At 61.4% G+C, this 230,686-nt stretch carries 200 protein-coding genes, 1 tRNA gene, 8 pseudogenes and 1 riboswitch (1 of these 210 running past the window's edge); of the genes and pseudogenes, 135 read left to right on the top strand and 74 right to left on the bottom strand.

Annotated elements, in window-relative coordinates; genetic code table 11:
- The first annotated feature begins 15 nt into the window (after window positions 1–15).
- From ACEN42_RS22940 to ACEN42_RS22915, 6 genes are read left to right on the top strand one after another with little or no spacing between them, the layout of a single operon-like run.
- Window positions 16–1,035 carry a LacI family DNA-binding transcriptional regulator gene (locus tag ACEN42_RS22940; protein ID WP_371881588.1) on the top strand — a complete coding sequence of 340 codons (1,020 nt, stop codon included), beginning with the start codon at window positions 16–18 and terminating at the stop codon, window positions 1,033–1,035.
- Between the two features lie 2 nt (window positions 1,036–1,037).
- A complete protein-coding gene (locus tag ACEN42_RS22935) occupies window positions 1,038–2,525 on the top strand; it encodes a sugar ABC transporter ATP-binding protein (RefSeq protein ID WP_371881587.1) in 1,488 nt (495 codons plus the stop codon).
- Window positions 2,506–3,522, top strand: a complete 1,017-nt coding sequence (locus ACEN42_RS22930) for an ABC transporter permease (RefSeq protein WP_035506926.1) — start codon at window positions 2,506–2,508, stop codon at window positions 3,520–3,522. Before ACEN42_RS22935 ends, ACEN42_RS22930 begins: the two co-directional genes overlap by 20 nt.
- A 25-nt stretch (window positions 3,523–3,547) precedes the next feature.
- A complete protein-coding gene (locus ACEN42_RS22925) occupies window positions 3,548–4,513 on the top strand; it encodes a substrate-binding domain-containing protein (RefSeq protein WP_371881586.1) in 966 nt (321 codons plus the stop codon).
- A 46-nt stretch (window positions 4,514–4,559) separates the two neighbouring features.
- Window positions 4,560–5,633: a sugar phosphate isomerase/epimerase family protein gene (locus tag ACEN42_RS22920; protein WP_371881585.1), complete on the top strand. Its 1,074-nt coding sequence runs from the start codon at window positions 4,560–4,562 to the stop codon at window positions 5,631–5,633.
- Complete coding sequence (locus ACEN42_RS22915) at window positions 5,630–6,751, top strand: Gfo/Idh/MocA family protein (RefSeq protein ID WP_371881584.1); 1,122 nt, start codon at window positions 5,630–5,632, stop codon at window positions 6,749–6,751. The genes ACEN42_RS22920 and ACEN42_RS22915 overlap by 4 nt, the downstream gene beginning before the upstream one ends.
- 10 nt (window positions 6,752–6,761) lie before the next feature.
- Here ACEN42_RS22915 and ACEN42_RS22910 read toward each other — a convergent pair whose 3' ends face one another.
- The 3 genes from ACEN42_RS22910 to gndA all read right to left on the bottom strand — a co-directional run bounded on the left by ACEN42_RS22910 (window position 6,762) and on the right by gndA (window position 9,121).
- A complete protein-coding gene (locus ACEN42_RS22910) occupies window positions 6,762–7,121 on the bottom strand; it encodes a DUF1493 family protein (protein ID WP_371881583.1) in 360 nt (119 codons plus the stop codon).
- Window positions 7,122–7,553, bottom strand: a complete 432-nt coding sequence (locus ACEN42_RS22905; protein WP_371882280.1) for an STM2901 family protein — start codon at window positions 7,551–7,553, stop codon at window positions 7,122–7,124. It lies immediately after the preceding gene.
- A 161-nt stretch (window positions 7,554–7,714) separates the two neighbouring features.
- Window positions 7,715–9,121, bottom strand: coding sequence for an NADP-dependent phosphogluconate dehydrogenase (gene gndA / locus ACEN42_RS22900; RefSeq protein ID WP_371881582.1), 1,407 nt, complete (start codon window positions 9,119–9,121; stop codon window positions 7,715–7,717).
- Between the two features lie 281 nt (window positions 9,122–9,402).
- Here gndA and ACEN42_RS22895 point away from each other — a divergent pair, with 281 nt between their 5' ends.
- From ACEN42_RS22895 to ACEN42_RS22830, 14 genes are all read left to right on the top strand, one after another.
- Complete coding sequence (locus ACEN42_RS22895) at window positions 9,403–9,744, top strand: hypothetical protein (protein ID WP_371881581.1); 342 nt, start codon at window positions 9,403–9,405, stop codon at window positions 9,742–9,744.
- Window positions 9,745–9,775: 31 nt separating this feature from the next.
- Window positions 9,776–10,711, top strand: coding sequence for a 2-dehydropantoate 2-reductase (gene panE / locus ACEN42_RS22890; RefSeq protein ID WP_371881580.1), 936 nt, complete (start codon window positions 9,776–9,778; stop codon window positions 10,709–10,711).
- A gap of 459 nt (window positions 10,712–11,170) precedes the next feature.
- Window positions 11,171–11,467, top strand: a complete 297-nt coding sequence (locus ACEN42_RS22885) for a hypothetical protein (protein WP_187605479.1) — start codon at window positions 11,171–11,173, stop codon at window positions 11,465–11,467.
- Between the two features lie 71 nt (window positions 11,468–11,538).
- Entirely contained in the window at window positions 11,539–12,099 is a 561-nt protein-coding gene (locus tag ACEN42_RS22880; protein WP_187605480.1) for a hypothetical protein, read from the top strand.
- Between the two features lie 87 nt (window positions 12,100–12,186).
- Window positions 12,187–12,525: a thioredoxin family protein gene (locus tag ACEN42_RS22875; RefSeq protein WP_187605481.1), complete on the top strand. Its 339-nt coding sequence runs from the start codon at window positions 12,187–12,189 to the stop codon at window positions 12,523–12,525.
- A gap of 85 nt (window positions 12,526–12,610) precedes the next feature.
- Window positions 12,611–13,315 (top strand): FadR/GntR family transcriptional regulator, encoded by a 705-nt coding sequence (locus tag ACEN42_RS22870; RefSeq protein WP_371881579.1) that lies wholly within the window; start codon window positions 12,611–12,613, stop codon window positions 13,313–13,315.
- A 21-nt stretch (window positions 13,316–13,336) separates the two neighbouring features.
- On the top strand, window positions 13,337–14,233 hold the full coding sequence (gene ltnD, locus ACEN42_RS22865; protein WP_371881578.1) for an L-threonate dehydrogenase: 897 nt from the start codon (window positions 13,337–13,339) through the stop codon (window positions 14,231–14,233).
- Entirely contained in the window at window positions 14,230–15,507 is a 1,278-nt protein-coding gene (gene otnK, locus ACEN42_RS22860) for a 3-oxo-tetronate kinase (protein WP_371881577.1), read from the top strand. The genes ltnD and otnK overlap by 4 nt, the downstream gene beginning before the upstream one ends.
- Window positions 15,507–16,148 (top strand): aldolase, encoded by a 642-nt coding sequence (locus ACEN42_RS22855; protein WP_371881576.1) that lies wholly within the window; start codon window positions 15,507–15,509, stop codon window positions 16,146–16,148. Before otnK ends, ACEN42_RS22855 begins: the two co-directional genes overlap by 1 nt.
- A gap of 337 nt (window positions 16,149–16,485) precedes the next feature.
- A complete protein-coding gene (gene otnI / locus ACEN42_RS22850; protein WP_371881575.1) occupies window positions 16,486–17,274 on the top strand; it encodes a 2-oxo-tetronate isomerase in 789 nt (262 codons plus the stop codon).
- 14 nt (window positions 17,275–17,288) lie between these two features.
- A complete protein-coding gene (gene denD / locus ACEN42_RS22845) occupies window positions 17,289–18,254 on the top strand; it encodes a D-erythronate dehydrogenase (protein WP_371881574.1) in 966 nt (321 codons plus the stop codon).
- A gap of 282 nt (window positions 18,255–18,536) precedes the next feature.
- Window positions 18,537–19,631 carry a DedA family protein/thiosulfate sulfurtransferase GlpE gene (locus tag ACEN42_RS22840; protein WP_371882279.1) on the top strand — a complete coding sequence of 365 codons (1,095 nt, stop codon included), beginning with the start codon at window positions 18,537–18,539 and terminating at the stop codon, window positions 19,629–19,631.
- Window positions 19,628–21,427 carry an FAD-dependent oxidoreductase gene (locus tag ACEN42_RS22835; protein WP_187605489.1) on the top strand — a complete coding sequence of 600 codons (1,800 nt, stop codon included), beginning with the start codon at window positions 19,628–19,630 and terminating at the stop codon, window positions 21,425–21,427. The genes ACEN42_RS22840 and ACEN42_RS22835 overlap by 4 nt, the downstream gene beginning before the upstream one ends.
- Before the next feature lie 883 nt (window positions 21,428–22,310).
- Window positions 22,311–23,147, top strand: coding sequence for a hypothetical protein (locus tag ACEN42_RS22830; protein ID WP_238218447.1), 837 nt, complete (start codon window positions 22,311–22,313; stop codon window positions 23,145–23,147).
- 376 nt (window positions 23,148–23,523) lie between these two features.
- On the opposite strand, the gene ACEN42_RS22825 is transcribed toward ACEN42_RS22830, so the two are convergent.
- Window positions 23,524–24,927, bottom strand: a complete 1,404-nt coding sequence (locus ACEN42_RS22825; RefSeq protein WP_371881573.1) for a heavy metal sensor histidine kinase — start codon at window positions 24,925–24,927, stop codon at window positions 23,524–23,526.
- Entirely contained in the window at window positions 24,924–25,595 is a 672-nt protein-coding gene (locus tag ACEN42_RS22820) for a heavy metal response regulator transcription factor (protein ID WP_035511262.1), read from the bottom strand. The genes ACEN42_RS22825 and ACEN42_RS22820 overlap by 4 nt, the downstream gene beginning before the upstream one ends.
- A gap of 157 nt (window positions 25,596–25,752) precedes the next feature.
- Between ACEN42_RS22820 and ACEN42_RS22815 the strand changes: the two genes are divergently transcribed.
- From ACEN42_RS22815 to ACEN42_RS22790, 6 genes are all read left to right on the top strand, one after another.
- A complete protein-coding gene (locus ACEN42_RS22815) occupies window positions 25,753–26,337 on the top strand; it encodes a cytochrome b/b6 domain-containing protein (protein ID WP_238218449.1) in 585 nt (194 codons plus the stop codon).
- Between the two features lie 3 nt (window positions 26,338–26,340).
- The gene (locus ACEN42_RS22810; protein ID WP_238218450.1) at window positions 26,341–27,114 is read left to right on the top strand and encodes a molybdopterin-dependent oxidoreductase; all 774 of its coding nucleotides are present in this window, start codon (window positions 26,341–26,343) and stop codon (window positions 27,112–27,114) included.
- A 32-nt stretch (window positions 27,115–27,146) separates the two neighbouring features.
- The gene (locus ACEN42_RS22805; RefSeq protein ID WP_106855761.1) at window positions 27,147–27,758 is read left to right on the top strand and encodes a hypothetical protein; all 612 of its coding nucleotides are present in this window, start codon (window positions 27,147–27,149) and stop codon (window positions 27,756–27,758) included.
- Between the two features lie 174 nt (window positions 27,759–27,932).
- Entirely contained in the window at window positions 27,933–29,384 is a 1,452-nt protein-coding gene (locus ACEN42_RS22800; RefSeq protein ID WP_238295765.1) for an NAD-dependent succinate-semialdehyde dehydrogenase, read from the top strand.
- A 237-nt stretch (window positions 29,385–29,621) separates the two neighbouring features.
- Window positions 29,622–29,852 carry a hypothetical protein gene (locus ACEN42_RS22795; protein ID WP_371881572.1) on the top strand — a complete coding sequence of 77 codons (231 nt, stop codon included), beginning with the start codon at window positions 29,622–29,624 and terminating at the stop codon, window positions 29,850–29,852.
- Between the two features lie 62 nt (window positions 29,853–29,914).
- The gene (locus ACEN42_RS22790; protein WP_371881571.1) at window positions 29,915–30,745 is read left to right on the top strand and encodes a DUF1932 domain-containing protein; all 831 of its coding nucleotides are present in this window, start codon (window positions 29,915–29,917) and stop codon (window positions 30,743–30,745) included.
- Here the strand turns inward: ACEN42_RS22790 and ACEN42_RS22785 are convergent.
- Entirely contained in the window at window positions 30,742–32,166 is a 1,425-nt protein-coding gene (locus tag ACEN42_RS22785) for a PLP-dependent aminotransferase family protein (RefSeq protein ID WP_371881570.1), read from the bottom strand. The genes ACEN42_RS22790 and ACEN42_RS22785 overlap by 4 nt on opposite strands.
- A 298-nt stretch (window positions 32,167–32,464) precedes the next feature.
- Between ACEN42_RS22785 and ACEN42_RS22780 the strand changes: the two genes are divergently transcribed.
- Entirely contained in the window at window positions 32,465–32,788 is a 324-nt protein-coding gene (locus ACEN42_RS22780) for a DUF2917 domain-containing protein (protein ID WP_250484287.1), read from the top strand.
- Between the two features lie 79 nt (window positions 32,789–32,867).
- Here the strand turns inward: ACEN42_RS22780 and acnA are convergent, their stop codons facing one another.
- From acnA to ACEN42_RS22750, 6 genes are all read right to left on the bottom strand, one after another.
- Window positions 32,868–35,585: an aconitate hydratase AcnA gene (gene acnA / locus ACEN42_RS22775; RefSeq protein ID WP_371881569.1), complete on the bottom strand. Its 2,718-nt coding sequence runs from the start codon at window positions 35,583–35,585 to the stop codon at window positions 32,868–32,870.
- Window positions 35,586–35,631: 46 nt separating this feature from the next.
- Complete coding sequence (locus ACEN42_RS22770) at window positions 35,632–37,083, bottom strand: bifunctional 2-methylcitrate dehydratase/aconitate hydratase (protein ID WP_371881568.1); 1,452 nt, start codon at window positions 37,081–37,083, stop codon at window positions 35,632–35,634.
- A 32-nt stretch (window positions 37,084–37,115) separates the two neighbouring features.
- Window positions 37,116–37,622 (bottom strand): hypothetical protein, encoded by a 507-nt coding sequence (locus ACEN42_RS22765; RefSeq protein WP_035511237.1) that lies wholly within the window; start codon window positions 37,620–37,622, stop codon window positions 37,116–37,118.
- Window positions 37,623–37,711: 89 nt separating this feature from the next.
- Window positions 37,712–38,884 carry a 2-methylcitrate synthase gene (gene prpC / locus ACEN42_RS22760; protein ID WP_371881567.1) on the bottom strand — a complete coding sequence of 391 codons (1,173 nt, stop codon included), beginning with the start codon at window positions 38,882–38,884 and terminating at the stop codon, window positions 37,712–37,714.
- Window positions 38,885–38,952: 68 nt separating this feature from the next.
- On the bottom strand, window positions 38,953–39,957 hold the full coding sequence (locus ACEN42_RS22755) for a CoA ester lyase (RefSeq protein ID WP_371882278.1): 1,005 nt from the start codon (window positions 39,955–39,957) through the stop codon (window positions 38,953–38,955).
- A gap of 161 nt (window positions 39,958–40,118) precedes the next feature.
- A complete protein-coding gene (locus ACEN42_RS22750) occupies window positions 40,119–41,105 on the bottom strand; it encodes a malate dehydrogenase (RefSeq protein WP_035511232.1) in 987 nt (328 codons plus the stop codon).
- 601 nt (window positions 41,106–41,706) lie between these two features.
- On the opposite strand from ACEN42_RS22750, the gene ACEN42_RS22745 reads away from it, so the two are divergent.
- The 7 genes from ACEN42_RS22745 (at window position 41,707) to gltA (ending at window position 47,694) form a co-directional block, all read left to right on the top strand.
- Entirely contained in the window at window positions 41,707–42,504 is a 798-nt protein-coding gene (locus tag ACEN42_RS22745; RefSeq protein ID WP_238218457.1) for a GntR family transcriptional regulator, read from the top strand.
- Window positions 42,505–42,675: 171 nt separating this feature from the next.
- Window positions 42,676–43,086 (top strand): succinate dehydrogenase, cytochrome b556 subunit, encoded by a 411-nt coding sequence (gene sdhC, locus ACEN42_RS22740; RefSeq protein ID WP_187605502.1) that lies wholly within the window; start codon window positions 42,676–42,678, stop codon window positions 43,084–43,086.
- Window positions 43,087–43,088: 2 nt separating this feature from the next.
- Window positions 43,089–43,457 (top strand): succinate dehydrogenase, hydrophobic membrane anchor protein, encoded by a 369-nt coding sequence (sdhD, locus tag ACEN42_RS22735; protein ID WP_187605503.1) that lies wholly within the window; start codon window positions 43,089–43,091, stop codon window positions 43,455–43,457.
- Between the two features lie 5 nt (window positions 43,458–43,462).
- Window positions 43,463–45,238: a succinate dehydrogenase flavoprotein subunit gene (sdhA, locus tag ACEN42_RS22730; protein ID WP_187605504.1), complete on the top strand. Its 1,776-nt coding sequence runs from the start codon at window positions 43,463–43,465 to the stop codon at window positions 45,236–45,238.
- A gap of 21 nt (window positions 45,239–45,259) precedes the next feature.
- Window positions 45,260–45,961, top strand: coding sequence for a succinate dehydrogenase iron-sulfur subunit (locus tag ACEN42_RS22725; protein WP_008354056.1), 702 nt, complete (start codon window positions 45,260–45,262; stop codon window positions 45,959–45,961).
- 1 nt (window position 45,962) lies between these two features.
- Window positions 45,963–46,256, top strand: a complete 294-nt coding sequence (locus ACEN42_RS22720; RefSeq protein ID WP_187605505.1) for a succinate dehydrogenase assembly factor 2 — start codon at window positions 45,963–45,965, stop codon at window positions 46,254–46,256.
- Between the two features lie 136 nt (window positions 46,257–46,392).
- Window positions 46,393–47,694 (top strand): citrate synthase, encoded by a 1,302-nt coding sequence (gene gltA / locus ACEN42_RS22715; RefSeq protein WP_187605506.1) that lies wholly within the window; start codon window positions 46,393–46,395, stop codon window positions 47,692–47,694.
- A gap of 76 nt (window positions 47,695–47,770) precedes the next feature.
- Here gltA and ACEN42_RS22710 read toward each other — a convergent pair whose 3' ends face one another.
- Window positions 47,771–48,091, bottom strand: a complete 321-nt coding sequence (locus tag ACEN42_RS22710) for a type II toxin-antitoxin system PemK/MazF family toxin (RefSeq protein WP_371881566.1) — start codon at window positions 48,089–48,091, stop codon at window positions 47,771–47,773.
- Window positions 48,085–48,333: an AbrB/MazE/SpoVT family DNA-binding domain-containing protein gene (locus ACEN42_RS22705; RefSeq protein WP_035511221.1), complete on the bottom strand. Its 249-nt coding sequence runs from the start codon at window positions 48,331–48,333 to the stop codon at window positions 48,085–48,087. Before ACEN42_RS22705 ends, ACEN42_RS22710 begins: the two co-directional genes overlap by 7 nt.
- 272 nt (window positions 48,334–48,605) lie before the next feature.
- Between ACEN42_RS22705 and ACEN42_RS22700 the strand changes: the two genes are divergently transcribed.
- The 19 genes from ACEN42_RS22700 (at window position 48,606) to ACEN42_RS22610 (ending at window position 67,524) form a co-directional block, all read left to right on the top strand.
- Window positions 48,606–48,803 (top strand): type II toxin-antitoxin system VapB family antitoxin, encoded by a 198-nt coding sequence (locus tag ACEN42_RS22700; protein WP_187605507.1) that lies wholly within the window; start codon window positions 48,606–48,608, stop codon window positions 48,801–48,803.
- Window positions 48,800–49,171, top strand: a complete 372-nt coding sequence (locus ACEN42_RS22695; protein ID WP_371881565.1) for a type II toxin-antitoxin system VapC family toxin — start codon at window positions 48,800–48,802, stop codon at window positions 49,169–49,171. Before ACEN42_RS22700 ends, ACEN42_RS22695 begins: the two co-directional genes overlap by 4 nt.
- 183 nt (window positions 49,172–49,354) lie before the next feature.
- A complete protein-coding gene (gene leuC / locus ACEN42_RS22690) occupies window positions 49,355–50,764 on the top strand; it encodes a 3-isopropylmalate dehydratase large subunit (protein WP_371881564.1) in 1,410 nt (469 codons plus the stop codon).
- A gap of 24 nt (window positions 50,765–50,788) precedes the next feature.
- Window positions 50,789–51,439: a 3-isopropylmalate dehydratase small subunit gene (leuD, locus tag ACEN42_RS22685; protein WP_238214836.1), complete on the top strand. Its 651-nt coding sequence runs from the start codon at window positions 50,789–50,791 to the stop codon at window positions 51,437–51,439.
- A 30-nt stretch (window positions 51,440–51,469) separates the two neighbouring features.
- On the top strand, window positions 51,470–52,537 hold the full coding sequence (leuB, locus tag ACEN42_RS22680) for a 3-isopropylmalate dehydrogenase (protein WP_035511187.1): 1,068 nt from the start codon (window positions 51,470–51,472) through the stop codon (window positions 52,535–52,537).
- A 107-nt stretch (window positions 52,538–52,644) separates the two neighbouring features.
- Window positions 52,645–52,851: a hypothetical protein gene (locus ACEN42_RS22675; protein ID WP_238295676.1), complete on the top strand. Its 207-nt coding sequence runs from the start codon at window positions 52,645–52,647 to the stop codon at window positions 52,849–52,851.
- Between the two features lie 82 nt (window positions 52,852–52,933).
- Window positions 52,934–54,055, top strand: coding sequence for an aspartate-semialdehyde dehydrogenase (gene asd / locus ACEN42_RS22670; RefSeq protein WP_371881563.1), 1,122 nt, complete (start codon window positions 52,934–52,936; stop codon window positions 54,053–54,055).
- A gap of 150 nt (window positions 54,056–54,205) precedes the next feature.
- On the top strand, window positions 54,206–56,320 hold the full coding sequence (locus tag ACEN42_RS22665) for a FimV/HubP family polar landmark protein (protein ID WP_371881562.1): 2,115 nt from the start codon (window positions 54,206–54,208) through the stop codon (window positions 56,318–56,320).
- 1 nt (window position 56,321) lies between these two features.
- On the top strand, window positions 56,322–57,125 hold the full coding sequence (gene truA, locus ACEN42_RS22660) for a tRNA pseudouridine(38-40) synthase TruA (protein WP_371881561.1): 804 nt from the start codon (window positions 56,322–56,324) through the stop codon (window positions 57,123–57,125).
- On the top strand, window positions 57,122–57,790 hold the full coding sequence (locus ACEN42_RS22655) for a phosphoribosylanthranilate isomerase (RefSeq protein WP_371881560.1): 669 nt from the start codon (window positions 57,122–57,124) through the stop codon (window positions 57,788–57,790). Before truA ends, ACEN42_RS22655 begins: the two co-directional genes overlap by 4 nt.
- Before the next feature lie 48 nt (window positions 57,791–57,838).
- The gene (gene trpB / locus ACEN42_RS22650; protein WP_035511199.1) at window positions 57,839–59,032 is read left to right on the top strand and encodes a tryptophan synthase subunit beta; all 1,194 of its coding nucleotides are present in this window, start codon (window positions 57,839–57,841) and stop codon (window positions 59,030–59,032) included.
- An 11-nt stretch (window positions 59,033–59,043) separates the two neighbouring features.
- Window positions 59,044–59,922, top strand: a complete 879-nt coding sequence (locus tag ACEN42_RS22645; RefSeq protein ID WP_371881559.1) for a site-specific DNA-methyltransferase — start codon at window positions 59,044–59,046, stop codon at window positions 59,920–59,922.
- A 76-nt stretch (window positions 59,923–59,998) separates the two neighbouring features.
- Window positions 59,999–60,802, top strand: coding sequence for a tryptophan synthase subunit alpha (gene trpA / locus ACEN42_RS22640; RefSeq protein ID WP_371881558.1), 804 nt, complete (start codon window positions 59,999–60,001; stop codon window positions 60,800–60,802).
- Window positions 60,803–60,872: 70 nt separating this feature from the next.
- Window positions 60,873–61,745: an acetyl-CoA carboxylase, carboxyltransferase subunit beta gene (accD, locus tag ACEN42_RS22635; protein WP_035511203.1), complete on the top strand. Its 873-nt coding sequence runs from the start codon at window positions 60,873–60,875 to the stop codon at window positions 61,743–61,745.
- 75 nt (window positions 61,746–61,820) lie between these two features.
- Complete coding sequence (gene folC, locus ACEN42_RS22630) at window positions 61,821–63,131, top strand: bifunctional tetrahydrofolate synthase/dihydrofolate synthase (protein WP_371881557.1); 1,311 nt, start codon at window positions 61,821–61,823, stop codon at window positions 63,129–63,131.
- Window positions 63,132–63,172: 41 nt separating this feature from the next.
- Window positions 63,173–64,012, top strand: a complete 840-nt coding sequence (locus ACEN42_RS22625; RefSeq protein WP_371881556.1) for an SPOR domain-containing protein — start codon at window positions 63,173–63,175, stop codon at window positions 64,010–64,012.
- A 9-nt stretch (window positions 64,013–64,021) separates the two neighbouring features.
- Window positions 64,022–64,555 (top strand): CvpA family protein, encoded by a 534-nt coding sequence (locus ACEN42_RS22620; RefSeq protein WP_187605521.1) that lies wholly within the window; start codon window positions 64,022–64,024, stop codon window positions 64,553–64,555.
- A 142-nt stretch (window positions 64,556–64,697) separates the two neighbouring features.
- Window positions 64,698–66,245, top strand: coding sequence for an amidophosphoribosyltransferase (gene purF, locus ACEN42_RS22615; RefSeq protein ID WP_187605522.1), 1,548 nt, complete (start codon window positions 64,698–64,700; stop codon window positions 66,243–66,245).
- Between the two features lie 88 nt (window positions 66,246–66,333).
- Window positions 66,334–67,524, top strand: a complete 1,191-nt coding sequence (locus tag ACEN42_RS22610) for an O-succinylhomoserine sulfhydrylase (RefSeq protein WP_371881555.1) — start codon at window positions 66,334–66,336, stop codon at window positions 67,522–67,524.
- A gap of 658 nt (window positions 67,525–68,182) precedes the next feature.
- Here the strand turns inward: ACEN42_RS22610 and ACEN42_RS22605 are convergent.
- From ACEN42_RS22605 to ACEN42_RS22555, 11 genes are all read right to left on the bottom strand, one after another.
- Window positions 68,183–68,956, bottom strand: a complete 774-nt coding sequence (locus tag ACEN42_RS22605; RefSeq protein ID WP_371881554.1) for an AraC family transcriptional regulator — start codon at window positions 68,954–68,956, stop codon at window positions 68,183–68,185.
- Window positions 68,957–68,967: 11 nt separating this feature from the next.
- Complete coding sequence (locus ACEN42_RS22600; RefSeq protein ID WP_035502329.1) at window positions 68,968–69,309, bottom strand: FKBP-type peptidyl-prolyl cis-trans isomerase; 342 nt, start codon at window positions 69,307–69,309, stop codon at window positions 68,968–68,970.
- Between the two features lie 96 nt (window positions 69,310–69,405).
- Complete coding sequence (locus ACEN42_RS22595; protein WP_187605525.1) at window positions 69,406–70,821, bottom strand: hypothetical protein; 1,416 nt, start codon at window positions 70,819–70,821, stop codon at window positions 69,406–69,408.
- A gap of 73 nt (window positions 70,822–70,894) precedes the next feature.
- Window positions 70,895–71,161 (bottom strand): zinc ribbon domain-containing protein, encoded by a 267-nt coding sequence (locus ACEN42_RS22590; protein ID WP_222946501.1) that lies wholly within the window; start codon window positions 71,159–71,161, stop codon window positions 70,895–70,897.
- A 182-nt stretch (window positions 71,162–71,343) separates the two neighbouring features.
- Window positions 71,344–73,695 (bottom strand): polysaccharide biosynthesis tyrosine autokinase, encoded by a 2,352-nt coding sequence (locus ACEN42_RS22585; RefSeq protein ID WP_187605527.1) that lies wholly within the window; start codon window positions 73,693–73,695, stop codon window positions 71,344–71,346.
- 495 nt (window positions 73,696–74,190) lie between these two features.
- The gene (locus ACEN42_RS22580) at window positions 74,191–75,276 is read right to left on the bottom strand and encodes a glycosyl hydrolase (protein WP_238214806.1); all 1,086 of its coding nucleotides are present in this window, start codon (window positions 75,274–75,276) and stop codon (window positions 74,191–74,193) included.
- A gap of 43 nt (window positions 75,277–75,319) precedes the next feature.
- Window positions 75,320–76,462: a glycosyltransferase gene (locus tag ACEN42_RS22575; protein WP_371881553.1), complete on the bottom strand. Its 1,143-nt coding sequence runs from the start codon at window positions 76,460–76,462 to the stop codon at window positions 75,320–75,322.
- A 100-nt stretch (window positions 76,463–76,562) separates the two neighbouring features.
- Window positions 76,563–77,642 carry a glycosyltransferase family 4 protein gene (locus ACEN42_RS22570; RefSeq protein WP_371881552.1) on the bottom strand — a complete coding sequence of 360 codons (1,080 nt, stop codon included), beginning with the start codon at window positions 77,640–77,642 and terminating at the stop codon, window positions 76,563–76,565.
- Between the two features lie 9 nt (window positions 77,643–77,651).
- Complete coding sequence (locus tag ACEN42_RS22565; protein WP_371881551.1) at window positions 77,652–78,803, bottom strand: glycosyltransferase; 1,152 nt, start codon at window positions 78,801–78,803, stop codon at window positions 77,652–77,654.
- Window positions 78,804–79,370: 567 nt separating this feature from the next.
- A complete protein-coding gene (locus ACEN42_RS22560; protein ID WP_187605532.1) occupies window positions 79,371–79,532 on the bottom strand; it encodes a hypothetical protein in 162 nt (53 codons plus the stop codon).
- Window positions 79,533–79,828: 296 nt separating this feature from the next.
- Window positions 79,829–81,103 carry a flippase gene (locus tag ACEN42_RS22555; RefSeq protein WP_187605533.1) on the bottom strand — a complete coding sequence of 425 codons (1,275 nt, stop codon included), beginning with the start codon at window positions 81,101–81,103 and terminating at the stop codon, window positions 79,829–79,831.
- Between the two features lie 819 nt (window positions 81,104–81,922).
- On the opposite strand from ACEN42_RS22555, the gene ACEN42_RS22550 reads away from it, so the two are divergent.
- The gene (locus tag ACEN42_RS22550) at window positions 81,923–83,047 is read left to right on the top strand and encodes a sensor histidine kinase (RefSeq protein ID WP_371881550.1); all 1,125 of its coding nucleotides are present in this window, start codon (window positions 81,923–81,925) and stop codon (window positions 83,045–83,047) included.
- A gap of 61 nt (window positions 83,048–83,108) precedes the next feature.
- Window positions 83,109–84,473, top strand: a complete 1,365-nt coding sequence (locus tag ACEN42_RS22545; protein ID WP_371881549.1) for a hemolysin family protein — start codon at window positions 83,109–83,111, stop codon at window positions 84,471–84,473.
- A 713-nt stretch (window positions 84,474–85,186) separates the two neighbouring features.
- Here ACEN42_RS22545 and treY read toward each other — a convergent pair.
- From treY to ACEN42_RS22500, 9 genes are all read right to left on the bottom strand, one after another.
- The gene (treY, locus tag ACEN42_RS22540) at window positions 85,187–88,120 is read right to left on the bottom strand and encodes a malto-oligosyltrehalose synthase (RefSeq protein ID WP_371881548.1); all 2,934 of its coding nucleotides are present in this window, start codon (window positions 88,118–88,120) and stop codon (window positions 85,187–85,189) included.
- Window positions 88,117–90,333, bottom strand: a complete 2,217-nt coding sequence (gene malQ / locus ACEN42_RS22535; RefSeq protein WP_371881547.1) for a 4-alpha-glucanotransferase — start codon at window positions 90,331–90,333, stop codon at window positions 88,117–88,119. The genes treY and malQ overlap by 4 nt, the downstream gene beginning before the upstream one ends.
- Window positions 90,330–92,228 carry a malto-oligosyltrehalose trehalohydrolase gene (gene treZ / locus ACEN42_RS22530; protein ID WP_371881546.1) on the bottom strand — a complete coding sequence of 633 codons (1,899 nt, stop codon included), beginning with the start codon at window positions 92,226–92,228 and terminating at the stop codon, window positions 90,330–90,332. The genes malQ and treZ overlap by 4 nt, the downstream gene beginning before the upstream one ends.
- A 37-nt stretch (window positions 92,229–92,265) precedes the next feature.
- Window positions 92,266–94,491: a glycogen debranching protein GlgX gene (gene glgX / locus ACEN42_RS22525; RefSeq protein WP_371881545.1), complete on the bottom strand. Its 2,226-nt coding sequence runs from the start codon at window positions 94,489–94,491 to the stop codon at window positions 92,266–92,268.
- Between the two features lie 809 nt (window positions 94,492–95,300).
- Window positions 95,301–97,526 carry a 1,4-alpha-glucan branching protein GlgB gene (gene glgB, locus ACEN42_RS22520; protein WP_371881544.1) on the bottom strand — a complete coding sequence of 742 codons (2,226 nt, stop codon included), beginning with the start codon at window positions 97,524–97,526 and terminating at the stop codon, window positions 95,301–95,303.
- Window positions 97,513–100,899, bottom strand: a complete 3,387-nt coding sequence (treS, locus tag ACEN42_RS22515) for a maltose alpha-D-glucosyltransferase (RefSeq protein ID WP_238214850.1) — start codon at window positions 100,897–100,899, stop codon at window positions 97,513–97,515. Before treS ends, glgB begins: the two co-directional genes overlap by 14 nt.
- A 94-nt stretch (window positions 100,900–100,993) precedes the next feature.
- Window positions 100,994–104,398 carry a maltotransferase domain-containing protein gene (locus tag ACEN42_RS22510; protein WP_371881543.1) on the bottom strand — a complete coding sequence of 1,135 codons (3,405 nt, stop codon included), beginning with the start codon at window positions 104,396–104,398 and terminating at the stop codon, window positions 100,994–100,996.
- Between the two features lie 390 nt (window positions 104,399–104,788).
- Window positions 104,789–106,444: a glycogen synthase GlgA gene (gene glgA, locus ACEN42_RS22505; RefSeq protein ID WP_371881542.1), complete on the bottom strand. Its 1,656-nt coding sequence runs from the start codon at window positions 106,442–106,444 to the stop codon at window positions 104,789–104,791.
- Window positions 106,445–106,718: 274 nt separating this feature from the next.
- Window positions 106,719–107,375, bottom strand: coding sequence for a DUF1345 domain-containing protein (locus ACEN42_RS22500; RefSeq protein WP_371881541.1), 657 nt, complete (start codon window positions 107,373–107,375; stop codon window positions 106,719–106,721).
- Between the two features lie 85 nt (window positions 107,376–107,460).
- Between ACEN42_RS22500 and ACEN42_RS22495 the strand changes: the two genes are divergently transcribed.
- The 5 genes from ACEN42_RS22495 to ACEN42_RS22475 all read left to right on the top strand — a co-directional run bounded on the left by ACEN42_RS22495 (window position 107,461) and on the right by ACEN42_RS22475 (window position 113,119).
- Window positions 107,461–107,952 (top strand): sugar dehydrogenase complex small subunit, encoded by a 492-nt coding sequence (locus ACEN42_RS22495; RefSeq protein ID WP_371881540.1) that lies wholly within the window; start codon window positions 107,461–107,463, stop codon window positions 107,950–107,952.
- 42 nt (window positions 107,953–107,994) lie between these two features.
- Entirely contained in the window at window positions 107,995–109,590 is a 1,596-nt protein-coding gene (locus ACEN42_RS22490; protein WP_371881539.1) for a GMC family oxidoreductase, read from the top strand.
- Window positions 109,587–110,816 (top strand): cytochrome c, encoded by a 1,230-nt coding sequence (locus ACEN42_RS22485; RefSeq protein WP_371881538.1) that lies wholly within the window; start codon window positions 109,587–109,589, stop codon window positions 110,814–110,816. Before ACEN42_RS22490 ends, ACEN42_RS22485 begins: the two co-directional genes overlap by 4 nt.
- Window positions 110,817–110,969: 153 nt before the next feature.
- Complete coding sequence (locus tag ACEN42_RS22480) at window positions 110,970–111,707, top strand: metallophosphoesterase (protein ID WP_187605548.1); 738 nt, start codon at window positions 110,970–110,972, stop codon at window positions 111,705–111,707.
- A gap of 92 nt (window positions 111,708–111,799) precedes the next feature.
- A complete protein-coding gene (locus ACEN42_RS22475) occupies window positions 111,800–113,119 on the top strand; it encodes a DNA topoisomerase IB (protein ID WP_250484323.1) in 1,320 nt (439 codons plus the stop codon).
- A 22-nt stretch (window positions 113,120–113,141) separates the two neighbouring features.
- On the opposite strand, the gene ACEN42_RS22470 is transcribed toward ACEN42_RS22475, so the two are convergent.
- The 3 genes from ACEN42_RS22470 to ACEN42_RS22460 all read right to left on the bottom strand — a co-directional run bounded on the left by ACEN42_RS22470 (window position 113,142) and on the right by ACEN42_RS22460 (window position 114,676).
- Window positions 113,142–113,873, bottom strand: a complete 732-nt coding sequence (locus ACEN42_RS22470) for an RES family NAD+ phosphorylase (RefSeq protein ID WP_371881537.1) — start codon at window positions 113,871–113,873, stop codon at window positions 113,142–113,144.
- Window positions 113,873–114,310, bottom strand: coding sequence for an antitoxin Xre/MbcA/ParS toxin-binding domain-containing protein (locus tag ACEN42_RS22465; RefSeq protein WP_371881536.1), 438 nt, complete (start codon window positions 114,308–114,310; stop codon window positions 113,873–113,875). Before ACEN42_RS22465 ends, ACEN42_RS22470 begins: the two co-directional genes overlap by 1 nt.
- 93 nt (window positions 114,311–114,403) lie before the next feature.
- Window positions 114,404–114,676 carry a DUF2866 domain-containing protein gene (locus ACEN42_RS22460; RefSeq protein ID WP_187605550.1) on the bottom strand — a complete coding sequence of 91 codons (273 nt, stop codon included), beginning with the start codon at window positions 114,674–114,676 and terminating at the stop codon, window positions 114,404–114,406.
- A 267-nt stretch (window positions 114,677–114,943) separates the two neighbouring features.
- On the opposite strand from ACEN42_RS22460, the gene ACEN42_RS22455 reads away from it, so the two are divergent.
- Window positions 114,944–115,168, top strand: a complete 225-nt coding sequence (locus ACEN42_RS22455) for a hypothetical protein (RefSeq protein ID WP_238214768.1) — start codon at window positions 114,944–114,946, stop codon at window positions 115,166–115,168.
- A gap of 17 nt (window positions 115,169–115,185) precedes the next feature.
- A complete protein-coding gene (locus ACEN42_RS22450; protein ID WP_187605552.1) occupies window positions 115,186–115,497 on the top strand; it encodes a hypothetical protein in 312 nt (103 codons plus the stop codon).
- Window positions 115,498–115,584: 87 nt separating this feature from the next.
- Here the strand turns inward: ACEN42_RS22450 and ACEN42_RS22445 are convergent, their stop codons facing one another.
- Both ACEN42_RS22445 and ACEN42_RS22440 read right to left on the bottom strand, forming a co-directional pair.
- Window positions 115,585–115,743, bottom strand: coding sequence for a DUF3309 family protein (locus tag ACEN42_RS22445; RefSeq protein WP_035502384.1), 159 nt, complete (start codon window positions 115,741–115,743; stop codon window positions 115,585–115,587).
- 313 nt (window positions 115,744–116,056) lie between these two features.
- On the bottom strand, window positions 116,057–117,643 hold the full coding sequence (locus ACEN42_RS22440; protein WP_187605553.1) for an inorganic phosphate transporter: 1,587 nt from the start codon (window positions 117,641–117,643) through the stop codon (window positions 116,057–116,059).
- A 177-nt stretch (window positions 117,644–117,820) separates the two neighbouring features.
- Here ACEN42_RS22440 and ACEN42_RS22435 point away from each other — a divergent pair, with 177 nt between their 5' ends.
- Entirely contained in the window at window positions 117,821–119,311 is a 1,491-nt protein-coding gene (locus tag ACEN42_RS22435) for a CHAD domain-containing protein (RefSeq protein ID WP_371881535.1), read from the top strand.
- 45 nt (window positions 119,312–119,356) lie between these two features.
- Window positions 119,357–120,181, top strand: coding sequence for a TOBE domain-containing protein (locus ACEN42_RS22430; protein ID WP_238214766.1), 825 nt, complete (start codon window positions 119,357–119,359; stop codon window positions 120,179–120,181).
- A gap of 30 nt (window positions 120,182–120,211) precedes the next feature.
- Here the strand turns inward: ACEN42_RS22430 and ACEN42_RS22425 are convergent, their stop codons facing one another.
- Window positions 120,212–120,898 carry a phosphatase PAP2 family protein gene (locus ACEN42_RS22425; protein ID WP_371881534.1) on the bottom strand — a complete coding sequence of 229 codons (687 nt, stop codon included), beginning with the start codon at window positions 120,896–120,898 and terminating at the stop codon, window positions 120,212–120,214.
- Window positions 120,899–121,230: 332 nt separating this feature from the next.
- Here ACEN42_RS22425 and ACEN42_RS22420 point away from each other — a divergent pair, with 332 nt between their 5' ends.
- Window positions 121,231–122,388 (top strand): PHB depolymerase family esterase, encoded by a 1,158-nt coding sequence (locus tag ACEN42_RS22420; RefSeq protein WP_371881533.1) that lies wholly within the window; start codon window positions 121,231–121,233, stop codon window positions 122,386–122,388.
- 139 nt (window positions 122,389–122,527) lie between these two features.
- Window positions 122,528–122,701, top strand: a complete 174-nt coding sequence (locus tag ACEN42_RS22415) for a DUF3563 family protein (RefSeq protein ID WP_187605558.1) — start codon at window positions 122,528–122,530, stop codon at window positions 122,699–122,701.
- Window positions 122,702–122,814: 113 nt separating this feature from the next.
- Here the strand turns inward: ACEN42_RS22415 and ACEN42_RS22410 are convergent, their stop codons facing one another.
- From ACEN42_RS22410 to ACEN42_RS22400, 3 genes are all read right to left on the bottom strand, one after another.
- Window positions 122,815–123,636: a BPSS1780 family membrane protein gene (locus ACEN42_RS22410; RefSeq protein ID WP_371881532.1), complete on the bottom strand. Its 822-nt coding sequence runs from the start codon at window positions 123,634–123,636 to the stop codon at window positions 122,815–122,817.
- 9 nt (window positions 123,637–123,645) lie between these two features.
- Window positions 123,646–124,614 (bottom strand): homoserine kinase, encoded by a 969-nt coding sequence (locus ACEN42_RS22405; protein ID WP_238214760.1) that lies wholly within the window; start codon window positions 124,612–124,614, stop codon window positions 123,646–123,648.
- A gap of 118 nt (window positions 124,615–124,732) precedes the next feature.
- The gene (locus ACEN42_RS22400; RefSeq protein WP_187605561.1) at window positions 124,733–125,143 is read right to left on the bottom strand and encodes a hypothetical protein; all 411 of its coding nucleotides are present in this window, start codon (window positions 125,141–125,143) and stop codon (window positions 124,733–124,735) included.
- A gap of 231 nt (window positions 125,144–125,374) precedes the next feature.
- On the opposite strand from ACEN42_RS22400, the gene ACEN42_RS22395 reads away from it, so the two are divergent.
- Window positions 125,375–126,901 carry an AMP nucleosidase gene (locus ACEN42_RS22395; RefSeq protein WP_187605562.1) on the top strand — a complete coding sequence of 509 codons (1,527 nt, stop codon included), beginning with the start codon at window positions 125,375–125,377 and terminating at the stop codon, window positions 126,899–126,901.
- A gap of 180 nt (window positions 126,902–127,081) precedes the next feature.
- Here ACEN42_RS22395 and ACEN42_RS22390 read toward each other — a convergent pair whose 3' ends face one another.
- The gene (locus tag ACEN42_RS22390; protein ID WP_035502399.1) at window positions 127,082–127,831 is read right to left on the bottom strand and encodes a TIGR00730 family Rossman fold protein; all 750 of its coding nucleotides are present in this window, start codon (window positions 127,829–127,831) and stop codon (window positions 127,082–127,084) included.
- A 1-nt stretch (window position 127,832) separates the two neighbouring features.
- On the opposite strand from ACEN42_RS22390, the gene polA reads away from it, so the two are divergent.
- From polA to ACEN42_RS22375, 3 genes are all read left to right on the top strand, one after another.
- Window positions 127,833–130,571, top strand: coding sequence for a DNA polymerase I (gene polA / locus ACEN42_RS22385; RefSeq protein WP_371882277.1), 2,739 nt, complete (start codon window positions 127,833–127,835; stop codon window positions 130,569–130,571).
- Window positions 130,572–130,734: 163 nt separating this feature from the next.
- Window positions 130,735–132,099, top strand: coding sequence for an NAD(P)/FAD-dependent oxidoreductase (locus ACEN42_RS22380; RefSeq protein ID WP_238295431.1), 1,365 nt, complete (start codon window positions 130,735–130,737; stop codon window positions 132,097–132,099).
- 192 nt (window positions 132,100–132,291) lie between these two features.
- Window positions 132,292–133,167, top strand: a complete 876-nt coding sequence (locus ACEN42_RS22375; protein ID WP_035502403.1) for a dienelactone hydrolase family protein — start codon at window positions 132,292–132,294, stop codon at window positions 133,165–133,167.
- Window positions 133,168–133,173: 6 nt separating this feature from the next.
- Here the strand turns inward: ACEN42_RS22375 and ACEN42_RS22370 are convergent, their stop codons facing one another.
- Together ACEN42_RS22370 and ACEN42_RS22365 are read right to left on the bottom strand one after the other, a co-directional pair.
- The gene (locus ACEN42_RS22370) at window positions 133,174–134,043 is read right to left on the bottom strand and encodes a sulfurtransferase (RefSeq protein WP_371881531.1); all 870 of its coding nucleotides are present in this window, start codon (window positions 134,041–134,043) and stop codon (window positions 133,174–133,176) included.
- 112 nt (window positions 134,044–134,155) lie between these two features.
- Window positions 134,156–135,262 (bottom strand): aromatic ring-hydroxylating dioxygenase subunit alpha, encoded by a 1,107-nt coding sequence (locus ACEN42_RS22365; protein WP_371881530.1) that lies wholly within the window; start codon window positions 135,260–135,262, stop codon window positions 134,156–134,158.
- A 311-nt stretch (window positions 135,263–135,573) separates the two neighbouring features.
- On the opposite strand from ACEN42_RS22365, the gene ACEN42_RS22360 reads away from it, so the two are divergent.
- The 4 genes from ACEN42_RS22360 (at window position 135,574) to folE2 (ending at window position 139,746) form a co-directional block, all read left to right on the top strand.
- Window positions 135,574–135,906 (top strand): exodeoxyribonuclease VII small subunit, encoded by a 333-nt coding sequence (locus ACEN42_RS22360; protein ID WP_035502408.1) that lies wholly within the window; start codon window positions 135,574–135,576, stop codon window positions 135,904–135,906.
- Window positions 135,903–136,790, top strand: a complete 888-nt coding sequence (locus ACEN42_RS22355; protein WP_371881529.1) for a polyprenyl synthetase family protein — start codon at window positions 135,903–135,905, stop codon at window positions 136,788–136,790. The genes ACEN42_RS22360 and ACEN42_RS22355 overlap by 4 nt, the downstream gene beginning before the upstream one ends.
- Before the next feature lie 86 nt (window positions 136,791–136,876).
- Entirely contained in the window at window positions 136,877–138,793 is a 1,917-nt protein-coding gene (gene dxs / locus ACEN42_RS22350; protein WP_238214747.1) for a 1-deoxy-D-xylulose-5-phosphate synthase, read from the top strand.
- A 146-nt stretch (window positions 138,794–138,939) separates the two neighbouring features.
- The gene (folE2, locus tag ACEN42_RS22345; protein WP_238214743.1) at window positions 138,940–139,746 is read left to right on the top strand and encodes a GTP cyclohydrolase FolE2; all 807 of its coding nucleotides are present in this window, start codon (window positions 138,940–138,942) and stop codon (window positions 139,744–139,746) included.
- 8 nt (window positions 139,747–139,754) lie between these two features.
- Here the strand turns inward: folE2 and ACEN42_RS22340 are convergent, their stop codons facing one another.
- Window positions 139,755–140,672 carry a LysR substrate-binding domain-containing protein gene (locus tag ACEN42_RS22340; protein ID WP_371881528.1) on the bottom strand — a complete coding sequence of 306 codons (918 nt, stop codon included), beginning with the start codon at window positions 140,670–140,672 and terminating at the stop codon, window positions 139,755–139,757.
- A 101-nt stretch (window positions 140,673–140,773) separates the two neighbouring features.
- Here ACEN42_RS22340 and ACEN42_RS22335 point away from each other — a divergent pair, with 101 nt between their 5' ends.
- Both ACEN42_RS22335 and ACEN42_RS22330 read left to right on the top strand, forming a co-directional pair.
- Complete coding sequence (locus ACEN42_RS22335) at window positions 140,774–141,997, top strand: MFS transporter (protein WP_371881527.1); 1,224 nt, start codon at window positions 140,774–140,776, stop codon at window positions 141,995–141,997.
- Between the two features lie 35 nt (window positions 141,998–142,032).
- Entirely contained in the window at window positions 142,033–142,656 is a 624-nt protein-coding gene (locus ACEN42_RS22330; RefSeq protein WP_371881526.1) for a glutathione S-transferase family protein, read from the top strand.
- Between the two features lie 4 nt (window positions 142,657–142,660).
- Here ACEN42_RS22330 and tsaD read toward each other — a convergent pair whose 3' ends face one another.
- Window positions 142,661–143,689 carry a tRNA (adenosine(37)-N6)-threonylcarbamoyltransferase complex transferase subunit TsaD gene (gene tsaD, locus ACEN42_RS22325; RefSeq protein ID WP_238214734.1) on the bottom strand — a complete coding sequence of 343 codons (1,029 nt, stop codon included), beginning with the start codon at window positions 143,687–143,689 and terminating at the stop codon, window positions 142,661–142,663.
- Window positions 143,690–143,765: 76 nt separating this feature from the next.
- Between tsaD and ACEN42_RS22320 the strand changes: the two genes are divergently transcribed.
- The 9 genes from ACEN42_RS22320 to ACEN42_RS22280 all read left to right on the top strand — a co-directional run bounded on the left by ACEN42_RS22320 (window position 143,766) and on the right by ACEN42_RS22280 (window position 153,756).
- Window positions 143,766–144,992 carry an NAD(P)/FAD-dependent oxidoreductase gene (locus ACEN42_RS22320; protein WP_371881525.1) on the top strand — a complete coding sequence of 409 codons (1,227 nt, stop codon included), beginning with the start codon at window positions 143,766–143,768 and terminating at the stop codon, window positions 144,990–144,992.
- A gap of 259 nt (window positions 144,993–145,251) precedes the next feature.
- Window positions 145,252–145,698: a GatB/YqeY domain-containing protein gene (locus ACEN42_RS22315; RefSeq protein WP_035502425.1), complete on the top strand. Its 447-nt coding sequence runs from the start codon at window positions 145,252–145,254 to the stop codon at window positions 145,696–145,698.
- Between the two features lie 20 nt (window positions 145,699–145,718).
- Complete coding sequence (gene dnaG, locus ACEN42_RS22310; protein ID WP_371881524.1) at window positions 145,719–147,599, top strand: DNA primase; 1,881 nt, start codon at window positions 145,719–145,721, stop codon at window positions 147,597–147,599.
- A gap of 476 nt (window positions 147,600–148,075) precedes the next feature.
- Window positions 148,076–150,133 (top strand): RNA polymerase sigma factor RpoD, encoded by a 2,058-nt coding sequence (rpoD, locus tag ACEN42_RS22305; protein ID WP_187605576.1) that lies wholly within the window; start codon window positions 148,076–148,078, stop codon window positions 150,131–150,133.
- A 123-nt stretch (window positions 150,134–150,256) separates the two neighbouring features.
- Window positions 150,257–150,333, top strand: a tRNA-Ile gene (locus ACEN42_RS22300).
- Between the two features lie 950 nt (window positions 150,334–151,283).
- Complete coding sequence (locus ACEN42_RS22295; RefSeq protein ID WP_371881523.1) at window positions 151,284–151,610, top strand: hypothetical protein; 327 nt, start codon at window positions 151,284–151,286, stop codon at window positions 151,608–151,610.
- Window positions 151,611–152,083: 473 nt separating this feature from the next.
- Window positions 152,084–152,815, top strand: a complete 732-nt coding sequence (locus tag ACEN42_RS22290) for a hypothetical protein (RefSeq protein WP_371881522.1) — start codon at window positions 152,084–152,086, stop codon at window positions 152,813–152,815.
- A 258-nt stretch (window positions 152,816–153,073) separates the two neighbouring features.
- Entirely contained in the window at window positions 153,074–153,502 is a 429-nt protein-coding gene (locus tag ACEN42_RS22285; protein ID WP_371881521.1) for a hypothetical protein, read from the top strand.
- 92 nt (window positions 153,503–153,594) lie between these two features.
- Window positions 153,595–153,756, top strand: a complete 162-nt coding sequence (locus tag ACEN42_RS22280) for a hypothetical protein (protein ID WP_371881520.1) — start codon at window positions 153,595–153,597, stop codon at window positions 153,754–153,756.
- A gap of 439 nt (window positions 153,757–154,195) precedes the next feature.
- Here the strand turns inward: ACEN42_RS22280 and ACEN42_RS22275 are convergent, their stop codons facing one another.
- Window positions 154,196–154,417: a helix-turn-helix transcriptional regulator gene (locus ACEN42_RS22275; protein WP_371881519.1), complete on the bottom strand. Its 222-nt coding sequence runs from the start codon at window positions 154,415–154,417 to the stop codon at window positions 154,196–154,198.
- A gap of 196 nt (window positions 154,418–154,613) precedes the next feature.
- Window positions 154,614–155,226: pseudogene (gene bluB, locus ACEN42_RS22270) on the bottom strand (5,6-dimethylbenzimidazole synthase).
- A 624-nt stretch (window positions 155,227–155,850) separates the two neighbouring features.
- Between bluB and ACEN42_RS22265 the strand changes: the two are divergent.
- Together ACEN42_RS22265 and ACEN42_RS22260 are read left to right on the top strand one after the other, a co-directional pair.
- Window positions 155,851–156,138 (top strand): hypothetical protein, encoded by a 288-nt coding sequence (locus ACEN42_RS22265; RefSeq protein WP_371882276.1) that lies wholly within the window; start codon window positions 155,851–155,853, stop codon window positions 156,136–156,138.
- Window positions 156,139–156,400: 262 nt separating this feature from the next.
- A complete protein-coding gene (locus ACEN42_RS22260; protein WP_371881518.1) occupies window positions 156,401–156,619 on the top strand; it encodes a hypothetical protein in 219 nt (72 codons plus the stop codon).
- Between the two features lie 291 nt (window positions 156,620–156,910).
- Here ACEN42_RS22260 and ACEN42_RS22255 read toward each other — a convergent pair whose 3' ends face one another.
- Window positions 156,911–157,210: a hypothetical protein gene (locus ACEN42_RS22255; RefSeq protein WP_371881517.1), complete on the bottom strand. Its 300-nt coding sequence runs from the start codon at window positions 157,208–157,210 to the stop codon at window positions 156,911–156,913.
- A gap of 13 nt (window positions 157,211–157,223) precedes the next feature.
- The gene (locus tag ACEN42_RS22250) at window positions 157,224–158,306 is read right to left on the bottom strand and encodes an IS630 family transposase (RefSeq protein ID WP_371881516.1); all 1,083 of its coding nucleotides are present in this window, start codon (window positions 158,304–158,306) and stop codon (window positions 157,224–157,226) included.
- Window positions 158,307–159,873: 1,567 nt separating this feature from the next.
- Here ACEN42_RS22250 and ACEN42_RS22245 point away from each other — a divergent pair.
- The 3 genes from ACEN42_RS22245 to ACEN42_RS22235 all read left to right on the top strand — a co-directional run bounded on the left by ACEN42_RS22245 (window position 159,874) and on the right by ACEN42_RS22235 (window position 162,715).
- Window positions 159,874–160,545, top strand: a complete 672-nt coding sequence (locus ACEN42_RS22245) for a hypothetical protein (RefSeq protein WP_371881515.1) — start codon at window positions 159,874–159,876, stop codon at window positions 160,543–160,545.
- 145 nt (window positions 160,546–160,690) lie between these two features.
- Window positions 160,691–161,287: a hypothetical protein gene (locus ACEN42_RS22240; RefSeq protein WP_371881514.1), complete on the top strand. Its 597-nt coding sequence runs from the start codon at window positions 160,691–160,693 to the stop codon at window positions 161,285–161,287.
- A gap of 708 nt (window positions 161,288–161,995) precedes the next feature.
- Entirely contained in the window at window positions 161,996–162,715 is a 720-nt protein-coding gene (locus ACEN42_RS22235) for a hypothetical protein (RefSeq protein ID WP_371881513.1), read from the top strand.
- A gap of 585 nt (window positions 162,716–163,300) precedes the next feature.
- Here ACEN42_RS22235 and ACEN42_RS22230 read toward each other — a convergent pair.
- A pseudogene (locus ACEN42_RS22230) lies at window positions 163,301–163,654 on the bottom strand (TonB-dependent receptor); the annotation flags it as partial.
- A gap of 237 nt (window positions 163,655–163,891) precedes the next feature.
- On the opposite strand from ACEN42_RS22230, the gene ACEN42_RS22225 reads away from it, so the two are divergent.
- The 3 genes from ACEN42_RS22225 (at window position 163,892) to ACEN42_RS22215 (ending at window position 166,528) form a co-directional block, all read left to right on the top strand.
- Window positions 163,892–164,101, top strand: coding sequence for a hypothetical protein (locus ACEN42_RS22225; RefSeq protein ID WP_371881512.1), 210 nt, complete (start codon window positions 163,892–163,894; stop codon window positions 164,099–164,101).
- Window positions 164,102–164,917: 816 nt separating this feature from the next.
- Window positions 164,918–165,955 (top strand): IS481 family transposase, encoded by a 1,038-nt coding sequence (locus tag ACEN42_RS22220; RefSeq protein WP_371881511.1) that lies wholly within the window; start codon window positions 164,918–164,920, stop codon window positions 165,953–165,955.
- 177 nt (window positions 165,956–166,132) lie between these two features.
- Window positions 166,133–166,528: a hypothetical protein gene (locus ACEN42_RS22215; RefSeq protein WP_371881510.1), complete on the top strand. Its 396-nt coding sequence runs from the start codon at window positions 166,133–166,135 to the stop codon at window positions 166,526–166,528.
- A 564-nt stretch (window positions 166,529–167,092) separates the two neighbouring features.
- Here ACEN42_RS22215 and ACEN42_RS22210 read toward each other — a convergent pair.
- Window positions 167,093–167,692: an XRE family transcriptional regulator gene (locus ACEN42_RS22210; protein WP_371881509.1), complete on the bottom strand. Its 600-nt coding sequence runs from the start codon at window positions 167,690–167,692 to the stop codon at window positions 167,093–167,095.
- A gap of 42 nt (window positions 167,693–167,734) precedes the next feature.
- On the opposite strand from ACEN42_RS22210, the gene ACEN42_RS22205 reads away from it, so the two are divergent.
- The 9 genes from ACEN42_RS22205 to ACEN42_RS22165 all read left to right on the top strand — a co-directional run bounded on the left by ACEN42_RS22205 (window position 167,735) and on the right by ACEN42_RS22165 (window position 176,069).
- On the top strand, window positions 167,735–168,430 hold the full coding sequence (locus ACEN42_RS22205) for a B3/4 domain-containing protein (protein WP_374191206.1): 696 nt from the start codon (window positions 167,735–167,737) through the stop codon (window positions 168,428–168,430).
- A 14-nt stretch (window positions 168,431–168,444) separates the two neighbouring features.
- The gene (locus ACEN42_RS22200; protein ID WP_371881507.1) at window positions 168,445–169,065 is read left to right on the top strand and encodes a LysE family translocator; all 621 of its coding nucleotides are present in this window, start codon (window positions 168,445–168,447) and stop codon (window positions 169,063–169,065) included.
- A 64-nt stretch (window positions 169,066–169,129) separates the two neighbouring features.
- Window positions 169,130–169,768, top strand: a complete 639-nt coding sequence (locus ACEN42_RS22195; RefSeq protein ID WP_371881506.1) for an FMN-binding negative transcriptional regulator — start codon at window positions 169,130–169,132, stop codon at window positions 169,766–169,768.
- 833 nt (window positions 169,769–170,601) lie between these two features.
- On the top strand, window positions 170,602–172,041 hold the full coding sequence (locus ACEN42_RS22190; RefSeq protein WP_371881505.1) for an IS1182 family transposase: 1,440 nt from the start codon (window positions 170,602–170,604) through the stop codon (window positions 172,039–172,041).
- A gap of 475 nt (window positions 172,042–172,516) precedes the next feature.
- The gene (locus ACEN42_RS22185; RefSeq protein WP_371881504.1) at window positions 172,517–172,897 is read left to right on the top strand and encodes a DUF2946 domain-containing protein; all 381 of its coding nucleotides are present in this window, start codon (window positions 172,517–172,519) and stop codon (window positions 172,895–172,897) included.
- A 104-nt stretch (window positions 172,898–173,001) separates the two neighbouring features.
- Window positions 173,002–173,901 (top strand): hypothetical protein, encoded by a 900-nt coding sequence (locus ACEN42_RS22180; RefSeq protein WP_371881503.1) that lies wholly within the window; start codon window positions 173,002–173,004, stop codon window positions 173,899–173,901.
- Between the two features lie 116 nt (window positions 173,902–174,017).
- Complete coding sequence (locus ACEN42_RS22175) at window positions 174,018–174,395, top strand: copper resistance protein CopC (RefSeq protein ID WP_371881502.1); 378 nt, start codon at window positions 174,018–174,020, stop codon at window positions 174,393–174,395.
- A 32-nt stretch (window positions 174,396–174,427) separates the two neighbouring features.
- Window positions 174,428–174,694 (top strand): CopD family protein, encoded by a 267-nt coding sequence (locus ACEN42_RS22170; RefSeq protein ID WP_371881501.1) that lies wholly within the window; start codon window positions 174,428–174,430, stop codon window positions 174,692–174,694.
- Window positions 174,695–174,722: 28 nt separating this feature from the next.
- Window positions 174,723–174,921, top strand: a riboswitch (cobalamin riboswitch).
- An 86-nt stretch (window positions 174,922–175,007) separates the two neighbouring features.
- Window positions 175,008–176,069 (top strand): HoxN/HupN/NixA family nickel/cobalt transporter, encoded by a 1,062-nt coding sequence (locus tag ACEN42_RS22165; protein WP_371881500.1) that lies wholly within the window; start codon window positions 175,008–175,010, stop codon window positions 176,067–176,069.
- Window positions 176,070–176,682: 613 nt separating this feature from the next.
- On the opposite strand, the gene ACEN42_RS22160 is transcribed toward ACEN42_RS22165, so the two are convergent.
- From ACEN42_RS22160 to ACEN42_RS22150, 3 genes are read right to left on the bottom strand one after another with little or no spacing between them, the layout of a single operon-like run.
- Window positions 176,683–177,987, bottom strand: coding sequence for a TniQ family protein (locus ACEN42_RS22160; RefSeq protein WP_371881499.1), 1,305 nt, complete (start codon window positions 177,985–177,987; stop codon window positions 176,683–176,685).
- A 2-nt stretch (window positions 177,988–177,989) separates the two neighbouring features.
- Window positions 177,990–179,009 (bottom strand): ATP-binding protein, encoded by a 1,020-nt coding sequence (locus tag ACEN42_RS22155; protein WP_371881498.1) that lies wholly within the window; start codon window positions 179,007–179,009, stop codon window positions 177,990–177,992.
- 7 nt (window positions 179,010–179,016) lie between these two features.
- On the bottom strand, window positions 179,017–181,734 hold the full coding sequence (locus ACEN42_RS22150) for a Mu transposase C-terminal domain-containing protein (protein WP_371881497.1): 2,718 nt from the start codon (window positions 181,732–181,734) through the stop codon (window positions 179,017–179,019).
- Window positions 181,735–182,477: 743 nt separating this feature from the next.
- Here ACEN42_RS22150 and ACEN42_RS22145 point away from each other — a divergent pair.
- The 9 genes from ACEN42_RS22145 (at window position 182,478) to ACEN42_RS22105 (ending at window position 193,191) form a co-directional block, all read left to right on the top strand.
- Window positions 182,478–184,562, top strand: a complete 2,085-nt coding sequence (locus tag ACEN42_RS22145) for an AAA family ATPase (protein WP_371881496.1) — start codon at window positions 182,478–182,480, stop codon at window positions 184,560–184,562.
- 480 nt (window positions 184,563–185,042) lie between these two features.
- Complete coding sequence (locus ACEN42_RS22140) at window positions 185,043–186,734, top strand: adenylate/guanylate cyclase domain-containing protein (RefSeq protein ID WP_371881495.1); 1,692 nt, start codon at window positions 185,043–185,045, stop codon at window positions 186,732–186,734.
- Window positions 186,734–188,470, top strand: coding sequence for an E2/E1-associated domain-containing protein (locus ACEN42_RS22135; protein WP_371881494.1), 1,737 nt, complete (start codon window positions 186,734–186,736; stop codon window positions 188,468–188,470). The genes ACEN42_RS22140 and ACEN42_RS22135 overlap by 1 nt, the downstream gene beginning before the upstream one ends.
- Entirely contained in the window at window positions 188,463–189,032 is a 570-nt protein-coding gene (locus ACEN42_RS22130; protein WP_371881493.1) for a Mov34/MPN/PAD-1 family protein, read from the top strand. Before ACEN42_RS22135 ends, ACEN42_RS22130 begins: the two co-directional genes overlap by 8 nt.
- Window positions 189,033–189,072: 40 nt before the next feature.
- Window positions 189,073–189,999 carry a TIR domain-containing protein gene (locus tag ACEN42_RS22125; protein ID WP_371881492.1) on the top strand — a complete coding sequence of 309 codons (927 nt, stop codon included), beginning with the start codon at window positions 189,073–189,075 and terminating at the stop codon, window positions 189,997–189,999.
- A gap of 259 nt (window positions 190,000–190,258) precedes the next feature.
- Window positions 190,259–190,882: a hypothetical protein gene (locus tag ACEN42_RS22120; RefSeq protein WP_371881491.1), complete on the top strand. Its 624-nt coding sequence runs from the start codon at window positions 190,259–190,261 to the stop codon at window positions 190,880–190,882.
- 952 nt (window positions 190,883–191,834) lie between these two features.
- Entirely contained in the window at window positions 191,835–192,050 is a 216-nt protein-coding gene (locus tag ACEN42_RS22115; RefSeq protein WP_371881490.1) for a BPSL0761 family protein, read from the top strand.
- Window positions 192,051–192,136: 86 nt separating this feature from the next.
- Window positions 192,137–192,463 carry a hypothetical protein gene (locus ACEN42_RS22110; protein ID WP_371881489.1) on the top strand — a complete coding sequence of 109 codons (327 nt, stop codon included), beginning with the start codon at window positions 192,137–192,139 and terminating at the stop codon, window positions 192,461–192,463.
- 353 nt (window positions 192,464–192,816) lie between these two features.
- The gene (locus ACEN42_RS22105) at window positions 192,817–193,191 is read left to right on the top strand and encodes a hypothetical protein (protein ID WP_371881488.1); all 375 of its coding nucleotides are present in this window, start codon (window positions 192,817–192,819) and stop codon (window positions 193,189–193,191) included.
- Window positions 193,192–193,392: 201 nt separating this feature from the next.
- Here ACEN42_RS22105 and ACEN42_RS22100 read toward each other — a convergent pair whose 3' ends face one another.
- Window positions 193,393–193,599, bottom strand: coding sequence for a hypothetical protein (locus ACEN42_RS22100; RefSeq protein WP_371881487.1), 207 nt, complete (start codon window positions 193,597–193,599; stop codon window positions 193,393–193,395).
- Between the two features lie 1,914 nt (window positions 193,600–195,513).
- On the opposite strand from ACEN42_RS22100, the gene ACEN42_RS22095 reads away from it, so the two are divergent.
- Window positions 195,514–196,026, top strand: coding sequence for a hypothetical protein (locus ACEN42_RS22095; protein WP_371881486.1), 513 nt, complete (start codon window positions 195,514–195,516; stop codon window positions 196,024–196,026).
- A 168-nt stretch (window positions 196,027–196,194) separates the two neighbouring features.
- Here ACEN42_RS22095 and ACEN42_RS22090 read toward each other — a convergent pair whose 3' ends face one another.
- Genes ACEN42_RS22090 through ACEN42_RS22070 form a run of 5 tightly spaced genes read right to left on the bottom strand, consistent with a single transcriptional unit; the run spans window position 196,195 to window position 201,593 of the window.
- Window positions 196,195–197,514: a TniQ family protein gene (locus ACEN42_RS22090; protein WP_371881485.1), complete on the bottom strand. Its 1,320-nt coding sequence runs from the start codon at window positions 197,512–197,514 to the stop codon at window positions 196,195–196,197.
- A gap of 14 nt (window positions 197,515–197,528) precedes the next feature.
- Window positions 197,529–198,152, bottom strand: a complete 624-nt coding sequence (locus ACEN42_RS22085) for a TniB family NTP-binding protein (protein WP_371881484.1) — start codon at window positions 198,150–198,152, stop codon at window positions 197,529–197,531.
- Entirely contained in the window at window positions 198,149–198,547 is a 399-nt protein-coding gene (locus ACEN42_RS22080; RefSeq protein WP_371881483.1) for an AAA family ATPase, read from the bottom strand. The genes ACEN42_RS22085 and ACEN42_RS22080 overlap by 4 nt, the downstream gene beginning before the upstream one ends.
- An 11-nt stretch (window positions 198,548–198,558) precedes the next feature.
- Complete coding sequence (locus tag ACEN42_RS22075) at window positions 198,559–201,270, bottom strand: DDE-type integrase/transposase/recombinase (protein WP_371881482.1); 2,712 nt, start codon at window positions 201,268–201,270, stop codon at window positions 198,559–198,561.
- On the bottom strand, window positions 201,264–201,593 hold the full coding sequence (locus tag ACEN42_RS22070; protein ID WP_371881481.1) for a hypothetical protein: 330 nt from the start codon (window positions 201,591–201,593) through the stop codon (window positions 201,264–201,266). Before ACEN42_RS22070 ends, ACEN42_RS22075 begins: the two co-directional genes overlap by 7 nt.
- 86 nt (window positions 201,594–201,679) lie before the next feature.
- Here ACEN42_RS22070 and ACEN42_RS22065 point away from each other — a divergent pair, with 86 nt between their 5' ends.
- The 7 genes from ACEN42_RS22065 to ACEN42_RS22035 all read left to right on the top strand — a co-directional run bounded on the left by ACEN42_RS22065 (window position 201,680) and on the right by ACEN42_RS22035 (window position 207,446).
- Entirely contained in the window at window positions 201,680–201,937 is a 258-nt protein-coding gene (locus ACEN42_RS22065) for a DUF6471 domain-containing protein (RefSeq protein ID WP_371881480.1), read from the top strand.
- A 1,193-nt stretch (window positions 201,938–203,130) separates the two neighbouring features.
- Window positions 203,131–203,655 carry a DUF6471 domain-containing protein gene (locus ACEN42_RS22060; RefSeq protein WP_371881479.1) on the top strand — a complete coding sequence of 175 codons (525 nt, stop codon included), beginning with the start codon at window positions 203,131–203,133 and terminating at the stop codon, window positions 203,653–203,655.
- A 208-nt stretch (window positions 203,656–203,863) separates the two neighbouring features.
- On the top strand, window positions 203,864–204,190 hold the full coding sequence (locus ACEN42_RS22055) for a hypothetical protein (protein WP_371881478.1): 327 nt from the start codon (window positions 203,864–203,866) through the stop codon (window positions 204,188–204,190).
- Window positions 204,121–204,411, top strand: coding sequence for a BPSL0761 family protein (locus ACEN42_RS22050; RefSeq protein ID WP_371881477.1), 291 nt, complete (start codon window positions 204,121–204,123; stop codon window positions 204,409–204,411). Before ACEN42_RS22055 ends, ACEN42_RS22050 begins: the two co-directional genes overlap by 70 nt.
- Before the next feature lie 244 nt (window positions 204,412–204,655).
- A complete protein-coding gene (locus ACEN42_RS22045) occupies window positions 204,656–205,330 on the top strand; it encodes a hypothetical protein (RefSeq protein ID WP_371881476.1) in 675 nt (224 codons plus the stop codon).
- A gap of 4 nt (window positions 205,331–205,334) precedes the next feature.
- On the top strand, window positions 205,335–205,721 hold the full coding sequence (locus tag ACEN42_RS22040; RefSeq protein WP_371881475.1) for a hypothetical protein: 387 nt from the start codon (window positions 205,335–205,337) through the stop codon (window positions 205,719–205,721).
- A gap of 981 nt (window positions 205,722–206,702) precedes the next feature.
- Entirely contained in the window at window positions 206,703–207,446 is a 744-nt protein-coding gene (locus ACEN42_RS22035; protein WP_371881474.1) for an OmpW family protein, read from the top strand.
- A gap of 145 nt (window positions 207,447–207,591) precedes the next feature.
- Here the strand turns inward: ACEN42_RS22035 and ACEN42_RS22030 are convergent, their stop codons facing one another.
- The 5 genes from ACEN42_RS22030 to ACEN42_RS22010 are packed head-to-tail and all read right to left on the bottom strand — an operon-like array spanning window position 207,592 to window position 211,041.
- Window positions 207,592–208,641: a DUF2278 family protein gene (locus tag ACEN42_RS22030; protein WP_371881473.1), complete on the bottom strand. Its 1,050-nt coding sequence runs from the start codon at window positions 208,639–208,641 to the stop codon at window positions 207,592–207,594.
- A 1-nt stretch (window position 208,642) separates the two neighbouring features.
- Window positions 208,643–209,230 (bottom strand): histidine phosphatase family protein, encoded by a 588-nt coding sequence (locus tag ACEN42_RS22025; protein WP_371881472.1) that lies wholly within the window; start codon window positions 209,228–209,230, stop codon window positions 208,643–208,645.
- 35 nt (window positions 209,231–209,265) lie between these two features.
- Window positions 209,266–209,670: a phospholipase D-like domain-containing protein gene (locus tag ACEN42_RS22020; RefSeq protein WP_371881471.1), complete on the bottom strand. Its 405-nt coding sequence runs from the start codon at window positions 209,668–209,670 to the stop codon at window positions 209,266–209,268.
- Between the two features lie 27 nt (window positions 209,671–209,697).
- The gene (locus ACEN42_RS22015) at window positions 209,698–210,384 is read right to left on the bottom strand and encodes a phospholipase D-like domain-containing protein (RefSeq protein WP_371882275.1); all 687 of its coding nucleotides are present in this window, start codon (window positions 210,382–210,384) and stop codon (window positions 209,698–209,700) included.
- 57 nt (window positions 210,385–210,441) lie between these two features.
- Complete coding sequence (locus tag ACEN42_RS22010; RefSeq protein WP_371881470.1) at window positions 210,442–211,041, bottom strand: hypothetical protein; 600 nt, start codon at window positions 211,039–211,041, stop codon at window positions 210,442–210,444.
- A gap of 702 nt (window positions 211,042–211,743) precedes the next feature.
- Between ACEN42_RS22010 and ACEN42_RS22005 the strand changes: the two genes are divergently transcribed.
- Window positions 211,744–212,457, top strand: a complete 714-nt coding sequence (locus ACEN42_RS22005) for a UPF0149 family protein (protein WP_371881469.1) — start codon at window positions 211,744–211,746, stop codon at window positions 212,455–212,457.
- A 63-nt stretch (window positions 212,458–212,520) separates the two neighbouring features.
- Here the strand turns inward: ACEN42_RS22005 and tnpA are convergent, their stop codons facing one another.
- Complete coding sequence (gene tnpA / locus ACEN42_RS22000) at window positions 212,521–212,916, bottom strand: IS200/IS605 family transposase (RefSeq protein WP_371881468.1); 396 nt, start codon at window positions 212,914–212,916, stop codon at window positions 212,521–212,523.
- Window positions 212,917–212,986: 70 nt separating this feature from the next.
- Between tnpA and ACEN42_RS21995 the strand changes: the two are divergent.
- The 9 genes and pseudogenes from ACEN42_RS21995 to ACEN42_RS21955 form a co-directional block, all read left to right on the top strand.
- A pseudogene (locus ACEN42_RS21995) lies at window positions 212,987–213,553 on the top strand (IS30 family transposase); the annotation flags it as partial.
- Between the two features lie 609 nt (window positions 213,554–214,162).
- Window positions 214,163–215,089: pseudogene (locus tag ACEN42_RS21990) on the top strand (reverse transcriptase domain-containing protein); the annotation flags it as partial.
- A gap of 87 nt (window positions 215,090–215,176) precedes the next feature.
- Window positions 215,177–215,632, top strand: a pseudogene (locus ACEN42_RS21985) (transposase); the annotation flags it as partial.
- Window positions 215,633–215,741: 109 nt separating this feature from the next.
- Window positions 215,742–216,794, top strand: coding sequence for an IS110 family transposase (locus tag ACEN42_RS21980; protein ID WP_371881466.1), 1,053 nt, complete (start codon window positions 215,742–215,744; stop codon window positions 216,792–216,794).
- Window positions 216,795–217,105: 311 nt separating this feature from the next.
- Window positions 217,106–217,777 (top strand): annotated as a pseudogene (locus tag ACEN42_RS21975) (IS5 family transposase); the annotation flags it as partial.
- A gap of 136 nt (window positions 217,778–217,913) precedes the next feature.
- Window positions 217,914–218,510 (top strand): group II intron maturase-specific domain-containing protein, encoded by a 597-nt coding sequence (locus ACEN42_RS21970; RefSeq protein ID WP_371881465.1) that lies wholly within the window; start codon window positions 217,914–217,916, stop codon window positions 218,508–218,510.
- Window positions 218,511–218,595: 85 nt separating this feature from the next.
- Window positions 218,596–219,054: pseudogene (locus ACEN42_RS21965) on the top strand (IS30 family transposase); the annotation flags it as partial.
- A gap of 145 nt (window positions 219,055–219,199) precedes the next feature.
- Window positions 219,200–219,799 carry a hypothetical protein gene (locus tag ACEN42_RS21960; protein WP_371881464.1) on the top strand — a complete coding sequence of 200 codons (600 nt, stop codon included), beginning with the start codon at window positions 219,200–219,202 and terminating at the stop codon, window positions 219,797–219,799.
- A gap of 53 nt (window positions 219,800–219,852) precedes the next feature.
- On the top strand, window positions 219,853–220,278 hold the full coding sequence (locus ACEN42_RS21955) for a zinc ribbon domain-containing protein (RefSeq protein WP_371881463.1): 426 nt from the start codon (window positions 219,853–219,855) through the stop codon (window positions 220,276–220,278).
- A gap of 61 nt (window positions 220,279–220,339) precedes the next feature.
- Here the strand turns inward: ACEN42_RS21955 and ACEN42_RS21950 are convergent, their stop codons facing one another.
- Window positions 220,340–221,299 (bottom strand): hypothetical protein, encoded by a 960-nt coding sequence (locus ACEN42_RS21950; protein ID WP_371881462.1) that lies wholly within the window; start codon window positions 221,297–221,299, stop codon window positions 220,340–220,342.
- 1,409 nt (window positions 221,300–222,708) lie between these two features.
- Window positions 222,709–223,638, bottom strand: a complete 930-nt coding sequence (locus ACEN42_RS21945; protein ID WP_371881461.1) for a LysR substrate-binding domain-containing protein — start codon at window positions 223,636–223,638, stop codon at window positions 222,709–222,711.
- A 184-nt stretch (window positions 223,639–223,822) separates the two neighbouring features.
- Here ACEN42_RS21945 and ACEN42_RS21940 point away from each other — a divergent pair, with 184 nt between their 5' ends.
- The 6 genes and pseudogenes from ACEN42_RS21940 to ACEN42_RS21915 all read left to right on the top strand — a co-directional run bounded on the left by ACEN42_RS21940 (window position 223,823) and on the right by ACEN42_RS21915 (window position 228,283).
- On the top strand, window positions 223,823–224,521 hold the full coding sequence (locus ACEN42_RS21940) for a pirin family protein (protein ID WP_371881460.1): 699 nt from the start codon (window positions 223,823–223,825) through the stop codon (window positions 224,519–224,521).
- Between the two features lie 48 nt (window positions 224,522–224,569).
- Window positions 224,570–224,983: a DoxX family protein gene (locus tag ACEN42_RS21935; RefSeq protein WP_371881459.1), complete on the top strand. Its 414-nt coding sequence runs from the start codon at window positions 224,570–224,572 to the stop codon at window positions 224,981–224,983.
- A gap of 288 nt (window positions 224,984–225,271) precedes the next feature.
- Window positions 225,272–226,008: pseudogene (locus tag ACEN42_RS21930) on the top strand (alcohol dehydrogenase catalytic domain-containing protein).
- A 366-nt stretch (window positions 226,009–226,374) separates the two neighbouring features.
- Window positions 226,375–226,758, top strand: coding sequence for a nuclear transport factor 2 family protein (locus ACEN42_RS21925; protein ID WP_371881457.1), 384 nt, complete (start codon window positions 226,375–226,377; stop codon window positions 226,756–226,758).
- 15 nt (window positions 226,759–226,773) lie between these two features.
- Window positions 226,774–227,541, top strand: coding sequence for an SDR family NAD(P)-dependent oxidoreductase (locus ACEN42_RS21920; protein WP_371881456.1), 768 nt, complete (start codon window positions 226,774–226,776; stop codon window positions 227,539–227,541).
- Window positions 227,542–227,743: 202 nt separating this feature from the next.
- The gene (locus ACEN42_RS21915; RefSeq protein ID WP_371881455.1) at window positions 227,744–228,283 is read left to right on the top strand and encodes a MarR family winged helix-turn-helix transcriptional regulator; all 540 of its coding nucleotides are present in this window, start codon (window positions 227,744–227,746) and stop codon (window positions 228,281–228,283) included.
- A gap of 194 nt (window positions 228,284–228,477) precedes the next feature.
- Here ACEN42_RS21915 and ACEN42_RS21910 read toward each other — a convergent pair whose 3' ends face one another.
- From ACEN42_RS21910 to ACEN42_RS21900, 3 genes are all read right to left on the bottom strand, one after another.
- Entirely contained in the window at window positions 228,478–229,590 is a 1,113-nt protein-coding gene (locus ACEN42_RS21910; protein WP_371881454.1) for a Gfo/Idh/MocA family protein, read from the bottom strand.
- Between the two features lie 92 nt (window positions 229,591–229,682).
- On the bottom strand, window positions 229,683–230,192 hold the full coding sequence (locus ACEN42_RS21905) for a nuclear transport factor 2 family protein (protein ID WP_371881453.1): 510 nt from the start codon (window positions 230,190–230,192) through the stop codon (window positions 229,683–229,685).
- A 287-nt stretch (window positions 230,193–230,479) separates the two neighbouring features.
- Window positions 230,480–230,686, bottom strand: partial view of a 3-keto-5-aminohexanoate cleavage protein gene (locus ACEN42_RS21900; RefSeq protein WP_371881452.1) — the final stretch only. Its footprint extends 741 nt past the window's final position; 207 of the gene's 948 nt are visible here — the last part of the coding sequence; the start codon falls outside the window, past its right edge — the gene reads right to left on this strand; it ends in the stop codon at window positions 230,480–230,482.

The raw sequence follows: 230,686 nt of genomic DNA, 5'->3' as shown, positions 1-230,686 counted from the left end.
GCGAGCGACGCCGCAATGTCAGATACGGTTCGTCCACGTGAGGAAGTATCGATTGCCGACGTCGCCGAGCGCGCGGGCGTGTCGGTCGCCACGGTATCGCGCGTGCTCAACGGGCACACGAACGTTCGCGAGGCGACGCGCGAGAAAGTCCGCGAGGCGGTCGCGGCGAGCGGCTATCGCATCAACGAGCTCGCGCGCAATCTGCGCACGGCGGAAAGCCGCCTGTTGCTCACGATGGTCCCCGACTTCGGCAATCCGTTCTACGCGGCGATCGTGCGCGGCATCGACAGCGTCGCGCGCCAGAACGGCTACTTCATGCTGTTGTGCGACACGGGCGCGGACCCGCTGCGCGAGCGAAGCTATTTCGATCTCCTGCGCGGCCGCCGCGCCGATGGCGCGATCTGCCTCGATCCCGCCGCCGTGCAGAAGGCGCTCGCCGAAGAAGCGTCGGCGCTGCCGTGGGTCGCGTGCTGCGAGTTCGATCCCGCCGCGGGCGTGCCGTATGTCGGCATCGACAACCATCTCGCCGCGGGCGATGTCGTGCGCTATCTGACGGCCAAGGGTCATCGGCGCATCGCGCTCATCAACTCGGGACAGGGTTATCTGTACGGGCGTCAGCGGCTCGCGGGCTATCGCGATGCGCTGATCGACGCGGGCATCGAGCCGCGCGCCGAGTGGTTGATCGAACTCGACAGTCTCGACTACGACGCCGGCGAACGCGCGGCCGCGCAACTCGCGGCACTCGACGATGCGAGACCGACCGCCGCCTTCGCCGTCTCCGACACGCTCGCCATCGGCGTGATGAACGGCTTTCGCGGCGCGGGCCTGGCGGTGCCGGACGATGTCGCCGTCGTCGGCTTCGACGATATCGCCGTCGCCGCGCATGTCGATCCGCCTTTGACCACCGTCTCGCAGCCGATGCAACTGCTCGGCGAAACCGCCGCCGATCTCCTGCTCCAGCGCCTGCGCGATCCGCGTGCGGAAGTGCCGGGCGTGCTGCTGCCGCATCGGCTGATTCGCCGAAGGAGCGCGTGACGATGAGCCTCGCCGTGCGCTTTCAGGGCATCGAAAAGCAGTTCGGGCCGGTGCGCGTGCTGCACGGCGTCACCTTCGATATCGCGCCGGGCCGCATCTACGGATTGCTTGGCGAGAACGGCGCGGGCAAATCCACGTTGATGAAGATACTCGCGGGCTACGAGCGCGCGAACGCGGGCGAGCTTTATATCGATGAGCGCCAGCGCGACTTCGCGAGTTCACGCGATGCCGAGCATGCGGGCATCGTGCTGATTCACCAGGAACTGAATCTCGCGGACCATTTGAGCATCACGCAGAACATGTTCCTCGGGCACGAGCTGAAGAAAGGCTTCTTTCTCGACGAACCCGCGATGCGCGAAGCCGCGCGTGCGCGACTGAGCGAAGTCGGCCTGCACAAGAATCCGGATACGAAGGTGCGCGACCTGATCGTCGCGGAGAAGCAGCTGGTCGAGATCGCGAAGGCGATGCTGCGCGACGCGCGGCTGCTCATCATGGACGAGCCGACCGCGACGCTGACGCCATCGGAGACACAGCGTCTGTTCGGCCTGATGGCGCGTCTGAAGGATGCGGGCACGACCATCGTCTATATCTCGCACAAGCTCGACGAAGTGGAGCGCGTGACCGACGAAGTGATCGTGATGCGCGATGGCCGCTTCGTCGCGCGCGCGCCTACCCACGAGCTTACGCGTCAGCAGATGGCGAACCTGATGGTCGGCCGCGAAGTCTCCGACATGTTTCCCGACAAGCCTTCGCTTGCCGCGGATGCGCCGGTCGCATTCGAGGTCGAAGGCGCGTCGGTGCCGGGCTGGGCGGAAGGCATTGGCTTCTCGGTGAAGAAGGGCGAAGTGTTCGGCTTCGCGGGGCTCGTCGGCGCGGGACGCACGGAATTGTTCGAGGCGCTCGTCGGCTTGCGGCCATTGAGCGCGGGACGCGTCGTGATCGATGGAAAAACCGTCAGCCTGAAGAATCCGCGCGAAGCGATGAGACAGGGCCTCACGTACCTGAGCGAGGACAGAAAAGGACGCGGACTGCACGTCGACATGGCGCTGAAAGACAACCTGACGATGATGACGCTGGAGCGCTATGCGCATCCGTTCATCGACATGCACGCCGAACGCGATGCATTGAAAAAGGCGGTGAACGATTTCGGCATTCGCACGGGCAACACGTCGATTCGCGCGCGCATGCTGTCGGGCGGCAATCAGCAGAAGCTCGCGCTCGCGAAGTTCCTGAATCCCGATCCGCGCGTGATCGTGCTCGACGAACCGACACGCGGCGTCGATGTCGGCGCGAAACGCGACATCTATTTTCTGATTCACCGGCTGGCCGCCGAGGGCCGCGCGGTGATCGTGATTTCATCCGAGCTGATCGAACTGATCGGCTTGTGTCATCGCGTCGCGGTGATGCGCGCGGGCGAGCTCGTCACGACGCTCGGCATGGATCTTTTGACCGAAGAGAGGTTGATCGCGCATGCGACCGGCACACACTGAAGACATCGGAAGCGAGAGCCGCCTTTCCGCCGCTGCACGCTTTCTGTTCGGCGTCGGGCCGCTGATCGGGCTGATCGCGTTGTGCATCGGCGGCACGCTGCTCAACGGCGACTTCGCCACCCTCGACAACGCGATGAACGTGCTCACGCGCACGTCGTTCATCGGCATTATCGCGGTGGGCATGACCTTCGTGATCATCTCGGGCGGCATCGATCTGTCGGTCGGTTCGATGGCCGCGCTGATCGCGGGCAGCATGATCTACATGATGAACGCGCTCATGCAGGGCTTTCATGGGCACGCGGTGCCGCCGCTTCTGATCATCGCGCTGGGCGTCGTGCTCGCGCTCGTGCTCGGCGCGCTGTTCGGCTTCGCGCACGGCGTGCTCGTGACGAAAGGGCGTATCGAGCCGTTCATCGTCACGCTGGGCACGCTCGGCATCTTTCGCGCGCTGCTCACGTGGCTCGCGGACGGCGGCGCGCTCACGCTCGACAACTCGCTCGTCGATCTTTACGGGCCGGTCTATTACGCGAGCCTGTTCGGTGTGCCGGTGCCGATCTGGATATTTCTCATCGTGGCGGCGGGCGGCGCGCTCGTGCTCAATCGCACGGTGTACGGACGGCATGTGCAGGCGATCGGTTCGAGCGAGCAGGTCGCGCGTTATGCGGCCATTCGCGTGGATCGCGTGAAGATCGTCACGTATGTGCTGCTGGGCTTGTGCGTGGCCGTCGCGACGATTCTGTACGTGCCGCGCTTAGGTTCGGCCACACCGACGACGGGCCTCTTGTGGGAACTCGAAGCGATCGCGTCCGTCGTGGTCGGGGGCACCGCATTGAAGGGTGGCGAAGGGCGCGTGATCGGCACGGTCATCGGCGCGATTCTGCTTTCGGTCATCAATAACATCCTGAACCTGACGAGCATCATCAGCGTGTATCTGAATGCGGCGGTGCAGGGCGCCGTGATCATCCTCGTAGCAGTTTTGCAGCGCGGTCGTCGTTAATGCCTACAAATCCGGAGACATCGTCATGAATAAAATGCTTCGCGCGCTCGGCGCGCTCACGCTTGCGGCAAGCGCGTTCGCCGCTGCATCGTCGTCCGCTCATGCCGACGAAAAGGTCGTGCTCGGCGTCGCCATTCCGACCGCGGATCACGGCTTCACGGGCGGCATCGTGTGGTGGGCCAACGAGGCGAAGAAGGAGCTGGAGAAGGCGCATCCGGACCTGAAGGTGATCGTGAAGACGGCCGGCACCGCGCCCGAGCAGGCGAACCAGTTGCAGGATCTCGTGACGGTCAACAAGATCAACGCGCTCGTGATCTTCCCGCAGGAATCGGCGTCGCTCACGCAGCCTGTCGCGCAGGTGAAGAAGAAGGGCGTGTACGTGACGGTGGTCGATCGCGGTCTCACCGATACCAGCGCACAGGATGCCTACGTCGCCGGCGACAACACCGCGTTCGGCAAGATTCCCGCCGAGTATCTCGCGAAGACGCTGAACGGCAAGGGCGATATCGTCGCGCTGCGCGGCATTCCCACGACCCTCGACAACGAGCGCTGGACCGCGTTCGAAGGCGTGATCAAGCAGCATCCGGACATGAAGATCCTCGATGCGAAATACGCGAACTGGAACCGCGACGACGCCTTCAAGGTGATGCAGGACTATCTCACGCGCTTCAAGCACATCGACGCCGTATGGGCCGCCGACGACGACATGATGGTCGGCGTGCTGAAGGCGATCGATCAGGCGAAGCGCACGGACATCAAGATCGTCTTCGGCGGCGCGGGATCGAAGGAAGCCGTGAAGCGCATCATGGATGGCGACAAGCGCGTGCAGGCCGACGTGTCGTACTCGCCGAAGTTCATCTACGACGCGATCAAGCTCACCGCCGAGGCGCGTCTCAAGGGCGACAAGCTGCCGCCTACGACGATCATCCCGTCGGTGCTCATCACGAAGGACAACGCCAAGCAGTTCTATTTCCCGAACTCGCCGTTCTGATGCGCGAAGGCCGTTCACCCGGCCTTCTTTCTCTTGGAGGCGAACGATGAAGACCATCAAGGGGCCGGCGATCTTTCTCGCGCAGTTCATGGGCGACCGGCCGCCGTTCGATACGTTGAAGAACCTCGCGTCGTGGGCGGGTTCGCTCGGTTACGCGGGCATACAGGTGCCCGCCGATCCGCGTCTGATCGATCTGGAAAAAGCCGCATCGAGCGATGCCTATTGCGACGACATCCGCCGCACGGTGGACGACGCGGGCGTCGCGATCACCGAATTGTCCACGCATTTGCAAGGGCAGTTGATCGCGGTGCATCCCGCCTACGACACATTGTTCGATGGTTTCGCCGCGCCGCACGTGCGCGGCAATCCCGCGGCGCGCACGGAATGGGCGATATCGCAACTGAAGCTCGCGGGGGCCGCGTCGAAGCGCCTGGGCCTGAGTGCGCACGTGACGTTTTCGGGCGCGCTCGCGTGGCCGTATGTCTATCCGTGGCCGCAGCGTCCGGCGGGTCTCGTCGAAGCCGCATTCGACGAGCTCGCGAAACGCTGGCGTCCGATTCTCGATGAGTTCGATCGCGCGGGCATCGACGTGTGCTACGAACTGCATCCCGGCGAAGACTTGCACGATGGCGTCACGTTCGAGCGCTTTCTCGCGGCGGTGGACGATCATCCGCGCGCGAATATCCTGTTCGATCCGAGTCACTTCGTGCTGCAGCAACTCGATTACCTCGCGTTCATCGATATCTATCATCCGCGCATCAAGGCGTTTCATGTGAAGGACGCGGAGTTCCGGCCGAACGGAAAGCAGGGCGTGTATGGCGGCTATTCGGGATGGACCGATCGCGCGGGACGTTTTCGTTCGCTGGGCGATGGCCAGATCGACTTCAAGGCGATTTTCTCGAAGATGGCGCAATACGATTTTCCCGGCTGGGCCGTGCTCGAATGGGAGTGCGCGCTGAAGCATCCGGAAGACGGCGCGCGCGAGGGCGCGGTGTTTATCCGCGATCGCATCATTCGCGTGGCCGAGCGTGCGTTCGATGATTTCGCCGGCAGCGGCGCAAGCCGCGAGCAGTTGCGCGGCGTGCTCGGTGTCGGCGACAAAGCAGGAGAGACGCGATGAACCGCGTGCGACTGGGGATGGTCGGCGGCGGCGAGGGCGCGTTCATCGGCGCGGTGCATCGCATGGCCGCGCGGCTCGATGATCGTTACGAGCTGGTCGCGGGCGCGTTGTCGTCGGATGCGCGGCGTGCGGCTGCGAGCGCGGCGGCTATCGGCCTTACGCGCAGCTACGACGATTATCGCGAGATGGCGCGCACCGAGGCCGGGCGCTCGGACGGCATCGAGGCGGTGGCGATCGTCACGCCGAATCATCTGCATGCGCCGATCGCGACGGCGTTTCTCGAAGCCGGCATTCACGTGATCTGCGACAAGCCGCTCGCCGTGTCGCTCGATGAAGGCGAGGCGCTGGCCAAACTCGCGCGCGAGAAGGATCGCGTGTTCGCGGTGACGTATACGTACACGGGCTATCCGCTCGTGCGCCACGCGCGCGGGATGGTGCGGCGCGGGTTGCTCGGCGATATCCGCGTCGTGCAGGTGGAGTACGCGCAGGACTGGCTGTCGCTGCCCGTCGAGACGCAGGCGAACCGGCAGGCGGTGTGGCGCACCGATCCGGCGTTGGCCGGTCCGGCGGGCTGTCTCGGCGATATCGGCACGCACGCGTATCAGCTCGCGGAATACGTGACGGGCATGCGGCCGTCGGAGTTGTCGGCGGACGTGACGACGTTCGTGCCGAATCGCCGTGTCGACGATCACGTGCAGGCGATGTTCCGCTATGCCGGCGGCGCGCGCGGGATGCTGTGGGCGAGCCAGGTCGCGGCGGGCGAGGAGAACGCGCTGCGCTTGCGCGTGTACGGCACGAAGGCGGGCATCGCATTCGATCAAGAGACGCCGAACGAGTTATGGTTCACGCCGATCGGCGGGGCGTCGGAGCGGATCACGCGCGGCCGCGTGCAAAGCCCCGAAGCGCTGCACGCGACGCGCGTGCCGGCCGGGCATCCGGAAGGGTATCTTGAAGCGTTCGCGCAGGTTTATACGGATGCGGCGGCGTGTATCGCTAGCGGCACCACGCAAGGGGATGACTGGCTCACGACTGTCGAGGACGGGGTGGCGGGATTGAGGTTCGTGGATGCGGTGTTGCGGAGCAGCGAGAGGAATGCCGAGTGGGTGACGCTTGCTTGATTCGGATGCTTTAGTCGATCACCCATTTTCCTCGAATCATCGCTTCCTCCAGCATGCCGAGTGTGAGCTGCCATCCGCCGAGCGTTTCTCGAGCCTCGAGGCTGAAGGGTGACTTGAGAACTGTCCAGAAAAACGCCGGCTTGCTCAACTGAATGAACGGGTAATAGTGGCCAAGCTCGAATTCGCTCATGTCGACGCCGAATTTCATTCCCCACTCGTTGAGCAACGCTGAAATCTCCGGTGGATTCAAGTCGAGGTCGTGATACAGATCGGTCTCGGGCGCGAGGCTGTTCTGTCCCAGGAACGGTTTGCCCAGCTTGACTTCTATGAAGTCGACGAGCCGCTCCCACGCTTCTGGTCGAGCAATCATCTACAGCCGATCCTCGGGTTTCACGATGCCGTTATAAGACTGAACCGATCGAAACAGAATGGTCGATACATCGGTGGCGAGAAGCACCCAGCCGACACCCGGAACCGCCCTTCCAACGAAGGCTCCCAGATTGCGAGTGAACTTGACGCGCAACATCAAAAGACTTGAAAACGACGTCACCGTCGGCAAAATTCTGTATTTGATGTCGAAGGGCAGCATCGTTCTGGAGACGATCGACGCAACGGACGTACCCTTGACGGCCAAATTAAATTTCCCACGCGTCGGAAGGAACGGCTGACCCAGCAGGATCATCGCGATGCTCGACAGATCGTCTATGCCGGTCTCTCTGTAGGTCTCGTCGATTGTGATAAGAAAAAACAGCTCGGCAGGCTCTAGATCCGTATGCATGCCGTATTGGTAGCGCTGGCCCATGTTCGTCCGTGAATCATTCATAAGTCGGACGATAATAATTTGGTATTCCTGATCAATCAACGCTTGCGTTATGGCAGCAAATCCACGAGCGATACAGCCGAAAAAACGCGACTCCCGCAAGAGCCGCGTTTTCTCACCTCAGAACCGGAACCGTTCCGGAATCAAGCCCAGTTCGCGTGAAAACTCCCCGCCTTGTCCACCCGCTCGAACGTATGCGCGCCGAAGAAATCCCGTTGCGCCTGCACGAGATTCGCAGGCAGCCGCTCCGAGCGATACGCATCGAAATAGGCAATCGCCGACGAGAACGCCGGCACCGGAATCCCCGCCTTCACCGCCGCGACGACCACATCGCGCAATGCGTCCTGATACTTCGCGGCGATATCGCTGAAATACGGATCAAGCAGCAGATTCGCGAGCTGCGGATTCTTGTCATACGCATCCGTGATCTTCTGCAGGAAGCGCGCGCGGATGATGCAGCCCGCGCGGAAGATCTTGGCGATCTCGCCGTAATGCAGGTCCCACTTGTATTCTTCCGATGCCGCGCGCAATTGCGCGAACCCTTGCGCATACGACACGATCTTGCTGAGATACAACGCGCGCCGCACCGACTCGACGAACGCCGTGCGATCGCCATCGAACTTGGGCGCGGGGCCGCTCAACACCTTGCTCGCCGCCACGCGCTGATCCTTCAGCGAAGAAAGCACGCGCGCGAACACGGCTTCGGTAATCAAAGGCAGCGGCGCGCCGAGATCGAGCGCATTCTGGCTCGTCCACTTGCCGGTGCCTTTTTGCGCGGCGCGGTCGAGAATCACATCGACGAGATCCTTGCCGGTTTCATCGTCCTTCTTCGCGAAGATCTTCGACGTGATCTCGATCAGATAGCTGTCCAGCTCGCCCTGATTCCACTCGACATACACCTTGCCGAGCTCTTCGTTCGACAAACCGGCGACGCGCTTCAGCACGTCATAGCTCTCGGCGATCAGTTGCATGTCGCCGTACTCGATGCCGTTGTGCACCATCTTCACGAAATGGCCCGCGCCGTCCGGACCCATGTAGGCGACGCACGGCTCGCCGTCCGGCGCCTTCGCCGCGATCTCGGTGAGAATCGGCGCGACGAGTTCGTAGGCTTCCTTCTGTCCGCCCGGCATGATCGACGGGCCTTTCAGCGCGCCTTCCTCGCCGCCCGACACGCCCGTGCCGATGAAATGCAGGCCCGACTTCGCGAGATCCTGATTGCGGCGGATGGTGTCGGTGAAATGCGTGTTGCCGCCGTCGATGAGAATGTCGCCCTTCTCCAGCAGCGGACGCAGCGAAGCGATGGTCTCGTCGGTGCCGGCGCCCGCCTTCACCATCATCAGGATGCGGCGCGGCTTTTCCAGCGACTCGACGAACTCTTCGAGCGTATAGGTCGGTACGAGCTTCTTGTCGGGATGTTCGGCAATCAGTTCGTCGGTTTTGGCGCGGCTGCGGTTGTAGACCGAAACGGCGTGACCGCGGCTCTCGATGTTCAAGGCCAGATTGCGGCCCATGACGGCGAGGCCCACCACGCCGATAGCTTGTTTGCTCATGCTTGATCTCCGGATGACCGAAGCGGACGCGGCTCGTGGCGCGGCTTCGGGATGAAAACGTGTCGATGGGAGCGGCGCTCGCGTGAGAGGTCGTCTCGGGTTCGATCGGCGGCTCGACGGGCCGTGCGGCGATCCAATCGTCTTGCGCGAGCGCAGACCGCCCCGAATTTACCACTTCGAGCCGCATCCGGCAGGGCGCGCGCCGGACGATCGAGCGCGCGGCGCCTCGCCGTCTTAGAATGAACGCCCGCAACGAGCACGCCGCGAAGGCCACTTGAAACATGCCGCCCTCCCGGCGCGCGCGCAGCCATCATTACTCCGTCTACGTGATCGAACTCGCCGGCGCCGTCTGGAACGAAGCGCGCTTTCGCCGCGCGAATCCGGACTACGTGATCGGCATGCCGTTCGTCTATGTGGGCATGACGGGCGTCGATCCCGACGTGCGCTTCGACAAGCACAAGGCGGGCATCCAGTCGAACCGCTACGTGCGCGATTTCGGGCTGCGGCTCCTGCCGCATTTGTACGAGATGTACAACCCGATGCCCTACGACGGCGCGCGCGACATGGAAGTGGAGCTGGCGATCGGCTTGCGCGAAGCGGGCTATGGCGTGTGGCAGGCGTGAAGCGGTGCATCTGACCAACAAGGAGCAAGACATGCGGATTCTGGTAGTGGGCGCGGGGGCCATCGGCGGATATTTCGGCGCGCGGTTGCTCGAAGCGGGCAGGGACGTGACCTTCCTCGTGCGCGAGCGGCGCGCCGAGCGGCTGCGGCAATGCGGCCTGAAAGTGAAGAGCCCGGAGGGCGATCTCGCGTTCGCCTGTCCGCCGATGGTGCTCGCGAAGGACATCGACCAGCCATACGATCTCGTGCTGCTGAGCTGCAAGGCCTACGACCTGCAAGGCGCGATCGATTCCTTCGCGCCCGCGGTCGGCACCGGCACCGCGATCCTGCCGCTCCTGAACGGCATGGGCCATCTCGACGCGCTCGATGCGCGCTTCGATCCGGCGAACGTGCTCGGCGGCCAATGCGTGATCGCCGCGACGCTCGACGCCGAAGGCGAAATCCTGCATCTGAACAACATGCATTCGATGACCATCGGCGAACGCGGCGGCGGCCGTTCCGCGCGCATCGACGCCATCGCAGCGCAACTCGGCGGCGCGGGCTTCGATCTGAACGTAAGCGAAGACATCCTGCAGTCGATGTGGGACAAGTGGGTGTTCCTCGCGACGCTCGCGACCGGCACGTGCCTGATGCGCGCGCCCATCGGCGACATTCTCGCGGCGCCGGGCGGCGACGCGCTGCTCGTCCAGCTCTTCGACGAATGCCGCGGCATCGCCGCAGACAACGCGCACGCGCCGGGCGAGCCGGTCGTCGCGCGCGCCCGTGCGTTCTTCTCCGAGCGCGGCTCGCTGATGACCGCGTCGATGCTGCGCGATCTGGAGAACGGCGCGCCGATCGAGGCGGATCACATCGTCGGGGACTTGCTGGCGCGGCGTCGCACGGCAGTCGGCGGCTTGTCGGCGCTGGCGGTGGCCTATGCGCATCTGAAGGCCTACGAGGCACGCCGGACGCGCATGGCGCGCGCCTGAGCACGCTCTCCTCGCCACTCAAGCGCCGCCGGAAAGCGGCGCTTTTTTTGTGTCCTGGACATCTCAAAAAATGACAATTCGGATTATTGACTGCCCAAATATTGACGTAGATTGAAGTTCATTGACGTCGATTGACGCTCGTGACAGTCGAGAAGATCGGCGTCGATAAATAATTCCGATTAGATTATTATTATTAAAAGCCCGTTCTTTCGACCGCGCAACGCTTTCAGCAATGTGCGCGAAGACGCTTTGCTTTAAAACTTGTGTTTAAAGATTTACATAATAATCGTGATATATGTCGATCGGTAAAACAATGAGAAGAATATTTCAAAAAAACGAAGAGCCTCTTAACCGGGATATTAATTCGATTTCAAGGAGCGGCGTTGCATGTCAGAGAGACATCAAATGAAAAGCAAAAGTCCGCCGGTGATTCCCTCGCTCATCTGCCCGGGGATGCCATTGAATGGCGCGCAGATCGGCGTAATCGTCCGTATCATCGACTCCGATGCCTCCGTCTATGTCAATTACCTCGTGCAAACGCGTGACGGCACGCAATACTGCGCCCAGATGGACGTCCGGCGCCGGCACAACCGCCACGCGCTGATGCGCCTCGCACTTGAATCGGGACGTTTCGTGATGCTGGTCGGCGGAATAAACAGCTATGTGAGAACGGCGGTCGTCGGTGCTCCAGGTCATGCGCTTGTCGATGGCAGCGGCGATTCTCAGCCGAACGACGCGCGGACGGATCGGCCGTAAATAGGCAGTGCCGCGTCGTGAAATAATCCGGACGCGTGCGAATCAATATTCATAAATGAGAAGGGTTACAAGTGAGACAGTTTGATAGTTCGGTCAATCTCAGCATTGTTCAGGGTGGCATTCCACTCACGGGTGTCAAGGGTGGATTTCTCACCCGCATTATCGATTCAAACGATTTCGACAAGGTCAATTTCGTCCTCAAAACAGGCGAGGGCGTCTTGTATTGCGGTCAGTTGAATATCGTCACTCACGAGAACCGAAACAAACTCCTGATGATGGCGCTGGATTACGGACTGCCTGTCGCGCTCTCCGGCGACGATTCCGGAGTCATCACCGGACTTGCCGTTGCGCCGAGCGATTCGCCGATTCCGTCCCTGAGTTCCTCGTTTCTGAAATTGCAGGACAGCCGCACCGGCATGGTGGTGAGAATCGTCGACAAGGATCAAATCTCGGCGATCACCTATGTGCTCCAGACGAGCGACGGCTCGCGGTACTGCGCGCAGATGTGGCCCAACCGGGACAACTACGACAACCGAAACAGCCTTTTCATGATGGCGCTGCGAATGAACATCCCGGTGACGATCACGGGCGGCGCCAATCACGAGGTCACCGGGATCGCGATCGGATCGTAATATCCCTGCTCCGCGTCCGCCCGCTTTGGCACGCAGGCAAGCTTTCTGCTAATTTCATCGGCACGAAAGAGAGCAAGGACGAGCGTCATGAGCATGAATATCGAATACGCGAAGACCGCGCCCGGACGCGCGGATATCGATGCGCTGAGCGGCCCGATGGTCGTCGAATTCGGCACCGACTGGTGCGGCTTCTGCCGCGCGGCGCAGCCGCTGATCGCGCAGGCGTTCCAGGGTCACGGTGCTGTGAAGCACATGAAAATCGAAGACGGCAGCGGCCGCCCGCTCGGCCGCTCGTTTCGCGTGAAGCTCTGGCCGACGCTCGTCTTCATGCTCGGTGGCAAGGAAGTCGCGCGCCTCGTGCGCCCCGGCGATGTCTCCGAAATCCGCGACGCGCTCGCGCTCATCGACGAGCCGCTCGCGCAGTAGACCGCTCTGAGGGTTATTCCCCGGTCAACGTCTTTCTTGAAACTTGTATGATGACCCGATGACCTTACGAGCCTCGTCGAGTCGAATGTTCGAGAAGATTCCGCCGCGCGCGCTGTCCGACACGGTTGCGCAGCAATTGCAGAAGTTGATCGAGAAGGGCAGTTTCGCCGCGACCGGCAAGCTGCCGACTGAGGCTGTGCTCGCGCAGGAATTCGGCGTGAGCCGCACGGTGATCCGCGAAGCCATTTCGCGGCTGAAGAACGAAGGCATGGTCGAGCCGCGCCAGGGCAGCGGCGTGTTCATCGTGGAGCGGGCGGGCATCCGGCCGTTGCGCATCGATTACGCGCAGGCGATCGAGCCGGGCGCGGTCGTGCAGATTCTCGCGCTGCGCCGGGCGATCGAGGCCGAAGTCGCGTCCGAAGCCGCGCAGCGCCGCACCGACGAACAACTCGCCGTCATCGAAGGCACGCTTGCGCGCATCGACGAAGCGGTGCGTGCGGGCAGGAATGGCGTCGAAGAAGACGTTGCGTTTCATCGCGAGATCGCGAACGCGACGGGCAATCCGTACTTCCTGAAAACCCTCACCTTTCTGAACCAGTATCTCGAAGCCGGCACGATCGTCACGCGCGGCAACGAGGCGCTGCGCGAGGACTTCATGCGGCAGGTGCGCGAAGAGCACGCGGCGATCGTCGAGGCGATCCGCTCGCGCGATGCCGCTGCCGCGCGCAACGCCGCGCAGACCCATCTCATCAACGCCGCGCGCCGTCTGGCGGAAGCCGGCATCTGCTAATTCATCGGGACGAGAAACGCTATGACGAGAAACGTGGGAGTCATCGGTCTGGGCGCAATGGGCATGGGCGTCGCGCGCTCGCTGTTGCGCGCGGGCTTCGCCGTGCACGCGTGCGATGTGAGAAAGCCCGTGCTTGATGCGTTCGCAGCCGAAGGCGGCATCGCGTGCGCATCGCCGGCGGAGTTGGGCGGCAAGTGTGAAGTCGTGCTGACGGTCGTCGTCAACGCGGCGCAAACCGAAGCCGTGCTGTTCGGCGAGAACGGCGCGGTGGACGCGATGAAGCCCGGCAGCGTCGTGCTCGCGTGCGCGACGGTATCGCCGCAATTCGCCGCCGACCTCGGCAAGCGTATCGGCGAAAAAGGCGTGCTGCTGCTCGACGCGCCCTTGTCCGGCGGCGCGGGCAAGGCCAATTCCGGCGAAATGACGATGATGACTTCCGGCCCCGCCGACGCCTACGCCGCGTGCGAGGACGTGCTCGATGCGATCGCGGGCAAGGTCTATCGCCTGGGCGACGCACACGGCGCGGGCTCGAAGGTGAAGATCATCAATCAGCTTCTCGCGGGCGTGCATATCGCCGCGGCCGCCGAAGCGATGGCGCTCGGCCTGCGCGAGGGCGTCGATCCGGACGCGCTCTACGACGTCATCACGCACAGCGCCGGCAACTCGTGGATGTTCGAGAACCGCGTGCCGCACATTCTGTCGGGCGATTACACGCCGCTCTCCGCCGTCGATATTTTCGTGAAGGATCTCGGCCTCGTGCTCGATACCGCGCGCACGTCGAAATTCCCGCTGCCGCTTTCGGCGGCGGCGCATCAGATGTTCATGATGGCGTCCACAGCGGGCCACGGCGGCGAGGACGATTCCGCGGTCATCAAGATTTTTCCGGGCATCGAAATTCCGAAGGGAGCGAAGCAATGACGCAAGCGGCGCAGGCACTGCTCGGCTGTATCGCCGACGATTTCACCGGCGCGACCGATCTCGCCAACATGCTCGTGCGCGGCGGCATGCGCACGGTGCAGACCATCGGCATTCCCGAAGCGGGCGCGCGGATCGACGCGGACGCGATCGTCGTCGCGCTGAAGTCGCGCACGATTCCCGCCGACGACGCCGTGCGCCAGTCGCTCGACGCGCTCGAATGGCTGCGCGCGCAGGGTTGCCGCCAGTTCTTCTTCAAGTATTGCTCGACGTTCGATTCCACCGACCGCGGCAACATTGGCCCCGTTGCGGATGCCTTGCTCGACTTGCTGAAGGACGATTTCACGATCGCCTGCCCCGCGTTCCCGGAGAACGGCCGCACGATCTTTCGCGGCAATCTGTTCGTCGGCGATGTGCTGCTGAACGAGTCGGGCATGGAGAATCATCCGCTTACGCCGATGACCGATCCGAACCTCGTGCGCGTGTTGCAGCGTCAGACGAAATCGAAGGTCGGCCTGATTCGCTACGACACGATCGCGAAGGGCGCGGACGCGATCCGCGCGCGCATCGACGAGTTGAAGAAGGACGGCGTGCGCCTCGCCATCGCCGATGCCGTGTCCGACGCCGATCTCTACACACTGGGCGAAGCATGCCGCGATCTCGCGCTGATTACGGGCGGCTCGGGCATCGCGCTCGGGCTTCCGAAGAACTTCCGCGCGGCGAAGCTGCTCGCGCATGCGGAACATGCAGCCGATCTGCCGAAGATCGAGGGCAAGTCGGTGGTGCTGGCGGGCAGCGCATCGAAGGCGACGAACGCGCAGGTTGCGCACTGGCGTGAATCGAAGCCGGGTTTCCGAGTCGATCCGCTGGCGCTTTCGCGCGGCGAGCCGGTGGTGCAGAACGCCGTCGAATTCGCGCGCAAACACGACGAGCCGGTGTTGATTTACGCGACTTCATCGCCCGATGAAGTGAAGGCGGTGCAGAAGGAACTGGGCGTCGAGAAGGCGGGACAACTGGTCGAAGATGCGCTTGCGTCGATCGCGCGTCAGTTGCGTGACGAAGGCGTGCGCAAGTTCGTCGTCGCGGGTGGCGAAACGTCGGGTGCGGTGGTGCAGGCGCTCGACGTGCGTTCGTTGCGCATCGGGCCGCAGATCGATCCGGGCGTGCCGGCCACGCAGTCCATCGGCGCGAATGCTGAAGAATCGCTGGGCCTCGCGCTCAAGTCCGGCAATTTCGGCGCGACCGATTTCTTCGAGAAGGCGCTGAAGGCACTGTGATGGCGACGACCGAAAACTCCATTCGCGAAGAGATTTGCATCACGGGCAGGAGCCTGTACGAGCGTCGATATACGGTGGGCAGCGCGGGCAACATCAGCGCGAGGCTCGATGACGGCTGGCTGATTACGCCGACGGACGCGTGCCTTGGCCGCCTCGATCCGAACGACATTGCGAAGGTGGATCTCGAGGGCAATCACGTGTCGGGCGGACGGCCATCGAAGACGCTGGCGCTGCATCGCCGTATTTACGAGAGCAATGCCGAAGCGCGTGGCGTGGTGCATACGCATTCGACGCATCTGGTCGCGCTGACGCTAGCGGGCGTCTGGAAAAACGACGATGTTTTGCCGCCGATCACGCCGTACTACGTGATGAAGGTTGGACATGTTCCGTTGATTGCGTATCGCCGACCGGGCGATGCGGCGGTGGCGGAGGAAGTGGCGGCGCTGGCGTCGAGCGTACGCGCGGTGCTGCTGGAGCGACTCGGACCGGTGGTATGGGAGAAATCGGTGTCGCACGCGAGCTACGCCCTGGAGGAGTTGGAGGAAACGGCGCGGCTATACCTATCGACAACGCCGCGCCCCGAGCCGTTACCGGAAGCGGCGATAGAAGATTTGAGAAACACGTTCGGCGCCCGCTGGTAAAGGCAAGAGCACCAGAAAGAAAACCCGACGGCAGCGCGAAGCGCGGTGCCGGATGAATGACTGCGAACCAGCGCGCTAAAAGTCATCGCGCGTCAGACCGTGCGCGAGCCAAGCCCGGTAAGTCCTTCGAGGGCGACACTTAGGCGAGTACCAAGGGCGGCTGGCAAGCATGGCTAACGTGCGTGTGACCGCGGGCGTGAGAGAGCTGTTTCTTTGGTTACTTTCTTTGCAGCAGCAAAGAAAGTGACTGCCGCCCCGCACAGGGGCAGAGCCAATAGACCGACACGAAAACAGGATTCCGCGAAACAACCCGAACCGAAAGAAGGAGCACAAGCAAATGCCAAAATTCGCCGCAAACCTGACGATGATGTACACGGAACACGCATTCCTGGACCGTTTTGCAGCAGCATCGAAAGACGGCTTCAAGGCGGTTGAATTCCTGTTCCCATACGACTTCGCAGCGAAAGACATCGAGCAGCGCTTGAAGGACAACAACCTGACCCAGGCGCTCTTCAACGCCCCGCCGGGCGACTGGTCGAAGGGCGAGCGCGGCATCGCGTCATTGCCGGGACGAGAAGACGAGTTCAGACAGAGCGTCGCGAAAGGCCTTGAATACGCGGCCGTGCTGGGCAACAAGAAGCTGCACGTGATGGCGGGCCTGATCGCCCCGGATCAGCCGCGAGACCAACATCGCGCGGTATACAAAAAGAACCTCGAATACGCGGCGAAGGAAGCGCAGAAGGCGGGCATCGGCATTGTGATTGAGCCGATCAACACCCGCGACATCCCCGGCTTCTTCCTGAACCGTCAGGACGACGCACAAGCGATCTGCGACGAAATCGGCGCGCCGAACCTGCAAGTGCAGTTCGACATCTACCACTGCCAGATCGTCGAAGGCGATATCGCGATGAAGCTGAAGCGCGACATGAAGCGCCCGAACGCGGGCATCGGCCATATCCAGATCGCGGGCGTGCCGGAGCGCCACGAGCCGAGCATCGGCGAACTCAACTATCCGTATCTGTTCGAACTGATCGATTCGCTCGGCTACGAAGGCTGGATCGGCTGCGAATACAAACCGAAGGCGGCCACGTCCGAAGGACTCGGCTGGCTCAAACCTTATCTGTGAGAGGAAGCGACCCAATGAAGATTCTCATCACCGGCGGCGCCGGCTTTCTCGGCCAGCGTCTCGCGAAGCGCCTTCTCGAGCGCAACGAACTCAACGGCAAACCGGTCACCGAACTGGTGCTGCTCGATGTCGCGCGCCCGAACGACGAACGCCTGCTCGCCGACAAACGCGTGCGCGCCGAAACCGGCGATATCTCCGATCCGGCCGTGCTGCAACGCCACATCGACACGCAGACCGAAGCCATCTTCCATCTCGCCGCGATCGTAAGCGGCCAGGCCGAAGCGGACTTCGATCTCGGCATGAAGATCAATCTCGACGCATCGCGCGCGCTGCTCGAAGTGTGCCGCGCGGCGGGCCACAAGCCGCGCGTCGTGTTCACGAGCTCGGTCGCGGTGTACGGCGGCGTGCTGCCCGATGTCGTGCAGGACGACACCGCGCTCAATCCGCAATCGTCGTACGGAACGCAGAAAGCGATCGCGGAGCTGCTGCTCTCCGACTACGCGCGGCGCGGCTTCGTCGATGGCCGCGTGCTGCGCCTGCCGACCATCAGCGTGCGGCCGGGCAAGCCGAACGCGGCGGCTTCGTCCTTCGCGAGCGGCATCATTCGCGAGCCGCTGAACGGCGAGCGCTCGACGTGCCCTGTCGATGGCGACATGCGCGTCTGGCTGCTTTCGCCGAAGAGTGCGATCGAGGCGCTGATCGCGGGCTGCGAGATCGATCGCGCGAAGCTCGGGCTGCGGCCGGTCATCAATCTGCCGGGCCTGTCGGTGAGCGTGAACGAGATGGTCGCGGCGCTGCGCGAAGTGGCGGGCGAGGAAGCCGTGCAGCGCATCGACTGGCAGCGCGACGAGCGCATCGAGAAGATCGTCGGCAGCTGGCCGGGCGCGTGGAACACGGCTCGCGCGGAGCAACTGGGCCTCACGGGCGACAAGAATTTCGCCGATGTGATCCGCGCCTATATCGCCGACGAGCGCGGCTGAATCCCACACTTTGCGCGGTCGATCCTTTCCGCACCGGGCATCGCGCGCGCGATGCCCGCGGCTCGCGCGCCGGTCATGCTTACATACGCATTTCCGGGCTACACTTATCCCTTAAATGTGACGAACGTCGGCCGGGCGCCGCGTGCACCGCGTTGAACCACGAGCGGTCGCAAGCTCGTATCTCTTTCGCTTTCGTGCTTTTCGCGCCTTCGCAGCGCCGGTTTCGCGGCGCGCGTCCCGTCGTCCTGTGAACACACCCTTCCCGCGCGGGAGATTCCCATGCTGTTGCATCAGCTAGTCGATCGATTCGGCCCGGCGATCGTTTTCATCAACGTGATGGGCTCGGCACTCGGGCTGCCCGTGCCCGCGATGCCGACGATGATCATCGTCGGCGCGTCCATCGCGCTGATGGCGGTGAACGGCGGCGCGTTCTGGACGCCGCTCCTGGGCGTGCTGTGCATCGCGGTGGCGGGCGGGGTGCTCGGCGATCTCGTCTGGTTCCAGGGCGGGCGCAAGTACGGCGACAAGACGCTCAAGACCATCTGCAAGCTGTCTCTTTCGCGCGATACCTGCGTGAAGAAGACGGAGCGCTTTTTCGGCCGCTGGGGCGTGCGCATTCTGCTCGTCGCGAAGTTCATCCCCGGTCTCTCGCTCGTCTCCGTGCCGCTCGCGGGCGCGATGGGCGTGAAGCTGCGCAGCTTCATCGCGCACGATGGCGGGGGCGTCGCGCTGTGGGGCGCGGTCGGATTGACAGTCGGCGTCATCTTCGCGGCGCAGCTGGAAATGGTGTTCGCGATGATCTCGCAGCTCGGGCGACAGGCGGTGGTCGTCCTCGCGGTGTTGCTCGCCATCTATGTCACGTATCGCTGGTGGCGCCGACGCGCGCTCATGGCGACGCTGGAAAAGGCCCGCATCAGCGTGGACGAGCTCTATGCGCTGATGAACGACGAGCCGCTTCCCGTGATCTTCGATATCCGCTCGCCGGAAAAGCGCATGCTCGATCCGGCCGCGATTCCCGGCTCGCTCTTCGCCGACGAGCGCGATCTCGCGAGGATCATCGAGAACTACGACAAGTCGCGCAAGGTCGTCATCTACTGCTCGTGTCCGAACGAAGTGTCGGCGGCGTGGATGGCGAAGACGATGCGCAACGCGGGCTTTAGGGACGTCGTGCCGCTCACGGGCGGACTGGACGCCTGGCGGCTCGCCGGATTCGATGTCGCGACGCTGACCGAGTTCGGCGAGCTCGCGGCGACCACGCCCGAGGAGGTCGCGGAAATGGCGGCGATGTGCCCCTGGCCGGTGAAATCGGCGGCGGCGTCGTCCGCGGGTTCGGCATCCCTGCATGAAGCTGGTTATCCACGCGGAGATCGCGCATGAGTACAACGCCGTTCAACGAACCTGGTCAAGGCATGCCGAATGTCGTCGCGTGGAGCGCGCGCGAGCCGCTGGAGAGTTCCAATCCGAACGTCGTGGCATCGCCGGCCGCTGCCGCCGCGTCCGACGACAGCGCGCCTTTCTCGCCGCTCGAAACGCGCGCGCACCAGATGTTCCCGCGCCTGACGGACAACGAGATCGAGCGCATGAGCCGCTTCGGCACCGCCTCGCACTGGCGTCAGGGCGAGTGGATGTTCCGCATGGGCGAGACCGGGCGCGGCATGGTGATCGTCCTGAAGGGACTCGTGCGCGTGACGCGCCGTAACGCGCTCGGGCAGGAGCATCTCGTCGTCGAGCACGGGCCGGGGCATTTTCTGGCGGAAGTGGCGCAGCTTTCGGGCAAGCCCTGTCTCGTCGATGGCGTCGCCGCCGAGGATGTCGACGGCATCGTGATTCCACCGGAGCGTCTGCGGGCGCTGCTCGTCGCCGAAGCGGAACTGGGCGAGCGCATCATGCGCGCGCTGATCCTGCGGCGCGTCGGGCTGATCGAAAAAGGCAGCGGGCCGGTGCTGCTCGGCCAGTCGGACGATGGCCGTCTGGTTTCGCTGCAAGGCTTTCTGCGGCGCAACGGTTATCCGCACACGGTGATCGACGCCTGCACCGATCCCGATGCGATCTCGCTGCTCGAACGCATCTCGGCATCGACGTCCGATTTCCCGCTCGTCATCTGCCCGGACGGCACGGTGCTTCGCGCGCCTACCGAGAATCAGATCGCGACGCAGCTCGGCTGGCTGCCCGAGTTCGATCCGGCGCATGTCTACGATGTCGCGATCGTGGGCGCGGGGCCGGCGGGTCTCGCGACGGCGGTGTATGCGGCGTCCGAGGGGTTGTCGGTGGCGGTGTTCGATTGCCGCGCGCCGGGCGGGCAGGCGGGCGCGAGTTCGCGCATCGAAAACTATCTCGGCTTTCCGACCGGCATCTCGGGGCAGGCGCTCGCCGGGCGCGCGTTCGTGCAGGCGCAGAAATTCGGCGCGCATATCGCGATTCCGACCAAGATCAAGGCGCTGCATTGCGATTGCAATCCGATCCAGATCGAACTGGAGAACGGCACGCGCGTGACGACGCAGACGGTGGTGATCGCGTCGGGCGCGGCGTATCGGCGGCCGGACATCGCCGGGCTAGAGCGTTACGAAGGGCATGGCACGTATTACTGGGCGTCGCCGGTCGAGGCGAAGCTGTGCAAGAACTCGGAAGTCGTGCTGGTCGGCGGCGGCAATTCGGCGGGACAGGCGGTGGTCTATCTCGCGACGCATGCGAAGCACGTGCATGTGCTGATTCGCGGCGCGGGGCTTTCGGCGAGCATGTCGCATTATCTGGTGGAGCGTATCGGCTCGTTGCCGAACGTCACGGTGCGCACGCATACGCAGATCACTTCGCTCGATGGCGACGGCCGTGCGCTGACCGCCGTCAATTGCAAGACGCCGGATGGACCGCTCACGATCGACTCGCGGCATCTGTTTCTCTTCACCGGCGCGGATCCGAATACCGACTGGCTGCGCAATTGCAATGTGAATGTCGATGGCAAGGGTTTTGTGCTGACCGGGCCCGAGGCGCATGAGGGACGCACGGAAGGCGTGATGGCGCTGGAAACCAGCGTGCCGGGGGTGTTCGCCATCGGCGATGTGCGGTCGAGTTCGACGAAGCGGGTGGCGGCTGCGGTGGGGGAGGGGGCGGCGGTTGTGTCGCAGATTCATGGGTTGTTGGCGAGGCGGGAGGCGTTGGGTGTGGCGGTAATGTGAGGGGCTGGGGTTTGGTTTCTCGCCGGATCCCGGTTTCGTGTCGGTTTATTAGCACTGCCCCTCCCCGGGGCGGGGGTCACTTTCTTTGCTGCTGCAAAGAAAGTAACCAAAGAAAGCAGCTCGTTCAGGCCCGCGGTCACACGCAGTTTGGCCATGCTTGCCAGCCCGCGGTGGCCCTCGCCTAAGTGTCGCCCCCACAGGACTAACCGGGCTTGGCTCGCGCACGGTCTGACTCGTCGCATCGCTTGCTTCACTGGTTCAGCACGAAATAGCTCCGGCCCGCTGCGCGGCCGACTGGTTTATCGGGTCTGCGCGTGCTCTCTTGCTGACGCCGCCATCTGATTTTGGTGGGCGCCGAACTTGATAATCCGCGCGGCGCTAAATTCAAGATACAAGAAATATCTTGAAGGACTGCAAATTAAAGCAGTCTTCTAAGGACTACCTATCGGCCGTAATTTCGAGTTCTCCAGCGATCGATCAAGGCATAACGAATTCTATCAAGGTCCCATGTGAAATTATGAACGTTGTAGTGATCGTTGAACGGCACCATTTCGTTAGTGCGGGTCATTACCGTAAACATTGCAGACTTCCTTATTTTTACCTACTGTTGTTGATGGAAGTGCGACAGCTCTGCTGTTCCTAAGGCTAGTTTTCAGAAAGGCATTGCACTGTTAATGTTGAAGTGATCTACCGCCCCATCCTTGAGCGCTGAAAAACGGGTGGTATAAGATGACTCCGATTTTTTTCATAACCAATGGCTCATCCTTTGGCCCGCTATACACGGGCTGCTCGCGTGGTTAAGATGGGTTCTCGACGGTTAAGGAAGCTGAATATGAGATTGCCCAGACTAGGGGTTTTGGTTTACGTTGACGATAACGATGCAATGGTTCAAGAGTTCTTTTGGCTTTATAAGAGTCTGATTTACTCAAAAGTTTTAAACGATTGTGAGATAGTGGCCGTTTGTCATCCGTCCGTACGCAACCGACTTCCGGTCGATTCAAAAATTATTGCAATAGAGAAACTTCCGTTTTCCAGCCTTCACGAACGGTGGGGCGACTATAAATTCATCAATTCAGTCGGCAATCTTGCGGATTCAGAAGTCTTAGCCGTCTGCAAAAAATTCGACGTAGTTTTGAAAACTGACTGCGATACATTCGTAACTCAGGCGATGAAATCATTCCAGCCGACTGGCTTGTGCTTCGGCTTCGGTGCGTATGCTTACGAAGATTCTGTTCGCGTGAAGCTCGCCGAATGTAGTCGACGATGGGGCTATCCGCACAGCGGCTTGCATAACGTCGGGGCCTCGGTGCTGGGTCCTTCGGAAATGGTCTGCAATTATCTGCAGTCTCATATGGAGTGCTGCGACCGCCTGCTAGAGGAAGAGTTTAAGGATTTTCGAGGCGAGTGGCCCAACTGGTCGAAGCAAGTCCTGTCGATGTACGCCGGGGAACTTGCGCTTAGGCTGACCTACCCGCAAGCCAATTCTGTTGGCTTGCTTGATCACTTCACCAATGCAGAAAGACGGATAGGAAGTGACGTGTTGCACATCCATGCATGGCACACGGACTCTTACTGGTCAAAGCATCATTTTCGTGAGGGGAAGTATGCCGAAACGAAGTTGGAAGATATTGATCGGCATACCCTGGGCGGCTATTGTCACTGGCTTGCTGCCGCCGACGTGGAACAAGTAAGACACGCCGCGAAAATGCAGGGCGCATAGGAAGTGTCGGGCCAGGCAACGCAGTAGACAGCGTATGCGTGCGCGCATCGATATTCTCGGTCATTGGATCACGTAGCCGGTGAACCCAACGGCAGCGCGAAGCGCAGTGCCGGAACTCTTTCGTGCTGAACCAGCGCGCTAAAACATTCGGTGCGGCAGACCGTGCGCGAGCCGAGCCCGGTTATGCTTGTGAGGACGACACTTAGGCGAGTGCCATCGACGGCTGGCAAGTATGGCCAACGTGCGTGTGACCGCGGGCCTGAACGAGCTGTTTCTTTGGTTACTTTCTTTGCAGCAGCAAAGAAAGTGACTGCCGCCCCGCACAGGGGCAGAGCCAATAAACCGACACGAACACAGGATTCCCCGAAAAAAAACGTCAAGAAGGAAAAGCAGGAAACAGCAAAGAAAACTCGATCCATCCATCCTGAGTGCAGTCAGCGGTCACACTACCGCCATGCAAACCCATGATTGCCTGAACGATCGACAACCCGAGCCCACTCGACTCCGTGAACTCGCTGCGCGCCGCATCGCCGCGATAAAATCGGTCGAAGAGCTTGCCAAGCTCCTCCTGCCCGATCCGCGGCCCGCGATTACCCACCACGATGCGCGCGCCGTATTGATCCGCATGTCCGCTCAGCCGCACAACGGTGCCAGCCGTCGCATAGCGCACCGCATTCACGACCACATTACCGATAGCCCTGCGACACATGATTGCATTCGCAGACATTTCGCCGTCGGCGTCGATTTCAAAGGTGATGCGACGTTCATCGGCAATGCCTTCAAAGTACGCGCCGATGGTTTCGAGTTCCTCGCGTATATCGAGCCGTTCACGCTCGATGCTTTGCTGCCCATGATCCGCCTGCGCAAGAAACAGAATATTCTGCGCGATGCGCGCGAGCCGCTCCAGCTCCTCCAGATTCGATTCGAGCACACCGCGATATTCGCCGACATTGCGTTCATGTGCGAGCGCAACCTGCGTCTCGCCGATCAACACGCCGATCGGCGTCCGCAGTTCATGCGCGAGATCGGCGGAGAATTGCAGCAGGCGTTCGTAGCCGTGTTCGAGACGATCGAGCATCGCGTTGAACGATGCAGCGAGGCTCTGCAATTCGGCGGGCGCATGCGCGACATCGAGCCGCGCCGAAAGCCGGTTCGGCGTGATTTCCGCGGCCTTGTCGGCCATCGCCTTGAGCGGCATGAGCCCGCGGCTCGTCACCCAGTACGCGAGCAGAAGCGTGACGAGCACCGCGCCGATCACCGTGATCCACACGCGCTCCAGATACGCCGACAAGACGATCGCTTCCTGCGTCATCACGTGCGCCGCGATGATCTCGACCACTTCGCCACTCTCGCCGATACGCGCCTGCGCACCGACCCAGCGCATGCGCACGCCATCCGCACGCGAGCCTTCGTACAGATCGTCGAGTCCGATAGCGCGCGTCATCGGCACGATATGCAGCGGCGGCAGCGGCATCCGTTCCGGATTCACGTTGATGAAAGGCGCTGACCCCGCACGCCGGAAAAAGATGACGTCCTGCCGGTCGCCGAGCATCGTTTCGAAAAGCTTCGGCCGCGCTTCGATTTCCTTGATCGTGTAGAGGTCGTGCAGCAGCGAGCGAAAATGCTCGACGCGTGCGATCAACTGATAGTCCGCACGCGTGGACAGCGCGCGATTCGTCGCCTGATAGAGCGACGCGCCGACCATCCCGACCACGACACACACGATCACGGCGAAAGAAAGCGCAATACGTACCGCAAGCGAACGCGAAGGCCGGTTCAAGGATTCTCCCCGAACGAATAGCCGATGCTGCGCACCGTGTGGATCAGCTTCGGATCGAACGCGTTATCGATCTTCGCGCGCAGCCGCTTCACCGCGACATCGACGACATTGGTGTCGCTGTCGAAGTTCATGTCCCACACTTCCGATGCGATGAGCGTGCGCGACAGCGCCTCGCCCTGATGCTTGCAAAAGAGATGCAGGAGCGCGAACTCCTTGTTCGTGAGCGCGATGTCGAGGCCCTTGCGCGTCACCTTGCGGCGCAGGACATCGACATGCAGATCCGCGATCTGAAACGTATCCGATTCGCGCATCACGCCGCGCCTGAGCAGCGTGCGGATACGCAGCACGAGTTCGGTGAAGGAAAAGGGCTTGACGAGGTAATCGTCCGCGCCGAGTTCGAGTCCGTGAATGCGGTCCGTGACGTGATCGCGCGCAGTGAGAAAAATGACAGGCAGGTCACGTTTCGCGCGCAACGCCGACATCACCTGCCAGCCGTCGATGCCCGGAAGCATCACATCGAGCACGATCAGCTCGTACGGGTTCGCGAGCGCCTGATGCAGGCCGTCCGTGCCGTTGCGCACGAGCTCGACCTGATAACCGGACTCGATGAGCCCTTTTTTCAGGTAGTCGCCGGTCTTGCGGTCGTCTTCGATAACGAGGATGGTCATGCTCGCGCTGCGTTCGATGGATTGCCGTCATTCTAGCCAGAGCCCATGCGTGCCTCGCCAAAGATGACAAAAAAGTCATCGAGAGGTCATCGATCGATCAGCGGCGCGTCGCTACCATGCCTGACGAAATCTCAATCGAATCGCGAGGCTCGACGACGTGCAAGTACAACCGTTATGGCTGCGCATCACGCACTGGCTCAACGCGTTCGCCGTGTTGATCATGGTGACGAGCGGCTGGCAGATCTACAACGCATCGCCGATTTTCAAATCCATTACTTTCCCGCCCGCCGTCACGCTCGGCGGCTGGCTCGGCGGTGCGCTGCAATGGCATTTCGCGGCGATGTGGCTGCTGGTCGCGAACTTCATCGTCTATGTCGCGATGAATCTTCTCACCGGCCGCCTGCGTCGCCGCATGTTCCCGCTCTCGATAAAGAGCATCGTCACCGACGCGTTCGCCGCATTGCGGGGCAAGCTCGGCCACGACGATCTCACGCACTACAACGCCGTACAAAAGTTCGCGTATCTGGCGGTGATCGTGGACATCGTGATCGTGATTTTGTCGGGCCTCGCGGTATGGAAGTCCGTGCAGTTTCCATTGCTTCGAACGCTGATGGGCGGCTATGACGATGCCCGTGTCGTGCATTTCTTCGGCATGAGCTTTCTGGTCGCGTTCGTCGTGGTGCATATCGTGATGGTGGCGCTCGTGCCGCGCTCGCTCGTGATGATGATTCGAGGTCGTTAAGCCATGTCGCTCAAGCTATTCAAATCGAGACCCGATGCCGAGCTCATCATCAAGGATGCGGCGAAGGAATTAAAGGCGCCCGCGCGACGTTTATTCGGCAAGCGCATTCTGTCGCTCGGAGGGCTCGCGATGCTGTCCGGTTGCAACATCACCGACGACAAATCCGTCAACGCCATGTTGCGCCGCATCTCGTTCTTCAACGACGACGTGCAGGCGCTGCTGTTCGATCCGAACAAGCTCGCGCCGACGTATCCCGAATCGATGATCACGCGCCCGTTTCCGTTCAACGCGTTCTATGACATCGACGAAGTGCCGGAGGTCGATCCGTCCGCGTACAAGCTGGAGATCGGCGGCCTCGTCAAAGGCAAGCGCGTCTGGACGCTCGACGAACTGCACGCAATGCCGCAGGAAAGCCAGGTGACGCGGCATATCTGCATCGAAGGCTGGAGCGCGATCGGCAAGTGGGGCGGCGTGCGCTTTGCGCAGGTCCTTGCGCGCGCAGGTGCCGATACGAGCGCGAAATACGTGGCCTTCCATTGCGCCGATAACTACTCGACGAGCATCGACATGCCGACCGCGCTGCACGCGCAGACGCTGCTCACGCTCACTTACGACGGCCAGATTCTGCCGCCGAAATACGGCTTCCCGATGAAGCTGCGCATGCCGACCAAGCTCGGCTACAAGAACCCGAAGCACATCGTCGCGATCACCGTGACGAACGACTACCCCGGCGGCTATTGGGAGAATCAGGGATACAACTGGTTCGGCGGGTCCTGAAGCCTCCGCTTTCATCACTCCAAGGAGATTGCATGTCGATTCGAATCAAACTCGGCGTCAGCATCGTGACGCTCGCACTCGCTTCCGCAGCCTTTGCCCAGACGCCCGCCGCGAAACCCGCGCGCATTCGCGGCGATATCGTGTCGCTGTCGGGCGACACGCTTACCGTCCATCGACGTAGCGGCGACACGGTGAAGATCGCCGTCAAGTCGGATACGCCCGTCACCGCGCTGAAGAACATCAAGCTGCAGGACATCAAGCCGGGCTCGTTCGTCGGCACGGCGGCGACCACCGGCACGGACGGCAAGCTCACCGCGACCGAAGTGCTCGTGTTCCCGGAATCCGCGCGCGGCACGGGTGAAGGCCACTACGCGTGGGATCTGGGCCCGCAAAGCTCGATGACCAACGCGAATGTCGATCAGGTCGTGCAGGGCACGAGCGGCCGCGATCTGAAGCTCTCATACAAGGGCGGCGCGAACTCGGTGACGGTTCCGGAGAACGTGCCTGTCGTGACCTTCGCACCCGCGACGCACGACGACCTGAAGCCGGGCAAGAAGGTGTTCGTCGTCGCGAGTCCGGCGGGCTCGGACTTCGCGGCGCAGCGTATTGTCGTGGAGAAGGATGGCGTCGCGCCGCCGATGTAATCGCGCGGTTCTGTGCATCAAGAGCGCCCGCCGGGATCGTCCCGGCGGGCGTTCGTCATTCGGGCGTCACGGTGCGTACCTGCAGATACCACGCGTTCGGGATAACATTGCCGTTTGCATCTTTTGATGTTGCGCAACGTAGCATCAGGCCACGCCACTCGTAAGGAGACATGCATGAGCAATACGCGTTCCGATTTTCCTGCTTATCCGAATACACAGCTTTATATCGACGGCGCCTGGCGCGATGGCTCACGCGACACCGCCGTGATCAATCCCGCGAACGAAGCCGAGATCGGCCGTCTTGCGCTCGCAGGCGAAGCGGAGCTTTCGCTCGCAGCCGACGCCGCCGCGCGCGGTTTCAAGGAATGGCGCAAGGTCTCGCCGTACGAGCGCAGCAAGCTGATGCGTCGCGCGGCGCAGAATATCCGCGATCGCGCCGAGCAGATCGCCGCCATCATGTCGATGGAGCAGGGCAAGCCGTTCGGCGAGGCGCGCATCGAAACGCTGTCGGCGGCGGACATCATCGAATGGTTCGCGGAAGAAGGGCGCCGCACGTATGGCCGCGTGATTCCATCGCGCACGGATGCGGTGCGCCAGATCGTCACGCGTGAACCGGTTGGTCCGGTCGCCGCATTCACGCCGTGGAATTTCCCGATCAATCAGGCAGTGCGCAAGGTGTCGGCCGCGCTCGCGTCGGGCTGCTCGGTCGTGCTGAAAGGCCCCGAAGAGACGCCCGCGAGTTGCGCGGCGCTCGTGCAGGCTTATGCCGATGCAGGCCTGCCCGCCGGCGTGCTGAACCTCGTGTTCGGCGTGCCCGCCGATGTCTCGAAGTATCTGATCGCGCATCCCGCGATCCGCAAGATTTCGTTCACGGGCTCGACGCCGGTCGGCAAGCTGCTCGCATCGCTCGCGGGCGAGCACATGAAGCGCGTGACGATGGAGCTGGGCGGCCACGCGCCCGCCATCGTGTTCAAGGACGCGGACATCCCCCGTGCGGCGAAGATGCTCGCATCGGCGAAATTCCGCAACGCGGGCCAGGTGTGCATTTCGCCGACGCGCTTTCTCGTCGAAGAAGCCGCATACGACGAGTTCGTGCAGCACTTCGTCGCGACCGCGAACGCGGTGAAGGTCGGCAACGGTCTCGACGACGGCGTGCAGATGGGCCCGCTCGCGAACGGCCGCCGTCTCGAAGCAATGGAACGTCTTGTCGCGGATGCGCGCGAGCATGGCGCGAAGGTGCTGACGGGCGGCGAGCGCATCGGACGCGAAGGCTACTTCTTCGCGCCGACGGTGCTCACCGATGTGCCGATGAGCGCCCGCATCATGACCGAAGAGCCGTTCGGCCCGATTGCGCCGATCGCATCGTTCAAGTCGTATGACGAAGTGATCGCCGAGGCGAATCGCCTGCCTTACGGACTCGCGGCGTACGCTTACACGAGCTCGGCGGCAACGTCGGCGGCGGTATCGGACGATATCGAAAGCGGGATGCTCTCGATCAATCACCACGGACTCGCATTGCCGGAGACGCCGTTCGGCGGCGTGAAGGACTCGGGCTACGGCTCGGAAGGCGGCAGCGAAGCGATGGAAGCGTATCTCGTCACGAAGTTCGTGACGGAGCATCGTTGATTGTTGCGTTGGTGAAGTAGTCCAGAGGCGGCCCTTCGAAAGGCCGCCTTTTTTTATTGCAAGGAAATGATTAGGATCGCGAATCGAAAGATGCGTGAAACCATCGTGAAATAAGTACCAGTTTCAGGCATGTAACCCCCGTAACACGCGGAAAAATATCCGTAGCCGAATTGCCAGCTTCGCTCTCTAGCATGTATCGATACGTCCCTTCCGCTCGTCCCGCGCCTGGAGAATCGAATGCTGAGTCCACACGAAATTTCCACGCTCTTGCTGATCGAGCGCTCGCCTCATCAGGTCGAAGTCTTCGGCCAGCACGCGGCGCGTTTGTTTCAGGAGGCGCTCGTCGAAATCACGCGGCTGCCGACCGGCGTGCCGATGCCGCTCCTCACGCCGAAGGGACTCGATGTGCTGAAAAGACTCGATGCGCTCTGGCATCTCCACTCGAACGAAACCGAAGATAGTGAATAGGCCGAGCGCTTCTCTGCTCGCAAGCGTATTCTGTTTCGTTCGCGGATACACGGAGCCTGCAAGTGACTCAATCGAAACATCCGACCGTCGCGATTCTGGGCGCGGGCAGCATGGGATCGGCTATCGGCCGCGCATTGACGCAATCGGGCGCGCGCGTGCTGACATCGCTCGAAGGCCGCAGCGCCGCAAGCGCCGCGCGCGCACGCGAGGCCGGCATGGAAGACGTGAGCCTCGATAGCCTCGCGGCATGCGAGTTCATGCTGTCCATCGTGCCGCCCGCGGTCGCGATCGACACCGCGAAACGCATGGCGCCCGCGCTCGAACGGGCGAGCGTCCGGCCGCTCTATATCGACTGCAACGCGATCAATCCCGATACCGTCAGGGAAATCGAGCGCACGCTCGAATCGAGCGGCACGCCGTTCGTCGATGGCGCGATCATCGGCATGCCTTCTTCGCCCAAGTTCTACATGTCGGGGCCGCATGCACGGCGCACTCAGCCGCTCGCCGATGCCGGCCTCGCCGTGCGTGTGCTCGATGGACCGCTGGGCGCCGCATCCGCGCTCAAGATGTCGTACGCGGGCATCACGAAGGGGCTGACGGCGCTCGGCTCGGCCATGTCGCTCGCCGCGATGCGCAACGGCGCGGGCGATGCGCTTCTCGCCGAACTCGCGGAGAGTCAGCCCGCGCTTGCCGCGTGGCTCGCGGGCAATGTGCCGCGCATGCCGCCGAAAGCGTATCGATGGGTCGCGGAGATGGAAGAGATCGCGCAGTTCATCGGCGATGAATTCGCGGAGCATCGCATCTACGAAGGCGCGGCGGGACTTTACGCGCGGCTTGCGCGAGACAGCGACGCGACCGACGCGCTCGAACGCTTCTTCGATAAAAGCCGCTAGACGCGCGCGACCGCGGCTTCCTTCATGTGCTCGAAGAAGCGCGCCGCGCGCCGGTCGCCCGCATACGCGGAGTTGATGCGCACCCACGCACACGCCTCGCCGTTCGGGCGGTAATAGCTGCCCGGCGCGAGCGTCACGCCGAACTTCACCGCTTCCTCGACGAGCACGGACGAATCGTCGATGCCCGGCACCTTCGCCCACACGAAGTTGCCGCCGCTCGGTTCGTCGAACACATCCCAGCCGTAGCTTTCGAGCATTTGCACCGCGCTCGACAGCGAATCGCGCACGCGCTTGCGCAGCCGTTCCAGATACTTGCGATACGTGCCGCGTTCGAGCAGGCTCGCGGCGACGCTCTCCGCGAAACGCGTGCCGCCGAGACTCGTCAGCACCTTCACGTCGACGAGATTCTTCACGAGCTCGCGATTCGCCGCGAGATAGCCGATACGCAACGACGACGACAGCGTCTTCGACAAACCGCCGACATAGATCACGCGATTAAGTTGATCGAGCGATGCGAGCCGTTGCGTCGGCACAGCCTGAAAGTCGGCGTAGATATCGTCCTCGACGATCATGAAGCCATGCTGTGTCGCGAGTTGCAGCAGCCTGAACGCGACCTGCGGCGCGACGTTCGTCGCGGTCGGGTTCTGGAACACCGTGTTGATGAAAAAGAGCTTCGGTTGATGCTGCCTGAGCAGTTCTTCCGCGATATCGATATCGGGACCATTCGCGAGCCGCGGCACGCCGACGAGACGCACGCCTTGCAGCTTCAGAAGCCCGAAGAGATTGTAGTAACCGGGGTCTTCGACGAACACCGTATCGCCCGGCTTCAGCATGTAGCGCACGATGAGATCGAGCGCCTGACTCGCCCCGGTTGTGATCATCACGTTCGGAAGATCGGCGTCGATGCCGAGCGCGTTGATGCGCATCGTGACCTGCTGGCGCAGGCTCGTGTCGCCGTGAGGAATCGCGTAATCGATCACGCTCGACACGTCGAGGCGCGATGCCTGACGGATCGCCTGCGTGAGACCCTCTACGTCGCGCCACGCCTCCGGGATGAAGCCGCTCGAGAGCTTCAGCGACTCGCCGGGATAGTTGAACTGCTGAAGAATCTGGTTCGATTCTTCTTCGGCGAGGCGCGGATCGCAATTGCCGGCGTTGCTCTCGCGCTCGTCGACGTGATTCGCCACATAGAAGCCCGAACCGTGTTTCGGCTGAATCAGCCCGCGCGATGCGAGCCGGTCGTACGCCTCGATCACCGGGAAGCGGCTGATGCGCTGCTCGGCGGCGAGCTGACGAATCGACGGCAGCTTCGCGCCCGCGAGCACGCGGCGAGAACGGATCATCGCCTCGATTTGGTTGACGATCTGCTCGGTCAGCGGCACGCCGGTGCCGCCGTCGATGTGGAGCGGAAGTGCATTCATGATGTCTGAAACTGTTCAGTGAATCGAAGTGAACAGTTCGATTTCGCTGTTCACCAGTGTCTTCGCGTCATTCGAACGCATCCGAAAAGCCGCGTCAAGACTAGCTGAACGGCTAGATCAAGTGTTTTTAAAGTGTCGGATCGACATGAACTGTTCGGTCAATTCAGCTTAACAGTTCTGCTCCAACTGTTCATAACTGTTCATTCAACCTGTTCGGAATCGGGCGAATAATACGCTCAACGGCTGCTTTCGCATTCGAATGCGGCCTTCCAGTTACACGATCCGAAGGAGCAGCATCATGCGTGAAATCCGGACATTCGAACTCGATCGGCGCGACGCGCCAACGCGCTGGGTGATCGATCGGCCTCAGACCTTGCGCGTGACGCGCGGGCAAGTCTGGCTGACCATCGAAGGCACAGCCGATGATTACTGGCTGGACGCGGGCGCGTCCGTCGAACTGAAGCCTTACACGACGATCTGGGTCAGCGGAACGGCAGACTCGAGCTGGTTCTCGCTGGCGTCCGACTCGACGCACGGCGGTGCGCGGCGGCTGGGCGAAATCGCGCGCGCGTGGTTTGCGCGCCGTGCGATGCCCGCGAAACTCGCGACCTCCAAGGCCTAGGACGAAAAAAAACCCGGCCGGGGCCGGGTCCAATGTTCCCGCGCTCTTTCGAGCGCGGTCACCTGCAAAACAGGCTTGCTTACGCCGCGAGCAGCGAGCGCAGCACGAACGGCAGAATCCCGCCGTGCTTGTAGTAGTCGACTTCGATCGGCGTATCGATACGCAGCAGCACCTGCACGCGATCTTCCTTGCCGTCCTTGCGATGGATCACCAGCGTGACTTCCTGCTGCGGCTTGAAGTCGTCGCCGAGACCTTCGATGTCGTAGGTCTCTTCGCCCGTGATGTTCAGCGACTGGACGCTGTCCGCGCCCTTGAACTGCAGCGGCAACACGCCCATGCCGACGAGATTCGAGCGATGGATACGCTCGAAGCTGCGCGCGACCACGGCCTTCACGCCGAGCAGTTGCGTGCCCTTCGCCGCCCAGTCGCGCGACGAACCCGTGCCGTATTCCTCGCCCGCGAAAATGACGGTCTGCGTGCCGGCGTCGATGTATTTCATCGCGGCGTCGTAGATCGACAACTGTTCACCGCTCGGCTGGTGAATCGTCAGGCCGCCTTCAACGCGCGTGCCGTCGGCCTTCGCCGGAATCATCAGGTTCTTGATGCGGACGTTCGCGAAGGTGCCGCGCATCATCACGTCGTGATTGCCGCGACGCGAGCCGTAGCTGTTGAAGTCGGCCTTCTGCACGCCGTTCGCCTTCAGCCACACGCCCGCCGGCGACGTTTCCTTGATCGAGCCCGCCGGGCTGATGTGGTCGGTCGTCACGGAATCGCCGAAAATGCCGAGCGCGCGCGCGCCCTTGACCGCGGGGATCGAATCGGCCGGCTGCATCGAAAAGTCGCTGCCGAAGAACGGCGGCTCGGCGATATACGTCGACTTCGGCCAGTCATACACCTGACCGCTTTCGCCCGCAACTTTGCTCCACAGGTCGCCGTCCTTCGTGAGCTGCGAGTAGTTCTCGCGGAACGCCTTCGCGTCCAGCGCGAACTTGAGCAGCGCGTGGACTTCGTCGCTCGTCGGCCAGATGTCGCCGAGATAGATGTCGCGGCCGTCCGTGCCTTTGCCGACAGGCTCGGTCATCAGATCGCGCGTGATGGTGCCCGCGATCGCGTAAGCCACGACCAGCGGCGGCGAAGCCAGGAAGTTTGCGCGGATGTTCGGGTGAATACGCGCTTCGAAGTTACGGTTGCCCGACAGCACCGCGGCCGCGACGACGTCGTTCTTCGTGATCGCGTCGTTCAGTTCCGGCGTCAGGTCGCCCGCATTGCCGATACAGGTCGTGCACCCGTAAGCGGCGAGCGTGAAGCCGAGCTTGTCGAGATAGGGCAGGAGGCCCGTCTTCGTCAGATACTCGGTGACGATGCGCGATCCCGGCGCGAGCGACGTCTTGATGTGCGGCGCGACCGTCAGACCCGCTTCAACGGCCTTCTTCGCCAGCAGACCGGCGGCGAGCAGCACGCTCGGGTTCGACGTGTTCGTGCACGACGTGATCGCGGCGATCAGCACATCGCCGTTCTTCAGGTTCACGCCGTCGGCGGTCTTGTAGTCGGCTTCGAGATCGGCGGCCTTCTTGTTGAAGCCGTTTTCGCCCGCCGGCTTCGAGAAGAGGTCGGCGAAGGTGCTCTTCACGTTGCCGATTTCGATGCGATCCTGCGGACGCTTCGGGCCCGCGAGCGACGGCGCGACCGTCCCCAGATCCAGCGAAAGCGTCTTGGTGTAGTCGATGTCGCCGGCCTTCGGCACGCCCCACAGCTTCTGCGCCTTGAAGTACTGCTCGAACGCGGCGATTTCCGCGTCGGTGCGGCCCGTGCCCTTGAAGTAGTCGATGGTCTTTTCATCGACGGGGAAGAAGCCCATCGTCGCGCCGTACTCGGGCGCCATGTTGCCGATGGTCGCGCGATCCGGCACGCCGATCGAGGCCGTGCCTTCGCCGAAGAATTCGACGAACTTGCCGACGACCTTTTCCTTGCGCAGCATTTCGGTGATGGTCAGCACGAGGTCGGTGGCCGTGCAGCCTTCGCGCAGCTTGCCCTTCAGTTCGACGCCGACGACGTCCGGCGTCAGGAAGTACACCGGCTGGCCGAGCATGCCCGCTTCCGCTTCGATGCCGCCCACGCCCCAGCCCACCACGCCGATACCGTTGATCATCGTCGTGTGGCTGTCCGTGCCGACGAGCGTGTCGGGATAGTAGACGGTGTCGCTGCCTTCGGTCTTCTTGTGCACGCCGCGCGCGAGGTATTCGAGGTTCACCTGGTGCACGATGCCGATGCCCGGCGGCACGACCTTGAACGTGTCGAACGCCTGCATGCCCCACTTCATGAACTGGTAGCGCTCGTTATTGCGCTGGAATTCCAGCTTCATGTTCAGGTCGAGCGCGTTCGGCTCACGGAAGTGATCGATCTGCACCGAGTGATCGACGACGAGATCCACCGGCACGAGCGGCTCGATCGCCTTCGGATCCTTGCCCGCGCGCTTGGCGACGCCACGCATCGCGGCGATGTCGGCGAGCAGCGGCACGCCCGTGAAGTCCTGCAGCACGACGCGCGCGACCACGAACGGAATTTCATCGACACGAGCGGCGTTGGGTTTCCAGTTCGCCAGTTGCTCGATGTGCTCTTCGGAAATCTTCTTGCCGTCGTAATTGCGCAGCACCGATTCGAGCACCAGCCGGATCGAGACCGGCAGTCGCTGGATCTTGACCTTCAGCGCGTCGCCGAGTTGTGGCAGCGAGTAGAGCTTGCCTTTGCCGGAGCCGCTGTCGAATTCCTTGAGCGTGTTGTGGAGATTGTGGGCCATGGTTATTTTCCTTGGACTAAGACGAGGAAATTGCTTCTTTGTGAGGCTAAATCACGTACAGATCGACATATTCATTGACCGGCATCGCTTCGAGTCTTGCCTGGTCGAGCGATACCGCGAGGATCGCCTGCTGCTGCTTTTGCGGAAAACGGCGCGCGAGATTCGTCCTGAATTTCTCGACGAGCAACGGAATGCCGTCCGCACGCCGGCGCTTGTGACCGATCGGATACTCGACCGCGATTTCATCGAACTGCGTGCCGTCGTTGAATTCGACGGTCAGCGCATTCGCGATCGAGCGCTTGTCCGGATCGTGGTAATCCTTCGTATATTGCGAGTCTTCCACGCATTCCATTTTCGCGCGCAGTGCGTCGATGCGGGGGTCCTGCGCGATGGAATCTTCGTAATCGGCGGCGGTGAGACGGCCGTGGATCAGCGGCACGGCGATCATGTACTGAATGCAGTGATCGCGGTCCGCGGGGTTGTTCAGCGGCCCCTTCTTGTCGATGATGCGAATCGCTGCTTCGTGCGTGCGAATCGTGATCTTCCTGATGTCATCGACGGACCTGCCGGCTTGCTTCAGCTTGCCGTGCAGGGTCATCGCGGCTTCGACGGCCGTTTGCGCGTGGAACTCGGCGGGAAACGAGATCTTGAAGAGCACGTTCTCCATCACGTAAGAACCATACGAACGTTGGAACCTGAACGCCTCGCCCTTGAAGAGCACGTCGTAAAAGCCCCATGTTTTAGCGCTCAGAACGGACGGATAGCCCATCTCGCCGGTCTTCGCGATCAACGCGAGGCGCACGGCGCGCGAGGTGGCGTCGCCCGCGGCCCACGACTTGCGCGAGCCCGTGTTGGGCGCATGACGATACGTGCGCAGCGCATGGCCATCGACAAAGGCGAGCGACACCGCGTTGATCAGCTCATCGCGCGTGAGGCCGATCATCTGCCCGACAACCGCCGTCGATGCGAGCTTGACGAGCAGCACGTGATCGAGCCCGACCTTGTTGAACGAGTTCTCCAGCGCGATGCAGCCTTGAATTTCGTGCGCCTTGATCATCGCGATCAGGACGTCTTTCATGTCGAGCGGCTTCTTGCCCGATGCGATCGCGTTACGCGAAAGCCAGTCGGCCGTTGCGAGAATGCCGCCGAGGTTATCGGACGGATGGCCCCACTCCGCGGCGAGCCATGTGTCGTTGAAGTCGAGCCAGCGGATCATCGCGCCGATGTTGAACGCGGCCTGTACCGGGTCGAGTTGAAACGGGGTGCCTGGCACCTTCGCACCGTTGGGGACGATCGTGCCCGGCACGATCGGTCCCATCAGCTTGGTGCAGGCGGGGTAGGAGAGTGCTTCGAGTCCGCAGCCGAGTGTGTCGATCAGGCAGTTGCGCGCCGTTTCGAGTGCAAGCGTGCTGTCGACGCTGTAATCGAGCACGTAGTCGACTATGTCTACCAGTACCTTGTCCGGATCGGGCCGGACGTTGGAAATCGGTGCGGACATCGAGGGATTCCTGATTTAAGTGCTGAGCTAACTTACTCCGCGTTCTTGATCAGCGCGTTCGACTGCGTCGGAGCCGGGCCGCCCGCAGCCATGTCGGGCGTCATGCACTCGTCGGCGAGGCGCGACGAGTCCTTATCCGAGAACAGCATCGCTTTCGACGGGATCACGACGAGGTCCATGCCCGACGCCGAATCGTGGAAACGATCCGCACCGGTCGTCGTGTCCTGGCGCGGCAGGCGGTAATCCTTCTTGGCCCAGTTCACGGTGACGATGGCGTCACGCTTCATGTCGCCTTTCAGGTAGAAGGCGTTACCGTCCTTGCACGACCACTTCACTGCACCTTCGGGAATCGGATCAGTCTTGGCCGCCGCGGCCGCTTCGGCCTTGGGGCTGCGCTTGATCAGGCGGCGAGCCGGAGCGGGGCGCTTGGCCTTGGCCGCGCTCGAATCGGTGGCCGTCGCAGCGAAGGCGTCGGCGCTGACGAAGACGCTCGTCGTAGCCAGCGTGCCGGCGATTGCAGCGATCAGAAGTTTATTCATCGAAAAAAACCTTTCAAAAACATTGGGGTTGAATGGCGATTGCCGCGCGGCGTGGATTTCTTCCTCGTGAAATCCGATCGCGCAGCCCGCTATTTTCGCTTATTTATCGGGATGAACTTCAAATTCTCCGGTCCGGTGTAATTTGCGCTCGGCCGGATGATCTTGTTGTCGATGCGTTGCTCGATGATGTGCGCGGCCCAGCCCGACGTGCGCGAGATCACGAAGAGCGGCGTGAACATGGCCGTGGGTACGCCCATCATGTGATACGACACCGCGCTGAACCAGTCGAGATTGGGGAACATCTTCTTCGCGTCCCACATCACCGTTTCGAGGCGCTCGGCGATATCGAACAGTTTCGTGTCGCCTGCTTCCTTCGACAATGTCTTCGCGACTTCCTTGATGACCTTGTTGCGCGGATCGGAGATCGTGTACACCGGATGGCCGAAGCCGATCACGACTTCCTTGTTCTCCACGCGGCGCTTGATGTCGGCTTCGGCTGCATCGGGCGTCTCGTAGCGCGATTGAATCTCGAAGGCCGCTTCGTTCGCGCCGCCGTGCTTCGGGCCGCGCAGCGCGCCGATCGCGCCGGTGATCGCCGAATACATGTCGGTGCCGGTGCCCGCGATCACGCGTGCGGTGAACGTCGATGCGTTGAACTCGTGCTCGGCGTAGAGGTTCAGCGATACATGCATCGCATCGACCCACGACTTCGACGGCGCCACGCCATGCAGCAGATGCAGGAAGTGCCCGCCGATGGAATCGTCGTCGGTTTCGACTTCGATGCGGCGGCCGTTGTGCGAGTAGTGATACCAGTACAGCAGCATCGAACCGAGCGAGGCCATCAGCTTGTCGGCGATATCCTTCGCGCCCGGCACGTTGTGATCGTCTTTCTCGGGCAGGATGGTGCCGAGCACGGAGACGCCGGTGCGCATCACGTCCATCGGATGCGCGGACGCGGGAATCCATTCCAGCGCGGCCTTCAGGTTCGCGGGCAGGCCGCGCAACGCCTTCAGCTTCGTCTTGTACGCCTTCAGTTCGGCCGCGTTCGGCAGCTTGCCGTGCACCAGCAGATGCGCGATTTCTTCGAATTCGGAAGTGGTCGCGACATCGAGAATGTCGTAGCCGCGATAGTGCAGGTCATTGCCGGTCTTGCCGACCGTGCACAGCGCGGTATTGCCCGCCGTGACGCCGGACAGCGCGACGGATTTCTTCGGCTTGAAACCACCGGCTGCGGGTGCTTCGGTCGATGCGGTATCAGTCATGCTCTCCAGTCTCCTTTCGTACGCTCGCCAGGCGGCGTGACTTGTCGTGCTTGAGAACGCGCCCGCGCTCATGCCTCTGAAACCGGCGTGTCGAAGAGCGGCGCGCATTGGTCGGGCATCGTCTGGCCGGTCGCGTGCGCGCGACGCAGCACCGACCAGTAATAGCGATAGCTCGCGCGGTCATGCAGCGTGTCGCCGTGACGCGTCGGGCCCCACTGCGCGCGTTGCGCTTCGAGCAGGATCTCGGCGGCGAGCGCGATTTCATCGGCGCGCGGCGAGAAAGCCTCGACGATCGGCCTGATCTGATCCGGATGGATGCTCCACATGCGCGTATAGCCGAACTCGTTGCGGGCGCGCGCGGCATCGTTCGCGACGACGCTCATGTCGCGCACTTCCGTCGATACATTGTGCGACGGCACCTTGCCGTGCGCGTGACACGCAGCGGCGATCTCCAGCTTCGCGCGTCGCACGAGCGGATGATCGAACTGGCCGGGAGAGCGCATCGCGGTATCGGGAATCGCGCCGTTGTGCGCGGACACGAAATCCATCAGGCCGAAGCTCAGTGATTCGACGCCGGGCAGCGCGGCGAGTTCGAACGCTTGCGCGAGCGCGCCGTGCGTTTCGATCAGCAGATGACAGGGAATCGGCTTCGCAATGCCGAACTCGCGGCGCGTTGCTTCGATGAAGGCCACCATCTCGGCGGCATCGGAAGCGCTGCGGATCTTCGGCAGCATGATGAACGCGGGCGCGTGCTTCGCGTTGCGCAGGATGATGCGCACGTCGTCGCGCCATGCTCGATGATGGAAGTCGTGGATGCGCACGCCGACGCGACCGAAGCGGTCTTCCTCGCCGCCGACGAACGATGCGACCATCTCGGCATGGCCGGTTTCGTGACCGACTTGCGCGCCGTCCTCGCAATCGAGCGTGATGTCGAACACCGGGCCCAGTTGCGCCTGCAACGCCAGTGATTTCCTGATCAGCTTCTCGCTGCCCGCGTAGTGATCGCAGGGCGGAAGCACGGCAGGCTGCGGTTCGCCGTCAAACAGCACTTCGGCGGGAGTGAGATCGCGCATCGTCGGCATCGGGTCCGATTGGAGGGATGTGAATTCGATCTTGCTCATGCTTCTGATTCGGCCGCGCTCGAACACTTCAAGCGCGATCGGATCAGGCGCGAACGCGGCGAGGCGTTCGCGCTGACGGGAAGCCCTCGCGAGCTTACCCTTGTGAAACGTGCTTACTTGCCGAGCAGATGCGCGACGCCGTCACGCTCTTCGAGCAGTTCGTTAAGCGTGCCGTCCATCTTTTCGCGCGAGAACGCGTCGATTTCCAGACCTTCGACGCGCTTGTACTCGCCGTTTTCGCACGTGACGGGTACGCCGTAGATGATGTCTTCCGGAATGCCGTACGAGCCGTCCGACGGAATGCCCATGGTCACCCACTTGCCGTTCGTGCCGAGCACCCAGTCACGCACGTGATCGATGGCCGCGTTGGCCGCCGATGCCGCCGACGACAGGCCGCGCGCTTCGATGATCGCCGCACCGCGCTTGCCGACGGTCGGGATGAACGTGTTGCGGTTCCATTCGTCGTCGCTGATGAGCTTCGTGAGGTCCTGGCCTTCGGCGGTCGCGAAGCGGAAGTCCGGGTACATCGTCGGCGAGTGGTTGCCCCACACGGCGAGCTTTTCGATCGACGCGACCGGCTTGCCCGACTTGGCCGCCAGTTGCGACAGCGCGCGGTTGTGGTCCAGGCGCAGCATGGCGGTGAAGTTCTTCTTCGGCAGATCCGGCGCCGACTTCATCGCGATGTACGCGTTCGTGTTCGCCGGGTTGCCGACGACCAGCACCTTCACGTCGCGGCTCGCGACATCGTTCAGCGCCTTGCCCTGAACCGTGAAGATTTCGGCGTTCGCCGACAGCAGGTCCTTGCGCTCCATGCCCTTCGAACGCGGACGCGCACCGACGAGCAGCGCGACGTCGGCATCCTTGAACGCGACCTTGGGATCGTCCGTGACGACCACGCCTGCGAGCAGCGGGAACGCGCAGTCTTCCAGTTCCATCACGACGCCCTTCACGGCGGCTTGCGCTTGCGGCAGATCGAGCAACTGAAGAATCACGGGCTGGTCTTTGCCGAGCAGATCGCCGTTGGCGATACGGAACAGCAGCGAGTAGCCGATTTGACCTGCGGCGCCGGTTACGGCAACGCGCTTTGCGGACTTAGCCATTGAGAACTCTCCTGGACAGTGCGTGGAACGCTAGGGAAAAACGCCATTTTATGCGCGTTACGCAAAGCGTTGATGAAGACATGCCGGCCATGCCGCGTGCGAATCGCCGAACGCGGCGCCACGTGGCGTTGCGCGTTCGTTGATGGATTCGCGTCGCATGAATGTTCGAGCGGCGTGACTGTCATGCCATGAATCCTTCTCTTCGAGCGAAAGGCGTGCGGGATGATCTGGAAGGACGCGATGATTTCGCTTGGTCTGACGGCAACGCGCCCATACGAGACGGCGCTTGACGTTGCGAGGCGTGGGGCAGGCAGCGGCGCGCGAATCGATTGGCCGATCGGCGTGAGGCGAAAGCGAAAGGGCGTGCCTGGCGGTATGCTGCGCAATGCGTGGCTGCCGTGACCCAGAGTGCCCTGGCGGCTAGAACCGCCATGCAAAACACGCTGGCCGACGGTTCCTGCGCTCTCGCAACGACCCGCAAACCCTTGCTCGACAAAGAGTGTAGGATCGGTCCGAGGTAAAGTCAACACTATCTTATGTCTTATATAAGACATAGGAATCTACGGGAAAAGTCTGGACGCACGGCGGCCCTTGTGTTGAAATGCGCGGCATGAATTCCAACCCGGCGAGCACGACGACCACCAACGGCACTGCACCGGCGGCTGAGGCCGCGAGCACGCCGTCGCCGACGTTCAGCCCGCTGTATCAGCAAATCAAGGCGCTCATCACGCAGGGTCTCGAGTCCGGCGAATGGAAGCCTGGCGAGATCATCCCGAGCGAGGTCGAGCTGGCCGCGCGTTACAAGGTGAGTCAGGGCACGGTCCGCAAAGCGATCGACGAGCTCGCCGCCGACAACCTCCTCGTTCGTCGTCAGGGCAAAGGCACGTTCGTTGCGACGCACAACGAGGACCGCGTGCAGTTCCGTTTCCTGCGCCTTCTGCCCGACGACGGCGACGTTCATCCCCACGTGAGCCGCCTGCTCGAATGCAGACGGCTGCGCGCGCCCGCCGAGATTGCGCGTCAACTGGACCTGAAGCCCGCCGACCCTGTCGTTCTTATCAAGCGCTTGTTGCAGTTTGATGGCGTAACCACCGTATTCGATGAAATCTGGCTGCCGGGCGCGGTGTTTCGCGGACTCACGGCCGAGCGACTCGCCGAGTACAAAGGCCCGCTCTACGCGATGTTCGAGACGGAGTTCGGCACGCGCATGATCCGCGCGACGGAAAAGATCCGCGCCGTCGCCGCCGACGAGACCGTCGCGCAATTTCTCGATGTGGCACAGGGATTTCCGCTTTTATCGGTGGAGCGCGTGTCCTATACCTATGGCGATCGGCCTGTCGAAGTGCGACGCGGATGGTATGTCACGACCGGTTATTACTATCAGAACGACTTGAGTTGATCGAATGAAGCGGGGTCGCGAGCACTGGCTGAGTGCTCGCTGAATACGCACGTTGGTACGGCCATTTTCGCGCATGCAGCAACAGTCTTTTGGACGGCTATTCGCTGCAGCGCGAAATAAAAAGGCGCTAAAATCGCGGATTAGTGTTGTTTTAACAAGTTGGGGTCTAGCATGGCTGAAGCCGTAAAAAAACCAAGGCCGGAATACCGGAACATCGGAATCGGCCAGCTCGCGAAGTATCGCTTGCCGCTGGCAGGGAAGGTCTCCATCCTGCATCGTGTGAGCGGGCTGCTGCTCTTCGTGTGTCTGCCGTTCATCCTGTACCTGCTCGATCAGAGCCTCACGTCTGAGATTTCGTTCGACGCGTTCAAGGGCTTTCTCGCCAACCCCATCGTCAAGATCGTCACGCTCGTGCTGTCGTGGGCGTATCTGCATCACTTCTGCGCGGGCATTCGCTTTTTGCTGCTCGACACCCACGTCGCGGTGAACAAGGAAGGCGGCAGGCAGACCGCCCTCATCGTGCTGATCGTTTCGCTGTTGCTCACGCTCGCGATGGCCCTCAAGATCTTCGGAGTGTTCTAAACATGGCAACGCAAAATCGAGTCGGCCCCAAGCGCCTGGTCGTGGGCGCGCACTACGGTCTGCGCGACTGGCTCGCGCAACGCATCACCGCGGTGGTGATGGCCGTCTATACCGTCATTCTGCTGTTCTGGTTCTTCGGCGCGCACAACTTCTCCTATGAAGGGTGGGCGGGCATCTTCGCGACCCAGTGGATGAAGCTCGCGACTTTCGTGGCCTTGCTTTGCCTCTTCTACCACGCGTGGGTCGGCATTCGCGACATCTGGATGGACTACGTCAAGCCGATGAGCTTGCGCCTGCTCTTGCAGGTGTTGACCATCCTGTGGCTGATCGGATGCGCCGGCTACGCCGCACAGATTCTCTGGAGAGTTTAAAGAACATGGCTGCAATCAAGACTTCCCTGCCGCGTCGTCGCTTTGACGTGGTCATCGTCGGCGCGGGCGGCTCGGGCATGCGCGCATCGCTGCAACTCGCGCGCGCGGGTTTGTCGGTGGCGGTGCTGTCCAAAGTGTTTCCGACGCGCTCGCATACCGTCGCGGCGCAAGGCGGCATCGGCGCCTCGCTTGGCAACATGAGCGAAGACAACTGGCACTATCACTTCTACGACACCATCAAGGGCTCCGACTGGCTCGGCGACCAGGACGCGATCGAGTTCATGTGCCGCGAAGCGCCCAACGCGGTGTACGAGCTCGAACACATGGGCATGCCGTTCGACCGCAACGCCGATGGCACGATCTATCAGCGTCCGTTCGGCGGCCACACCGCGAACTACGGCGAGAAGCCGGTGCAACGCGCATGCGCTGCCGCCGACCGCACCGGCCACGCCTTGCTGCACACGCTGTATCAACAGAACGTCGCGGCTAAAACGCACTTCTTCGTCGAATGGATGGCGCTGGACCTGATCCGCGACGCCGACGGCGACGTGCTCGGTGTGACCGCGCTCGAAATGGAAACGGGCGACGTCTACATCCTCGAAGGCAAGACGACGCTGTTCGCCACGGGCGGCGCGGGGCGCATCTTCGCGGCATCGACGAATGCGTTCATCAATACGGGCGACGGCCTCGGCATGGCCGCGCGCTCGGGCATCGCGCTGCAGGACATGGAGTTCTGGCAGTTCCACCCGACCGGTGTGGCGGGCGCGGGCGTGCTGATCACCGAAGGTGTGCGCGGCGAAGGCGGCATTCTGCGCAACTCCAACGGCGATCGTTTCATGGAGCGCTACGCGCCGACGCTGAAGGATCTGGCGCCGCGCGACTTCGTCTCGCGCTCGATGGACCAGGAGATCAAGGAAGGCCGCGGCGTCGGTCCGAACAAGGATCACGTGCTGTTGGATCTGTCGCACATCGGCGCCGAGACGATCATGAAGCGTCTGCCGTCGATTCGCGAGATCGCGCTGAAGTTCGCCAACGTCGACTGCATCAAGGAGCCGATTCCGGTGGTGCCGACCATCCATTATCAGATGGGCGGTATTCCGACCAACATGCACGGTCAGGTCGTTGGAACAGCCAAGGGCTACGACGATCCGGTCAACGGCTTCTATGCCGTGGGCGAATGCTCGTGCGTTTCGGTGCACGGCGCGAACCGTCTGGGCACGAATTCGCTGCTCGATCTCGTCGTGTTCGGTCGCGCCGCGGGCAACCACATCATCAAGCACGCGAAGGAACTGAAAGAGCACAAGCCCTTGCCGGCCGATGCCGCCGACTTCGCGATGGAACGCCTCGCGGTGCTGGAGAAATCGACCTCGGGCGAATACACGCAGAACATCGCCAACGATATCCGCGCGTCGATGCAGGCGCATGCGGGCGTGTTCCGCACGTCGAAGCTGCTCGAAGAGGGCGTCGGCAAGATTGCGGAACTGGCTGAGCGCGTGAAGCACGTGCATCTGAAGGACAAGTCGAAGGTGTTCAACACGGCGAAGGTCGAGGCGCTGGAACTGGCGAACCTGATCGAAGTGGCGCGCGCGACGATGGTATCGGCCGAAGCGCGAAAAGAGAGCCGTGGCGCGCACGCGCACAGCGACTACGAACATCGCGACGACGAGAACTGGATGCGTCACACGCTGTGGTTCAGCGAGGGCGATCGGCTGGATTACAAGCCGGTGCAGATGAAGCCGCTGACGGTCGAATCGGTGCCGCCGAAGGCGCGTACCTTCTAAGGAAAGCGCAAGGAAATCGAAATGGCAAAACGTATTTTTGAAGTCTATCGCTACGATCCGGACAAGGACGCGGCGCCGCGCATGCAGTCGTACGAGCTCGATCTGACGCATGAACGCATGCTGCTCGACGCGCTGGTGAAGCTGAAGGAAGTGGATGAGACGCTGTCGTTCCGTCGCTCGTGCCGCGAGGGCGTGTGCGGCTCGGACGCGATGAACATCAACGGCAAGAACGGGCTGGCGTGTCTGACGAATCTGAATGAACTGCCGCAGAAGATCGTGCTGCGCCCGCTGCCGGGGCTGCCGGTGGTGCGCGATCTGATCTGCGACTTCACGCAGTTCTTCAACCAGTATCATTCGATCAAGCCATACCTGATCAACGATACGCCGCCGCCCGAGAAAGAACGCCTGCAATCGCCGGTGGAGCGCGACGAACTGGATGGACTCTATGAGTGCATCCTGTGCGCGAGTTGCTCGACGTCGTGCCCGAGCTTCTGGTGGAACCCGGACAAGTTCGTGGGCCCGGCGGGCTTGCTGCAAGCCTATCGCTTCATCGCGGATAGCCGCGATCAGGCGACGGGCGAACGCCTCGACAACCTGGAAGATCCGTACCGTCTGTTCCGTTGCCATACGATCATGAATTGCGTCGACGTGTGCCCCAAGGGGCTCAATCCGACCAAGGCGATCGGCAAGATCAAGGAATTGATGGTGCGCCGCGCTGTCTGAGATGGACTATGTGATGGTCGACAATCAAGACAACTCGCATCAGTCCGATCCCCTTCGCCGGGCGCGCCTTCGCTGGCGCGCGCGGCGCGGCCTGCTGGAAAACGATCTGATCTTCGATCGCTTCTTCAGCCGATATGAGCATGACCTCAGTGACGCCGACGTGGCCGCTTTGACCCGCCTGCTGGAGCTGAGCGACAACGAACTGATGGACTTGCTGCTGGCGCGCACGGAGCCTGAGGGTGACCTCGCGACGCCCGACGTAATCCGCTTGCTGGAACTGCTGCGCACCGTGTGATTTCAGCAGGAATTCACGGATTTTTGCAAAATAGGCCTGTTGCAGTGCACACAGGCCGATCGAACAGTTTTGCCGCGCAGCTTCCGTCGTGCAAATTATCGAAAACCTGTATCCATACTTCGATTGAGGATGTGCTATGACCCCGTCAGATGTTAAAGCCACGCTATCGTTCAGCGACAACTCGCCGAGCGTCGAAATGCCGATCTACAAGGGCACGATGGGCCCGGACGTGATCGACATCCGCAAGTTGTACGGTCAGACCGGCAAGTTCACGTATGACCCGGGCTTCATGTCGACGGCGGCGTGCAATTCCGCGATCACGTACATCGACGGCGACAAGGGCGAGCTGCTGTACCGCGGCTTCCCGATCGAGCAGCTGGCCGTGAATGCCGACTTCCTCGAGACCTGCTACCTGCTCCTGAAGGGCGAACTGCCGAACGAAGCGCAGAACAAGGAATTCGTGGACACGGTCACGCGTCACACGATGGTCCACGAGCAGATGCACTTCTTCTTCCGCGGTTTCCGTCGCGACGCGCACCCGATGGCGGTGTTGACGGCTGCCGTGGGCGCGCTGTCGGCGTTCTATCACGACTCGCTGAACATCAACGATCCGCGCCACCGTGAAGTGTCGGCCATTCGCATGATCGCGAAGCTGCCGACGCTCGTCGCGATGGCGTACAAGTTCAGCATCGGTCAGCCGTTCGTGTATCCGAAGAACGAACTGTCGTACAGCGCGAACTTCATGCACATGATGTTCTCGAACCCGTGCGAAGAGTACAAGGTCAACGACGTGCTCGTGCGCGCGCTCGACCGCATCCTGATTCTGCACGCGGATCACGAGCAGAATGCGTCGACCTCGACGGTGCGTCTCGCGGGTTCGTCGGGCGCGAACCCGTTCGCGTGTATCGCGGCCGGTATCGCGTGCCTGTGGGGCCCGGCGCACGGCGGCGCGAACGAAGCCGCCTTGAACATGCTGGAAGAGATCGGCTCGGTCGACCACATCCCCGAGTTCATCAAGCAGGTGAAGGACAAGAACTCGGGCGTGAAGCTGATGGGCTTCGGTCACCGCGTGTACAAGAACTACGACCCGCGCGCCAAGCTGATGCGCGAGACGTGCCACGAAGTGCTGAACGAACTCGGCCTGCACGACGACCCGCTCTTCAAGCTCGCGATGGAACTCGAAAAGATCGCGCTGGAAGACGAATACTTCGTGTCGCGCAAGCTGTACCCGAACGTCGATTTCTACTCGGGTATCGTGCAGCGCGCGCTGGGCATCCCGACGTCGATGTTCACGTGTATCTTCGCGATGGCACGTACGGTCGGCTGGATCGCGCAGTGGAACGAGATGATTGCGGATCCGGAGCAGAAGATTGGCCGTCCGCGTCAGCTGTTCATCGGTCAGACGCCGCGTGAAGCGAAGCCGCTGGCGAAGCGTTAAGCCGTTTTACGGTTGCAGATAGGTGAAGGCCCCGGCGGGTGACTGCCGGGGCCTTTTGCGTTTTGGGTGGTCGAGTCTAATCCGCGAATACTTCTCGCAACGTAAGAAGCGCGTTCGATAACGTGCTGTCCGCCACGGCGCCTTCTTTCCTGACCAGACGCGTTTTATCGACGGTGCGAAGCTGATCGAGTAGCACGAGTCCCTGTTTCCGTTTGAACGACACCGGAATGCGAAAGGGCGCCGACGTGCCTTTCGAAGTCATCGGTGCCACGATGACCGTCCGCAAATGGTCGTGCATCTCCGGAGGCGAAACCACGACGCACGGACGCGTCTTCTGTATTTCGCTGCCGAGCGTCGGATCGAGCGCGACGAGCCAGATATCGCCGCGCGCTACCATTCGAGTTCCGCATCGCCGTCGTTGCCGAACTCGCCCAGTACGAGCGAATCTTCCCCGCTCTTTGCGATCAGCTTGCTGGCTTCGGCCCAGCCTTTCCGTGCGCTGTCGCGCGGCCGGCGCAGCACGATCGCGTCGTCTTCGATGTTCATCTCGACCTCGTTTTCCAGGCCAAGCTGCGTAAGGAAGGGCTTGGGAATCAGCACGCCTTGCGAGTTGCCCATCTTTCGGATGGTCGTTTTCAAGAGATCAGGCATAGTCGTTTTGCGTATTAACAATGTTATAACTTTTGGCGCGGTCGCGTCAATGCAAGGGCAGTCAGGCACTCCGGCGCATACTGAGCGTAAGTCACGAATCCACTCCTGAATAGTCGGCCGAATGGCATAGATTGCAGGCAGGTGAAGGCTCCGGCGGGGTGACTGCCGGGGCTTTTTGCGTCTGGGGCGGCGGCTTGATAGCATAAAAATCGCCATCATTTGATGCTAATATAAATGCCTAATGAAACGGAGATACGGATATGCGTACGACCATCGCCCTCGATGACGATCTGCTGGCAAAAGCTCAGGCCTATACCGGCGTCACAGAAAAATCGGCGCTGGTGCGCGAAGCACTGAAAGCGCTCGTCCAACGTGAAGCCGCTCGGCGACTTGCGAATCTCGGCGGCAGTCAACCAGGCATAGAAGGCGCGCCGCGTCATCGGCAGGAGCGCGAATGATCCTTGTCGACACTTCGGTCTGGATCGACCATATCAACGCGTCCGAACCGTTACTGGTGAATCTGCTCGGCGAGGAGCGCGTGCTTGCTCATCCATTCGTCATCGGCGAAATTTCGCTTGGAAGTCTGCGCGACCGTGACGTCGTGCTGGGCGCTTTGAGCGATCTTCCTGTCGCGCCGGTAGCGACGCCCGAAGAAGTATTCTTCCTGATCGAAAGACAACGACTCTTCAATCGCGGGATCGGGTATGTCGACACATCTCTTCTGGCGTCAGCGCATTTGCAGCCTGGCGTAAAGATCTGGACCCGGGACAAGCGATTGCAAAGAGTCGCCGAAGAACTCGGCGTTAGTGCGATGCTTCAGCATTGATGTAGCGGGCAGTCCGTCGAGACGGGTACTCCTGATCCGGGTACTGACACCACTACCATAACTATCTGTTTTTACGAGGTTTTTTCTCTCAGCCTAGTACCCACGCCGCATACGAAGGTGGCATAATCGATCGCACAAGCTGCACACCCAAAATCCCCGCAGTCACATACGAAAGCGCTCACCATGGCACAGACTCTCTACGACAAACTGTGGAACACGCATGTGATCCACACCGAAGAGGACGGCACCTCGATCCTCTATATCGACCGTCACCTGCTGCATGAAGTGACGAGCCCGCAGGCGTTCGAAGGCCTGAAGCTGGCCGAGCGCCCGGTGTGGCGCATCAGCGCGAATCTGGCCGTATCCGACCACAACGTGCCGACCACGGACCGCTCGCACGGCATCGCCGATCCGGTTTCGAAGCTGCAAGTCGATACGCTCGACCAAAACTGCGATAGCTTCGGCATCACGCAGTTCAAGATGAACGATCTGCGCCAGGGCATCGTGCACATCATCGGGCCGGAGCAGGGCGCGACGCTGCCGGGCATGACCATCGTCTGCGGCGACTCGCATACGTCCACGCACGGCGCGTTCGGCGCGCTCGCGCACGGCATCGGCACGTCGGAAGTGGAGCACGTGCTCGCCACGCAAACGCTCCTGCAGAAGAAGAGCAAGAACATGCTCGTCAAGGTCGAAGGTTCGCTGCCGCGCGGCTGCACCGCGAAGGACATCGTGCTTGCGATCATCGGCAAGATCGGCACGGCGGGCGGCACGGGTTACGCGATCGAGTTCGGCGGCTCGACCATCCGCGCGTTGTCGATGGAAGGGCGCATGACCGTCTGCAACATGGCGATCGAAGCGGGCGCGCGGGCGGGCATGGTCGCGGTCGACGACACGACCATCAATTACCTGAAGGATCGTCCGTACTCGCCGCAGGGCGTGGAGTGGAATCAGGCCGTCGAATACTGGCGCCAGTTCAAGTCCGATGAAGGCGCGCAGTTCGATCGCATCGTGGAATTGAATGCAGCCGAAATCGTGCCGCAAGTGACGTGGGGCACGTCGCCCGAAATGGTCACGTCGATCGATGGCCGCGTGCCCGATCCCGAGAAGGAAAAGGACCCGGTCAAGCGCGACGCGATGGAGCGCGCGCTGACCTATATGGCGCTGCAGCCGAACACGCCGATCGAATCGATCAAGCCGGACAAGATCTTCATCGGCTCGTGCACGAATGCGCGTATCGAAGATTTGCGCGCGGCCGCGTATGTCGTGAAGTCGCTGGGCAAGCGCGTCGCGTCGAACATCCGTCTCGCGATGGTCGTGCCGGGCTCGGGTCTCGTGAAGGCGCAGGCCGAGCGCGAAGGTCTCGACAAGATCTTCACGAACGCCGGCTTCGAATGGCGCGAGCCGGGTTGCTCGATGTGTCTCGCGATGAACGCCGACCGGCTGGAAGCGGGCGAACGCTGCGCATCGACGTCGAACCGCAACTTCGAAGGCCGTCAGGGCGCGGGCGGTCGCACGCACCTCGTGAGCCCCGCGATGGCCGCCGCCGCCGCGATCGAAGGCCATTTCGTCGACGTGCGCAAGCTCGCGTGATCAACCGGGATACAGAGAAAGATCATGGAAAAATTCGTTGTGCATAGCGGCCTCGTCGCGCCGCTCGATCGCGAGAACGTCGATACGGACGCGATCATCCCGAAGCAGTTTCTGAAGTCGATCAAGCGCACCGGTTTCGGCCCGAACGCGTTCGACGAATGGCGTTATCTCGATGTCGGCCAGCCCGGCGAGGACAGCAGCAAGCGCCCGTTGAATCCGGACTTCGTGCTGAATCAGCCGCGTTATCAGGGCGCGTCGATTCTGCTTACGCGCAAGAACTTCGGCTGCGGCAGTTCGCGCGAGCACGCGCCGTGGGCGCTGGATCAGTACGGCTTTCGCGCGATCATCGCGCCGAGCTTCGCGGACATTTTCTATAACAACTGCTTCAAGAACGGTCTGCTGCCGGTCGTGTTGACGGAGCAGCAGGTCGACAAGCTGTTCAACGAAACCTACGCGTTCGTCGGGTTCCAGTTGACGATCGATCTCGAAGCGCAAGTCGTGCGCACCGGCGACGGCACCGAGTACGCGTTCGAGGTGCCGGGCTTCCGCAAGTACTGCCTGCTGAACGGCTTCGACGATATCGGCCTCACGCTGCGTCATGCGGACAAGATCAAGCAATACGAAGCCGAGCGCCTCGCGAAGCAGCCGTGGCTGAATAACCGGCTCGTCGGATAAATCGAAACACGATCAAGGAAGGAAGAGACGATGAAGATTGCAGTATTGCCCGGCGACGGGATCGGTCCGGAAATCACCGCCGAAGCGGTCAAGGTGCTGAATGCGCTCGGCGAGAAGTTCGAGCTTGAAGAAGCGCCGGTCGGTGGCGCGGGCTATGAGGCGAAGGGCCATCCGCTGCCCGATTCCACGCTGGCGCTCGCGAAGGAAGCCGACGCGATCCTGTTCGGCGCGGTCGGCGACTGGAAATACGACAAGCTCGAGCGCGCGCTGCGTCCCGAGCAGGCGATTCTCGGCCTGCGCAAGCACCTGCAACTCTTCGCGAACTTCCGTCCGGCGATCTGCTATCCGCAACTGACGGGCGCGTCGTCGCTGAAGCCGGAAATCGTGTCGGGCCTCGACATCCTGATCGTGCGCGAGTTGAACGGCGACATCTATTTCGGCGCGCCGCGCGGCCTGCGCGAAGCGCCGGACGGCCCGTTTGCCGGCGCGAAGGAAGGCTTCGACACGATGCGCTATTCCGAGCCCGAAGTGCGCCGCATCGCGCACGTCGCGTTTCAGGCGGCGCAGAAGCGCGAGAAGAAGCTGACGAGCGTCGACAAGGCGAACGTGCTGGAAACGTCGCAGTTGTGGCGCGACACGATGATCGACGTCGCGAAGGAATATCCGGACGTCGAGCTATCGCACATGTACGTCGACAACGCCGCGATGCAACTGGTGAAAGCGCCGAAGGCGTTCGACGTCGTCGTGACCGGCAACATGTTCGGCGACATCCTCTCCGACGAAGCGGCGATGCTCACCGGCTCCATCGGCATGTTGCCGTCGGCGTCGCTCGACAAGAACAACAAGGGCTTGTACGAGCCGTCGCACGGCTCCGCGCCGGATATCGCGGGCAAGGGCGTGGCCAATCCGCTCGCGACCATCCTCTCCGCCGCGATGATGCTGCGCTACTCGCTCGGCAAGACCGAGCAGGCGGACCGCATCGAAAGCGCGGTGAAGAAGGTGCTGGAGCAGGGCTACCGCACCGGCGACATCGCGACCGCGGACGGAAAGATCGTCGGCACGAAGGAAATGGGCGATGCGGTGCTGAAGGCGCTGTAAACGCCGGAAAGACGATCGGCGGTTGCAAGCCAAAGCGCGGCCGATCGTCTCTTTTTCCCGATGTTCACGCACGATCCGCACGATTTTCATACGCGCGGCGCAAGCGCGTGACGAAAACATCGGGTTATCGTGTATATTCTTTGGTCATGGCGAAGAACTCTCAATTCTCTCTGGATTCCATCGGACGCGGCTCATTTGCCGTCGCGACGGAACTCGCCATCGACACGCGCATCGTGGCTATTAAAGCCACGGCCGGGTTTTCCAAACTCGCGCGCATTACGAAAATCTCCATCAAAGCGATCACGATTCGCTGATCGTCCCTCGTGTCCGAGCGTCTTCCCCGCGCGGCCACGCCGGGTAAAGATGCGGGGAAGCTTCCACAAGTAAGGGTTAGTCATGAACGTAGGTCTCGTTGGTTGGCGCGGTATGGTCGGCAGCGTCCTGATGCAGCGCATGCAGCAGGAAGGCGATTTCGACTTGATCGAACCGGTGTTTTTCAGCACCAGCAATGCGGGCGGCAACGCGCCGTTGTTCGCCAAAAACGAGACGAAGCTCAAGGATGCGACAAGCATCGACGACCTGAAAAAGTGCGACGCCATCATCACGTGCCAGGGCGGCGACTACACCAACGAGGTGTATCCGAAGCTGCGCGCGGCGGGCTGGAAAGGCTACTGGATCGACGCGGCCTCGGCACTGCGCATGAAGGACGACGCGGTCATCATCCTCGACCCGGTCAACCTGAGCGTCATCAAGGATTCGCTCGTGAAGGGCGGCCGTGACTTCATCGGCGGCAATTGCACGGTCAGCCTGATGCTGATGGCGCTCGGCGGCCTGTTCCGCGAGAACCTCGTCGAATGGACGACCGCGATGACCTATCAGGCCGCCTCGGGCGCGGGCGCGCAGAACATGCGCGAACTGCTCCAGCAGATGGGCGTGCTGTACGGTTCCGCTAAGGAAGATCTGGCCGATCCGTCCTCCGCGATCCTCGACATCGACCGCCGCGTGCTCGCCGCGATGAATGGCGAGCGCATGCCCGTCGACAACTTCGGCGTGCCGCTCGCGGGCTCGCTGATTCCGTGGATCGACAAGGATCTCGGCAACGGCATGTCGAAGGAAGAGTGGAAGGGCGGCGCCGAAACCAACAAGATTCTCGGCAAGCCGGCGATGGGCACGCCGGGCTCGATTCCCGTCGATGGCCTTTGTGTGCGCATCGGCGCGATGCGCTGCCACTCGCAGGCGCTGACCATCAAGCTCACGAAGGACGTGCCGCTCGACGAAGTGCACGGCATCCTCGCGTCGGCGAACGACTGGGTGAAGGTCGTGCCGAACGAGCGCGAAGCATCGATCCGCGATCTTTCGCCCGCGGTCGTCACGGGCACGCTGACGGTGCCGGTTGGCCGTCTGCGCAAGCTGGCGATGGGCGGCGAGTATCTGTCGGCATTTACTGTCGGCGATCAACTGTTGTGGGGCGCGGCCGAACCGCTGCGCCGCATGCTGCGCATTCTGCTCGACAAGTAAAGTAAACTACGCGCCTGGAAGCGCGTGCCAAAGCCAAAAGCGTCGCGGTTCTCGCGGCGCTTTTTGTTTTTGTGCAGTTTTATTGCAAAACCGGGCTTATTGAACGGTTTTGCGCCGTATGTTTCAATTTTTGCCGGACCCGGAGCCTCAATGATCCAACGACCACGCCGGTCTCTCCTTTCGTCATCGCGTGCGGCGTGCGCCGCGGCAAGTCTCGCGGTTTGCGCGATGTTCTGGGCGAATCCCGGCGATGCGCTCGCTCAGGCGAGCGGCGTCGCCCCCGCCCCGACGGGGCAGACATACGCGGTCAAGCCGGGGCAGTCGCTGAACGATGTCGTGAGCGAACTCACCGGATCGAAAGATCGCGACGTTCGCGCGAAGGCCGCGCGTGCGCTGTTCGACGCCAATCCGAACGCGTTCGGAAATCACGATATCAACAAGCTGAAGCTCGGCGCGGTGTTGAACGTGCCTGCCGATCTGATCGGTTCAGCGGCTTCCAGTGCTGCTTCGGCACCCGAGGCGCAACCGAATCCGCCTGCCGAGACGTCGGCGCCGGCGCAGGCATCGGAGAGCGCGAGCGCGATGGCGTCTGCTACCGCGCCTGCGTCGGCGGTCGAACCGCAGGCGAGCGCCACGTCGACGCAAGAGCATACGACGCCCGCGCCCGCATCGGCGACCGTCGCGCCCGCTAGCGAGCCCGCCCTGGCGGCCCCCGCGCCTGCCAGCGGCAGCGGAAGGAGCAGCCACGGCGTGGCAGCGGCGACTATCGGCCTTTCGCCATTCGTCATCGCCGCCGTGATCGCTGCGGTCGGCTTCCTGCTGCTCAGAATGCGCAGCGGCAAGAAGCGACGTGCCGCAGCAAGCAACGAAGGCGTCGATCGCACGTCTAGGACGTTCGCAAGTCTCGAGGAAGCCCAGGCCGACGCCGACGCGCGCAATGAAACGATACGCAAGGCGCGCGAGGCGTCGGCTGCGGCGTCGGCCGTCGCCCCTGAGAAGAAGTCATCCGAGCCCGGCCGGTCCGGGCTGGCCGCTGCCGCCGCGAGTATCGACAACGCCGATGCGACTCGTGCGCCCGCCGTTCCGTCCGACGATGAACTGCCGCCGACGACCGAGGCGAAGCCCGGGCCCGCTGTCGCGCCCGGCCAGGCGAACCGCGCTGCACAGGAAGCGCCGTTCGCGCCGGTTGCGCCCGCGGCACGCCATCCCGATTTCGTGCCGCCGGTCGGCGCCGCCGAAACGCAGGACCAGCACGACGAGCACGCGCGCGGGATCGCGGCGCGCGAAGCGGCGCGTCGTGAAGCCGAGAAATGGGAAAACGAGGAGCGCGAAGCCGCGGCGCGCCAGGCGGCCATACGCGAAGCCGAAGAGCGTGAGATTCGCGAACGCGAAGCCGCCGCGCGGGAAGCGCTCGCGCGCGAGTCGGCGGATCGTGAAGCCGGGAAGCGCGAAGCCGAGTTGCGTCAGGTGACCGAGCGCGAAGATCAGGCGCGCGAGGCCGCGGCTCGCGAAATCATCGCGCGCGAGGCCGAACTGCGCGAACTGCAGGCGCGCGCCGCCGAAGAGCAGGCCGCCGAGCAACGCGCCGCGGAGCAGCGCGACATCGAGGAACAGGCGGCGCGCGAAGCCGAAAAATCGGGTATCGCGCCGGACGAGGAGCCGGTGCTTGCGCATCGTTTTCCGATGCCGAAATTCCCTCAGGACGCGATTCAGGCGCTGGGCTCGCTCGAAATGGAACTGCCGCCGCGCATGGAACTGTTGATCAAGCCGCCCGGCGCGGCGGAGCCGGTAGCGGCGGCATCGTCGGTGGCGTCCGATGTGCCGCGCGAGTCGCGTCCCGCAGCCTTGCAGCCGCCGCCGACGGGTCCGCAGCCGATCGAGCCGGTGCCGTTCATTCCGCAGCCGATGGCGCAGCCGGATTCGGCGCGGCCTACGCAATCGCAAGCTCAGTCCGTGGCCTCGCAAATCGAGGCGGGAACGGCTGGCGCGGCCTCGGTCGCCGGTCTCGGCGCGACGCGATTCGGGCCGCTGAGCCTCGATTTCGATCTCGGGCGCGCGTCGAGCGCGACCGAGCCGATGCCCGCGCTGACGCCCGCGCAGCTGGCGACGATCGCGCGCAACAAGCTCGAACTCGCCGCCGAATACATCGAACTGGGCGATCTTTCGGGCGCACGCACGCTGTTGCAGGAAGTGATCGAATCGAACGATCCCGCGACACGTCAGCAGGCCGCTACGCTCCTGTCGACGCTCGCCCCGCATTCCTGAGATGCGCATCGCTTTAGGCATTCAGTACGACGGCTCGGCGTTTTGCGGCTGGCAGTCTCAGCCGCACGGCAAGACGGTGCAGAACGAACTGGAGCGCGCGCTCGCCGAATTCGCGCAGACGCCGCTCCCGACGGTCGTCGCCGGGCGCACGGACACGGGCGTGCATGGTCTCGGCCAGGTCGTCCATTTCGACACCGAGCTCGATCGCACCGACTTCTCGTGGGTGCGCGGCACGAACGCGTTTTTGCCCGATACCGTCGCCGTGCAATGGGCGAAGCCGATGCCCGACGGCTTCCACGCCCGCTTCGCGGCGTTCGAGCGCACCTACTTTTACGTCCTGTACGTCAATCCGGTGCGTTCACCGATGCTGGCGAAACGCGCGGGTTGGGTGCATACGCCGCTGGACGTCGACGCGATGCGCGATTCGATCGCGTGCCTGATCGGCGAGCACGATTTTTCGTCGTTCCGCGCGGCCGATTGCCAGTCGAAGACGCCGGTAAAGCATCTCTATCAGATCGACGTGCGCGAGCAGGGCGATTTCATCCACTTTCGCTTTCGCGCCAACGCGTTCCTGCATCACATGGTGCGCAATCTGATGGGATGCCTCGTCGCGATCGGACGCGGCCGTCATCCGGCTTCGTGGATGGCCGACGTCCTCGCCGCCCGCGATCGCCGTGTCGCCGCGCCGACCTTCATGCCGGACGGGCTGTATCTGGCCGAGGTCGGCTATCCTGAACACTTCGCGGTGCCGCCGCCGCATATCGCCAGCATGCCCTGGAGCGCCATTTGGGCAGAGCCGAAATGACCGAACGAGATTTGCATCGCACCCGCGTCAAGCTATGCGGACTATCGCGCGTCGAGGACGTGCAGCACGCCGTCGCGCTGGGCGCCGACGCCGTGGGCTTCGTGTTTTATCCGCCGAGTCCGCGCTCGGTGAGCGTCGCGCAGGCGGTGGAGCTGGCGCGGCACGTGCCGCCGCTGGTGTCGGCCGTGGGCCTCTTCGTCAATGCAACGCCCGAGTGGATTCGCGAAGTCACAGCGAGCGTACCGCTTTCGCTGCTGCAATTTCACGGCGACGAAACCCCCGAGCAATGCGAGGAACTCGCTGCGATTGCGGGTTTATCCTATTGGCGCGCGCTGCGAATTGGGGCTGATGCGGCGACAAGCCATTTGATAGAATCGTCAATCAAGTTCAAAGCCGCAGGCGGCCTTCTGCTCGACGCTCTCGTCGAGGGCTTCGGCGGCGGTGGAAAGGTATTCGATTGGTCACTTATCCCAACAGATCTCGGGCATCGGGCCGTTTTGAGTGGTGGGTTGAACGCGCAAAACGTCAGTGACGCCATTCGGCGGGTGCGCCCGTACGCGGTCGATGTCTCGAGCGGCATCGAAGTGCCGGGCGCCAAGGGCGTGAAGGATCCCGCCCGAATGGCGGCATTCGTACGCGCGGTGCGCGAAGCGGATGCCGGGTGATGTCGACGTGAGCCGCGCTGCCGGCCACGTAACCGAGAGAGTGACGTAATGTACAACTTGCCAGACGAAAGAGGCCACTTCGGCCAATATGGAGGCGTGTTCGTCTCCGAAACGCTCATCCACGCGCTCGATGAACTGCGCGTCGCGTATGAAGCGGCACAAAAAGATCCCGCATTTCTCGCCGAATACGAGTATGAGCTCAAGCATTACGTGGGCCGCCCGTCGCCGATCTATCACGCGAAGCGCTGGAGCGAGATGCTCGGAGGCGCGCAGCTTTATCTCAAGCGCGAGGATCTGAATCACACCGGCGCGCACAAGGTGAATAACGTGATCGGCCAGGCGCTGCTCGCTCGCAAGATGGGCAAGCCGCGCGTGATCGCGGAAACCGGCGCGGGCCAGCACGGCGTGGCGACGGCGACCATCGCCGCGCGCTTCGGCATGGAGTGCGTGGTTTATATGGGCGCGGAAGATGTGCGTCGGCAGGCGGCGAATGTGTATCGCATGAAGCTGCTCGGCGCGACGGTCGTTCCGGTCGAATCCGGCTCGAAAACGCTAAAGGATGCGCTCAACGAAGCCATGCGCGACTGGGTGACGAACGTCGAGAACACGTTCTACATCATCGGCACGGTGGCGGGACCGCATCCCTATCCGATGATGGTGCGTGACTTCCAGCGCGTGATCGGCGACGAATGCCGCGTGCAGATGCCCGAAATGGCCGGTCGTCAGCCCGATGCGGTCATTGCGTGCGTTGGCGGCGGATCGAATGCGATGGGTATCTTTTACCCGTATATCGACGACAAAGACGTCAAGCTGATCGGCGTCGAAGCCGCGGGCGACGGCATCGATACGGGCCGTCACGCGGCGTCGCTGATGGGCGGCAGTCCTGGCGTGCTGCACGGCAACCGGACGTATCTGCTGCAGGATGACAACGGTCAGATCATCGAGACGCATTCGATATCGGCGGGACTCGACTATCCGGGCGTCGGCCCCGAGCACGCGTGGCTGAAGGACGTCGGACGCGCGGAGTACGTCGGCATCACGGACGACGAAGCGCTCAAGGCGTTCCACGACTGCTGTCGTATCGAGGGCATCATCCCGGCGCTCGAGTCGAGCCACGCGCTTGCCTACGGCGCGAAGCTCGCCAAGACGCTGCCGCGCGACAAGGTGCTGCTCGTGAATCTGTCGGGCCGGGGCGACAAGGACATGCATACGGTCGCCGAGCGATCGGGCATCCAGTTCTGAGCCGCTGACCGATGCGCACCGTTATCGACGAGCCCTTGTCCGTCGGCGCTCTTCAGGGCGCCGGCAGCGACATTCGCAACCGCGATTTTCTGGCCGATGCCGAACACATTCCCGATGCGTCGATCGATCTGATCGTCGCGGACCCGCCCTATGGTCTGGGCAAGGACTACGGGAACGATTCGGACATGCTGTCCGGCGACGCTTTTCTGGAGTGGACGTATCGCTGGCTCGATCTGGCGATGCCGAAACTCAAGCCGAGCGGCTCGCTGTACATCTTCTGCACCTGGCAATACTCGCCCGAGCTGTTCGTGTTCCTGAAGCGCCGCCTTTTGATGATCAACGAGATCGTCTGGGACCGGCGCGTGCCGAGCATGGGCGGAACGACGCGTAAATTTACGTCAGTGCACGATAACATCGGTTATTTCGCGGTATCGAAGGATTACTACTTCGATCTCGATCCGGTGCGCATCCCCTACGACGCAGAGACGAAAAAGGCGCGCTCACGCAAGATTTTCGAGGGCAGCAAGTGGCTCGAACTTGGCTATAACCCGAAGGATGTCTGGTCCGTCTCGCGTCTGCATCGGCAGCACGCGGAGCGGGTGGATCATCCGACGCAAAAGCCGCTGGAAATCGTCGAGCGCATGGTGCTTGCGAGTTGTCCGCCGGGCGGCCGCGTGCTCGATCCGTTCATGGGCAGCGGCACGACGGCGGTTGCTTGCGCGCGCCACGACCGCCAGTTCATTGGCTACGAGATCAACGCGGATTACTGCGCGATCGCGGAAAATCGCATCGCTGAAGCCCGCGCCGCGCGACTGAAGCCAGCGGAGCCGGTCCGCTCGCGCCGCAAAGCGCTCGTGACAGCCGATGCCGCCGCACAAGCCGCCGAATAGCGTCTTTTTCGTCGCTAATCGCGTCAGATGACTACCGAAGCATCTGACGCCAACGAATCCGATCAAGAGAACTCCCATGTCCCGTATCAAGAATACTTTTGCGGCATTGGCCGCGCAGGGCAAAAAAGGGCTGATTCCGTTTATCACCGCGGGCGACCCGAACCCCGAGCAAACCGTGGAGTTCATGCACGCGCTGGCGAAAGGCGGCGCGGACGTCATCGAGCTCGGCGTGCCGTTTTCCGATCCGATGGCCGACGGCCCCGTGATCCAGCGTTCGTCCGAGCGCGCGCTCGCACGCGGCGTGACGCTCAAAAGCGTGCTCGCCGATGTCAAACGCTTCCGACAGACCGACGACAAGACGCCAGTCGTGCTGATGGGCTACGCGAATCCGATCGAGCGCATGGGCGCCGACGCCTTCGCGAAAGCCGCGCAGGAATCGGGCGTCGACGGCGTGCTGGTGGTCGATTACCCGCCCGAGGAAGCGGAAAGCTTCGGTGCGACGATGCGCGCGGCCGGCATCGATCCGATCTTTCTGCTCGCGCCGACATCGACGGACGAGCGCGTCGCGGCAGTCGGCAAGATCGCGAGCGGCTATGTCTACTACGTATCGCTGAAAGGCGTGACCGGCGCGGCAAATCTGGACGTTTCCAGCATCGCGAGTAAAATCCCGGCCATCAAGTCGCATGTGCCTCTGCCGGTGGGCGTAGGTTTCGGCATTCGCGACGCCCAAACCGCACGCGCCGTCGCCGATGTCGCGGACGCCGTCGTCATCGGCAGCCGCCTCGTGCAGTTGCTCGAGGAGGCGAAGCCGGATGCCGCGGCCGCATCGCTGACGAGCTTCATCGCCGAAATTCGTCAGGCGCTCGACGCCGCACAGTAAAATACGCGCCGCCGCGGGCCGTCCGATCCGGACGTGCGCCGCGCGGCGACCGATCAGTCAAGGAAAAACGATGAGCTGGCTCGACAAACTGCTGCCGCCGAAGATCAAGCAAACCGATCCCAAAAGCCGTAAGGGCATCCCCGAGGGGCTCTGGGTGAAGTGTCCGTCGTGCGAGGCGGTGCTGTATCGCAACGACGTCGAGGCGAATCTGCATGTTTGCCCGAAGTGCAGCCATCACATGCGCATCGGCGCGCGCGAACGGCTCGACCGCCTGCTCGATCCGGAAGGCCGCTACGAAATCGGCCAGGAAGTCGTGCCGGTCGATGCGCTCAAGTTCAAGGACAGCCGCAAGTATCCGGATCGCATCAAGGAAGCGATGGAGGATACCGACGAAACCGACGCGATGGTCGTCATGGGCGGCGCGATCCACACGATTCCGTGCGTCGTCGCGTGCTTCGAGTTCTCGTTCATGGGCGGCTCGATGGGCTCGGTGGTCGGCGAGCGCTTCGTGCGCGGCGCGCGCAATGCGATCGAGCAGAACGTGCCGTTCATCTGCTTCACGGCGTCCGGCGGCGCGCGCATGCAGGAAAGCCTGCTTTCGCTGATGCAGATGGCCAAGACCACCGCGCTCCTGACCCGACTGTCCGATGCGAAGCTGCCCTTCATTTCCGTGCTGACCGACCCGACGATGGGCGGCGTGTCGGCGAGCTTCGCCTTTCTCGGTGACGTCGTGATCGGCGAGCCGAAAGCGCTGATCGGCTTCGCCGGCCCGCGCGTGATCGAACAGACCGTGCGCGAAAAGTTGCCGGAAGGCTTCCAGCGCGCCGAATTCCTGCTGCAGAAAGGCGCGATCGACATGATCGTGGATCGCCGCAAGATGCGTGAAGAACTCGCCCAATTGATGGCGCTGATGACGCGGCAACCCGCCGATTCCGTCGCCTGAGTTGCTGATATGCAGCGCTGCGCCGTGCGAGAGCCCTGAGGTTCCGCGCGGCGTTTTGCTTTACCGATCTCGAAAATGAACACTTTCTCCACCCTCGACGCCTGGCTCGCTCATCTGGAAGCAGCGCATCCGGTCGGCATCGATATGGGTCTTGCGCGCATCGGCAAGGTGAAGGACGCGCTCGGCCTGCACTTCGATTGCCCGGTCATCACCGTCGGCGGCACGAACGGCAAGGGCTCGACGTGCGCGATCATCGAAACGATCCTGCTGCGCGCGGGTTATCGCGTCGGCTGCCACACCTCGCCGCATCTGCTTTCGTTCAACGAGCGTGCGCGCATCGGCGGCGCCGAGGCCAGCGATGCCGATCTGCTCGAACATTTCGAGGCGGTGGAAAAGGCGCGCGCGAGCCTGCCCGAGCCGGTTTCGCTGACCTACTTCGAATTCACGACGCTCGCGATCCTGCATCTCTTCGCATCGCGCGGGCTCGACGCGGTGATTCTTGAAGTGGGCCTGGGCGGGCGTCTGGACGCGGTGAATATCGTCGATACGGACTGCGCGGTGATCACGAGCATCGACATCGACCATACGGATTATCTCGGCGACACGCGCGAGAAAATCGGCTTCGAGAAAGCGGGCATCTTCCGCGCGGGCAAGCCTGCCGTGTGCGGCGACCCGTCCCCGCCGCAGAGCCTGATCGATCATGCTCAGGCGATCGGCGCGGATCTGTGGCTCGTCGGACGCGATTTCCGCTACGAAGCGCAGCCCGGCAACGAGCGCCAGCAATGGAGCTATCTCGGCCGTGAGCAGCGTCGTCCGGCGCTGGCGTACCCCGCGCTGCGCGGCGCGAATCAGCTGATCAACACCGCGGCGGCGCTGGCCGCGCTCGAATCGTTGCGCGGGCGCCTGCCCGTTTCCGCTCAGGATATCCGCCTCGGGCTCGCCAACGTCGAACTGCCAGGCCGTTTTCAGGTACTGCCGGGGAAGCCGCAAATCATTCTCGACGTCGCGCATAATCCTCACGCTGCCGCCGTTTTGTCCCAGAATCTCGGCAATATGGGCTACTTTCCGTACACTTACGCGGTGTTCGGCGCGATGGGCGACAAAGACATCGAAGGCGTCGTGAAGCAGTTGAAGGGCGAGATCGACCACTGGAATCTCGCCGCGCTACCCACGCCGCGCGCCGCGTCGACCGAGCAACTCGAACACGCGTTGCGCGACGCCGGTGTCAACGAGGGCCCCGACAGCAGCGTTTGTCGATTTGAGACGCCGGCCCTGGCTTTTCAAGATGCGCTAAGGCGGGCGTCTGAAAATGATAGAATTTTGGTCTTCGGCAGTTTCTACACGGTAGCGGGCGTCATGGCCTACCGTCGCACGCAGCATAACTAGCAGCATCATCCAGACGGTCGGCCGTCGGCACCAAGCGATACATGGGACTCTTTTCGTTCGGCAAGAAAGACGACTCCGGTCGCGACGCATATTCCGATTCCTCGCGCGGTTCGCGTCAGACGGTCCGTACCGAGCGCCGCACGCGCCGTTCGGAGCGTACGGGCGCCGACGCGATGATGCTCGATCCCACGCTGCCCGAGAAACAGCGCGCGCGCCGCAGGCTCGTCGGCGCGATCGCGCTGGTGCTGGCCGCCGTCATCGTCCTGCCGATGGTGCTGGATTCGCGCCCGAAGCCCGTCACCAATGACATTTCCATCGATATTCCCAACCGCCCCGCGCCTGCCGCGAAGCAGTCGCGCGACGCGAACGACGCGGACACGCAAGCCGGCGTCGCGCATGACGCGCCTGCGGGCGCGTCGGGCAGTGTGGCCGCTGGCGTGACGCAACCGCAGCCCGCCGCACCCGCCACGGCACAAGCGAAGCCTGAACCGGCGGAACAGCCGAAGCCCGAAGCGAAGCCGTCGAAGCCTGCCGCTGTCGCGAGCCAGAACGCAAAGCAGGCCGCGGAGGCCTCCGAAGAAGCTAATGCGAACACCGCCGCCAACGCGGCGGCGGGCGCGGCGAACACGCCGTCGTCGCCGGCGGGCAGCCGGTTCGTGCTGCAAATCGGCCAGTTCGACGACGAAACCGCCGCGCAGAACTGGGTCAACAAGTTGAAGTCGGCGGGTGTGCCCGCATATCTCGAACATCGCAAGCAGTCGGATGGCGCCACCAAATCGCTATTGCGCGCGGGTCCGTTCCCGGATCGCGCGTCGGCGCAGGCGGCGCTCGTGAAGGTGCGTCAGGCCGGCCTGGGCGGCGGCACCCGGGCATCGAACTAAGCAGATTCGATGTTCACCGCTTTCGACTACGGCGTGATGGCTGTGATTGGCTTGTCGGCGCTGCGCGGCATGTGGCGCGGCCTGCTGGCCGAGGCGTTCGGTCTGGTCGGCTGGGTGGCCGCCATTCTGATCGCCGGACGCTTCGTCGGACTCGTCGTGCCCTATATTCCGTCGACATGGCCCGGCGGCGCGCTCACGCAATGGCTCGTGGCGTTCGTGCTGGTGGTCGCGGCGGTGCTGCTCATATCGAGCGTGCTGTCGGCGCTTCTGACGCGCATCACCGAAGTGACCGGCCTGCGCGGCGTCGATCGCTCGTTGGGCTTGCTGTTCGGCCTCGTGAGAGGGGCTATATTGGTAGTGGTTCTGGTCGCCCTGGCTGGCTTGACCGAACTGCCGGAAAAGGATTTTTGGCGCAATGCGCTGCTGCGGCCGATGGCCGAGCAAGGCGTGCGCGAATTGAAACCGCTGCTCCCCGATACGCTCGCCGCGTATGTGCACGTCGCTCCCGAACCGAGCGGCCTGGCGCCAAACGCCGCACAATAGACGAACGGCCAGCTACACGAGGGACACGCGACGGCTCGATGACGCTTCGGCCGGCCTCGTTACGGCCGAATTTCGAGAGAAGCGTCGATGAGATCCGGGCCACGCCTTGTCTACCCGTTTCGACTCTTTGAAGGACCATGCCATGTGCGGCATCGTAGGTGTAGTTTCCCAGACTCCCGTCAATCAGCTGATCTATGACAGCCTGCTCCTGCTCCAGCATCGCGGACAGGACGCGGCGGGCATCGCCACGGCGAACGGCAACAACTTCCACATGCATAAGGCCAACGGCATGGTGCGCGACGTGTTCCGCACGCGCAACATGCGCAGCCTGCCGGGCAACGTGGGCATCGGCCAGGTGCGTTATCCGACCGCCGGTTCGGCGTCGAGCGAGGAAGAAGCACAGCCGTTCTACGTGAACGCGCCGTTCGGCATCATCCTCGCGCATAACGGCAACCTCACGAACTGGATGCAGCTGAAGGACGAGATGTTCCGCATCGACCGCCGGCACATCAACACCGCATCCGACACCGAAGTGCTCCTCAACGTGTTCGCGCACGAACTGCAGCTCGCGAGCTCGGGCCTTCAGCTCGACGCCACCGCGCTGTTCAGGGCCGTTGCGGGCGTGCATCGCCGCGTGAAGGGTTCGTATGCGATCGTCTCGCTGATCGCGGGCTACGGGCTCGTGGCGTTCCGCGATCCGTTCGGCATCCGCCCGCTCGTGCTCGGCAAGCAGGAAACGGCGACGGGCGTCGAATGGATGGTCGCGTCGGAGTCGGTGGCGATCGAAGGCATCGGCTTCGAGTTCGTGCGCGATGTCGAGCCGGGCGAAGCGATTTTCATCGACGCCGAGGGCAATCTGCACAGCCATCAATGCGCCGAGAAGCCCGCGCTCAACCCTTGCATCTTCGAGCTCGTATATCTCGCGCGTCCCGACTCGTGCCTCGATGGCGTGCCGGTCTACAACGCGCGTCTGCGCATGGGCGATTACCTCGCCGAGAAGATCAAGCGCGTGCTGCCCGATGTGCCGATCGACGTCGTGATGCCGATTCCCGATTCCTCGCGCCCCGCAGCGATGCAGGTCGCTGCGAAGCTCGGCGTCGAGTACCGCGAGGGCTTCTTCAAGAACCGCTACGTGGGCCGCACCTTCATCATGCCGGGCCAGGCGGTGCGCAAGAAGTCGGTGCGCCAGAAGCTGAACGCGATGGGCATCGAGTTCAAGGGCAAGAACGTGCTGATCGTCGACGATTCCATCGTGCGCGGCACGACCTCGCATGAAATCGTGCAGATGGCCCGCGATGCCGGCGCGAACAAGGTGATCTTCGCGTCCGCCGCGCCGCCGGTGAAGTTCCCGAACGTGTACGGCATCGACATGCCGACGCGCGGCGAACTCGTCGCGCACGGTCGCAGCGACGAGGAAGTCGCGCGCATGATCGGCGCGGACTATCTCGTCTATCAGGACGTGGAAGACCTGAAGAACGCGATCCGCGACATCAACCCGGCGCTGAAGGAATTCGAGGCTTCATGCTTCGACGGCAACTACATCACCGGCGACGTGACGACCGATTATCTCGATCGCATCGAGACGGCGCGTCTTGCGCCGCAATCGCAGTCGGACCGTGACGCGGCGAGCGAAGCGCAGGAAGGCGGCATGACGCGCTCACAGTTGCATCTGCAGCTATCGGTCGAGTAAGTCTTCAGCGCTTCACAAGAGCCCGCTTCGTCTGCAAGGACCAAGCGGGCTTTTTTGCGTCGCGGGCCTTGAAACAAGGGAGAAAAGCATGGACGACAACCTGAACTTCGATACGCTCGCCGTGCGCGCCGGCACCTTGCGCAGCGAATTCAACGAGCATGCCGAGGCGCTCTTTCTCACGTCGAGCTTCTGCTTTTCGAGCGCGGCGGAGGCGGCCGAGCGCTTCAAGAATTCCGAAGAAGCGTACACGTATTCACGCTTCACCAATCCGACCGTCACGATGTTCCAGAACCGTCTCGCCGCGCTCGAAGGCGGCGAAGCCTGCATGGCGACGGCATCGGGCATGTCGGCGATATTGTCCGTCGTGATGGCATCGATGCAGCAGGGCGATCACATCGTCAGTTCGAAGAGCCTGTTCGGATCGACGATCGGCATGTTCACGCAGATCTTCCCGAAGTTCGGCATCACGACGACGTTCGTCGATCCGACGAAGCCCGGCGAATGGCAGGCGGCCGTGAAGCCCGAGACGAAGATGTTCTTTCTGGAGACGCCGTCGAATCCGCTGACGGAGATCGCGGACATCGAGGCGATTGCGAAGATCGCGAAGCATAACGGCGCGATCTTCGTCGTCGATAACTGCTTTTGCAGTCCGGCATTGCAACAGCCGCTGAAACTCGGCGCGGACGTTGTGATGCATTCGGCCACGAAGTTTCTCGACGGTCAGGGCCGCGTGCTCGGCGGCGCGCTCGTCGGCTCGAAGCGCTTCATCATGGAGACGGTGTTTCCGTTCGTGCGCAGCGCCGGTCCGACGATGTCGGCGTTCAACGCATGGGTGCTGTTGAAGGGGATGGAGACGCTCGCGCTTCGCGTCGAGAAACAGTCGGCGAATGCGCTGGAGATCGCGCGCTGGCTCGAAGCGCATCCGGCGGTGAATCGCGTGTTTTATCCGGGGCTCGAATCGCATCCGCAGCATGCGATCGCGAAGAAGCAGCAGAAGGCGGGTGGTGCGATCGTATCGTTCGAATTGAAGGGCGACACGCAGGAGCAGCAGCGCGCGAACGCATGGCGCGTGATCGATGGCACGAAGCTGTGCTCGATCACCGGGAATCTCGGCGATACGCGTACGACGATCACGCATCCTTCTACGACGACGCACGGGCGTCTTGCAGTGGAGGTGCGGGAAGCCGCGGGCATTTTTGAAGGGCTGATTCGGCTTGCTGTCGGGCTTGAGGATCCTCGGGATGTGCGCGCCGATTTGGCGCGGGGGTTGGGTTTGTAGAGTCGATCGATGGGGGGTTTCGCCGGATCCCGTGTTCGTGTCGGTTTATTAGCACTGCCCCTCCCCGGGGCGGGGGTCACTTTCTTTGCTGCTGCAAAGAAAGTAACCAAAGAAAGCAGCTCGTTTAAGCCCGCGGTCACACGCAGTTTGGCCATGCTTGCCAGCCGTCGATGGCACTCGCCTAAGTGTCGCCCTCACAGGCCTAACCGGGCTTGGCTCGCGCACGGTCTGACGCGCTAGTTGTTTTAGGGCGCTGGTTCAGCACCAAATAGCTTCGGCACAGCGCTACGCGCTGCCGTTGGGTATGCGAGGGCACCCATCGAAGAAGAAGCCCGCGCAAACCCGATTGACCCATCGGCCGCGAAGCGGGCCGGAGCTATTTGGTGCTGAACCAGTTTGTTCTGTGGTGCGATGTGTCAGACCGTGCGCGGTCCAAGCCCCGTGAGACCTTCGAGGGCACTCGCTATAGCCGGGCCATTAGGCCAATCGCCTGTGCCGCGGCCGGTGTGAAGTGCTTAGGCTGGGGATAGCTGTTTCTTTGGTTACTTTCTTTGCAGCAGCAAAGAAAGTGACTGCCGCCCCGCACAGGGGCAGTGCTAATAGACCGACATGAAATCGGGATCCGGCAAAAAACCAAAACATCTGCCAAAAAACCAACCTAACCGCCGCGCAACGACCTGAACCCACCATTCCGCCACTGCCCTGGCGAAATGCCGAACCGTTTAGAAAACGCATGCGTGAACGCACTTTGATCGGCGAACCCGACATCGAGCGCGATATCGATAAGCGTCGCACGAGGATCGGCGAGCAAGGTCAACGCGGTATCGAGCCGCAGACGATGTAAGTACCGATGCGGCGTCTCGCCAAACGCCTCATTGAAGAGCTGATGAAAGCGCCGCATGCCGAAGCCGCAATGCGCGGCGAGATCGGCGATACGCAGCGGCTCCGACAGATGCAGACGCAACCATCGATCGATGCGCGCGAAATCGAGCCCACGCATCATGTCGACGGAATCGTCGGTATCGTGCATCAGCGCGCCGCACAGATGCGCGGCGGCCTGCCATGCGAAGCGCTCGGAGAAGTGCGCAGCGCCGTTCGCGCGATGAGCAACCTCGGCGACTGCCTGCGTGACGCGCGGATCGATCGTGACCGCGCGCGCCCGCTCGAAATAACGTTCAGGCACCGCGACAGACGTGGCGGGCAGATCGAGCACGAGCTGGCGATTGTCGCCGTCGGCCCAGTAGTCGTGGCGCGCGCCCGCCGGGATGATCCACGCGCCGCTGCAATCGATGCGCGCGCCGTTGCCATCGACGGCCATCTCCATCGACCCGTCGAGGCCGAGCACGATCTGATGAAAGTCGTGCACGTCCGACGCTTGCGCCGCCTCATAGCGGCGCAGCGACACGGCGGGTCGTTGAAGCGGCGCGCTCATGCTTTCGTCGCTCAGACGTCCAGCAGTTCCACTTCGAACACGAGCGTCGCGTTCGGCGGAATCACGCCGCCCGCGCCACGCGCGCCGTAGCCGAGTTGCGGCGGAATCGTGAGACGGCGCACGCCGCCCACCTTCATGCCCTGCACGCCTTCGTCCCAGCCCTTGATGACCATGCCGCCGCCCAGCACGAAGGCGAACGGGTCGTTGCGGTCCTTGCTCGAATCGAACTTCTGGCCGTCCGTGAGCCAGCCCGTATAGTGCACGCTGACCGTCTTGCCCGCGACGGCTTCAGCGCCCTCGCCAACGGTGACGTCTTCGTATTTGAGACCGGAATCGGTCGTGACAATCGACATGGTTGCTCCCTGGTTGCCCGGCCATCGCCGATGGAGGGCCGGTGGTCGAAACCAACATTGTAGAACGTCGCAGGAAGCGGAGCCGGGCTTAGGCGATCAGAGATGCCGGCCGCGCGGGCCGAAGCGCGAGCCGATGCGCGGCCCGATCTCGGGCCTCACGTGCCTGCCGATCGCGGTGCCGATCGACGCGCCGTCCTGCGCATCGTGCATCGCGGCGGCAGCGGCCTTGTCGCCGACCTGCTGCCTCGCGATCTTGAGCGCGCGCACGCGCACGTACGCCATCGCGACCAGCGTCCAGGGCGCAAGATAGGCAAACTCGGGCACGGACACCATCATCATCGTCCAGGTCGCGGCGCAGCACTGGCGCAGCGCCATGCCGCGCGGGTCCCAGTCGAGCTTGAACGCCGGGTAAAGCATCAGCGAGCTGATGAATACCGTGCCGACGATGCCCGTATTGACGAGCAGCGTCGAGAACAGATCGGTCGAGCGGATATAGCCGAAGCCGATGCCGAAGATCTGATTGAGCGGCGACGCATTGAACCACAGCCGCATCGATTCGAGGAACAGCAGCGAGCGGTCCGAGCCCGACTCGGTTTTCTGTTCGAGCTTGTCCACCACCATCTGCTTGAAGAGATCGGCGATGTAATCCTGCAGGAGATACGCGATCACGCACAGCACGAAGAGGCCGATCAGCGCCTTGACCGGATTGATGCCGAGCTTGCGCACGCGAATGAGCGAATACACCGCATAACCGATCAGCACCGTCGACGACGTGGTCATGAGCAGCGACAGGCCGATCACCCATACCGGCCAGCGCACGCGCGACGTCGCGTTGAAGTAGACCCAGAACGGAAAGATGGACATCGCGTACATCGACGGCTCGCCGGTGAGCGCCTTCAGGCGCTGGATCGGAATGCCCTTGATGTCGATCTGCTGGAACGAACTGCCGTTCACCGTGCCGTCCGAGCGCACGATGCCCTTGCCGAACTGATCGCCGAACGCGCGGTTCGAGACGAAATCGCCCGGCTGGCCCGTGACGATGTAATAGGCCACTTCGAACATGCCGTACAGCGCGAACAGCGTGACGGCGGCGAGAATCCACTGGTCCCACGTCGGCTTGTAGTAGTGGTACACATAAGCCGCATAGAGCACGACCGCCGACACGTAGATGGACTGCGTGAACATGCTCTTGCGCATGATGAAGGTGAAGGGATCCTTGTCGTCGACGAGCACGATCTTGCTGAAGTCGGGATCGAAGGGCGCCATCATGTCGGCGAGTTGCGACGTGCAGACCATCAGCAGCCACACGAGGATCGCCGCGCCCACGAAGTGCATCCAGCTCTTGCGCGCGCGTCCGCCGAACAGCAGCACGAGCGGCACGGAAAGGAAGCACATCAGATAGCCGATCGTCGTGCCTTGAATCGACGGCATGACGAGGAACGACGTCACCGGCATCGCGAAGGCCCAGATTCGGTAGTACAGGTCGGTCAGCGCCGCTTTTTCTTTCATCATCGAAGGTTGGATGGGCCCGTTTCAAACGGGCTGTCGATCGTTATGAATGTCGGTGCGAACCACGCTCCGTGGGTCATGCACGGCGCCGGAATGTCGCCAGCATGGCCAGCAGAATCACGAGCATCGAACGCGAGGGCAGGTCTGTCGTTTCTGCGAGCCGAACCTCTTCGACAACCGGGATGGGCGTCTGAACGGGCACGGGCTCCGGCGCCGGCAAGGGCTCAGCCTTGCGCACGCGATGAAAATCGCAATGCGGACACACGTTCATGCCCACGGCCACCTGCCTGCGGCAGCGCGGGCATTGCACGAGCCGATTCCTGAAGGAAAAAGGTCCGCTCATATGCGTCTCTCTAATCGACCCGGTTGACGGCGCGAGCGCGTCGAAGCCTTCGAATCTACCCTCGCGGACAAGACGTATGAACAATCGAACACGTCCCACGGCCAGCGTTACAACGCAATGCGCCGCGTGACGGGCACGCGGCGCGATGCCTTCAACCTCTACGCTTCATTATGCGCGCGCCGTTAATGCGCCGACTTGAACGAACTCGTATATGCCGCGGCATAACCATAACTGCGACGATTGCTCGGGCGTCGCGGAATTGCATTGAACACCGAGCCGACGAGCCTGCCGCCCGAACGCTGCACCTTCTTCACGGTTTCCTCGATCTCTTCCTCGCTCTGGATGCCCGAGCGCAGCACGAGCACCGTCGAACCCGCGTCGCTCGCAACGATCGCCGCATCGGTCACGACGAGGAACGGCGGTGTATCGAGGATCACGAGGTCGAACTGATCGCTCATGCGCGCAAGCATGTTGCGAAAGCCCGGCATCATCAGCAGCTCGGAGGGATTCTCCGGATAGCCGCCGCACGACATGAACGACAGCCCCGGCACGCCGACATAGCGGATCGCGTCGCCGAGCGCCAGTTCGCCCTTGAGCACTTCCGAGAGCCCGCCAGGATTCGACTGCTTGAAGAACGACGCGATATGGCCGCGCCGCATGTCGCCGTCGATCAGCAGCACGCGCAGGCCGATCTCCGCGAGCAGCACCGACAGATTCGCCGCGACGAAGCTCTTGCCCGCCGACGGAATCGGGCCCGTCAGCATCACGATGTTGTTCGGCGCATTGGCGAGATCGCGATACAACTCGGTGCGCACGGCGCGCAGCGCCTCGATCGCCGGATCGTGCGGGAAGCGCGTGGCGAGCACGCGGGCATCGCGATCCGTGTCGGCGACGTGCGGCATGGCGAACGCGTCGTGCTCCGGCAGATGAACATAGGGCAGCGCCTTCGGTGGACCACTGTTCTGCGCCCCGGAGTAAGTGAGCGGCGCATGTTCGACCGGCGATACGGCGATCTCGTGATCGAGCATGGCCTGCTGCCGGCTGTACAGCACTTCGCCCAGCACGGGCACCGACAGACGGCGCTCGACGAACATCGGATCGGTGACGCCGATCATCGCGTGGCGGCGCAGGAAGATGAAGAACGTGCCGATGAAGAAGCCGAGGCCCGTGCCCGCGGCGATCACCAGCGACTTGTGCGGTTTAACCGGACGATACGGGCGCAGCGCGTTATCGACGATATGCGCGCCGCCGCTCGTGCTCGCGCGCCGCACGGAAAGCTCCTGCGCCTTGTTCACCATGCCCATGTAAATGGTTTCGGCCACGCGCGCGTCACGCGTGAGGGTCGCGTTCTGGCGTTCCGAAGCGGGCATGCTGTCGAAGCGCTGCTGAATCTGCTTGTTCGATGCCTCCAGCTCAGAGATCTGCTGATTCAGATTGACCACTTGCGGGCTGCTCGGCTGGAAGCGCTGCAAGGCTTGCGTGCGCTGCAGCTTGAGCGTCGCCAGTTGCTGCATCGATACGATGCTGCCTTGCAGATACGCCTGCGCTTCGTTGAGCGGTTGCACCGACTGCGATTTGGAACGGAACGAGCTCAGGTTGCCCTCGGCGCGCCGCAGATCGCTTTCGAGGCGCGGCAGTTCTCCGCGGATGAATTCGAGCGTCTTCGTGTCGTTCGCCTGGCGCGCCTGAACGGCCGCGGTCAGATACGCCTGGCCGAGCGCGTTCGCGACATCGGCGGTCAGCGCGGGATCGTCGGCGTTGAAGGTGATCTGCACGACGCCCGTGTCTTTCGCGGACTCGGCCACCTTCATCGACTTCTTCATGAGCGCGATTGCATCGAGCGTATTGAGGCGCGTCACGTCGAAGTGCACGCCCGGATGGCCGAGCGCGCTGTTGACGAGAATCGACACGCCGTTCGCCGATGCCGGACGGCCGATCGTGCCGCGCAGAAGCATCGCGCCATCGGGATCGCGCAACTCGTACTGGTTGTTGTCGAGCAGAACGAGATCGAGCTTTTGGTCTTCGAGCGAGGGCGGCACGTCGAGGCGGCCGATCTGCAGCGATTCGCCGCCCCAGCCATACGAATCGAGACCGAACCACGCGGGAGACAGATGTCCCTTCTTCGCAAAGATATCCGCGATCTGGCCGAGCACGGGGAACGTGGTCGGCTTGACCTTGATGTCGAAGTGGAACTGCTTCACGACGGGTTCGAGCACCGAGCGGCTTTGCATCACGGAGATTTCCGCGGGCGCGAGCTGGTTGACCGTCGGCTGAGACTGCTGCATCTGCATCTGGTTTTGCGGCGCGATGCCGAGCGCGTTCGGATCGGGTGGATCCACGCGCACGACGACGTCCGAAGAATAGATGGGCGTGGCAAGAAATGCATACGCGGTCGCGAGCGCGGCCGTGATCCCGATGAACAGGAACAGGATGCCAAGGTGATCGCGCAGGAGCCTGAGCATGTCGCTCGCGGTGAATTCACCGTCGTCCTTGCCGGGGCGCGAAGATCCGGAGTTCACATAGAGGGTGTTCAAAGGCGCCGTCCTCAGTTCGATAAGTTGACCGTTGTTTCCCGGGCCGAGAAAAACAGAGAGCCCGCGCGGCATGTCCGCGGTACGTCTAGCGTGTTGTTGATCCGGCCTATGGCCGTCGGAACTTCCAGACTAAAGACGCGAGAGGCTCTGAAAAGCGGGCGAAGCACATGTTGCTTCGAGGTCGCATGACGAAGCACGTCGGCTCGTCGGAGTGCGATATCTGCCAGGAGCACACTCCGTGCCTCGGCATCGCGCCTCAAGATTCGGCGGATGAAACTCGCGAATCCCGTTACGAATCGCTTGCTGTCAAACGATACGGTAAGTCTGGAAAATAAAGCGTCAAGGCTATCTTCCGGGTCCAAACTGCACGCGTCTGTTGAGTAGCGAACATAACGGGCACGGTAAGGGCGGGTACGCCACTTGCGCCCCCGCTCTTTCGCGCGATAATTTGCGGTTTCGCCCATGCTTTATTTGTCGTACCAAAGTGTGTATCTCTTACGGCATCGGGTTGGCCTTGATGAAATCCCGCACGGTATCGAAGCGCGATTTGCGCGTTTTACCGTCGTCCTGGATCACACCGTAGTTGCCATCGCCGCCGTAGCGCTGGTCGTCATATAGCTCGTACAAGGTCACGTTCTGTATGTTGTAGGTCTTCGCGAGCGACACGAATCCCTTCAATGCATCCTTGCCGACGAGATAGCCGGCCGGGTCCGCGTGGGTCGGCCGCACGCCGTACTCGGTGATCCAGATGGGCTTGCCGTAGCTGTCGCGCAGGCGTTCGAGCACGTTGACCTTCTTGTCGCCGGCCGCCGTGATCGATCCCATGTTCGAATACCAGTGCCACGCGGTGATGTCCCAGTGGGGAATGGGATGACCGCGCGTGCCGTCGGGCTGCGTGCCCGCATACAGCATGTCGGTGAAGCCGTAATGCAGCCAGCTGAACGATGTCAGCAGGATCTTCGCGTCCGGATTCGTTTCGCGTATGCCTTTGATCAGACCGAGGATCGAGCCGCGCGCTTTCATGAACTTCGCGTTGTCGTAGTCCTGCGGATGCTCGCCGCTGCGGTCCGAGCCGAGTATCGTCCAGTTGTCGTACTCGTTGCCGACCTGATAGTACGTAACGAGGCCCTTCAGTACGCGCCCCGCCGTCTTCCCTAAAGCATAGCCGCGCTCGAAGGTTTCCTGCTCGTTTGCGCGCTTTTCCGGCTCGAAGGGCGTAACGAGCGCGAGCACGCCGACGCACTGTTTCGCCGCCGCGCGCGCGAAATCCGCGACCATGTGAGCGCTTTGCTCGCTCGATACATCTTGCGCGTACATCGTGACGCCGAGATCGCGAAGCTGTGAAATCTGCAAGGCGTAGTCGCTCATGCCGTACGCGCCGTGATGTTCCAGATGCCCCGCGATACCGTAGAACACGCCTTTCGATCCATTGCCGCAAGCGATTTTCGGTGACGCGACGTTCGCGGCGTGCTCCGCGGAGTTCGCCGAATGACTGCTGTGATACGCGTCGGATGTGCCGCCGCGCGCGTAGATCAGCACCGATGCGCAGCAAAGCGCACCGAACAGGGATATGGCAGCCACCAAAGTTCGCATCGATGTTCGGCCCTCGAAAAAGTGCGCGCTGTCATTCGATCAGCACATTGGAATGTCGCGGCGTGGACTGAGCGCCCATGTCGCGCAGGGCGCTCTCGTGCAGCAAGACGTTTTGCGCCTGCTCGTCGAATGCTTCGCGCGAGAAGCGATGCCTGAATGCGCGTGCGAGCGCGGCGAGCGGAAGATCACGCGCTGCGAAGATGCGTTCGACGAATGCATCGTGATCATGCGCGGGAAAAAGCAGCGCATCGGGCAGATATGAATCGAGGCCCGACACACGCGATACGACGATCGGCCGTTGCGCGAGCACCGCTTCGATCATCACGAGCGGCACGCCTTCATATGCGGAAGGCAGCACGAGCGCATCGCTCGCGACGATCCAGGGAAGCACGTCCTTCTGCGGCCCGACCATGCGCACGCACGCGGACAGCGCCGGGCTCGCGTCGATCATGGCTTGCAGGCGCGCCGCATCCGGTCCTTCGCCGACGATCAGCACGAGCGTACGTGCGAATGCATCGGCGTGACGCTCGATGGCCTGCATCAGAAAGTCTTGACGCTTCTGTTTGAAGTTGATCCGGCCGATATGCGCGATGATCGTCGTGCCGTCGTCGGGCAAGCCGAGCGAGGCGCGCGCGGCTTCTTTCGTGAGCGTCGTGCGGCTGAAGCGGTCGTCGACATAGTTTTCGAGGACCATCGCGCGCGCATTGGGCGCGAGCGCCTTCAGCTTGCCGCGCAAATGATCGTTCAGCGTGACGTACTCGTGCGGCGCGCGATACAGCGCGCGCTTGACGAGCCATTTGATCTTGCCGGGACCGCCCGCGTTCGCGGGAGCATCGTCGACGAGCGGCAGATAGCTTACCGCCGTGGTGCGCGCCTGGCGCGCGGCGAAGAGTCCCGCGAGACCGGAAGCGATCGTGCCTTGCGCAATGAGCAGCTTGTTCAGCCGCAGCGCGCGCAGTTTCGCCGCGGTCGCGCGGACCGTGCGCCACAGTGCGAAGACATTGCCGCGTATCGATTCCGCCGTATGCGGAAGCCCGATCGTCTTCACTTTCGGATGCGCGTTCGCCAGGTCGCTGACATAGCGATACAGCGGCTCGTTCGCGGTCGGCACGAGGATATGCAAAGTCTTCACATGAGTGCTCGCGATGAGCGCAAGCATGAACCGTTTAAGCATCTTTTCGTGGCCGCCGTTGATACCCGAGTCACAATAAATTCCCAACTTCACCAGCTCTTTCCCCCTCGAAATGCGTCTGTATTCGTAGCGCCGCTTGCTCTCACGGCTTGTCGATGAACTGCATCAGCAGGCGGGCGCTCTCCGTCCAGCGGAAGCGCTCGGCGTGCGCGAGGCCGCGACGTTTGAGGTCTTCGCTCAATTCAGGCGAAGCCAGCAGTTCGCGCAACTTGCTTGAAATATCTTCGACAGAGTAGGGATCGCAATAGATCGATGCGTCGCCGCATGTCTCCGGCAATGCGGCCGCACGCCCGACGAGCGTCGGGCAGCCGTTGCGCATCGCTTCCAGCGGTGGAATGCCGAAGCCTTCGTAAATTGAAGGATAGAGGAAGCATGCGGCGCGCTGGTAGAGCGCTCTCAGCTTTTCATCGCTGACATAGCCCGCCTGCTTGATGTTCGGCGCGCTTGACAGATCATGTGCCTTGCCGAAGATCGCGGCATTCTTCATACCCACGATCACGAGATCGATCGAAGGATCGTTCAGACGCATGAATGCTTCGACGAGGCGCTTGAAGTTCTTCGTCGGATTCATGCTGCTCACGGCAAGCACGTAACGGCGGTTCGTGAGAATCAGTTCTTCGATCACGGATGCATCGGGCATGATGTGATCGAGATGATCGGCTGCGAGCGGCACCACGCCGATGCGCTCGGCAGGCACGCCGACATGATGCGCGAGCCGGTCGCGCGAGAACTTCGAATTGGTCAGCACGCAACTCGACGTGCGCGCGAGGATCCAGAACATCACGTGATACCAGGTGCGAAACTTCCACGAGAAGTGCGCGGGTGTATCGAACACCGCGGCATCGTGCATATAGATGATCTGGTTCGCGCGAAAGATGGAGCCCGAGTTCGAGAGATTCACGATACGCGAGCGCCCGGCGAAGAGCGGCAACACGATCTGTTCCCAGAAGACGCCCTTGCCGAAGCCGAGCTTCACGGTCTCGACACCTTGCACGGGATCGAGTCCGCTTTGCGGCGGCACCGCGAGCGTCACATGGGAGCCTTGCGGCAATTGCACGAGCGCGGCGACGAGTTCGCGCGCGACGCGTTGCACGCCCGTGGTCTTCTGGCTCGTGAAGCGTCCGTTATAGACGAGCTTGTTGCTGGCGATGGATGTGTCCATATCAGGGCGTCAGAACTGTGAATCGGAGCTGGTTTCATAGGCGATCTCATCGGCATCGAGCGGCGCGCGCGCGTGCTTGACGGAGTCGAACTCGTACATCGAAAGCCATTGACGGAAGATCGCGTCCATCGAAAAGCGCTTGCTCGCGGATGCCCTGGCCTCGGCGCCCATGCGTGCGCGCAGCGCCGAGTCGTCGCGCAATAACGCGATGTACTTGGCCATATCTTCCACGTTCGATGCGACGAAGCCCGTCACGCCATGCTGAACGGCATCGCGATTGCCCACGACATCGGTCACGACGGCGGGAATGCCCGCGACCTGCGCCTCGATGAGCGCGATAGGCATGCCTTCCCATCGCGATGTCTGCACGTATATATCGAGCCCTGACGTGAGTTCGAGCGCGCGATCGCGCGTGACCCAGCCGCTGCACGCTACGGCGTCTTTAGGCGTTCCCGCGGGCAACTCGTCTTCATTGCCGCCGATCCACAGGAAGCGGACGGACGCGTCGCGCAGTTCGGTCGCGAGCTTCACGAAGGCCTCATGATTCTTTTGAAACATGGCGCGGCCGCTCATGCCGATAAGAATCCCGCCGGCGCTCTTATCGATGCGCGGCGGAATCTCCGGCACGTTCACGCCGTTCTCGATCATGCGTGCGCGACGCGCGCGCATCTTCGTTTCGATCTCCGCAAGCTCGCTCTTCGAACATGCGACGATGGTCCCGCCCAGTCGCGCGGCGATGCGCTCGAAGCTCAGATAAGCGAACTGCTTCGCGGGCGATACATCACGCCGCAGGAACGCGAGGCCATGCGGCGAATAGAACACGCGTGCGCGTGGCGCTGCGATGCGCGCGGCGGCACGTCCCAGCACGCCCGCCTTCGACGAATGCAGATGAATCACGGACGGATCGCACTCCTTCAGCTTGCGGGCCAGGTTCCACAGGCTGCTCAGATCGTTCTTCATGCTCACTTCGCGGAACATGCTGACGTAGGTTAGCTTTACCGCAGGATGAAAGAGCTTCGCGAAGTTATTCGGTGTTTCCTGCCGGATCGAATGAAGGATCGTTACGCCGACACCGGCCGCCGCCGCGCGGTTCGATAGCTGGGTCAGCATGGACAGCACACCGCCGCCGAAGGCCTCGGTGATATGGACGATCTCTTTCATATTCAACTCTTCGATTGGCGTCTCGCCGAGCACCCGCGGCAATACGCAATGTGAAGGAATGGCCTAATCGTTATGGAAAGATGACGCGACACACTCGCTTGGGGCGAACGCATCCCGGGTGGTCGTTCATGACCACCTCGAGGAACATGAAAGGCCGGGATGTGCGTGTCGGAGTACTAATCGCGCGAAGATGTAATACGCGCGCGATAAATACACACGAGATCCGGCATAGCATTACGCGTTCCTTGCGCACGGGATGCGAGGAACTCCATCAAGCCTGATAACAGGCCTGGATTTACCTGCCGCAGAATCCCGGACCAGTCAATTTGGCCGGATGGGCGCCCCGATGTCGGTCTTTGCGAAGATTGTTCTGCGTCGCGCCGAAAGCACAGTTCAGCCATTAAAGCAGCCTTTCTGCAGCGGGACGTAAAGCCGATAGGTCAGTAAAAGATCTGAGTTCCTCAGAGCCGGAGCCGTCGTTCGCCGGCTTGAGCACATTCCTCGGTCCGTGCCCGGGACGTTATCGACGCCAGCGTTCCTGTGCTGACGTATACGAACTCGTGAAGCTTATTTCGTGGCGGCCGCATTCTGCTGAGCAATCGCCGTTTCGCATATCTGTAGAAGGATTTGCAGATCCTTGAGTGGCACCGCGACTGATTGCATGCGCAGGCTCTCGGCTTGATCGGCTAACTTTTGCACATGCTCGACTGACGTTTCATCCGTTTCCATTCGGCAGGCTCGCTTAATTAAACACTGTTTGGACCATTAAGATATCGGCTCGAACTGCATAGGTCGGTTCGTTGACTCACATACTTAAATGCAACTTTTGGAGTAGAGCGCAATCAAATGCGTCTAATGCGCGCTTGGCGTGCAATACAATGCTTTGTGAAAGCCAATCATTTGAAAAACGCGTTAACAAATAGAATCACTTGTTACCGTTTATAACACGTCAATTTGTTCATTGCCGAAAGCGCAAATAAACATTACGCCGATCCTGATATCCACATCGCATTTCTACATACGGTTCACGTGGTACCCGAACCCGCTCTTTCGGTAATCGGACGCTTGAGCAACGACACGCCTTGCAGATGCAGCGTGAAGGCCATCGCCGCCGCCGCGAGCGTCTCGACAATCAGCACCGTGGCCGCCGCACCCTGTTCGCCGAAGAGCTTCGCCAGCACGGCGAGCAAGCCGAAATTCAGCACGGCGGACGCCATCAGCACGCGGCTGAACTGCGCCTTCATGCCCAGCGGAAGCATGGTCTGAACACCGAAGAGATCCGTGAGGCCGACCATCAACGGTACGAACGCCATCCAACGCAACACTTCTACGGTAGGCAAGAACTTCGGTCCATACAAGAGTTTTACCGCAAGTGGCGCGCCGAAGAAAATGCAGACCGAGATCAGCGACACGATCAAGCCCTGCACGACGAACATCTTGCGCAGGAAAGCGAAGGCATCGTCCTTTGCATGATGCATGAGAAAGCTCACGCGCGGGTACGCCGCGGTCTTGAGCGGCGAGAGCATGTTCAGTGCCGCGCGGATCAGCTTGTCGCCCGCGGCGAAGTAGCCGGCCGCGACGTTGCCCGAAATGAACGTGAGCAGCACGATGTTACTCGATGCATAAATATCGACGATGGAGGTCGCCATGTACACGCTCCAGCCGTCCTTCAGACGACCGAAGATGGTCTTGAACGACACGGGTACGAAGTCGAGTTCGCGACGGAAATACAGATACGTGCAGATCGCAATGCCCGATAGCAGCGGAACCAGCGCGTTGACGGCCATCGCGATATCGACATCGTCGTGCTCGCGCACGAAGATATACATAGCAGGAATGCTGAGCGCACGTCCGATGAATACGAATCCGCTCAACATGCCGAGATCTTCGATACCTTGAAAATACCACGTAGGAATCAGCATCGCACCGATCGGCATGCCATAGCCGATGATCAGCAACTCGCGATACTCTCTCAGAGAAGGTATGAACGACGTCAGCGCGAGCAGGACGAAGAAGCCGGCACCCGCGAGCGCGGCCTGCGTGATGATGGTTTCCCAGAAGATCTTCGAGCGCTGTTCGCGGCTCGCCCGATTGATGGACACTTTCGGCGTCGCGGTCAGGGAGAAGCTGAAATTCGCGAGCGAGATGAAGTAGGCGACAAAGGCCAGGCAAAATGAAAGGCGTCCATATCCGTCCGGACCGAGGACGCGTGCAAGCCACGGCAGCGTCAGCAGCGGTGCAAGGTAGGTGGACACCTGCAACGTCATCAGGATCGTGAAGTTCTTTCGGAATGAAGCCATTGAACGGTTTTTTCCCCGGCTGGAGCGCAGCATGTTTTATGACTATGACGCAGGGTCATGAACCCTGCAGGCTCGCCTGTGTTTGGCAGCCTTTGCGTGACAGCGCCTGCAGCGAATAGTTTCGCCCGAGCGACGTGTCGTCAATGCGACGCGGGGCCAAAGAGGTCTGTGCGCCCACGCCTTGGCCTGGCTTCGGGGCACTTCGTATCGAAGGAAATGCGTCGGTTCCGGATGGTCGATAACTTCCGGAGAGGACGCAAGCGTATGAAAGAAGCTATTAAACAAGAGAAAAATGTATCTATCAGTGGGGTTGCGCACGCAAGACCGGTTCCAGCGTGCGATCGTTCGGTTGAAATTTGCGCCAAGTGCTGGTAGGAAAACATGGATGCGCGGCGATGGACCGTCTTCAAAGCGGGATCCGTCGCATTGCAAATCTCGACCGTTCTCAATGATCGGGATATCACGACTATATTCTTGCAAGCGTGCTAGTCGGAAAAAAATAAATCGCCCACGCGAAACTCATATATCAAAGCTTCAAAAATCGAATTAATAGCAATCCGATATTTTCCATAGCCCATTGCGTGCGTGCGCCCTGAAACGACACGCAATTCTCGGTCCGGCCACGCCGGGCGTGCACAAGAATTGCTACCGTCTGGCGGCAGGGCGCGCGGCGCGCCCGCCGCGTGCGTCGTAGGCGCTCACATATAATGACCTGCAAGGGGCTTCATCCGCCGGCCCATTCTTCAGGCCAGACGAGCAGTGCGGCGGCGCATCTCGCGACATCAACCGCAACACCGAAACACGCAAGGAACCATAACCGTGACAACGTCTTTTTCCAGTACGGTCGAGCCCGAAGGCGACAAGGCTTTCGATGCGGCCGTCGCAGGAAACGACGGCGTGCTGGTGCTCGACGCCGCCCAGCGATGCCTCTCCGCCGACGCCGTCTTCACCCATCTCTTCGATCTCGATCCTGCTGCGCTGAGCGGCCGCCTGCTTGCCGATACCCCGTTGCCCCATCCGCTCACCGCCGCGCTCGCCGCGGCTGCGGATGCCGCGCTCGCGGGCAACGGCACGCGCCGCGCGCACGTGACGTTCGGCGAGGGCGACGCGAGCCGCGCCTTCTCGATCATCGCGCTGCCGGGTCCGGATTGCGTGACGCTGATCGTGTCGGCGGCGGCGTGCGCATCGGATGACGAACATGGCGGCGCCGATCGCGTCGCGCATCTGCGTGCCGAGGCCGCGCTCTTCATGCGCGATCATGTGCTCTCGGTCGTATCGCATGATCTGCGCGGACCGCTCAACGCGATCCATAGCTGGGGTTACGTGCTCGAACGAAAGGTCGACGCCAACGATCCCGCCGCGCAGCGCGCGCTCGCGGGTATTCGATCGGGCGTCGAGCAGCAGGTGAAGCTGATCGAGCAGTCGGTCGATACGACGCGCGCCGAAACCAAGGCGTTGCAAGTCGCGCTCGCGCCCGTCGCGTTGCGTCCGCTGCTCGAAAAGAGCGCAGCGCTCGCGCGCGTGAGCGTGGCGAGTGCGCGTGGCGTGACGATCGAGATCGACTCGCCGCTTGCGGAAGAACAGCTCGAAGGCGATGCAGAGCGGCTGTTGCAGACGCTCTGGCTCATGCTCGCATTCGCCGCCGAGGCGAGCCCGTCGGGCGCGGCCGTGCGTGCGTCGAGCAATATCGAGGGCAGCATGTGGCGCACGGACGTGCGCTTCAGCGCGTCGGCGCGGGCGCTTGGCGATCCGGCATCGCCTCATGTGCTCGAAGCCTTCGCGCGCCGGCAGGCATTGGAGCCGCGCGAAGGCGGTCGCATTGCGTGGGGCCTCGCGCTGTGCAAGCGCGTGGCCGAGGCGCATGGCGGCGCGTTCGAGCACAGCGACATCGCGGATAACGCGGAGGTCACGCTGTCGGTGCGCGTGCCGGTCGCGGGGATGTAAATTGACTTTCGATCAGCTGTCGCCCATATACTGACGCTTTCCACTTTCGAAGAGAGTTGCTTTGGCTCAGGTTGTCGCGCTGATCGGCGCATTGTTGCTCGTCGCGCTGAATGGTTTCTTCGTCGCGGCGGAGTTCGGGCTCGTCAAGCTGCGGCCCACGCGCGTCAAGGCGCTCGCGCGCACCAACGGCCTTCCCGGCCGACTGCTCGCGAAGGTGCACGGGCAGCTCGATGCCTATCTGTCCGCATGTCAGCTCGGCATTACGCTGGCATCGCTCGGGCTCGGCTGGATCGGCGAGCCCGCGTTCGCGACGCTGCTCCATCCGCTCTTCTCGCTGCTCGGCGTCGAATCGGAGAAGCTCATCGAGACGGTGTCGCTCTTCTTCGCGTTCACGGTCATTTCGTTTCTGCATATCGTCGTCGGCGAACTGGCGCCCAAATCCTGGGCCATTCGTCGCGCGGAGCAGGTGGGCCTGTGGCTCGCCACGCCGCTTTACGGCTTTTACTGGGTGATGTACCCGTTCATCTGGGTGCTGAACACGAGCGCGAACTTCGTGCTGCGGCTCTTCGGCATAACGGCGGAACATGGGCACGATGCGCATTACTCCACCGACGAGCTCAAGCTGATCCTGCGCGGACGACGTCATGGCGGCGCGTCTTCGTATAACGAGGACGAGTGGAACACCATCGCGCATTCGCTCGACTTCAGCCGCATGACGGTGTCTGATTTGATGCGTCCGGCGCACGAACTCGTCGGACTGCGCAACGACTTGCCGATGCGCGACAACCTCGCCGTGATCTCGCGGCATCGCTTTTCGCGCTATCCGCTTTTCGCCGATGCTTCGGGCGAGCGCGTGATCGGCATGATCCATCTGAAGGACTTGTTGCTTGCGGGCGATGGCGCTCCGCGCGGCTTCCACTTCACCTTTTCGAAGGATGCCGCCGAGAAGATCGACAAGCTGTCGCGGCATGTGCGGCCGGTGCAATATGTCGCGCCGAACCTGTCGGCGCTCGAACTGTTTCGACGCTTTCGCAAGGGCGCGCCGCATCTGGCGATCGTCGGGCGCAAGGGGGCGAAGCCCATCGGCTTCATCACGCTCGATAATCTGCTTGGCGCGCTTGTCGGACAGATTCACGACGAGTTCCGTCAGGGCGATGCCGACTGGTCGCGTATGGACGACGGCACGTTGATGGGCAAGGGGAGCTTGCCGGTGGTTTCTCTTGAGCGGGCGCTCGGCATCGATATCGATGAAGGGCGCGCGGAGTCGGTTGGCGGGCTCGTCATCAATGCGCTGGGGGATTTGCCCTCCGAAGGGCAACGGGTCGAGTTCGATCGGTTCGATATTGTCGTCAAGAAGATGAAGGGGCCGAGGATTGTTCTCGTGAGGGTTTATCCTCGGGAGGAGGCGCTTGAGGAAGCGGATTGACTGGGGTTGTTCGCTTGCGCTGGGGTTTTTGTGCTTTTGCCGGATCCCGTTTTCTTAGTGGTTTATTAGCACTGCCCCTGTGCGGGGCGGCAGTCACTTTCTTTGCTGCTGCAAAGAAAGTAACCAAAGAAACAGCTATCCCCAGCCTAAGCACTTCATGCCGGCCGCGGCACAGGCGATTGGCTGAATGGCCCGGCTGTAGCGAGTGCCCCCACAAGCAGACAAGGGCTTGGACCGCGCACGGTCTGACACATCGCACCACAGAACAAACTGGTTCAGCACCAAATAGCTCCGGCCCGCTACGCGGCCGACTGGTCAATCGGGTTTGCGCGTGTTCTCTTGCTAACGCTGCCATCTCACTGCCTTCGTCTTTAGTCGGTTTCCCTCGCAGACCCGACGGCAGCGCGTAGCGCTGTGCCGAAGCTATTTGGTGCTGAACCAGCGCGCTTAAATATTTGGGGCGGCAGACCGTGCGCGAGCCAAGCCCGATTGGGCCTTTGAGGGCGACACTTAGGCGAGTGCCACCGCGGGCTGGCAAGCATGGCCAACGTGCGTGTGACCGCGGGCTTAAACGAGCTGCTTTCTTTGGTTACTTTCTTTGCAGCAGCAAAGAAAGTGACCCCCGCCCCGGGGAGGGGCAGAGCTAATAGACCGACACGAACACAGGATTCCACGCGAGAAGAACGCGCGAACGCACGACCCAACCCAACCCCTCAAACCTTCGGCACACCTTCCTCAACGAGCAAAGCCACCGGCATCGCCCCCAAAGCATCGCGCAAAAACAACCTCTCACCCTCAGCCTTGGGCGCATTCGGACTCAACCAGTCGAACAACGCACGCGAATGCAGCGCTTCGGGCAGCACGACCGAAGTATCCCCCCAACGCTCCGCCTCAACGATCGGCATGTCACAATCCGCGCCTAACAACGGCGCCGCGAGCCGCGTAGCAATCACGATCGCATACGCGCTCCCCGCATGCCGCGCATACGCAATCACCCGCCCCGCATGTTCGCCCTGCACGTCGAGCGCCACATACTCGCCCTGAGCGAACAACGACTCGCAATGCTTGCGCAAGGCGAAAGCCCGCCTCACGAGCGACAGCTTCACACGCCCGTCGCGCCAGTTCGCCAACTGCTCCGAAGGCGGTCCTTTCTCTTCGACCTCAGCGAGCCATTGCCGACGCAATTCATAATCGACAGGCCTGCGATTATCCGGGTCCACGAGACTAAAGTCCCACAACTCCGTGCCCTGATAAAGATCAGGCACACCCGGCGATGTCAGTCGCAAAAGCGTCTGCTGGAAACTGTTGATCGCACCAAGCGGTCCGATGCGCGCGACGAACGCCGATAACTCCCGCAGGAAGCCATTGCGCCGCTGCGGCGCGACGATATCGAACAGAAAATCCTTGCACGCATTCTCATACGCTTCATCGGGGGCGAACCAGCTCGTGCGCAACTTCGCCTCGCGCAGCGACTTCAGTTGCCATCCCGCGACACGCTCCGCGAGCGCGTGAACGCCTGCCTCGTCGTCGGGTTCGAGCGTCATCGGCCAGCAGCCAACGAGCGTCTGATACAGCATGGCCTCTGCAGCCGGTCCCGGCGCCCAGTCATTGATATCGCTCGTTTCACCGTGTCCGCCGCTCGGGCCACGTCGCAACGGCGTGTTCAAAGTGGACCATTGCCTGAGCGTCGCGGCCCATTCATCGGGAATCTCGCTCAATGCCGCGATGCGCGCGCGCACATCCTCGCCGCGCTTGTGATCGTGCGTCGCCGTGCAGAGCATCGCGTGCGGAAACGCATCGAAGCGTTCGCGATTGCCCGCGTGAAACGCATCGACGGACAGCGCGAACTCGCCCGGATCCGCGCCGACTTCATTGCGCGAAATAAGGCGTCCGTAGCGATAACACGCCGTATCCTCGACGGCCTTCGCCGCCACCGGCGATGTCAGTTGCGAAAACAGCGTCTGCGCCGCGCGACGCTGCGAGCCGCTCGATGACGGCGGCGTCTGAGCCGCCGGCGCCTGATTGCGATCGCGCTCGCGATTGCGCTCCGCGGCGCGATCCCGTCCACGCTCGGGACGTTCGTTGCGCTCCGGCGGCGGCGGCAATTCATCGGGCAGCTTGCCGCCGAGCCATTGCGCGACCTGATCGAGCACGACATGATCCGCACGCGCAAGCACGGCTCGCGCGGCTTCGAGCGCCTTCGAGAAGAAGTGCTCGTCCTCGGGGCTGCGCACGCCGCTCACGGGATAGATGCGATACACCGGAAACTGCACGACGAGTTCCGCGACCGCGCGCCTGATCGACGTGAACGTGAAATCCCGCGTGGTGTGTGCATCCCTTGCGATGCGATGCAACGCGCGCGTCACGCGGTCCAGTTCGGCCGACAGATTCTCCGCGAGTATCTTGCGGCGCGCGGCGAGCGCTTCGTCGGCGAAAGACGCGCTCTTGCCCGTGATCTCGGCCCACAGTGCGGCGAGCGGCTCCGCCCCCGCCGGATCGTGCAGCAGCGCGCCGACATCGTTCATGAAGTCGTAGCCGGTCGTTCCATCGACCTGCCACTCGCGGCGCAACGGCTCGCCGCGCGCGAGTATCTTCTCGACGACGAAATACGTGTGCCCATTGCCGTGCCGCAACGCCTCGGGCCGCTCTTGCGACAGCTCTTCCAGCCGCGCTCGCAGGCGCTGGCAATACTCGCGCGGCTCGGCGAGCCCATCGACGTGATCGACTCGCACGCCATCGATCAGACCTTCGGTGAAGAGTCTGAAAATCAGCGCGTGCGATGCCTCGAACACCTCGGGCCGTTCGACGCGCACGCCGCCCAGCGTGCTCACGTCGAAGAAGCGTCGCCAGTTCACTTCGTCGGCGGCGGTACGCCACCATGCGAGCCGGTAATGCTGGCGCTCCAGCAGCCGATGCAGCCGGTCGCGGCCCGCGGGCGTGTCGGGCGCGTGCGCGGCGAGGATCGCTTCGATCGCGGCACGGCCGCCTTCGGTCTGCGCGATGGTGACGAGCGCGGTGCGCGCATCGGCGGCGCGCGGCTGATCGGTCGGCTGCGTCGTCAGGCCGACGAAGCGTTGCGCAAGCTCCGGCGCTTCCTGAAACACGGCGGGGTAATCGACCGGGCAAACCGGAAACACGTTCGAGTAATACTCGATGACGAAACGCCCTTCGTCCGCGCGATACGCGAGCCGGATCTTGCCGTTCTGCAACTCGTCGCCATAGGCGCCGCCGAGAAACGGCGCGAGCACCTTGCCGCGCAACGCGGGATCGGGCGAATGCCAGTCGACGTCGAAGAATCGCGCATGGGCGGCGTGCCGGCCCCATTCGAGAATGTCCTGCCACCACGCGTTTTCCGATCCGCCCACGCCCATGTGATTCGGCACGATATCGACGATCAGTCCCATCTCGTGCGCGCGCAGCTTCTCGACGAAGCGCCGCAAACCGTCTTCGCCGCCCAGTTCGGGATTGACCGACGTGTAGTCCACGACGTCATAACCGTGCGTGGAGCCGGCGGTCGCGGTCGTGATCGGCGACACGTAGGCGTGACTCACGCCGAGCCGCGCGAAGTAGTCCACTTGCGCGGCGGCATCGTCGAAAGTGAAGCCCTTATGAAGCTGAAGCCTGAGCGTGGAACGCGGTACGGTCATGGTGATTCGGGTTTCGATGTGTGTTCGTTCGGTTGCACGGAGCGCTTGCGCGCAGTGTCGACGGCGAGCAGGCGGTCCGAAAATGCATCGTCGAGAAACAGCTCGTCGACGGGCAGGGCGAGCCGCCTGCGCCAGTTCGGATGCTCGTCGATCGAGCCCGGCAGGTTCGGCTGCTCCGCGAGCGCGAGCAGGTCTTCGAGCGGATATGTGACGAGCGGCGCGGGCGTCGCGGCGACGAAGGCGAGCGCTTCATCGACGGGCGCATTGTCGATGTCGGGCGCATCCACGTCGTCCGGTGCGATGCCCGCGTCCTGGAACGCGCGCCACAAATTCTCGCGATCGCCGCCGCGCTCCTCGAGCGCCACTTCGACGGCGTCGCGGCCATCCGCGCGCGCCATCGTCTGGCCGATCTTCGAGCGCCACACGATGTCCTCGCCGCGCCACCATCCGGTGACGGTCGGCAGGTCGTGTGTCGTCGTCGTCGCGGTGACGCCGCAGTCCCATTCGCGCGGCGGCTTGAAGCCCGGGCCGTCCACTTCGCGTTCGAACCACAGCACGCGAATGCCAAGCAAGCCGTGCTCCTGCAAGCGCTCCGTAAAGCCGGGCGGCACGGTGCCGAGATCCTCGCCGACCACGATCGCGCGATGCCGCCACGATTCGAGCGCGATGAGCCGCAGCATGTCCTCCAGCGGATAGCGCAGATACGCGCCGTCCTTCGCGCTTTCGCCCTCGGGCACGAGCCAGAGCCTGCGCAAGCCGAGAATGTGATCGATGCGGATGCCGCCCGCACGCGCGAACGCACAGCGCAGCATGTCGATGAACGCCGCGAAGCCCTGCGTGCGCATCGCGCGCGGCGAGAAGGTCGTGAGTCCCCACGACTGCCCGGCCTGATTGAAGAGATCGGGTGGCGCGCCGACGGACACGCCCGTGAGCATCTCCTCGCGATACGACCACGCGTGACTGCCCGCGCTGTCGCAACCGACCGCGAGGTCCGCGACGAGGCCCACGGCCATGCCCGCATCGCGCGCCGCGTGCTGCGCGTGCATGAGCCCCTTCGCGGCGAGCCATTGCGTGAAGAGATAAAAATCGACTTCGCGCCGATTGGCGTTCGCGAATTCCGTCACTTCGGCGCTGCGCGGATCGCGCAAGGCGTCGGGCCAGTTGCGCCAGTGGCCTTCGCCATTCGCAGCGATCTGCGCGGCCTGCAGCGCTTCGAAGCGCGCATGATCTTCGAGCGGGCGGCCGCCTTTATCGACGAAATCGGCGAAGTCCTTCGCGAAGGGCGAATCGCGGTCTTCGGAGAACGTATCGAAGAGCGCGCGCAGGATCGCGATCCGCGCCTTCGATGCGCGCGGCCAGTCGATCAGCGCAAGCCCTTCGAGTTCGGCGAGCTCGTGCGCCACGCCCGCTTTCTCGATTGCCGCACGCGCGGCGGGCGCGCCGAGCACGGCGGCCGGATCGACATGAGCGATGTTGAGAAAGAGCCGCGACGACGGCGAATATGGGCTGAACTTGTCCGGCTCGGCGCTGAACATCGCGTGCATCGGGCTGATCGCGACTGCGTGTCCGCCGCGTTTCGCGGTTTGCGTCGCGAGCGACGCCAGCGCCGTGAAATCGCCGATGCCGCCGTCGCCGTTGCGCCGCAAGCCGTAAACCTGGGCGGCGACGCCCCAGAGCGGCGGCGCGTGAGTGGAGTTCGCCGCGTCTTCGTCGAGCGTGCGCCACGCATCGTCGATCGTGTAGCAGCGCGCGGGCGCGACCGCGAGCGTCGTGTGATGGTCGTTGATGACGAGCGTGTGATAGCCCGGCTCCGCGATCGGCGAGAGCAGTGCGATCTCTCCCTTGGGCGATGTGAAACGCCCGTCGATCACCGCGCCGCTTTCCAGTTCGATGCGATAGCGCGCCCCCGACTTCGCCGCCGACACCGGCAGCGCGATGCCGCGATCCACTTCGGCGGTGATGAGCGGCGGCAGCTTGCGCCCGCTCATCTCGGCATCGACGGCGGCCATGCTCTGTCTGATCTGTGTGGCGTTGCCGCACGGCAGGCCGAGCTTTTCGAGCAGGCTGCGCAGCGTCGTCTCCGGCACGCGCTGCATGATCTTGTGCGCGTCCTTCCATTCGATCTCGAAGCCCGCGCGTTCCGCGAGCGCTTCGATGCTGCTCACGGGGCGCGCGGCCTTCGTGTCGTTCGGGTTGCTGGCGGCGGCGCTCACGAGACTTTCCCTTCGGCCGATGCCGGTTCGAAGCGGCGCGCGTCGTGCGCGATCGCGTATTCGTTCACCTCGCCGGTGAGCCATGCGAGGAACGTGCGGCCGCCGAGTTCGCCGTCACGCGCGCGATCCTGTGCGCGCGCCGGCGTCTCGAAGATGAGCTTGCCCGGCGGCTGCTCCTTCAACGCGATGGCGCTCTCGCCGAGATTCAGCGCGACGCTCAGCGTCTCGCCGTCGCCAAGCTTCCAGCGCGCGACGAGCGCCTTGTCGCCGAGCACATCCGCTCCGAGCGATTTCGCGCCCTTCAGACGCGGCGTGACGAGCTTCGCGCGCACCGTGAGCGCCGAGCGATAGAAGTGCAGCCATTCGAGCCGGTCCGCTTCGTCCTGTTTATCGGACAGCTTCGGCGACGACATCTCGAAGGTCTTCGCGTCGTTCGGATCGGGAATCTGCGCGCGGCGCTTTTCATCGGTGAATGCGGAGAACTTCGCGAACTCCTTGCGGCGCCCTTCGCGCACCGCGTCGGCGAGCTGATCGTGGTAGTCCGTGAAGAACAGGAACGGCTGCTTCGAACCGTATTGCTCTTCCATGAAGAGCAGCGGAATCTGCGGCGACAGCAGCAGCAGGCCCGTCGCGGCGAAGAGCGACTCGTCGTCGGTCAGCGAGCGCAGGCGATCGCCCATCGCGCGGTTGCCGATCTGATCGTGGTTTTGCAGGAACATCACGAAGCGCGTCGGCGGCAGATGCGCGCTCTTTTCGCCGCGTGGCTTGCCGTCGTGTATCGGCGACGGATCGCCCTGATACGCGAATCCTTCCGTCAGCACGCGCGCGAGCTTCTCGATCGGCTTGTCGCAATACGCGCCGTAGTAGCTCTCGTCTTCGCCCGTCAGCAGCACGTGCAGCGTGTTGTGCGCGTCGTCGTTCCATTGCGCGTCGAAATGCGTTTCGAGCAGATTCGCCGTGTTGTGCTCGTTCTCGAGCACGAGATGCACATGACGGCTCGCCTCGACCGAACTGCGCACGCGTTGCGCGAGCTCGCGCAGCCATTCGTCGTCGTTGATCGCGTGCACCGCATCGAGGCGCAGGCCATCGAAACGGTATTCGTTGAGCCAATACAGGGCATTGTCGAAGAAAAGATCGCGCACTTGCGGGCGCTCGAAATCGATCGCCGGGCCCCACGGCGTGTGCACGCCTTCACGGAAGAAGGTTTTCGCATACGCGTTCAGATAATTGCCGTCGGGGCCGAAGTGGTTGTAGACCACATCGAGAAAGACCATCAGGCCGAGACCATGCGCGGTATCGACGAGCTTCTTCAAATCTTCGGGACGGCCGTACGCCGAGTCGGGCGCGTAGGGCAGCACGCCGTCGTAGCCCCAGTTGCGCGTGCCGGAGAAATCGTTGAGCGGCATCAGTTCGATGGCCGTCACGCCCAGTTGCGCAAGCTCCGGCAGACGCGCGGTGACGCCCGCGAAACCGCCCATCGCGCCGACATGCAGTTCGTACAGCACGGTTTCTTCCCACGGCCTGCCGTGCCAGTTCGTGTGCGTCCAGCGATATGCGCGCGGATCGACGACTTCGCTCGGACCGTGCACGTCCTGCGGCTGAAAACGCGAAGCGGGGTCGGGCACGGCGAGATCCTCGTCCAGCCGATAGCGATAGAGCGTGCCCGCGCCGCCGTCGGCTTCGGCTTCGAACCAGCCGTCGCCGGTCGACTGCATGTCGACGAGTTCGGGCGCGCCGCCCGCGCGCAGGATTTCCACTTGCACGGCATCGCGCGATGGCGCCCAGAAACGAAAGCGCGTACGCGGATTCTCGCGCACTGCGCCCGTCAGATGAGCGCCGAAAGGAAGGCAATACGCATGATGATGCTTGTGCGGATCGATCGGACGTTCGGACATGATTTCCTGCCTGTATTGCTGCGATGGACTGCGAGTGTCAGTGGGGCGAATCGGTTTCAGGCTCACGATGCGACGCAATCGTGCCGGGATCGGGCGGCAGCGCCGTCAGAAGGCGCGGGCCCTGATGCGCGCCCGCCATCCAGATCGCCTGCCAGTCCGCCTCGCCGGTCGGCTCGGCCAGCATCACCACGATGCTGTGCGGCGCCAGTTCCACTTCGCTGCCGACGAGCGGCCGCGTCACGGAGTCGGGCTCCGCGCTATCAAGGAGCACGTTCCATTCCAAGTGCGGCGCGGGCGGCGTGAACACGAGCGCCTGCGACGATGCATTGAACATGATGAGCAGCACATCGATTTCGCCGTCGATGCCCGGGCCGGCGCGCCGCAGCGTGAGCGCGCGGCCTTCGGGGTCCTGCCATGCTTCGATCGCGAGCGCGTTGCCGCGTTCATCGAACCAGCTCACATCGTAGAGTCCCGGCAGCACTTCGCGGTCGCCGTAAAGGAAGCGCGTTTCGCGCAGCACCGGGTAGTTTTTGCGCAGTGCAATAACCCTTGCGACGAACGCCGTCATCTCGACGCCTTGCGGGCTCTGCGCCGCGTCCCAGTCGAGCCAGGAAATCTCGTTGTCCTGGCAATAGGCGTTGTTGTTGCCCTGCTGGGTGCGGCCGAATTCGTCGCCGGCGAGCAGCATCGGCGTGCCGAGCGAGAGCAGTGTCGTCGCGGCCATCGAGCGGGCGAGACGTGCGCGCACTTCGAGAATCGCGGGATCGTCGGTGGGGCCTTCGACGCCCCAGTTCGCGCTGCAGTTTTCGTTGTGGCCGTCGTTGTTGCCTTCCTGATTCGCTTCGTTGTGCTTGTGCGAATAGGCGGTGACATCGGCGAGCGTGAAACCGTCATGCGACGCGACGAAGTTCACCGACGCCCACGGTTTCCTGAAGCGGCGATTGAAGAGTTCCGCGGAGCCGGTGAGGCGCGCGGCCAGATCGGGGCGCATGCCGGAATCGCCGCGCCAGAAACGTCGCACGCCATCGCGATACTTGTCGTTCCACTCGGCGAATCCCGGCGGATGATTGCCGACCTGATAGCCGTCGGGCCCGATGTCCCACGGCTCGGAGATGAGCTTGCGCGTGGAGAGCACCGGGTCCTGGCGAACCGCGTCGAAGAAGCCCGAGCCCGGATCGAAGCCGTGTCCTTCGCGGCCGAGCGTCACGCCGAGATCGAAACGGAAGCCGTCGATGTTGAACGCGGTGCTCCAGTAGCGCAGCGAATCCATCACCATTTGCAGCACGCGCGGATGCGACAGGTTCAGCGTATTGCCGCAGCCGGTCTCGTTGATGTAATGGCGTTCGTCGCCGGGAATCAGGCGGTAATAGCTTGCGTTGTCGAGGCCGCGCCACGAGACGGTGGGCCCGAGTTCGTTGCCTTCGCAGGTGTGGTTGTAGACGACATCGAGAAACACTTCGATGCCCGCCGCGTGCAACTGGCGCACGGCGATGCGCATTTCGTTCAGACGATGCGTCGAGAGATACGAAGGCTCGGGCGCGAAGAACGCGGCGGTGTTGTAGCCCCAGTAGTTCTTGAGACTGCGCTCGACGAGAAAGCGGTCGTTCAGAAACGCGTGCACCGGCAGGAACTCGACGGCGGTGATGCCGAGCTTCTGCAAGTGCTCGATGAACCACGGCGACGACAGCGCCGCGAACGTTCCGCGTTCGTGCTGGCGGATGTCGTTGCGCATCATCGATGTGCCGCGCACGTGCGTTTCGTAGACGATGGTTTCGCCCCACGGCGTGTCGGGACGCACGTCGCGCGACCAGTCGAAGGCGTCGTCGGTGACGATGCACTTGGGCATCGCGGGTGCGGAGTCGCGGCGATCCATCGACATGTCGAGCCGGTTCGAATGCACGCGATAGCCGAAGAGCGCGTCCGACCAGCGCCACGGACCGACGAGCTTTTTGGCGTAGGGGTCGAGCAGCAGCTTGTGCGGATTGAAGCGATGCCCCTGTTGCGGCTGATACGGGCCGTGCGCGCGGAAACCGTAGACGGTGCCGGGATGCGCACCGGGGAGATAGCCGTGCCAGATTTCATCGGTGCACTCGGGCAGATCGAAACGCATCAGTTCCTTGCGGCCGGTGCTGTCGAAGAGACAGACCTCGATGCGGTGCGCGTTCGATGAAAATACCGCGAAGTTGACGCCCAGACCGTCCCAGTTGGCTCCGAGCGGGTAGGGTGCGCCCGGGAGCAACTTGTCGGGGAGTGCATTTGCCATGTGGGCGGTCCTTTGGTTTTTTGCCTTTCTTGGCGGTTCGGTAAGTTTATGCCTTTGTTTCGGGTGCGGTTTTGGGTTGTTGAGGGGTTATTTGCTGCGGTTGTTTGTCTGTGCGGTAACGCGCTTTTGGGTTCTGGCTTGTTGTCGTGGAATCCTGTGTTCGTGTCGGTCTATTAGCACTGCCCCTCCCCGGGGCGGGGGTCACTTTCTTTGCTGCTGCAAAGAAAGTAACCAAAGAAAGCAGCTTGTTTAGGCCCGCGGTCACACGCACGTTGGCCATGCTTGCCAGGCGCCCGTGGCACTCGCCTAAGTGTCGCCCTCGAAGGACCAACCGGGCTTGGCTCGCGCACGGTCTGACACATCGCACCACAGAACAAATTGGTTCAGCACCAAATGGCTCCGGCCCGCTTCGCGGCCGACCGGTCAATCGGGTCGGCGCGTGCTTCTTTGCAAACACCGCCATCTCAATGCACTGCACATGTTCTCCGTTGGTTTCCCTTGCGGACCCAACGGCAGCGCGTAGCGCAGTGCCGAAGCTCTTTGGTGCTGAACCAGCGCGCTATAACTTATAGCGCGTCAGACCGTGCGCGAGCCAAGCCCGACTGGGCCTTCGAGGGCGACACTTAGGCGAGTGCCACCGCGGGCTGGCAAGCATGATCAACGTGCGTGTGACTGTGGGCGGTGAGAAGCTGCTTTCTTTGGTTACTTTCTTTGCAGCAGCAAAGAAAGTGACCCCCGCCCCGGGGAGGGGCAGTGCTAATAGACCGACGCGAAACCAGGATTCCACGAAAGCCCCGCGCAAAAAACCCTCAATCCGCTCGCAAAACAATCGTCGCCAACGGCGGCAAGGTCAACGCCGCCGACTGTTCCTTCCCATGACTCGGATAGTCATCCGAATGAATGACCCCGCCGTTCCCGGTATTCGATCCGCCATAAATAGCAGCATCCGAATTGAAGACCTCACTCCAACGCCCGCGCCGCGGCAATCCAATCCGATAAGCCAGCCGAGGCACCGGCGTCATATTGCACACGACGACAAGATCACGTCCTTCGGCATCCGTACGCCGATACGCATACACGCTGTTCGCATTGTCATCGCCGACGATCCACTCGAATCCGCGCGCATCGCTGTCCAGCTTGTGCAACGCAGGCTCGCTCGTATAGAGATGATTCAAATCGCGCACGAGCTTCTGCAAACCGCCATGCAGCGAATCGTCGAGCAGATGCCAATGCGGAGATTCATCGTGATTGAACTCCGCGAACTGCCCGAATTCGCCGCCCATGAACAAAAGCTTCTTGCCCGGATGCGTCCACATGAAGCCGAAATACGCGCGCAGATTGGCGAACTTCTGCCACCGGTCGCCCGGCATCTTGTTGATGAGCGACCCCTTGCCGTGCACCACTTCATCATGCGACAAGGGCAGCACGAAGCGCTCGGAATACGCATACACCATCCCGAACGTATAGAGATGATGGTGATACTGCCGATAAACCGGATCCTCCTGCATGTAATGCAGCGTGTCGTGCATCCAGCCCATGTTCCACTTGAAGTCGAAGCCGAGGCCGCCGCTCTCGACATTCGCCGTCACGCCCGGCCATGCCGTCGATTCCTCCGCCACCGTGATCGCGCCCGGAATCTGCCGCACTTCATGATTCAGCCGCTTCAAAAACGCGATCGATTCGAGATTCTCGCGCCCGCCGTAAATGTTCGGCACCCACTCGCCCGCCTTGCGCGAATAGTCGCGATACAGCATCGACGCAACCGCATCGACGCGCAATCCGTCGATGTGATAGCGCTTCAGCCACGCAAGCCCCGACGCAATCAGGAACGCGCTCACCTCGTTGCGGCCGAGGTTGTAGATCATCGTGTTCCAGTCCTGGTGATACCCTTCGCGCGGGTCCGCATGTTCGTAGAGCGGCGTGCCGTCGAACTGCACGAGGCCGTGCGCGTCGTTCGGAAAATGCGCCGGCACCCAGTCGATGATCACGCCGAGCCCCGCCTCGTGCGCGCGGTTCACGAACTCCGCGAACTGCTCCGGCGTGCCGAAGCGCGCGGACGGCGCGAACTGCCCGAGCGGCTGATAACCCCATGAGCCGCCGAACGGATGTTCCGCGATCGGCATGAATTCGAGGTGCGTGAAGCCCATGCCCTTCGCATACGGAATCAGGCGCTCGGCAAGCTCGTGCCAGTTCATGCCGCGATTGGCTTCCTCCGGCACGCGCAGCCACGATTCGGCGTGCGCCTCGTAAATGGTGATCGGCGATTGCGGCGTCTGCTTGCCGCCGCGCGTGCTCATCCAGTCGGCATCGGTCCATGCGTAGTGATCGATCGCATCCGCATCCGCGACGACCGATGCCGTCGACGGCGGCTTCTCGCTCTGCATCGCACAGGGATCGGCCTTCAGCGGCAGCGTGTGGCCGTCGCGCGTGACGATCTCGTACTTGTAGCGCGTGCCCGCGCCGATGCCCGGAATGAACAGCTCCCACACGCCCGCGCCGTGACGCAGGCGCATCGGATGACGCCGTCCATCCCATGTGTTGAAGTCGCCGACCACGGATACGCGCCGCGCATTCGGCGCCCACACCGCGAAGCGCACGCCCGCGACATTGCCGTGCGTGACCGGCCGCGAGCCGAGGCATTCGAGCACCGCATACGGGTCCGCCTGCGAGAGGCGATCGAGCCATTCATCGGACAACACGGGGCCGAACGCGTACGTGTCGTGCGTCTCTTGCGGCGTGCCGTGCCAGTCGACCTGCAGGCGATACGCCGTCGGCCGTTCGACGAAGCCCGCGTAGAGACCTGCATCGTGGATGCGCGCGAGCGAGCCGATGTGCTCGCCGTTGCCCGAGTCCGTGACGCTCACCGACGATGCGCCCGGCAGGAACACGCGCACGACATGTCCCCGATCGGTTTCATGCAGGCCGAGCATCGAGAACGGGTCGGGATGCCTTGCCTCGACGAGCGCGTCGATGTCGAGCGGATTGAGTCCGTGCGCGGGATTTCTGGAATCCGCCGGATCGCTACGATTGTTCATGGTGGGTTCCATCCGGATTGTCCTTGGTTGCTCCGAATACGGGTCGCGTGCCCGGAGCGGGCGGCTCGCCCGTGTCTCCCAGCAAGCGGCTCGCGAGCGACGCGAGACCCCGCAACGGAAGGCCGATCCAGGTCGGCCGGTTCGCTGCTTCGTAGCGGATTTCGTAGGCGGCCTTTTCGATCAGGAAGAGATCGAGCAACGGTTCGAATACGTCTTCGGCCGCGATCGTTTCAGGCGACGATGCGATCGCCGCCATGTACTCCCGCAAGAAGCTCTCCTCGGCGAAGGCGCGCAACCGTTCGAACAGCGCGCGCTTGCGATCCGCGGTCTGGGCGGGCGCGTTCTCGGTCGTCGATTGCGCGGCCGCGCTCGCATACGACAGCGAACGCAACAGTCCCGCGACGTCGCGCAGCGGGCTCGTCTTCCTGCGGCGCTCCTCGAGCGCGCGCGCAGGTTCGCCTTCGAAGTCGATCAGATACGCATCGCCCTGCGCCATCAGCACCTGGCCCAGATGGAAATCGCCGTGGATGCGGATGCACAGCGCATCGGCGCCGGCCGCGACGAGTTTCTTCACGGCATCGACGAGCAGCGCGCGGCGATCGAGCAGGCTCTGCGCGAGGAAACGGTCGTGCTCGTTGAACTCGCCGATTTTCTGCGCAAGGATATCGAGCGCCGATTCGAGCAGCTTCAGCGTGCCGTCGATCCAGCCCTTCACGTCCTCGGGCGTCGCGCGTTGCGGCGCGAAGGCTTCGTCTTCGGTCGGCGATGCGAGCGCGACATGCAGCTCGCCCAGCCGCTTGCCGATCACGCCCGCGATGTTGCCGTAGCCCGAGAAGCCTTCGGTTTGCGCATCGCGCTCCGCCGTGTGTTCTTCCGATTCCACCACGACCGCGAGTTCATCGACGGTGCGGCGCAGATAGTCGAGCGCGTAGTTCCACGCATCACCCTGATTGTCGATGAAGCCCTGCAAAATGACGAGCGTATGCGGCACGCCCTGCGGATCGACACGCACCACTTCGCCATAGAGCGGGCCGGTGTTCGCATAGCCGAGCTTCGTCAGATAGCGGCTCATCTCCGCTTCGGGATGAATGCCGCCGACAACACGCCGCACGAGCTTCAGCACGACCTTGTCGCCGATCACGAGCGAGCTGTTGCTCTGCTCGGCCGCGAGCCAGCGGATCTCGGGCAGATCGGTGGGATAGTAGTTGAGCTCGTTGAGGCGCTCGGTCGGAATGAAACGGATCTCGCTCTTCTGCACCGTCGGCACGACCGCGCGTTCCTTCAGCTTGCGCATCACGCCGTAGGTGAATTGCGGCACCGAGAACGCATCGGTCAGATGCCCGATGTTGCGGTTGCGGCGCACGCGCGCCAGCGCGAGCTGCATGTAGAGCGGCGATGTCGTCTCCGTGCCCCACGCGATGGAAAGCGGCAGCACGTAGCGCTCGCAATGATCCCCGACATCGGCTTCGATTTCCGTGAACGCGAAGCCCGCGCCTTCGATCGTCGTCAGCGCGGCGAGGCGCACGCCATGCAGTTTCTGATCCTTCGACGCGAACCAGCGGCGCTTGCTCAGGTAATTCGGCAGCACTTCCGATTCGAGCAGGCGCACGTTCTCGGGCGTCGGGCCGGTCTGTCCCGCGCGGATCACCATCGTCACGAATTCGGGCAACTGCTCTGACGGCGCCTGCGCCCACGCCGGACGCAGGTTGCCCGGGCAAAGCTGGAACCACAGGAAGCCGTAGGGCGGGAACGTCAGCAAATACGTGAGCTTGCCGATGGCCGGGAACGGCGAATCGGCGGTCATTTCGAGCGGCACCGAGCCATCGAATTCCGACAGGTCGAGCTCCACCGCCTGCGGCGCGCGCGACAGATTCGCGACGCACAGAATCGGCGGCTCGCCTTCGAGCTCGCGCAAATAAGCAAGGATCTTGCGATTCGCAGGCCGCAGGAAGCGGATCGTGCCGCGTCCGAACGCGTGCTTCGAGCGGCGCACCGCAAGCATCTTGCGCGTCCAGTTCAGCAGCGAATGCGGATCGCGGCTCTGCGATTCGACGTTCACCGCGTCATAGCCGTAGAGCGAGCCCATCACCGGCGGCAATACGAGTTGCTCGGGATCGGCGCGCGAAAAACCGCCATTGCGATCGGACGACCATTGCATCGGCGTGCGCACGCCGTCGCGATCGCCCAGGTGGATGTTGTCGCCCATGCCGAGCTCGTCGCCGTAATAGATGACGGGCGTGCCGGGCATCGACAGCAGCAGCGAGTTGATCAGTTCGATGCGGCGGCGATCGCGTTCCATGAGCGGCGCGAGACGCCGGCGAATGCCGAGGTTCAGGCGCGCGCGGCGATCGCTCGCATACGTGTTCCACAGATAGTCGCGCTCGGAGTCCGTGACCATTTCGAGCGTGAGCTCGTCGTGGTTGCGCAGGAAGATCGCCCATTGATTCGTGGTGCCGAGATCGGGCGTCTGACGCATGATGTCGGTGATCGGAAAGCGGTCCTCGCTCGCGATCGACATGTAGATGCGCGGCATCAGCGGGAAGTGGAACGCCATGTGGCATTCGTCCTCGTCGCCGAAATATTCCTTCACGTCTTCCGGCCACTGGTTCGCTTCCGCGAGCAGCATGCGGTTCGGATACTCCGCATCGATGGTCGCGCGAATCTTCTTCAGGATGTCGTGCGTTTCGGGCAGGTTCTCGTTGTTCGTGCCTTCGCGCTCGACGAGATAGGGCACCGCATCCAGCCGCAGCCCGTCGATGCCCATGTCGAGCCAGAAGCGCATCACGGAGAGCACTTCCTTCAGGACCGCGGGATTGTCGAAGTTCAGGTCGGGCTGGTGCGCATAGAAGCGATGCCAATAGTACTGGCCCGCGACCGGATCGTGCGTCCAGTTCGAAGGCTCCGAGTCGATGAAGATGATGCGCGTCTCTTCATACTTCTTGTCCGTATCGGACCACACGTAGTAGTTGCGATGATTCGAGCCCGGCTTCGCATGGCGCGCGCGCTGAAACCACGGATGCTGGTCCGACGTGTGATTGATGACGAGCTCGGTGATCACGCGGATGCCGCGCGCGTGCGCTTCCTGGATGAAGCGCTTGACGTCCGCGATCGTGCCGTAGTCCGGATGCACGTTGCGGTAATCGGCGATGTCGTAGCCGTCGTCGCGCCGTGGCGACGGATAGAACGGCAGCAGCCAGATCGTATCGACGCCCAGTTCCGCGATGTAGTCGAGCTTCGCGAGCAGGCCGGGGAAATCGCCGATGCCGTCGTTGTTCGCATCGAAGAAAGACTTGATGTGAACCTGATAGATGATCGCGTCCTTGTACCAGAGCGGATCGTCGCTGAGAATCGAGGCCTTCTTGTTGCGCTTCACCCTTGTATCCACGGTTTCGCTCCAATGTCCTTATGGGCTGAATGCATCGCTATTCGCCCTTGTTATTCGTGTGCTCTCGTTCGCTGCTGAGAATTCATCCTTCGTTGTCCGGCTGCGGCTTCGGCAAGCCCCATGTCGGTGAAATGCGCCAGATCGCGAACGGCAGCGAATGCGGATCGAGCCGCACGTGCTGACGCCGTCCGCGCCATTCGAATCGTTCGCCCGTCACCTGATCCTCGACCGCGAGCGCATCGCCTTCGTGCACGCCCCAGCGTTCGAGCGTCTGCCATGGCAACTCGATATCCGCGCCTTGCTCGTTGAACGGATCGAGATTGATCGCGACGAGCACGACGTTGTCCCGCGATGCGTTCGCCTTCTCGAAGAACAGAATGTGATCGTTATGCGCGGGCAGGAAGTTCACGCCGAGATGCGTCTGCAACGCGGGATTCGCGCGGCGGATGCGATTGAGCGCGGTGATCTCGGTCACGATGTTGCCGGGACGATTCCAGTCCCACGCCCTGATTTCATACTTCTCGGAGTCGAGATACTCCTCGCTGTTCGGCAGCGCGGCGGACTCGCACAGTTCGCAGCCGCTGTACACGCCCCACAAGCCCGATAAGGTCGCCGCCAGCGCCGCGCGAATCACGAAGCCCGGACGCCCGGAGCTTTGCAGAAAGCGCGGATTGATGTCCGGCGTATTCACGAAGAAGTTCGGGCGGAAGAATTCCTTCGCGTCGGTCTGCGTGAGATCGTGCATGTAGTCGATGAAATCGCGCTTGCTCTCGCGCCACGTGAAGTACGTGTACGACTGCGAGAAGCCGAGCTTGGCGAGACGATTCATCACGCGCGGCCGCGTGAACGCTTCGGAGAGGAAGATCACGTCGGGATGGCGCGCGCGCACGTCGCCGATCACCCATTCCCAGAACGGGAACGGCTTCGTATGCGGATTGTCGACGCGGAAGATGCGCACGCCCGCCGCGATCCAGTGCAGGAACACATCGCGCAACCCGATCCATAGATCGGGCTTCGCGTCCTGCGCATAGAAGTCCGGATTCACGATGTCCTGATACTTCTTCGGCGGATTCTCGGCATAACGCAAAGTGCCGTCGGGACGCCATGCGAACCACGTCGGATGTTCCTTGAGCCACGGATGATCGGGCGAGCATTGCACCGCGAAGTCGAGCGCGATCTCGAGTCCATGTTCATGCGCGGCTTCGAGCATGCGCTTGAAGTCGTCGAGATTGCCGAGCTCCGGATGCACGGCGGTATGTCCGCCTTCCTTGCCGCCGATCGCATACGGGCTGCCGACATCGCCCGGACCTGCCGTCAGCGTGTTGTTCTTGCCCTTGCGATTCGCGACGCCGATCGGATGGATCGGCGGGAAATAGAGCACGTCGAAACCCATTTCGCGGATACGCGGCAGCTTGCCGATCACGTCGATGAACGTGCCGTGACGATTTACGTCGTCGCTCATAGAACGCGGGAAGATCTCGTACCAGCTCGCGAAGCGCGCGGCGGCGCGTTCCGCATCGACGCGATACACGACCGGATCGCGCGACAGGAACGGACGATGGCGCGCCGCTGCAATGGCCTTCGCGGTGGCGGGCGCAAGCGTGAGTTCGAGCTTGCGCGCGTCGTCGGCCTTCGTGAACTCCTTCACGATCGCATCGAGCGGGGCGCTGTCGCTGTCGGGATCGTCGGCGGTCTTGACTTCGGCCAGGATCAGCGCGAACAGATGCTTCGCTTCCTCGACTTCGAGTTCGACGGTCTGCCCGGCCTTCAGCTTCTTCTGCATGTGATCGACGAGCGACGCGAAATCGTCGCGCCACGCCATCACGACGAACTCGTGGCGGCCCACGCGTTCGAGCGGAATGCGCGTGCTCCACAAGTCGAGGCCGGCGGGCTGCACGGCGCGCATCGGCGCTTCGTGCCAGTCGGTTTCGTCGGCGGCGCGCCATTGCACGGCAGCGGCGATCTTGTCGTGGCCTTCCGCGAAGATCGCGGCCTGAATCTCCACCGCTTCGCCGACGATGCGCTTCGCCGGAAAGCGGCCATGATCGACCGAAGGCGTCACGCTTTCGATCGACACGCGCGGCGCGGCGATCGCCTCGGTCACCGCCTTCTTGTCGGCGGTCTTCGCGCCGCGTTTCACCTGCGGCTGCGCGAGCAGGATGAAGGGCTCGGCCTCGGCGCGGAAGAGCCGCACTTCGCCCGCCTTCAACGTGAAGGGCGCGAGACGTTCGGCCTTCCCCATTGAATCGTCGATAAGCGCGAAGCGCGTGTAATTGCCCGGCACCGATTCGAGCAGATGCAGCGTATCGACATGCACGGGCGCGACGAGATCGGGATTGATCACGGCGAGCACGGCGTCGTTGCTGTGGCGCAGATCGCCGCCATCCGCGCGGATCAGCGCCGCGTACGGCGTGCCCGCGCCCGTCAGCGCCCGCAGTTCGCCGACGCTCGACAGCGTGGCGACGTTGCGCTGCAAGTCGTTCGCACGTTTGACGCGCGCTGTGAGATCGATGCGCTTCTCGTTCTTCGCACGTTCGTATTCGGCGGCGACGCCGTATTGCGGCGACATCGGCAGGCCGACGCCATACTCGAATCCCATCGGCACCATGATGCCGGTGCCGAGCGCGGCGGCGGTGTCGAGCACGCGCGTGTAGGCGCGTTCGACGAGCGCGGTGTCGCTCGTGTCGGAGAGATCGCTGATGAGCCGCGCGCCGAACGGGTCTTCGGGAAACGTGATGGGCGATGCGATGCGCGACAGCGCCGCGTGCTCGTCGAAGAGCCACGCACTCTTGAAGTCCCACCAGCGCGTCGATGCGAACACGGCGTCGAAGGCGGCGTCGGCGAGACCATGCAGATCATGGCGCGTGACGCCGACGGTCCATGCGAGCCAGCGCGTCTCGGGATGCTTCTCGCGCACGGCCGCGCCGAGCCTGCGCCACACGTGCGCGGGCACCGCATGGGGCGAATCGAAGCGAAAGCCGCCGATGCCCGCGTCGGCGAGCAGGTTCAGCTCGCGCGCCCACCATTCGGTCAGATGATGCGCGGACTCGCCATCGGCGAAGTTCGCCCAGGCGACATCGCGCTGACGCGGCGGCTTGCGCGGATCGAGCCGCGCATCGGCGCTCTCGAAGGGCTGGAACCAGTGTTTGTTCTCCTGATAGAGCCCGCCTTCCGCACTCACGCGATCGATCACGACATCGACGAGCAGCGTGAGCTTGTGTTTCTTCGCGGCGTCGGCGAGCTGGCGCAGGCCATCGGATGCGCTCGCATCGGATTCGAAAACAGGATGCAGCCGATGATGATCCGCGACAGCTTCGCGGTGCCCGTTGCTGCCGGGCACGAACGGCGAGCCGATCAGGACGTGATCGAAGCCGAGCGCGGCCGCGTGTCTGAACTGGTCGGGCCAGTTGGCGAGCGGGCCGACGAGCAGGGGATCGATGAAGTAAATACGCGGCGCGTACGCATGATGAGCTTGATGGTTTTCCATCGTTCGTCTTTTCCAGAGTCGTCCTGCGGTGGCGGGGATGCGGGCATCAATCGCGATCACGCTCACGGGCCAAACTGCTGAAGAGCCGGTCCGCACATACGGAATCGCGCGGCGCTCAGGCGGAACTCAGATTACACCCTGGCGCCGCGTGAATCGACGCCTGCCTGGCCGCGTATCGCGATGCACCGTGCATCGAGCGCTGGCCGCGCTCACGGTGGGCGCCACGATCCCAAGTGATTTCCTTCGGAGCATTCCCTTCGATCGTTCTTGAAGGGACTTCCTTCGGTCGTCGCACGGGGCGAGGCAGCACGTTGCGTGCCGCGCCCCTTGCGAATGCCCGGTTCGGCTTTGCATCAAGGCACTACTATGGAGCAACTGCGCCGCCCATGCTCATGCGGTGCGCGCAAGCGAACGCGCATCCTGCGCGTGGGTCTGCGCGGGTGCCTGCATGACGTCCGGAACACGGCGCGCACGCAATGTCGACCGGCTCGGACGCGCGTCGCTCAGGCCGACGTACAGTGCGACCATCGTCGTCACGGCTTCGTTCCATCCGAAATCGCAGGACATCGCGTTGCGCTGCAGCGCGCGCCACACTTGCGGACGCATGTAGGCATCGAGGGCGCGGCTCGCGGCGTCGATGACATCGGCGGCGCGTTCGCCATCGAAGAGAAAGCCCGTGGGCGCGTGCGAGGCGCGCGGCGCGGGGATCGACGCGATCGGCATGTCGTGCGTGCCGTCGCGCAGATACGCCGATGGACGCAGCACGTCGCGCACGCCATGCGCCGCGTTTTGCGTTGCATCGACGATCGTGTCGGCGAGGCCGCCCACGCGCGACGCGATCGGCAACGTGCCGTAGCGCATCGCATACATCTGCGTCAGGCCGCACGGCTCGAAGCGGCTGCCGTGCAGCAGAAGATCCGCGCCCGCGTGCAGTGCATGCGCGCGCCGTTCGTCATATCCGATATACACGCCCACGCGATCCGGCCATTCCTGCGCCAGTTTTCTGAAGCCCGCCTCGATATACGCTTCGCCCTTGCCGATCACCGCGAGTTGCAGTCGCGGATGTTTTTCGAGCAGCCGGGGCAGCGCCTCGACCACGACATCGGCGAGCTTTTGACCGGTCATGCGGCTGCCGATCGCCATGAGCGGCGCGAACGGATCGACGGGCAGGCCAAACTTGCGTTGCAGCGCGCGCTTGCAGGCGTGCTTGCCGCGCATGTCGTCGAATGAATAGTTGCGTTCGATGAGCGGATCGGCGGCGGGATCCCACGTTGCTTCGTCGATGCCATTCACCACGCCCAGCAATTTGTCCGCACAGCTTTGCAGCACGCCTTCCATCAGATGCCCGAAGCGCGGCGTGAGAATCTCGCGCGCATAGGTTTCGGAGACGGTCGTCACGCGATCGGCGTGCACGATGCCCGCTTTCATCAGACTCAGCGCGCCGTAGAACTCGATGCTCTGCGGATCGCTGAGCGCATGCACCAGCCATTTTTCCGGCACGCCGAGCGACGCACCAAGCGAGAGCGCGTAGTTGCCCTGGAATGCGAGATTGTGGATCGTGAATACGCTCTTCGCGTGCACGCCCGCGTGCTTCATCAGGAGCGGCGTGAGGCCCGTATGCCAGTCGTGCGCATGAACGATGTCCGGCTTCTTCACGCCGCGCACGCCTTCGGCGATCCTGACGGCGGCGGCCGAGAGCGTCGCGAAGCGGATCGCGTTGTCCGGATAGTCGCGGCCCTGCGCGTCCTGATAGAGACCGGTGCGCGCATAGAGCGCGTCACAGCGCAGCAGCAACACGGGCACGCCGGTGTCGGGCATACGGCCGCGCAACAGCGCCGCATCGCCGCCGGGCAGGCCTGTGAGCGTGCCGACCTTGCTCAGACCTTCCGCCTGAGCGATCGCGTTCGGGTAGGCGGGGAGCAGGATGGTGGCATCGACGCCGGCTTCGCGCAGCGCGGCGGCGTAGGCGCTGACCATGTCGCCGAGTCCGCCGGTCTTGGCGAGCGGCACGGCTTCGGAGGCGACCAGCAGAACGTTCAAAGGCAAAATGGGGCTCCTGAGCAAGAGGAACGTGCGGGCGAAAAGCCGCGCATGCGAGCGCTGATCGGGGTTTCGTCGGAACTGACTGGCGCAGTGCAGCAATCGGTGTGCCACGAGACCGATTGCGGGTACGGTGCAGCCCGTCCATGTGCGCCGATGGCACCAAAAGAGCGCCGGCGAAACGGCACGAACGTGCCGCGTGTAAAACTGACAGCGGCGCGCGCCGCGTTTTTACACGGCGTATCCGACGAGCTTATGGAGCGCGCGTGACAGCGTCGTTTCAGCCGCCGACCATGCTCGCGGCGATGTTGATCGAGAGCCCGAGCACCGCGAGATTGAAGAAGAACGACAGCACCGCCTGCCCGAGCGCCGTGCGGCGCGCGGCTGTCGATGCGAGGGCGACGTCGGCGGTCTGGGACGCGACCGCGATCGTGAAGGAGAAGTAGAGGAAGTCCCAGTAATCGGGCTTCAGATGCCGGTCGGGAAACCTGAGCGCGGGATCGTTGTCCGGCGACTGATAGTAATGGCGCGCGTAGTGCAGCGTGAACATCGTCGGGATCAGGAACCAGGCGCCGAGCATCGTCGCGCCGGTCAGCACATAATGCAGCACCGCTCCGGCGCCCATGTTCTTCGCGGTCGATAACTCCATGACGATCGCCACGATGCTCGCGATCGCCGCGACGCTCACAACCATCAGGACGGTCGCGGCGTTCTCGTCCTCGCGTTCGGCGAGCGCCTGCACGTCGCTCTGGCGCGCGGTCGCCATCTTCAGCCAGATCAGCACGAGATAGAGCCACACTGCCGAGTCCCAGCCGATCAGCGCTCGCGCGGTCGGCCGCACGTGCGCCGGAACCAAAGCGGCGACGACGCAACCAACCAGAAGGCCGATCAGGGCGCGCGGCCGGTAGCGCAGTACGGGCGGGAGAATCTGCTTCATTTCGTTTTTATCCGCATGAGAGCCAGGCTTCGCTCGATGCCTGCGATTATTGCCCGGCCACCTTTCGGCAGCCTGAGGAAAGCGCATGAAAGCGTCTGAGCGCATGTCTTTCGTGATGCGGCGGAGTATCGTGGCGGGCGTGTGCGCCGCGTGGGCGTTGCCGCCGCTGCGCGCTCAACAGGCGCGCGCACCCGGATTCGATACGTTTCTCGCGGTATCGGCGCGACTCACCGGCCGCGCGAGCTTCGATCCGCTTCTGGCCGACCGCGTGCACGCCGCGCTCGCCCGCAACATTCCCGGATTCGCCGCGAAGATCGCCGCGCTGAATCAATGGATCGCGACGCACGGCGGCACGCCGACCGACATCATCACCGCCGCGCTCGAACCCACGCATCCCGAACTGGCGAAGACAGTCAGCGCGGTGATGCGTGCGTGGTATCTCGGCGTGGTCGGCGAGCCGCCGCATGTCGAGGTCGTTGCGTACGAACGCGCACTGATGTTCGATCCGGTCGGCGACATGCTCACGATTCCCTCATACTGCCGCGGCGAGCCGGCCGACTGGGCGCAGAAGCCCTAACAACCGGACCGCCGTATCACGACCAAGGACAAAGGCGCGCGCATGGCGGGTTCCACTTCGGCGGATGTGGTCGTCGTCGGGTCGGGCGTGGCGGGCAGTCTCGTCGCGTATCGGCTGGCGAGGGCGGGCGCGTCGGTGATCCTGCTCGAAGCCGGGCCGCGTCTCGCGCGCTGGCAGATCGTCGACAGCTTTCGCCGCGTGGCCGACAAGCGCGACCTGTGCGCGCCGTATCCGCTGTTGCGTCACGCGCCGCGCCCCGAGCCGATGAATCCCGGCGCGTATCTCATCGATCGCGGCGCGATGCCGTATCAGCCGCAATATCTGCGGCTCGTCGGCGGCACGACGTGGCATTGGGCCGGCGCCGCGTGGCGACTCTTGCCCGCCGATTTTCGCGTGAAGTCGCTATACGGCGTCGGGCGCGACTGGCCGTTTCCCTACGAGACGCTGGAGCCTTGGTACGGGCAGGCGGAAGCCGAGCTGGGCGTCGCGGGCCCGGACGTCGATCTCGGCTCGGCGCGCTCCACGCCGTATCCGATGAGCGCGCTGCCGCTTTCATGGATGGACCGGCGCGTGGCCGAGGTGCTCGGCGCGCAGTCGTTGCGCGTCGTGCCCGAGCCGATGGCGCGCAATAGCCGTCCGTACGATGCGCGCCCCGCGTGCTGCGGCAATAACAATTGCATGCCCATTTGCCCGATCGGCGCGCTATACCACGCCGCCACGCACGCCGACAAGGCCGAGCGCGCGGGCGCGACGCTGATCGCGCAGGCGGTCGCGTATCGCATCGAGGCGAACGATCGCGGAGACATCGTCGCGATTCACTGCAAGGACCCGAACGGCCAGAGCACGCGCGTGACCGGCAGGCGCTTCGTGATCGCGGCGAACGGCATCGAAACGCCGAAGCTGCTTTTGATGTCGGCGTCGGCGCGCTATCCGAAGGGCATCGCCAACGGCTCGGATCAGGTCGGGCGCAATCTGATGGATCATCCCGGCGCGAGCGTGAGCTTTCTCGCGAACGAGGCGCTGTGGCCGGGGCGCGGGCCGGTGGAAATGAGTTCGATCGTCGATTTTCGCGACGGCCCGTTTCGCGCGCAGCAGGCGGCGAAGAAGCTGCATCTGTCGAACGCCGCGCCGACGCTCGCCGTCACCTGGAATCTTGTCGGCCGAGGTCTGACGGGCGGCGAGCTCGACCGGCAGATCCGCGAGCAATGCGCGCGCAGGCTCACGTTCGGCAGCTTTCACGAGCAATTGCCATCGGGCGCGAATCGCGTGACGCTGTCGGCGCAAAAGGATGCGCTCGGCTTGCCGCGCCCGGAGATCGCCTATTCCATCGACGATTACGTGCGCAGGAGCGCCGCCGATACGCACGCGCAGTTCGAGCGCATCGCCGGCATGTTCGAGGGCACGGAAATCGAATACGACGATTCGCTCGGCGCGAGCAGCCACATCATGGGCACGGCGATCATGGGCCGCGATCCGAACGATGCGGTCGTCGATGCCGACTGCCGCGCGCACGATCATCCGAATCTTTTCATCGCCGGCAGCGCGGTGATGCCGGCGGGCGGGTCGGTCAACTGCACGCTGACGATCGCGGCGCTGTCGCTGCGACTCGCCGGTACGATCGAAATGTCGCTCCGATGAACGCGCGGCTCGCGTGCCTGATCGTCGTGCTGGCGTGTCTGCACGGCATCGCCAGGGCACAAACGAAAGCCGCTCAGGGCGAATATCTCGTGCGCGCGGGCGGCTGCATGAGCTGCCATACCGCCGATCCCGCGCGGCCTTTCGCGGGCGGCCGGCCGATCGCGACGCCGTTCGGCAACGTGTTCGCGCCGAACATCACGAGCGACCGGGAAACGGGCATCGGCGCATGGACCGACGCGCAATTCGTCCGCGCGATGCGCGAGGGCATCGGCCGCAACGGCGAGCGGCTTTATCCGGCGTTTCCGTACACCGCGTACACGCTGCTCTCCGACGCCGATCTGCTCGCGATGCGCGCCTGGCTTGCTACCGTGCCGCCCGTGCGCGCCGCAACGCCGCGCAACACACTCGCGTTTCCGTTCGACCAGCGCTGGCTGATGACGCTGTGGAATCTGTTCAACTTTTCGCCGGGGCGCTTCGTGCCCGATCCGTCGAAGAGCGCGGAGTGGAATCGCGGCGCGTATCTCGTCGAAGGGCTCGGGCATTGCGGCGAATGTCACACGCCACGCAACTGGCTCGGCGGATTGAATCGAAGCGAGCGGCTTGGCGGCGCAACCGTCGCGGGCTGGCAGGCGGGTAATCTCACACCGGACCGCGTTGCGGGCATCGGCGCATGGCGCGACGATGAACTGCTGCGCTTCCTGTCGACCGGCGCCGCGCCCGGCCGCGCCTATGCCATCGGACCGATGGCGGAAGTCGTGTCCACGAGCACGCAATTCCTGACGACCGCCGATCTGCGCGCGATGATCGCGTATATGCGCGCCGTGCCGCCCGTCGCGGTGAAGGACGCGCGCTCGCGCACGAGCTTCGGCCGGCCAGCCCGCACGGATATCACGGCGCTCGACACCGACGGCGCACGGCTCTATGCCGCCGCGTGCGCCAGTTGCCACGGCATCACGGGCGAGGGCAGCAAGCCGTTTCCCGCGCTCGTGCACGACGGCGTGACCGGCGCACTCGGCACAGCGACGACGAGCAATCTCGTCCTCGTGATCCTGCACGGCGTGAATCGTCAGACGCGCGATGCCTACGCGCAGATGCCCGCGTTCGCCGCGCAACTGACGGACGAGCAGATCGCCGCGTTGAGCAATTTCATAACGCGCCAGTTCGGCGATCCACGCGCGACGACCGATGCGAAAGCGGTCGCTCGGCTTCGCTTGATGACGCAATAAATACGGTTCCCGACAAGCACGTGCGGCAGCTTTTACGCGTGTTTCGGGCGCGCCGGTAACGCGATTGTAACGAGTGTGGATGCAGCTTGCGGACTGCTTGCAAAAGCGAGCCAGCACTCACATTCCGTCATTGAGCAGCGCTATCATGGGCGCATGAATGGTCCTACCTATCCTATCGTCTGCAGGCATCCTGCCAATGATATCGGCCGCGATTTCGTGGTCGGCGATCTGCATGGCTGCGTGGATGCGCTGCGCTATCTGTTGCGCGAAATCGGCTTCGATGGTGCGCGGGACCGGCTATTTTCCGTCGGCGATCTGGTCGATCGCGGCACGGACTCGCTCGCGGCCGTCGATCTCATCGACAAGCCGTGGTTTTATCCGGTGCTCGGCAATCACGAGGATTCGCTGATCTCCGTGGCGGCAGGCACGATGCGCCGTCAGTCGTGGTATGCGATCGGCGGCGCGTGGGCCGAAACGGTCCCCGACGATCAACTCGCCGCGCTCGCCGCGCGGCTCGCGAAGCTGCCACTCGTGCGCATCGTCGGTGAGGGTGAGCGGCGCTTCAACGTGCTGCACGCGGAGTTTTTCGGCAACGACGCCGAACTCGACGCCGGCGAGTTCCACGAAGACGTGCGCAGCCAGATTCTGTGGGGCCGCGGACTCGCGCTCGGTCACGCGGACCCGCAGCAGCAGCTCGGCCTGTCGCCGACCTACTGCGGCCATACGCCGACGCGCGCGGTGAAGCAGATCGGCTCGCAGATTTACATCGATACGTGCGCATTCGCGCCTGAAGGCCGGCTCACGATTGTTCAGGCCGGCACCGAGGAGCGCTGGTCCGTGAAGGAGCGCTGGGCCGCCTCCGAAGGCGCGCGCGAACTCGCGCTGCCCTGATTTTCCCTGCCTGCTCGCACGGGCGGCCGCTCCGGCACGCACGTTGCTCGCTGCATCGCCATGACTCGAACGACAATCAGGCGAGGCGCGCGGTGGCGAGAATCGGAACGAACAACGAGACAGGCGGCGGGGCCAGCGACGTTCTGACGGGCGGCGTGCAGGGCTGTCCGGAAGATTTGCCGCCGGGCCTGCGCTACATGGACGATTCGCGACGCGGCTATACGCGCGACTGGATCGACGGCGCATTCGCGTACTTCAACACGCAAGGCAAGCGTATCGACGACGAAGCCGAGATTCGCCGAATCAATGCGCTCGCCGTTCCGCCCGCTTATACCGATGTGTGGATCTGCCCGGACTCGCGCGGGCATCTCCAGGCAACCGGACGCGATGCGCGCGGGCGCAAGCAATATCGCTATCACGCGCAATGGCGCGAAACCCGCGACGCCAACAAGTACGAGCGCATGCTCGCGTTTTCCGTGGTGCTGCCGAAGCTGCGATCGCGCGTCGCACGCGATCTCAAACTCGACGGCATGCCGCGCAACAAGGTGCTCGCGACCGTTGTGCGCCTGCTCGACACGACGCTCATCCGCGTCGGCAGTGAGGAATATGCGCGTGAGAATCGCTCGTACGGACTGACGACGCTCAGGAAGCGCCATCTGAAAGTATCGGCGGGCACGTTGAGGTTCAGGTTCCGCGGCAAGAGCGGCATCGAGCACGATGTCGCGGTCAGCGACACGCGGGTCGCGCGCATCGTCAAACGCTGCATGGACTTGCCGGGCCAGGATCTCTTCCAGTATCTCGATGCGGACGGCACGCGCCACACCGTCTCTTCATCCGATATCAACGACTATCTCCACGAGATCACGGGCGCGGATTTCACCGCGAAGGACTATCGGACGTGGGCCGGCAGCGTGTTCGCGCTCGCGGCGCTCAGACGGCTGAAATGGGAGACCGTGACGGAGGCGCGCAGGCATATCGTCGGCACGATCAAGGAAGTCGCGCAACTGCTGCGCAACACGCCCGCAGTGTGCCGCAAGTGCTACGTGCATCCGGCGGTGATCGACGCGTTCGAGGCCGGCGAGCTCGCCGAGACGATGTCCGCGTCGCGCCGCCACGGACTCAAGACCGACGAGGCCGCGCTCGCGATCTTCCTCGAAAAGGAAGCGAAGCGCCGCACGCGCGAGGCGGCGCGCAAGAACCGCAAGGGCGAGGCGCCAGCCGACGCGCGCCTGACCAGATTGCTATCGGAATCGAGCCGCAAGGCGCGCGCCGGCGGGCTGAAGGCGAGCGGCAAGAACGTGGCAGCGCAGGCGCTGGAGCATGTCGCGAAGAAGCCGGCGAGGAAAGCGGCGCGCCCGGCTTCGAAGAAGCTCGCGCGCACGCGCACCGAAACGGCAATCGCGATCCGTTGAAGCATGTGAAACGTTTGCCCGCTCAGCCGACCTGATTCAGCTCGAAGACATAGTCGATCGTCTCGCCGTTCCAGTTGTATTCCAGATACGCCGCGTGCCGGCAGTCGCGCAGCATGGTCGTGCGCAGCGCGGCGAGGCATTCGCCCTCCGGATCGCGCACCGACGGATACGCGATCCCCGGCGCGCTTGCCGCACGCACCGCGCGTCCGAGCGCCGTGCCCGGGCCGTAGTCGTCCGGCGCGAGAATGCGCGGATCGAGGCCCGCCTGTACGATCGCGTCGCCGCGCAGATCGACGACTTCGCCGCGCGCCATCACCGTATAGAGGCGCATCTGCTGGCGCAGCGGCGCTTCGTTCGTCGCCGCGAGAAAGAGACCGGCGTGATAGCGCGTCTCCGCGATCGCGGTCTGCCGTTCCCGGCCGCAGTAGAACACGCCGTAGCTGCCATCGGAAAAGCGGCTGCCGTTCGGATTCAGATGCGTGAACGCGGCCATGATCGGCCCGCAACCCGGCCCGAAACAGCGTTCGTCGGGCGGCACGAGATCGAGTTCACCGACTTCGGTGCGCAGGCGGTCGTTGGTCATCGCTTCGAGCGCATAGAGCGCTTCGAAATCCTGTGGCGACGCCACGCGGTCGAACAGATTGACGGCCGGAAAACGCGTGGGAATCACGCGATACGCAGGCGACCAGTCGATAAAGCTGTGGGGCCACCGTTCGCGCCAGTTCGATTCGTCCTTGCTGAATGCTATCCCCATCACGCCCAGCCGCCTCGCATCGCATCGAGGTACTGGCGCACGGCGACGAGGTCGCTGATATTGCCCGCCAGCAGGCGATCGAGCGCCGGATGGCCGCCGAAGGGCGGCGCGGCGTTAGGGCGGCGGATCCAGGTATCGGCGGCTTTGGGATCGGGCAAGAGGATCTGCAGCGCCTTGTAGATGCCGAGAATCAGCGAGAGGCGCTCCAGCGTGTCGCGCGCGAGCCGTGCGGATCCGGGGTCCTGCTTCCACTTGAAATAGGTCGAGCGGCCGGGCGAACCGAGCAGCGTGATCTGCTCTTCGGCCGAAAGCGCCCAGTCGCGCGCGATATTGAAGAACGCGCGCAGGCCGGCGGCAGAGAGATCGCCCGAATCCAGTGCCGGGCGCGGCACATGGCGGCTGGCCGGCGCAAGTTCGGCGCGTGCGGCGTTGGACATGTCGTTAAGTCTCCAAAGGAACTTGTTTCACATATTAGTCCACATTTGGATTAATACAAGCATGCCATGAATGTTTCGACTCGCAGCGACGGATCAGCCGTCGTCGTCAGTGGGACCGTAGCGGCGGCCCGGCACGTGGGACTTGAGCGCATCCGCGATCTGCGAGGGCGTGCAATCGGCGGGAAGCACGCGCCGTTGCACGCGCTGATCGTTCTTCAGCACCCATTCGACCATGCGATACGCCGGTCCCCACAACGGTTCGACCGGCAGGGACAGACGGCATTCGCGCAGCGTGAGCGCGTACTGTTTGCGCATCGTCGGAGCGAGATTGGCAAAGCTTCGGCGCGCGGCAGTGTTGGCTGACATGGCACATTCCTCACGGTGATGACCCGGCCGTCCGATGCGGACGGCGGCAATTGAGCCGGATCGCGAGACGAGTGTGTCGGGTGAGAATTAAGGGCGACTTAATCGCGAGCGGCGGCGCATGGAGCCGCGACGAAATGCCGCCGAAAGACGCCGCGAACGCAGGTCAAGAGGTGCTTCGGCATTTTCACCACGCCGCGTGCCGCCTGTTTGCCGTGGCGGCGGCTTACTGTATATTCGTACAGCTTGTCTGCAACAGGGAGCCTGCCGATGATTCCACGCAACGATCCGCTCGAAGCGGCTGCGCTCGAACGTTTCATGCGCGCGACGCGCGCGGTCAACGTGGCGTTCGACGCCACGCGAGGCGAGTCCGATTTCATGCAGGACGGGCAATCCGTCGCGCGCTCGCTCGAGCGTCTAGACGCCGCGTTGCGCGAACTGGAAACCTCCGAGCAGTCGCTCGACGCCATCCTCTCGCGCAGAGCGGGCCACTAACCGTTGGAGCGAATCACTTGAAGCGCGTATTCCTGATCCTCGTTCTTCTGATCGGCTCGTCGTCGCTTTTTGCGGCCGAGCGCTACACGGAAGTCTGGAATCCTCCCGAAGCACAGTCCGTCAAGGGCAAGAGCAAGACACACGCGGCCGCGCAGACCGCCGCGGCCAGGAAAAAGCACAAGAGCGCGACGTCGGTGAAGCAGGTCGCCGACAGGGCCGCCATCGAGCAGCCTTCCGCCACGCCGCGTCCGAAGTCGGCGTCGCCGAAGCCGGCCGTGCCGGTCATTCCGCGCAAGATCGAGCCGAACGGACAGGTGATGCGCGTCTAGAACGCGTGCGCGAGGCACGAACAGCAAAAAGGGGCGCCCGAACGGAGCGCCCCTTTTTGCTTTTGCGGCCAGACGGGCCGCGCTATGTCACAACCGACCCATCAACAACAGAACGATCACCACGACCAGCACGACGCCGAGAATCCCGCTCGGCCCGTAGCCCCAACTGCGGCTGTGCGGCCAGGAAGGTATGGCGCCGATCAAGAGCAGGATCAGGATGATCAGCAGTATGGTTCCGATCGTCATTCGACTTCTCCTTTGTTCAAATGACCGCGGGACGGACCGGCGTCCGGCGCAGCCTCCCAACTGTCATCGACAGTCATGCGCCAGGGGAACGGCGGCTCGTGGCCGCCGGCACGATCAGATGTGCGATCGACGAGAGGAGAAGAGCAACGGTCGTGCCAGTAAGCCCGAAAGACCGTGGCACAAGGCGTTCCGCGGATCGAAGCAACGCCCGCGTGAGCATACGATTGTCGAAAAGGAGAGGCGAAACGAGGCAGGGCGGGCAAAAGTTGCACGGCGCTTGAAAGCCGCCGTGCAGTTCGTCGCAAAGAACCGGTCAGAAAATGCCGCGAAACGCCCAGAACAGCAGGCCCGAGAGCGCGATCGAAACCGGCAGCGTCAGGATCCAAGCGAGCGCAAGGCTGCGCACGGTGCGCCATTGCAGGCCGGAGCCGTTCGCCGCCATCGTCCCCGCGACGCCCGATGACAGCACGTGCGTCGTGCTGACCGGCAGGCCGTAGACATCGGCGGCGCCGATGGTCAGCATCGCCACGAGCTCCGCCGACGCGCCCTGCCCATACGTCAGATGCGTCTTGCCGATGCGCTCGCCGACCGTCACCACGATGCGCTTCCAGCCGACCATCGTGCCCAGACCGAGCGCAACCGCGACGGCGACCTTCACCCAGGTCGGAATGAACTTGGTCGCGTGGTCGAGTTGCTTCTTGTAGTTGTTGAGCACGGCGTCATCGTCGCTGGAGAAGGCCGGCGCTTTCTGCTTCTCCATGATGCGCAGCGCTTCCGACGCGATGTACATCTCGTTGCGCACGTTGCGGACGTTGCCCTGCGGCACGTCGGCGATCGTCTGGCTCGGGCGGATCTGCGATTCGATCGAATCGACCACGCTCTTCAGCGACGCGATCGTGTCCGGCGCGAGCGTCTTCGTCTGCACGTACTTTTCGACCTGGCCGCGCGCGTCGGCTGCCGGCGCCGCGCCGTTGCTGTAGCGCTGCAGCACGTCGGACGCGCTGTGGCTCACGGCGACGAAGGTCTGCGTCTCGTTCGCCGTCACGGCCTTGTTGAGCGCGTAGGCGGTCGGCACGGTGCCGATCAGGATCAGCATGATGAGGCCCATGCCCTTCTGGCCGTCGTTGGAGCCGTGCGCGAACGACACGCCCGTGCAGGTGAGGATCAGCAAGCAGCGGATCCAGAACGGCGGCGGCGTGTTCTTCTCCGGCTCCTTGTAGAGCGCCGGCACGCGCACGACGAGCTTCAGCACATAGAGCAGAAAGCCCGCGAGTACAAAGCCGATGATCGGCGAAAACAGCAGCGACTTGCCGACCGACATCGCCTGGCTCCAGTCGACACCCGATGTGCCGTTGGTTCCATGCAGCATCTGATTCATGAGGCCGACGCCGATCACCGAGCCGATCAGCGTATGCGAACTCGACGAAGGAAGACCGAGCGCCCAGGTGCCGAGATTCCAGATGATCGCCGCGATCAGGAGCGCGAAGACCATCGCGAAGCCCTGCGAGCTGCCGACGCCGAGAATCAGCTCGACCGGCAGCAGTTGCAGGATGCCGAATGCGACCGCGCCGCTCGAAATCAGCACGCCGATGAAATTCCATGCGCCTGACCAGACAACCGCTAAGTTTGGTGTCAAAGAGTGCGTGTAGATTACGGTTGCGACAGCATTCGCGGTGTCGTGAAAGCCGTTGACGAATTCGAAGCCGAGCGCGATCAGAAGCGCGACGCCGAGCAGGACATACGGAAACACCGACGATTCGCGCACCGGCGCGAGATCTTCGAGCAGATGCAGGACGCAATACACGGCGCCCACGCCGATGGCGAGCAGAAAAAGCAGCAGCGCGAGCCGCTGGCCGAGCGTGCGGCCTTCTCGTGATTGGGGAAAGGCAATCTGGTTCATGTCGCGTCCTTGGGTGGTCTTGCGCGAGGGCGTATCGGAAGGTGAAAAAGCAGACGAGAAGCGTTTCAGAAGCTCAAATGGCCATGTTTCCCGGTGCGTGTGTCGATTTCATGACTCGGGAAATACGAGCCTTTCGTATGAATTGACGGGCGGCGCGAGACCGCTCCGGGAGACTTCATGACGATGTGGGTCGAGGTGACGCTGCAATCCAGCGGATCGGACGACGGATCGATTTGCGCGCTCGCGGAGACGTTGCAGCGCATCGCCGCGTTCGCGGGCGCGACACCTTTGTCGACACGCTTCGCGACGCGCGAGATTCCGCTGCAAGCGCCGGGCTGGCGGCTGTCGGTCGAAACGCTGGAGGGCGCGCGCACGCTATGCGCCGTGGAGACGGAAGGCGCGCCGATGCCCGGTTTCATGCGCTACCGGACGTTCGCCCGGCCTGCGGGCGAGGATCTGTCGGCATCCCTGATCGAATTCGCACAAGCCGACGAAGCGTTGCGCGGGCCGCTTGCGAAGGCGTATCGGCAGACGGAGCCCGAAACCGTCGTGCCGCCTGACGCTATTGCGCCCGAGTTCGAAGTCGAGCGCATCGAATGGCGCATCGACGCGAACGGCGCGGACATCCTCGCGACGCTCGAAACGTCCGCGCAAACGCCGCCGACGTTGCGGCTCGCGGCGCCGTCGGTGAACGGTGCGCTCGATGCGGTCTTCGGCGTCGCGGGCGAAGTGATCGATGCCGCGCCGTTTTACATCGCGCCGGACGATGAGCACGCGTCGGAAGCGGAACCGGTGTATGCGGCGACGCTCGATCTTCCGCGCACGGCGACGCGCCGCGAAGCGTTCGTCGCGATCGCGTCGTCGGTGGCGGGGCAGTGGTTCGGCAACGCGGCGGCATCGCGCTCGGGTCTCGTCGACGAGCACGTGCACCAGTTGCGCGTCGCGCAGCGGCGGCTCAAGACTTTGCTGAAACTCTTTCGCGATTATGTCGATGATGTCTGGAGCACCCGCATCGCGCCCGATCTGACGTGGTTCGGCGATCTGCTGGCCGATGCGCGCGACTGGGACGTCTTCGTCGACAAGACGCTCCCCGCGTACGCCGAATCGGACGACAGCGCCGAGCGCTGGCAGACGCTCATCGCTGCCGCGGACGTGAAGCGCCGCGTCGCGCGGGACAAGGTGCGCGATGCGCTTGCGTCGAAGCGCTACGCGCGTCTCACGCTCGCGTTCGTCGAATGGCTCGCCCGCTTCGCCTCGCAAGAGGACGCGTCGCCGACGCGCTTCGTGAGCTACGCCGAAAAGCGCATCCGCAAGGACTACCGGCGCATCGCGCGCGTGCCCGATCTCGCGTTGCTCGAAGCGCATGAGCGGCATCGCGTGCGCATTCATGCGAAGCGGCTGCGCTATGCGCTCGAATTCTTCCGCTCGGTCACGTCGCGGCGCACGCGCAAGGACACCGCGAAGCTGCTCGGCGAGCTGCAGACGGCACTCGGCGAGGCGAACGATGCGGCCGTCGCCGCCGATCGGCTCGCGTCGATTCCGGAAGCCAGCGATTACCAGCGCGGCTTCGCGCGGGCGTGGGGCGCGGCGTCGGCGAGGAAGGACGCGCAGGAGGGCGAGCGGCTGCTTCGCGCGATGCGTCGTCCGCGTCTGAAGGCATCGATATAATGCGTCACGCGTTCATTGATCCGGCACGGTCCGCAAAGGCGACAGATGAGTAAGACAGCACCGTCGAACGTGCGCGATCCGCTGGAACTCGGCGGCTCCGTATGGCTGCGAAGCGGCACCGAGACGCTCGGCGGCGCGGCGCGCATCGCGCTTCTGGCGGCGATTCGCGACGCGGGATCGATCACCGGCGCGGCGAAGGCCGTCGGCATGAGTTACAAGGCCGCGTGGGATGCAGTCGATACGATGAATAACCTGGCCGGCGAGCCGCTCGTGACACGCGCGGTCGGCGGCAAGGGCGGCGGCGGCACGGTGCTCACGCCGGCCGCGCTTCGTCTCATCGACACGTTCCGCACGATCGAACGCGAGCATCGAAAATTTCTGGAACGGGCGGGCGCGGCCATCGACGGCTTCGCCCATGACTGGCAACTGATCGGGAGACTAGGCATGAAAACAAGCGCACGCAACCAACTGGCCGGCAAGGTAACGAAAGTCACGCGCGGTGCGGTCAACGATGAAATCGAACTCGGCTTGCCGGGCGGTCAGACGATCGTCGCGGTCGTGACGCACGAGAGCACGCAATCGCTCGGGCTGAAGGAAGGCGGCGACGCGTTCGCGCTCATCAAGGCGTCGTGGGTCATGCTGATGGAAGACACGAACGCGAAGCTGTCGGCGCGCAATCAATTGCGTGGCACGGTTGCCAGCGTGACGAAGGGCGCGGTCAATGCGGAAGTTTCGCTGTCGCTCGACGGCGGCACGACCATCACCGCGATCATCACGAACCAGAGCGCCGATACGCTCGGCCTCGCGCAAGGTCAGAAGGCCGTGGCGGTGATCAAGGCGTCGAGCGTGATCATCGGCGTGAACGACTAAGCAGCGCGCACTGCGAACGCGACGGCCGTATCAGGCGGCCGCGCGTTGCTCCGGCGGCAGTTCGGTGCGGCGATCCGGCGCGCGATAGATTTTCGCCTTCCAGCTCGCCCGCACATAGGGACGCTCGTGGCCCGACAGCCCGAGCGCGATTTCCGTGATCCAGTGCTGCGTCGGCACGGGCACGCCATGCAAGGCCACGACGACCGCCGCGAGACTCGCGGCGACGGGCGCGGGCGCGAGCTTGCCGGACTCGGCCCGCCACGCGATCCACACGAACGCGAGCGCGACCACCGCGCCGAGCGCGCAGCCCGCGACCACTTCCGAGACCGAATGCGCGTCGAGCACGACGCGTGACACGCCGACCCAGATTCCCAGCATCAGACCGAGCGCGACGCCGATGGCGCGCACTGCACCACGCGTGGGCAAGAGCGCGACGAAGATCGCGACGGGCAGAACCGCCGTCGACATCAACGCATGTCCGCTGATGCCGGTGAAATCGAGATGACGCACGCCGATTCCCCAGCCGATGAACGCGATCTTGCTCAACGCGACGAGGCCGCTTGCCGCGCCGAGCAGCGCGAGCCACGCGCCGGCGTATTTCCAGCGATAGCCGAGCGCGAGCCACGCGGCGACGATGAGCGCCACCGGTCCCATCACGCCGACGCTGCCGAGCGCGGTCACGAAAATCCAGGCGGAAAAAGATAAATCCACGTTCATTGCTACTCTTGGGAATGAGGGTTGCTGCACTGCGGCAGTCACGCCAGAAATGGCCCGCGACTCCGAGAGTACGCCAAATGCGACGCCGCAAATTTATAGCAGTATAACGCTTGGGATCATGCTGAATTATGCGCCAATCGCCCGAGCAGTCTGCCCGTTACATCGCGTAACTTTCGTTTAATTTTGGCTTTTTTGTTGAATTGCTGTTAATTCATCCCGATATGTGAGTTCGGGGCGCGCGTCGTCAACGCGGTTTAGTGCTATTGTGCACTGCACAACCCGACGCGTTTCGACGCGTCATCCGATTGCACGTTTGTGGAGGACCCAGCCCAATGTCAAAAAGCCTTACCAAGCTCTGGTTGCGCGGCTTGAGACGCCTGGTCGCCGGCCAGGTGGATGCAATTCGCTCACCGAAGCCCCGCGCGGCGGCCAAGCCCGCGCGCGTGAAGACCACCAAATCGAAACTCAAGCCACGCACGGCCGCGAAAGCGACGGTCGCGCCCAGTGCCGCCGCGCGGCCGGCGGTGCGCGAATCGCGCGTTCGTCCGCGTGCGTCGGCGTGGGCGCGCGGCAAGTGGGCGCGCTCGTACCACTCGGCGCCGCCCACGGCCGGGCGCTTTGTGAATCACATGTCGTACGCGCTCTATATGCCGCCCAAAGCCGGGTCCGAGCCGATGCCGCTCGTCGTGATGCTGCACGGCTGCAAACAGAACGCCGACGAATTCGCGCAAGGCACGCGCATCAATCTTCTCGCTGACAGATACGGTTTCGCCGTGTTGTTCCCCGAGCAGTCGAAGCACGATCACGCGCATCGCTGCTGGCGCTGGTATGACGATGCCGGAAGCGGCGGCGGCGAGGCGGCGTCGGTCGTATCGCTGGTGAATGCGGTCGTCGAGCAGCACGATCTGGATGCGGAGCGCGTGTATGTCGCGGGGATGTCGGCCGGTGCCGGGCTCGCGGCGCTGCTCGCCGTACGTTATCCGCACATGTTCGCCGCCGTCGGCCTGCATTCGGGCGTGGTGTTCGGCGAGGCGCGCTCGGCCATCGGTGCGATGGACGTGATGCGCCGTGGCGCGCGCAGCGATCCCGTTGCGCTGATCGACGCTGCCGTCGACGTCCGCGACTATCCGGGCATGCCTGCGGTCATCGTGCACGGCGAGCTGGACTCCGTGGTGACGGCTGCGAATGCCACACAACTGGCGAAACAGTTTCTGCGGCTGAACGGTTTCATCGATGCGGCGGGCAATCGCCGCGCGGGCGAAGCGCGCGAGGAAAAGCATCCGGACGGCGTCGTGACCGATTACTTCAAGAACAGCCGGCGCGTCGTGAAGACGTCGATCGTGCGCGGCCTCGGGCATTCATGGGCCGGTGGCGACGATACCGTCGCGTTCCATTCGTCCAAGGGGCCGGATTCGGCGGCGGTCATGTGGGAGTTCTTCAAGCACCAGCGACGTCCCAGCGAGGCTGCGCGCGATGCCTATGTCGCCTGAAGGTCGCCGCCCAGCGTTTCAGGTGTTGCAAATTAGTCTTTCGTATCAATCTTCTAGCGGTTAGGGCTGGTGTTTGATCAGGGATTACCCTATAATCGATTTCATAGGTAGTAACCCCAGTATTCAAGCGAGGTCCACCATGTTCCTGATTAGCCGCATTTTCCTGTTCCTTACCAAATCCGCTGACGAGCGCGATCGTGCGCGCGACGACGCCTATCTGGCCGAAGCCACGGACATCTACGATCTCGAATATCGTATGAAAAAGCTGGATCGGCGTGCGATCGCTCGTCACCCGTCGTGGATGTCGAACTAAGTTTTTCGGTTTGAGGTGCGCCGGTCGGTTTCGGCGTCACTGCGGAATGTAAATGCAAAATGCCGGCTTTCGAGCCGGCATTTTCGTTTGCGACGCCCATATGCGACATCAAGTCAGGCGTTGGGCGTGCCGGTCGCGTCCGGAATGTCCGGCGAGTCCGACGACTGCACGCCGAAACAGCCGCGATAAGTCGCGTAGAACGAGCAATACAGCGCGGTCGTGACGATGATGGACGCAGGCATGAGCACCGCCAGCGCCATTTCCTGACCCGCGCCGAGCGCCTGCATCAGCGCCGTCAGGCCGAACGACACCGCGAGCGCGATAGCGACCCACAGCACGCCGTAGTAAATAAACGCGCCGCGGTTGCGCCAGCACGACACGAGGCTGAAGAACAGCGCCTTCGCGGGCGGCACGTCGTGCCATGCGACCAAGATCGGCGCGAACCAGAACAGCATCGCAACTGGGACATAGCAGCCCATCGCGACGAGCACTGCGAGCGGGCTGAAGCTCGCCGCGACGGTTTCCGGATCGCCGCTCGGGCCATCGCCCATCATGATGCTGAGCAGTGTGCCGCCATCGACGAGCGCCGATGCCGTGAAGATCACCGCCATCGCGACGATATACAGCGCGCCCAGCGCGAGCAGCCGCCGCGCGACGACGCTGCCGTACGAACGGAAACCGTCGACGAGTATGGTCGGCCAGACGGGCTTGCCCGCGATCGTGTTGCGGCACGCCGCCATGAAGCCGACCGCGATGCCCGGAATGAAGAGCAACGGCAGGAGCGGGCCGAGGAGCGGCACGCGCGAGATCAGCGTCATCACGAACAAGTAGGCGAAGAACACCGTGAGAAACGCAAACGGGTTGCGGCGGAACAGCCAGATGCCCTGACGGAACCACACGTAGCCGGTCTTGGCGGGAACTTCGATCAGTCGCATGTGGCTAGGTTATCGATTTACGGGAGAAGCGGCTTTGACGCGTTCGCGCAGAATGCGTTCGAAGTGGCCGGGATCGTGCGCGTTCAGCATCTGTGCTTCGCGCGGGCGATGAAAGTCGAAAAGGCGCGAAACCCAGAAGCGCATCGCGCCGGCGCGCAGCATGTCGTTCCAGTGACGCTCCTCCGCGGGCGTGAATGGGCGCACGGTCTGATACGCGCGCAGCATCGCGTCGACGCGCGCCGAATCGAGCGCGCCCGTGGCGAGGTCGATGCACCAATCGTTGACGGTCACGGCGACGTCGAAGAGCCATTTGTCGACGCCCGCGAAGTAGAAATCGAAGAAGCCGCCGAGCCGCGCGTGCTCGCGGCCGTGAGCGAACAGCACGTTGTCGCGGAACAGATCGCAGTGACACGGGCCATCGGGCAGCGATGCGTAATCCGCCGAGCCGAAGAACGCCGCCTGATGCGCGAGTTCGCTTTCGAACAGGTCACGCTGTTCGCGGCTCAGGAAATCGACGATCGCCGGCGCCTTCTCCTGCCACCACGAAAGACTGCGCAAATTCGGCTGATGCTGCGGAAAATCGCGGCCCGCGAGATGCATGCGCGCGAGCATCTGCCCGACTTCGATGCAATGCGCAGGCGTTGGCGCAAGTTCGGGCGCGCCTTCGAGCTTCGTCACGATGCTCGCGGGCTTGCCGTGGAGCATGCCGAAGAGCGAGCCGTCGCGGCGCGGCATCGGATCGGGAACGGGCACGCGATGCGACGCCAGATGCCGCATCAGATCGAGATAGAACGGCAGTTGCGTCGCCGTGAGGTTCTCGAAGATCGTGAGCACGTACTCGCCGTGCGTCGTCGTGAGAAAAAAGTTGCTGTTCTCGATGCCCGACTGGATGCCGCGAAATTCGACGACATCGCCGAGATCGTAGTCTTGCAGCCAGTCGCCGAGATCGGCGTTGGTGACGGGAGTGAAGACGGCCATGCGGGAAAGCGTCGGTCAGGTTGGACGGCCGGGAAGAGGCCTGTGAACGGAGGCGCCGGGCAAGGAGCCACAGTGCCGCGACCCGCCCGGAAAGAGCGGGTCCGAGAGCGATACGGGATCAGTAATGCAGGTTGATCGATGGCAGGCGCGTGCTCGCCTTGCCGTTGTCGCGCACTTGCGGCGATGTATCGGCCGGTGCGCTCATCTGATAGCGCGTGCCGAAATTCGAATGCACATCGATTTCGACGGGTTTGCCTTTGTCGCGGAATTCGGTGATTTCGGTGCCGTTGGTGCTCAGTTCGTGATAGCTCGGCGTGCGCGGCGGAGAAATCTCGACTTTCGAGCTGACATTCGCGGGGGGGCGATTGATGGCTTTCAGATCCGGAAGGCCAGCGGCTTCTTCCGGCGACATTTTCTGGGTCGCCGGTTGGGGTGCCGTGCTGCCGGCCTGCTGTGCCGGCTGCGCGAATGCGCCGAAGCTTGTTGCGGCGAGGACTGCCGCGGCGGCGGCGCAAAGGTGCGGCTTCATGATGGTTCTCCAGGCGATGGCCGGATTCTAACAAAACGGTTGCGGACTCAGTGACTCGCGCTGGGTCAACGCCTTATTTTGCGCTGGTTTCGCGAATTTTGACTTCGGAAACCAAAAAGGTGTTGCGAGGTGTGATCGCACGCACTCACACAAAGAGGGACTTCATGGTTCGCGCATTCTTCCGTGTTAATGTCGATTCACTACGAGGGCATTTGAAGAACACACAAGATCATGACAAACGACCGGACTCAAAGCACACAAGGCACACCCGCCAACGATTTTCCGACCGAATCCTTCGACGATCCCGCTGCCGCCGTCACGCGCCTTTCGTCGATCTATGAAGCGAATACCGCATTTCTGCGCGATGCGTTCGCGCGCTATCGCCGCAACGAGCGCTTCACGCATCGTGTGCGCGCGTGCTATCCGTTCGTGCGCGTGCGTACCGAACTGAACACGCAGATCGATTCGCGGCGCTCGTATGGTTTCGTGGCGGGCCCGGGCATCTATGAAACGACGCTCACGCGTCCCGATCTCTTCGGCGATTACTATCGCGAGCAATTGCGACTGCTCACGAAGAACCATCATGTTGGCCTCGAAGTGGGCGTGTCCGCGCATCCGATTCCGATTCACTTTGCATTCGCCGAAGGCATTCATCTCGAAGGCGATCTCGATCGCGACCGGCTGCTCGCGATGCGAAATATCTTCGATACGCCCGATCTCGCGCTGCTCGACGATCGTATCGTCAACGGCACGTATGAGCCGGGACCGGGCGAGCCGCATCCGCTTGCGCTGTTCACGGCGGCGCGCGTCGATTTTTCGCTGCATCGGCTGAGACACTACACGGCGACGTCGCCCACGCACTTTCAGAACTACGTGCTGTACACGAACTACCAGTTCTATATCGATGAATTCGTGAAGCTCGGCCGCACGATGATGTCGCGCGCCGATGACGAGGAAACGCGCGCGTATCGCAGCGAGTATTCGTCGTTCGTCGAACCCGGCGATGTCGTCACGTATAACGCGAATCTCGGCGAGCAGCCGGAGGAGGGAACGGCGTCCGCGCGTCTGCCGCAGATGCCCGCGTATCACCTGAAGCGTGCGGACGGCAGCGGCATCACGATGGTGAATATCGGCGTGGGGCCGTCGAACGCGAAGACGATCACGGATCACATCGCGGTGTTGCGGCCGCATGCGTGGATCATGCTCGGGCACTGCGCGGGATTGCGCAACACACAGCGTCTGGGCGATTACGTGCTCGCTCACGGCTATGTGCGCGAAGACCACGTGCTCGATGACGATCTGCCGTTGTGGGTGCCGGTGCCGGCGCTCGCGGAAGTGCAGGTTGCGCTCGAGCGCGCGGTCGCGCAAGTGACGAAACTCGAAGGCGTCGACTTGAAGCGCGTGATGCGCACGGGCACGGTCGCGAGCGTCGATAACCGTAACTGGGAATTGCGCGATCATCGCGAGCCGGTGCGTCGGCTGTCGCAGAGCCGCGCGGTGGCGCTCGACATGGAAAGCGCGACGATCGCGGCGAACGGGTTCCGGTTCCGCGTGCCGTATGGGACGTTGCTATGCGTGTCGGATAAACCGCTGCACGGCGAACTGAAGCTGCCCGGCATGGCCGATCAGTTCTATCGCGCGCAGGTGGATCAGCATTTGCAGATCGGGGTGAAGGCGATGGAACTGCTGCGCGAGAACGGGTTGTCGAAGCTGCATTCGCGCAAGTTGCGGAGTTTTGCGGAAGTGGCGTTTCAGTGACGCGACTGAACTGACAGGCGGGCGGCGCAGGATGCCGCCCGCGAAGCGTTTATTGCTGCAGGCGTGGGGCGTTCAGCAAACCAAGCAATGGCAACTATTTTGGACAACTACTGCATGACGAACGTCCCGTCATGCAGTACCAGAAATACATCCATCGAAAGCGGCCACTGCATCGACACCTTATAGATAAAACATCCGATCCTCATCCGACTTACCTTCCGCCGGCTGTTCGACCGAATCTTCGCGGTCTTCATAGAACCGCAGCACAGCATCGAGCACCTGATCCGGATCGTCGATAACCTGCATCAGATCGAGATCCTTCGGGCTGATCACGCCGTTGGTCAGCAACGTGTTCTTGAACCAGTCGAGCAGTCCGGCCCAGAACTCCGCGCCGACGAGCACGATCGGCACATGACGCGACTTCTTCGTCTGAATGAGCGTCAGCACTTCGGCGAGCTCATCCAGCGTACCGAAGCCGCCCGGCATCACCACGACCGCATCCGAGTTCTTCACGAACGTCACCTTGCGCGTGAAGAAGTGACGGAAGCGCAGCGAAATGTCCTGCCACTGATTGCCCGATTGCTCGTGCGGCAGTTCGATATTGAGGCCGACCGAAGGCGACTTGCCCGCGTGCGCCCCTTTATTGGCCGCTTCCATGATGCCCGGCCCGCCGCCGGATATGACGGCGAAGCCCGCGTCGGAGAATTTCTGCGCGATTTCGATCGTGAGCTGATAGTACGGCGACTCCGGTTTCAGACGCGCCGAACCATAGATGCTGATGGCAGGGCGAATCTCCGAGAGGTACTCGGTCGCCTCGATAAACTCTGCCATAATCGTGAACATCTGCCACGATGCGCGAGCCTTCTTGGCCGTCGCGCGCTCTTGATCTGCGAGTGATCGCAGACTCGGAATCACTTTTCTCTTGTTCATAATGCCTGAAGAACTAAGTCTTGAAGGTAAGACCCTGCTATTGGTCGACGGTTCTAGCTACTTGTACCGGGCCTACCATGCGATGCCGGACTTGCGAGGCCCCGACGGCGGGCCCACCGGCGCTCTGTATGGCATGATCAACATGCTGCGGCGCTTGCGGCGCGAAATCAATGCAGAGTATAGCGCGTGCGTATTTGATGCCAAAGGCAAGACTTTCCGCGACGACTGGTACGCCGAATACAAAGCCAACCGGCCCTCGATGCCGGAAGACCTCTCCAGACAGATCGAGCCCATTCACGTCGCCGTGCGCGCGCTTGGCTGGCCGCTCGTGATGATCGAGGGCGTCGAGGCCGACGACGTCATCGGTACGCTCGCCGTCCAGGCCGAGAAGCGCGGCATGACGGTGATCGTGTCGACGGGCGACAAGGATCTGGCTCAGCTCGTGACGGATCATGTCACCCTCATCAATACGATGACCAACGAAACGCTCGACCGTACCGGTGTGCTCGCGAAGTTCGGCGTGCCGCCGGAGCGGATCGTCGATTATCTGTCGCTCATCGGCGATACCGTCGATAACGTGCCGGGCGTCGAGAAGTGCGGTCCCAAGACAGCGCTCAAATGGCTCACGCAATACGAAACCCTTGATGGCATCGTAGAACATGCCGGCGAGATCAAGGGTGCGGTAGGAGACAATCTGCGCAAGGCTCTGGACTTCCTGCCGATGGCGCGAAAGCTCGTCACCGTGCACACGGAATGCGACCTCGCTTCGCAGATCGAGTCGATCGAAGGCACGCTTCTGGCGCGTCCCGAAGCGCGCGACGAGTTGCGCGACGTGTTCATGCGTCACGGCTTCAAGACATGGCTGCGCGAAGTCGAAATCGCCGATGCCGTCGAAGGTCCGACCGACACGCCGCCCGCCGAAGTCACCGAAATCGTGCATCACTACGAGACGGTGCAGACGTGGGAGCAGTTCGACGCATGGCTTAAGCGCATCAATGAAGCGGAGCTCACGTCCTTCGACAGCGAGACCACGTCGCTCGATCCGATGACCGCGCAGATCGTCGGCATGTCGGTGTCGACCGAGCCCGGCCACGCGGCCTACATTCCGGTCGCGCATCGCGGGCCGGATGCGCCCGAGCAACTGCCGCGCGACGAAGTGCTCGCGAAGCTCAAGCCCTGGCTCGAAGACGCATCGAAGAAGAAAGTCGGTCAGCACCTGAAGTACGACGAGCAGGTGCTCGCGAACTACGGCATCGAAATGCGCGGTGTCGAGCACGACACGCTGCTGCAATCGTACGTGCTGGAGTCGCATCGTCCGCACGACATGGACAACCTCGCGTTGCGGCATCTCGGCGTGAAGACGATCAAGTACGAGGACGTCGCGGGCAAGGGCGCGTCGCAGATCGGTTTCGACGAAGTGCCGCTCGACAAGGCCGCCGCCTATGCGGCCGAAGATGCCGATATCACGCTGCGTCTGCATCAGGCGCTCTATCCGCAAGTGGCGCGTGAGGAAGGCTTGTTGCATGTGTATCGCGACATCGAATTGCCGACCTCGCGCGTGCTGCGCAAGATGGAACGTAACGGTGTACTGATCGATCGCGCGCGGCTCGATACGCAGAGCAACGAGATCGCGAAGCGTCTCATCGACTTGCAGGCGCAAGCCTACGAACTCGCGGGCGGCGAATTCAATCTCGGTTCGCCGAAGCAGATCGGCCAGATCTTCTTCGAGAAGCTGCAACTGCCGGTCGTGAAGAAGACGCCGAGCGGCGCGCCTTCTACCGATGAAGAAGTGCTGCAAAAGCTCGCGGAAGACTTTCCGTTGCCGAAGGTGCTGCTCGAGCATCGCGGGCTGTCGAAGCTCAAGTCCACGTATACGGACAAGCTGCCGCGCATGGTGAATGCGTCGACGGGACGGGTGCACACGAACTATGCGCAGGCCGTCGCGGTGACGGGGCGCCTGTCGTCGAACGAGCCAAATCTGCAGAACATCCCGGTGCGCACGGGCGAAGGGCGGCGCATTCGCGAAGCGTTCATCGCGCCGCCGGGACGGAAGATCGTGTCGGCGGATTACTCGCAAATCGAACTGCGCATCATGGCGCATATTTCCGGCGATGAATCGCTGATGCGCGCGTTCAAGGAAGGCGAGGACGTGCATCGCGCGACGGCGTCGGAAGTGTTCAGCGTCACGCCGCTCGAAGTCGATAACGATCAGCGTCGCATCGCGAAAGTCATCAACTTCGGTTTGATCTACGGCATGAGCTCGTTCGGCCTCGCGTCGAATCTCGGCATCACGCGCGATGCGGCCAAGCTTTATATCGACCGCTATTTTGCGCGTTATCCGGGCGTCGCGGCGTATATGGATAACACGCGCGTGAGCGCGAAGGCGAATGGCTTCGTCGAGACCGTGTTCGGCCGGCGTCTGTGGCTGCCCGAGATCAACGGCGGCAGCGGGCCGCGCCGTCAGGCGGCGGAGCGCGCCGCGATCAACGCGCCTATGCAGGGCACTGCCGCCGATCTCATCAAGCTGTCCATGATCGCGGTGCAGGACTGGCTGGAAGCGTCGGGCATCGGCGCGAAGATGATCATGCAGGTGCACGATGAACTCGTGCTCGAAGTGACCGAGGAAGCGCTTCCCGAGGTCAGGAAGCGCTTACCTGAACTGATGTGCGGCGTCGCGAAGCTGAAGGTGCCGCTCGTCGCGGAAGTGGGTGTCGGCAACAACTGGGAAGAGGCGCACTGAAGGCGCACTGAAATTCTTTGCGCAAGGCATATGCGGCGGATGTCGCATATGCCCGACATGTTGGTGACACGCTTGTGACTGTCATCGAAGCTCACGCACAATAAGTCAGTCGAGGAAGAACAGCACGAAGGCCGATCCAATATAAAAGCACAGGGAGAGATCCATGCATCGCTTCATCATCGTCGGCGGAGGGGCTGGCGGCCTCGAACTCGCGACTCGTCTCGGCGACCGTTTCGGCTCGACGGACAGCAAGACCCCGCCCAAAGCGCAAGTCACGCTCGTCGACCGCAATCCGACGCATATCTGGAAGCCGCTCCTGCATGAAGTCGCAGCGGGCAGCATGGACCCTTTCACGCAGGAACTCGAATACGCGGCGCAGGCGCTGTGGCATGGCTTCGAATTCCAGCAGGGCGACCTCGTCGGACTGGATCGCGCGGCAAAGCGCATCACGATCGGCGCGTTGCGCGATGAAGAAGCCGGCGAGCTGCTGCCCGAGCGCGAACTGGAATACGACACGCTCGTCATCGCTATCGGCAGTACGACGCATTTCTTCGGCGTCGAAGGTGCGCAGCAGAACTCGATCGCGCTCGATACCGTCGGTCAGGCGGAGCTCTTCCGCAAGCGCCTGATCGCGGCCTGCATGCGCGCCGAGCACTTCGCGCCGGAACCGGTCGCGGCGGGCGTGGAGGACGGCGAGGACGAACCCGGTGTCGATCCCGTGCCGCGCATCCAGGTGGCGATCGTCGGCGCGGGGGCGACGGGCGTCGAATTGTCGGCGGAACTGCGCAATACCGCGCAGGTGCTTTCCGCATACGGATTGCACAAGCTCGATCCGAAACACGATATCGGCATCGTGCTGATCGAAGCCGGGCCGCGCATTCTGCCCGCGCTGCAGGAACGCGTGTCCAGCGCGACGGCGGAACTGCTCACCAAGGTCGGCGTGAAGCTGATGACTGGCGAAACGGTCGCACAGGTTTCGCGCGACACGATCCGCACCGCGAGCGGCAAGATGATTCGCGCGGATCTCACGGTCTGGGCGGCGGGCATCAAGGCCCCCGCGATCCTCAGCAATCTCGAAGGTCTGCCGACGAACCGCCTCGGTCAGCTGATCGTGCGCCGCACGCTGCAAACCGAAACCGACGACAACGTCTTCGCGCTCGGCGATTGCGCCGCGTGTCCGTGGCCCGGCAACGAGCGCAACGTGCCGCCGCGCGCGCAGGCGGCGCATCAGCAGGCGAGTTTTCTGTTCAAGTCGTTCGAGCGGATGTTGCAGGGCAAGCCGCTGCCCGAATACACGTATCGCGATTTCGGCTCGCTGGTGTCGCTCGGGCATTACAGCGCGGTCGGCAATCTGATGGGCGGGCTGATCGGCGGCAACATGCTGATCGAAGGGCTCTTCGCGCGCTTCATGTACATGTCGCTCTACCGGCTGCACGTCGCCGCGCTGCACGGCTATGCGCGCATGGTGCTCGATACCGTCGCGCACTGGCTGCGCCGCTCCACCGCGCCGCGCGTGAAACTGCACTGACACGGAATAGAACGCCTGCGTCATTCGTTCAAAGCTGTTTAGAATGGGCGGCGCGCCCGACCGAGGGCGCGCGTTCTTCGTCGTGCAGCGCCGCGCCGCGTGCAGCCTCGAGCACGTCGCGCGGTTTCAAGGATCCACGCCGTCGCGCTCGATCGCGAAAGTGACGCGACGGCCCCGCCGCGGGAGCTATTCATGCTAGACCCTGAAGTCGACAGCCTCATTCCGCACGTGCCGTTCAATCGGCGCACGTTCATCAAGGCGACCTTCGGCACCGGCTTCGCGGCCGCCGTGCTGCCGGTGTCGGCGCAAACCATTCATACCGATTCCGACGGGCTCGAGGCGGGCGCGATCGGCATTCGCGGTGCGGACGGCACGCTCGTGCCCGCGTATCGCGCGCAGCCGAAGGGCAAGACGCATCTGCCGGTGATCATCGTGATTCACGAGATTTTCGGGGTCCACGAGCATATCGCCGATGTCTGCCGGCGCTTCGCGAAGCAGGGTTATCTGGCCATCGCGCCGGATCTCTACACGCGTCAGGGCGATGCGTCGGCGTACAAATCGATGCAGCAACTGAACGAGCAACTGGTGTCGAAGGTGCCCGATTCGCAGGTGATCTCCGACATCGACCAGACCGTCAAATGGGCGGGCGAGCACGGCGGCGATCCGAAGCGCATCGGCATCACGGGATTCTGCTGGGGCGGGCGCATCGCCTGGCTCTATGCCGAGCACAATCCCAACCTGAAGGCGGCGGTGGCGTGGTATGGGCGGCTCGTCGGCAACAAGACCGAGAACACGCCGAGCAATCCCATCGACCTCGCGAGCCAGCTCAAGGTGCCGGTGCTCGGGCTGTATGGCCGGCAGGATCAGAGCATCCCGCAGGACACCATCGAGCAGATGAAGCAGGCGCTCGCGAACGACCCGCCGCCCGCGAAGAATTCGCAGTTCGTCGTCTACGACGACGCGCCGCACGCCTTCTTCGCGGATTATCGTCCGAGTTATCGCAAGGCGGACGCGGAAGACGGCTGGAAGCGCGCGCTCGCGTGGTTCCGCGAGCACGGCGTCAAATAACGGCGTTCAGGGATTCGGGCCGGTCGCGACCGGTCGGCCCGGATCGGCGCTCCACTCGCTCCACGAGCCCGGATAGAGCGCCGCGCCGTGCAGGCCCGCGATTTCCATCGCGAGCACGTTATGGCACGCCGTCACGCCCGATCCGCATTGCAGCACGATGCGGTCCGCCGGCGTCGTGCCAACCAGCGAGCCGAACGCCTCGCGCAGTTCGTGCGCGGTCTTGAAGCGGCCTTCCGCCGTCAGATTGTTCTTGAAGAAATGATTGAGCGCGCCGGGGATATGCCCGCCGACGGGATCGATGGTCTCGTTCTCGCCGCGATAACGGTCGGCGGCGCGGGCATCGATCAGCAGATGGTCGCGCGTGCCGATGCCGCGCTCGATCGCCTGTGCGTCGATGGTCACCTGGAGCGGCGCGCCGGCCTTGAACGTGCCTTGCGTCTTCGGCGGCACGGCGCTGTCGAGCGGATTGCCCGCGGCTTCCCACGCCTGCAGGCCGCCATCGAGCAGCGCGATGGAATCGTGGCCGAGCCAGCGCAGCAGCCACCACAGACGCGCGGCGTACATGCCGCCGTGCGCGTCGTACGCAACCACTTGCTGGCCTTCGTTCAGGCCGAAGCTCGCCAGCTTCGTGACGAGCGCGGTGCGTTCTGGCAGCGGATGACGCCCGTTCGTGCCGGTCTTGACGCCGGACAAATCGCGATCCAGATGAAGATAGCGCGCGCCGGGAATATGCCCTTGCGCATAGGCCGCTTCGCCCGATTCCGGCGCAGCGAGATCGAAGCGGCAATCGAAGACGAGGATGCTGCCGGGCGCGGCGGCGAGCCGTTCGGCGAGATTCGTCGCCGAGATGAGCGTGGTGTAGTGGGTGTGCGGCATGACGGCTCCTCAAGCGGCGCTTGTAATGCGGGGATGAGCCAATAGTCTAAAAGAAAAAACGGGCTCGAAAGCCCGTCTTTTGCCGACGTCCGACGCAAACGCGGAACCGCGTTCAGATGGTCCCGAGCTGATGCCGCAGGAACTCGTGGAAGTGCTGCATGCCGGATTCCATAGGGCTCTGATACGGGCCGACCTGATTCTCGCCGCGCGACATCAGCGCGCGACGGCCGGCGTCCATGCGCTCGGCGATCTCGTCGTCCTCGCGCGCGGTTTCCATGTATGCGGCGCGTTCCGCCTCGATGAACTCACGCTCGAAGAGCGCGATTTCCTCGGGGTAATAGAACTCGACGATGTTCGTCGTCTTCTGCGTGCCGTGCGGAATGAGCCACGATACGACCAGCACGTGCGGATACCACTCGATCATCAGACCGGGGTAATACACCATCCAGATCGCGCCGAATTCGGGCGGCGTGCCGTTGCGGAAGCGCAGGACCTCGTCGTGCCACTTGCGGTACGTCGGGCTGCCCGGCTTCTCCAGATTCTTGTGGACGCCGACGGTCTGGACGCTGTACCAGTCGCCGAATTCCCACTCGAGGTTGTCGCACGACACGAAGCTGCCGAGGCCCGGATGGAACGGCGCGACGTGATAGTCCTCCAGATAGACCTCGATGAAGGTCTTCCAGTTGTAGTTGCACTCGTGCACTTCGACGTGATCGAACATGAACCCCGAAAAGTCGAAATGACGCGCCGTGCCAAGTCTCTCGAGATCCGCGGCGACATTGCGGCCCTCCGATTCGAAGAGCAGGCCTTGCCAGTTCTGCAGCGAAGTCTTGCCGAGGTTCAGGCAGGGCTTGTCCGCGAAATGCGGCGCGCCGAGCAGCTGACCGTTGAGATCGTAGGTCCAGCGATGCAGCGGGCAGACGATGTTCTCCGCGCTGCCGCGGCCATTGAGCATGATCGCCTGGCGATGACGGCACACGTTCGACAGCAACTCGATATTGTTCTGCTGATTACGAACGAGCACGCGCCCTTCGCCCTCGCCCGGAAGCGCGAAATAGTTTCCCGCTTCGGGAACCATGAGTTCGTGCCCGACGTAGCGTGGACCTTGCCTGAAAAGTGTGTCGAGTTCGCGCGTAAGAAGCGCTTCGTCAAAGTAAGCCGTGACTGGCAGCTGACTGTGAATGGCATTCAGCTGCAATGCATTGCTCAGATTGGACATTCCCACTCCCGATGAAAACGTGAAAGCAGTGAACAACCCAACCATCGAAGATTCGATTTAGGGAGCCCGCGATTATACCGAAATCCCCCTCCTTGGGGTACTTAAGGTCTTGATTTGGGTATAAATTGTCGCGAGAGTTCCTCGCAATCGCCACGCAGACGAATGCGGATGTCACGCTCGGCGACGATTGGCGGACAATCCGGCAAAGCACTCTTGGCCGTTTCGCGCGGACGGGATGCGGGTCGAAAAATTGTCTTTTGCCGTAGAATGTGCGACTTGGTTCCAAAAATTCAATTGCACATCCACGATTCATGGCGAAGACCGCTGTCCAGGAAACAGTCGAGCAAACCGGCGACGCGCAAGGCGCGGACGCCGCGCAGCTTCCGGAGAATTACGAGTCGGCGCTGGAGGAACTCGAATCGCTTGTCGCGCGCATGGAAGAGGGCGCGCTGAGTCTCGAGGAATCGCTCGCGGCCTATCGCCGCGGCGCGGCGCTTGTGGGCTTTTGCCAACAGCAGCTCGAAAAAGTCGAGCAGCAGGTACGCGTTCTCGATGGCGAGACGCTTAAGCCGCTGCCCGCCGAGGTACAGCGCGCCACCCAGGGTGCCGGAGCGACAAACGACAACGGGGACGACGACCTATGAACTTCGAACAATGGATGCGCGCGACGCTCGATCGCGTCGAGACGGCGCTCGAACACTATCTGCCGGGCACGGACGTCGCGCCGGCGCGTCTGCATGAGGCCATGCGCTATGCAGTGCTGGGCGGCGGCAAGCGTGTTCGTCCGCTGCTCGTCCACGCTGCCGGCGAACTGACCGGCGCGAGCGCGCCGGCCGTGGAAGCGGCGAGCGCGGCGCTCGAGATGATTCACGTCTATTCGCTGGTGCATGACGACATGCCCGCCATGGACGACGACGCACTGCGCCGGGGTAAGCCCACGGTACACATCCAATATGACGAAGCGACGGCACTGCTCGTCGGCGACGCGCTGCAATCGCAGGCGTTCGTCGCGTTGACGACCGAAGGCAATGGTCTGGACGATGGCCAGCAAGCCGCGCTCGTGCGCGAGCTGGCACTCGCGAGCGGTTCGCTCGGCATGGCGGGCGGTCAGGCGATCGACCTCGAAAGCGTCGGCCGCAAGCTGTCGCGCCCCGAGCTCGAGACGATGCATCGCAAGAAAACGGGTGCGCTGTTGCGCGCGTCGGTGCGCATGGGCGCGCTCGCGGGCACGCATCCGGGTGCAGATGCGCTCGCATCGCTGGACCACTACGCCGCCGCGATCGGCCTCGCATTCCAGGTCGTCGACGACATCCTGGATGTCACCGCCGATTCCGCCACGCTCGGCAAGACCGCCGGCAAGGACGCGCAGCACGACAAGCCCACTTATGTGTCGATCATCGGGCTCGACGCGTCGCGCGAACTCGCCGCGCAGCTCGGCCGCGACGCGCACGCCGCGATCCAGCCGTTCGGCGCACGCGGCCAGCGCCTGGCAGAACTTGCCGACCTGGTCGTGAACCGGGTGAATTGATTGTTGAACGCGTGACGAACCCCACGGCGGGAAGAGACATAATCGCGCCGAACGAATCACGCCAGTTTTCCTAAAATGGGACGACGATGTACGACTTGCTGAAAACCATCGACGATCCGGCCGATTTGCGCGCCCTCGATCGCCGCCAACTGCAACCGCTGGCCGACGAGCTGCGAGCCTATGTGCTCGACAGCGTGTCACAGACGGGCGGCCATCTGTCGTCCAATCTGGGCACGGTCGAGCTGACGATCGCGTTGCACTATGTGTTCGATACGCCTAATGACCGCATCGTCTGGGATGTCGGTCATCAGACGTATCCGCACAAGATCCTCACCGGCCGTCGCGATCAGATGCCGGGCCTGCGCCAGCTGGGCGGCATTTCCGGCTTCCCGCGCCGCGCGGAGTCCGAATACGACACCTTCGGCACCGCGCATTCGAGCACGTCGATTTCGGCGGCGCTCGGCATGGCGATCGCCAACAAGCTGCAGGGCGACAACCGCTACTCGATCGCCGTGATCGGCGACGGCGCGATGACCGCGGGCATGGCCTTCGAGGCGATGAACAACGCGGGCGTCGCCGACGACGTGCCGCTGCTCGTCATCCTCAACGACAACGACATGTCGATTTCGCCGCCGGTCGGCGCGCTGAATCGCCATCTCGCGCGTCTGATGTCGGGGCGTTTCTACGCCGCCGCGCGCGCGGGCGTCGAACGCGTGCTGCGCCATGCGCCGCCGGTGCTCGATCTCGCCCGCAAGCTCGAAGAGCACGCGAAGGGCATGATCGTGCCGGCCACGCTGTTCGAAGAGTTCGGCTTCAACTACATCGGGCCGATCGACGGTCACGATCTCGATTCGCTGATCCCGACGCTCCAGAACATCAAGGAACTGCGCGGCCCGCAATTCCTGCACGTCGTCACGAAGAAAGGTCAGGGCTACAAGCTCGCCGAAGCCGATCCGGTGCTCTACCACGGTCCGGGCAAGTTCAATCCGGCGGAAGGCATCAAACCGTCGACGGCGCCGTCGAAGAAGACCTACACGCAAGTGTTCGGCGAGTGGCTGTGCGACGCCGCGGCGCAGGATTCGCGTGTGGTCGGCATCACGCCGGCAATGCGCGAAGGCTCCGGCATGGTCGAGTTCGAGAAGCGCTTCCCGGAGCGTTATTTCGATGTCGGCATCGCCGAGCAGCACGCGGTCACGTTCGCCGGCGGCATGGCCGCGGACGGCATGAAGCCCGTCGTCGCCATTTATTCGACCTTCCTGCAACGCGGGTACGACCAGCTGATCCACGACGTCGCGCTACAGAACCTGCCGGTGGTGTTCGCGATCGATCGCGCGGGCCTAGTCGGCGCGGACGGCGCGACGCACGCGGGCAACTACGACCTCGCGTTCCTGCGCTGCATCCCGAACATGACGGTGATGGCCGCGTCGGACGAAAACGAGTGCCGGCAGATGCTTTACACCGCGCTGCAGCAACCGAACCCGACTGCCGTGCGCTATCCGCGCGGCGCGGGCACGGGTGTCGCGACGGTCAAGCAAATGACCGCGATTCCCGTCGGCCGTGGCGAGATTCGCCGCGAGTCGTCGCAGAAGCTCGGTTCGGGCAAGCGCATCGCGATCTGCGCGTTCGGCACGATGGTCGCGCCGTCGCTTGCCGCCGCGGAGGAACTGGATCTGACGGTCGCCAACATGCGTTTCGTGAAGCCGGTCGACGCCGATTTGCTGCGCGAACTCGCCGCGACGCACGACGCCATCGTGACGATCGAAGAAGGCGCGATCATGGGCGGCGCGGGTTCCGCGTGTGTCGAAGCGCTGCTCGCCAGCTCGATCGTGAAGCCTGTGCTGCAGCTCGGGCTGCCCGACGCTTTCATCGATCACGGCGATCCGGCCAAGCTGCTGTCGAGCGTCGGCCTGGACTCGGCTGGCATCGTCAAGTCGATTCGCGAGCGCTTCATCGACGCCGTCGAAAGCGCGCACGCCGGCAAGCTGACCAAGCGCGTCGCCTGACGACGCATCGTTCGAACGGCGCGCTCGGGGTGCGCCGCGTATCAACGCTTTGGCACACGGCGCGGGCATCGTCCCGCGCCGTGTGCGCTTGAACGTTTCGATCCGCTCGCGTCCTCAGCGACGCGCGGCGCATAAGGACAAAACAAATGAATCAGATGAATCCCGCCTTCGTGATGCCCGATGTTCAGAGCACGCCCGACACGCGTCAGATCGCGATTCAGCGAGTCGGCGTGAAGGGCGTGCGGCATCCGTTGTCGGTGCGCACGGCGAACGGCGTGCAGCCGAGCGTCGGCGTATGGAATCTCGATGTGCATCTGCCCGCCGATCAGAAGGGCACGCACATGTCGCGCTTCGTCGCGCTGCTCGAAGAGAATCGCGAGCCGCTCGATCAGGCCGCGCTGCGCACGCTGCTCGCCTCGATGCTGACGAAGCTCGAAGCGCATTCGGGGCGCATCGAAGTGACCTTGCCGTACTTCGTGATGAAGACGGCGCCGGTCTCCGGCGTGCAAAGCCTCTTGGACTACGAAGCGACGTTCATCGCCGAGAAGCGCGACGGCGAAACACATCTGTCGATGAAAGTGCTCGTTCCCGTGACGAGCCTGTGCCCGTGCTCGAAGAAGATCTCGCAATACGGCGCGCACAATCAGCGCTCGCACGTGACGATCGCGGCGCAACTCGCGGGCGAAGTCGCGGTCGAGGAACTGATTCGCATCGCGGAAGAAGAGGCGTCGTGCGAACTGTGGGGCCTCTTGAAGCGCCCCGACGAGAAGTTCGTGACCGAGCGCGCGTATGAAAACCCGAAGTTCGTCGAGGATCTCGTGCGCGATGTCGCGACGCGCCTGAACGCCGACGAGCGCATCGTCGCGTATGTGCTCGAGGCCGAGAACTTCGAGTCGATCCACAATCACAGCGCGTATGCGGTGATCGAGCGGGACAAGCGCCGCGACGCGTGAGCGCGTATTCAGGCGAGCGCCGTTTCCGCAGGCACGTGCGCTGCCCGCACTGAAGCCATCACCAGCGATGCGAGCCGCTCGACCGGCGGCGATGCGCTTCCCGATGCGCGATGCAGCGCGAGAGGAATCGAAGGCAACGCGGGTAATTCGCCTTCGCCGGCATCGAGCGCACGCACCGTCGACGGCAATCCGTAGCTCGTTCGCACGGTGACGCCCAGACCCGCCGCCGCTGCCGCCCATAATCCCGACAAACTCGGGCTCGTGAACGCCACACGCCATTTGATGCCCGCGCGATCCAGCGCCGCGGCCGCCGCGCTGTGAAAGAGACACGGACGATCGAACGCGATGAGCGGCAAGGGTTCATCGGGATCGAACTGCCACGGAACCGTCGATGAAGCGATCCAGCGCATCGACGGCGCCGCGATCGGCTCGGCGATCATCGCGGCGTTGCTATCGTCGGTGACGCCCGGCGCGCCCCAGACGAGCGCGAGATCGAGTTGCCCGGTATCGATGCGCTCCAGCAGTTCGGTATTGCGTGCCACGCGCGCTTCGATCCGCACCTTCGGATGCGCCCGCGCGAAGCGGCCGAGCACATCCGGAAGCACGACTTCGCCGAAATCCTCCTGCAAACCGAGCCGTATCCAGCCTTCCAGATCGACGCCGCGAATCGCGACGGCAGCTTCGTCGTTCAGTTCGACCAGGCGCCGCGCATAGCCGAGCATCACCTCGCCCGCATCCGTGAGCGCGAGCCCGCGTCCGGATTTGCGAAAGAGCGTCGCGCCCGCCTGTTCCTCCAGCTTGCGTAACTGCGCGCTCACCGCCGATGTCGAGCGCCCGACGCGATCCGCCGCCTTCGCAAAGCTGCCCAGATCCATCCCCGCGACGAAGCTGCGCAGCACCGCGAGATCGAATGTCGTCTGGCTCATGGCAATCGTCCTGATTTTCTGAATGATCAATGAAAAACTTTGTGATTTTCAGGACGATCCTAAGCCTTCAAACTGGCCGCAGTCAAATTCGAATGGATTGCATGATGGCCACTTCTCTCGTAAAAGGCGCTTACGCATTCAGCGACGCGCATCGCTGGAAAGTGCTCGGCGTCGGCGTGGCGGCCAACGCGAGCTTTTCGGCCGCGGCCGCGGGCATTCCGACCACGGCCGTGTGGATGCGCAGCGGTTATCACCTGAGCAACGGCGAACTGGGCCTCGCGCTCGGCGCGCTGGGTCTGGGCGTCGCGCTGTCGGAACTGCCGTGGGGCGTGCTGACGGATCGCTGGGGCGACCGTCCGGTCCTGCTGACCGGTTTGCTTTCGACAGCCGCGATGCTCGTCGCGATGAGTCTGTTCGCGGTGCCGTCGTCGGCGACGCTCGGCTGGCTCGTTTTCGCGATGTGCGTGCTGGGTCTCTTGGGCGGCAGCGTCAATGGATCGAGCGGGCGGGCGGTGATGGCGTGGTTCGCCGACGGCGAGCGCGGCCTCGCGATGAGCATCCGGCAAACCGCCGTGCCGCTCGGCGGCGGCATCGGCGCGGCATTGCTGCCGTGGCTGGCGTCGTCGCATGGCTTTGCGGCGGTCTACGGCGCGCTGGCGGCGATGTGCGCGGTTTCCGGCGCGTTTGCCTGGCGCTGGCTGCATGAAGCGCCGCACGCCGTGCATCGCGCGGTTACGGGCAAAGGCGTCCCGCCGTTGAAGAACGCGCTGGTCTGGCGCGTCGTGCTCGGCATCGGCATCCTGTGCGTGCCGCAATTCGCGATTCTGACCTTCGCGACCGTCTTCCTTCACGATGCCGGTCATTTCGGCGTAACCGCGATCAGCGCGACGATGGGCGCGATCCAGCTCGGCGCGATGGTCATGCGCGTCTGGAGCGGCCGTCACACGGATCGTCACCGCAACCGGCGTGCGTACTTGCGCGGCTCGGTGATCGTGGCGTCGGCGTCGTTCGTCGTGCTCGCGGCGGCGGTCGCGGGCGGCGCGGCGCAAGCGCCTTTACTGCTCTCGGCGATACTCGTTTTCGCGGGGATTTGCGTGTCGGCGTGGCACGGCGTCGCGTACACGGAACTGGCGACGCTCGCCGGCACCGAACGCGCCGGCACCGCGCTCGGCATGGCGAACACGGCCGTGTATGCCGGGTTCTTCGTGACGCCGCTCGTCATTCCGCACGTGCTCGCGGTGGGTTCGTGGCCGGTCGTATGGCTGGCGTCGGGCCTGTGCGCGTCGTTGGCGCTGCTGTTGTTTCCGAAGCCCGCGCGACCTTAAACTGGCCGTCCGAGAAATCGACCACGGAGCGCATCTTGATCCTCATCGGCCAATTCGATTCCCCGTTCGTGCGGCGCGTCGCCATCGCGCTGAATCTCTACGGCATGGCGTACGAGCATCGCCCGTGGTCCGTATTCGGCGATGCCGACAAGATCGCGCCCTTCAATCCGCTGATCCGCGTGCCGACGCTCGTGCTCGATTCCGGCGACGTGCTCGTCGAAAGCGCGATGATCCTCGACTATCTCGACGAACAGGCGGGCGAGCGCGCGATGATCGCATCGGGCGGCCCCGAGCGGCGTCAGGCGCTGAAGGTCTGCGCGCTCGCGACGGGTCTCGCCGACAAGGCCGTCGCGCTCGTCTACGAACGCGTGCTGCACAAGGAGAAATCGCAGGCGTGGCTCGATCGCTGCACGGGGCAGGTCGAGCGCGTGCTGAATGCGCTGGAAACCGACCGCGCCGCGCGCGCGACGCCCTACTGGTTCGGCGATGCGATCGGTCACGCGGACATCGCCGTGGCCTGCGCGCTGCGCTTCGCGCGCGAGGCGCATCCGGAGATTTTCAGCTCGACGCGCTGGCCGACGCTCATCGGCCATAGTGACCGCTGCGAAACGCTGCCTGTCTTCAAGGCGATCGTGCAGCCTTTCAATCCGCCGCGATGAACGCTCAGGCGCGTGCGAGCGACGTGAGATCCCAGCGCGGCTTTACGGTGAACGCGTAGTCGCGCACGGCCTGCTCGGGCCAGCGCGAAAGCCGCAGCGCGCCGGCGAGCGCGATCATCGCGCCGTTGTCGGTGCAGAGCGAGAGATCGGGGTAATGCACGTCGAAACGGCGCTTCTTCGCGGCCGCCGACAGCGCTTCGCGCAACTGCCGGTTCGCGCCGACGCCGCCCGCCACGACGAGCCGCTTCAAGCCGGTTTTCTTCAGCGCGGCGAGCGATTTCGCGACGAGCACATCCACCGCCGCATCGACGAAACCGCGCGCGAGATCGGCCTTCGCCTGTTCGCAGACGTTGGTGCCGAGCTTGCGGCTCTGCGTGAGCACGGCCGTTTTCAGGCCGCTGAAGCTGAAATCGAGGTCGCCGGAATGCAGCATCGGACGGGGCAGCGTGACCGCGCCCGGCGTGCCGAATTCCGCGAGGCGCGACACTTCCGGCCCGCCGGGATAGCCGAGGCCGAGCAGCTTCGCGGTCTTGTCGAAGGCTTCGCCGGCGGCGTCGTCGAGGGTTTCGCCGAGCGTCTCGTAGACGCCTACATCTGTCACGCGCATGAGTTGCGTATGTCCGCCCGACACGAGCAGCGCGATGAACGGAAACGGCGGCGGCGCATCGACGAGCAGCGGCGACAGCAGATGCCCTTCCAGGTGATGAATGCCGACGGTCGGCTTGTCCCACGCCATCGCCAGCGAATTCGCGATGCTCGCGCCCACGAGCAGCGCGCCCGCGAGTCCCGGTCCTTGTGTGAACGCGATGGCGTCGATGTCGGCGCGCTGCGCGCCGGATTGTTCGAGCACCTCTTCCAGCAACGGCAGCGCGCGCCGGATGTGATCGCGCGAAGCCAGTTCCGGCACGACCCCGCCGTATTCGCGATGCATCGCGATCTGCGAGTGAAGGGCGTGCGAAAGCAGGCCGCGCTCGGTGTCGTAGAGGGCGAGGCCGGTTTCGTCGCAGGAGCTTTCGATGCCGAGAACGAGCATGGATTCAAAGCGTCAGAGGTAACAGAAAAGTATAGCAGCGGGCTTCGATGAGCGTGTCGAAGGTAAAATGCGCGCCATGGAATCCTTCGATATCGCCGTCATCGGCGCGGGCGCGGCCGGCATGATGTGCGCGGCCGTGGCCGCTCAATCCGGGCGCCGCGTCGTGCTCATCGACCACGCGGAGCGCCTGGCCGAAAAAATCCGCATCTCCGGCGGCGGACGCTGCAATTTCACCAACATCAACGCGCAGCCGGCCAATTTTTTGTCGGCGAATCCGCATTTCTGCCGCTCCGCGCTCGCCCGCTATACGCCGCGCGATTTTCTCGCGCTGCTCAAGCAATACCGCGTCAAGTGGCACGAGAAGCACAAGGGCCAGCTTTTTTGCGACGACTCCAGCGAAACCATCATCGACGTGCTGAAAAGCGAGTGCGATGCGGGCGGCGTCGCGTGGCGGCGTCCGGTTGTCGTGAATGAAATCCGCCATGACGGCGCGCGCTTCACGCTCGATTCGACCGCGGGCGCGATCGACACGGCGGCGCTCGTGATCGCGACCGGCGGCCTGTCGATTCCGAAGATCGGCGCGACGGAGTTCGGCTATCGCGTCGCGAAGCAGTTCGGCCACAAGCTCGTCGATACGCGTCCGGCGCTGGTCCCGCTCACGTTCACGTCGGCCGACTGGGCGCCGTTCGCCGCGCTCTCGGGGCTCTCGTTGCCGGTGCGCATCAGCACGGGGCGCGGCAAGACGCGCGGCGAGTTCGACGAAGATCTGCTGCTGACGCATCGCGGCGTGTCGGGGCCGGGCGTGCTGCAGATTTCGAGCTACTGGAATACGTCGGAGCCGATTCACGTCGATCTGCTTCCCGATGCCGACGCCACCGAAACGCTGCTCGAAGCCAAAGCCGGCTCGAAGAAGCAGATCGGCAATTTTCTGGCCGAGCACGTGCCGGCGCGTCTTGCGCATGCGTGGCTGGAAGCGCAGCGCGTGCCCGTCGATGCGCGCCTCGCCGATTTGCCCGACCGCACGCTGAAGGCGATCGGCGCGTCGCTGTCCAGCTGGACGCTAACGCCGAGCGGCACCGAAGGCTATCGCAAGGCGGAAGTCACGCGCGGCGGCGTCGACACGCGCGAGCTTTCGTCCGCGACGATGATGAGCGAACGCGTCGCCGGGCTCTATTTCATCGGCGAGGCAGTGGATGTCACGGGCTGGCTCGGCGGCTACAACTTTCAGTGGGCATGGGCGTCGGGCGTCGCGGCGGGCAAGGCCGCGGGCGAGTTCGCGCGGAACGCGTCGACGGCCGCCTGAGCGTGCCTGGCCGGGGGTTTTGGCGAGTCTCGAAACGCGAACCCGTTTGCTATACTCAGACGGTCATCGGAGGATTCTCTCCGCTCTGGCAGGCGCTAAAACGGTTAGCGCGGCAAGGGTCGTTGCACCGCTTTGCCGCGCCTCAAAACGGCCCGCTAAAAGTCCCGCTTGAGGAAGTGTTCCCAAGCGGGTTTTTGCTTTCGCGGGACAGCCGGGCGCCGGCCGGAATCCATACTTTCGCAATTGCACCGGGTGAACGATGAGCCTCAAAGACCAGATCAGCGACGACATGAAGACTGCCATGCGCGCCAAGGAAACCGAGCGCCTCGGCACGATTCGACTGCTGCTCGCGGGAATCAAGCAGCGTGAAGTCGACGATCGCGTCACGCTCGACGACGCGGGCATCACCGCCGTCATCGACAAGATGATCAAGCAACGCAAGGATTCGATCAGCCAGTTCGAAGCCGCGGGCCGCACCGATCTCGCCGACAAGGAAAAAGCGGAGCTGGCGGTGTTGTCGGCGTACATGCCCGAACAGCTTTCCGCCGATGCGATCGCCGCCGAAGTCCAGGCCGCCGTCGCCGCGACCGGCGCCGCCGGCCCGCAGGACATGGGCAAGGTCATGGGCGTGCTGAAGCCGAAGCTCGCAGGCAAGGCCGACATGACCGCTGTCTCCGCGCAGGTGAAAGCCGCACTCGCCAAGTAACTTGCACTGCTTCTGATTCGGTGATTCCGCACGCTTTCCTGCAGGATTTGCTTAACCGCGTCGATATCGTCGACGTGGTGGGCCGCTACGTCCAGTTGAAAAAGGGCGGCGCGAACTTCATGGGCCTCTGCCCGTTCCACAACGAGAAAAGCCCTTCGTTCACGGTCAGTCCGACCAAGCAGTTCTATCACTGCTTCGGCTGCGGCGCGCATGGCACCGCGATCGGCTTTCTGATGGAGCACACCGGTCTTACTTTTCCCGAGGCCGTGAAGGACCTCGCGCAAGGCGCGGGCCTTACGGTTCCCCAAGAGCCATCGAACGGCTTCCGTGGCGGCAGCGGCGGCGAGAGCGCGCCGAGCAAGGCGGTCAGCGTCGCGCTGACGGAAGTCATGCAGACCGCTTGCGATTTCTATCGCAAGCAACTGCGCAGCGCGCCCGACGCCATCGCGTATCTGAAGAAACGCGGCCTGACCGGCGAAATCGCCGCGCGTTTCGGGCTCGGCTACGCGCCGGATGGCTGGCAGAACCTCGAATCGGCGTTTCCCGATTATCGGGATGACAACCTCGTCGAATCGGGCCTCGTGATCGTCAGCGAGAAGACCGATTCGCAGGGACAGGCGCGGCGCTACGATCGCTTCCGCGAGCGCGTGATGTTCCCGATCCGCAATGTGAAGGGCAGCGTGATCGGCTTCGGCGGGCGCGTGCTCGACGGCGGCGAGCCCAAATACCTGAATTCGCCGGAGACGCCGCTGTTCAGCAAGGGCAGCGAGCTTTACGGACTGTTCGAAGCGCGTCTCGCGATTCGTGAACTGGGTTACGTGCTCGTCGTCGAAGGGTATATGGATGTCGTCGCGCTCGCGCAGCTCGGCTTTGCGAACGCCGTGGCGACGCTAGGCACGGCTTGCACGCCGATCCACGTACAGAAGCTCTTTCGCCAGACGGACACCGTGGTGTTCAGCTTCGACGGCGATTCGGCGGGCCGCCGCGCCGCGCGCCGGGCGCTGGAAGCGGCGCTGCCGCACGCGGCGGATAACCGGACGGTCAAGTTTCTCTTCCTGCCGAAGGAGCACGATCCGGACAGCTACGTGCGCGAATTCGGCACGGACGGATTCGGCGAACAGGTCGATCGCGCGATGCCGCTGTCGCAGTTCCTCCTGAACGAGGTGCTGAACGACAAGGAACTGGAGCAGCCCGAAGGCCGCGCGAAGGCGCTCTTCGACGCCAAGCCGCTGCTTCAGGCGCTGCCCGCGAATGCGTTGCGGGTGCAGATCCTGCATATGCTCGCGGACCGGCTCGACACGCCGTTCACCGAGATCGCGGCGCTGTGCGACATCGATTCGCGCGCGGCGGCCGTGGCGCGTGCGAACGTGCCGAAGAGCGAACGCCGGCGTGTGACCGGGCAGGAACAGCGCGCGCTGCGCAATCTGGTGATGTACCCGGGCATCGCGGCTGCGCTCGATCAGGACAGCGAGCGCACCCTCGTGACGATGACCGAGCATGGCGAACTGTTCAGCGAGGTGGTGTCGCACGCGCGCGAACTGGGCGACGCAGCGGAATTTCAGTTGCTGTCCGAGATCTTGAGAAATGCCGCAAACGCGCCCACGTACGACGATATCTTCCAGGAAATTCTCGCCTATGATGAAAACGTTCGCGATTTGCTGATGCGCGACCCGGCCGACGAGGACGCGGCGCAGCGAGTCGAGGAACAGAAGCGTCTGCTCGCGGAAGAGTTGCAGGCGACGGTGGTGAAGTTGCGGCACGACAGCTATCGGGCGCGGCTCGATCAACTGGCGAGGCAAAGCAGCCTGTCGGCGGAAGAGGTGGCGGAGTTTTCGGATCTGTCGGCGAGAGTCGCACAGATCAAGGCTGGGCGGGGCGCAAGCCCGGATGCCGGAAAGTGAGAATGCTATAATAAAAAGTTCAAAATGAATGTTTTTTGTCAACTGTTCAGGCGTTTTTCATCGTTCTGAAACGTGGTTTGGCGGCGGCGCCCCGGGCAACGGGCAAAGAGCATTTGGATGGTTTTGGCGGTAATGCCGGCGTGGTTGTCCGGTGCGGGGGAGCAGCAGGAAAGAAGCGGGAAAGAAGCGGGAAGAAAGCAGGAAGGCTGGCTGAATCGGTTCTCGGGAATGCGGCACGGTCATACGTGGTGCACGCCGCATAACTCTTACAAAAGAGGCCGATAAGCACGCCGACGAACAGACGGGCATAAGGGAAGCGGCTGCTATTGAGGGTAGGGCGAGGAGACGATTCACACTCGTTCGAACCGCGATGGCGCCCCGGGCAGGGCACGCAGGACGAAGCAGCGTGCGCGTATTGGGTATTCACGGTTCCATCGGCTGTTGTCCAGCAGCCGCGAGTCGAGACTAAGGCCGGTATGGCGAACTCCATGACGAAAAAGCTGAACGATGTATCCGTCGAAGACGACGCAACGCAAAACGCGGAGTCTGTTGCCGCTCCTGCGGCGAAGGTCGAAAAGGCCAAGGCTCGCGATCGCCGCGCGAAGGAAAAAGCACTGCTGAAGGACGCGTTCTCGTCGAGCGCGCCTGGCACCGTAGAGGAACTCGAGGAGCGGCGCTCGAAGCTGCGCGCGCTCATCAAGCTCGGCAAGGAGCGCGGTTTCCTGACCTACGGCGAGATCAACGATCACCTCCCGGACAACTTCACGGAGACAGAGGCGATCGAAGGCATCATCAGCACGTTCAATGACATGGGCGTGGCGGTGTACGAGCAAGCGCCGGATGCCGAGACCCTGCTTCTGAACGACAACGCGCCGAACGCCTCCTCCGACGACGAAGTCGAGGAAGAAGCCGAAGTCGCACTTTCCACCGTCGATTCGGAATTCGGACGCACCACCGACCCGGTCCGCATGTACATGCGCGAGATGGGCACGGTCGAGTTGCTGACGCGCGAAGGCGAAATCGAGATTGCGAAGCGCATCGAGGACGGCCTGAAGCACATGGTGATGGCGATCTCCGCGTGCCCGACGACCATCGCCGACATCCTCGCAATGGCGGAGCGTGTGCAGAACGAAGAGATCCGTGTCGATGAACTCGTCGACGGCCTGATCGATCCGAATGCGCAGGACACCGACGGTTTCTCCGAGCAGGAAGCCGAGGCGATCGAATCCGAAGAAGAGGAAACCGAGGAAGAGAGCGACGAGGAAGAGGAAGAAGAGGACGACGGCAGCGCGCAAGCCAGCGCCAATGCCGCGCAACTCGAAGCCCTCAAGGCACAGTCGCTCGAGAAGTTCGCGCTCATCAGCGAATGGTTCGACAAGATGCGCCGCGCGTATGAGAAGGAAGGCTACAAGTCGAAGGCCTATCTGAAGGCGCAGGAAGCCATCCAGACGGAGCTGATGAACATCCGTTTCACGGCGCGTACTGTCGAGCGCCTGTGCGATACGTTGCGCGCGCAGGTCGATGAGGTGCGTCAGGTCGAGCGGCAGATTCTGCATACGGTCGTCGACAAGTGCGGCATGCCGCGCGCCGAATTCATCACGCGCTTCCCCGGCAGCGAGACGGATCTCGAATGGTCCGACAAGGTCGTCGCGGAGGGTCACGAATACAGCGCGGTGCTTGAGCGCAATATTCCGGCTATCCGCGAGCAGCAGCAGCGTCTCCTGGATCTTCAGGCGCGGGTCGTGCTGCCGTTGAAGGACCTGAAGGAAACCAACCGTCAGATGGCGGCGGGCGAATTGAAGGCGCGTCAGGCGAAGCGCGAAATGACCGAGGCGAACCTGCGTCTCGTGATTTCCATCGCGAAGAAGTACACGAATCGCGGTTTGCAGTTCCTCGACCTGATTCAGGAAGGCAACATCGGTCTGATGAAGGCGGTGGACAAGTTCGAATATCGGCGTGGCTACAAGTTCTCGACTTACGCGACGTGGTGGATCCGGCAGGCCATCACGCGCTCGATCGCGGACCAGGCGCGCACGATCCGCATTCCGGTTCACATGATCGAGACGATCAACAAGATGAACCGCATCTCGCGGCAGATTTTGCAGGAAACCGGCCTCGAACCGGATCCGGCGACACTTGCCGAGAAGATGGAGATGCCGGAGGACAAGATCCGCAAGATCATGAAGATCGCGAAGGAGCCGATCTCCATGGAGACGCCTATCGGCGACGACGACGATTCGCATCTCGGAGATTTCATCGAGGATACGAACACGGTGGCGCCGTCCGATGCCGCGTTGCATGCATCGATGCGGGATGTCGTGAAGGACGTGCTCGACTCGCTGACGCCGCGTGAGGCGAAGGTGCTGCGGATGCGCTTTGGTATCGAGATGAGCACGGATCACACGCTCGAGGAAGTGGGCAAACAGTTCGACGTGACTCGCGAACGGATCCGCCAGATCGAAGCAAAGGCGCTGCGCAAGTTGCGGCATCCGAGCCGGTCGGACAAGCTGAAATCTTTCCTGGAAGGCAACTGACGGGACTTGTTTTGAGAGGCGTTGTGAGGCACACTCGCAACCCTTCGTAGTCGCCTCGCGCAATGTTCGGGAGTAACAGAAAGCGCCGCTATCGGCGCTTTCTTTTTGCCCTTTTAGTGCAGAGGGCCGGAAGCTTAACTGGTATAAGCTGTCGACTCATAATCGACCGATAGTGGGTTCGAGCCCCACCCGGCCCACCATTTATTTCTTCGTCATATCAAACGGTTAGTGTGCCGTTAAGCATAAAATGGCCACCTGGACACGTTATGCTTTATTGTCCGTTGGGCCAAGTTATGCTTGATTGCTCGCTCCGTGGCGCCTGCGCCCGACGATCCTTGCCTCTCCGCCTACAAGCCTCGGTGTGACGCCAAGGTGCCTCTGGCGCCAACTAGCGCTCATCTCTTCTTTACCGACTCGCTCGATCTTTCAGGTGACCCTCAAGACGGTTCTCCTCCCGAGCAACCGTCCGCACACCCTGCACGTACGTCAACGCCGTTCACTGGCGCTCGCAGCGGCCTTCCTGGGACCGAATGCATCACCAGCGAGTTGCCCACCGCCGGCCGGCGTCGTGGTCGAGATAGGCGACCCGCCGACCGGCCGTGGACAACTCACGTCACCGTCCAAACCGGAGGGCACCCGCCATCGGGTTCGCGCGAGCATTGTCGTTCGCCGTCGCCAAGGGGAGGACCTCGTCGTGCGCGAAGGCCGCTTGCGCGTCGACCACCCGGGCTCGCTCGACATTGCGAACACGCCTCCGGAAGGAGGGCCCTGCGGGAAGGCAGCGATTTGGAAAGCGTTATTAGGGTAAACACCTAGATCGGGAAATCACATTCCATTTCCTGCCGCTTTTTTGTTTTTCTCAATTTCCAGCGCCTTCACTCGAGTTTAACGCTCTTCTCAATGCCTCATTTCCGCTTTAGAATGCGCTCATTCCAATGCATGACCGGGAAGCAGACCGCGGGGTTAACTCAGAAAGTACGTTGACTTGAACCCGTTCGTCGCATGTGGGTTCAACGCCATTATTGATCCAGCCGACGGGGTAGCTGTTTTGCTCTGAATTTATTTGATCCGCCGCGCCGGGCACTTGTCTGTGCTTTTTGGCGTGATTTCGACACGACTGTCGATTAATCAAACTATTTGGAGTGCTGCAATGTACATGGAAGGATATTTTCTCGTTTTCCCGGAAATTAAAAAAGTTGAGGGGCCCTATTCAAAGGAAATGGTGAGTCGTTTTCGGCACCGCGAGGGGTCGGTGGTGCTTGCACCGCCCGATTATCCGCAGTTAGCGCTCTGGGCGGATTTCGAAAAATGGGAGTCGAAGGCCTTGGCCTTGGGCAATTCAGATTTTGTTGAGATGTACGACTATATGTGGTCCACCTTCAGCCCTGGTGAAGGCGGAATGGTGATTTATCCACGTTTCTGGCGCGAAGACACGGAGCCGATGCTCGGAGTAGAAACGCTTAAGCTACTTCACTGAAGAAATCTGAGTCGACGATTTTTTGCATAGCCACGCGAGCACAGTTCGATGCTGCGCTCGCCTTTTTTGTGTGTCTAGGCTCGCCATCGGGCTCGGGCGCTAGGCCGTCTGGAAACGCCGCCGATCCTCATATTTAGAACAATCCCTCTAATTCGGAAATCTGCGCGTATTCACTGTCCGTTTTTGTTCTTTGCCAATCGCCGGAGTGCGCATTCGAATCAACGCCTCTTCCCCGTAATTCATGCGAGCTTTAGAATGCGCCTATCTGATTGAGCGAGCGCATGCGAGAATCAGTTACTTATGTTAATGGAAAAGACGCATTTGTTCGCATAACCGTTTCAACGCCCCACCAACGAACGCGCGAGGTAGCTGTTTTGCTCTGAATTAATTTGATCTACTGCGCCGGGCACATGTCTGTGCTTCTGGCGCGGTTCGACACGCCTGTCGGATAATCAATTAATTTGGAGAAAACGATGTACACGGTAGAATGTTTCAACATTTCGGTGGCTTTGAAGAAAGTCGAAGGACCGTATTCGCGCGGCATGGTAGACCCTGAAACCGGAAAACCCTTGTGGGTCAACGAGGATATGTTAGTGGCGGCACCGCCAGATTATCCTCAGCTAGCCGAGGGACTGGAAATCGGCGCTCTTTACCAGGAGGTGCCGGGGCCCGATGGATGCGCTGGATTCCTGCACTACCTAGATTCTCTCGAGGATTATTGCGATTGGTGCGAGAAGTTGGTCAGTCTTGTGACGAACGGGAAGAAGTTAAGAGAGCGTCCGACTGACGAGGTCGAGTGGTCAAATAAGCTTTCGGAACTCGTCGTAGATACGGAGCAATATCCGGAAACCGGAGGGCGGGGACCGTTCTGGGAATTGCTCCGCTACGGCCTTCGCGGAATGACTTTCGGTCCAGTCGTCTGTCAAAAACTCGCAACGGATTTTGAAAAGTGGAAGTCGGCGGCCGATGCGTTGGGCGACTCAGAGTTTTCGAGCTGGTATGCCCATATTTGGTCGACATTCTCGCTTGCCGGCGATGCCGGAAGGGTGACGTCTCCATGGGGAGGGACCAAAGACATGGAGCCGAAGCTCGGAATCGAGACGCTTGCGTTGTTCAAATCGCTCGACGACTATGCCGACCCGGTTGAAGACAACGACGACGCCGATGAACATCGTCCCGCCGGCTATTACTACGACGACATCTAAAGCGCCGACTGACGTGTTGAAAATGCCCGGGCGAGCGCGGCATATCCTGCGCTCGCCAATTTGAAGCTCGATCGTCGGCGAACGAACGCCGCCAATTGCAATAAGGTGCTCCGACGCGCCCGGAATTCTTATCGCCTCTAGCTGGAGAATTTGCCGTGCTCCGAATCTATTTGATCTGTCGCGCCACAGTCGACTGCTTCTGTCCTCGGCGCAATTTCGACACGACTGTCGATAACTCAAACTAATTGGAGCATGAAAATGGACCATGCAGGCTGCTTTTACATTTGGCCGATTCTCAAAAAAATTGAAGGACCATACTCGCGGGATATGGTGGAGCCTGATACGGGGGCGCGTTTCACGCCTCAGAGGGATATGTTGGTGGTTGCACCTCCCGACTATCCGCAGCTAGCAGAGGGGCTTGAAATCGGCGTTTTCTATGATGCTGTACCGGGGCCGAGTGGGAGCCATGGGCACATGCATGACATTGATTGTCTCGACTATTATTTCGAATGGTGTCAGAGACTGGCGAGCCTTGTGACTAACGGCAAAAAGCTGAAAGAGCGACTGAAGCGGATGGTCGATTGGTCGAATGCGCTCTCGGAGCTTGTTGAGATAACCAAAAATATCCCGAAACCGACGGGCGGGGACCGTTCTGGGAGTTGTTCCGTTATGGTCTTCGAGGCATGACATTTGGCCCGGTTGTATGTAAGAAACTCGCAGCCGATTTCAAAAAATGGGAGTGTGAGACTTCGGCATTATGTGATTTTGAGTTTTCACAAATGTACGACCACATTTGGTCGACTTTCGCGCTTGCTGATGGGACAGGCATGGTCACCTATCCATGCTCGTGGGATGACGAGGACGGCGAGTTGTTCATGGAGCCGAAACTCGGAATAGAAACGCTCAGGGTGTTCGAAGATTTTGACTTTCGCGACATCTGAGCAGGCAGTTTTTTTCGGTAACCCAGCGAGCACAGCACATGCTGCGCTCGCTGTTTTGTTTCTACGCCAGCGATCCAGCCCGTCCATCAGGCGGTCTCCAGGGACCGGCGGCAGCAGAGAACTGTTCCTTCAGTTCGCGACTCTCCGCAAAGCTCGCAACGCCTGCTCAGAAAGCTGCTCAGCGCTCGCAAACCGTTGCCGCTCAGCTTTCCTGCCAATGTCGAGATTCTGATTCTCCGCGGTCTCCGGCGGTGCCGCCCATCGGCGCCGCCAAAAGAAAACCCGCCATCACTGGCGGGGAAAACGAGGGCGGGCGCGATCCAAGCGCCCAACATAAGTTTCCGCCACGAGGATGGCTCGCCACAAGCGTCGCGGTGAAATGCTGAATTTCGCGATCGACGACAACTTTCGCGTCCTGCCCCGCGGGCCACGGTCGACCTTATTCTTCTTCGCTTGCCGAAGTTTGGTAGGTCCTCGCTGCAGCTTGCTGGTCGGCTTGATACCTCAGCACCGATGACTTCGTCAGGAAAAGGTTGCTCCCCATTTTGTGATGAAGCTTGAGTTTTCCCTGTTCGACCAGCTTCACGACGTGCGGACGGGAAACGAACAGCAGCTTCGCCGCGTCGGCGGTGGATATGAACTCGTCGGCATCGAGTTTCATGGTGTCAGCCTCTACTGTCTTCGCGCTTGTCAAAGTCGTAGCTCGCCAATATTGGGGTATTGACCGAGTGTAGACCATCGGCACGCTCAGACGGCGCTATAGGGCCTACGCCGAGGCGCTCAGTCGCTACCTGGAATACGGCCCGACCTCTTCGGCCTGATGATCCGCAGTCGGCCACCTTGCTTTCGAAGACGCACTATTCGACGGATCGGCGTTTGGCCCAGTGCTCTTTTTTCGAGCATCGGCGCGTTGTAGAAGCATTCGACATGTCCCAAGCAAAGGATTGCAACGGGCTTCGCGCCAATGGGCATTCCCAGCAGCGCCGCGACCTCATGCGGATCGAACAGCGAAACCCATCCGATTCCGAGACCTTCAGCCCGTGCGGCCAGCCACATGTTCTGGATCGCGCACGCCACCGACGCAAGATCCATTTCAGGAAGCGTGCGTCGCCCGAACACGTATTGCTCGCGCCCCTCCATTAGCGCCATGACGAGCACTTCTGCGCATTCGCGTAGGCCCTCGACCTTGAGCTTCATGAATGACTCGCGGCGCTCTCCGAGAGCGTCGGCGGTGAGTAAGCGTTCGCGCTCGACCGAGTCGTGCAATCTGCCACGAATCCGCGGACTGGTGATACGCACCATCCTCCATGGCTGCATGAATCCCACGCTCGGCGCATGCAAGGCAGCATCGATGAGCCGGCGCATGACCTCAGGCGCTATCGCTGCCCCGAGAAAATGTCGCATGTCGCGGCGCTCATGGATGGCGCGGTAGATCGCTTCGCGGTCGGCTTGGCTGAATGCTTTTTCCATGGTATCGAGCAGTTGGGAGGGTCGACTGCCCGCGATGATACTGCGGCGCTCCCATACGGGTCGCAGACCGCAGCGTTTTGAATAAAAACTCACCGCGCGCGAGGCGAGACGTGCGCCCGCCGCAGCGAACCATCTTGGCGGACACCTCTCCTGTTGGAAGGGCAGCCAAGCACCAGACGCCACAAAGATCCTTTACAGCGAGTACGGGTGCGCCGACGTCCATGGGGTTGCTGCGCGGAGTTTTCGGATACGAAGCGGATATTCTCGGCTTTAGCGCAAGGTCGGCGATGGCGGTTTATCACGGCGCGGCATAGCTTGTGCGAACTCGAGATTCAACAGCAATGGCAGCGCCATCACGCATGGTCAACGGAAGAGACAGCGTTCTCGCGCCGGCGACTGATGGAGCGCAGAGCATGTTTGACTCAGGGCTCGAGCGACGAACGATTGATGAGTCGCGCAACTCGCTCGAATGGACGGGCACGAGTCCGATACATCCACCTCCTGGTTGCGACCCATCTGCGCGAAAGCGGCACCGACCCGGTCGTAGTAGCCTCTACAATTCTCGAACAGAGCGTTGAACCCGCCGCGCTCATAGACGTTCGCCATCCAAAATCGGACGCGCAGATGCAAATCAATACCACCGAGTGGTTCCCCCAAGCCCAATATTCACCGGCCCGCGATGGCTGGTACGAAGTCCAGCTCGCCAGCGGTGATACCGCGTTCGCCCGATTTGCCGAGGGAAACTGGACGGAGCAGCCCGTACTGGTGTTCACGCATTGGCGCGGCCTGAGCAAGGATCCAGGCATTTCGCCGGACACCGAGCACATGGACGCGGAGAGCACCGCCGCGCAAGGCGTGCGTGCAGCGTGGAACGCGTTCTTTCCCGGGCTAGAAGAACCGCCCAAGGAATGAACCTGCGGCGTATGTCTAGCTGTTAGCGGGCGCCGCCAGACTAGAAGACATGCGTCGACGTATCCCAATTGCGGCGACAGACTTCCCGCAACGGCAAACAAGCCACGCGAACGACTTGCTGAACGGGACGTGTCCGCGTGCATGGACGGAAACGTCGGCGCCAGACTGCAGCGACCGAGACAGGAAGCCACGTTTTCGTTGGAGCCAAGCGTGACGTATGCCACCGCCGCTGGGCGTCGCAGTCTTGAAGGTGGAGACGATCATGGAATTCGATTACAAGCAGTTCCGCATCGATGCCTCTTGTCTTGAAGAGGGCGGGCGGTACTATGCGCGCGCAAAAATCTTCAGGCGCTCGTTGGAGGGTGGGAATGCCCGCGAGGCGAAGTGGTCGGGCGAAATCGGCGACTATCGCAGCGATGCGGATGCCGTCGAGGCTGCTCAGCGATGGGCGATTCAATGGTGCGACGAGCAGAAAGATTGACCACGTCATCCGTTCATTCGTCCGCATACCCGATCCTGCGCCATCGCTCATCGCTTCAGATAGGCGCCAACAAGTTCGGCGCGCGTTAATACGTGTTTCTGCAGTTTGTGGAAATAGCGGTGACGTCACACGGGCGGACACGGGCCGCCTTAAGCAGCACGCTTGAAGTTATCGGTGCCTTCGACCACATCACCCTACAAGGCCTGCGTAGTAGCGCCATCGGGGGGCCCGGTTGCCGTCGGCCGGATGTAGAGCGCCCAATACAACTAGTACAACATCCCTGAAATAGCTTTAATAATTATCAGGCAGCAAGTAAGGCTGCAGAAGCGTGACGACGACGTCGGCCATCTCGTCGAGCGAACCTGTGCCCGGCAGCGGCTCCCATCGTCCGGTGTGGCTGCGAAAGGCGGCACCATAACGATTACGGGCGAGTTCGGTAAGGCGCGCTACAACGGTCGGTTCCTCATCATCGAGGCGTTTGATCAGCAGGTGCCGCCCGTAGGCTTGTGTGACGATCTGCTCATGGCCGAGCAAGCCGCGCAGTTTACGCTGAAGTTCAGTCGCGGAAGGTTTGGGGGGTATGGCTGGCATGTCTGTCTCTCGATTACGATGTGCCCGTTTGCAACGGATAGCCCCGGAAAGTCCATTTGAAGGGGCGTGCTGCCTGATTATGCTCGTGCGTAAACTGCGCGGTGCGCTCGCGCAGGTGCGCGGTGCTGGTATGACTGGCATGGCGTAGCACCCGACGCGTATAGCGGGCAAACCACAGTTCGATCTGGTTGACCCAACTCGCGTGCAGCGGGGTGAAGTGGAAGTGAAACCGCTGATCATGCCGCTCGTTGAACGCCTGCCAGACGGCCTGAGCGCGATGCGTATTGAGATTGTCCCAAATCACGTGCACCTGTTTGCCCGGGTGCGCAGCCGCTACGTGCTCCATGAAGGCGACCAGGTCGTCCTGGGTGCGCCGCTCGCGGCAGTCGGCCAGCACCTGACCGGAATGCACATCAAGCGCGGCAATCAGCGCCTGAGTGCCGTGCCGGATATATTCAAACTCCCGACGACGCAGCCGTCCCGGTGCCGGTGCGCGCCCCGGGTGCTTGCGCTCGATGGCTTGAATGCCCGTCTTCTCGTCGATGCTGAGCACCACCGCGTTTTTGGGCGCCTTGCGGTACAGCTTGCAAATCACATTGACCTTCTCGCGAAAGGCCGGGTCGGGACTGTGTAGCCATTGCTGGACCCGGTGCGGTCGAACGTCGCCAGCCTGCAGAATGCGCTGCACATGGCTGCGGCTGATCTGTTCGACAATGCCACGCTCGATCGCGCGCGCCACTATCTCGTCCAATGTCGGCGTAACCCGTCCCTCGGGTTCGTGTGCTTCACATGCCAACGCAATCAACTGCAGTCGCGTTTCTTGTGTGATGCGTGGCGGACGGCCGCTACGCTCACCCTCGCGCAGGCCCTGCGCACCGTGATGTGCGATGCGCTTGCGCCACGCGCAGACCGTCTGCACCGATACGCGCAGTTCTCGAGCAATCACCGTATTCGGATGTCCCTCGTGCGCCCACAGCGCGATGCGTGCCCGCATCACATCTCGCTGAGTCGCGGTCTTCCGCTCGATCAGCGACAGGAGTTCTTCTCGTTCTTTCTTCGCCAACTTCACTGGCGTTGCATGACGGCCTTGGCTCATCCCGAAATGATAGCCAAGACAATTATTTAATCAAGCTATTTAGGGGATGTTGTACTAGGTCATTTTCGGCGCGGGTTCGGCGCATCAGGGTCGTCGACAATCAGCGCCATGCTCTTGCGTTCGCGGGCACGCCGGACGGCGCGACCAGCGGAGATACCTTCGCGCCCTCGGTCGGAAGGCTTGCGACGTTAGCGTGAGGGTCGCGGCGCGATCCTCGGCACCACAACCGTTTTCGTAGCGGGCTTTTCACTGTGCGATCAGGCGTCAATGTTTGTGTCGGTGCAGCCAACCCATATGGTGCGAATCGAGCCACTGAGCCATACCATCTTCTGGATGCTCGCGCCTGTACCGTTGCCCCACCATGAACGCGGCGACCAACAAGACCGCCAAGCCGACAACGAAATAGATCATAGACTGGGTCATGGCAGCCTCCATATTGGGTCGCGACCATGCTTCTATTTTAGGTCAGCGGCTACCGAAGTGGCCCGCGATGAGCGCACGGTTCCCCGGACCGAACGAGAGCTTGCCCGGGCCGAAGCGACGTTCGAATGGCACTGAAGGTCGGCTGCTCTGCGAATTGGGCCGGCGCCGCGCCCTTAATCTGCCGCGCAAATGCGCGCGCCCCCGCCGTTTCGCATTCCTCGACGCTGGCTGATCCCCGACACAAGTAGAACAGCCTAGGGCCGTCCGCGCCCGGTCGAAACGCTGTGCGTTGCGAACGCCTGCACGCGCAGCAAGGTCACCAAAATTGTGCGGTCCCGGAACGAGACGTGTGTATTGGAGTCCGAGATCAGGCAATCGCGACTCTCGAGGATGAGCGAAACCCGCCGCAGGCAGGACATTTTTGGTGACCCTTGCTGCGAAGGTTCCCGAGCTGCTTTTCCTCCTCCCGACAGCTAGACGCGTCCAACGCTTGCCGCGTTACCTGACCGCCGGCACTGCTTCCAAAAACCCCTGTAGTCGCTGTGACGCCGCCCTGTAGCCTGCCTACGATGCCGAACATCCTGTGTAGCGACCCTTGTTCTTCTCGGCTCCGCAGCGCCGCCTCGATTCGCCGGGCGCGCCAGAAACCCGTTAGCAACGCGCACGCTCCCGCAACCCGTATCAGAGCAACTCAAAGAACGGGGCGGCGTGTTCGGTGTCGCCATCTCCTGGTCGGACCGACCATCTCAACCGACGACGCTTTTCATCGTTTGGCAGCCGCCATAGTCGCGAAAAGCATCCGCAAGCGCGGCGCGAACGTGCCGAAAATCGGCCCTCCCGGACGAAATTCAGACGCACAAACGCCCCAGAAATCAAAAAACTACATTAATTTAGTAGGTGATTTTCAATGTTAAGAAAAATATGGCAACCCATTGAAAACAAAGAGATTTTCGTGTTATATTAACGCATCGATTGGTCGATGCATGAACGTTGTTTTGGCCGGTAACAAACAGAAATAACCTTACCGTGAGAGGTAGTTGTTGTGCTCTGAATTTATTTGATCTGGTGCGCCGGACACGTGTCCGTGCGTCTGGCGTGATTTCGACGCGAACGTCGATCAATCGATTTATTTGGAGCGCAACAAATGTACATGGAAGGCTATTTTATGGTTTACCCCGAGGTCAAGAAAATTGAGGGGCCGTATTCAAAGGATATGGTGAATCCCGAGACGGGGAAGCGTTTGTGGGTCGACGAGGAATTGGTGGTGGTTGCCCCGCCGGAGTATCCCCAGTTAGCTGACGGGCTAGAAATCGGTGCGATTTACAAGGAGGTGTTGGATTCCGACGGAAGTAACACACAATTTTTGCACGGCATCTCCTCGCGCGAGAAATATTTCGAATGGTGCGAGACGCTGGTCAGCCTAGTCACGAACGGGAAACAGCTGCAAGAACGACCAAATGACCATGTCGAATGGTCGAACGCGCTTTCCGAACTCGTCGAAGACAAGGAAAAATATCCGCAAGCCGACGGGCGTGGACCGTTCTGGGAGCTGCTCCGTTATGCTCTTCGCGGGATGACGTTCGGGCCGGTCGTCTGCCAGAAACTCGATGCCGATTTCGAAAAATGGAAGTCGAAGGCCGTGACATTGGGTAGCCCAGATTTTGTTGAGATGTACGACTATATGTGGTCTACCTTCGGGATTGAAGGCAAAGCCGGGATGGTCATATATCCATGTCACTGGGACGAAGGCACGGAGCCGAAGCTCGGAGTAGAAACGATTAAGTTACTTCGCGGTTTGGAGTGTGACGACATTTAAATCGTGGTTTCGTAGTAAAAAGCTTGGGCGAACGCTACATCGCGTTCGCCGACTTAAAACGCGGGCCCCGCCGACTCCAATAGACTCCCCGGGGAACGATGCACGCCGGCGTGCTGAACGAAAAAAGAAACAAAAATGATTGACATTGAAAGTGAACTCGTCGCGGTTTGGTAGATTAATTCCGCTGCAGCATTTCAAGCCTAGGCCAAAAGAGACTATCGGCCTTCCGAAAGAAGCACCGGTATTAACTTGCTCGATAGAGCCGACAGTGGCCTCAGCCTTTCTGAAAAACTCGAGGAGCGCAAGTTTCGGCTTCGGTTTTATGGAGCTTGACGATGGCCAGGTGATGACTATCCGTTTGCAGCTAGACGGTCTTCAGGTCTATTGGATTGCGCCACTGACGGACCCTGAACTCTGGGCGGCAATCGACATCTGGAAACGCGCGGGACGCGCTATCATTTTGTTTGACATTCAAGAAGCGAAACGACGCCACGAAGTGGTATGTGTGATTGACATGCCGCGGGACATTGCTCGTCACGATGTTCACCGCCTTCGCCCTGACAATGCTCCCAGTGAGCGTACATGGCAAAGCATGGTTTTGCTTGCCGGGAGCGGAATGATTCAATTGCAGGCTACAAGCGATATTCCCGGAATGCCGCTCCGGCACGTGTCGGCCAACGTGTTGCTCACCAAGCGATTGGAGACCGTCGTTCCAAAAGATGATTGGCATAGCAGGCGGTAATCGCTGGAGGCGTTCGGGAAGACCGCGTTGTGCCTCGGCTTTTCGGACGCCGGCTCGATCACCCATGCGGCGCGAGGTGCACCGGCCCTCAGGCCGGTGAGCGATAGCGCATCTCGGTGAGAAGCATGACAGACATAGCTGAAAGCGGGATGCGTTACGGGCAAAGACGGTGGCTTTTCGACTTCGATTCGGGCGACCAGGGGTAATCGCGATGCGTTGTCAGTCACTCCGTCCTGAAAGCTGAGGCAAAGCGCTGGCGTCGCCACCGGCTGACGAGCACGACGACACGCCGATCGCGCCATTCGGGCAGCTTTCGGCGGCTCAGCAGCACTCAAAAGGCCGCCGATCTTCTTGTTTAGAGCGATTCCCCTAATCCTAAAATCCCTTCCTATTCGCTACCCGTTTTTGTATTCCGATGATCGCCGACGTGCGCACTCGATTTTATGGGCTCTTCCCCGCAACTCATCCGCGCTTTAGAATGTACTTATCTAATTGAGCGGGACCATGCGAAAACCAGTGCAGTTTCCACAGTTAATGGTAACTACTCGCTTACCCGCGATAAATAAGCACTTTTTTACACCCGCGTAACCCAACAGAGATGTAGTTGTTGTGCTTTGACTTCTATTTGATCTATTGCGCCGGGCTGCGTGGGCTGTCATGGCGTTTTCTTCGACTCGCTGTCGACAATTCAAATAACTCCGTCACAACATGAAAGCATATTTCGCAGTTTCGTTGGCTACAAAGAAAATTGAGGGACGATATCCGACGAATTTGGTGGACCCTGTCACTGGGAAGCGTTTCCCTCCAGATGAAAATAACTTGGTGGTTGCACCTCCCGATTACCCTCAACTTGCTGAGGGGCTGGAAATTGGCGCTCTATATCGGGATGTATCGAGGCCTGATGGATGTAGCGGATTTTTGCATGAGCTCGGTCCTCTCGACGATTATTACGACTGGTGCGAGAAGCTAGCTAGTTTCGTGACTAACGGTAAAAGTTTAAAGGAACGACCAATTGATAAAATCGAATGGTCGAATAAACTTTCAGAACTGGTTGTAGATATGGAAGGGTATCCGGGTACCGAGGGCCGAGGGCCGTTTTGGGAATTGCTCCGCTACGGAATTCGAGGAATGACTTTCGGGCCGGCCGTATGCAAAAAGCTTACGCATGACTTCAGAACCTGGGGATATGCAGCCTCTTCACTGGGTAATTCAGATTTTTCTTATATGTTGCGCCATATTGGGGGAGCGTTCCGCGTTGCCAGCGAAACTGGAACCGGGATGATCCGGTATCCATGGCAGTGGACTCAAGATATGGAACCAAAACTCGGAATAGAAAAGGTTGCGAAGTTGAAGTTACACAACCACGGGCGTGAGACAGTGACGCGGCTATATTATCCGGCAAGCGTGGATGATATGAAGGTGTTCTAACGGATGCGTATGCCATCAACTCGCGAAGATTTACGGCTTGACCTGCGTGAGAACTCACCGCGCGCTAATGTGAGATGTGTGTCCGCCGGATGCGCACCGTCCTTGGCTGTCACTCCTCTCGTTGGATAGGGCAGCCAGGCACCGAATGCGACAAAGATCCTCTACAGCGAGCACGGGTGCGCCGAAATCCGTGGTTCGCTGCGCGGAGTTTTCGGGTACGAGGCGAAATCTCCTTGCTTTGGCGCAGGTCGGTGGTGTCGCTTTTTTCACGGCGCGGAGCATAGCTTGTGCGAGCCTCGCGATTCAATATGAATAGCCGCGCCATCACGCATGGGCAACGGAAGAGACAGCTTTCGCGCGCTGGCGATCGACGGAGCGCAATTGACGCTTGAGCGAGGGCTCGAGCGACGAGCGATTGATGAGTCGCGCAACTCGCTCGAAGGGACGGGCACGAATCCAGGACACCCACCACCTGGTTGCCGATCATCTGCCCGAAAGCGGCGCCGACCGGTCGTTGCCCGAGCACCGCGACACGACGCCATGCCGTCAATATCATAAGGACGCGCGCGTGCCCGCCGTTATTCGCTAGAACGTCGTGCGCAAGCAGACCATCACACTGCTGCCCCTTCCGGGCGCAATATCGCGCACGACGGAGCTCGCATAACGAATGTCCTGGTTGGTTAGGTTGTCGCCATGCACATAGGCGAGCCAGTTGGTGGTACCGACGCGGACCTTGTAGCTCAGCATCAAACCGAGCCTGGTATAGCTGGCGGTCGGGAAATCGTCTTCGGGCACGCGATTCTGCGCCCACGCATGCTCCACTTCCGCACGCGCACCGAACGGTCCATAGCCGCAATCGACCGCGACCGTCGCGCGCAACGGCGAGATGCGCGGCAGCAGCTGGCCGGTGTCCATGTTGCGGGCATGCGTGTAGTCGCCGACCGGCGAGGCATCAACCAGCGGCGTCGCGCGCCGGCTATCACCCGCGGTGCGAAGCGCTTGCTCTGGACTTGGGGCTCAACGCTGTTTGCCACGGATCAGGGGACCTGATTGGCCGGCAATGGCGCTCGAAACTCGAACACTACGACCGGCGCCTCACGAACCTCGCTCAGTATCTTCAGAAGCGCGGCCTCAAGCCCCAGCCGGCATGAGCGTTATCGGAAACACGTTGCCGCGATGCGCGGCTGGCTCGAAAGCGAAGTCGGCCGTTGCCTGAACCGCCTGGTGGCGGTGCGCGCACCGGCCGAACTCCTGATAGAGCGGTTGGACCTCCGCGCACCGGGCCTGAGCCGCCGGCTCAACAGGCTGAGCTCGAACATGGGCCGTGTCTTCATCGAGGCCAAGCTCAAGGAGCATCTCGCGATGCACTCCTCGGCGCGCTGGTAACCCAGCACGTCGCGCGATACAACGGACCCCGGAGTCGGTCTGCCGACCCAAGATTGTCCAATCCGTACTTCCGGTCCTGGACAGCCTCGGTTAGGTCGACGGAGCTCACGTCTGAACGAGTTTCCTCACGTTAATCCGAAGACCCACGGCTATCAGTTTAACTAACGAAGCAACGGCGCGTGGATGAAAGCCTCGATTTTCCTAAAGTTCGTCGTGACTTGCGCCGTAAACGGAGCTTTGGCGCGGAAGTTTCGAGCGACTTCGGAAGGACAGGGATCGCGCGCCGAAAACGGTGGCGGTCGAGTGAGTAACTAGGTTGCGTCAACGCCGCGACCTCTATCGGCTGTGCAGCGATGATCTCTGTTCGCTGAAAAGTCAGCGCCCGGCGGCCGAATGTCGCGAATGCGCGAAATTTTGTGTGCTCGCACGTCTCCCGTAAGTGTCATGGGTGCATGGACGCGCTATACGACGGTGTGGCCGCTTCGTGCCTCACCAGTTCACGAGAACAGAAGAGACGGGACCCGAATCGGTGGTGCGATCGACGCGCCAGAGAGAAACATTGTTGATGATTTTGCAGGAGAAGGAAAAATGACTCAAAGGATTAAGTTAAGCGAATCCCAGACGGACCTCGTCGCGACGGGCCAACTTTTGCCGCTGCGGTCGTTGGGCGACGGGGCGGAGCATACTCGCGGAATGCCTCAAGTGCAGTGGACTAGACTAAATCTGACAGAGGTCGGTTTCTCGTGCTGATGCGCGTTGGCGCGGAGGGCGTAGCCCGAAGCGGTGACGCGCGCGGCGAACCGCAAGGAGTCCACCATGACTCAGGAACAGAAAGTCATCCGCGCCAAGGTCGGCATGCTCGAATTGGCCCGGCAGCTGGGCAATGTCAGCCAGGCTTGCCGCGTAATGGGATATTCCCGCGACAGCTTCTACCGCTTCAAGGAACTGTACGATAAGGGCGGCGAAGCCGCCCTGCAGGAAATCTCCCGCCATCGTCCGTTGCCCAAGAACCGCGTGGATCCGCAGGTCGAGGCAGCGGTGGTCGAACTGGCTCTGGAACTGCCTGCCCACGGCCAGATCCGTATTGCCAACGAAGTGCGCAAGCGCCATGCCCTGAGCGTCTCGCCGCAGGGTGTGCGCAGCATCTGGCTGCGTCACGATCTCGAGACCATGAACAAGCGCTTGAAGGCGCTGGAGGCGAAATCCGCCCAGGAAGGACTGGTGCTGACCGAATCGCAGCTCACCGCGCTTGAACGTGCCAAACTGGAAAAGGAAACGCACGGCGAATTCGAATCGGAATGCCCCGGCTATTGCGGCGCTCAGGACACCTTCTATGTCGGCACGCTTAAGGGCGTGGGCCGCGTCTACCAGCAGACCTTCGTCGACACCTACTCGAAGGTGGCGTTAGCCAAACTCTACGACCGCAAGACGCCGCTGCCGGCGGCCGATCTGCTCAACGATCGCGTCGTACCGTTCTTCGACAGCTACGGCATCCCGCTCACACGCGTGCTCACCGATCGGGGCACCGAGTATTGCGGCAACCCCGAGCATCACGAATACGAACTCTACCTGGCCGTCGAGAACATTGATCACACCCGCACCAAAGCACGTTCGCCGCAGACCAACGGCATCGTCGAGCGGCTTCATAAGACCATGCTCAACGAGTTCTATCGCATCGCATTCCGCAGGAAGATCTACGACTCGATCCCGGCGTTGCAGACCGATCTGGATGAATGGCTTGACCAGTACAACAATGAGCGCGAACATCAGGGACGATGGTGCTACGGCAAGACGCCCATGCGCACCTTCCTTGATTCACTCGAACTCGCCAGGGAGAAACTGATCCCTCACTGAATAAGCTGCTCCCTTTGCTTCCCCGACTACCTGTCAGATGCAGTCCAGGCTAATACACCTCAAGACACGCCCGTTCTGGTGTTTCCAGTTGCGCCTTATGAAGCTCATCTGTTTTCCAGGGCGGTCGAAAGTGCTTGCTTTGGTTGTGGGCATGTCCCGCTTGTCCACGGAAACTTCATGAGCATGCGTTATCAGATGGATGATTTGCAGGTCAATTGGGTTGCTCAGATGACGGACCCGGAGGTTTGGTCGGCTATTGACTCTTGGACGCGCATCGGAAAGGTTGTTATTCTTTTTGCCATCCATGAAGCCGATGGTAGCCGGCGCGGTCTCATCTGTAGCGTCGACATTGAGACTCATAGGCTAACCAACGAGAAGTTCCGGTATCCCGAAGAGGCCCCGACGGTGCGCGCGTGGCAGCAGATGGCATCGCTTGTACGCCTTGGAATTCTCCAACTGGGAGCCACGAGCGATATTGAAGGCGTGTCACTTCGACATGTGCTGACGGGCGTTCTAGTCACCGACCGTCTCGAGGCAGTTATAGGCGAGACGGCGCCGCTCGTAACCACCTAACAGGTCAGAAAACAATACTCTTCAAAAGCGCGGCCGTGGCCGCGCTTTTCCTTGTGCTCTCGACGCGGCCTTGCCCATGCGAGATGTGCTTGCATTCGCCCGGTTTGCCGAAGGGCACTGGACCGAGCAGCCCGTACTGGTGTTCACGTATTGGCGCGGCCTGAGCAAGGATGCAGCCATTTCGCCGGACACCGAGCACATGGACGCGGAGAAGAGCGCCGCCGCTCAAGGCGTGCGCTCGGTGTGGAACGCGTTCTTTCCTAGGCTAGAGCTAGAAGAGCCGCCCAAGAAATCAACCTGCGGCGCATGCCTGCTCTTAGCGAACGCCGCCAGACTAAAAAGACATGCGTCAACGCATCCCAAGTGCAGCGACAGCACCGGCTCGACTCCATGCTCAGCTTGCGACGGGGAAATCGCGCTCAAGTGGCAACCTCGGACAGGAGTCGACCCCTGAGCCGACGTCGACCATCACGCAGCCCCGGTGACCGTTAGCGAAAGCCCTGCGGACATCGCTACGAAGGCCGCGCCCTTGGACCCTCGCATAACTGCATTGCGCACGTCCCACTAATGAGGCTCCAGAACGGTCATTGTGAAGATCAGCTTTGACTTACCCTCGTTCGCATACTGATGTGGCACGTCAGTTCTGGCTACCGCAGAGCACCCAGCGGGAATTAAAAGTTCAGTGTCCTTCACTGCGATTCTCAGTTGCCCCTGCTCGACATGCAGCAGTTCGTACGTCCCTTCAGGGTGGCCAGTGGATTCGAATGTCTCGCCCGGCTGCATTTCCCAGCGCCATAACTCAATCATGTTCGGCCCGCTGGTGCCGGCGAGCAGCCGCGCCGAGCCGCCCTTCGGCCCCGTCCACAATGTCGGAATGTCTTGTTTCTCGACGAGATGCACTGCAGGAGAACTAGCCACGTTTACGATGTCCGCGACGGACACGCCGAGCGCCGCTGAAATCTTGCAGAGGATGGCGATGCTGGGATTGGCGGCACAATTTTCGATTTCGACCAGCATGCCTTTGCTGACCCCCGACCGCCGCGACAGCGCGTCCAGCGTAAGCTTTTGCTGCTTGCGGTATTCCTTGAGACGAGCCGCCACCGCCTCGCTCACCGTCTGGACGTCGGCGCCGGATTCGGTCGATATGTTGACTTTTTTGGTCACTGGTCAGTATGATGGTACAGAATGGTCACCAGCGAATTCTCAATGTTCTCCGTCTTACCGTCAATCGCCCGCGAAATCGCGATGCTCGCTCCGGGTTTTCGTGCGCTGAGTATCAGCGTCAATGCATCGCGGATCGTGAGCCCGGACTTTGGCAAGCAATCACTCGACGAGGCGTGCCAATCCATCGCGACAGGCGGCCCCGCATGGGCCGATGCGCACCTTTCCGCATGGGCCGATGTGTTCAGAAAATTCGGCGCCAAGCCGCAGCGCACCGCCTGTTCGGCAGAAGCATTGCGCAAGCGGACGCTGAAAGCGGGTAGCTTGCCGAGCATCGATCCAGTCGTCGATTTGTATAACGCTGTCAGCCTGCTATACGCGATTCCTGTCGGTGGTGAGAATTTCGAGGCGTATGTCGGGATGCCTAGATTGGTGATCGCAGATGGCACGGAACGGTTCGACACGACCAAAGACGGTGCGCCGGCCCTTGAAGCACCGGAGAACGGTGAAGTTGTATGGCGCGACGATGTTGGCGTCACGTGTCGCCGTTGGAACTGGCGGCAAGGCGTGAGAACCAGATTGACTGCCGATGCGAAGCAGATGTGGTTCGTTCTGGAGAGTCTTCCCGAGATGCCGGTCACCGCGCTGCACGATGCTGGCGATGCGCTTGTCGATGGCCTGCGTCTCCTGATGCCTGATGCCGCTATCGACACCCGCCTGATCGGCCTGCACATTCAATAACGAAGAATCCCCACATGCTTCCGTCCGCCTCATTCCTCATTGCCGCCATGGTATTGGCAGTCATTCCCGGACCCGGTATCGCCTATGTCTTCGCGCGCACCGTCGCGGGAGGCCAGGCCGCAGGCATCGCCTCTTCGATGGGCGCGGCCATCGGCGGCATGGTCCACGTTTTCGCTGCCGCACTCGGGCTCTCGATGCTCATCGCACAATCGGCCGTAGCCTTTGCGGTCGTGAAGTATATCGGCGCGGCGTATCTCGTCTATCTCGGCATTCGCACGCTCGCCTCGAAACCGCCTACCGATGGCCAGTCGGCGCAGCTACAGACCGGCGTACGTAAAGCGTTCAGCGACGGGATCATCGTCGAGGCGCTCAATATAAAGACCGCCATGTTCTTCCTGGCGTTCATCCCGCAGTTTACGTCTGCCGATCATGCGCTCGCGCCTCAGTTCATCGTGCTCGGAACGACGTGCATCGTGCTGAACAGTACGGTCGATCTCGTGGCGGTCTTTGCGGCGCACCGTTTTGCCGCCTCGGGTGCCGCCAAAGTCGCCAGACAGCGGCTCATGGCCCGATTATCGGGTGTGACAATGCTCACGCTCGGTGTCCTCATCGCCGTCGCGAATCGAGAAAGCTAGTCTCTCTTCTTCCAGAGAACGCCGACAGCGCATTCTTTCCTGCTTCCGTGCCTCTAGAGCCGCTATGTACATACCTGATCATTTTAACGAATCCGACATCGAAGTCCTGCAGCAGCTGATCGTTCAACATCCGTTTGGGACGCTCGTCACGAATGGGAAAAGCGGGCTGGACGCAAATCACATCCCTTTCGAACTGGCCACCGGCCAAGGCCACCTCGGGACACTGCAGGCGCACGTCGCCCGCGCGAACCCAGTTTGGGGGGACGTGACCGACAACGACGAAGTGATGGTTATCTTCAACGCTGGCGACGCCTACATCTCGCCAACTTGGTATCCGAGCAAGCAAGAGCACCACAAACAAGTGCCGACGTGGAACTATGTCGTCATCCATGCGCACGGCCGAATTCGCATCCGAGATGATAAGAAATTCGTCCGGGGCGTAGTTGCAAGGCTTACCCGAACGCACGAAGCGCATGAACCGAAGCCCTGGAAGATGGGCGACGCTCCGTTCGATTATCTGGAAGCCCAGCTCGATGCAATCGTCGGACTCGAAGTCGAGATCACGCAGTTGGTCGGAAAGCGCAAACTTGGTCAGCATAAGGCTGCGCGCGACATTCGCGGCCCTGCCGAGATGCTAACGGCTCGTGGCAATGAGCAAATCGGTAACGCGATGCTTGCCTGTGCCGCGAGGAAGTCCGACTAGAGCCTGTTGCTACCGCCGGTAAGCGTCTATCGAGGACTCCGTGCCAAGAAGTCGAATGTCGACGGCGTGCTTGCGAACGTACTACTCACGGAGCGGTTGCAAAAGGTCGTTCCAAAAGGTGATTGGCATAGCCGGCGCTAATCGCCGGGCCGGCGTTTGAGAACCGCGTCCGCATCGGCTTTTCGGACGTCGGCTCGATCACCATGTGGCGCGAGGTGCACCGGCCTTCAGGCCGGTGAGCGATAGCGCATCTGGGTGAGAAGCATTACGGAAAGCAGGTACTCTCGATTGCGCTAAGAAATCACAGTCGTCGACTCCGGCGCAGCGAGAACAGGTAGATTCAGAGCAAGACTCGAGCGATGAACGATGGACCAGGTCGCTCGAATGGACACGCACGAATCCAGGACACCCACCACCTGGTTGCGAACCATCTGCCCGAAAGCGGCGCCGACCCGGTCGTAGCCTGTACGACTCTTGAGTCGGGCATCCAGGGTGCCACGCTGATACGGCAGTCGCCACTGTTCCCGACCATGCAGCACCGCGACTCGACGCGCAAGGCGTGCGCTCCGTGTGGAACGCGTTCTTTCCTAAGTGGAAGAGGGCATCCAAGAAATGAACCTGCGGCGCGTTGCTGCTGGTATTTAGCGCCGCCAGACTAAAAGGCTATGCGTCAATGCATCGCAAAGCAGCGATAGCAACGGCTCGACCCGATGCTCAGTTTGCGACGGAACATCACGCCCGTACGGCTACCTCGGGCAAAAGTCGACCCAGCTTGTGTGAAAACGCATGCTGATCGCCTAAACTGAAGTAACGCGTTCAGATCGGGCGGCCACATGAAGCGATTCGTCGAAGGCGAAGACCGTAAGCAGGCTGTCCTGCTGCCCGAGTATCTCGAAGACTATGTCTCCGAGGACAATCCGGTGCGCGTAGTCGACGTCTTTGTCGATGAGCTTGATCTCCACGAGCTTGGCTTCGACGGAACCGCGCCCGCAGCAACGGGGCGACCCTCGTATCATCCGTCTGTACTGCTCAAGATTTATATCTATGGCTATCTAAATCGCATCCAGTCAAGTCGGCGTCTGGAGCGTGAGACTGAGCGCAACATCGAGCTGATGTGGCTAACGGGCCGCCTTTCGCCGGACTTCAAGACCATCGCCGACTTCCGCCGCAGCAACGGCAAGGCAATCCGCAATGTCTGCAGCCAGTTCATCGTGCTATGCCGTAACCTGGACCTCTTCTCAAAGTCCATAGTGGCCATCGACGGCAGCAAGTTCAAAGCCGTCAACAATCGCGATCGCAACTTTACGAGCGCGAAAGTCAAAGCGCGCCTGCAGCAGATCGATGAGAGCATCGCCCGATATCTTTCCGCGATGGAGACTGCAGACCGGATTCAATCCGATGTTGCCGAGGCGAAGACGAGTCGGATCAGCGACAAGATCAGCAAGCTCAGGCAGCAGATGCAGGACCTCAAGGCGATGGAGCAGCGATTGCGCGAGTCGTCAGATGGACAGGTTTCCCTGACCGATCCGGACTCGCGCTCGATGGCGACCAGCGGTCGGGGAACGGGAATGGTTGGCTATAACGTTCAGACGGCCGTTGATGACATGCATCATCTGATCGTCGCACACGAGGTCACCAACGTTGGCAACGATCGCAGCCAGCTGACGAATATGGCCGGCCGGGCACGGGCGGCTACCGGCATCAAGGATCTGACTGTCGTTGCCGATAGGGGCTACTTCAAGAGCGAAGAAGTCCTGCAATGTCATGAGGCGGGCATTACGACCTTCGTTCCCAAACCGTTGACTTCAGGCAAGAACGCTGACGGCTATTTCGGAAAGCAGGATTTCATCTACATCGCCGAAGATAACGAATATCTTTGCCCGGCCCAGCAGCGGCTGAACTGGCGTTTCACAAACATCGAGCACGGCATGACGCTGCATTGCTATTCGAGCTCGGCCTGTTCTACCTGCACCATCAGAAAACAATGCACATCAGGCAAGCAGGCTCGCCGGATAAAGCGCTGGGAACATGAGGCCATCGTCGAAGCGATGCAGCAACGGCTCGATCATAGGCCGGAAATTATGCGCGTACGCCGTCAGACCGTCGAGCACCCGTTTGGCACGCTGAAATTCTGGATGGGCGCCGCGCACTTCCTTATGAAAACACGCGAGCATGTCAGCACCGAGATGAGCCTTCATGTCCTCGCATACAACCTCAAACGCGTCATGGCGATCCTCGGCACTGGGGCGATGATGCAAAAGATGCGGGCCTGAGAGTAAGTCGCTACCAAAGGCGGTCGCGCCGGCGCGCATTACGGCCCCTGGGCACCCTTCCTCTCACAAAGAGGTCAAGCGCCAATGACCGTCACACGGGCCAAATTGAGCTGTTGACGCCTGCGGATGATCGCGTGAAATCGTCATTGCGTCCGCGCGGCGTTTTTACACGACCTGGACCCGTTTGAGCCGCTCACGCAAAGCTGGCGGCAGTCTGCTCTCGAGCCAACATGAGACGATCACGGACGACGCGCAAGTTTGAACTGAAAGGAGGCTTCTCGGACGTCATCGCTGCAGTGGTTGACAAATTCGGCCTGCGGCGATCGTGTTTCCGTAGTGAACCGGGTCACCTCCGTGGCTGCCGATAAACCCAAACGGGTCTAGCAATTGCGCTTCGGTGGAAACCGGGAAAGTTAATGAAGACGCGTGGCATAATCCGCCCAGTTCCTCTCATCGACACCGAATCGCCGGGCGCATGCTGAGCCGTTTTCATCGGAAAATTGGTTGCCTTTTGGGATTGCTCGCCATCCTGATGTCGACGCTCGCGCCGACGGTTTCCCACGCGTTGGCGGCGAGTCGCGATGGGACGGCTCTATCGGGCGCACTTTGCTCGGCGCAATCGACGCCGGGCGACCCGCTGGGTAGCAGGGACGTTTCTCACTCGCTGGCTTCCCACTGGCAGGCTTGCGGGTACTGCAACCTGCTTGCCCACATGCCTGCGCTGCCAAGCGTTCAACCCACTTTTGCCGTCACGGTCTGGGCAATCCAGCATCGCGTTGCAACCAGGTTCGAGAGTGTTCGGCGCGTCCTGCCATTCACTGCGGCGCAACCCCGCGCTCCGCCCGTTTCATCCTGATTTGAGTCTTACCGACGCGATGCACCGGTGCATCGCGATGTGTCGCGCGCGTCTGTTCGCAGACTTGCGACGGCATTGCAACGACCCCAGAACAAGGATGAAACATGCACACGATTTCGACGAGCAGCGGTAAGCCGCTGCTCACGACAGCACTCATCTCGGCTGCCGTAGGCGCGCTTTTGCTAGCCCCTTCGCTTGCGATGGCCCATGCAATTGCGGGTGACCGCGTCTTTCCAGCGACCATGGCCGTGGACGATCCCGGCGTCGGTGATGAAGCCAACCTGACATATGGTCACATTCGCGTCCCCGGCGACGATGGCGACCAGAGCATCAACTCCTTCAATTTCGAGTACGACAAGCTGATCACACCGAGGCTGGCCCTCTCGGTCGACGGATCCTATGTCATGCAAAACAACCCGACCGCCCGTGGCTTCAACAACTTTGGCGTCGGTCTGAAATATCTGTTGTACGTCAACGAGGCGCACGAGTTCATGACGTCCGTCGGCGTCAATGCCGAGATTGGCGGCACGGGAAGCCACGCGATCGCCGACAACTTCTCGACCATTTCGCCAACGATCTATGCCGGGAAAGGGATGGGAGACCTGCCGGATTCGCTGGCGTACCTGCGCCCGATCGCGATTACCGCCGAAGCCGCGCCCGCCCTGACCACGGGCGCAGGACAGCCCAACGCTTTCAACTACGGCTTCACGTTCCAGTACAGCCTGCCGTACCTGCAGCAGCATGTACGTGACATCGGTCTGCCCCAACCGCTGTCGAACCTCATTCCTATCGTCGAGGTCCCGCTGTCGAGAAGCCAGGGACAGACGACCGGTACGGTCAATCCCGGCTTCATCTGGATCAACCGCTACGGTCAATTCGGCGTCGAAGCGCAGATACCGGTCAACCACGCGAGCGGTTCGCACGTGGGCATCCTGGTGCAGGCCCACATCTTCTTTGACGATGTCGCGCCGACGACGATCGGCAAGCCGCTATTCCAGTGGTGAAAGAACGCGTAGGCGGCCGGCGAGAGGCAACGATTTGACATGTCCCCTCAAGCCGTCATCTTTCTCTCTGACGTTTCGCTTCTCCTCCAATCTGCTGACAAGCCCTTGATCAACCCATGAAAACTTCTCTATTGAACTCTATCGTAGCGCGGGGCCTCGTCGCGGCGCTGACGCTGACTGTCGCGCAACTGGCTTGTGCCCACGCCTATCCGACCCATCAGGCGCCATCTGCCGGCTCGACCGTACCCACTTCGCAAAAAGATGTGGCCATTGATTTCGATGACGGTCTCGAACCTGCCTTCAGCTCAATCGCCGTGACCGATGCGCAGGGCAAGTCCGTGATCACCGACAAGGCGGTAGTCGACCCGTCAAATACGAAGCACATGTCGGTCGCACTGAACGCGCTGACGCCGGGCCTGTACACGGTATCTTGGGTGGCGGTCGCTGCTGATGGCCACCGCACGCGAGGCCACTACACCTTCACGGTCAATTAACGCTTTGCGCGACGGCGTTGTGGGCAGGCAGCGTGATTATCGCGGCCTGTGCGCTGTGCCGCAGGGTCGACTCGCCTTCTGCTGCGCCTGCGCGACGCGTGGCCTTCTGCACGCGGCTGTCGCACCTGGCGACCGTCGCGCTCGGTGTGGTGGTCGTGACCGGCATCTATAACGCGACGCAAAATATCGCGGGCCTCAACGCGCCGTTGCTGAGCGTGCTGTACGGCCAGATTCTGACGCTCAAACTCGTGGTTGTGGCGCTGGCAGTGCTGTTGGGGGGCTACAACCGGATGATCTGAACGGATTGACAGTCGCCATCGCGAGTCGCTACGCTTGCGCGCTGATGGTTCCCCCTAGCCGGGATGAAAAGGGAACGCAGTGAGAGCAGCAATGCTTCGAGTCTGCGGCTGCCCCCGCAACTGTAAGCGACGAGTCCGCGCCACTTGTGACCACTGGGATACCGGGAAGGTCGGCAACGGACGTTGACCCGCGAGCCAGGAGACCTGCCATCGACCGAGGTCTGAGCAGCCGTATCGGGCGGGGTGTCCTGATGCGCAAGCACCGCAATACGCGGTCGCCCGTTGCAAGGACAGCCCAACCTCAGGATCTGTCATGTCCACCACCGCTTTTCAGAGCACGTCTCAGACGGTGGCATTGCGCCGCCGCGTCATCGGCATTTACAGCGTTCTCGCCATCTTCAACATCGGCGCCTGGATCTGGGCGTTTATCGCCTTCCAAGGTCAGCCGCTGCTGCTAGGCACTGGACTGCTCGCATATGGCTTCGGGTTGCGTCACGCCGTCGACGCGGACCATATCGCCGCAATTGACAACGTCACCCGCAAGCTGATACAGGATGGTCAACGCCCCGTGACGATCGGTTTCTTCTTCGCAATGGGTCACTCGGCCGTCGTGTTGCTGGTCGCAGCAGCTGTCGCCGCGACGGCCGCTGCACTGCAAAGCCGTTTCGAAGCATGGAAGGATTTCGGTGGCATCGTGTCGACCAGTGTATCGGCGCTGTTTCTATTCGTGATCGCGGCGATGAACATCGTCATCCTGCGGGGCGTCTGGCGCGCGTTCAGCAAGGTGCGCCACGGCGAGCCGTATGACAACGAGGACCTCGACCTGCTGCTGAACAATCGCGGGCTGCTCGCGCGGCTGTTCCGTCCGATGTTCCGTCTCGTGTCGAACCCGATCTGGATGCTGCCGCTCGGCTTCCTGTTCGGCCTCGGGTTCGATACCGCGACGGAGGTCAGTCTGCTCGGCATCTCCGCGAGCCAGGCGGCGCAAGGCCTGTCAATCTGGGTTGTGCTGGTGTTCCCGGTGCTGTTCGCTGCGGGCATGTCGCTCGTCGACACAACCGACGGCGTGCTGATGCTAGGCGCCTACGACTGGGCGTTCGTGCACCCGATCCGCAAGCTCTACTACAACCTGACGATTACGCTGGTGTCCGTCGTCGTGGCCGTACTGATCGGAGGCATTGAGGCACTTGGGCTGCTGGGCGACCAGTTGAGCTTGAAGGGCCGCTTCTGGGATGTGGTTGGCACATTGAACGACAACTTCAACAATCTGGGCTTCATCATCATCGGCGTGTTCATCGTCGCGTGGTTCGCGTCGTTCATCATCTATCGTGTGAAGGGCTACGACGAGCTGGAAGCGAACACGGCTGGGCGCTAAGTTTCGCGCCCCAGCGGAGTTGTCTGTTGCTTCGCTGCGGGCCCCTTGCCGTGCCGGCGGACGTCTTCCGGCTCCTATCGATGTAGAAGCTGCCCTTCGTCGCCTTAACTTGGGCGGCGCCGTCCGAATATGCTGGCGCTGCCCAAGTTAAGGCGACGTCGAGATGGCGATGCGGGGGCTCGGCCCCCGCATTGGCGACCAAATTTAGGGGGATCCGAGCCGAAAAGTCGATCGCGACTCTATCGGATGGGCCACAGCCGGCGCAGGCAGCACAATTTTGGTGACCTTGCGGCGAGGATTCGGACCTGCCACGGGCGGCATGTACGCAGTATTGCGCCAGTCCGGTTGTTATCGATGCAGCATAGGTCCCAACAGTGCAGCGGGTCTACCGGCTTGGTGCAGAGGCATCCATCCAATTGCAAAATGACTTGCCCCAAAAGCTCAAGCGAGCGAAGCATATGCTCCGCTCGTATCTTCCATCTTCAATGTACGCCGGGTTGCCTCCTGCACCTTGATGCGCTCCATTCCGGGCCTGAAGACTCGGTCTTCCGCGCGCCCTGCTGAAGCTCCGGCCCGCGATCTACCATGCAGGCTTGGCGCGCCGTTGCGTATCTCAGCTGCATTCCTTCATAGCTCGTAGCAACTGAAAGAGGTTACGCACTTTAATCGGGCTTTCTTCGGGAGCATGCGCGAGTATCTCCCGAAGATTGACCGCCTTGCCCTTAGCGACAATTTCCGGGTATACCCTTTCGATAAGGTCACTTGTCTCTATCAAATTTTGCGCGTTGCGGCGTTGTACCTGCTGTTTTCGTCGCTCAGTAATGGCATCGGCTTCCTTTTTCGCGTGCCGATAGACGTCGCGCTCATGAATATTCAGGCTCCGCGCAGCATTCTTTATACTCGTAACGGTAGGCAATTCGGCTGATGCGGCTAATGTCGCGCGGATTTGATGCCAGTCGTGGCGTTGACTAGCGGCTCGCTTTTTAGTCTCTGGGAATAGTGCGCTCAACTCGTAGATTTCTGCTGACGCGGGTGGCCAGTTGGCCAAGTTACCAATCAGCAAGTCGGGCAGTCCCAATCCAGTTTGCGAGACGATACGCAAGAGGGCGGGAAGTGTGGGTATGCCATCGCCCTTAAGCCAGTGGTGGACGGTTGCTTTACCGAGCCCAATGCGGCGAGCGAACAATGCGCTCTTTCCATCGTCTAAGCATTGCACCAGCACGCGAATTCCTTCAATCAAAACTTCGCGCGCACCGATAGAAGGCAAGGTGTTCTGAACACTGAGCATTGCGCCGACCTGCGATGCAATCCAGATTTCGGCTGGCGTCCCAGTCTCCGCATTGCAGTTTTCGCCGAGAAAGCAGCCGCAGGACGTACACCAGCCAGGCACGACGAACGAAGATTTATGGCGGACGTCGGTACCGCCGCAATCCGGGCACACATGCATCAGCCTAATTTTGTGTTTCGAGCAGGTGGTCACGGTTCCGATGTCCCACACCAGACGAAAGTACGGCGTTGCGCCCGCAGCACGGTCCTCAGCTAGACAGTGCGGGCACCACCGGGATGACGTGGGACGCGGACTAGATTGGGCGACGACGTCCCGCCAGGGAAGCATCGTCAGCCTTTCCAATTTCCGGACGCTTGTTAATTCCGACAATGCGCCCGCCCATTTTTCCGTCGCGTCCGACATGCCGCTCAGATTGGCGCTAATCCAATTGTATCTTTCAGCAAACTCCCAATGCGAGGCGTCAACAACTCTCCGCCCAAGGTTGGACGTAGAGATGCAGTGAGACATAGCGAGTCTGCAAAAATAGCTGACCAGGCTTTCGACATCCGGCGTTCCGACGCCGATCGGAGCGACCGGGTTCAGCACCGAGCGGGGTAACGACAGCTCTTCGATAATGTTTCGAGTCTCCATAGTCAGACCGCCGAACGTTTGATTTTGGGCATGACGCGGGTGAAGCTCGGGCCGATGGCTGACTCTCCGTCGATAATCTCCTCGAGGATTCGGTTGCGCTGTGCTTCGGTGAGGAGCGCGCGCTCCAACGAATCGACCGACCAAGGACCGGCGGCTTCCGCGAGTTTGGCGGCGCGAATGAGCACGCTGCTCAACGTGCCAATGCATCCCAACGTGTTCCCAAGCAAGCCTTTCGAGTATTGAGTGAGCTGCCCACCCCAAAGGTTGGGCAGTGTTTTCTCGAACGCCAGAACGCAACGCTCGAACGCCTTCACGTCTTCGGGCCGGTCTTCACGATAGCGCTCGAAATGAAGCACGTGGGTACGTCGAGCGAGCTGTGCCGAGAGCGAGACGAGCTGGTACAGGTCGTATGACCCGACGAGGACCATTTGAGTGCCACACTGGTTTGCCAACGACTTGAGGGTGTCGAGTTGAATCTCCAGTCGACGGCTGCCGCGCGTCTGTCGAATAATATGCGCCGCCTCGTCGATGACGAGGAACTGCACCTGGCGCTCGCGCAGCCCGCGTTCAACGGCAGTCCGAAGGGCAGCCAAGCTGTTGCCGTTAGCGCCGCGCGGCCGTACAGCTCTCCCGGTCTCTTTGTCGACGCCGTACAGCATCTTGGGCGCCTCGAGGTCGTCGCCGAGCTGTGAAAGAATCTTTCGGTAGAACAGCTTCCACGAGAAGTCATTCTCGCCCGACGACGGCGCCTCTACATAGATGGCAGGGATGACACCACCGTTTGCTTCCATCTGCGAACGGCCTCGCTCGAGCGCGGACTCAACCATGGACCTAGCTAATGTCGTCTTGCCTGCGCCGGTAGGCCCACATACGAGAAGAATGCTGTCCTGGCTTCCGGCATAGATGAGAGTGTCGAGCTCTCCCATCACTTGGGCAACGCGAGTGTGCTTGATGCGCTTGCTTGAAAGTGCTTCAACTGCGTCAATTGCCGACGGCGCAATGGTTTCATTGGGTTGGGACATGGTTTTCTCAAAAATCGTCGAACTCTTCGAGCTCTTCGTATTGGTCTTCGGAAGCCGGCTTCGCGACCGGGTTTGTTGTCACCGTGTTATGCGACTGCACTGGTGACGTCGTTGACGACGGTGTTGGCGCCTTTTCTGCATCATTCGCAAGACTCGGTCGCCGCAGCGCGACGACAGGCTCGACGCTCGCAAGGTCAAGGTCGGTGTACAGAAGCCTGTTCTCCGCCTGACGCTCGAATTCAGTCGCGAGAGCGCCCTCCGGCGTGAAAACTTGAATAAAGTCGCGAAGCCGTTTTTTGTCGCGCTCGCTGTCCGAGAGCGATCCGTGCCGGCGGTTGAATTCTTCGGTCAACGCTCGCTTTTCCACTTCTGTCAGCATCGCGAGGCCATGCAGGTTTCGGCAAACTGCTCGAACCCAGGCGTCTTTGACACGCACGTAAACGGAAGACGCATCCCAAGGGTCGTATCGAACGTGTACGCTCTCGCCATCGAGCTGGGCAGAGTCGAACACCTCGTTCCAATAGAGCCGCTGGTCTACTTTGACGCCACGTTGACGGTGGACTTGACGCGTGCCCGTGCGGTCAACTGGCGGGCACGTTGCAATCAGGAAGTCGCGATTGAATTGAATGTGAGTCTGCGGACGTTTGCCGTTCTCTCGCATGCCGCGTACGAAGGCCTCGCGCGGTGACTCTTGTAGCGCCGGGTGAATGTTTTGGTCATAGAATTCCCAGGCCCAGTGCTGAATGCCGTGATACAACGCCCCGATGGTCCACTCAGCGAGCTTCTGGGGCAGGTGGGAACCGGTCACCATACGCACGTTTTTCGTCGCCTTCGTGTTGCCGGCGAGGTTGTGGATGTACTCCGTGTTTAAGCGGCCGAACATGCGTTCCAGCACCGCGCCATGCCTTGGCTGCCCGGCCGGTCGGAATCGCAGGTGGGTACCCATCGCGCGAAGGAACGATTCAAATGCTGCCGATAGGAAGTCGCTGCCGTTGTCAACGACGATGAACTCTGGAAGGCGATTGAATCGGCGCACCATGTCCCGGACCGTCATCATGACCGAGGTGTAGGAAGGCGAATCAAAAGTGAGGTAAATCGCCACGATGCGTCGCGACCACGCGTCGACCGCGAGCGACAGCCAAGGGCGGCCAAGCGACTTTCCAGTCCGGCTCGAAATCACCTCAATATCGAGCTGAGTATGGTCGATGTGAACGTACTGGAACGGCCGGCTACCGTGGACAGGCGAGTCGTGGTGCAGCACGTCGATGAATGTGCTCGCCTGGTACGCGATTCGTTTCCCGTATCGCGTGCGGACGTCTCTGTTGGTTTCGCGGGCTTTGATCCGCGCAATCAACGTGGGATACGAAGGAGGTGTCTCATCGGTTACGGAGAAGGCGACCAGCATCATCCGGTGGCAAGTCTTGAAATTGATGGCCTTGCTGGTGAGCCAATGCTCATCGATGACGCTGTCCATCAATTCGAGCTGCCGCGTGGTCAGCTTGGCTTTGCGGTTACCCCTCGCGCCTGTATTCGGCACCAGGGCAAGAACGTCGTTGGCGCCATTGGCGAGAGCAATTTCTTGGCGGGCTTTCCAGCGGCGAAGCGTGCGGCCAGACACGTTGGTGGGCTCGGACTCGGCCTCCAACAGCGCCTGCCGGCGAAGCGCGGTCTCGAAGTGGTCCTTCGAAAAGCGGCTCAGGTCTTGGCTGGATTGCTGGTCTTGCTGGGGGCACTTCACTTGGCCTTTTTCGTGCGCGCTCTCGAGCCAGCTGCGCGTCAATGTAATGGTCGAGCCATCCTGTCCGTTGCAGACAATTGAGTCTCCGGCGACCATCACGATGGTCAGTTCGTTGCCTTCGAAGATGAACTTGGCGCCGTTGGCAATGTTGAGCGCGAAGCGGTCGACACCTGGCAAGCTTCCCGAGCGCGTGTCCGCAAGCATGAAGTCGCGCAATGCTTCGTCGCGGTAGAAGCGAAAGCTGCGCTTGTCGCTCAGCGATTGACCGTCGAGGTCGGTCGTCACCCGGTTCGCCGCGATCGCCCGATTCAGAAAGTCGGCGTCGTACTCGTGTGGAGGTCCGAGCAACTCCATGAAGGTGAGAGAGCCATGCTCCTTCAGCAATTCGTGGAGGCGCGCGAGAACATCATCCGGGCACGGTTCTGCGAGGTGTAGGTAATCTGCGAGGTAAAGGAGGTTGTCGACGCGCCGGCGCGGAATTGATGCATCGCTGTAAACGCCATAGCGGATGCCGAGGTCCGCGAGGTGCTTCTCGACTTGCGGCGCATACCATTCGCCATCGCTGCCCTTCGAATAACGCCATGGATATTTTTCAGCGAGTCGGGCGAGCTTAGCCTCAGAAAGCCATTCCTCAAGAGTGAAGCCGTCATCACTGATGGTGAGGAAATGCGGGATGAGAAGGATATTGCGGATTTCGCCGGTCGACTCGTCGACTAGCTTGAGCTTCAGCTCGCACGGTGCGGGGTAGTACTCGATGACTTCGGGCGAGTGCTCCATTGCCACAGCCGCAGGAAACTCGATATGCCGGGTCTCCGTGCGAATATCGCGGCCCATTTTCTTGCTGGCCAGGATGGTGACCACGCTTCCGGCTTGGGGGTTGATGGGTCGCACGGGCGCTTGAGCGCGAGCATCGAGAATGAGTTGGCGACCTGCGGGCGGCGTGCCGAGTTTGTCGAACAGGTCTGTGAGTTGAGGCTTTTCGAGCATTTACGTCGTCAGGAATGAGAGGGTCATATAGACGTTTAGGGAAGTCGTTGAGCCATGATCGGCCAATCGGTCGTATGCGACCGAAATTCGGCGAAATGCGCTTCAAGAGTGCCTCGACGCAGGTGAGGGAAGGTCAGGAAGCTTAACGACCGCAATGTCGCGAGAATCCCTGCGGAAGGGAGTTGCTCGCTTAAAACGCGCTCAGATCGATCCGAAGCTTGAGCTTGAGCTGTAGCGACGCCGCGGCGCCGGCCACTGAACCGGTGGCAGCGGGGCGGGCGGAACGTCGCATGCCTCGACGAGGAGCATCACGGGACTGCAGCGGGCACTCGCGGCATGGGCGGCTGGCGCTTCTTGGCCTTTGCGGCCGTTGAGACAGCTTCTGTATACCGTCAGCAGCCAGGCGGTTTGCTTACCTTGGCGGCGTCGCGCGGCAGGACCCAACCGCCTGCACCAGCGAACTCAGACTCGCGACGCACTGCCGACATTCGCGTCGTCAGCCATCCAAAAGCAGGTAACGAAGAGCAACAGTCACCAAAGCACTCTCGTCGCAGGGCGACAGGCGGTTGATTTGAAAAGCCGGCTTACCTTTAGTTTCGCACCGCGCTGCCGTTATGCGTTTCGTACGGGTGGACGACAAAGCAGGTACTCTGTCGAGTTTCCTATTATCATATTCAGCTAAAAGGCGCCGGAGTCGATTGCGCACGCATACTAACAACCTCCACGGGGGCAGGATGAAGTTGATGAGGTACCGGGTAACGAATTTCCGCTCTGTGAAGGACAGCGGCGTTATTGAAGCAGGCGACGTTGCCGCGCTAATCGGAGTCAACGAGTCAGGAAAGACAAATTTGCTGCTTCCGCTTTGGAAGCTCAACCCTGCTCGCGAGGGAGAGATCCAACCGACATCGGACTACCCGAAGACCTTGTTCGCGGATGTGCGCGCCAAGCCAGGAGATTTCAAATTCGTCAGTGCCGACTTTGATGCGACATCTGTCACAGACCAGTTGGTGACGCTAACGAAACTAGATGCTGCACAATTCGAGGTTGTGCGTGTTGACAGGTACTTCGATGGGAAATACGCAGTGTCGTTCCCGCAGTACGTGCCCGAGACAACGGTTGCCGCCTCGGAGAGCAAGAGCGAGTTGATGAATCTAATTACGGCCGTTGAGGGAACAGACGCACTGAAGAGCGAAGAACCTCTTAAGTCGACGATCGTTGGCGCTGTTCGCGATTTGGCTGAGTCCATCATCGACGACTGGGCCGCGAAGGACCTGGATGGCGCCATCGAGTCGCTGAAGAAGCTGATACCGGACCAGCCAGCTAAGACGTCGATGATCGTTCCTCGCGTGCAGCAGACAATTGACGTCTTGGCCGCATGGTTGTGTCACATCAGCTTGCCTGCTCCCGAAGACATGGAAGGAGTTCGAGATCTTGTCTTAAAAGCGCTTCCGAAGTTTGTCTACTACTCGAACTATGGAAACCTAGACTCGGAAATTTATCTCCCGCATGTCGTGCAGAATCTTGAGAGAAAGGATCTGGGGGCCAAGGAAGCTGCAAAGGCTCGAACCCTGCGCGTGTTGTTCAACTTCGTTCGCCTCCAACCGAAGGAGATCCTCGAACTTGGCCGCGACTTCAAGGACCCGAGCAATCAAAATCGTCAGCCGACCGAGGATGAGATTGGAAAGATCGCTGAACGCAAGCGAGAGCGCTCGATCCTGCTCCAGTCCGCCGGCACTACCTTGACTAAGGAGTTCAAATCTTGGTGGAAACAAGGCGACTACCGTTTTCGGTTTGAAGCGGACGGTGATCACTTCCGCATCTGGGTTTCAGATGACCGGCGCCCGGAAGAAGTCGAGCTTGAGAATCGCAGTACTGGACTCCAATGGTTCCTGAGTTTCTACCTCGTGTTCTTGGTCGAAAGCCAGGGCGACCACGAAGACGCCATCCTACTGCTTGACGAGCCAGGCCTATCACTTCATCCTCTTGCGCAGCGCGATCTATCGGCCTTCTTCGACGGATTGACCAAAACCAACCAGATCATCTATACGACACACTCGCCTTTCCTCATCGATCCCGACCGGTTGGATCGAGTGCGGAAGGTCTATGTCGCTACGGATGGCTCGACTGAGTCTTCGCCGAATTTACGTCAGTCGGGTGCGGACCCCGCGCATGCCGGTGCGGCGTATGCCGTCTACTCGGCACTTAACCTAAACGTCGCTGAGAGCCTGCTACTGGGCTGCCTTCCAGTCGTTGTGGAGGGAGCCTCCGATCAGCACTACCTCACGATGATCAAGGCACTACTTATCGGTGCGGGAAAAATCACACCTCGCCGCGAGCTTGTGTTCCCGCCCGCGGGCGGAACGAAGACGCTAAGAATCACCGCTGGAATATTGACGGGCCGAGACGAGACTCTTCCGGTCGTTTTGCTAGATGGCGATCAGATGGGCACTAGGATGGCGGCAGAGCTGAGCAGCGGCTTGTATAACGGCGAGCAGAAGAAAGTCCTGTCCACAGACGAGTTCGCTGGCTTCAAAGGATCGGAATTGGAGGATTTAATTCCCAATCAGCGCTTCGTGGATGCGGTGGATCGCGTGTTTCGCGCCCGGGAACAGCTGTTCTCGGAAGTCGCGTTACCGGGGAACCCCATCGTGCCGCAGGTCGAGGCGTGGGCCAAGCGCGAGGGCATGGAACTTCCGCCTGGCTGGAAGGTGGAAGTTGCTAAGCGCGTTAAGGCTGTGTTGCTGACGAAAGGGATCGACTATGTCGAAGAGGATCTAATTGAGCGATGGGTGAAGCTCTTCGCGCGCTTTGAACCCGCCGTCAGTTAAGATCCGATCGCTCGCTGCCTCTGACCTTTGGCCTCAGCCGGGAGGGAAGAGGCGGCTCCCCAATCCCTTCTAAAAGGCTATGTAGTTCCCTCGGGCTGATTGCCCGCCCACGACCGGGCACTCTCTGCCGCCCGCAGGCATCGCGGCCTTATGCGACGCTTTCCATAATCGGACATTGCAGACAGCCGACGAAGCCCCGACGAACGTCGGCACTGAAGAGCGTCGTCGACAGTGGCGGCGGCACAGAGCGAAATCGCCGCTGCCGGATCTCGCGACTGACGTTTCAGTTGAAGGCTGCCGGTCGAGAGCGTCCGCTCTTCGACCGGCTCGATCTTAGATTCGACGCTTTTACACTCTCAGTCGGCGGATTGCGCAATACGTTTGTAATTCAGTTGCGAACCACCCCGCGCGGCGCGTTTGCTATATGTTGTATTTCGATTGCCTAATGACACAAGATATTGTGGATTTCCGCAGTGTCGAATGCTAAGATCGGAAGAAACAACCGATCCACGCACCGCTTTCGAAGCCATGAGCAACACGCGCTTCTTCCAGGCGGCCAATTTTTTGGGATGGAACAGCATGGCAGTCAGGAACTGGAACAAGGACCGCGCCCAGGAGCGCATTCGCGGCTGGGTCAACCAAGTCAGCAAGGTCGAGATTAAGGAGTACGTCCGCGACACGGATCTGAGCGGGCTCGGCAACGGCGTTGCCTACCGCGTCGACGGCGTGCATTTGTATGTCGACATTCTCAATATCGACGAAATGCTCGGGGTCACGGACGCTGAGGGCGTGCGGGCGCACAGCCGCACTCTTCGCTTCTTGGACCGGCACTACCGGGCAGTGCGCGATATCCTGAAGGACGTCGACGCGATCCAGGTCGACTTTCACAACCAGAGGCTTCACGCCGTGGTCGCCAAACCCTACGGTGACGAGGCCGGTCGAATCCATAAAGCGGTCGCGACTGCGCAACTGATCATCGACGTGCTTGCGCGCACGGGCGAAGACAGCGACGACCCTTTGCCGGCGGCCACAGTACGGGCCGGCATCGACTCCGGCACGGCACTAGCCGTCAACAACGGTCGTCGCGGCAACCGAGAGCCGCTGTTCCTTGGTGAGCCGGCCAACCTGGCAGCCAAACGCTCTGGTGGAGGCGCGGACGCCGGCATCTACATGACCAACACGGCGCGTGCGGTCGTTGGCTGGAGCACGGTCAAGGACGAAGACAAAACGGCGCTAACCAACGCGCAGATCGAGCAGTCTGAGGATGTCGCGGATATCGAAGTCACCGCTGACGATGTGGTCGAGGACTGGGAAGAAGGGCTCGCCAACCAACCCCTCGGCTCGTTCGAGTTTACGCGGCACACGCCGCCGCTCGCAGACCTCGACCTCGAATCACTGACCCCGAGTAATTCGCGACGCCAAGGATCGATGTCGATCTATGCTGACATTGACGGCTTTACCGACTACGTGTCGGACAAGGTCGACGAAGACAACTCGGCTAAAGATGTCGTCCGGGCGCTGCATGTGCTGCGAGCCGAGCTCGATGCCGTCCTGCACGTGGACTTCGCCGGTCGCAAGATCCGGTTCATCGGCGATTGCGTTCACGGTGTGCTGGTTGAGGGGACGTCCCAAACCACCGACGACGCTGAAACGGCCAAGAACGCCTTGCTATGCGCTGCCGCTATGCGCAGTAGCTTCGAAGAGGCGATTTCCATCCTCGAGGAAGAAGGCATCGACACCGGCGACCTAGGCATCCAGATCGGTTTGGAGCAGGGTCCGACCGCAATCAGCCGCCTGGGTTACAAGGGCGAGCGGATCCGGTGCTGCATCAGTCGCGCCGTGCTGCGCTCTGAAGATGAGCAGCGCCGCTGCAAGGGTAATGAAACCGCGATTGGCCCGACAACATACAGGTATGCACCTGAGGCGTTTCGCGCCTTATTCGGTGCCAGCCGTATTCGGGCGGATTTTGACTACGACGAGGCAACCGAGGCGCTTGCTGGCGCGAATACCAGCCAAAAGGCTACTTCGGCGTCGACGCTCGATGCCACTTTGCCGTCGGATCAGCCGAGCCGTCTTGGTCGCGCGCCAGCATCGGCTGCGGCGGTGTTCACGCTGCCGGCGCAGGCTGCCGGGCCGACGAATCCGAAAAAGGTTCCGGCGGGGTTCGCCTGATGTGGTGGTTCATCACCGACCCGGCCCGTTTTCTGGCCGAGCAGGCCGCGATCGATCAGCTAGTTGCTGAAGAAATTGGCCTTGAGAACACCCGTTGGGGTGTGTCAGGGCCCAACTTCGCCTTGAAGGTTGACGCAGACCTGCGGATCGGCGACAAGGTTCGCACGGTCACCATGATCTACCCGCTGATTTTCCCGAACGCGCCACCAGTTGTGCGCCCCATCGGGGAGACCACGGACTGGGGCGCTCACCAGTATCGCGGCAGTGGAGATCTCTGCCTTGAGTACCGCCCAGACAACTGGCACCCGGACCTGAGCGGTGCCGTAATGCTGCACAGTGCGCTGAAGTTGATGGCCGCCGACCTGGGGATCACACACAAGTCGGGTTGGGCACTACCGTCGGCGCACAACTTAACGCAAGGTCAACAAATCCGCGGGAAGCTGTGTCGGATGAATATGACCGCTGCCGGCCAAGCTAAGCTCGCCAGTGTGACCGGAATCCGGCCGATCAAACTGTACCGGTGCTGGGGCCCGTTGAGCATGATGGTCACGCTCACCAATGTCGCCGAACAGGACGGCACGCAGTGGGTCGATCCGACGGTTCCCACAGCGCTCGCCGAGGACGCAGGCCTAGATGGTCTGGCCATGACCATAGCCGCCGACGACGCACGTCTGAAAGGCATCGGCAGCTTTCTCAAAGACGGTGCGAACAGCACGGTCTTCTGGAGCATGTTCGTCGCGGAACCCATTGCGATCAATGAAAGTCGATGCCTCGTGCTGGTAGCCCCGACGGGGGTGCGTGCTTTCTACGTACGGTCTGACGACAATAGACCGTACGAGTTCGCGTTAGTGTGCCCTGACTTGGGCAACCGCCTGCCGGCCCGCAACGCTGGCTTGGCCAACAAGACTTTCGCCATCCTGGGCTGTGGCTCTCTCGGCTCCAAGGTAGCGACGACCTTAGCACGCAGCGGCGCGCGTCAGTTCATCCTCGTCGACGGCGACATCCTTAAGCTCGAAAACCTTGTTCGCAATGACCTCGATGCCGAACAAGCAGGTGCATCGAAGGCGCATGTCGTCGCTCAGCGCCTGAAGCGCGTGGCTGCCGGTGTCGGCGTAAAGGTGCATGACTTCCTGCTGGGCGGGCAGGAGGCCGGTAGCAAGGACGACGCTTTGGTACGTGAGATTGCGAACGCCGACATCATCGTCGATGCAACGAGCGACCACGACGTCTTCAACTACGCTGCGGCGGCGGCCAAGCTCAACCAGAAGACGATGTGTTGGGCACGCGTCTTTGCGGGCGGCTATGGCGGCCTGATAGCCCGCGCGCGCCCCGGGCTGGATCCAAATCCGTTTGACGCGCGTGCGATGATCGACCAGTGGTGCGCACAGCCAGATTTTCCCGAACCACCGCAACCCGAGAAGGACTATGCGTTTCGGACAGAGGGCGGACCGCCGATGGTTGCTGACGATGCGGACGTGTCGGCCATCGCCGCACATTTTGTTCGCCTTGTCATCGATGCCGCCGTCGCCGGCGACAACTCTGAATTCGAGTGCTCGGCCTACATGATTGGGCTACGCAATGAGTGGATCTTCGATAGGCCGTTCGATACTTGGCCAATTGAGCTCGGTTCGGGCCAGTGGTTACACGCCTCTGACATCGACCCTGAGGTTCGCGCCAAGGGTAGTAAAGCGCTGACGGAAATTCTTATCGGGGCGGGGGTGCAGGGTAATGATTGAAGTTCAACTGACGCCCGAATGTGCCGCAAAGCTACTGCGCGAGCTTCGGCGCGCAGGGGCCAATGAGATCGGTGGCGTCTTGGCGACCGAGCGCGTTGGCGACCGCGTCTTTCGCATCGTTGACTTCTCTGTCCAGCGTAAGGGGGGCTCCTTCGCAGCGTTCTCGCGAGACGCCAGCCTTCACAAACGCTTCATGCGTCGCTTCCACGAGCTAACTGGACACCAATACGAGCGGTTCAATTATCTCGGTGAATGGCACTCGCACCCCAGCTTTCCGGCGCTGCCAAGTTCCAAGGATGTCCTCACGATGCATTCGCTGCTAGAGGCACCGGATCAAGTGGCCAACTTCCTTGTGCTGCTGATCGTCAAACGGTCGAGCGCCTGCAAGCTCGAAGCATCCGCACACGCCTTCGCACATGGCCATGCGCCGACGCGCGTGCCGCTGGTTATGTTTGAGCAAAACGACGCGCGCACCGAAGTGACCGCTTCTCCTCGGTTATCTCTGCGCAAGAGACTCGCTATGCGTGCGGACAGCGGCCGTCCTCGTACGTCACCGCGTTAGATTCCCAAAAATCATAACCTTGCTAGGTAGAAGAAACAGAATGAATCTGATCGACCGTTTCAATGATCGCACCACACTCGTACAGGCAATGCTTGCGCAGACCATCATTCAGGGAGACCGCGAAGTAGCAGCGGCGTTGGCTGATGCTGGACAACTGATCGAGCATTCTGCTGGTGAGGTGCTCATGAAGGAGGGCGAGTCCGATCGAGATATGTACTTCCTATTAATGGGGAAAGTCGGCATCTCGGTCAAGGGCAAGCTTCTGTACCCGCGGGAACGCAACTTCACAGTTGGAGAGATGTCTGCGGTCAACCCTTCAATTCTGCGAAGCGCAACGGTCACTGCACTTGAGCCGACCCTCTCGTTGAAAGTTTCGCCAGACACGCTCGATCAAGTCGCGAATGGACACCCTACGGTGTATAAACTCATAGCCGCTGAACTAGCAAGTCGCATTCTGCAGCGGAACACTCTTATCCGCCCGCCGAACGAAAGGCCGCGAACATTTTTCATCAGCTCCAAGGAGAGCTTAGATGTAGCCGAGGCAATTCGCCATGGACTAAGATACACCGATGCTGATTCAGTTCTCTGGTCGGACGATGACATCTTCCCCCCGGGAACATATCCGCTAGAGGCGCTGGAGGCCGAGGTTAATCGAGCGGACTTCGGTATCGCGATTGCCCATCCGGACGACATAGTTAGGTCAAGGAAGCACCAGACTGCAGCGCCCCGAGACAACGTCATCTTTGAGCTTGGTTTCTTCATGTCGCGTCTAGGTCGAACACGCACGTTCTTGCTGGTTCCCAAGATGGAAGAGGAATTGAAGATGCCATCGGATTTCAAAGGCATGACGCCTATCGTGTACCCGCCGCTCAGCGGAAAACCTGGCGAAGTTGCTACCCAGGTGCTGACTGCGCCCATCTACGAGCTCAAGACGAAGATTAAACAGTTGGGGTGCCGGGAATTGTGATGACACGACCTTAGACTTATTCGAGAGACGGCGCGTGCAGGCTCTGCTGCGTAACCGAGCGTTCGCGAAAATAAGCCAGCTGCGAGCGTAAAAATGCTAGAGATGTTCGTCTAGCCTTGCCAATCGCTGAAATTCATGTATTGCTAAAACAAGAATCGATGCGTCACGTGAGTAAGCAGAGAATGACTAAGCGTTTTCACTTGGGAGCACATTCAGCAATGACGCGCGACGTAAGGGAAGCTGGAGAATCTAACACAAAATGGAAATTCCACAGCTTTCACATTTCCCGGCGTTCTCCATGATCGTCGACGTCAACAGCTTCACAGCATTGGTCGCGCAAAACCAACTCGGCGCAGGCGTCGCCCAGTTCGTGAGAGACATCTTAATTGGTCCGATTGCCGTGGTGGAGAGAGGAGGCGGCAGTGTCATCGGAGTCAATGGGGACGCAATTTTCGCGATTCTGCCTGACGCCGAAAGTACTTTTATGGCGTGCGCAGGTATCGCGAAGGATCTCAACTCGACGTGCAGTTACCTAGCAGGTACCGACTACATCACGAGTATTCCGGCACCTCCTTCGCTGAAGATTGGCGTCGAATATGGAATGCTGGATAACGGCACTATCGCGACGAAGGCGCTCGGCAGGATTCCGTTCTGCATCGGACCAGCCACCAACTACGCAGCGCGGATCATTGCCGCCGGAGCAGGCAACCGGTGCCACATCGGACCAGCCGCATACGACGCGGGCATGGATGCGTGGCTATCGGGGCAAGGAATTTTCAAAGTCGCCGGCAAGCCTGGCGAACCGGACTATTTTTACTACCAGCTCGACCTCGGTGATACATGGATCGAAGGTCAACGTGACGACGGTGAGTATTATTGGTAACCCGTGCATCCAGACGGCAGCATAGAAGCGGCTATCAGACACTTCACGTTCGGGGCTGGTCGAAAATCAAACGGTCGGCCGGCCGTATCGCTCCTCATAACGTCTGCAAACTAGTTCATTGCTGCCTTCAAGTCGTGGAGGTGATTCCCGTTCTCAACGGATCTAAAGCAGTTCTGCGCGAGCCGCGCCCAGTAAAGCTCCCCAAGTTGCCAACCGCTGAAGATGAATGATACGAACTCCAATACGGGTGGGCTGCGCTCAGCCAGACTCTCTTGCATAACTCGGCTCACGGAACAACCCCGGATAGGCCGCAAAACACATTTGTCGGGCTGATGGTCGTCGAGCGCACCGGAACATGTCGCTACTTGGACGTTCCGGCAGGTTTTCTTGACTCGCCAGTAGCAACGGCCGCTTCGTTTCTTATTTAGGTCGTCGGCGAAGCGGACGCGAATGACCCCTTGGCCGATGCAGCAACATTCGTCGTTGAGAATCGAGCGGCGCTCGTCGGCGCAGATCTGCCGCCCGAGGGACACAGCTGCTACCGATGAACGGGCTTTCTCACGCCGCCCGCTTGCCCGACGTTCGATTGGTGCCCTCCGAACTCGGCCGTTCTGTCCTGCCGCCGGGAGGCAACGCCGACCTGCGTCGGTGACCAGAACTCCGCGATCGCAATCGACGATGCAAGCGCGGAGGCATGCAGCCAACGAGCCCAGCGGGTCAGCCGCCTCGGGCGACCCTCAACTCCCACAAGGCGTTGGGTACCGTCGCCGCCGCGTGACGGCGAATCGGTCATATACGACCGAAAAGGTGGCAAAATGTTGCTTCGACGCTAATGCGCCGGAAGCGAGGCGGACGCGGAGGAATGACGCCGATGCCGCCGAGGGATGGAGGCAGGAAAAGCCGCCGCCGGGCGCTCCAAGGAAAGCAGCGGAACTATGAGGGGGAAAGTGCAATGACCACGCCAGAGCAGCGAACTGCATCCGTATTGGCGACCCGGGATTTCCTGAAGACGCTCGCTGAAGGCAAGACTTACGAGGTGCACGGCGCCGTACGGGCGCTCGCGACGGGCATGCTGCTGAGCTATCCAACCCCGACCGAAATCCTGTTGTCTTCGCTGGCGTTGCCGGAGATGTGGGGATTGCCGGAAGGATCCCCGGACGCATCGTGATCGCCGGCGATGTCGCATTGGAACCGCCAACGGGCTTGGCGACTTTGCGAGGAGACTCCCGGCACACCAGCCGCCGCAGGAGAACGATGACCCGCGCCGACGACGGGTTCCCGCGATCGCGGTGCGGCAGCAGAAAGGCCGCAGCCAAGGACGCCGGCGGCTGGCCGGCATTCGCGCGCACGACAAACATCGGATGCTGCGCAAACTCACACCATCTCTTTTCGCGGCGGGGACGATTTCGTCGAGGAAACGATTTCGTCGGCGTCGGTGGCGGGGCTCAAGAAAAAGCAGTGCGGGAGAAGAACGGACGCACGATGGCAGCGCACATCGCCGCGCTCTCGCGTCAGATGACGGGAGAACACCTTGCGTTCGACGAATCCGCGGAGGGTACGCTCGAAGATGGCATCAATTGAGTGGGTATTCCACGCCCACCGACATCCTCTTGTCTTCGCTGGCTTCGCCTGAGATTTGGGCATTACCCGAAGGATCCGCGGACGCTTCGTGACAGTCGGCGATGTGTTGCTTGGGAACCGGCGATGAGCCTGGCGGGCTTGCGCGCAGCTGTCGCGGTACCCCGCCGTGGGGGACGACGATGCGCGTCGATGATCGGGGCATCCGCGATCGCGGTGCAGTAGCACAAAGGCTGCAGCCAAGGAGGGCGGCGGGCCGGCAATGACGCGTGCGCCGAGCGTTCGATTCGCGGCGGATCTGCCTATACGGACACATCGCGGCTTGTGCCGCAACCACCGTTCATGGGGGATGTGCCGTGCAGCAGCTCGTTTTGTATTCGCCGCGTTTCTGGACCGGCCAGACAGGGCTCCGCCTGCAGCGCGCTGGCGTCAACGCGGTAGGGCGCGCTTTCAACGATAGCGGGCTCGCGAGAGAAGCCGCGAAGGGCACGGAGGGTGCGGATGCGAGCCGCTTCGAGCAACGATTGGCGGCCTTTGTCATTGAGCGTGAGCAGCGTGGCGGCACAGCGTCCGGGTCTGAGGAGGTAGTGCAGCTGCTCAGGAATGTTGCCGTCCACGACGGCGGAGCGTTCGCATGCGAGGTGCTCGACCTGGCTGACCAGGCGGGCGACTTCGACATCGTCGACTATGACGTGTATCGAGAGGTGGCCTCTACGCCGCTGAATGGTTGAGCCACCTCTCGCCGGCAGTACCCACGGCCGTGGGAAACGGCGATGTGCCCCGATGACAAGGACTCCCGCGATCGCGGTGCAGTAGCAGGAAGGCTGCAGCCAAGTAGGGCGGCGGCGGAGGTTCAACGTCGCGCGCGCCGAGCGTTCGATTCGCGGCAGATCTTGTCTGAGCCGCTGATCGCAGTCTGCGTCCCGCGACAGTTACGATTTCCGCAGTCCGGCCTTGCCTTCTTGGCGTTCGACGCGCTCGACTGCGGAGTCGAAATCAGCTTCCATCTCTTCCGACGACGCTGCGGCCGGCGGGTAGCGGTGCGCATTGGCGGCCAAATCAGCAGCGATAAGCGCTTGATCGCGTTGGTCTGAGAGGGGTGTCGCGCGCTTTTGCAAAGCCTCCAGATTAGTAGCCATGTCGGAATCCGGTAGTTCGGCCCAGTTCAGTCTAGCGCCTTTCGGAAGCCGAAGTCATCGGCCAGGAGGACGGCTCTACGAACCGCCGCGCTACCACAGCCGGTCGACGCCGCGCAGCTTCATCACGTGCGCCGCTTGGCACTATCAAGGCGACCGTGGCCACGATGGCGACAAATCCGACGCGCACCCGCGGGCATCCGGCATCGCCTCTCTCGCGCGACGTGCTCGGTCTCGCGGCGGTGGATTGAGCGGATCGGGCTCGGTTACGGTCTGACGGCATCAGGAACGACACCTCGAAGATCGGCTGGGTCGCTCCATCGGTTCGGGAAATCGTATTGTTACAAATGAATTCACGATCACATTTTTTAAAATGAATTGCTAAATAACGGCGCTTTTTCAGCGGTGCCGAATTGGAAGCGCATTTCAGCGCGAATGTCGTATTGTTCTATTCGCGTTCGAATGTTATACATTCAACAGTCACGCGTCGGCCGAGCACGAGCCGCCCGACGTAAGTGCCACCTCTTCCGACTGAAGCGGGTCGGCGGTGGCCTTCATGCGTGGACGGGTTGTGACCGGTGGCGCGCTGAAGAAAAATTCCGCACCACGGGGCATGGGGCCTGAGAAAAGCGGACACGCTGGCGAAGCTAGAGGCGTGGGACCCGAAACAGTCTGGCGGAGTCGGTTGTTGAACGACCGATGGAAGGGGCACCTGCTTCATTGCCAGGGGCCCCCGGCATGACCTTTCTACTCTAAAAAAAGATATGCTCACTAAGGAAATTCTTTAGTGAGCAGTGTTCTCATTTCTCAAAAAAGAGATCCTCACAAAAGGATATGCTCAACCCTTAAAAGGAGATGCCTACATAAGCATCTCCTTTTGTGTTTTCGCGTTTCGGCGATTGAGGGCCGCTGCGCGGCTGGCAGCCAGGGCGGTGCGTGGCGGGCGCGAGTATGGTGTATCGGCCGTCGGCGGCGCGGAGGTTCTCGCAGCGAAGGGCGTTTCATCGCGATCCTGCTCAGCGCTGTCTCAATGTCATTCCGCGAGCAAGGGATTCGTGTCGTGCCGGCGCGGTATGTTGGCCGCTGCGCGGCTGGCAGCCAGGGAGGAGGTGACGGGGGTCGACGGCTGCGTGATTCCTACCCGCGCTGGCTTTACGCGCGCTCGAACGTTGAGCGCCGTATGCAAGGCCGATGTCGTCACGAGCGAGTGCCGTCGTCGTTGTGCTCGATCTTGCGTTAGTCGCTGATGGGAGCACGAGCGCAAGTTCGGCGAACACTGGAGAGCGTTATGGCGCCGCTTTTCGCCTGGTTGCCATGTGCGCCGTGCGCGTGCCGCTCTTCGCCGGTCCTATTGGCAAACTGGGGTTGTCTCTCAGTCTTCGCGCAAAGCGCAATGCACCTTGATACCGCTTGTTTTCGCTGAAGAGCGCGCGCCGCATTCCCGCAATAGCGACATTGGCAAAACACGTATAGGACGCAATACCGGTCGAAATATAAATTCCGTTTTTTAAAGCAAGCTGCCCGGGAAAATGGCACGAAGCATTGAAATGTAAGACGAATCGCGTTATAATAGCGGCCAGCTTCCTTTTGCATTCTTGCTCGCCGACCAAGCGAGAGGAATGTGGACCTTTCCGAGGACGAGTTGTTCTCGATGCACTGAAACACCTTTGATCTTTGGCGCTGGCGCGATGTGAGTTGTCGCGTCCGCTCGAGTCTGGAGCATTCGCTCCGGGGGTGTCGTCCGTGATGTAGGCGGACGTGCATTGGAGCCGCGGCAATTGCTGCGGCAAAACGCTCAATCGGAAAAAACGAAAAGTGGAAGCTACTCTCTTTCTCAACATCGCAGACTGCCCCGTCGGAATTGGCGGCATCGTAGACTTGCGGTCACTCCCTATACGCCCGAGGCAAACCGTCGGGATGCCCGCCGACACTCCGGTACTGACGTGTCCAGTCGCACCGGCGGACGCCGGTTGGCTGTCGAAGAGCAATGGCCGGGCCTGTTTCGGCTTCGGGTTCATCCCACGCGAAGACGGCCTCCTGATGACTATCCGCGCGCAGATTGGCGGGTTGCAGATTTACTGGGTCTCGGAGATGGCCGACCCGGAAGTATGGGCTGCCATCGACAAGTGGAAAAAGGTGAAACGCGTTCCTGTCCTGCTCGAGACTCAGGAAGGTGAGCGAATCGACCACGCTTTCGGTGTGTTCGATTTGCCTGCGGGCACGTTGCGGAATGAGGCGCACCGTCATGGGCCTGACCCGGTACCGACGGCGCAAAGATTGCATGGCATCGTATCCTACGTCGGAAGCGGTGTTTTGCAGACGAGGGCGACGACCGATGTGCTGGGGGTTCCCTTGCAGCAGGTATTGGCGAACGTGATGCTCACGGAGCGATTTGCGCCTTTTGTCAAAGCGTCGCCGGTCCCGGCATAAGAACTCGCCGCGAAAGAATAAGAGGTGTGCGTGCACCGGCCGCGCACCTTCTTGGCTGCCAGACGCGCTACGATGCAAAAGCATCGCTGCGGCATTCGATGCATAGCTTCCATTCGAAAAGATCCACCAGACACGGCGGCCTGTTGCAGCGAAATCAAACGAAAGTTGTCATGGCCAAGTCGCGGACCGCGATGCCTCGATTTTCGCGCTCGCCTCCTGGATCATCGCGAAAACGCCGCGAACACCGCCAAGAACCTCTCGAGGAACCAGCTGCTGAACTTCGCGGAGGTTCGGTGCTTTCCCCCTCGAGAGAATGTCCTCGACCGCCGCCTCGATCGCTCTCACAGCTTCCAGTCGGTGTTGCTCGCTGCAATGGCGTTGATGCGCTGTCCACTTTGCCGCGATGACGCGCGACTTCTCATTCTCAACACGATAGAGCTGTCGCCGACGGACTTTCATTCGCCGCGCCGCTTCGCTGACACTGACCGCGACGTCTGACTGACGCAACTCATCCATCTTCGCATCGATGTCGGTGCTGTCCCTGCGATGCGGCGAGGCGCGCTTCTTATAGTCGGGGAAGAGCTCTGCCAACGAAGGACCTGCACGCAAGATCGGGATGCTGTCGTCGATAACTCCAGTCAGCAACGCCACGAGCGATACACCTGTTTGCGATGCGATACGCAGGTGAGCCGCAAGCGTCGGGACACCGCCTTGCTGTAGCCACCAATGCACGGTCGACTTGTTCGCGCCGATACGCTGAGCAAATCTCGCACTCTTTCCTCCGTCGAGTTCGTCGACAAGCTTTCGAAGTCCTTCCGTCACGTTGCAACGATCTGGCACCGAGGATATCGACGCTTGCGCGGCCAGAAGTTGCCCGACCTGCGCAGCTTTCCACGTCTCGGCAGCAGGCGCTGATGCATGCGCCGCTTGGACTCTGCCGAGAGGTGCTCCGCAGTAGCAGCACCATCCAGGAACAACGCATGCAGCGTTGTTCCTCGCCCCGGTACGGCCGCAGTCTGAGCAGGCATCCGGGAGTCGGGCGCCATGCTTTGCGCAAGCGTCGATGTCGCCGACATCCCACGCGAGCCTGAAGTACGGCATTCGTCCGTTAGCCAAGTCCTCTTCAAAGCACGCGGCGCACCAGCGACCCTTAGCCGGCGCCTTACTCCTGTGCGCGATCACGTTTCGCCACAGTCGAAGCGTCAACAAATCCAGATGCTCGACACTTGTCATCTCCGACAACGCACACGCATATCGCTCGGCGACATCGCCCATGCCGCTGAGGTTTGTGTCCTTCCAGAAGTTCTTCGGCGGAGCCGCCCAGCCGCACATCTTCGAAATCCTGTGCAGCAAGTCCGTTGAAGAAACGCAATGCGAGGCTGCCACCCGACAGAAAAAGCTCGCAAGACTCTCCACGTCTGCGGTTCCGACGCCGATAGGTTCCAGAGGGTACAGCAGAGAGCGGGGAGGGCATGTGAGCTCGTTCATGCTGCGGCGCCTCTTCAACTAGCCAACTGGAACTCGTCCGCCGAGTACATCAAGTTCGGGCCGATTCCGGCTTCGCCGTCAAGAATCTCTTCGAGAATCCGATTGTGCTGGGCCCGCGTCAAGAACGCGCGCTGGAGAGATGCTGTTGTCCAAGCATTCGTCATGCTCGCCAGCTTGGCCGCGCGCACGAGTACACCGCTGAGAGTGCCGATGCACCCTAACGTGTTCTCATGGAGCGCCTTCGTGTGTTTTGTGAGCTTCCCGCCCCACAGTTCGGGAAGCGTTTTCTCAAATCCCGAGACGCAACGCTGGAACGCCATAGCGTCTTCGGGCCGATCTTGCCGGTAGCGTTCGAAATGCACTACGTGTGTGCGACGCGCGAGTTGCCCAGAGAGCGAAACGAGTTTGTACAAATCGTAGGAGCCGATCAGCACCATTTGCGTTCCGCACAGATTTGCCAGCGATTTCAAGGTGTCGAGTTGGATCTCAAGTCTTTTATCGCCGCGAGTCTGCCGAATGATATGGGCCGCTTCATCGATGACGAGGAACTGCACCTGGCGTGCGCGAAGGCCGCGCTCGACTGCAGTGCGCAAGGCAGCGAGCGTCGTTCCTCGGTTGATGGCGCGCGATCGGCTCATGCGGCCGGTCTCTGCGTCGATGCCATAAGCCAGCTTGGGAGAATTGCATCGTCGTCAAGTTGCCCGAGAATGCGTTGATAGAATAGTCGCCATGAGAAGTCGTTTTCCCCGGACGAGGGCGCCTCTGTGAAGATCGCGGGAATGATTCCACGCTGTGTCTCAAGTTGACTCCGCGCTGCTTTGAGCGCATCGTGGACCATGTGCTTTGCCAGCGTCGTCTTACCAGCACCGCTGGGGCCGCACACCAGCAGAATGCTGTCCTGGCTGCCGCGGTAGATGAGAGTGTCGAGCTCAGTCATCACCTCCGTGACGCGAGTGTGTTTGATCCGCTTCGCGGCCAAGGCTTCAATTTGCGAAGTGACTTGTGACGTCTCGTTGCTGTTTTCAGCGTTCATTCCGAGCCTCCTCAAAGGTCTGCGAAATCATCGAGGTCCGAAGGCGCGGCGCTATCGACATCAACGTCCGAAGATAGCATGGCGTCGTCAGGGGATTCTTGCAAGGCCGCCGGCGTGCGTTCAGCAGACGCTCCAGTTGGCAGACGAGGGCGACGAGGCTCAGCGACGGGCTCGATGCTCGCCATTCCAAGCGCGTTGTACAGGCCTTTGTTCTCCGACTGCCGTTCCAACTCTAATGCGAGAGCTCCTTTTGGTTTGAACACACGCAGGAACTCGCGCAGGCGCTGCGCATGTTGCTCGTCGTCATCAGGCGCCTTGTAATGGCTCCGGTATTCAGCAGTCAGCGCACGTTTCTCGACGTCGGTCAGCTGGCCAAGCCCGTAGAGGCTCCTACAGATACCTTGAACCCATTCGTCCTTCAGCCGCACGTAGACGGATGCCCCGTCCCAAGGGTCGTATCTAACCGGGAGCGACTTTCCGGCGACGGTTGGGGACTTGAACACCGTGTTCGCGTAGTAGCGATGGTCGTATTTCACGCCGCGCTGAGGATTGACCGTGCGGACGCCGGAGCGGTCCACGGGCGGGCAGGTGGCGATCAGGAAATCCCGATTGAAGACGATGTGCCGCTGGGGGCGCGCTCCGTTCTCCCGTACGCCACGCCGAAATGCATCTCGTGGAGATTCGTCCAGTGCAGGATGTCTCTCCTCGTCGTAGTATTCAAAAGCCCAATGCTGAAGTCCGTAGTAGAGGCTGCATAGCGTCCATTCAGCCAGATTCTTTGGCAGATGTGATCCGCTCACCATGCGGACATTCTTAGTCGCCTTCGTGTTGCCAGCGAGATTGTGTATGTACTCCGTGTTCATCCGACCGAACATACGCTCGAGGACTGCACCATGTCGTGGATGTCCCTTGGGGCGAAAGCGCAGATTCGTGCCCATCACGCGAAGGAACGTTTCGAACGCCTCAGACGCGAAATCAGGACCGTTGTCGACGATGACGAACTCGGGGAGGCGATTGAACCGGCGCACCATATCACGGACGACCATCATGACCGCGTGATACGAGGGTGTATCGAACGTAAGATAGAAGGCGATTATTCGCCTCGACCACGCATCGACCGCCAGCGTGAGCCAGGGACGGCCCAACGGCTTGCCAGTACGACTTGAAATGAGCTCAATGTCGACTTCGGTATGATCAATATGAACGTATTGGAAGGGGCGACTTCCATGCACAGGCGTGTCGTAATAAAGCACGTCGATGAAGAGAGCTTCCTGGTACGCGATGCGTTTCCCTTGGCGGGTCCGCACGTCGCGGTTCGTTTGGCGCGCCTTGATTCGCGCGATCAAAGTCGGATATGAAGGCGCCTTCTCGCCCGTGCCGTTGAACGCGACCACCATGTGCTGATAGCACACCGTGTAGTTGATCGCGTTGCTAGTGCGCCACTCGGTGTCGATGACCTCATCCATAACACGGCTCTGCGTCTCGGTCAGCCTCGGCGTTCGATTGCCCTTCGCCGCGTTCCTGGGTACCAATGCGAGAGCTGCATTATCGCCGTTGGCTAGAGCGACGAGTCTTCGCGCGAGCCAACGCCGTAGTGTGCGCGACGATACGCGGCGCTCCGGGTTCATCGAGTCGAGGATCGTCTGTCTGCGGAGGGCGGTCTGTAGCTCCTCGTGTGAGAAGCGGCTAACGTCCGTGGCTGAGGTCGTCCCGTCCCTCTGGACGGCTGTGATTTGATTCTTCTCGTGCGCAGCTTCAATCCATTCGCGCGTAAGCTCGATGTTCGTGCCATCCTGCCTACTGCATACGACCGATTGCTCTCCGACCAACACCATTGTCAGCTCCTGACCTTCGAACAGGAAGCGAGAACCGGCGGCGATATCGAGCGAAAACGAATCTTTTCCGGGCATCTGTCCGAGGGTTTTGCCGGCAATGAGCAGATCGCGTAGAGCTGCGTCGCGGTAAAGGAAAAACGATCGCTTGTCTGCGAGGGTCTCTTGGTCCAGGGCAGTCGCGATTAGATTGTCGGCGATAGCCTGGTTGAGAAAGTCGGCAGGGAACCCGTATGGCGCTTCGAGTAGCTCGAAGAACGACAGGGCGCCGTGCTCAGCAAGAGCGGCGTTCAAACGTCCGACGCTGTCCGGAGGCAGTGGTTCTGCGCCTGGCAGGAAATAGTCGGCGAGGTGCAGGAGGTTTTCCACACGTCGACGTGGAATGCAATCCTCGCTGAAGATTCGGTACCGCACGCCCCGTTCAGCAAGTTGCTCCTCAATCTGCGGGGAGTACCATTGCCCGTCACTGGCACGGACATAGCGGTACGGAAGCTGTTCCGCGAGGCGGAGCAGCTTCGCTTCGGCCTTCCATTCCTCAAGCGTGAAGCCATCGCCGCGAACGGTGAGATAATCCGGGATGTGCTTGATCTTTTTGATTTCGCCGGTTGCGTCGTCAATAAGTTCCAGCTTAAGTTCGCACGGCTGCGGGTAGTATTCGAGGACATCTTCCGCGCGCTCTTTCGTCGCGGCGACCGCGAACTCGATGTGGCGGCTTTCAGTCCGGATTTCGCGTGCCATCTTCTCACTCGCGAGAACGGTGATGACGTTCCCGCCTCGTGAGGTCACGTCGCGAACCGGCGCTTCGATCCGTGCGGTGAGGATGAGCTTCTGGCCGGCAGGCGGGGTGCCCAGTCGCTCGAATAGCTCCGAAAGTTGAATTTTCGTCAGCATCGCGTGTCTCGGAAAGTTGAACCGAGTGAGGACGTGTAAGATGCGGCGTCGATGATGAACCTGAGCTCGCACGGCTGTGCGTAGTATTCGAGGACGTCGTTTGTGTGCTCTTTGCTCACGGTAACCGTGAACTCGACGTGTCCACTTTCAGACTGGATGCCGCGCCTCATCTTCCGACTCGTTAGAATGGCGATGACTTGGCCAACTCTCGATTTCACCTCGCGAACGGGCACCTGCTCCCTCGCGTTGGCATTGAGCTTCTGCCCTGCAGGCGGCGTTCCGAGCCGGTCGAAGATATCGGCAAGTTGCGGTCGAGTCAGCATGGCGTCTCGCGGGAAACTGACCCGAAGAAGAACGTGCAGGGAGAGGCGGAGCTCATGAAGATAGCGTCACCCGTATACGACGAAATATGGCAATAAGCAAACAACCGAACCAGGCTCCCCAGGCGGAGTCCGTCTACGAAGTGTGGGAGGACGAGGCGAGGGAACTCATCGTGTCGGCGATGAACGAGCGCAAGATCAGCTACAAGGAGTTGGCGCTGCGGCTCGAGCGCCTTGGGATCGTTGAGTCGGCGGGTCAGCTTAACCGGAAAATTAATCGAAAGCGTTTCTCGGCCGCCTTCATGCTTGCATGTCTCGATGCGATGGACGAGGAGACCTCTGCCTAGCGGAACGGATACCTCTGTGGCATCGGTCGCAGTCGGTGAGACTTTCGTTTTGCTCTTCGCTCTCTTTCGCAACATCGTCGCCTCCAGGCTCGCAGCGTCTCTATTCAGGCTCAGTTCGATGAAGTGTTTCGCGCTGCCACCGCTGCAACAAACGGCGGACAAGCAACGTATTGGCCCGAAGATGTCTCGATGGGGGCGCACGGAACAACGTGGCCGCATGGGCGTAGCGCTTTTCGGCTGGTCTCGCGAGCTACGTCGCAGCGCTTTGAGGTACCCCTTGCAGGCCGGCATGCATCGAACCTTCGAAACGATTTCTGCCAGCGCATCGACGTCGAAATCGCGCCGGCTGATACGCGATCTAAGCATCCAGAATTCCAATGTGGGCCAGATTCTCTCGGCCCATTCTTCTCGAAGTTCTCTCTTTGATGCTTTCATGAGATTGCTCCAATCGAAGTTTCCTCGGGGACGAGAAAATTCATTCACTGAGCGCGAAAGCTTGAGTTCGAGCGTGTGAGAACGCACAACCAAAGACGGCACCGCAATCTAGCATTGGTACTGCGAATCAATGAAACGGCGCAGGATCGCGGCGAACTCGGCTGGACACTGGATGTCCGACTCGTTCACACAGATAGATCGGTGCAGTAGCTCAGTAGGGATTGCACTTCGTGAGGCATCGACAATAGTGATATGAGCTGGCTTGCGTCTCTCCACGTCCTCACGCAGCAGTTCGGCTCTTGCACGGTATGGTATCGATCGACTATGCAGCCGGTTTCCGGCGATGGTTGCGCCAATCGTTTTTTGTGCTATACCATCCGGAAGCATTCGAAGGACTTGCCGAAAGCCGTAGTCAGCTACCAACCAACTGTTGAGAACGATTTGGAGCTTCGTTGCGTGCGCGACGATTGCAGACACCGGTTCGAGTAGCGGCAAGGGTTCGGGAGGAGGGGCTGCGTGCCCACGACACGGAACCGTGTGACTGTGCGTGTGAGTCCGAAACAGAACCCCTTCGATACCTAGGTAGAGGATTGAGTCCATGGCGGCCATGCTCAAATGTCGTGCCGCGTGTTTTCTGCAGGGGACGAGCCTGGATTGTAGGGATGCGGCGGGGGAAGTGGTCCTCTCGATGGCTTTTTCTTTGTGGTTGAGAGGCGGCATGGGTTACCACACCAAAAGTAAAGCACAGGGCAGCGAAAATGCAAGTCGATGAGGCGCAAAATGTCGATTCAGCATGGGCTCATCTTGCCTCACGGGCGCTTCGGGCCGCGCTGATTCAGAAGGGCGTGAGCTACGAAGAGCTCGCGCGCAGGCTTGTCGAGCGCGGCGTTCAGGAATCTGAGCGTTCAATCGAAGGGAAGGTGCACCGCGGCACGTTCAAGTTCGCGTTTTTCCTCCAGGCGCTCAGCGCAGCCGGCTCCGCGCTTCCCGGTACTTGGTTGTGTATGCAACCTGTTGACGGATCATTGGAGGCAAGCGCGGCAGCGGCCTTCAAGGCGGACCTTGCAACTCAGCCTTGGTTGGATAGTAACCTGCTGAGCAAGCGGCTTGAAGAACTTGGCGTTCATGTTGAAGCGGATTCGCTCGACACTCAGATCGAGGAGGGGACGTTCAGCGCCGCGTTGTTTTTCCAGTGCGCCACCGTTTGTCGCTTCGACGCGCTGTGGCTTTATCTTGACGTTGCCACCGTCAACGACGTCGCGATGCATAAAACGTTGCGCTAGCAACGATTGGCGCGCAGCGGTTCGTTCTTGAACTTCCCGGGCAGCGGCATATACTTGGACATGCGTGCACTGACCCATGCGCCCCGGCCGAGTCAAAAAAGTCAAATTCCAACGGTCTCGCCGCGACATTCGCCGCCCGGCATCTCGGGCAGCCGGCAGTAGAAAGCCGAGCATATGCACGGTGCCGGCCCTCCCGTCGAGGGCAATCATGCCAATCTGGACTGTTCGCCCAATATCGAGCGAGCCTTGTATTCGCCTGCTCGAATGGCGCATCTTCGAAATCCTTCCGCGAGATACCCGTCACTTCGTTGGCTTGAATGCGAGCAACCGAACGGGACGTGTCAGTTCGGCCATCGAGACTTTCGATGCTGAGACCTCGCAAGGAACAACGCAGTCCGGACGGATCTACACGCTCGTTGGCGCAAGCGGGTATGCCGATGACGCGCAGTACGTTTGGGACCGTTGGTGTCGCGTGAACGGCGTCGAGGAGTGCATCGATGTGACCGGCAAGGTGGACTCTTGGGCACGTACGTGACTACTGCGGAGCAAAGAACGCGTGCGGTTGTCGGCGCGCGGGACCTGCTCGCAACGCTTGCGGATGGTCGCGGCCCATACTGCGCGGACCTTGTGCGGACGCTGGCCATGACGTTGCTGCGACACTATCCGAGCGAGGCGGAGATTGAGAGGTCGGCGATCGCGCTGCCGAGCCTGTGGGCGGAACCGGCGAAGGTGGCACGCCGTCGCGAGCGCGGATGACGAGGGCAGCCAGGCTTTTGATGCTGCGAGCTGAGGCGAGGTGATGGTTCGTGCGCGGGTGATCCGTCGAGCCATCTCCGCAGCGAGTTTTCATGTTGCGCATGGCGTAGGTCACGCCGTTGATCCTTGGCTGGGATTCCGGCGGAGCGTCGTGCGTCGATTTGTGTTGCGAATTGCGTCGATGACGCGGCTAACTCGGCGCTTTGTGAGTGCCATGATCAGCGCAAGGCGTAAGGGAACTACGATGCAACGGTCTGCACGTGCGAGAAAGAGATACCGAGCGCTCGACGACGCTCGGCTGCAGCTCGCATTTCGCCGCGCCGCCGTGGCGATGATTCTATTCGACCCGATAGCAGCCGAAGCGCTTTTGGACCTTCCGGATGCTGAACTCGGGCGACGCTTCAAAATCTGTCTCGCGCGAACCATCGGTCGGGCCACGGCGCTGAACTTGGACCTTCGTGCGATCCGCGAGGAAGGCGAGCAACTACGCGGTCGCGCCATGCGTAGATCGCAACGCCGGATGTCGCGGGAGGCGGCCCTTGTAGCTGAGGGCAAGTTGTTGCGCGCGGAAATCGTATGTCAGGCTTTGAGTATCTCGGAGAAGAGGCTGAGGAAAGACGTCGCCCGACGTCGTATCTTCAACGTCGATGTTCGGGGCACGCAGTACTATCCCGCGTTCCTTCTGGCAAACGATCTGAACCGCAAGCATCTCGCGAAGATCGTGCGGCGACTGGGTGGCTTGGACGGATGGAGCAAGTGGGGCTTCTTCACGGAGCCGAACGGGTCGCTTGCCGGTTTCACGCCGCTCCAGGCACTTATGCGTGGTGAAGTGAAGCAGGTGCTGAGGATCGCCGCAGCCGTCGTAGAACGGTCCCAGAAGCTTCAGAAGGGTAACGTACTGAGTACGCGGAAAGCGTGAAACCATGAGAGAGCTTTGGGCGTTCGCTTTGAGGTATCCAGCGCTGCTGATCGTCCCCGCGATTGGATTCGTTCTCAGCTTGGTGGTATTGCGCATCAAAACGAGATACGTGAACGAAGGTGTCTTGTTTGGGCGCTCCCGCGGATCGCCGTCGGAAGGTCAAGGCTCGGATACCGTCGAAGAGGAGGATATGCGTGTTGAAAATCATATCGACCTGACGGTCGCGCTTCGAAAAATCCACGAATTGGCGTTGGCGGACGGGGACTTGGGATATGCCTACTGGCACGAGATTGGGCAGATCTTTCAGAGGGCGAATCGCATGCAGGCGGAAATCGATTCGCTGAGCAAGGAGTTGGAACGGTGCCGCGCGATGCTTTCACGAAAGAAGTGAGTAAGCTGCCAGGCGTTGGCAGGTGCGCGGCGGAGAACTGAGGGTTATGTCGATGGCTCGGGCGATCGTCTGTTCGCGGCGTCGGAGACGGATGTACGCTCGACTGCAGTCCCTCGTTGCCCGTGTATGTCTCCATATCCCTTCTGTCGATTTAAGGCAACACGTGGTGCACGGTTGGCGAGCTTTCCTGGGGGTAAGTCCGCACTGGGGTTATCCACAGATTCTGTTGAAAAGGCTGGGGACAACAGGGAGAAGAACCGTCGCCAGTCCAAGTCCGGTATCGGTAGGACGCACGTGCTCCTTTCGCTGCTAGCGTCCAACATTCGAAGCGTCACGGGCCTCGACGGCGTGGGTGCCCGGCTCGAGCCTGCGATGTTTTCACGAACAGGCCGAAGATAATCGCACGAATCCCGCGTCATAGATCGTCCATAAGATCAATTCCGGCCGACGAATCGTCCTAAAATTGTCGCCATTTTGCGGCTGACGGCGAGGCTGACGGCGTATTGACTCGAACGTCGACCCTGCCGCCAACTCGGCTGAATAATCAATATCGCGGGAAACGCTTTCAACGGCGAGTAGCAATACGGACATGGGTGTCCGTCTGAACGTGGTCATGACCGGCGAGGGCGTGCCGCTGAAGGCTACTCTCTCTGATCCTCTCGCTTCACTGGTCCACAGCTCGAGCGGATGCACGCTCGCGACGTTCCGCTATCTTGCGGCCTCATCGACGCGTCAAATATGGTTAGGTCGTTCGGCATTACTAATAGTACTGGTGAACATTCGTGAATCATAGGGCTTGCGGAGTGGCTACATCGTCCGGTCTAGTGTCCAAAGAGTTTGCGATATGTCTTAAAAACAACACCGCGTGTTTTTCCTATTAACAAACGCGAAGTTGCACTATCTCGCAGGTAATATTCGACCCGCGACGCATTGAAAATAAAGCGTCAGCGCACATCAATCGTTTATGCCCTTACTCATCGAATGAAGCTGAAACTTAAACATGTTGCATGGTCAGTCCTGGTGGCGCTGGGCGCGGCGGACGTAAACGGTGCTCATGCGCAGTCAGCGGGCGATTTTCAGGTCAGCGCCGGATGGCTACACTTTGCACCGCAAGATTCGAGCGGTGCGTTCAACGTGACCGCGCTCGGCCAGACGGTGACGAAACAAGGCGCGAGTGCATCAGTGAGCGATGCCGATACCTTCGGATTGACGCTCCAGTATTTCGTCACCGATCACATCGCTGCTGAAGCGGTGTTAGGCGTGGCGCCGAAGTTTCATCTAAATGGCGAAGGCACGCTCGCGCCGTTAGGCGACCTCGGCACCGCTCGCGAGTGGAGCCCGACGCTGCTGCTGAAATACTACTTCATGAATGCACAGAGCAAGCTTCGCCCGTATGTCGGCGCCGGTGGCTCATATGTTTGGTATTCGGATGTAAAGCTAAGCCAACAAATGGCGAACGGCGCGTTCCTCTATTCGCCGCAGACTGGCGCTGCATTGACGGGTCCAACGAGCGTGCACATCAGCAGTTCCTTCGCTCCCGTGGTCAATGCCGGCGTCTCGTATAACTTCACCAAACATTGGTCGGCGGCCTTCTCCGTGTCATACATGTGGCTTTCAGCGCGCGCAACGCTGACGACGAACTCGTCGGTCGGGCAGGTCACAAGCGAGTCGAAGATCAAGCTAAATCCGATCGTGACTTTCTTGTCCGTAGGCTATACGTTTTGAGGCGGCTACCCAGGCCGAAGCACGGCCAATGGTGCGAGCAGCGTCTCGGGTCAGACGCTGCCCAAACTTCCTTCATCCGTCGCGAGAGCAGGAGGGCGGATGCGGCAGAGCCCCGCAATAAACGAATGCCTCGAAGACGCACGCGTCAATCAGCGAAGCTCGTGCTCCATCCGCCAGCGGGGCCGCCCGAATACGCGACTCCGTCGACCCTAAGGCTGCGGTCGTCGATTCGAGAGAGGATGCCGCCAGCATCGCTAATGAGATCGTTGGTCAGCACGACGGCTAGCGGCTGGCCCGGTTCAATGCTTGTAGCCGGAAGGGGAAGCGAGCTTGTTGGTGTCGTGATTGACCAGCCGGAAACTTTCAACGCATCAGAGGACATGTTCGCGATAACCAGCTTTGCGGTGCCGTTCGCAAGCCGATTGAGCGAAGTGAGTTCAGCTTTCGGCGGGGAAGTCGGCAGGGGATTGCCGAGACCGCCACCAGCGAAATCGTAACGCGGCGCTTCGAACCCGGTGCTCCCAGATACCTTTTGGCCGTGCGAGTCTGTCTGCCAGGACTGTGTCTGGAAAGCAAGAAAGACGGCGGTAACACGGTCGGTGTTCGTGCTCAAGAGGAAGATTGCGCCGTCGTGCCACGGTCCATTCTCGTGGAGTCGCTCGTCGATGTCTGGCGGATCGCCTTGTGCCATATGGGTGTTATCAATGCCGAATCGTGGAGTCTCACCGACGACAGCATCGGTCTGATGTGGCGAGGTGCGAAACTGGCTCCCGAAAACCACGATATCGTCGTTTTGTTCTCGCGCGAGCGTAAGCAACCCCGAAAGACGGTGGACCAGATCGTCACCGCCCTGGCTCTGGCTCGGCAGCACGCGCATCTTGTTTGGATCAAACAGATTCCCTTTGATGTAGTCAAGCGCTCCGTCCGCGTAGCTGCTGGTCTGGTTTTTGAGACCGAGCTCCAGCCCGCGAATACGGTTGAGCACCGGATGCCGGTAATCTTCGTCGATGAAAAAGTCGAGATACGTTTCAGCAACGGGAGAGCCGGGTGCGTCTTTGGAGGATTGCACGTTAACCGTCGCGAAGAATGAGTCCGGTCCTGCGTCGATGAGCGTCCAGAGATGAGGGTTCCCCGACGGTGCGGGCTTGAATCGGTCGATCTTTCCCTTCAGGTAGCTGTAAGCAATATGTCCCATTTCAAAGCTCCGTTGTGAGCCGCGACGTTGTGGTCAGCTGAAGTGCGTTGGCAGGTCTTCCCGCCAGCAGAAGCTGCGGGACCTGAGTGAGACGCCAGGTCGAGCCGTTACGATCGAAAACCCAGACCATGTCGAACCGGTTGTCTGGCCAGTCCGGCACCGGCTCCTCCGACGAGACAAGCAATCGCGCTATCGACGGGATGCGCCTGTGCTCCCATGCGATAAGAGCCGGACCATCCGTCGCTGTGACCCTCTGGACCAAATTTTCGACATCGTCTTTTCCAACCGAGTCGTCGATGGAAATAGACGGGCCGAGATGCTGAGCAAGCGGTTCGATCGTCTCGTAGGGGCGTTTGCTATCGTCGTCTGACGCTGCATCGTAGAAAGCCGCGAAGAGATGTTTCGGGCGCGCGAGAGGCGCCTGTGGCTCGCCTTCGTCGCCCGGCGCGAAGAACTGGACGAGTGCGCCGGCGCGTTGCCAGCCCTGCGGTGTCAGTGATTCGTTGTCGTGCTGCCCGTTCGCGTCGACGCCGGTAGTCACATGGTTCGGCTTCTCCGCATGGCGGATAATCATGATCTTCTGAGTCATTTTGAGTTGCCCGAATGGATTAGCGCGCTATAAGGTCACCGGCTAAAAAGTAGTCGTTCTGTCTGCCGTATGTTTCCGTCTTCGTAGTAGGGCGCGTACCACTTGTCCTTGTCCTGTTTCAGGGAGAGTGGCTTCGGTGCCGCTCCGTCCGACTCCTCCCGTTTTAGCGCCGCTGCGAACGCATAGTGGTCGATCAGGCGCAGACCTTCGATCGCAAAAACCGTCGCAATGGCTCGGTCGTATATCGCGAACAGATTGTCACCATTGAGTTGTTCGCCTCCATCGGCGAGATTGGATGATCCACCGAATACCACGGGCTTCGTGCCGTTGAAGTCAACGACCACGAACTTGTGATGCACGACGTGCGCTGCGGCCCCATGCACTTCGAGTTCAGTGTTGAACGGCGGGGGGAACTTCTCTGGGTTTTCCTTTGAATACACGAGTTCGCCTGCAAGTGTTCCGGGGCTTTAAACTGTGGTTCCGTTGATTGTGTTGTCGCTTTCATCGACGTCGTCAGAAATGCCATAGGAAAAGACGTCCTTGTCTTCGTGTATTTCGCGCAGAGCTTGCAATACATTGCCCTTTCCGCTCAGCTCCATCACTGCAAATATCACGGAGCTATCGGCATGCTTCACAGCATCAAGGAGAGTGTTGAGAGAGAAGGTTGGCTCCTTATGAGGAGCAAACGATAGTTTGAGAGCGGGTAGGCCGACTTCTGCGACATCGTACTCTTGCTGCGAGATGTCTTCTTGCTCGAACGCTGGCCGGTGCAAATCGGCGTCGAAGGCAGCCTGGAACGCTGTAGCGTATTTCTGTGCGACAGCTTCGTTGTCAAAGACGACGACGTGATTCGCGTTTACGTAAAGACCAGTGATCGAAAAGTTCGTTGATCCAGTTAGAACGCGTAAGGCTTTTCCGCTTTTATCGCGTTTAATCAGTACCTTGTTATGCTGGAAACGCCCGAAACGCCCTCGTTTGAAGTCGCCTTCTTGGTCCGCATTCGCGGCGCTCTTGATAGCAGCGTATGCTTGACCCGCCGTCGTATCGTCCCCGTGCTGTTTAGGGTCGTTGTCTGAAAGCAGGCGTAATCGCCCAGCCTGTGCCATCAGTTCAAGAGCGGTGATGAGGTCGGGCTCGTTCAAGTCGTACACCATTGCATCCAGCGTACAGGTCATGTCGGCGCGGCAGTCGTTGAGGAAATCGATGATTGCCTAACGGCCATGGCCGCCAAGCCAGGTCCATTCTTCCTTGAAGGGCGCTGTCGAGAAATTCCAGCCGCCTTCATTCTTTCGCGGTTGGAAAGGTGCGTTGTGGAACTTGTCGGCGTATGCCTGCGACGAAAGGTATCCTCGCGTGAACGCGATCTCGATCTGGCCGTCCTTGAACGGACCTACGTCGATTTCGAGGTCGACGCGCTGGTCGTCTACGAGTTCGATGGTGCCTTCGTCTTTGAAGCGCTTTACTACAACTTCGTAGCGGAACCTTCCGGAAGAACCGTCTGGCGGAAAATCGACCCACCAGAATTTCTGAAAGGGCGCCTTGTGGGACAAGAAGAATTTTCCGTCCTTTGACAGCTTCGGATCCGTGTATGCCCCTTCGAAGTTCAGACGGTTTCCGAGCCAAGTCCAATTGATGCTTGATGCGGGCGTCCTACGAATTGCGAAGCCGGCCAATTGGTCGGTGAGGTGGTCGGCAAGACTGAACGCCAGCAAAACACACCGATCGCCCATATAAGCTTTGACTGTCAAGCCTTGTGCAGACGCCGCTGCATTCAAAACCTGTGTCATCACGCCTCCTTCTTGGTTGGTCACGACTGCGGATGCACTGCGGAATTGCCGTCTAACCCCGGTCAGCTTGTCGGGATTTTTTGAGGGGGCATGCGACGGCGATCGTGAGATAGAAAAGAGCATAGTGCGTGGAAGTGCCGACCACGGTGACGTTTTAGTGTCAGAGCGAATGAAAAGGTTTTCAGCGGTTAGGCTGCGTCAAAAGTGACGGCAGGCTACCGAACCTACGTCGTACTCGAGCGCAAAAATTTCGAGGTTGCTGAGCCGTCGCTCACGCAAGCGCCCCGTCGTATTCGATGCGCGCTTCGTTGTCTGATGGTTATCGGGGAAAAGCGCATCCCTGAATGAGTCCCGGTTCAAGGCGGGCATGCCTCCGCGCGTGTACGAGCCGACGCGCTTTTCTCATACATCAATGGCAGCCAGGAAAGGGCGCTGGGACATCAGATCGCTCCTACGGCCTTGCTGCGGCTTAAAGTGCTATCAGCTCTTGAATCAGCCAGCGGGATCGCGCCCGGTTGAATTGAATTGTCCGTCGCAAGCCTAGGCAAATGCCGCATCGAGCGAGAACCAGTCAATTCGATACGGCCGATCTTCGAGCCGATTCATCGGCCTGTCGCACCGTCCCCGCCCAGCGGCGCAAGCGTGCAGTTCTGTCCCGATGGTCAATGAACTCGCCCGGTATAATCGGGGAATTACCAGAACTATTCGCGAGGAAAAAAACCTTCCGTGGAGAACACAACCGCTCACCAGCAGCTTTCAGACGACGAACTCGACCGTCTCGGAGATTTTCTCGACTCCATCGGCAATCAGTCGTTGAACATCGAATTCCTTGACGGCTACTTCGCAGCATTGATCTGCGGTCCCGACGTGGTGTTTGCAAGCGAGTATCTGCCAAACATGTGGGGCAAGGGCGTTGTGTTCGGGAGCGGCGAGCAAGCCACCGACATCACGGATCTTCTCACGCGACACTGGAGTGCGATCAGCTCGGAACTGGAGCGCACCCTGCATGAGCCGGAGGTGTATCTGCCGATACTGCTGGAACGGGAGGATGGCGTCACTCCAGCAAACGACTGGGTGCATGGCTTTATGCGGGCCGTGCAAATGAGGCCCGACAGTTGGAGCGAACTCATCGACAATGAAGACAACGGCGGGGCGATGGTGCCGATCATGATGTTGCACCACGAGCATGATCCCGACCCGCAAATGCGACCTCCGGAAATCACGCCCGAAAAGCGCGAACACGTGCTTGAGACGATGATCGCCGGGCTCACTCACATTTACCGTTATTTTGAGCCGCACCGGCGGGCGTCGGCGGGCATGGCGCTGCGCCGGTCATTCCAGCGGGAGGCGCAGAAGATCGGGCGTAACGAAGCGTGTCCGTGTGGCAGCGGCAAGAAGTTCAAGCATTGCTGCCTGAACCAGTCGCCGACGCTTCATTGAGCATGAAGGCCGCGCATCCTCCGACTACAGCGCGTAGCGCTTAGTCGCGAGTCGGCGGCCGGCTCAGGTGGGCGGACGTACTTGGTCTCGAATGTAGGTAATGAGCTGTTCTATGTTCGCATGTCCGCCGGCGGACACAACGGCGTAGGCGTGGTTCCAGAACTTCGCTTTCCAGTAATACTTGGCCAGGTGCGTGGCGTATTCTTTTCGAATCAACCTGGCACTCACCGTCTTTAGATTGCCTACCATACGCGCGAGATTCATCGACGGATGCCCAGAAATCAGTAAATGAACGTGGTCCCGCTCCCCAGAAAGCTCCACCAGCTCACAGCGCCAATCAGCACACACTTTCCCAAAGATGGCGCCGAGCCTAGTCAGCATGTCGGCATTGATGCATTTGTGTCTGAATTTAACTGTCAAAATGAGGTGATACGTTAAGCTGAATGCCGCATGATTCATGGTTCTTATCTGAGTTTTCATATGGCGGCCTCAAAAGCGAAGTGCAACACTTATCGGATAAGGTGTTGCAATGCCCGACAAAACTACTTCATACCAGCATCTTCAACCTGAAGAACGCCTCGCCCTCGCAAGCCTACGACTGCAGGATGTGAGCATTCGGGCCATGGCCCGAATGCTCGGGCGCTCGCCGTCCACCGTGAGCCGTGAACTGACGCGCAACAGCTCTCCTGCTGGCTACGCATCCGTGCCAGCTCAAGCGCTGTGCGCCGCCCGCCGTAGCGCTGGTCGCGGCCCCGCCAAGCTTTGCACGCAAGGCGTTCGCTGGCGGGTTGTGCTCACCTTGCTTGACTGGAAGTGGTCGCCCCAGCAGATATCGGGCACACTTAGGCGAATGTATCCGACCGACCCGACCCAGCACGTATCGCATGAAACCATCTACACGGCTATCTACGCTCAGCCGCGTGGTGAATTGCGCCGCCAGTTGATTGCCTGCCTGCGCCACGGCCACAACACCCGCATGTCCCGCGCGCGCGGCACAGACCGACGCGGACAGATTCCCGACATGGTCAGTATCCACGTGCGCCCGCCCGAAATCGGGGACCGCCTGCTGCCTGGTCACTGGGAAGGCGACTTCATAGTGCGACCTGCAAGTCGCATGTTTCTCTGTTTCACGGGGGCAAGTATGACCTGACGAAACCAGCTGTTCCATCAGCTGTTCCCTACCCGGGCATGCAGAACCGGTAACAGTTCTGTGTGAAGCCCCGGGGACAACGTAGCCGCCGGATACCCGGTACGTCGAGCCGCGAGGCAAGGCGGAATCTGCCAGCACAAAGGCGGAGAGGCGCAAGGGACGGGTGGGTACGACCAACACATGTGAACGTCCGAAACGCGCCGTTACGCCTAACAAGCCAAACGTGCTGACAGGCTTGAACCAAAACGGTATGCGGCAAGGAATGGCCTCTTATGAATGGGCCATCATGGACAGTACGCCGCCGGCGCATAGGACGGGTCCGAACCATCCTGAGAATCATGCGGAACAGGGTAAGCCCGTATCGCTGCCCAATGGGCAGGCCGACCGTAAGGAGAGCCATTGGCGGTGCGGGTAAAGGAATGCGGAGAAAGCGAACGCCTGTCTGTAACGGACGGGATACGGGCTGAGACATCGCCCGACGCGAAAGCGGGCAGACTTCCGCGCGGTCATTCATGGCGAGAGAACCTTGATCAACCGTTATACGAGGGAAAGCAGATGACGGCGCACGACACGGAAGTGTCAGGCGCTGGTGCTCCCTCGCGCGATGCACAGATGTGGGACCGTGCAAACTGGTCGCATATCGAGGCACAGGTGAGGCGGCTTCAGGAGCGTATCGCCAAGGCAACTCGGGAAGGCCGATGGGGCAAGGTAAAAGCCTTGCAGCGTTTGCTGACCCGCTCGCATAGCGGCAAGATGCTGGCCGTGAAGCGGGTGACGGAAAATCGCGGCAAGAGAACGCCGGGGGTGGACGGCCGGATCTGGTCATCCTCGGCGGCCAGGTGGAAAGGAGTGTTGTCGCTGCGTCATCGGAGTTATCGCGCGATGCCGCTGCGGCGTGTTTACATTCCCAAGAGTAATGGAAAACGACGTCTGTTAGGAATCCCATGCATGCGGTGCCGGTCGATGCAGGCGTTATGGAAGCTCGCTCTGGAACCCGTTGAGGAGACACTGGCGGACCCGAATTCCTACGGCTTTCGGCCCGAACGCTCGACTGCCGACGCCATCGAACAGTGCTTCATTGCTCTGGCAAGGCAGGCATCGTCAGAGTGGGTTCTGGAAGGTGACATACGGGGCTGTTTCGACAACTTCAGTCATCTCTGGTTCCTAGAGCACATACCGATGGACAAGACGGTCCTGCGCAAGTGGCTCGAGGCTGGCTATATCGATGAGGGAACCCTGTTCGAATCGCGGGCGGGTACGCCCCAGGGCGGTATCATCTCGCCCGTGATCGCGAATATGGCGCTGGATGGACTTGAGGCGGCAGTACACGCGAGTATCGGTATCTCGAAACTTGCACGTCGCACGGCCAAACTCAACGTGATCCGATATGCCGATGATTTCGTGGTGACCTGCGCTTCGAAAGAAGTGCTCGAATCCTGCGTTCTTCCAGCGATCCGTCGTTTCATGGCGGACCGTGGTCTAGCAGGCCGCTGAAATACTGACGGCAGAGGTCATCGCAGGAAGTGCCTGAAGCGTTGATAGAAGGACCTGACTTGCCCCCTGGAGATCATGCGCGGCGCCGACACATTCACCGAGAGTTTGTTTTCCTTCCGCAAGCTCGACGACTTCGTTCCAGCGTCGCATCCGCTGCGCTCGATTCGCGTGATGGCGAACGAAGCGCTCGCCAAGGTGGATCGGGTGTTCGCCGAGATGTACGAAGTCGACGTAAAAGGTGGGCGGCCGAGCATCGCGCCGGAGAAGCTGCTGCGGGCAATGTTGATTCAGATCCTCTACAGTGTCCGCTCGGAGCGGCAATTGATGGAGCAGGTGCAATACAACCTCCTGTTCCGCTGGTTCATCGGCCTGGCAATGGATGATGTGGTGTGGGTGCCCACCGTCTTCACGAAGAACCGCGAGCGGTTGATCAAGCACGATGCGGTCATTAAATTCTTCAACGAAGTGGTGGCCATTGCTGAGAAGAAGGACCTACTCTCAAGTGAGCACTTCAGATGGTATGGACGCCTCCCGCCCGAGTTGGCGGCGCCCCTTCAGAAACGCGAACGGAATCTGCGTTTGACCCGGCATAGAATGCTCCAGTGGAGGTTGCATCCCATCATCCAACGGAGGTCCCACCATGAATGGCACCACGTACGCGGTCGATACGGCCAAGAATGTAATGCAGTTGCACTGGGTCGACGTCGAGACCGGCGAGATCCACCGCAAGAGACTCAGCAGGGCGAAATTCCTGGAGTTCTTCGCACAGTTGCAGCCGGTCCGCGTAGCCATGGAGGCCTGCGGGGGAGCTCATCATTGGGCACGTGCGTTGACCGCCATGGGGCATGCCGTCGAGTTACTGCCCGCTGGCCAGATCCGCGCCTTCGTCCGAGGCAACAAGGACGACATGGCCGACGCCCGCGCGATTTGGGTCGCCGCGGGTCAGGGCGACATTCGTCGGGTGCCCATCAAGAGCACCGAGCAGCAAGCTATCCTATCGCTCCACCGCACCAGATCACACTGGATGACCGTTCGCACCGCGACAATCAACTCCCTCCGTGGACTTCTCTACGAGTTCGGCGTCTTCCTTCCTCAAGGGCGTCAAGCCGCGCTACGGATGCTCGAGCAGAAACGCGCGGACATTGATGCGAGACTGCCCTCGATAATGATGAGGCTGTTGACCGAGCAATTGAGATCGTTGCGCGAAATCGACCACGACATCGAAGTGCTTGATGAGGAGATCACCTCCGTGCAGCACAGCGTGGAGGCGGCGCAAACGTTGCGAGAGGTGCCCGGAATCGGTGTGCTAGGAGCCACGGCGCTTGCGGCGGTATTGGGCAACGCAAGCGCGTGGCGCAATGGGCGAGATTTCGCCGCGAGCCTCGGACTGTGTCCCCGCCATACTGGTATCGGCGGCAAGGTGAAGATGGGCGGAATTAGCCGACGCGGGGATCCCTACCTACGCACATTGCTCATTGCTGGCGCGCGAGCTGTTGTAGCCAGAAAAAACTGTTCATCGTGGGTGCAGGCCTTGCTATCGCGAAGGCCAACAAACGTGGCCGTCGTTGCGCTGGCCAATAAACTGGCGCGAACGGCCTGGGCTTTGATCGCCCATAACCGGCGCTATGACATGCAATGGCATCCGATCGCACCTGCATGCCAACCCGACGTCGAGCCTGCAACGGCGACATAGGCCGCTGTGTGCAAGCACGGCGAGCGTCCAACCCCGTGAACAACGAACACGTCAAGCGCCGAACCGACGAACCGAGTGTGCGAGTGCAGTTGAGGAAATGATGGCAAGCGGTCAAGACCGTGGGTCGGCAAAGCCACGTCCACGCTTAGGCGCGCCATGTGCGGAGCCCGTACTTTAGGTAGGCACCGACCTCGCGAATGACCATCAGGGCCAGCAGGCGGATGAGATCCGGACTGCATGAACAGGCCGGATATAAGACCGCAGTTGATCCGCCACTACCAGAATTTCCAAAACTTCCTTGCCACAAGGGAGGCGTCCATATAAGCGTGGACGGCACACTGATCCAGGCGTGGGCGGGGCACAAGAGCTTCGTGCGCAAGGACAGTGACGATCAGGACAACGACGGCGGTAGCGCGGGCGACTTCAAAGGCAGCAAGCGCAGCAACGAGACGCATCAGTCCAAGACTGATCCTGATGCGCGGCTCTATCGCAAAGGCAAAACGGCCAGCGAATTGCGGTACATGGGTCATACGCTGACCGATAATCGGCACGGCTTGGTGGTCAACGCGCGCGTGACACGCGCTGATGGGCATGCCGAGCGTGAAGCGGCCAAGATCATGATCAACGATGCGCGGCAAGCGGCAGAGGATGCGAACGCAGAGATCACGCTGGGTGCGGACAAGGGTTACGACGCACAGGAATTCATCGAAGCCTGCCAGCAGATGAAGGTCACGCCACATGTGGCACAGAACACCTCGGGTCGCCGTTCGGCGGTGCCCGATGCGATAGCGCGTAGCGTGGGCTATGCGATATCGCAGCAAAAGCGCAAGTTGATCGAACAAGGGTTTGGATGGGCGAAGACCGTGGGGTGCATGCGGCAGGTGATGGTGCGCGGGTTAAAGAAAGTCGACCAAATGTTCGTGTTGAACATGGCCGCTTACAACCTCGTACGCATGCGTTCGCTAGGACAAGTCCGCCCGTGATGGCCTAAACCGCTGCAATGCGGCGAAAAATGGGCCTCAACTCGACAAAAAGGCGAACGAATCCGCGCTGAGATTTCGCAATGCAGAAAAATCGCAGCGGTAGCCGCGTGGAGGGAAGGACGTCGCTTCCGAAGGGATGTATTTCAGCGACCTGCTAGAACTGTCGGAGGAGAAAACCCGGATCACGCACATAACGGAGGGTTTCGATTTCCTTGGCCAGAACGTACGCAAGTACGGCGGCAAACTGCTGATCAAGCCAGCGAAGAAGAGCATCAAATCGCTGCTTGACAAGGTCCGGGAGATCATCAAGGGCAACGCTGGCGCCACCCAGGAAGCGCTGATACGGCAACTCAACCCGCTCATTCGGGGTTGGGCCATGTATCACCGCCACGTCGTGGCGAAAGCGACCTTCTCATTGATAGACTCGCACATCTGGCAACTGCTCTGGAAGTGGGCTGTGCGCAGGCACCCCACGAAAGGAGCACGATGGGTGAGGAGGCGATACTTTCGGACAGACGGACAGCGGTCATGGGACTTTGCGACGGACGAAACCCGGGCTGACGGCAGCATCGGCAGTCTGCGGCTATTCCGCGCAATGACGGTCGCGATCATGCGTCACGTCAAGATCCGTGCGCCGGCCAATCCGTTCGATCCGGTATGGACGTCCTACTTTGCCCGTCGTCGCGCCGCGAAACATCCCGTCGGCTTGTCCGGTGCCACCCGATGGTGCTGAAGAATGGCTTGAGCCGGATGCGAGGTGACTCGCCCGTCCGGTTCTTAGGGGAGAACGTGCCGGTAACGGTACGTTCTTACCCGACAAAGGCGCTGGGAACCAATCCTCCGTTGGCGTGCTGGTTGAGCGCACCAGCCGGCTGGTGCTCCTTGCCAAGATGGAGGATGCAACCGCCGCCTCAGCTCTGGCGGGCTTCTCGGCCAAACTCAATTCGATTCCCGAACCCCTGCGCCAGAGCTTTACGTACGACCAGGGCAAGGAACTCACGCGGCATCAAGAACTCGCCGCCGCCACCGGCGTGCGCGTGTACTTCTGCGATCCGCACAGTCCCTGGCAACGCGGTACCTGCGAAAACACCAACGGATTGCTGCGACAGTACTTACCTAAGGGCACCGACCTCTCGGTCTACACTCAGGACGAGCTCGATGCTATCGCCGACAGCTTGAACAACCGTCCGCGCGCAACTCACGCGTTTCGTTCACCGTTCGAGGTCTTCGCCGCCACGCTCGCCTCAGCAAGCCAACCTCAAGGCGCTAAACATTAAAGCCCCTTGTTGCACTTCGGTTTGAAACCGCCTATCAATACGCCAGCGCAGCGCAGATTTAAATCGACAGGGTACTATACTGTCCTATGCCTGCACCCATCGTTCGCGCTGAATCTCATGCCCACGCTACGACACCTGTCGAACGATGGGCCTCAGTGGTGTCTACCCGCCGCTCTACGGTGGCAACATGATTTTGTACGGTGCGCAACTGCGCACGGTGCAGGTCAAGCTTCAGGGCGTAAATGGCACCTGGCGCTTCACGCGCCCGATAGCGCTCAAGGGCGGCTTCAAACGGCTGCAGCCGCTCGCGGGCAAGATGGACATGAGTCCAACACTGGTGTTGCGCGGCGCGCGCGCCCGACTTGTATGCCCCGTTAAGCTCGAGCCTGAGCCGTACGTCACCAACAAAGCATTCGGTGCCCAGGGAGGTCGCGTCTGCGCGATTGACGTTGGCATCAACACCGCGGCAACGGCCGCGATCGTCGACACATCTGGCACGGTGATAGCCCGCAAGTTCTTTACTTGTGGCAGGCACAACGACCAGCGTGACCGACTGACGGCCGATATTGCCGCAAAGCAGGCCGCCACGGGCCAGATAGGCCGTCGGCAGCCGCATAGCAGTGCGCTTCACCGTCGTATCGCGAATATCAGCAAACAGGTCGCTCGAACCTTGTCGTCCGAGCTGCTGGAATTCGCGGGCACGCACGGCGCCCGGCTCTTCATCATCGAAGACCTCAAGGGCTAAAACCGAAGGGTCGCGGGCAGCAGAAAGCGCGCTTCCACCGGTTCCAGCACCGGATGCTGATGCAGGCGCTGGGCCACAAGGCTCAGGAATCTGGAATTCGCATGGTGGAGGTCTTTGCGCGCGGCACAAGCCGCTGGGTCTATGACGGCTCGGGCAAAGTGTCTCGCGACAAGGATAACTATTCGCTGGCGACGTTCAGTACCGGCAAGCAGTACAACGCCGACCTGAACGCCGCCTACAACATCGCCGCGCGGGGGTTAGCGGCCGTGGTGGGTTTGAAAAAAGACGCGCCAGGCAGAAGTCCCGGCGCGTTAGAGAGAATGCCTCTTGCCCTTGCTGACGTATGGGCGTGGGCGCGCAAGCGCGTCGCAGACCCAGACCTCTCTCGAGGCACACTAACCGGCCGCGAAGCGGTGCGGGCATCCGACCGGCGTGTTGCCGCTCCAGATGCCCCGACTACAGCTGGGTTAACAGCTTAGTCGCGGGAGTATTCACTGCAAACCTCGCCCAGATTGATGTGCTTCACGCGCGTGAGACAAATCAGCCGACTTTCGCAGGCGCGCATCGCTTGAGGATGCTTTTCCATCCATTCCGGGCTCGTACGGCCTCCCCAAGAATGTCGAGATACTCGTCGTGATCCACGCGGTCGTCCGGCGGTATAAAGTCACCGGCATGTCGCTTGAGCGCTTCTTGACGCTGCTTGGTGCCCGCCGCCATCGAGGTAATGCGACTATAGGCTTCACACGCGTAGGCGAATGTCTCGCGCTTGGCGTAATGGATGTTGAGCAGATACTCTTTGCGACGGCTTTCGGTTAGCCCGATCGTGGCGCGCTTGCAATTGTGGAAGACGTGCGCCGCCTCGTGCACGACGAAATCGGCGAAGGGGTCAGTTTCCTCGAAGTACGTCACAGAGACGAAGCAAGTTGTTTCTTCGCTCAGCCCAACGATGTCGCTCGCCTGTTGCGATAGAACAAGGGCACCGACACTGGCCAGATAGATGTTGGCCACGTCCCATGCTGTCGACAACCACGTTTGCTGCGTGAGGACTGCGGCGATGTTGTCCGCGGTGAGAAACACGACGCTGCGAGCGAGTGTGTTCAGGATGATGGAGCGCTCGTCGGCGGGAAACAGTCCACATACCATCGGCGAAAGCTTGTTGCGAGCCCACGCATGCAAATCGTCCGGCAAAGTCACTTGGCTGCCGAAGCCATGCGCTCGCCGCAACGTCTCTTCCACAAGCGCAGTTTTCAGGCGGTGCGTTGCCCGTTGGGCGACGTCGATAAAGTTGTCGCCTAGCCAGCCCGTGAAGTCGCTGTCATAGTCTCCGCTCGAGAGGTAGCGCTGCACTTCGCATTCGAGCCACTCCGGTGTGGCGATTTTCGGGTGCTCATTTTCGCGTTCTGCAACATCCGATGATACTTTCATATCGTGAGCCGGTTGATGTGCAGGGATGAAGCCGAAGATACCGCAGAATTCGATGAACTTGAAATCGGCCGGCACCTTGGCGCGTCTATGAAGTTCGTCGCCTGCTACGCATGAGAGTTCTTGCCGCAGTTATCTCACGTTTCGCCGGACGGCGACACGCTTTTCGGCGCGATGCAAAGCCCGTTGATCCAGGACGGCGGCACGAACAGCGGCTACACGCGCATTCTTTGCGTTGACCTGCGCACGGATAAGATGCTCCGAATGGTTTGATATATCGACAGGCGATCAAAAGCACGCGCAAAAGCACGGGCACAGCGCCTGGCGCACTAGTACAACATCCCGTAAATACCTTTAATAATTATCGGGCTGCTATGAGTAAGCCCGCGTATTTCGAGGTCAGTCCGCTGTTACGGAAAGTAGAGCCACCGTATTATCCTCGCGAGGTAATGTGCCCAGGGAGGCCATGGGACGTTTCAACGCACATGGTTGTAGTCGCGCCTCGCGATCATCCTTAACTCGCTGAAGGACTTGAAATCGGCGCACTCTACGATGTGGTGCCGAATCCTGAGGGTACGCGCTGTTTCGCTCGATGAACGACGGCAACAGCTGGGAGCGCGGGGCGTCGCTCGACGCGAGCGCCACGCTGGTCGCCCCGCATCCCAAGTGCAAGGGATGGCCCGCGGTCTTGTCGCGCGCGGACAAGACGTCGAAGGTTCACTTTTCGTGCGACTGCGGCGAAACCTGGCAACCGGCGACGGCGTCTGTCGGGCTCGCGATAGTGGACATCGCGTGCTCACGCGGTCCAACGGCGAAGTGCTGCTGATCGCGACGACGCAAGGCCTGTAAGAGTTCTCGCTCGCCGCACCGGGGGCCCACGCCGGCGCAGATCGTCGTCGATCCGGCGATCGAGGCTCTCGGCATCAACGCGAAGGTGCGTCAACGCCTCCAGATAAGACGCGCGCATCGTTGACGCCGAGGACGTCGCCGCCGGGCCGCGTGCCTGCCTTGACCGCCGAAAGGACGCTGTGGAGCAACGCTCTGGGGCGCCGTCGCGTTCATCGATTTCGCCAATACCGGCTTCGCGGCGCGCACGGCGTATCTGAAGGAACTCGGCCCTTAAACTCGCTGGCTGCAAACGCACCGCCTCATTCATCGACGTCGCGAACAAGGGCATGGGGAGTAGACGGCGCAGTTTGCCTATCCGCTCACCAACCTCGGCGCCGATGCGAAGTCGAACTATCCGACGATCAGCGACGTCGTCGCAGAGAGCGATCACGAACTGCTAGTCGACGAGCGCGACGGCAAGAGTCTCGGCGACGATTCGGCGGCCGCGTTCAAGCGGTTTTCCAGGTCGATCGCGAGCACCGGTCTGGGCAGACGCAAATACCATCGGTGCATTGCGGAAAGCTCGACGACGCGATGACACTCAAAGCGGCCCATACATATCTCGCGCCGCCTATAGGAAACCCCGAGGGCGTTGTGTTTCAAACACCATCTCGCCACTTCTTGTTAAGTTTTCCGAAATCCGCGACCAGTGCATCGAGCAAATGACGCACCGCCGGAACCATGCCTCGGCGGCTCGGGAAAATCGCATGCACCAGACCGGGCGTCGAGGCCAGTTCCGGCAATATGTGCCGCAGCTTTCCGGACTGAATATCGGTGTCAACCAACTCGCGGGGCAGCATCGCGACGCCAATGCCGCGTAGCGCCGCCAGGCGGAGACTGGCGAGATCATCTGTTGCCAGGCGAGGCCGATGCCTCCATGAAATGGATCGACCGTCCGCGCTCAAAAGGTTCCAGACAAACTTCTCACTGCGGCTGGCCATCGAAAGGGTGGGCCATTCTCTCAGCGATTCGATCGATTCAGGCGCGGGATGACGTGCCTCCAGATCAGCGCTGGCGACCAAAATCTGGATGGACAAGCCCAGTTGCCGGACCGCAAGATCCGTATCTTCCAGCGGCGGGAGTCTGACCCGAATGGCGATGTCGACGCCTTCCTCGACAACGTCTACACGGCGATTTGTCGCATCGATCAGGATTTGAACGTGGGGGTTCTTCTCTACGTATCGCGCAACCGTCTCCGATACGCCGGAATTGAGCAGTCCGACCGGGCAACTGATCCGCACAGTGCCCTGTGGCTCAGACCGCGTTTGGTCCACCACGTCTTTCGCAGCCTTCGACTCCGCCACCATCGCGAGGCAATGCAGGTGGAACTGTCGGCCAGTCTCCGTCAATGACAGGCTCCTGCTTGTGCGATTGAGCAGGCGGATGCCGAGTTCCTCTTCCAGTGCCCTGACGCGCCGACTCAGCTTCGACGTCTGCACGCCAAGATCGCGAGCGGCGGAAGAGAAGCTTCCGTGATCGACGACCTCCACGAAGAGCCGAAGGTCATTGAGGTCAGTGATCTGGTTCATCGACGGTTTCAAGTATTTACTCGAGTGTTTCATTTTTCCTTCGATAAACCCCGAACTTTCTACCGCGAGCAACGATGCGTTGTCGACTGGGATCTACTCATGCTTTTGTTGCGAATATAGCATTGCTTCAACGTGTGAAAAACGCAAATGAAGAATCGCAAGACCGTACGAGAAGGAGGAAAAGATGCTTGTACATCGACGGTGGGAATCGCTCGGCCGCGCCGATCTGGGGTGGCTGACCGCCAAACATCATTTCGCCGTCAGCACTGACGATGATCCTGCTCATCGGGCACTGGGACCGCTGATCGTATGGAACGACGATGAGATCGCAGTGGGCAGCGGATTTCCACTGCACGGGCATCGCGATATGGAAATCATCACCTACGTCCGCCAAGGCGTCGTGGGACATCGTGACACCTTGGGATCCGAAGGAACCATTCAGGCCGGCGATGTTCAGGTAATGAGCGCAGGTTCCGGCATACGACATATGGAGTTCAATGTAGGTGACGTGCCGCTGAAGCTCTATCAGATATGGCTGATGCCTCGCGTACCGGGTGGCGAGCCGAGGTGGGGCACGAAGTCCTTTCCGAAGAGCGATCGCGCAGGGCGCTTCGTGGTGCTGGCAAGCGGGTTCGATACCGATACGGAAGCGCTTCCCATCCGCGCAAATGCGCGTGTTCTCGGCGCAACCCTTCAGACGGGGAACAGCATCGAGCAAGCTTTCAGCAGCGGGCGGCAAGCCTATATCGTCGTCGCAGCGGGAAGAATCGAAGTGAATGGCGAGTCGATGGGACCGCTCGACGGCGCCGCGATCACGAGGGTGGAGTCCATACGGATCAATGCTCTCGAAGACTCTGAACTGGTGATGGTGGACGCCGGCTGAGAGTTTTCCTTTTGACTCCACTTGTAAGCGTGTTCTCAGGAGCGTGTTATGGATAGTTATAAGTTTCTCCCTTTGCTTGGCCGCATTTTGATCGGTGCACCGTTTGTCATGAGCGGCATGAGCAAGCTTGCTGCATACACGGCGACTGTCGGATCCATCGGGGCCGTCGGTCTGCCGTTGCCGCCACTGGCCTTTGTTATCGCAGTGTTGATTGAATTTGGCGGAGGACTGCTTCTACTGTTCGGCTACCGCGTTCGCTTCGCATCGCTGGTAATGGCGGTGTTCTGTATTGCCACCGCGATATTCTTTCACCGCAATCTGGCCGACCAAAACCAGATGATTCACTTCCTGAAGAACGTGATGATGGCGGGCGGTCTTCTGCAGATCACGTCTTTCGGCGCCGGCGCATACAGCCTGGACGGACGCATGGCCTTGCGGCTCCGGTCTTTGAAAGCAAGCTGAGAGGCGGCGCCCGCAGAGACTTTCGAAGCAGCGATAGCAGGCGGGCGGCTTAGCCAGACCCGAGAAAAGTGAGATATCGGTGTTTCGAGAAAACGGAGCGGTGGCACGAGCTTCTCATGATCAACTTACACTAGATGATTCGAATGGGCGTAAGGCAACGTTCGAACGAGCGTTGCCTTGCTGATCTCGTGCGTTCTATGAGTCAGTGCGGCCACACGCCGCATTGGAGAGCACAATGAAAGCTGCGGGTTATCGAATCAAAGGGTGAACCGCAGGTGCTAGTTTGACATCAAGATCCTCACCCCGACGCCCGGGCCGCGCGATTTATTGGTCAGGGTGCGGGCGGATCGGTCAATCCCGTCGATGTGAAGCGTCGTCGATCGGAAGACCCCGACGGACACTCGGATTATCGAATACTGGGCTATGACGCGGCAGGCATCGTTGTGGCGGTTGGAAGGGAAGTCTCGCTCTTCAAGCCGGGCGATAGCGTCTTTTATGCGGGGGCAATGAACCGGCCAGGAGCAAACGCAGAATATCACGCCGTCGATGAGAGAATTGTTGGTCGAATTCCAGGTTCGCTTACCTCCGCAGAAGCTGCCGCTCACCTCCATTACGACGTGGGAGATCTTGTCGGACCGGAAGTCAAGGCAATTGGTTTCGAAAGTGTCGACTACGTTGCGGCTATCACGACAACGGCGCGGAGCGGACCGGACATCGCGCGTGCAACGAATCCTCAAGGACACGTCACGTTGATCGATAACTTCGACGACAGCATCGCGCCGTTCAAGCCGAAGAGCATCACGATTTCGTGGGCGATGATGCTTACGCGTTCGCTGTTCGAGACAGCGGACACGGACGCGCAGCATCGATTGCTGACGGAGGTCTCGGCGCTCGTGGACGCTGGCGTGCTTCGAACCACCTTGTCGCAAGCGAGTGGACCTATCAACGCGGAGAATCTCCGCAAAGCTCACGAGACAGTTGAATCGGGGCGAGCCATCGGAAAGATCGTCCTGGAAGGATTTTAAGAGGCGTTGGGCGGTAAAGAAGCGCGGTCGTGGCAGTGTGTGCAAAGCGGTACGGTCAATGTCACTGGCGCAGCCAGATAGCCGAATTGTCGATCCTCCGGGACTTCGAAAAAGATACCCCTTGCAGCCTCAGGGGAGGAGCATTATCATCTTTCAATATATTGAGCGATATCGAACGACGCGACATAGAATAAAATAGCCTGACAGGCTGCCGAACCGGGTTCCTGGAATGGACACGCCATAGCGGTCGCGGCACGGCGAATTCACGCATTGGCCAACAACTGTGTCCCACCGGTACGTATTGCGCGGACACGTGCAAAGCACGTCTGTTGGGACGGGTTACATCATCTGAAAAGAGGATTCTCGATGTTGAATACGCAAACACCAACAACAGCATTCCAGTTTGTTTCGAAGGTGTACCACACGATCGATTCGATGGACGAAGAGGGGTTCGCAGACTGTCTGACCGAGAACTGCTCGTTCGTCTACGCAAACAGCGATCCTGTCATCGGTCGCGCAAAAGCAACTGCAACCTCGCAGAATTTCCTCAAGCAACTTGCGGGGATCAGGCATGACATCCTCAATGTATGGGCCTTCGAGGATGTCATCGTTTCCCGGATATCTGTGACTTACACACGCAAGGATGCGTCAACGCTGACGGTTCCGGCTGTGACGATCTGGACATTGCAAGAGGAACTGATCGACGAATGCCGCATATACGTTGATGCTTCTCCGTTGTTCGAGCGTTGATCGAAGGGCACGGAAATGAATCGCGATCTTGAAGCGAGGACCATCATCGTCACCGGTGGCGGCTCCGGAATCGGGCGCGCGGCGGCGTTGGCGTGCTCCATCGCGGGGGCGCGCGTTGTCGTCGGCGATATTGTTGTTGCAGGTGGGGAAGAGATAGTCTCGGCGATTCGGCGCACAGGCGGTGACGCGATTTTCGTTGCGACCGATGTAGCCCGCGAAGAACAGGTCGAAGCACTCGTAGCGGCGGCATTGAGCAAGTATGGCCGGCTAGACGGTGCATTCAACAATGCCGGTCTTTCCCAGACGAACGTTCCACTTCACGAACTGACAGCTGAGCAATGGCGGCGGATTCAGTCGGTCAACTACGACGGTGTGTTCTTTTGCATGAAGCACGAGATACGCGCCATGCTATCGACGGGTGGTGGTTCGATCGTCAATACCTCATCCACGCTGGGCCGCGTGGCGATGCGCAACGCGGCCGACTACTGCGGCTCCAAGGCGGGCGTGCTGGGGGTCACCAAGGGCGCCGCGGTCGACTATGGAGAAAAGCAAATCCGGGTCAACGCCATCCTCCCGGGTGCGGTGAACACGCCAATGGTTCAGGCGCTGGTGTCCGACCCGCAATTCGCCGATCTGATCGAGAAGATTAGAGCCAGTCATCCGTTGGAACGAATCGGCGCTCCGGAGGAGATTGCCCCTGCGATCGTCTGGCTTCTTTCGGATAAGGCATCCTTCGTGACGGGAACCGAACTGGTCGTCGACGGGGGTTTCCTGGCCACTTGAGGCGACAGTGGTTCATGCGGCCGTTCGCTTACGAGGCGTACCGCCTGCCGCGATTGAAGTCGTGATCGCGGCTGTCAGCTTTGCTTCGCCTCCGGATACATCGAGGCGTTACTATTCCTGTAGTATGATCTCACTTTAGCTGAATCCATGTCGAACGAATAATAGCGGCCGATGGCTCGATGTCATGGCGAGGAACAAGGGAATGCCTAAATCTAACGCATCCGCGGTCGCAGCAGCCAAGAGCGCTCCAAAGATAGCAGAGGCAGCAGCGACGAGACCTTCAGACGTTTTTGATGATCGTGGCAGAACCGTTCCGTGGATTGCACGGACGATTCATCGTCTCTACGATGCACAGGGGCAGAAGCTACTCGACAGGGAGAGTATTCCGATTGCATATTGGTATTACCTTCGCGTGCTGGCTGAACGCGGCGAGATCAATCAGCTTGAGCTGAGTAAGCGCGTAGGCATCGCGTCGACGACCGCAGTCCCCGCACTCGACTATCTGGAGAAGCGCGGTCTGGTGAGGCGAGTCCGGGATCCAAATGACAGGCGGAAGTATTTTGTTGTCCTACAGGATGAAGGAAAGCGTCTCGTCGATCAGATGCTGCCCGAGTTGACCGACATGATTTCGGGTTCGCTCGACGGAATCTCGCCAAGGGACATGCGCGTCTTCTGGAAGGTCATGCACCACATCGAAGCGAACCTGATTCAGATGGCACAAGGCGATACGATCGTTGACTGACTAGTTTCTTCGTCCTTCGTGTCCGCACGACTACGCTGTCCCCGCCCTCGCGCGTGTCTTCAAACTGCCTCCGCAAACATTGCCGCATCGCACGCTGAACGCAGCGCTCCGCTCGAATCAGGAGGGGAGGCTGCACACTCATATCTGCTCGTTCCTTATCAGGATGCGTTGCGTGCGCCAGCCGCGTTGGCTTGCTACTCGCCTAACGTAATCCGATTTCCCGTTTCACTCGACTGCTCGATTGCATCGAGCACTTTGTGCAGGTCGCATGCATGGTCGAAGCTGGGCGCCGTGCGGGTGCCGTGCCGCAGGTCATCAGCGATCAACCGGTAAACGCCCGCGACATTGCGCGCAGCAACGGCGTCGCCTACGTCGATTGGGAACGGATCCGGGACGTCGAGTTCTTCGTAACCGCTCTCGCCTTTGCGTCCGAACTCGATGCGCAGCGGAGAGATGTTGATCGCGGGGACGTACTCGTTTTTTGCGGTGACGCGCAAGTCGCCCTCGCTTCCGTTGATCTCCCACAGCAGCTTCATCCCACGCGGCACGCCACCGCGAAGTTGTAGTGACAGCGGGGCGCCAGAGCGCAGAATCGCGTTCGCCATGAGATGGTCGGGCGTTTTCATCTCGACAGTTTCTCCGGTCTCGATGATGCGCACGGTTCGCCTGCGTTGCGACAACACCGCGTCGATCTGTTCGACGTCGCCGAGGACCGCATCGATAGCAGAGATCGCGTGCCCGCCGATCACGGAGAGCAGTGTGGCGCCGTTCCGGTTGTCCATGGCATAGGCGTCACCCTGCAGGATGTCGTCGCCCCAACTGAAACCTGAGCCGATGTACGTCGAAGAGAGGACATCGCCGATCTTGCCGTCCGCGACGAGCTTGCGCATGAACTGCACTTCCGGGGACGCGATGGCCTGTGCGCCCACGACGGCCAATGCTTTCTTTTCGCGGGCGAGTTCGGCAAGTGCGATTGTTTCCTCAAGTCCGTTGCCAAGCGGCCATTCGCTGTACACGCTCTTGCCTGCCAGCAAGGCCGCCGTAACGACTTCCTTGTGGTGCTGAACCTTGACGGTGACGACGACGATATCGATGTCCGGCGACGCGGCCAGCGCTGCCGCACTCCTGAACGCGCGCGGAATGTTGAATGCGGCGGCGGCCGCTTGCGCGCTCGCGAGACTCGTATTCGCCACACCAGAGAGCTCGAAAATGTCGGACATGGTCTGCAAGGCCGGAATATGGGCGGTAGCCGCCCAACCGCGTCCCGGACTCAGGCCGACAATGCCGACACGATATTTCCCTTCCATTGCTTCCTCCTGGAATCTTTACGCATAGCTTCAATCTTGAGCGCGTGCTCTCAAACTCTGGCGATATGGGGGCGGTCAAAGACGGCCCCCCGTCAAACGACCTGATACTTGTACGAAGGATCGTCCTTGTCGCGGCGACCGACTGTAAAATTCTCGAGCGGCGCCAGACTTTCGGGAACAGGGTCCGATCGCTGCGAATCGAGCACGACCAACCGATCGGCGATACGCCATTCACCCTTGCGCCGCTCCATTCGGTCCACGTAGCGAATGTTCACCACCCAATCCATCGCCGGTTTGTCGCCGTCGGGTTTCGCGCGATGGTGGGCCTGGGCATAGTGCTCCGCAAACGCCACATCGCCGTGCACCTCGACATACTGGTTGCCGGTGAAGTGTTGAGTCGATTCGAAGCTCGGCAATAGTTTGATTGCCCAGTCGATGAATCCTTCGATACTTCCGTTATAGGCGCCGTGCCTGTCAATCGCGTCCGGGTGATAACACGACCGAACGAGATCCCAGTCCATCCGATCAATGCCGCGGCAATACCGGATGTGAACGCGGCGAATCTCGGCTTCATCTAGTAGCTGCTGAAGTTTCGCTTCCAACTTCGATCTCCTTGGTTGAATCGCCGTGCCTCAGGCAAATCGCTTCCGCGCCGCTGTGGTGTGTGGTTCGACCCACAGAGAGCGCAATCCATTCCGTCGCGCGTGCTCATTCCGCGAGGACTTGGCGACCACTTTCATGAGTGGCGAGACGGTCGAACCATGGCCAACCCGGTACGGCGATGTCTGCTTTGCAGAGAGGGCTTCGTCTGTGTGGAACTCATATCCGTCACCCTCTACTGCTCGTCATGAACCGCCGTCGCGTGCGTGAACATGGCCGCGCAATACCTTCAAGTTCGCGCGGGTTTGCCGATCAGCTCTCGATATTCATTGGCCGTTGCCGGTTTGCGGCCGAGCAGGCCGGCGATGTCGCGCGCCATTGTGAACATCTCGAGATTGCTTTTAAGGCGCTCGTCGCTATTCGGGTACTTCCAGGGCGTGTCTTCCGTGCCGACGCGGATATGCAGACCCATCATCGTCGCGAGCGTCGTCATGTA

Source organism: Caballeronia sp. S22, assembly GCF_964261745.1.
In the GTDB taxonomy this organism is placed as follows: Bacteria; Pseudomonadota; Gammaproteobacteria; order Burkholderiales; family Burkholderiaceae; genus Caballeronia; species Caballeronia jiangsuensis.
The sequence above is the reverse complement of the archived record's forward strand: the minus strand, read 5'-3'. Positions and strand labels throughout refer to the sequence as shown.

Coding starts and splice junctions, on each gene's coding strand:
- ACEN42_RS22940 (WP_371881588.1), top strand. CDS start 16: ATGTCAGATACGGTTCGTCCACGTGAGGAAGTATCGATTGCCGACGTC.
- ACEN42_RS22935 (WP_371881587.1), top strand. CDS start 1,038: ATGAGCCTCGCCGTGCGCTTTCAGGGCATCGAAAAGCAGTTCGGGCCG.
- ACEN42_RS22930 (WP_035506926.1), top strand. CDS start 2,506: ATGCGACCGGCACACACTGAAGACATCGGAAGCGAGAGCCGCCTTTCC.
- ACEN42_RS22925 (WP_371881586.1), top strand. CDS start 3,548: ATGAATAAAATGCTTCGCGCGCTCGGCGCGCTCACGCTTGCGGCAAGC.
- ACEN42_RS22920 (WP_371881585.1), top strand. CDS start 4,560: ATGAAGACCATCAAGGGGCCGGCGATCTTTCTCGCGCAGTTCATGGGC.
- ACEN42_RS22915 (WP_371881584.1), top strand. CDS start 5,630: ATGAACCGCGTGCGACTGGGGATGGTCGGCGGCGGCGAGGGCGCGTTC.
- ACEN42_RS22910 (WP_371881583.1), bottom strand. CDS start 7,121: ATGATTGCTCGACCAGAAGCGTGGGAGCGGCTCGTCGACTTCATAGAA.
- ACEN42_RS22905 (WP_371882280.1), bottom strand. CDS start 7,553: ATGGGCCAGCGCTACCAATACGGCATGCATACGGATCTAGAGCCTGCC.
- gndA (WP_371881582.1), bottom strand. CDS start 9,121: ATGAGCAAACAAGCTATCGGCGTGGTGGGCCTCGCCGTCATGGGCCGC.
- ACEN42_RS22895 (WP_371881581.1), top strand. CDS start 9,403: ATGCCGCCCTCCCGGCGCGCGCGCAGCCATCATTACTCCGTCTACGTG.
- panE (WP_371881580.1), top strand. CDS start 9,776: ATGCGGATTCTGGTAGTGGGCGCGGGGGCCATCGGCGGATATTTCGGC.
- ACEN42_RS22875 (WP_187605481.1), top strand. CDS start 12,187: ATGAGCATGAATATCGAATACGCGAAGACCGCGCCCGGACGCGCGGAT.
- ACEN42_RS22870 (WP_371881579.1), top strand. CDS start 12,611: ATGTTCGAGAAGATTCCGCCGCGCGCGCTGTCCGACACGGTTGCGCAG.
- ltnD (WP_371881578.1), top strand. CDS start 13,337: ATGACGAGAAACGTGGGAGTCATCGGTCTGGGCGCAATGGGCATGGGC.
- otnK (WP_371881577.1), top strand. CDS start 14,230: ATGACGCAAGCGGCGCAGGCACTGCTCGGCTGTATCGCCGACGATTTC.
- ACEN42_RS22855 (WP_371881576.1), top strand. CDS start 15,507: ATGGCGACGACCGAAAACTCCATTCGCGAAGAGATTTGCATCACGGGC.
- otnI (WP_371881575.1), top strand. CDS start 16,486: ATGCCAAAATTCGCCGCAAACCTGACGATGATGTACACGGAACACGCA.
- denD (WP_371881574.1), top strand. CDS start 17,289: ATGAAGATTCTCATCACCGGCGGCGCCGGCTTTCTCGGCCAGCGTCTC.
- ACEN42_RS22835 (WP_187605489.1), top strand. CDS start 19,628: ATGAGTACAACGCCGTTCAACGAACCTGGTCAAGGCATGCCGAATGTC.
- ACEN42_RS22830 (WP_238218447.1), top strand. CDS start 22,311: ATGGTTCAAGAGTTCTTTTGGCTTTATAAGAGTCTGATTTACTCAAAA.
- ACEN42_RS22820 (WP_035511262.1), bottom strand. CDS start 25,595: ATGACCATCCTCGTTATCGAAGACGACCGCAAGACCGGCGACTACCTG.
- ACEN42_RS22810 (WP_238218450.1), top strand. CDS start 26,341: ATGTCGCTCAAGCTATTCAAATCGAGACCCGATGCCGAGCTCATCATC.
- ACEN42_RS22805 (WP_106855761.1), top strand. CDS start 27,147: ATGTCGATTCGAATCAAACTCGGCGTCAGCATCGTGACGCTCGCACTC.
- ACEN42_RS22800 (WP_238295765.1), top strand. CDS start 27,933: ATGAGCAATACGCGTTCCGATTTTCCTGCTTATCCGAATACACAGCTT.
- ACEN42_RS22795 (WP_371881572.1), top strand. CDS start 29,622: ATGCTGAGTCCACACGAAATTTCCACGCTCTTGCTGATCGAGCGCTCG.
- ACEN42_RS22785 (WP_371881570.1), bottom strand. CDS start 32,166: ATGAATGCACTTCCGCTCCACATCGACGGCGGCACCGGCGTGCCGCTG.
- ACEN42_RS22780 (WP_250484287.1), top strand. CDS start 32,465: ATGCGTGAAATCCGGACATTCGAACTCGATCGGCGCGACGCGCCAACG.
- acnA (WP_371881569.1), bottom strand. CDS start 35,585: ATGGCCCACAATCTCCACAACACGCTCAAGGAATTCGACAGCGGCTCC.
- ACEN42_RS22770 (WP_371881568.1), bottom strand. CDS start 37,083: ATGTCCGCACCGATTTCCAACGTCCGGCCCGATCCGGACAAGGTACTG.
- ACEN42_RS22765 (WP_035511237.1), bottom strand. CDS start 37,622: ATGAATAAACTTCTGATCGCTGCAATCGCCGGCACGCTGGCTACGACG.
- prpC (WP_371881567.1), bottom strand. CDS start 38,884: ATGACTGATACCGCATCGACCGAAGCACCCGCAGCCGGTGGTTTCAAG.
- ACEN42_RS22755 (WP_371882278.1), bottom strand. CDS start 39,957: ATGCGCGATCTCACTCCCGCCGAAGTGCTGTTTGACGGCGAACCGCAG.
- ACEN42_RS22750 (WP_035511232.1), bottom strand. CDS start 41,105: ATGGCTAAGTCCGCAAAGCGCGTTGCCGTAACCGGCGCCGCAGGTCAA.
- ACEN42_RS22745 (WP_238218457.1), top strand. CDS start 41,707: ATGCGCGGCATGAATTCCAACCCGGCGAGCACGACGACCACCAACGGC.
- sdhC (WP_187605502.1), top strand. CDS start 42,676: ATGGCTGAAGCCGTAAAAAAACCAAGGCCGGAATACCGGAACATCGGA.
- sdhD (WP_187605503.1), top strand. CDS start 43,089: ATGGCAACGCAAAATCGAGTCGGCCCCAAGCGCCTGGTCGTGGGCGCG.
- sdhA (WP_187605504.1), top strand. CDS start 43,463: ATGGCTGCAATCAAGACTTCCCTGCCGCGTCGTCGCTTTGACGTGGTC.
- ACEN42_RS22725 (WP_008354056.1), top strand. CDS start 45,260: ATGGCAAAACGTATTTTTGAAGTCTATCGCTACGATCCGGACAAGGAC.
- ACEN42_RS22720 (WP_187605505.1), top strand. CDS start 45,963: ATGGACTATGTGATGGTCGACAATCAAGACAACTCGCATCAGTCCGAT.
- gltA (WP_187605506.1), top strand. CDS start 46,393: ATGACCCCGTCAGATGTTAAAGCCACGCTATCGTTCAGCGACAACTCG.
- ACEN42_RS22710 (WP_371881566.1), bottom strand. CDS start 48,091: ATGGTAGCGCGCGGCGATATCTGGCTCGTCGCGCTCGATCCGACGCTC.
- ACEN42_RS22700 (WP_187605507.1), top strand. CDS start 48,606: ATGCGTACGACCATCGCCCTCGATGACGATCTGCTGGCAAAAGCTCAG.
- ACEN42_RS22695 (WP_371881565.1), top strand. CDS start 48,800: ATGATCCTTGTCGACACTTCGGTCTGGATCGACCATATCAACGCGTCC.
- leuC (WP_371881564.1), top strand. CDS start 49,355: ATGGCACAGACTCTCTACGACAAACTGTGGAACACGCATGTGATCCAC.
- leuD (WP_238214836.1), top strand. CDS start 50,789: ATGGAAAAATTCGTTGTGCATAGCGGCCTCGTCGCGCCGCTCGATCGC.
- leuB (WP_035511187.1), top strand. CDS start 51,470: ATGAAGATTGCAGTATTGCCCGGCGACGGGATCGGTCCGGAAATCACC.
- asd (WP_371881563.1), top strand. CDS start 52,934: ATGAACGTAGGTCTCGTTGGTTGGCGCGGTATGGTCGGCAGCGTCCTG.
- ACEN42_RS22665 (WP_371881562.1), top strand. CDS start 54,206: ATGATCCAACGACCACGCCGGTCTCTCCTTTCGTCATCGCGTGCGGCG.
- truA (WP_371881561.1), top strand. CDS start 56,322: ATGCGCATCGCTTTAGGCATTCAGTACGACGGCTCGGCGTTTTGCGGC.
- ACEN42_RS22655 (WP_371881560.1), top strand. CDS start 57,122: ATGACCGAACGAGATTTGCATCGCACCCGCGTCAAGCTATGCGGACTA.
- trpB (WP_035511199.1), top strand. CDS start 57,839: ATGTACAACTTGCCAGACGAAAGAGGCCACTTCGGCCAATATGGAGGC.
- ACEN42_RS22645 (WP_371881559.1), top strand. CDS start 59,044: ATGCGCACCGTTATCGACGAGCCCTTGTCCGTCGGCGCTCTTCAGGGC.
- trpA (WP_371881558.1), top strand. CDS start 59,999: ATGTCCCGTATCAAGAATACTTTTGCGGCATTGGCCGCGCAGGGCAAA.
- accD (WP_035511203.1), top strand. CDS start 60,873: ATGAGCTGGCTCGACAAACTGCTGCCGCCGAAGATCAAGCAAACCGAT.
- folC (WP_371881557.1), top strand. CDS start 61,821: ATGAACACTTTCTCCACCCTCGACGCCTGGCTCGCTCATCTGGAAGCA.
- ACEN42_RS22625 (WP_371881556.1), top strand. CDS start 63,173: ATGGGACTCTTTTCGTTCGGCAAGAAAGACGACTCCGGTCGCGACGCA.
- ACEN42_RS22620 (WP_187605521.1), top strand. CDS start 64,022: ATGTTCACCGCTTTCGACTACGGCGTGATGGCTGTGATTGGCTTGTCG.
- purF (WP_187605522.1), top strand. CDS start 64,698: ATGTGCGGCATCGTAGGTGTAGTTTCCCAGACTCCCGTCAATCAGCTG.
- ACEN42_RS22610 (WP_371881555.1), top strand. CDS start 66,334: ATGGACGACAACCTGAACTTCGATACGCTCGCCGTGCGCGCCGGCACC.
- ACEN42_RS22605 (WP_371881554.1), bottom strand. CDS start 68,956: ATGAGCGCGCCGCTTCAACGACCCGCCGTGTCGCTGCGCCGCTATGAG.
- ACEN42_RS22600 (WP_035502329.1), bottom strand. CDS start 69,309: ATGTCGATTGTCACGACCGATTCCGGTCTCAAATACGAAGACGTCACC.
- ACEN42_RS22595 (WP_187605525.1), bottom strand. CDS start 70,821: ATGATGAAAGAAAAAGCGGCGCTGACCGACCTGTACTACCGAATCTGG.
- ACEN42_RS22590 (WP_222946501.1), bottom strand. CDS start 71,161: ATGAGCGGACCTTTTTCCTTCAGGAATCGGCTCGTGCAATGCCCGCGC.
- ACEN42_RS22575 (WP_371881553.1), bottom strand. CDS start 76,462: ATGCTTAAACGGTTCATGCTTGCGCTCATCGCGAGCACTCATGTGAAG.
- ACEN42_RS22570 (WP_371881552.1), bottom strand. CDS start 77,642: ATGGACACATCCATCGCCAGCAACAAGCTCGTCTATAACGGACGCTTC.
- ACEN42_RS22565 (WP_371881551.1), bottom strand. CDS start 78,803: ATGAAAGAGATCGTCCATATCACCGAGGCCTTCGGCGGCGGTGTGCTG.
- ACEN42_RS22560 (WP_187605532.1), bottom strand. CDS start 79,532: ATGGAAACGGATGAAACGTCAGTCGAGCATGTGCAAAAGTTAGCCGAT.
- ACEN42_RS22555 (WP_187605533.1), bottom strand. CDS start 81,103: ATGGCTTCATTCCGAAAGAACTTCACGATCCTGATGACGTTGCAGGTG.
- treY (WP_371881548.1), bottom strand. CDS start 88,120: ATGACCGTACCGCGTTCCACGCTCAGGCTTCAGCTTCATAAGGGCTTC.
- treZ (WP_371881546.1), bottom strand. CDS start 92,228: ATGTCCGAACGTCCGATCGATCCGCACAAGCATCATCATGCGTATTGC.
- glgX (WP_371881545.1), bottom strand. CDS start 94,491: ATGGCAAATGCACTCCCCGACAAGTTGCTCCCGGGCGCACCCTACCCG.
- glgB (WP_371881544.1), bottom strand. CDS start 97,526: ATGAACAATCGTAGCGATCCGGCGGATTCCAGAAATCCCGCGCACGGA.
- ACEN42_RS22510 (WP_371881543.1), bottom strand. CDS start 104,398: ATGGAAAACCATCAAGCTCATCATGCGTACGCGCCGCGTATTTACTTC.
- ACEN42_RS22500 (WP_371881541.1), bottom strand. CDS start 107,375: ATGAAGCAGATTCTCCCGCCCGTACTGCGCTACCGGCCGCGCGCCCTG.
- ACEN42_RS22495 (WP_371881540.1), top strand. CDS start 107,461: ATGAAAGCGTCTGAGCGCATGTCTTTCGTGATGCGGCGGAGTATCGTG.
- ACEN42_RS22490 (WP_371881539.1), top strand. CDS start 107,995: ATGGCGGGTTCCACTTCGGCGGATGTGGTCGTCGTCGGGTCGGGCGTG.
- ACEN42_RS22485 (WP_371881538.1), top strand. CDS start 109,587: ATGAACGCGCGGCTCGCGTGCCTGATCGTCGTGCTGGCGTGTCTGCAC.
- ACEN42_RS22480 (WP_187605548.1), top strand. CDS start 110,970: ATGAATGGTCCTACCTATCCTATCGTCTGCAGGCATCCTGCCAATGAT.
- ACEN42_RS22470 (WP_371881537.1), bottom strand. CDS start 113,873: ATGGGGATAGCATTCAGCAAGGACGAATCGAACTGGCGCGAACGGTGG.
- ACEN42_RS22465 (WP_371881536.1), bottom strand. CDS start 114,310: ATGTCCAACGCCGCACGCGCCGAACTTGCGCCGGCCAGCCGCCATGTG.
- ACEN42_RS22460 (WP_187605550.1), bottom strand. CDS start 114,676: ATGTCAGCCAACACTGCCGCGCGCCGAAGCTTTGCCAATCTCGCTCCG.
- ACEN42_RS22455 (WP_238214768.1), top strand. CDS start 114,944: ATGATTCCACGCAACGATCCGCTCGAAGCGGCTGCGCTCGAACGTTTC.
- ACEN42_RS22445 (WP_035502384.1), bottom strand. CDS start 115,743: ATGACGATCGGAACCATACTGCTGATCATCCTGATCCTGCTCTTGATC.
- ACEN42_RS22440 (WP_187605553.1), bottom strand. CDS start 117,643: ATGAACCAGATTGCCTTTCCCCAATCACGAGAAGGCCGCACGCTCGGC.
- ACEN42_RS22435 (WP_371881535.1), top strand. CDS start 117,821: ATGACGATGTGGGTCGAGGTGACGCTGCAATCCAGCGGATCGGACGAC.
- ACEN42_RS22430 (WP_238214766.1), top strand. CDS start 119,357: ATGAGTAAGACAGCACCGTCGAACGTGCGCGATCCGCTGGAACTCGGC.
- ACEN42_RS22425 (WP_371881534.1), bottom strand. CDS start 120,898: ATGAACGTGGATTTATCTTTTTCCGCCTGGATTTTCGTGACCGCGCTC.
- ACEN42_RS22420 (WP_371881533.1), top strand. CDS start 121,231: ATGTCAAAAAGCCTTACCAAGCTCTGGTTGCGCGGCTTGAGACGCCTG.
- ACEN42_RS22415 (WP_187605558.1), top strand. CDS start 122,528: ATGTTCCTGATTAGCCGCATTTTCCTGTTCCTTACCAAATCCGCTGAC.
- ACEN42_RS22410 (WP_371881532.1), bottom strand. CDS start 123,636: ATGCGACTGATCGAAGTTCCCGCCAAGACCGGCTACGTGTGGTTCCGT.
- ACEN42_RS22405 (WP_238214760.1), bottom strand. CDS start 124,614: ATGGCCGTCTTCACTCCCGTCACCAACGCCGATCTCGGCGACTGGCTG.
- ACEN42_RS22400 (WP_187605561.1), bottom strand. CDS start 125,143: ATGAAGCCGCACCTTTGCGCCGCCGCCGCGGCAGTCCTCGCCGCAACA.
- ACEN42_RS22395 (WP_187605562.1), top strand. CDS start 125,375: ATGACAAACGACCGGACTCAAAGCACACAAGGCACACCCGCCAACGAT.
- ACEN42_RS22390 (WP_035502399.1), bottom strand. CDS start 127,831: ATGAACAAGAGAAAAGTGATTCCGAGTCTGCGATCACTCGCAGATCAA.
- polA (WP_371882277.1), top strand. CDS start 127,833: ATGCCTGAAGAACTAAGTCTTGAAGGTAAGACCCTGCTATTGGTCGAC.
- ACEN42_RS22380 (WP_238295431.1), top strand. CDS start 130,735: ATGCATCGCTTCATCATCGTCGGCGGAGGGGCTGGCGGCCTCGAACTC.
- ACEN42_RS22375 (WP_035502403.1), top strand. CDS start 132,292: ATGCTAGACCCTGAAGTCGACAGCCTCATTCCGCACGTGCCGTTCAAT.
- ACEN42_RS22370 (WP_371881531.1), bottom strand. CDS start 134,043: ATGCCGCACACCCACTACACCACGCTCATCTCGGCGACGAATCTCGCC.
- ACEN42_RS22365 (WP_371881530.1), bottom strand. CDS start 135,262: ATGTCCAATCTGAGCAATGCATTGCAGCTGAATGCCATTCACAGTCAG.
- ACEN42_RS22360 (WP_035502408.1), top strand. CDS start 135,574: ATGGCGAAGACCGCTGTCCAGGAAACAGTCGAGCAAACCGGCGACGCG.
- ACEN42_RS22355 (WP_371881529.1), top strand. CDS start 135,903: ATGAACTTCGAACAATGGATGCGCGCGACGCTCGATCGCGTCGAGACG.
- dxs (WP_238214747.1), top strand. CDS start 136,877: ATGTACGACTTGCTGAAAACCATCGACGATCCGGCCGATTTGCGCGCC.
- folE2 (WP_238214743.1), top strand. CDS start 138,940: ATGAATCAGATGAATCCCGCCTTCGTGATGCCCGATGTTCAGAGCACG.
- ACEN42_RS22340 (WP_371881528.1), bottom strand. CDS start 140,672: ATGAGCCAGACGACATTCGATCTCGCGGTGCTGCGCAGCTTCGTCGCG.
- ACEN42_RS22335 (WP_371881527.1), top strand. CDS start 140,774: ATGATGGCCACTTCTCTCGTAAAAGGCGCTTACGCATTCAGCGACGCG.
- tsaD (WP_238214734.1), bottom strand. CDS start 143,689: ATGCTCGTTCTCGGCATCGAAAGCTCCTGCGACGAAACCGGCCTCGCC.
- ACEN42_RS22320 (WP_371881525.1), top strand. CDS start 143,766: ATGGAATCCTTCGATATCGCCGTCATCGGCGCGGGCGCGGCCGGCATG.
- ACEN42_RS22315 (WP_035502425.1), top strand. CDS start 145,252: ATGAGCCTCAAAGACCAGATCAGCGACGACATGAAGACTGCCATGCGC.
- rpoD (WP_187605576.1), top strand. CDS start 148,076: ATGGCGAACTCCATGACGAAAAAGCTGAACGATGTATCCGTCGAAGAC.
- ACEN42_RS22295 (WP_371881523.1), top strand. CDS start 151,284: ATGTACATGGAAGGATATTTTCTCGTTTTCCCGGAAATTAAAAAAGTT.
- ACEN42_RS22290 (WP_371881522.1), top strand. CDS start 152,084: ATGTACACGGTAGAATGTTTCAACATTTCGGTGGCTTTGAAGAAAGTC.
- ACEN42_RS22285 (WP_371881521.1), top strand. CDS start 153,074: ATGGACCATGCAGGCTGCTTTTACATTTGGCCGATTCTCAAAAAAATT.
- ACEN42_RS22280 (WP_371881520.1), top strand. CDS start 153,595: ATGTACGACCACATTTGGTCGACTTTCGCGCTTGCTGATGGGACAGGC.
- ACEN42_RS22275 (WP_371881519.1), bottom strand. CDS start 154,417: ATGAAACTCGATGCCGACGAGTTCATATCCACCGCCGACGCGGCGAAG.
- ACEN42_RS22265 (WP_371882276.1), top strand. CDS start 155,851: ATGCAAATCAATACCACCGAGTGGTTCCCCCAAGCCCAATATTCACCG.
- ACEN42_RS22260 (WP_371881518.1), top strand. CDS start 156,401: ATGGAATTCGATTACAAGCAGTTCCGCATCGATGCCTCTTGTCTTGAA.
- ACEN42_RS22255 (WP_371881517.1), bottom strand. CDS start 157,210: ATGCCAGCCATACCCCCCAAACCTTCCGCGACTGAACTTCAGCGTAAA.
- ACEN42_RS22250 (WP_371881516.1), bottom strand. CDS start 158,306: ATGAGCCAAGGCCGTCATGCAACGCCAGTGAAGTTGGCGAAGAAAGAA.
- ACEN42_RS22245 (WP_371881515.1), top strand. CDS start 159,874: ATGTACATGGAAGGCTATTTTATGGTTTACCCCGAGGTCAAGAAAATT.
- ACEN42_RS22235 (WP_371881513.1), top strand. CDS start 161,996: ATGAAAGCATATTTCGCAGTTTCGTTGGCTACAAAGAAAATTGAGGGA.
- ACEN42_RS22225 (WP_371881512.1), top strand. CDS start 163,892: ATGCGCGGCTGGCTCGAAAGCGAAGTCGGCCGTTGCCTGAACCGCCTG.
- ACEN42_RS22220 (WP_371881511.1), top strand. CDS start 164,918: ATGACTCAGGAACAGAAAGTCATCCGCGCCAAGGTCGGCATGCTCGAA.
- ACEN42_RS22215 (WP_371881510.1), top strand. CDS start 166,133: ATGAGCATGCGTTATCAGATGGATGATTTGCAGGTCAATTGGGTTGCT.
- ACEN42_RS22205 (WP_374191206.1), top strand. CDS start 167,735: ATGTTCTCCGTCTTACCGTCAATCGCCCGCGAAATCGCGATGCTCGCT.
- ACEN42_RS22200 (WP_371881507.1), top strand. CDS start 168,445: ATGCTTCCGTCCGCCTCATTCCTCATTGCCGCCATGGTATTGGCAGTC.
- ACEN42_RS22195 (WP_371881506.1), top strand. CDS start 169,130: ATGTACATACCTGATCATTTTAACGAATCCGACATCGAAGTCCTGCAG.
- ACEN42_RS22190 (WP_371881505.1), top strand. CDS start 170,602: ATGAAGCGATTCGTCGAAGGCGAAGACCGTAAGCAGGCTGTCCTGCTG.
- ACEN42_RS22185 (WP_371881504.1), top strand. CDS start 172,517: ATGCTGAGCCGTTTTCATCGGAAAATTGGTTGCCTTTTGGGATTGCTC.
- ACEN42_RS22180 (WP_371881503.1), top strand. CDS start 173,002: ATGCACACGATTTCGACGAGCAGCGGTAAGCCGCTGCTCACGACAGCA.
- ACEN42_RS22175 (WP_371881502.1), top strand. CDS start 174,018: ATGAAAACTTCTCTATTGAACTCTATCGTAGCGCGGGGCCTCGTCGCG.
- ACEN42_RS22165 (WP_371881500.1), top strand. CDS start 175,008: ATGTCCACCACCGCTTTTCAGAGCACGTCTCAGACGGTGGCATTGCGC.
- ACEN42_RS22160 (WP_371881499.1), bottom strand. CDS start 177,987: ATGGAGACTCGAAACATTATCGAAGAGCTGTCGTTACCCCGCTCGGTG.
- ACEN42_RS22155 (WP_371881498.1), bottom strand. CDS start 179,009: ATGTCCCAACCCAATGAAACCATTGCGCCGTCGGCAATTGACGCAGTT.
- ACEN42_RS22150 (WP_371881497.1), bottom strand. CDS start 181,734: ATGCTCGAAAAGCCTCAACTCACAGACCTGTTCGACAAACTCGGCACG.
- ACEN42_RS22145 (WP_371881496.1), top strand. CDS start 182,478: ATGAGGTACCGGGTAACGAATTTCCGCTCTGTGAAGGACAGCGGCGTT.
- ACEN42_RS22140 (WP_371881495.1), top strand. CDS start 185,043: ATGCTAAGATCGGAAGAAACAACCGATCCACGCACCGCTTTCGAAGCC.
- ACEN42_RS22135 (WP_371881494.1), top strand. CDS start 186,734: ATGTGGTGGTTCATCACCGACCCGGCCCGTTTTCTGGCCGAGCAGGCC.
- ACEN42_RS22130 (WP_371881493.1), top strand. CDS start 188,463: ATGATTGAAGTTCAACTGACGCCCGAATGTGCCGCAAAGCTACTGCGC.
- ACEN42_RS22125 (WP_371881492.1), top strand. CDS start 189,073: ATGAATCTGATCGACCGTTTCAATGATCGCACCACACTCGTACAGGCA.
- ACEN42_RS22120 (WP_371881491.1), top strand. CDS start 190,259: ATGGAAATTCCACAGCTTTCACATTTCCCGGCGTTCTCCATGATCGTC.
- ACEN42_RS22115 (WP_371881490.1), top strand. CDS start 191,835: ATGACCACGCCAGAGCAGCGAACTGCATCCGTATTGGCGACCCGGGAT.
- ACEN42_RS22110 (WP_371881489.1), top strand. CDS start 192,137: ATGACCCGCGCCGACGACGGGTTCCCGCGATCGCGGTGCGGCAGCAGA.
- ACEN42_RS22100 (WP_371881487.1), bottom strand. CDS start 193,599: ATGGCTACTAATCTGGAGGCTTTGCAAAAGCGCGCGACACCCCTCTCA.
- ACEN42_RS22095 (WP_371881486.1), top strand. CDS start 195,514: ATGCCCGCCGACACTCCGGTACTGACGTGTCCAGTCGCACCGGCGGAC.
- ACEN42_RS22090 (WP_371881485.1), bottom strand. CDS start 197,514: ATGAACGAGCTCACATGCCCTCCCCGCTCTCTGCTGTACCCTCTGGAA.
- ACEN42_RS22085 (WP_371881484.1), bottom strand. CDS start 198,152: ATGAGCCGATCGCGCGCCATCAACCGAGGAACGACGCTCGCTGCCTTG.
- ACEN42_RS22080 (WP_371881483.1), bottom strand. CDS start 198,547: ATGAACGCTGAAAACAGCAACGAGACGTCACAAGTCACTTCGCAAATT.
- ACEN42_RS22075 (WP_371881482.1), bottom strand. CDS start 201,270: ATGCTGACGAAAATTCAACTTTCGGAGCTATTCGAGCGACTGGGCACC.
- ACEN42_RS22070 (WP_371881481.1), bottom strand. CDS start 201,593: ATGCTGACTCGACCGCAACTTGCCGATATCTTCGACCGGCTCGGAACG.
- ACEN42_RS22065 (WP_371881480.1), top strand. CDS start 201,680: ATGGCAATAAGCAAACAACCGAACCAGGCTCCCCAGGCGGAGTCCGTC.
- ACEN42_RS22060 (WP_371881479.1), top strand. CDS start 203,131: ATGCAAGTCGATGAGGCGCAAAATGTCGATTCAGCATGGGCTCATCTT.
- ACEN42_RS22055 (WP_371881478.1), top strand. CDS start 203,864: ATGCCAATCTGGACTGTTCGCCCAATATCGAGCGAGCCTTGTATTCGC.
- ACEN42_RS22045 (WP_371881476.1), top strand. CDS start 204,656: ATGCAACGGTCTGCACGTGCGAGAAAGAGATACCGAGCGCTCGACGAC.
- ACEN42_RS22040 (WP_371881475.1), top strand. CDS start 205,335: ATGAGAGAGCTTTGGGCGTTCGCTTTGAGGTATCCAGCGCTGCTGATC.
- ACEN42_RS22035 (WP_371881474.1), top strand. CDS start 206,703: ATGAAGCTGAAACTTAAACATGTTGCATGGTCAGTCCTGGTGGCGCTG.
- ACEN42_RS22030 (WP_371881473.1), bottom strand. CDS start 208,641: ATGGGACATATTGCTTACAGCTACCTGAAGGGAAAGATCGACCGATTC.
- ACEN42_RS22025 (WP_371881472.1), bottom strand. CDS start 209,230: ATGACTCAGAAGATCATGATTATCCGCCATGCGGAGAAGCCGAACCAT.
- ACEN42_RS22015 (WP_371882275.1), bottom strand. CDS start 210,384: ATGGTGTACGACTTGAACGAGCCCGACCTCATCACCGCTCTTGAACTG.
- tnpA (WP_371881468.1), bottom strand. CDS start 212,916: ATGAATCATGCGGCATTCAGCTTAACGTATCACCTCATTTTGACAGTT.
- ACEN42_RS21980 (WP_371881466.1), top strand. CDS start 215,742: ATGAATGGCACCACGTACGCGGTCGATACGGCCAAGAATGTAATGCAG.
- ACEN42_RS21970 (WP_371881465.1), top strand. CDS start 217,914: ATGTATTTCAGCGACCTGCTAGAACTGTCGGAGGAGAAAACCCGGATC.
- ACEN42_RS21960 (WP_371881464.1), top strand. CDS start 219,200: ATGGGCCTCAGTGGTGTCTACCCGCCGCTCTACGGTGGCAACATGATT.
- ACEN42_RS21955 (WP_371881463.1), top strand. CDS start 219,853: ATGCTGATGCAGGCGCTGGGCCACAAGGCTCAGGAATCTGGAATTCGC.
- ACEN42_RS21945 (WP_371881461.1), bottom strand. CDS start 223,638: ATGAACCAGATCACTGACCTCAATGACCTTCGGCTCTTCGTGGAGGTC.
- ACEN42_RS21940 (WP_371881460.1), top strand. CDS start 223,823: ATGCTTGTACATCGACGGTGGGAATCGCTCGGCCGCGCCGATCTGGGG.
- ACEN42_RS21935 (WP_371881459.1), top strand. CDS start 224,570: ATGGATAGTTATAAGTTTCTCCCTTTGCTTGGCCGCATTTTGATCGGT.
- ACEN42_RS21925 (WP_371881457.1), top strand. CDS start 226,375: ATGTTGAATACGCAAACACCAACAACAGCATTCCAGTTTGTTTCGAAG.
- ACEN42_RS21920 (WP_371881456.1), top strand. CDS start 226,774: ATGAATCGCGATCTTGAAGCGAGGACCATCATCGTCACCGGTGGCGGC.
- ACEN42_RS21915 (WP_371881455.1), top strand. CDS start 227,744: ATGCCTAAATCTAACGCATCCGCGGTCGCAGCAGCCAAGAGCGCTCCA.
- ACEN42_RS21910 (WP_371881454.1), bottom strand. CDS start 229,590: ATGGAAGGGAAATATCGTGTCGGCATTGTCGGCCTGAGTCCGGGACGC.